The sequence below is a fragment of the Mesorhizobium amorphae genome, from assembly GCF_014843845.1.
Classification (GTDB): domain Bacteria; phylum Pseudomonadota; class Alphaproteobacteria; order Rhizobiales; family Rhizobiaceae; genus Mesorhizobium; species Mesorhizobium amorphae_A.
In genome coordinates, this window is sequence record NZ_JHQS01000017.1 from 172024 (window position 1) to 363782 (window position 191759).

Genomic DNA, 191759 nt, shown 5'->3' on the forward strand with positions numbered 1-191759 from the left:
GGGTCGTCGTGCTCAATCCGGACTGCCCGCTCGAGGTGCTCGACCGCGATCGCGACATGCTGGTCAATGTCGACGTCGATAGCGGCCCGGTGCCGACAATCCGTTTCATGGGCGGGCGCGAATTCGCAACCATCAGCGGCGGCTGGCAAGGCGCGATCGCGCCATCCGCGATACAGCAGGCGATCGACGCCGGCATGATGGCGCTGCCAAGCTTCGCGCCGGGCGGGCCGATGCCCGACCGTCTCGGTGAAATCGTCGGTGGCACGCCAAATGCCGAACAGCGCGCGGCCGTGGCGCTGCTCTATGTGGCGCTGATGGTCGATTTCTGTCTCGACCTGATCCATTCGCAAAACACCGTCATCGTCGATGGCGGGCTGAACACTGGCGGCCTGCTCGCCAGCGTGCTGGCACAACTGCGTCCCGGCCAGGCCTTCCTGCAAGGCGCGACGCTCGAAGGCAGCGCCACGGGTGCCGCAGCGCTCGCCTTCGAAAGCGTCGGCCGCGACTTTGCCATGGAAGCGCCGGAACCGGTGCGCGCCTCGCATTTCGCCGGGCTTGCCGGCTATCGGGACAATTGGCGCGGTCGCGTGACCTGAAGCCTGCGGCCAATTTCAAAACCGTGCGCTAAAATCGTCCTTGTTGATTCGCCCAGATCGGGCTCTTGAACAAGGAACGGCATGAGCAAGGCCCTCACCACATTCGCACTGGTCGCGGTGCTCACTGCTCTGCTCATGGCGCTAAGCCTTGCGGTGGCCAGACACGGCTATCCCTATGGCGCGATCGGCGTGAAGCGCCTCGACGGCATTGCCGATGCCGGTTCGTTCCTGCCTTTGGCCGCCGTCTATTTCTTCAGCGCGCTCTTGATGATGATCCTCCCCATCCGCGCCGCCAGCATCGTTTTGACCAACGCCGCCGATGCCCTGTTCTGGGCGACGATCGCGCTGTTTGCGACCATTGTCGGCTGCCTCGTCGCCCGATGGGCCTTCGGCCAGGGCGGCGTGCTGTGGGCTCTCGTCAACTGGCGGTTCCTGTTTGTCGCGGCCATCGTCGCCGCCCATCTCACGATGAACGAGCTTCGCCGCAACGTCCTGCTGAGAAGCCTGTTCTTCGTCGTCTTTGCCGCGGCGACGCTGGCCTGCCTGTTCTGGTCGTTCGCGGTCTGAGACCGGGCACACTGATTTCGTTCCGATCTCCAGGGCGACACGCGCGGGCTTTCCCCTGCGCGCGTCATGAGCTATCGAGGGTCCGATTTGAAACGCCCTCACGCTGTCGCTATTTGTCTGATAAATGGCTTGGGCGATGGATGACTGGGTGGTAGATAGCCCGGCAGACGGCGCCACCAGCGAACCACTACAAGGAAAGACCATGACCCTGTTCCGCAAAAACCTCATCGACGGCGAGTGGCTGGGCGAGGCCGGCTCCCGCAACATCAACCCCTCGAATACCGGCGATGTGGTCGGTGAATACGCTTCCGCCGGTCCGGAACAGGCCAAACAGGCGATTGCCGCGGCGAAAGCCGCATTTCCGGCCTGGTCGCGTTCGGCGCCACTGGCCCGCCATGCGGTGCTGAAGAAGGCGTCCGACGAGATCATGGCCCGCAAGGACGAGATCGGCCGCAACCTGGCGCGCGAGGAAGGCAAGACGCTGGCCGAGGGCATCGGCGAAACGATACGCGCCGCCCAGCTTTTCGATTTCTTCGCCGGGGAAACGCTGCGCCTGTCGGGCGAGCTGGTGCCCAGCGTGCGGCCGGGCGTCGGCGTCGAGATCACGCGCGAAGCGGTCGGCGTCGTCGGCATCATCACGCCGTGGAATTTCCCGATCGCCATTCCGGCCTGGAAGATTGCGCCGGCGCTCGCCTACGGCAACACCATCGTCTTCAAGCCGGCCGAACTGGTTCCCGAGAGCGCCTGGACCATCGTCGATATCCTGCATCGCGCCGGCCTGCCGAAGGGCGTGCTCAATCTGGTCATGGGCAAGGGCTCGGTGGTCGGCCAGGCCATGCTCGACAGCCCCGACGTCAACGCAATCACCTTCACCGGCTCCGTTGGCACGGGAAAACGCGTCGCTGCGGCCAGCGTCGAACACATGCGCAAGTTCCAGCTCGAAATGGGCGGCAAGAACCCGCTCGTCGTGCTCGATGATGCCGACCTGGCCGTCGCCGTCGATTGCGCCATCAACGGCGCCTATTTCTCCACCGGCCAGCGCTGCACGGCCTCTTCCCGCCTGGTCGTCACCGACGGCATTCACGACCGTTTCGTTGCGGCACTCAAGGAGCGCATGGAAAAGCTGGTCGTCGGCGACGCGCTGGATGCCAGGACGCAGATCGGCCCGGTCGTCGACGCGACCCAGCTGAAGCAGGACGAGGATTACATAGCCATCGGCCGCGAGGAAGGCGCCGAGCTTGCCTTCGGCGGCGAGCGGCTCGATGCCGCAACGCCCGGCTTCTATCTGACGCCGGCGCTGTTTACCGGCGCCACCAATGCCATGCGCATCTCGCGCGAGGAGATTTTTGGACCGGTCGCCAACGTTATCCGCGTCAAGGATTATGACGAGGCGCTTGCCGTGGCCAACGACACGCCGTTCGGCCTGACCTCGGGCATCTGCACGTCGAGCCTCAAGCATGCCACGCATTTCAAGCGCAATTCCGAGGCCGGCATGGTGATGGTCAACCTGCCGACGGCGGGCGTCGACTTCCACGTTCCCTTCGGCGGCCGCAAGGGGTCGAGCTACGGCCCGCGCGAACAGGGTCGCTACGCCATGGAGTTCTACACCACGGTGAAGACTGCCTATACTTTTGCTGGCTAATCAATGGGCGAGCCAATGACATCCGGCAATGCGGACCTGACCTGGCTCAACCCGCCGCCGCATCATGAATTCGGCGACAATGCCGTGCAGGTGCGCACCGGCAAGGAGACCGACTTCTGGCGCGAAACCTTCTACGGCTTCCGGCGCGACAACGGCCATTTCCTGTATCGCCCGGTTGCGGGCGATTTCAGCGCCGAGGTCACGGTCAAGGGCGACTATCAGGTGCTCTACGACCAGGCCGGACTGATGGTCCGGCTCAGCGAAACGCACTGGATCAAGGCCGGCATCGAATACACCGACGGTTTGGCCTATTTCTCCGTCGTCGTCACCAACGACACGTCCGATTGGTCGCTGGTCAGCATCCCGGCCAACTCTGATGGCGTCAGGATCCGCCTGACCCGCCACGCCGAAGCCATCCGTGTCCAGTATCTGGACGCTTCAGATGGCCACTGGAAGCCGGTGCGAATAGCTTATTTCCCGCCCTCGAAGTCGGTCGATATCGGCATGATGTGCTGCTCGCCGCAGCGCGAAGGCTTTGAGGTCACCTTCGCCGACTTTTCGGTCGGCCCGCCGATCTCGCGGCAGTTGCACGACTGATGCAAGAGCAAAAGTGCGTAGTGGTTTTCCGTCCGGAATTGCGCAAAACAAGGAGTCGGGCGGAGACGGCATCCCCTCGCTCACCACGGCACATGCAGGATCTCGAGTTTAGGAAGGCCGACCGGCCTGATGCCCAGATCGTTGGCAAGGGCGCCAAAGCCTTCGGTTTCGATCAGGTCCCGGTATGGAAGCTCGGGAAAACGAAGACCGCCGCGATGCAGCGCGGCATCGACCAGCAGCATGGTTCCGCCGACGCCGTCAAGGCCGATCTTCTCGAGATGCCGGACGTCGCTGAGAAGCAGCCGACCCGGTGCACCGGTGGCAGGCTGGTAAATGCCGTTGCGGATGGCGCGGTAGTAGCGATAGTCCTTCGAATGGCGGGTTGTGACGAAGCTGTTGTGGTCGAAACTGTCGCCGCCGGCGATCTTCACGCAATTGGGCACCGCGATGCGATGCCCGGCTCCGATAAGCCGGCTCACAATGCTGGGCGGGAATCGCCAGACGTCGATGTCGATCCACAGCGCCCAGTCATCGTCGGCGTCCAGCCCCTGATCGATCAAGTGATTGCGGACCTTGGCGATGTTGCCGCGCCGGCTGCGCTGCAGCCGCGGCATCGCTCTCTTGGCGCGGTCAAGGCTGGCGCTGCCGAGTTGTTTTTGCAGCAGCACGATGCCGCGATACGCCCCGGCCAGCGGCGCCACCGTGGCCTGCAGCCGTTCCCAGCTTCCGTCCAAGCTGTCGCCCTCGCAGAAGACGAGCTTGATCCTGTCCTTCGGGTAGTCGAGCTGCTGCAAGGCATCGAGGAAGGGCTGGATATGGTCGGCAGCGTCGCGAAGCGGCACCAGGACGGCTATGTTTGGGCCAGTCGGTGGCGGCGCCGAAAGGGCCGCCTGGCTGACGCCGCGCTTGGCTGTCGTCTCGTCCAGATGAGCGCCGCGCGTCAGCTGGTACCACGACCGGTGGGCGAGGGTGCGAATCCTCTTCGTCAATCCCGGCGCAGGTTCGGGTGTCCACCACGTGCCGGCCCAGTGATGGATCGACAGCGTTGGTCCTGCGCTGCCGTCTTCGCGCCCCGACGAGTCGAGGGGCGTGAACAGGGCCGACGGATGGATGGCGAACGCCGTCTGGTCGCCATGGCCAAGCTGCGCCGAGGTGAGCAGGCAAGGCCCAGTCGCATCGAGCGCATCCCTGGCATGGGTCAGTCCGGGCAGCATCGACAGGATCTCGAGCCAGAATGGATGCCGGGGCGGGCTGGCCATCGTTCCGTTGAACAAAAGGTAGGGCAGCCCGCGAAAGTCCGCCTGCACCAGCGTGTGCGTGTCCGGCTCCTTGCAAAGCACGATCCGGTCTTCGCCCATCACGGGATCGAAAGCCGCCACGCATTCGCAGTCGATATCGGCATAGACGCCGCCGAAATGATAGAGCAGCAGATAGCGCCCGGCATCGGCGCGCAGCACGCCGTGCGAGTAGCTGCAAAAGGTCGGCAGGAAATCCGGATAGTGCTCGGCGACGAACTCGAGCAGCATCCGGTCGTTCCAGAACATCATCGTCCAGTCGGGATGATGCCGCTTCCAACTCTCGACATAGGCCTGGAACCGGGCAGGGACCGCGTCGGTCTTCCATGTCTGGTGCAGGATCGGCGGGATCATCGACGGCTCATCGATCGCTGACTGGGCGCGGCCGGAGCAATTCCAGGAAAAGTGTGAAACGGTTTTCCGTCCGGAATTGCGTCAAAACAAAGGGATAGAGCGGTTCTGCGTTTCCGTGAAACGATGACCGTTCTAAGCGCGTCACGCATCTTCATCGGCCAGTCCGAGACCGCTATGGACGGCGTCGCGGATGGCCTGCGGCCCGAACCGCGACCAGACGGTTTCATGCGCGTAGGCGCGCTGCCTGGCCATGCGGACGGGATCCGCGCAAAGCGCGATCGCCATCTCCGCCAGCTCTTCATCCGAAGCCGCCAGCAGCACCTCTTCGTTTTCGACCAGATCCAGCCCTTCGGCCGCCAGCGGCGTCGCGATGACGGGCACGCCCCACGCCATCGCTTCGAGGATCTTGATGCGTGTGCCGCCGCCCATCGATAGCGGAATGATGCTGAGATGCGCTGCCGACAGCAGCGGCCTGACATCGTCGGGGTCCTCGACCAGCACCACACCGTCCAGCCTTGCCAGGGCTTGTACGGACGGCGCGGGCGAGCGGCCGGCAAGAGTGAGTCTTGCCGTCGGCAGCGCCTGCCGGATGCGGGGCAGGATGTTGCGGGCCAGCCGCTGGGCGGCATCAATGTTCGGTTCGTATCCGAGGTGGCCGACGAGCAGGATGAGCGGGAAACCGTCTGAAGCGGCAGTCGGCAGCGCGGTGGGCATGTCCTCGGCCCGTGGGATACCGTTCGCAATGATATCGACCGGCACTGTGCTCGAGACGAGCGACTTGAATTTCTCGCGGTCGAGGCGCGAACAGACCCAGATCCTGTCGACGATCGCGGCCGCCTTTCTTTCGAGGCGCCTGACGTCAGGTGCGCCGGAGCCTTGGGCTGACCGCAGCTGCCCAGCGAGGTCCGACTCGACATTGTGCATGTCGAGGATGAGCTGCCCGGCCAGCGGCCGCAAAGGCCTGAGCAGCCTGAACAGCGGAATGCCCTCGACCACGATCGTGTCTGGGCGAAATTCGCGAACCAGCGCCTCGAGCCGGGCCAGCGCCGGACGCGGGATCCGGGTCTCGGTCTTGGCCCTACACAATCCGAGCGCCCGCGTGCGTGGTTCTCCCTCGGCAGTCAGGGCTGCGACGCGAATGTTGGCTGGGAGCGGTTGCGGCGGACCGGCCAGCGGTCTGACCGAGACAAGGCAGACCGGACCGAGTTCGGCTGCCGCCATGGCGTTGCCGAAGTTCCTGAGATCGGCGCCCGATGTCGGCGGAAAGGCCGGATCGATGCAAACCACCAGGGTTCGACGCGCCTTTCCGGATACGGATGCCGATGCGGCTTGCGGAGCCGCCCGAGCCGGTCGTCCGAAGCGAGTGTGGGGATGATGCTGCAAGGGCTTCCAACTCCGGCACAACGCCTTGCAGGCGCTGGAGCAATTCCAGGAAAAGTGTGCACGGTTTTCCGTCCGGAATCGCGCAAAAACAAGTGACGGCGCGTCATAATCGCCGCTTCGGTAAACAGGCTGCGATATAGCCACGGGAAAATGCGGGCATGCAACCCACACCCGGCTTTGTTCGCCTCAATAGGTGGCGCGGCCGCCGGAAACGTCGAAAACACCACCGGTGGTGAAGGAGCATTCCTCGGAAGCGATCCATGTGATCAGCGCCGCCACCTCCTCGACTTCGCCGAATCGCGCCATCGGGATCTTCGACAGCATGAAGTCGATATGCTGTGGGCTCATCTGGTTGAAGATCGCCGTGCGCACCGCTGCCGGCGTGACGCAATTCACCGTCACCTTGGTCCTGGCCAACTCCTTGCCCAGCGACTTGGTCAGCCCGATCACTCCCGCCTTGGAGGTGCTGTAGGCCGAGGCATTGGGATTGCCCTCCTTGCCAGCGATCGAGGCGATGTTGACGATCCTGCCATAGCCGCGCTCGAGCATATGCGGCACCAGCGCCCTGTTGCAGTAGAAGACGCCGTTGAGATTGATGTCGATGACCCGGCGCCAGTCCTCCACCGAATAGTCCCAGGCCGTCATGTTCGGACCGGTGATGGCGGCACTTGTGACCAGGATGTCGACGGCGCCGAGGGCCTTGATCGTCTCTTGCGCGGTACGCCCGACCGCTTCGGCATCGGCGACGTCGAGGATCGTCCCGTCCAGGCCCGGGATCGCAGCCTTGGCCTGCTCGATCTGGGCCGGATCGCGGTCCCAGACCGAGACACGCCCGCCTTCGGCCACGATCCTTCGCGCCACCGCCAGGCCGATGCCTGAGGCGCCGCCGGTGATCACGGCCGATCGTCCGGCAAACCGTCCTGCGAAACGCATCGACATGCGGCACTCCTCCCGATCGGCGGCGAATGTGAAGTCAACGTCTGCCAAGTTCAAGTCGGGATTGGCGCCGCCGATGGGGATCTTGGTAGGCCAGGAGCTGCGCGACGCTAGCCGTTCTTGATCGATTGCCAATGGCTTAGCTGCTCTGCGATCAACTCCACCCGCCGCTGATTGTCGCGCCCGTCCAGGATCGCCAAGTCCTCGGCATCGGCGCGCAAATAGACGCCGGAGGTGCGCGCGTTGAGTTCCGGCTGCGTGTCCGCGCGCGTTATGAAATAGCCCGACGCGCGATCGGCGGTCTCCAGCCGGATCTCGCCTGTCCCGTGCAACTGCGGCGCGTTCGCATCCAGGGGCCGTTCTCCGTTCCAATAGTAGAAGATGCCGGAGGGCTCCTTCTTCTCCTTCAACGCTTCGCTCCAGTACCTGGCCGACAGGCTGCCATTCTCCTGCCATGAGCGACCCGTCAGCTCGAGCGCACCGTCGCGGTTTCGCGCGACGCGCAGCAGGCTCACGGCGGACGGCTCCTTCGCGGTGCGCTCCGACAGGGAAAACTGCCACCAAAGACCCTCTATGCGGGCGATGTTGCCCTCATTTTCGATTGCGCTCCGCAGCTTTTGATTGATCGCTCTCATCTCCGCCGCGGTAGCTGCCTCGCCGTACCGTACCGAGGTCAGACCGAGCAGATCGCTGGGAAGCTTGGCGCCGTTCGCATGGAGGATAAACGTGCGGCGCATCCCGAGGACACCGCCGAAAAGCCCGGCTTCGAAAACCACATTGTCTCGGGGAGAAGCCTGAGCCGATACCGAAGCGGACGATTCCGGCTGGCTCGCGCTCGTCCAGTCGTCCTGGGCGAACACAAACGCGGCGAAGTCGACCTCGCGGGTAAGCTCGATGAGACGCCCCAGCGTGGTCGTCCCGGGGCTGAAGGAGGTCGTCCAGGGCTCGACTTGCGCGATCTCTTCAAGACCGCGTGTCAGTGCGTCGAGCAGTTTCTTCTGCTTTCCCGACGAGCCCAGGAAGATTCGCGGTTTGGCCATCCATTTTCTCCAGCTGCGTATCCGCGGCTCCTGCCGACATAAGCCTGCGAGGACGATTTTTCGCTTATTGTATTCATCTCACGGGCGGCAGCAACGGCTGAACGAAAGGCGCGACCTCCCGGCTACGCCTTCTCCGTCCGGTGCTGGAAGAACTGCAAAAACAGCTCCCGCTCGGTGGTGATGTCGAGCTTCTCATAGATACGGCGGCGATGGTTCTTGACCGTGCCGACGGTGATGCCGAGACGCTCGGCGATGTTGGCGGTCGGGTGGCCTGCCAGGATGAGTTGGACGAGTTCCCGCTCGCGCAGCGACAGCTCCGGCCACAGGCTCGCCGGAATGCTTGGCTTCTGCTGCGGCGAGGCACCAGGACCGGTCGGCGCCGATGTACGGGAAAAGTCGGCCCCACGCGCCGTGATGTCGAGCGCATGCAGCGCCTCGAACACAGGCAGCCGTTCCTGCAATTGGGCGATTTCGCTGTCCCTGAACGAGGTGGTCGAGCGGTCGAGGAAGATGCCCAGGCACCAGTCGCCGCCGTCGGCAAGCAATATGCCGACCTCGTCGCAGATTGCCGACTGCGCCAGGAAGCCGGCTATGTATTGGCCGCGCTTGGCCCTGTCGTCGGCAAACCGCTTCAAAGGCATGATGCCGAGCCGTCGCTCCTGCCGCCACGAGGCATAGAAGGGGTCGAATACATAGTAGCTGGCGAGATAGCGCCGGACCATCTCGTCGGAAAACCGCCGGTGCTTGACGAATTCTGGCGTCTTCGTCGCCGAATAGCGGGTGACGGTGACGAGGTCATGGGTGATGTCGGCGCCGATCAGGTCGATCAGGCAGTCGACATGCCGGTCCGTGCCGATGGCAGCGATCGCCCTGGCCAGCGGCGCCCAGATGTTGCCCATGCGCATGCCCTCTTCTCGGCGATGTCCGCCCGGCCGTCATTGTGTCTTTTGGCATATGGCGCGAGGCCGTCCTTCGAATCTAGCCTTGCGTCATCCTAGACCAGACCCCGAGGCGACCGTGACCCAGCCAAATCTCACCGGCCCCATCGTTGGCAATCCTATCGTCATTGGCATCGATGCCGGCGGCACCATGACCGATACGATCCTTGTCGATCAGGACGGCCACTTCAAGATCGGCAAATCGGCGACGACGCCGAAGAACGAAGCCGAGGGTTTTCTCGCTTCGGCGGAAGACGCGGCGGATGCCTGGGGCATTTCGCTGGAAGCGTTGTTTTCCGGCGTCAAGGTCGTGCTCTATTCCGGCACCGGCATGCTCAATACGCTCTTGTCGCGCACCGGCCGCCGACTGGGGCTGATCACCACCAAGGGCCTGGAGGACATGATCCTGATGGGGCGCGGCCTGCAGGCCTGGGCCGACTATTCCTATGCCGACCGGCTGCATGCGGTGACCCATCATCATCCCGATCCGCTGGTGCCGCGCCGCCGCACGCACGGTGTCACCGAGCGCATCGACCAGTTCGGCGACATCGTGCTGCCGCTCTACGAGCATGAGGTTTCCATAGCCGCGAAAAAGCTGATTGCCGACAAGGTCGAGGCGATCTGCATCATGACCATCTTCTCGCACGTCAACCCGGTGCACGAGAAGCGCATCGCCGAAATCTGCCGCGCGGAGGTCGAGAAGGCCGGCGCCGACATCATCGTCTACACCAGCCACGAGGTGCGCCCGGTCATCCGCGAGCAGTCGCGGCTGAACTCGGTGCTGATCGAGGCCTACGCCACCTCGCGCGGCCGCAAGCAGCTCAAGGGCATCGAGGATGTCTCGAAAAAGTATGGCTTCAAGTATGGCGTGCAGACCCTGCTCTCCTTCGGTGGGCTGACCTCGATCAACCATCCGCGCCTGCACGAGACGATGATCTCCGGCCCGATCGGCGGCATCCTGGGTGCGGCCTATGTCGGCAAGCTGATCGGCAATGATTCGCTGATCTGCTCCGACATGGGCGGCACCTCCTTCGACATGGGCGTTATCACCCGTGGCCAGACGCGGATCGAGAACGAGCCGTTGATGGACCGCTTCAAGCTCAACGTGCCGACGCTGCATCTCGACACGATTGGCGCCGGCGCCGGCATGATCCTGAAGGTCGATCCGCTGACGAAGAAGGTTTCGCTCGGACCGGAAAGCGCCGGTTCCGATCCCGGCCCGATCTGCTTCGACCGTGGCGGCACCGAACCGACCATCGCCGATTGCGACGCCATTCTCGGACGGTTGAACCCGCATTATTTCCTCGGCGGCAAAGTCGTACTGCAGGTCGAGAAGGCTCGCCAGGCCTTCGAGGAGAAATGCGCCCGCGTGCTCGGCGTCGGCGTCGAGGAGGCGGCCGAAGGCATGATCGACATGCTCGAGGCCGACGCCAACAATGCGCTGCGGCGCGTCATCTCCGGCCAGGGCATCCATCCGTCGGAGTTCACGCTGCTCTCCTATGGCGGTTCTGGCCCGTTGCACCTTGCCGGCTGTTCGCGCGGTATCGGCTTCAAGGACATCATCACCTTCCAGTTTGCCGCCGCCTTCTCCGCTTTCGGCTGCACGACGGCCGATTTCATGCGCCGCCATTCTGTGTCGACGCAGCATGACATCCCGTCGCGCGCCGACGAAGCGACGCTTGCCGGCTATGGGTCGAAGGTCACGGCGGTCTGGAACGATCTGACCAAGGCGGCAGTCGACGAGATGATCGCCGACGGCCATGCCCGCGAAAAGATCAAAACCGTGCCGTTCCTGATGATGCGCTACACCGGCCAGCTCGAGGACGTCGAAGTCATGGCGCCGCTTGCCGAGGTCAACTCGGCCGACGACATGCGCAAGGTTCTCGACGAGTTCGAGGCTGTCTACGCCAAGGTCAACCATCGCGTCTCGCGCTATGGCGAGGCCGGCTTCACCATCACCGAACTGGGGCTCATCGCCACCGCCGACAAGGTCAAGCCGGTGCTGCTCAAGCGGCCGCTCGGCGCCTCCAATCCCGCCTCCGCCCACAAGGGTGTGCGCGAGGCCTATATCGCCGGGCGCTGGCACAGGGCCAATCTCTATGAGATGGACCTGCTGCAACCCGGCCATGAAGTGATCGGCCCGGCTATTATCGAACATCCTGCCACCACGCTCGTCGTTCATCCGCAAGACCGTGTCTTCGTCGATGAATGGACGCTGCTTCACTATTCCCATGCTTGAGAGGGCGACCGCCATGTTGGACAAACCTGCCTCGGCCCTGCGTCTTCGCGAGCGGCTGCTCGATTCCGAGCGATTGATGGAAGAGACCGGCTGCTATGACGGCATCACCGAGCTCTCGCTGCGCAACCAGGACCCGCTGAAATTCGAGACGCTGCACACCAAGCTGCGCGCCTATTGCGTCTCGGCACGCGAAATGGCCCGCCGCATCTCGGCCTCGCCCGGCGTGCGCGAGGTCGGAGAGATGGTGGTGGCGATCTATACCCCTGAGGGCGACGCGATCGCGCTGTCCAACGGCATCATGGTGCACGTCCACACGATGAGCCGCTTCATCAAATGGATGATCAAAAACGGCTACGAGGACAACCCGCGTATCCGCGAAGGCGACATCTTCGCCAACAACGACGCCTTCATCGGCACCGTGCAGGTGCCCGACGTGATGGACGTGGTGCCGATCTTCCATGAAGGCACGTTGGTCGGCTGGGCCGGTGCTGTCTGCCACGAGCTGGAGGCCGGTGGCATTACGCCCGGCGGCGACGTCTGTCTGGCGCAGGAGCGCTTCACCGAAGGTCTGTTCGTCTGCGCCGAGAAGATCGGCGAGAATGACGAGATCCGCCGTGACTATGTCATCCGCTGCGAGCGCAATCTGCGCATGCCGATCTACTGGGTGCTGGACGAGAAGGCCAAGGTCGCCTCGTGCATCGACATGCGCGAAAGCGTCAAGCAGCTGATTTCGGAAATTGGCCTCGACTATTGGATGAAGGTGTCGAAGGAATTCATCGAGGAGGGCCGTCGCGCCCAGCTCGCCCGCACGCGCCAGCTCACCGTGCCCGGCATCTATCGCGGCCACACCTTCTATGGCCACGTCACCGCCGGCAAGCCCGGCTTCCAGCCGCTCGGCGATCCCGACTGGCTCTACAACATCCCGATCGAGATGGAGATCGGCACCGACGGAAAAATCACCATGGACTTCGAGGGCACCCAGCCCTGGGGCTACCATTCGATGAACTGCACGCCGGCCGGCATGGATGGCGGCATGTTCGTGACGCTGACCCAGCACATGAATTTCGAAGGGCTGGTCAATGACGGCGCCTGGATGGCGACCGAGCTGAAGCTGCCGCATGGCACCTGGACCAACCCCGACAACGAGATGGTGGCGACGGCGACATCGTGGGCTCTGCTGCTGCCGGCCTACGGCGTGTTCCAGCGGCTATTGTCGCGCAGCTTCGTGGCGCGCGGCTATGTCGAGGAGGCCTTTGTCGGCCAGGTCAACAGCCCGATGATCGAAATGGGTGGCGAGAGCCAGTACGGCACGCCGTTCGGCATGGCACACTTCGAATGCGCTGCTGCCGGCTCCGGCGCGCTGGCCATCAAGGACGGACTCGACACCGCCTATGTCGGCTGGAACCCGGAATCAGACATGGGCAACATCGAGGTCTGGGAACAGTCGATGCCGATGGTCTATATCGGCCGCTCGATCGTACCCAATTCGGGCGGCGCCGGCAAATATCGCGGCGGCTGTTCCTTCGTCTCGACCTGGCTGATCAACAAGACCTCGCACCTCAGGTTGCACACGTCGGAGCATTCCTCGCGCGTGTTCGACAATGGCGGCATGTGCGGCGGCTATCCGGCGCCGACCTGCCAGAAGCATCGCGCCGTGCGCAACTCCAACATTCACGAACTGGCAGCCAAGGGTGAGCCGCTGGCGCATGCGCCGGGCACCGACCCGCATGTCTCGGATTACGAGAGGAACATCGGCGGCGACCATGTCGTGGTCGAAGGCCCCTACATCACCGCCCCGCACAAGCAAGGCGATATCTTCAGCCATTCCTACAATGGCGGCGGCGGTTATGGCGACGTGCTGGAGCGCGACCCGGTCAAGACGGCATGGGATGTCGAGAACGGCTTTCTCACCCGCGAAGCGGCGGACCAGGTTTTCGGCATCGTGCTGAAGGACGATGCCGAGGGCTATCCGGTCGCCGATATCGACGCGACCGCCAAACGCCGCGCCGCCATGCGTAAGGAGCGCATGGCCAAAGCGATCCCGGTATCGGACTGGATCGCCGCCGAGCGCGGCCGCGTCGAGAAGGCCGACTTCGCCCCGGAGGTGAGGAAAATGTATGCCAGCGCAATCAAACTGTCGCCGCGCTTCACCAAAGATTTCAGTGATTTCTGGAACGTCGACGCCAGATCGATCTTCACGCCGGGAGCAAAGCCATGACCTCATACAGCAAGGAAATCATCCGCGATCTGGCTAGCGGTCAGCTGCCCTGGCCGCAGACACGGCGCATCATGAGCGCCTACAAGGACGATGACCGCTTCTTCAAGATGGTCGCCGTCCATCAGGATCGTGTTCCCTGGAAGGACCCGATCCTGTTGCCGGTCAGCGATCATCTTTTCATCTGCCAGAGCGGCGATGAGCGGATAACGCGATGCGAGTGCGGCCATTCCTTCGGCGACTACCGCAAGAACTGGAAGCTCAAGGCTGCAATCCATGTCCGCAACACGGAAGAGTCGCTGCGCGAGATCTACCCCAACAGCGATCTGCCGGATCCCGAATGGATGGAGATCCGCGAATTCATCTGCCCTGAATGCGGCACGCTGCATGAGGTCGAGGCAGCAGCACCCGGCTATCCGATCGTGCATGATTTCGAGCCCGATCTGGAGGGCTTCTACCGCGATTGGCTTGGCAAACCGCTGCAGCCTTGACCAGGCGGGTTACCAGGCTTTGGATGGATCGAAGTTCGCCACCGGCTCCGGAATGATGGTCGATGGCCGCTGCCTTGCGGTGTGATTGCGGAGAACCTGTTCGATGACCAATCTCTCGGGCCGCGGCGCCATCGTCACCGGCGGTTTCTCCGGCATGGGCTTCGCCATCGCCACGGCGCTTGCCAGAGCCGGGGCCAACGTCGCCGTCGGCTCCTATGTGGCCGCGCCGGCCGCGGACAGGACCGACGCCGCCTACTATCCGGGCGCCGACGAGATCGAACGGGTGCGCGCGGCTCTGGCGGCGCATGGCACGAAAGTCCACGCCGCGCATCTCGATGTGCGCGACAGCGATCTCAGCAATCGCTTCGTGGCCGAGGCGGAGGCCGCGATCGGGTCGGCCGATATCCTCGTCAATGCCGCCGGCACCACAGCCGAGCAGCCGGTCTGCGGCCATTCCGACGAACTCTGGGACAAGATCGTCGACACCAACCTCACCGGCGCCTTCCGCGTCACCCGCGCCGTGCTGCCCGGCATGATCGGGCGCGGCTGGGGCCGTATCGTCAACATCGGCTCGACCGCGGCCTCCGTCGGCTGGAAGGACAATCCGGCCTATTGCGCCTCGAAGGCTGGCCTGCTCGGCCTGACTCGCTGCGTGGCGCTGGAAGGTGCCCCGCACGGCGTCACTTGCGTCATGATCAGCCCGACCTGGGTGGAGACCGAACTGATGCGCCGCAATGTCGCGCAAGTCGTCGAGCGTGAAGGCAAGGGCCGCACGCCGGAGGAAGCCATGGCCGAAATCGCGCGCGGCAACCCGCAGCAGCGCATGCTGCAGCCGGAAGAGATTGCGGGACTTGCAGTCTTCCTGTGCTCGGACGCGGCCAGGGGCATCACCATGGAAAACATCCAGGTTACCGGCGGCGCTTTGTGGTAGCTCCGGCTCCCGCCCCCGACACAGTCCGGCCTTTATGGGGCGAGGGCGCCGCATTAACGCCATTCACCTGTTGCAGGATGGTGCGCAGGTCCTTCCCGTTTTGCCCGCGACAACATTTGTCATTGAGTGAGGGGCGATTGAACGGTAGGCTATATTGCACTGCACAATATACGCCCCGGATCGGGGCTCGGACCAGCCTCTGGCAGGCCCAGCCGTGAAGGCTCAATGGATGAGAGATCCGTTAGCGATATGAAGATTCCAAAATCCTTGTTGATCGATCCGGAGAGGAATGTCGTCTACGGCACCTTCGCCGTCGCCGTTTCGATCTTTGCCTTCGCCTACTCGACCAATTTCGGCCAGGTTCTCATCCTCGCCTACTACGCGGTCTGGCTTCCGCTCATCCTTGTCGACTACCGGCGGTTTTTGCGGCATCTCTCCGACGCCTGGCTGCCGCTGCTGTTTGTCGCCTATGTCTGTTTCTCGGTCTTCTGGTCGCATGCGCCCGGCATAACCGCGCGAGCGTCGCTCCAATATTTCTCGCATGTGCTGTGCGCCTACATAGCAGCGCGCACGGTCAGTGTCCGCACATTGGTGGTGGGCTCCCTGATCGGGATTTTCTTCGTCCTGCTCTATTCGCTGCGCGTCGGCAATTATGCGCTCGACACCATCGACGGGACCACCAACTTCGTCGGTGCCTTCGGCTCCAAGAACCAGGTCGGCTTCTTCGCTTCGTTCGGCATCTATCTCTGCTTCGTCTTTGTCATCTTCTACCGGCGCGGCTGGCCAAGCCTGGTCTGGACGGCGCCGATCGGCCTGCTGTCGCTTTACATGCTGGCCATCGCACATTCCGCCACCTCGGTGGCGTCGCTGCCGGCGGGGCTGGCGGTCGTTATCCTGCTTGGCGTGAGCAAGGTGCTGTCACGCCGCTACAGGCGGGTGCTGTTCGCGGTCGGCGCCTGCACGCTGGTCGGGGCGATCATGGCGGCGCTCAATCTTGGCCTTATGGATTTCGTGCTCGGCATCTTCGGCAAGGATTCGACGCTCACCGGGCGAACCTATCTGTGGGAACAGGGCTGGGAGGCCGCCCAGCAATTCCCGGTCCTCGGCTATGGCTATGCCGCCTATTGGGTGCAGGGTTTCGCCGAGGCCGAACGGCTGTGGGCCGAGTTCTACATCACCACCCGCACCGGCTTCCACTTCCACAACACCTATATCGAGACCCTGGTCGAGCTAGGCTTTGTCGGGGTGACGCTGATTGCGCTGATCATCCTGCGCGCCTTCTACGGACACGTATCGTCCGTGATCTTCCGCGACTGGCGCGCCGATTCCGTCGTCCTCGCCGGCGCGGTCGGCCTCATGCTGCTCCGATCCTTCTTCGAGGTCGAAATCCTCGGGCCCTACTTCACCGCCTCGTTCGTCGTCTATTACGGCCTGTTCAAGCTGCGCGAAGTGCCGGTGGCGCGGCCGCAGCGGTCGCGTATCGCCATCCAGGAAGCGAGAGCCGCAAGCGGTGGAACGCACGCAATAGGTTAGAGCAATTCCAGGAAAAGTGCCTAGCGGTTTTCCGTCCGGAATTGTATGAAAACAAATACTTAGAGCGGGTCAGCGGGTCCATCAAAAGCCGAACCGCTCCAAGCGGCAGGCCGACGCTCAGGCGATGGCGCGAGAACGCTGCATCTGCCGCTGCAGGAAGCGCCGCACCGGCTCGTCATAGAGGCGGGTTGCGATGTCGGCGATGACGATCACGGCAAGCGCCATGACGATGCCGAACCAGGGATGGTTGGCGAACGGATCGATGGAAGCGGCCTTGCCCGCTCCCGCGATGATCATCAGCATCGGCGTGTGGATGATGTAGATCGGGTAGGAGATCCGTCCGAGCCAGCCATAGAGCCTGGCAAGGCCTGGACGGGTCGGCGCCACGGCGCCAACCGTGACCAAGAGCGGAAACAACAGCACGACGCAGATGAGATCGTAGGGCGCGCGGCCGGCGCCTGCCGGCGCGATGGCAAAGACCACCAGTGTCAGGATCATCGCCATCTCGACCCAGTAGCCTTTCTGCAGGAACCCGAGACTCCCCTGGATGCGCCCCATCGACCGGCAAAGCAGCACCCCCAGAAAGAACGAGAAGGTGACGCGCGGCAGGCCGCTGGCGATGGTCTGTCCGGTCATGCCGAAATCGAGCGTGCCGGCCAGCACCGCAGCAAGGGCCAGCAACGCCAGGCTGCCGGCGATCAGCACCACCAGCGCCCTTTTCGACAGCACGAAGAACAAGAGCACATAGGCGATGTTCACCAGCAGCTCGAAAAACAGCGACCAGGAGGCGGGATTGAGCGGAAAGATGGTGTGATAGGCATCGCCGACCAGCGGAATGAACAGCATGCCCGTCGTCAGCATGACGGCAATGTCGGAGACCGGCAGATACTCGGCCGGAATCAGCCTGTTCTTGATCACCAGATAGAAGAAGCCGAGCAGCGTGCCGGCAAGGTAGAGCGGGTAGAGGCGGATCAGCCGGATCAGCAGGAAGCTGCCGACGCTCATCCCGGTTTCGATCTTCCTGTCATAGGCGTGCGCAATGACGAAGCCGCTGAGCAGGAAGAACAGGTCGACCGCAAGGTAGCTCGAAGGCAGCACCTTGCCGTCGGAGATGAATGGCGAGAAGTGGTAGAGCATGACGCTGATCGCCGCTACGCCGCGCATTGCGTCGAGATTGAGGTACACGTGACGGGGTGCCGGCTGCATTATGGGCCTTCATCAGCGGATCGCTGCGCGACGTCTACAGCGGTTCTCCTGCGCCCGGCTGGGCGGCACTCGATGCTGCCTTCTCAACTCCTGCCGGCCGGCGTCGATGACGCCGGGCCGTTTACCCACTGGCTGACGATTGTCATGCCTACAGGCTGACCATTGTCATGCCTACTGGCTGGCCATCGGCGCCAGCTTGACCTTGATCACGTCCCCCGGCAGCACCGGTGTGTCCTCCTTGGCGGCGATCTCGCTCGTCTTGCCGTCGACAACGCGTACCAGCGAATAGAGGAGGGCCGGTTCTTCGCCGCTCGTGATTGCAGCCGTCGTTGCCGGATCCGTTGCCTGGGCCATCAGGCCTTTTTGCATGCCCACCCTGAGCGCAGCCTCGTTCAGATCGGCTTCGGTCTGCTGCCGGTCGGCGGCGAGCTTCGAGCTCAGGGTATTCTGGGCATCGATCGCATCCTGCGTCGCCTTGCTGATAGACTGCTTGGCGGTGAGGATGGCCGTTTCGTAGTCCAGGATCTTGCCCTGCAGGTCGGCGACGGATTGCTGCGAATCCAGCAGTCGCGAATTGGCGACCAGACCCTTTTGAGCCAGCGGGCCGATGTTGCTGAGCTGCTTCTGCGCCAGATCGACCTGCTTCTGCTGGTTCTCGATCTTCTGCTGCAGCGATTCGATTTCGGACTGCAAAACGCTCTTCAGCTCGTCGAGCGCCTGCAGCTTCAGCTTCAGCGCCTTCTGGTCGGAGGTGAGGATGGTCATCTCGTCGGCGACGATGGCCTGCAACCGCGGATCGCCCTCGACCTCCTTCGGCACGTCGAATGTGGTCTTGCCGACCAGATCGGCATCGATGCGGGCGCGTTTGACCACCAGCCGAACCCGCTGGTCGTCGTAAATGTCAAAATTGCCCTTGGCTGTGACCAGGTCCTTGCCGAGCTGGGCACCGAGATCGGAAGTGCGTCTTATGCCGCCGGCAACGCTGATCGCCTTGAGCACCGTCAGTTCGGGCACGTAAGGAAACTGACCAGGCGACTGCACTTCGCCCGAAATGTAGAACGGCCGGAACTGCACCATTTCCACGGATGCTTCCGGCTTGTCCGCAAGCGCCAGCTTACGCTGCAGGGCTTCGCTGATCGTCGCCGCGATCTCGGCGGTGGTCTTGCCGGCGGCGGGCAATTCGCCTGCGAAAGGCACAGAGAGCGTTCCGCCGGGGCCGACCGAATAGTCGCCGTTGACCGCCGACCAGTCCCGGAACGTGCCTTCGACTGTCTGCCATTCCGCGATGCGGATGTTGAGCTTGTCCTGCGGTCCAAGCTGGTAGTCGCCGGCCATGGCCGGGACCGAAAGCGAGAGCGCCAGGCAGGCTGCGATGAGCCGTACCGGCGCCGTGGATCTGCTGCGAAGAAGTCCGACGATGTCTGTTTTCAACTGAACGTTTCCGATCCGCTTTGCCCCCACCGCCCGATGAGTTCGCTGCTGGCCGAAGACAGCCGCCTCAATGCAAGACCGGCCGTGCGAGACTGACTCTAGTAGGAGCCGCGCGACATCCACACCGCAGGCACGGTCTTGACGATGATGCGAACGTCCTCGAACAACGACCAGTTCTCGACATAGTGGCGATCGAATGCCACGCGAGTGTCATAAGAGACGTCGTTGCGGCCGCTGACCTGCCACAGCCCGGTCAGGCCGGGGCGCGACTTCAGATAGTAAACGGCGGCGCTGCCGTAGATCTCCAGTTCGTCGCGCACGACGGGACGCGGTCCGACGAGGCTCATGTCGCCCTGCAGGATGTTGATGATCTGCGGCAATTCATCGAGGCTGAGCTTCCTCAGTACCGCTCCGACGCGCGTCACGCGCGGGTCGTTCTTCAGCTTGCGCGTCGCGATCCATTCGGCATTCGCCTCCGGATTGGCGGCAAGATAAGCGGCAAGCACGCGCTCGCCGTCCGGAACCATGGTGCGGAACTTGAGGCAGGGGAACACCCGGCCGCCGCGACCGATGCGCTTGTGGCCATAGAAGATCGTGCCGCCGTCCGACAGCTTGACCAGAAGGGCCACCATCACGAACAGCGGGCTGAGAAGAACCAGGCCGGCCAGTGAGCCGACAATATCGAAACTGCGTTTGAGCAGGCCGCCGATGGGTGGCGGAAAATCAATGCCGACCTGCGAAAACCCCGCATTGGCCGACTTGGCGACGTCCCTCATGCTTAAAGCTCCATACGTTGAACGAATGGTTTACGGCACGATATCAAAAAAATGCTGCAGCGCAACACACAATTTCCCATCACGGTGAAATAGTCACGTCATGAATTGACTAAATAATAAACGCGCTCTGCCCAAAAATTCGCCTTTGTGGCACGTTTGTGACAATTTATGAGCAAGTGCTGAAAATGTAGTGCTTTTTTGGGGCCGATTTTGGGCGAATCGTTCTTCGCCGCAGAGCGTGGGGCGTTAAATTGCTTAAGATTCCCCGGATGACCTAGGTTGTTCGCATAAAATACTAATTAACATTGTAGCTTTTACTGAAGTAGAATCCATTTCCTGCTAATCGCTATGGTGCCTGTGTGTGCGTCGCAGCATGGCAGAGTCGATCCCGTCGACCCGCTCAAAATTATTTGCGGTTGGCCTTGCCGACAGTTTCCCACCTTAATAGAGTCGCAAATTGTTCCTGTTAGAGTTTGGATAGGTTGGAAAGGCCGGAAGCAACCGGTCGAAAGTGGGCATAAGAATAAGCTCGCGTGGCGCATGGGGAGATACTCGGGTGGGTAAGTCGTCGCTTTTGCATGCTCGCGTCGGTTGACGGGACGACGGGCATGTCACTATCAAAATTCATCATAGGAATGGTTTTCGCCATCGCGATCGTGGTCGCCTGGTCGTATTTCGATGGCGCTTCGCTGGGCATGACGCTGCTGCGTGCCATCGCTTGCGCCGTAATCATTCAGCTTGGCTACTTTCTGCTGGTCTTCGTCATGGTCGCCAGGAGCGCCCCGACGCCAGTCGAAAAGGCACGCGAAGCCGAAAGAAACCTGGGCCTGGACCAGACGGCCAAGAACGAGAAATTCAGCGCCAGGCGAAGCATTCACTGATTCTTGCTTCGCTGCGCCGTGGCCAAATCGTCCTCAGCGCCAAATCGTCCTCAGCGAACGTCGGCGGTCTGTCTCTCGGCCTGTTCGCCTGACAGCATCCTGGACAACCGGCTGCCGGATTTCTGCTTCAACCGCTGATATTGGCCGACCTCGACGATGCGGCCATTCTCGATTGCCACGACCCAGTCGGCGAAGGCGATCATCGACGGTCGGTGCGCAATGGTCAGGATGGTCATCCGGCCGCGCAGCCCATCGATCGACTTGGCGATCAGCGACTGGTTCTGCCAGTCGAGCGCGCTGGTCGCCTCATCGAGGATGAGAAGCGACGGCTTGCGCAACAGCGCGCGCGCCAGCGCAATGCGTTGGCGTTCGCCGCCCGAGAGCCGGACGCCGCGATCGCCGACCACCGTACCCAACCGATGCTCGAGCCGTTCGACGAAGTCGGCGGCGTGCGCCGCCCGCAGCGCCGCCCACAGTTCGTCGTCGCCGGCCTTCGGCGCGGCAAGGCGCAAATTCGCAGCGATCGTATCGTGCAGCAGGAACACGTCCTGCGGCACATAAGCCACCTGGTCGCGCCAGCGTCGGCGGTTTTGCGCCCCGATCTCGACGCCGTCGGCGAGGATCTTGCCCTGCGTCGGTTCGAGCAGGCCAAGCAGCATGTCGGCAATCGTGCTCTTGCCCGATCCCGAAGGACCGATGAGGGCGGTGACCTTGCCGGCGGGAAGGCCGAAGGTGATGCCGCTCACCACCGGCTTGCCGCCCCCTTCGCCATCCCTGAGTGCCGGGGAAACGTCACCATAGGCGAACGAAACATCACGTATGTTGAGCCCTGTATCGAGCGCCAGTCTGGCGCCTTCAACGGGTTCACTGCTTGCCGGTTCGCGCTCCGCGTCGAATTCGCGCTCCGCGTCGAAGCGCGTCTGCAGGTCGCGCATCGAGGCATAGGCAGGCAGATTGATCAGAACCTGCTGCGCCTGGGTCTGCATGTCCATGAAGCGCGGCGCGATGCGCATGAAAACCAGCAGCAGCACGACGATCTCGGCCAGCGAAAGCTGGAAGCGAACCAGCGCGACATAAATGAACAGGCTGAGCCCGACAACGCTCGCCACCTGGAACAAAGCGGTGCCGATCGTTGAGTTGCGCACGTAGTTGATGTTGTCGGCCTTCATCTTTTCGAGGGTCGTCTGCAACTGCGCGAAATAGCTCGCCTCGACATTCAGGCTCTTGGCCACCTTGATGCCGCCCAGGAATTCCGAGACCGTGCGGTATTGATCCTGGCGATTGGTCGTCACCACCCGGCCGAACGCCGTGGCGCGGGTGCGAAAAGGCTGCAGCGCGACGAACATCAGCACGCCGATCACGATGGCGAAGCCTGTCATCACCGGCGAGATGAACAGCGATATGACGAGATAGCCCGCCAGCAGCACGCCGATCTGCGCCAGCATAAGCAGCGAAAATGCCGCGGCCTGCACGCGGTCTATGTCGCCGGTCAGCGCGTGGTCGAGATCGGAACTGCGCATGCGTGAGAAAATGCCCCAGCGCGCCTTGCCGATGCTCTCGAACAGATTCATGCGCAGACGGTTGATGAAATCGAACAGAAGCCTTGCCATGTAGACGGACTTGAAGCGGTTGAAGGCCGCCTGCAGCGCGACAAGCCCGACCAGCGCGCAAAGCACCGTCGTCAGCTGCAGCGTCCCGTCAGGCACCAGCCAGCGCACGAGGTCGCTGTCCGGCAGTCTGACCGCGAAATTCTGCTCGGAACGCCCCACCAGTTGCAGCAAGGGGATGAGAAGCAGGATCGAGATGCCTTCGGTCAGGCTTCCCAGGATCAGGAAGAGCAAGGCCGTCCAGGTCCTCCGCCCGCCGATCCTGGCGATGACGCCGGCAAATCCGGCGATTTCCCGAAACAGCGACAAGCGAAGGACGGATGATGCCGGCATGGATCTGCTCACCGCGCACGATCGTCGGACGCCAGGTCCTTCTCGATGAGGGCCACGGCCTCGCCGATCCGGCCAAGGCCTGTCGGCACTTCGAGGCGGCACACGCCGATACGGCCCGCCAAGCCGGCACAATGGCGAAGGTGCCGGGTGGCGAAATCGCCGACCAGGGCCAGCCGGCCGAAGCGTGTCACGTAGGAGAATTTGATGACGGCCGACAGCGCCGCTATCTCGGGCAGCGGCGATATCGCCGCCTTTTCACCGCGCTCGAGAATGTAGAGCCTCGTCACCGGAACCTTGTCCGGCGAAAATCCGCCATGCAGGCGATGCTGTGCCTTGTCGATCGCCGGATGCACCTGTGGGCGCACCTCCGCTTGCCGGATCGGGATGGCGGCCGCGGCGTCGGCCGCCAGCTTCAGCTGCGGAAAGCCCGGAACGATCATTGGCTCGTCCGGGCTGGACAGGTCGAGCGCCACGACATCGTCGGTGAGCAATCCGTGCCCGGCGCTGATCATCGCTCCGGCCGTCGTCGATTTGCCGGCGCCCTTGTCGCCAATGAAGATCGCGCTCCTGCCGCCGACCGCAATCGCGCTGGCATGCAGGATGAGCAGGCCGCGCTGGTGCAAAAGCAGCGCCATGACCGGCCCGAGCAGCGGAAAGGCGATTAGCTGGTCATCTATCCCGGGCGCCGGATCAACGATGATCCGGCAGGCGTCGCTGATCAGGAAGGCGCCGACCGCCTGCCATGCCAGATATTGTTGCCTTGGCTCGAAACGGAAAGCGGTTCCGGCCTCGAGCGAGGGTTTTGGATAGTCGATCGGACCGACGGCGATCACGATGTCGGCCGCGGCGGGCGCCGTCGGCTCGAGCTCGGGCAAGGCCAGTTCCGAGCTGATCGTCAGGCCATAGGCCTTGTAGAAGCGGCGCTCTCTGGCAGGATTGCCTTCGACACGCAACCGGGCATGCCCGGAGTCGGCCGCGAGCGACGTGTTCGATCTCGTCATGCTTGGCTCCCACGCAGTTGAACTTGCCGTAACCAGAGAGAAAGCGCGATCGAGCGCCAGACACATTGGACATCGGGCAGGGTCGCCTCATCCGGCTGCCGCAGGATCCGCGCATAGGCCGCGCTCACCTCGGGCAGGTTGACATAGGGCGCGATGCGGTCCGCATCCGATACCAGAACCTTGTCGACAAGATCGCGGTGGTTGCCGAGCATGCCGTGGACGAGGTTGGACTTGAAATCGATCTTGTCGCGCCGCCATTGGACCGACGGCGGCAGGATCCCTTCCATGGCCCGGCGCAGCACATGGCGGCCAAAGCCGTTGTGCAATTTCTCTTCGCCCGGCAGCGCCAGGCAGAACTCGACCAGCGGCTTGTCCCAAAACGGATAGCGCGGCTCCACCCCGAAATTGGCGGCGGCCTTGTCGAGAACCTCGAAGGCGTGCGGCACAATCCCGTTCGACAGGATCCAGCGATGGCTAAGCGCTTCACTGGCGCTCACCGTGGACGGCATGTGTCCGGCCCGGTGGAAGCGGTCGACGAGGTCGGTTCGCCTGGCAAGCTCCGGATTGACCAGATGGCGCCAGCTCGGGCCGCGCGGTGCGGCCGGCCTGCTGCGAACCCTGCCCAGGATGCGGCGTACCGTGTGCCTGAGTTTTGCGATGCGCCAGGCCGGCCCGTAGAGGGTCAGGAACTGGTAGTACAGGCCCAGCATGCTGTCGCCATAGGTGTTCGAGGCACTGCGGATTTCCCGCCACAGCTCCATCCATTTGCCGGCATTGGCAAGCTCGTGCAGATGGCCATGGCCTTGCGAGACGACTTCGTCGCCGCCATGGCCGTCCAGCAGCACCTTCATGCCTTTCGCGCCGGCCTCCCTGTAGATACCGCGCGTCAGCGACAGGCCGGGCGCCAGGAACGTCCCCTCCTGTTCTTCGAGGATGCGTTCGAACTCGGCGAACGGCGCATAATTGCCGACGGCAATCAGCGTGCCGTCAACCTTCTGCTGGCCGATCACCGCGTCGATGAAAGGCCTCTCGTCCATCGAGGAACCCCGTTCGAAGATCAGCGAAAAGGTCGGCAATCTGGGCTTTCGCGCCGTGGCGTTCTGCAGGCCCGCCACGCAGGCGATCGCGGAAGAATCGAGGCCTCCGCTGAGCATCGCGCCGACCGCCGGCGTCCCTCGCATGCGGTTGCGGACCGATTGCGAGAACAGGTGACGAAACTCCTCCGCCGCATCGGACCGCATCGGTCTCGGCGACGGCTCGATCTGCCAATAGCGGCGCAGCACCACTTGGCTGTCGCTCACCGTCAGGCTGTGGCGGGCCGGCAGGCGGAAGATGTCGGTATAGGGCGTCGACTGCGGATCGTCGGGCAGCCCGGCCAGAAACCCGGAAATCTGATGCTCGCTGAGACACGCGCCGGCGCCGCCGACACCGAGTATGGGACCGATCTCCGAGGCGAAGAGGAAACGCCGGTCATCCGCGTGATAATAGAAGGGCTTCACCCCGAAATGGTCACGCGCGCAAAACAGGACCTGGCGTTCGCTGTCCCAGATGGCGAAGGCGAAATCGCCTTGCAGATAGGTCGGGCAGGCCTCGCCCCAGCGCAGATAGGCACGCATCAGCAGCGAACCGTCGGCAAGCGAAGAATCCCTGATGCCGAGCCTGGCCAGCAATTCCTCGCGATTGTCCAGCCGGCAGTCCGCGGTGACGGCAAGCTTGCCGCCGGCCATGGTCAGCGGGCCGGGGCCGGCTTCATCCGTTGTGTTCAGCCAGGCATGGCCAAGGGTTGCGCCAAGGGTTGAGGTCGTGTCCATCCACCACGAACTGCCGTCACGGGCGCGATGCTGCATGCGCGCCAGCATTTGCTGGATGTCCGCCGCGGCGGTCGGCCTGCCTCGCTGCCTGGGCAGAATTCCGGCGATGCCGCTCATTGGCTACTGGCCGTGATCGACAAGATGGGCGAATCCGTTGATGGAACCGCCAAGGACAATATGGTTGCCGCTAATCAGCCAGGCATGCGCCTTCAATTGCGTGCCCGTATCCCGCTCGATGCCAATGCGGATTTTCGAGGCGTTGCCCTGGCGGGCGAGAATATATTGGCCGGAGATCGCCTGGGTGAGGCAGCTTGCATAGGGAACGAGACGGGCCGCGGCGGCAACGCCCCAGGCGACGCGCCTCAGGTCGCCGATGCCGGCCTCGTGAGGCGGGTCGAGTTGCGTCACCATGCGGCGAAGGCGGTTGTACGAAAACAGCGTCAATCCCAGCCGCACCGCCGCGACCACCAGCAGGCAGTGCGCAAGAAACAGCATCTCCGAGCCACTCAAGGAGAGAACCCTAGACAAGTTCCTCATGGTGGAGCCTCGCAAGCCCTGCCTCGGCCAGGCCTTTCAACAACCCGTCGACGTCGGCCTTGCAACGCTCGGGATCGACGTCGTAGCGCGTGAGCACCGCGCTGCGGATATCCGCGATCGTCCGCGGCTCCTGGATCAGATCCCAGATATAGGCGCCGACGCTGTTCAGGCTGTAATAGATGTTGGATTTCAAATTGAGCAGCGCCAGCCCGTTGCCGAATTCGCAGGCCACGGCATCATTGGTCGCACTCACGCAGTCGCGGTCCGATGGGTTCCAGTTCATTCTAAAACCTCTGTTTACAATACGCTACGCTTCGTCATGTTCGGGACCGGTTGGAAAGCCGGGAGACTAACGCCCCCGGCCTCCCTTATCGTTTACGCCCGGAGCCCCAACGTCGCACTCCGGGACGAAATCAAGCTCAGGAGAACGTGAGTTCGCCGATCGGCGTATGCGCGGGGAACGACGCGTCGAGCGCCGTCGAGCCGCCGCCGCCTTGCGTGATGGTCTCGATCGAACCGTGGACCGTCAGGCTTGGCGTTTCGTACTCATGCTTTTCAACATTCTGTTCCATTTTACTCTCCAATATGGACTGGAAACGGCCTGTCGAGTGCCGTCAGCACTTACAATGCTGCAATGCAATAGCTGCATGGCGTCATATGTGAGTCAAGCCTGATTTACCAACTGTTAATCAATTGTCGGTTGCGCTTGGCTCTGCCGGTGATCAAACCTTCGGCAATCGCATCCTAGTCACGCTTGATAGCGGAATTCAACGATGCGCCAATGACGTCGAATTAAGCATCTGATTTGATTATGATAAATTTTTTGACTCAAATGCCCGCTTTATAAGCACGAAGAAATTTGTCCGCAAATCGCCCGATTTGGCGTTCATAGCGGCCTTGGTTCGGCTCTCGATCGGAGTTCCGCTCGACCATGCTCGCATGTCGCAGTTAAACGTTGTGGTTGCATCAAAACGGGACGCCTGAGGAAAAACTGGACGGCGGAAGCGATTTTGGCGATGCTTTGCTTCGCAGTTGCAATATAAGGCGCCGACCGGAATTTTTGCGGAGACATTGTCAGGAATGGCCGTGCAGGAAGGTTCTTACGAAAGGCTGCGCGCCGCCGACTGCGCCGATGAAGTTGCCTACGTGCAGGCCTGCCTGAGGCTGTTCTTCGCTTCCGGACCGGCTGCTGCCGCGGGCGAGGCGCCAGGGCCGGCCATCTCGCTTGCCAGCGTCGCCGACATCGTCAGGCTGAACAAGGTTGCGACCTTCGTGCTCAAAGCCCTGTCGCGCGCGCCGGCAACACAAGCGCCGCCCGAACTGCTTGCCTGGCTCGACACCTATCGCAGGCGGACGGTTTCGATGAACTCGTCCTGCATGATGGACTCGATGGCCATTCACCAGGTGCTGCGCGACAGGCAGATCGACTTCGTCTTCCTGAAGGGGCCGTTCCAGCAGCAGCTGCTCTATGGCGACCATTTCATGAAGCCTTCGGGAGATGTCGACCTGCTGGTCTCGCCGGGCGGTTTTTTCAAAGCCCGCGAGGCGCTGCGCTCGATCGGCTATGAGGTCGCCGGCAAGTCCCGCTCGGTCTGGTGGCTGCGTTTCCTTGGCGAGCAGCACATGCTCCGCGGCGGCGGATTGAAACAGTCCACGGTCGATCTTCACTACCGCCTGCAGCAGCCGGGATCACCGAGCCCGCGCGATACGGATGGGTTCCTGCGCCGCAAACGCGAGGTCGAGATCGCCGGCACCAGGGTGCCGTTCACCTCGGCCTCCGACACGCTGCTCTTGTCCTGCATCAGCGTCGCCAAGGCCTTTTTCAATCGTGAGCCCTGCGCCGGCTATGTCTGCGACATCAGGGCCAGCGCCAGCCGGCTGAGCGAAGCCGAACAGCAGAGCGTGCTCGCCTACGCGGCCGGGCAGAGGCTGGCGGATACGCTGCTGCTCGGCCTCAGGGCCGCCGACGTGCTTCTTGGCGGCTCGGACACGCTCCTGTCGGAGCGCGCCACCCGCATTCTGTCGCGCATAGAAAATGCCGACCTGCTCCACATGGTAATCGCGCCCTGGCTGTCGTCCTTGCGCTGGCCGCAGCGGCGCACCGTGTTATGGGAATTGTGCGGCCGCGAGCCGGTCCGCTATCTGGCCGAGGCCGGCTGGGCGGCATCCGCCGATCTCAGCCGGCGTATTTTCGAAAGGCCGACAATTGGCGAGGCGGACAGCCGGTGAACATCGTTTCGGGCGTCAAGGGGCAGAAAATTCGGAGTCACTCGTGCAGTGCAATCGAAAGGTGAATTGATGTCCAACACGGAATCCCGGGTCTGCGTGATCATCGCAGCCCGCAACGCAGCCCGCACCATTCCGGCCGCCATCGCCTCGGCGCTGCGCGAGCCCGAAGTGGCCGAAGTCGTCGTCGTCGACGATGCCTCCACCGATGACACTGCGCAAGTGGCGCGCGCCGCCGACGATGGCAGCGGCAGGCTCTCGGTCATGCGCCTCGACATCAACAAAGGGCCCTCTTTCGCCCGCAACGCGGCGATTGCTGGCTCCACTTCGCCGTTTATCAGCATTCTCGACGCCGACGATTTCTTCCTCGAAGGCCGGTTTCGCAGGCTGTTCGCCAGCGCCGACTGGGACTTCGCCGCCGACAACATCATGCTGATCAGGGACGATGCGGCGACCGATGTCTCGAAGGTCGTCGCTCCGCCATTCTCGGCCGACCCGGAATTCCTCGATCTCGAAAGGTTCGTCGAAGGCAACATTTCCAGGCGCCGCGTGCAGCGCGGCGAGCTCGGCTTCCTCAAGCCGGTCATCAGCCGGGCCTTTCTCGAGCGCCACGGCCTGCGCTACGACGAAAGCCTACGCCTTGGCGAAGATTACGAGCTCTATGCGCGCGCCGTCGCCCGTGGCGCGCGCTTCAAGGTCATACGCTCCTGCGGCTACGGCGCGATCGTTCGTGCCGATTCGCTGAGCGGCAGCCACCGGACGCTGGATCTGAAGCGTCTGGCCGACGCCGACCTGGCGCTGCTCAAGATCGACAGCCTGCCGGAAACCTCCAAAGCGGTGCTGCGCAAGCACGAACGCCATGTGCGCGACAAATACCGGCTGCGCAACTTCCTCGACGTAAAGGCCGAGCGCGGCCTGGCATCGGCCGCCGCCTACGCCCTGGCCAGCCAGTCGAACCTCATTCCCATCGTTCGCGGCGTCGCCGCCGACAAGCTGGAGGCGCTGTTTCGCCATGCCGGCCTTACCTCGAAACGGCAGCAGGTGCCGCCGATGCGCTTCCTGATGGCGGCCAACGCCGCAACCGCCGAGAACTAGGTTTCGGGGCGCTGCGGCAGCGGCCGGAAACTCGAAAAAACGCCTTTGCCAAACTCCGAGGTTGCTTAGTCGCCCTGGGAATGGCAGTGTATGTTGCGGTGCAGCAATTGTGGAAGGCCAACCGGATGGCTTCGATATTCGGCTTCAGATCCAGGGATCCAGCCCGGGACCGGCAGACCGATCTCCAGCGTTTCGATCGTCTCGCGAGGTTGCTGGATCAGATCGCGACGGAGATCGAGGCGGAGAAGACCGGGCTTGAGAATCGCTATCGGTCAAAGGCGACGAACGCTGCCTTCCTGGTCGAGGCGATGGAGAACGGCTCGGTATCGACGAGCAAGGTGTCCGAAGTCAGCGAACTGACGACATCGATCCTGAATTGCGAGCGGCGCATCGCAGCGCTTGCCCGCCAGAACAGCCTGATGAAGGAACTGCGTCATTCACTCGACGCGATCGTCGAAGAGAATGGTGATACTCCTCAAGCCGCCGGTCTGGCGGCACGAGGCAGGTAACGAGGAAGATACAAGGGCGGAGGATCAGCAGCGGCTCGTCATGCGGCGGGCCAATTGGTGACTTTGGGTTGGGCGGACAGCACAAAGGTAAGTTTAGTATGAACGCAGATCCCAAGACTATCTCCATCGTCGTGGCCGATGCCACGCCGTCGATGCGGTCGAATCGGCCAGGCAGCTTGTGGCAGCTGTGCATGGCGGGAGCGCTTCTCCTGGCCGCTGCCGCAACGGTGCACCCGGCCCACGCGCAGGACTTGCCGAGCGCACCCTCGTTCGTCGATGATTTCACCAAGTTCGATCATTCGCGCTGGTACGTATCCGACGGCTGGTCGAACGGCCCCCACCAGAACTGCACCTGGTCGAAGAGCCTGGTCAACCTGTCCGACGGCGCACTGACGTTGGGCTTCGAGAAGCGCCAGACCAAGGATCGCGCTTTCGCCTGCGGCGAGATCCAGACCAAAAAGCGCTACGGCTACGGAACCTACGAGGCGCGCATGAAAACGGACACCGGGTCCGGTCTGAATGCCGCGTTCTTCTCCTACATCGGTCCCCAGGACAAGCAGCCATGGGACGAGATCGACTTCGAGGTTCTGACCAAGGACACCTCCAAGGTGCAGGTCAACACTTACATTTCCGGCAAGCCGAAGAACGAAAAGCTCGCCGATGTCGAAGGCGGCACCGACAAGGGTTTCAACGACTACGGCTTCGTCTGGGAGAAGCAGCGGCTGCGCTTCTACGTCAACGGCAAGCTCGTCCAGGAAGTGACGAATCCGGCGGAGTTGCCGACCCACTCGCAAAAGATATTCTTCAGCCTCTGGGGCAGCGAGAAGCTGACCAGCTGGATGGGACCCTTCTCGGATCCGGGCCGCAAGGTCACGATGCAGGTGGAGCGCGTCGCATTCACTGCGCTTGGCCAGCCCTGCCAGTTCCCGGAATCGCTGGCATGCAGCATAAGCAACAGCAACTAGGCATGATCCCGAACCGAATGCAGCAGAAAGTGGGAACCGGCTTCGGATCGTGCTCCAATAGGAAACAGGCCCTGGACGGCCTGCCATCTGAACCGGCCGCACCGAAGACGGCCCTGAACAGGAAGCACACCGAATGAACTTGACGGTCTTTGGAATAGGCTATGTTGGTCTCGTGCAGGCCGCCGTGCTCGCGGAAGTCGGGCATCAGGTGGTGTGCGTCGACATCGACGAGAAGAAGGTCGAACGGCTCAACCAGGGCCTTATCCCGATCTTCGAACCTGGGCTCGAAAGCCTCGTCAAGGAGAACCACGCCGCCGGCCGCATCAAATTCACCACCGATGCCAAGGCCGCCGTCAAGCATGGCGAGATCCAGATGATCGCCGTCGGCACGCCGCCCGGCGAGGACGGTTCGGCCGACCTCAAATACGTGCTGGCCGTCGCCGAGGCCATCGGCCGCGAGATGGAGGCGCCCAAGATCGTCGTCGGCAAGTCGACGGTGCCGGTCGGCACCTGCGAAAAGATCAAGGCCAGAATCGCCGAGACGCTGAAGAAAAGGGGCCGCGAGGACCTGACCTTCGACGTCGCCTCCAACCCGGAATTCCTCAAGGAGGGTTCCGCGGTGGCCGACTGCATGAAGCCGGACCGCATCATCGTCGGCACCTCGAGCGAGGGTACCGAGGCGGTGATGCGCGAGCTCTACGCTCCGTTCAACCGCAACCACGAGAAGATGATCGTGATGGACGTGCGCAGCGCCGAGTTCACCAAATACGCGGCCAATTGCATGCTGGCCACCAAGATCAGCTTCATGAACGAGATGGCCAATCTGGCCGAGCAGCTTGGCGCGGATATCGAGGAGGTGCGCAAGGGCATCGGCAGCGATCCGCGCATCGGCTACCACTTCATCTATCCGGGTCTCGGCTATGGCGGCTCGTGCTTCCCCAAGGATGTGCGCGCCCTGATCAAGACCGCCGAGGGCGTCAAGTTCGACGCCAAGCTGCTGCGTGCTGTCGAGGAGCGCAACAACGAGCAGAAGTCCGTCCTGTTCGACAAGGTGAACCGCTACTTCAAGGGCAACCTCAAGGGCAAGACCTTCGCCTTGTGGGGTCTGGCCTTCAAGCCGAATACCGACGACATGCGCGAGGCGCCGGCCCGCAACCTGATGGAAGCGCTGTGGAAGGCGGGCGCGAAGGTGCAGGCCTACGATCCCGAGGCGATGCAGGAATGCCAGGCCATCTATGGGCTGCGCGACGATCTGCTGCTCTGCGGCACCAAGGAGGCGGCTCTGCGCGGCGCCGAGGCGCTGATGATCGCCACCGAGTGGAAGAGCTTCCGCGCGCCGTCCTTCGACGCGCTGAAGGACGCGCTGACCACGCCGGTCATCTTCGACGGCCGCAACCTCTACGACCCGAAGGTCATCGCCCGCCACGGCATCGAATATCACTCGATCGGCAGGGTGGCTGCGTGAAGGCCGGCTCAGAAGGCGGCCTCGACGAACGACAACGAGGCCGCAGGTGAACGCGCTGCTTTCGGGAAAGGATAGGATCTGATGGTGCTGGATATCAGGCCCGAGCAAATCGCCAACGAGCATTTCGATATCATCGCCATCGGCTCCGGTTTTGGTTCGGCCTTCTTCCTGCACGCATTCGCCAAGCGCCGCAAAGCGCGTGTCCTGGTTTTGGAATGGGGCCGGCACAACACGCATGAGTGGCAGCTCGGCCAGAACGCCAACACCGACATCGACGACGAATCGACCTACAAGACCAACTCCGAAAAGCCGTGGAACTACACCATCGGACTGGGTGGCGGCACGAACTGCTGGTTCGCGCAGACGCCGCGCTTCCATCCGAACGACTTCCGGCTGAAGAGCACCTATGGCGTCGGCAATGATTGGCCGATCAGCTATGACGAGCTCGAGCAATTCTATTGCGACGCCGAGGAGGTCATGTCGATCTCGGGCGATCCCGACATGGCTCAGATGCTGCCGCGCTCGAAACCGTTTCCGCAGCCGCCGCATCGCATGTCGACGCCCGACCGCATGATGAAGGCTGCGCAGCCCGACCAGCACTTCGTCATGCCGACCGCGCGTGCGCGTCTGGCGACCGCACAGCGAAGCTCGTGCTGTGCCAATTTGCGCTGCTGGCTGTGCCCGGCCGATGCCAAGTTCACCGTCAACAACGGCCTGATGCACGTCTTCGAGCATCCGGATGTTTCAGTCTGCCTCAGCTCGGAAGTGCGGCGGCTCGACCATGTCGGCGGCTCCGTCCGCTCGGTGGTGTTCACCCATGGCGGCAAGGAATATTCAGCCAGTGGCGACCTTTTCGTGCTCGGCGCCAATGCGATCCAGAGCCCGGCGATCATGCTACGGTCCGGGCTCGGCGGCGAATTCGTCGGCCTCGGCCTGCACGAATCCTATGGCTGGAACTTCGAGGTCTATCTTGACGGGGTCGACAATTTCGACGGCAGCACCATTACCACCGGTCTGAATTTCGGGCTCTATGACGGTCCCCACCGCGCCGAGCACGCGGCGGCGCTGGTCTATTTCGAGAACCGCTGGCAGCATGGCATGCGGGCCGAGAAGGGTCGGCTGCGGCAGACGCTGCCGCTGGTCATCGTCACCGAAAACCTGCTCGATCCGGAAAACCGAGTCATCCTCGACAAGGATGAGAACGCCTTCGTCAGTTTCAAGGGAGCGTCGGACTATGCCGTCAACGGCATGGCCAAGGCGCTGGAAAGGCTGCCGGCGCTGCTTAAGCCGCTGCCGGTCGAAAAGCTGTTCGATCGCGGCATCCGACCGACCGAATCGCATGTGCAAGGCACGTTGCGGATGGGCACTGGCCCTGCGGATTCGGTCGTCGACCGAGACATGATCCACCACCAGCTGAGGAACCTCGTCGTTGTCGGCACGAGCACCTATCCCAGTTGCTCCTGCGTCAATCCAAGCCTGACGGCGGCGGCTCTGTCGCTGAGGGCGGCGAGCCGGATCGCATGAAGGGAGCTCTGCAATGATGAAGATCACGCGACGCTCTGCTCTGGCCCTGGTCGCCGGCGGGCTTGCTTCCACCGGCATTGCCTACGCCGCCGTGTCCTCGTTCTCGGACGAGGACCTGGTGCGCGTCACGCTGGAAAGATATCTCGGTCCGCTGAACATGCGCATCGAGCACCTGCAGCAGTTCGTGCTGGAATTCCGCAACCGGAATCCCTGGATATTTCCGAACGAAAAGCTGAGCGACGCGGTCACTCTGGTCGAGGAGATCAAACTGGGCGCCGTACGCCGGCTGCTGCCGCATGAAAAGCGGGAAGATTTGGTGCATTTCGACCGCTGGGTCATCGCCGAATTCCATGTGCTGACCGACTACGCATGGCGCAGCTCGCCGAACGACCCGATCCGGTTTACCGGCTGGCAGTCCTGTACCAATCCGTTCGCAAATCTGGAGCCGCCGAAAGTCGCTTGAGGCGAAGGCAAGACGCTGGCCCTGGCCAGCGTCCGAACGAAACACGAGAATGCGACAAGGAGCCTGATCCCATGAAAGTCCTTTTTGCAGGTGGCAACGGTTACACGCCGCAATTCAGCGGCGGCGTCCAGTCCAGCACCCATCATCTGGCCGAGCAATTGATCGAGCATGGCCATGAGGCGTCGGTGCTTGCCGCGCTCTTCGGCCAGGGCGTCTTCGGCTACAAGGCGCGCGCCAAGATGAAGCTCTTGCGGCAACGTGCCGTGATAGACTCTTATCCGGGCTATCCGGTGGTGCGCGCCTGGTTTCCCTGGGAGGCTGCCGGCTTTGCCGTCAAGAAGCTGAGGCCGGACGTCGCCGTGGTTCAGTGCCACAAGTCGGTTCCGATCGGCAAGGCGCTGGAGGCGGAAGGCGTTCCGCTGGTCGTCTATCTCAGGAATGTCGAATTCCATGAATTGGGTGGCGACCTGCGTGAATTGCGTTCGGCTCTCTACATCGCCAACTCCGAATTCACGGCGCGCACCTATAAGCAGAAATTCGACATCGATTCGACGGTCATTCCGCCGACCATCAATCCCGGCTTCTACAGCACGCCGACGACAGGCGAGTACGTCACGCTGATCAATCCTTACGAGGAAAAGGGCTTCGACCTGGCGGTGCGCATTGCCGCCGCCTGCCCCGAAATCCCGTTCTTGTTCGTCGAAAGCTGGAAGCTCGACGACGATCATCGGGCCCGCATCGAACAGACGATCGCGCCATACCCCAATGTCAAGCTGGAGAGCCGCACCAGCGACATGAAGACGGTCTATGGCCGCACCAAGATCCTGCTCGCTCCCAGCAAGTGGGAGGAGGCCTGGGGCCGGGTGGCGTCGGAAGCCCATTGCAGCGGCATTCCCGTCGTCGGCTCGCGGCGCGGCGGCCTGCCCGAAGCCATCGGCTCGGGCGGCGTGGTGCTGGACTATGACGGTCCGCTCGACGATTGGGTGGCGGCGATCAGGCTGCTGTGGAACGATGCCCAGGAGTATGCGCGGCTTTCCGCGGCGGCGCGTACATTCTCGGAGCGCCCGGCTTTGGACCCGCAGCGTCAGTTCGCCACGTTCTTCTCGTTGCTCGACAAGGCGGCGGCACAACGAACTACACGCCAAGCTGCGTGAGCTTCGCGAAGCAGCGCCCGTGGTGGCGCTGCATCCCTGTTCCCGGCGTTATTGGCGGGATCAGGCCGGTCGCTTGACCCGGCTCTTCAGCGTCTCGTAGCCGCGTTCGCCAAGCAGCGTGCGCGCCACTTTCTTGACCACAGTCTTGCGCCCTTCGGGCGAATTGACCTGACGCAGCCTGGCCGGCAGGTTGCGCGCCGCCTGGTTGAGCGCCGGTAGCGACAGCGCGTCGGGATAGGTCACCAAATGGGTTTCCACGCACAGCACCGGCTTGCCGGACAGCTTGGCGATCTTGAGTGCCTGCTGATGCTCACTTTCGATGAACAGGATCGCATCGGTCTTGGCGTAGAAATCGGCCTTGAAACTGCCATGCACGCCGAGCCGCTGCCGTTCCGCCTTGCTCGGCAGGTCGAGCATGATCAGTTTGTTGTATTTGACGTCGTGCTTGTCGAGCCAGGCCTCGGTGAGCTTGCGGTATTTCTCCAGTCGGCTGGTGACCAGCCAACCGATCTTGCGGGTCGGCGCAAAGAGCGGCCGCGCCTCGGCGAGGAATTTCTCATAGGCCGGGCCGTCGTCATTTTCCGGCTCGGTCGGATCGAGGCAAAGCACGCCGTCGATATCGACACAGCTTTGCTCGAGGAATTTGTGGTGCATGAAATTCCACTGGAACATCCTGGGGTGCGGCACCACTTCGAAGACGACATCGGTCTCCTGGTGCTGCGACAGGAGCCCGAACACCGCCGCAAAAATGAAGTCCGCCTTGATGCCGGCGGCCTCGATCCGGTTGCGCGCGTCACGCATGGCGTTGCCGCCGCTGACGCTGTCGTCGACCACCAGGATCTTGCGCATGTCGGAGGCCTGCCGGTCGAGCGCGGCGCGGCGCTTGGTGATGCCCGAGGAGTAGATTTTGCCGGCGATGAAGCTGTCGAGGTCGGTCATCGGGATGTTCGACGCAAGGCTGACCAGCGTGGCGGCGAGAATACCGCTTCTCGGCACGCCGACCACCAGGTCGATGTCGCGAGGCAGCCGGTGAAGGTTGCTGACGATGGCGTCGTTCATGTCGGAAATCGATCGGTAGTGCATGGTCTGGGTCGGATCCTCGAGTGTGCGCATGTTATTTTGCTCCGCTGGGCACAGCCGCCGGCGCCCGCATCGGCACCAGCTTCAAGGCCTCGCGCAAGGCTTCGCGGCCGGCGGCGAAGCAAAGCGAGACCAGGACGGTGGTGACATAGGACAGCACCACCGCGCCGGCCATGGCGACGATATGCTGTTGTGGCAGGAACGGCTTGGCGAACCAGACGGCGGCCAGAGCCAGGTGCGCGCCAAGCACGAAGGGGGTTGCCGCGCGCAGCACATGGTGTGCCTTCAGCGGCCCGGTCTTGCCGATATAGAGCCACAGGAAAGGCGTTCTCATGTATTCGCTGACCGCATAGGCGATCGCCACGCCGAGCGCGCCATAGGGCAGTCCGATGAGGAAGGCCAGCACCGACGTCACCGCCGTCACGATGCCCCAGCGCATGAAATCGCCCGAGCGGCCCTGGCTGACGAACAGCCAGCCCGCGGGATTGTTGAGCGGCTGCAGCAGCCCGGCAAAGCCGAGCGCCAGGAAGATCGGGGCGCTTTGCCGCCACTGCTCGCCGAGCACGAAGGGGATCAGCACGTCGGACATGGCGGTGGCGAAGGCGACGCCCGGCAGCGCAACCAGCAGGATCAGCGGCATGACGCGCAGATAGGCGCTGCGGTAGCGGTCGGGCTCGTCCTTCAGCCTGGAAAGGGCCGGCACCATGACTTTGGAGAGCGGGTTGGTGATCTGGCTGAGCGGGAACAGCAGCAGCTTGTAGGCGCGGTCATAGAGGCCGAGCTGGGCTTCGCCCCAATATTTGCCGATCAGCACATTGTCGAGGTTGCGGGCAAAGAAGTTGGCGAAGTTGAAGCCGGTGATTCCGGCCCCGAAATTGAGCAGTTGGCCAATGCCCTCGACCTTGCGCGGCATGCCCGGCCGCCATCTGGAACTGACCCAATAGCAAAGCGTCGGCAGCACCGCTCCGGTCAGCGTGCCGGCAAACAGCGCCCAGTAGGAACGATCGATGAAGGTCCAGGCGATCGAAACGGCAAGACCCGTGACGGCGCTGGCGACGTCGATGATCGCCAGGCGGGTGAACTGCATGCGGCGCGTCAAAAGCGCCAGGTGCTGGGCGCCGAGGCCATAGGCCATGATCTGCAGCCCCAGTGCCGCCACCAGGCCCGAAACGCGCGGTTCGCCGTAGAAGGCGGCGACCAAAGGTGCGGCGCCGGCCAGCACGCAGGCAAGGACGGCACTGACCGCGACATTGATCCAGAAGAGGGAATTGACCTCGTCGTGACGGATGCCGGTTTTCTGGATCGTCGCCTGGGTCAGGCCGAAATCCTGGAACAGCGCGATAAAGGCAAGCACCGGCGCACACATCGCCACGACGCCGAAATCCTGCGGCGACAAGAGCCGCGACAGCACGATGACGGAGATGATCTGCGTCGCGACGCGCACGGATTGCGCCATGGCCGTGACGATGGCACCGCGCCCGACCGATCTGCGGAGAGAGCCCTCTGGCGGATCGAATGCATTGGCTTCCAAATTCAGGATCCCTGATTTTCGCACCGGCCGTGACATCACGACCGGCAAACCGCCGCCTCGGACAAACTACGGCAATATTTTTGCAGTGCAACAAAAAACATGGATTCTTGCTACGCTGCACCAAAAATGTTGCGATGCAGCAAAAGCTGTACTAGCATCCCTGTGGGTGGGCCAACAGCGGTCGAGTTTCATGCTGCATGTCCTGTACTTGGTACATGACGTTTCCGATCCGGCGGTGCGACGACGGATCATAATGCTCAGAGCAGGCGGCGCCAGGGTTACACTGGCGGGCTTCCGCCGCACCACAGGCCCGGTCACGGAGATCGAGGGACTGCGTCCGATCGACCTCGGCGCGACGCGCGACGGCCGATTCGGCCAGCGCCTGGCGGCGATCGCCAAGGCGGCGGTCTCTATCGGCTCGAAGCTCGCCACAATGCCGCGGCCCGACCTCATCATAGCGCGTAACCTTGAAATGCTGGCGCTTGCGCGGCGCGCCAAAGCCGTTTTTCAAGGGGCGGTACCGATCGTCTACGAATGCCTCGACATCCATCGCCTGGTGCTTCGCGACGATTTGCTGGGCAAGGCGCTGCGCGGCGCGGAACGCTATCTGGCGCGCGACGTCAAGCTGCTGGTGACCAGTTCGCCGGCCTTCATCGCCAATTATTTCAAGCCGTTTGGACAAATCGCCGCACCGGTAGAGCTGGTCGAAAACAAGTATTTCGATACGGCACCGGTGGTGGCCGATGACCGGTTGATAGTGGAAAATCCTGCCGCGCCGCCGTGGCGAATCGGTTGGTTCGGTGCGCTCAGATGCCGCCGCTCGCTGCAGTTGCTGGCAGAATTCACCCGCCGCCTCGACGGACGCTTCGAGGTCATCCTTCGAGGTCGCCCGGCGCTTTCCGAATTTCCCGATTTCCACGCCTTCGTCGAGGCCGAGCCCTTTCTCTCCTTCCGCGGCCCCTATCGCAACCCGGAGGATATGGCGGCGATCTACAGCGAGGTGCATTTCTCCTGGGCGATCGATTTCTTCGAGGAAGGCCAGAATTCCGAATGGCTGCTTCCCAACCGCCTCTATGAGGGATGCCGCTTCGGCGCAGTGCCGATCTCGATGGGCAACACCGAAACCGGGCGCTTCCTCAACCAGCAGGACATCGGCGTTCTGTTGCCTGAGGCCGCGCCCGAGGTGCTCGAAACGGCGCTGGGCAGGATGGAAGAGGATCGCTTCCGCAAGCTGAAGGCGCGGGTGCTAGCTCGCAACCCGAGAACCTGGAGTTACGATCGCAGCGATTGCCTGGCCTTTGTCGACAAGCTGCGTGGTCTGGCTGCCGCGCCTGGCCCCTTCGTCACCGAGGCGCTGGCATAGGATGACCGGGAATGGAAACAAGGATGGACGAGGCCTGATGACGCCAACCGAAATGCCCGCATCGAGCCTGATCGCATCGAGCCTGCCCCCATCGAACTTGATCGTCATTCCGTGCCTCAACGAAGCAGCCCATATCGGGGCGCTGCTCGGGCAGCTTCGGCCGGCGGCCGAACGGCTCGGCGCCCGCATCGTCGTTGCCGATGGCGGCAGTACTGACGGTACGCTGGCGATCGTCCAGGCGGTCGCTGCAAAGGATCCGCGCGTCGTCCTGCTCCACAACCCGAAGCGCATCCAGAGCGCCGCGCTCAATCTTGCCGTGGCCAGTTTCGGCGATGGTGCTGAATATCTGATCCGGATCGATGCGCATGGCGGCTATCCCGATGACTATTGCGATCGGCTGGTCGAGGAGGCACTGGCCACGGGTGCGGATTCGGTCGTCGTCTCGATGTTGACCAGCGGCACCGGCGCCGTGCAGAAGGCGGTTGCCGCGGCGCAGAACTCGAAGCTCGGCACCGGCGGCTCCAAGCACCGGCATTTGTCGGCTGGAGAATGGGTCGACCACGGTCACCACGCGTTGATGCGCATATCGGCCTTCAGGGCGGTGGGCGGCTATGACGAGACGTTCAGCCACAATGAGGATGCCGAGTTCGACCACCGGCTTCGCCTGGCCGGCTACCGGATCTGGATGAGCGGCAGGACGCAGATGGTCTACTATCCGCGCTCCTCGCTGAAGAGCCTGTATTTCCAGTATCTCGGCTATGGCCGCGGTCGCGCCAAGAACGTTCTCAAGCACCGCGTGATGCCGAAGGTCCGGCAGATGATACCGCTGCTGGTGTTTCCCGTGGTTCTGCTGGCGCCCTTTTCTCTCGTGTACGTGCTGGCGGCGTTGCCGTTCCTTGTATGGTCGATGGTCTGCATTTTCTATGGCCTCGTGACCGCCATCAGGCGGCGCGATATGGCGCTTGCGCTTGTCGGGGTGTCGGCGATGGTCATGCATCTGGGCTGGTCGATGGGCTTCTGGCTGCAGCTTCTCGAGCCGCGACCGCAGACGCAGCACGGGGTGGCGTAATGGGCGCGGCCGCAACAAAACGCAGCGTCGACATCTGCGTCTGCACGTTCCGGCGGCCTGAGCTTGCCGACACGCTTCGCTCCATCGCCGCCATGGACCGGCCGGAGGGATTCGAATTCGGCGTCGTTGTCGCCGACAATGACGATGCGCCGAGCGCCCAGCCGCTGGTCAAGGCGCTGGCGCAGGAATTGAAGCTGCCGGTCCGCTACCGCCATGCTCCGGCGCGCAACATCTCGGTGGCGCGCAACGCCTGTCTCGACGCCAGCGTATCGGACTTTGTTGCCTTCATCGATGACGATGAAACGGCCTCGCCGCAATGGCTCGCCGAGCTGGTCGCTACCGCCGAGGCGAGCGGTGCAGCCGCCGTGCTCGGCCCGGTAAAGGCGCGTTACGGCTCGGATGCGCCGGCCTGGATGCGCAAAGGCGATTTCCACTCGACCCTGCCGGTCTGGGTGCATGGCGAAATCCGCACCGGCTACACCTGCAACGTCCTGCTGAGGACAAGCGACGCCAGCCTTCGCGACCGCCGCTTCAGCCTGGCGCGCGGCCAGACCGGCGGCGAGGACACCGAATTCTTCGATCACATGGTCAAGGCCGGCGGCCGCATCGCCTTTTCGCCGCGCGCCTTTGTCGACGAGGTGGTGCCGCGCGCCAGGGCCGCATTCGACTGGCTGCGCCGCCGCCGCTTCCGTTTCGGCCAGACCCATGGTCACCTGCTCGGCAACAACACAACCGGCGTCCGGCGAGCCAGGGAAATCGGCCTCGCCTCGGCAAAGGCGGCCTATTGCTTCACCATGGCGATCGCAACGGTGGTCTCCCCGGTTCGCCGGAACCGCAGCGTGCTGCGCGGCATCATGCATGTCGGGGTCGTCAGCGGCCTCGTAGGCGTTCGCGAAATACGCCAATACGGACTGCCCTCGCCGCAGGAAGGGGGCAAGCGTGCAGCCTGACGTCAGCTTCGTCATCGCCGCCTTCAACGCCGAGGCGACCCTCGACCGGGCGATCGCCAGCGCGATTGCCCAGCGCGACGTCAGCGTCGAGGTCGTCGTCGTCGACGACACCTCGCGCGACAGGACACTCGAGGTGGCGCGGTCCTACCCGCAGGACATCGTGCGCGTCGTCGCTTTGCCCGAAAACCGCGGCCCCGGCGGCGCCAGGAATGCCGGCCTCGAGCTTGCCCGCGGCCGCTGGGTCGCCGTCCTCGATTCCGACGATGCCGTCTATCCAGGCCGGCTCAGCACCATGATCGCGCGGGCGGAAAAGGCCGGCGCCGAGATCGCAATCGACAATCTCCAGGTTGTGCGCGAGGACGGCGTTGCCGAGGACACGATGTTCCCGGCCGCCTATCTGGAGAGCCTGGGCGAAATCTCGCTGGCCGATTACATAGCCGGCAACATAGTTTTCGAATCGCGGTTCAACCTCGGTTATCTCAAGCCGATCTTCCAGCGCCGTTTCCTGAACGCGAACGGCCTTCGCTACGATGAAGGTCTGATCATCGGCGAAGACTACATCCTGTTGGCCAGCGCTTTGGCCAAGGGCGGCAGATGCGTGGTCGAGCCGACGACCGGCTACGTCTACCATATTCGCAGCGGCTCCATTTCCCGCGTTCTCGAGCTTCATCACGTCGAAGCGATGCGCAAGGCCGATGCGATCTTTGCCGAGACGCATGCGATGGACCCGGAGGCCGCGGCCGCATTCGCTAGGCGCAGCCGCAGCCTGCGCCGGGCAGCATCGTTCCTGTCTCTGGTTCAACACATCAAGGCGCGGTCCCCGCTCAAGGCGATATGGACGGCGCTCAGCGATCCGGCGGCGGTCAGGCATATGAGCATGCCGATCGCTGTCCGGCTGCGACGGGTTGCGGCACAGTTTGCCGTGGGGGCGGGGAGGTGAAGATGCGGGCACATGAAGGAACTTTCGTGGCCGGCAGGTATTGAAAGTCGATCTCCTCAGAAGGAATTTGCAATGAAGAAAGTCAGGAAGGCAGTCATACCGGTGGCGGGGTTGGGAACGCGGTTCCTGCCGGCGACCAAGTCGATGCCCAAGGAAATGCTGCCGGTGGTCGACAGGCCTGTCGTGCAATATGCGGTAGACGAGGCCTTCGAGGCCGGCATCGAGCACATCGTCTTCGTCACCGGCCGCAACAAGGCGGTCATCGAAGACTATTTCGACCTGCATCCTGAGCTTATCGGAACCCTGGAGCAGACCGGCAAGAAGGCGCAGCTCCAGTCGCTTGAAAGCCTGCTTCCGGTGGCCGGCGCCACCAGCTTCATCCGCCAGCAGTCGCCGCAGGGTCTCGGCCATGCGGTGTGGTGCGCGCGCGAAGTCATCGGCGACGAGCCCTTCGCCCTGCTGCTCCCCGACATGGTGTCCTTCGGTGGGCGCGGATGCCTTGCCGAAACCGTCGATCTCTATGAGCGCACCGGCGGAAACGTCATCGCCGTCGAGCGTTGCGAACCCAGCGAAACCAGCAAATACGGCATCGTTGGCCGCGGCGCCGAGGTCGGCAGCGGCTTCGAGGTGACAGCCATGGTCGAGAAGCCGGCGCCTGCCAATGCGCCGTCGAACTTCTACATCAACGGCCGCTATATTTTGCAGCCGGAGATTTTCGCGCTGCTCGGCAACCAGCAACGCGGCGCCGGCAATGAAATCCAGCTGACCGACGCCATGGTCCGCCTGGCGCAGTCACAGGCCTTCTTTGCCCAGCCTTTCAACGGCCGCATGTTCGACTGCGGTTCGAAGGAGGGTTTCATCCAGGCCAATGTCGCGTTCGCCCTGGCGCGCGACGACATGAAGGGACCGATCTTCGAAATGCTTCAGGAGTTCGTCCGGTCGCATGAGCGCCGGGAAGAAGCCGCATAATGCCCATTTTTTGGGAGTATGCGCGTATCGATGATGGCGCGACATACGCCGCCGCGCTTGGCCGATCCGGCCAAGCGCCTTCTGGCATGAAAGTTGCGTGGTCTTTTCTGGTGACGACGCCAATCTTCGAAGGCCGATAGCGCCTGCAACCTGGAATTGGACCGACGATGAACTATGCCAACTTTCCTCTCGACAAGAGGGTGCCTTTGCCCGGTACAGACACGGAAAAGGGCGAAGACTTCATCGACATCGAACGCCTGCTCGGCATGGCGGCCCGGCAGGCCAAGGTGGTGGCTGTGTGCGCGATCATCGGTCTGTTCATGGGCGTGCTCTATCTGCAGACCACGCCCAAGCAGTATATGTCGGTTGCCAGCGTGCTGATCGACGAAGGCCTGAACAAGGTCGTCGACGACATCTCGGCGGCGTCGGCCACCATGCAGACCGATGCCTCCCTTCTCAGCCAGATCGAGATACTCACCTCCGCGCGGCTGGCCGCGGTGGTGGTCGACAAGCTGAAGCTCGACCAGAACGAAAAGTTCATGAGCCCTCCGACGTCTGCCCTGGCGAAGGGCATCGGCTTCGTGCGCGGGCTGGTTGGCTATTTCCGTGGCAGTTCGGGCCCGGACATCCCCGGCCTCGAAAATGTCGACGCCGCGACGCGCGAGGCCATGATGGTCACCGCCCGCCGCGACTACGCGATCCTCAAGCTGCAGAGCGAGATACTGGCGCAGCGCAACGGCCGCAGCTATGTGATCGACCTTGGCTATCAGTCGACGGACCCGGCGCTCGCGACCGCTATCACCAAGGCCTATTCCGAGGCCTATCTCGCCGACCAGCTCAATGCGAGCTTCGACGCCACCGAACGTGCGGCGGTCTGGCTGCAGGGCCGATTGACCGAGCTTCGCGAAAGCTCGCAGAAGGCCGCGCTGGCGGTCGAGATGTTCAGGGCCGAGCACGGGCTGTCCGCGGGCAGCGACGGCCAGCTGATCAGTGACAAGCAACTGTCCGACCTGAACAGCCAGCTCATCGTCGCGCAGGCCGACACGGCGCGCGCCAGCGCCCGCTACCAGCAGTACAAAAACATCGTGGACAGCGGCTCGGACAATGCGTTCCAGGACTCCGCCATATCGAGCGACCAGCCGGCCAGCTCGGTCATTGCAACGCTCAAAACCCGCTATCTGACCGTCTCCAAGCGGCTGCAGGATGTCGAGGCCAATTTCGGCAAGGATCACCCCCAGGCGGTAGCACTTGCCAAGGAGAAGGCCGATGTGTCGGCGCAGATCTTCGGACAGCTGAAGCAACTGACCGAAAGCTATCGCAACGATTATCAGGTAGCGCAGGCGCGCGAGACCGCGCTCAAGGAGAAGATCGCCACCGCCGCCGGCAAGAGCTCCATCGACAACCAGTCGCAGGTCAAGCTGCGCGATCTCGACCAGCAGGCGACGGCGCTCACCACGCTCTATCAGACATTCCTCAGCCGCTATGAGGAAGCCTCGCAGCAGCAATCCTTCCCGGTCGGCAAGGTCCGCATCATCTCCGATGCGACAATGCCGCTGTCGGCGGTGGGCCCGCGCACATCCAAGGTGCTGGCGCTAACGCTCGTGCTTGGCGTGCTGCTGGGGGCCGGATTTGGCGGCCTGAACGAGTTCAACGAACGGTTCTTCAGAACTGGCGAGGACATTCGCGATCGCGTCGGCCTCAAATTCCTCGGCTATCTGCCGACGATCGGCGGCGGCAAGCCCGGCAAGGACGCCAATCCGGACGATGCAGTGGCCGATGCCAAGATCGCCAGCCTGTCGGCCGCCGAGAAACGGGCGCGCATGCGGGTCAGCATCGACGCTCCCGCCTCGATGTTCGCCGAGACGCTGCGCAACGCCAAGATCGCCTTCGACGTCGTCATGGAAGGGCAAGGCAGCAAGGTCATCGGCGTGATCTCGCTGCTGCCCGGCGAGGGCAAGTCGACGGTCGCGGCCAATCTGGCGGGATTGCTTGCCGCCAATGGCGCCAAGACGCTGCTCATCGACGGCGATTTGCGCAACCCCGGCCTCAGCCGCAGCCTCGGCATGGAAGCCGAGCAGGGGCTGATGGAGGCTGTCGTCAACGGCCAGACCTGGCAGTCGGTCGGCAAGGTCGATCGGCAGACGAAGCTTGCGATCATCCCGGCCGTACTGCGCGGCCAGTTTTCGCACACCAGCGAGCTTCTCTCCTCGGCCGGCATGCGGCGCTTCATCGAGAACGCCAAGGAGACGTTCGAATACGTCGTCGTCGATCTGCCGCCGCTCGGCCCCGTGGTCGACGCCAAGGCCTTTGCCCCGCTGGCCGACGGTTTCGTGCTGGTCACCGAATGGGGCCGCACGCCGCGCGCGGTGGTGCGGTCGCTGCTGGAATCCGAGCCATACGTCGCCAACAAGATCGTCGGCGCGGTGCTGAACAAGGTCGATCTGAAGAAGCTGGCCAAATACGGATCGCTCGGCGGTTCCGAGAAGTTCTTCGACAAATATTCGACTTACTATCTGGACAAGTCGGAAACACGTACCAGGGCGGCCGCCTGAAGGCGCCGCAGCTTCGCCGCTTAGAGCAATTCGAGGAAAAGTGCGTAGCGGGTTTCCCGTCCGGAATTGCGTAAAAACAAATACTTAGAGCGATTAGGCGGTTCTATGAAAAGCTGAACCGCTCTAGGAAAATAGCAGCTTGCCGTACTTGCCGGCTATCCTGACGGCGGTCAGCCGTCCGCTCTGAAAGGCGCCGGTGTCGATGCCGAGCCGGTGCCCGTCGAGCCTGGGCACGTCGACGATCGTATGCCCGTGCACCACCCATCGGTCGAGCAGATGGACGCTGTCGAAGAAGTCGGAGCGGATGCTGAGCAGGTCGTCTTCGTCCTGCTCGGCGAGATCGATGCCGGGCCTGATGCCGGCGTGGACGAAAACGAATTTCCTCGAGCAGACCATGACCGGCAGCGCGCGCATGAAGCTGACATGGCTGGCGGGAATGACCTCGCGGATTCGCCGGTCGACCGCTTCACTCGAACTGTAGAGATTGCCGAGATGCTGCGCATCGATCCCGTAGGAAAACAAGGTTTCCAGTCCGCCTGTCGCCAGCCAGGGTTCGCGCGGAAGATAGCCGTCGAGATAGTTCAGCATCGCCACCTCGTGGTTTCCCGCAAGGCAGACGCGCAGGAAGCCCCGTGGCGGCGGCGTCGTGAGGTGGTCCAGCACGCGTTTGGACTGCGGCCCGCGATCGACATAGTCGCCAAGCATGATGATGATCTTGCGCCCGCGGAAGGGCAGCGCATCGAGAACGATCTTCTGCTCCAGCGAACGGAGTTCGCTGTAACACCCATGCACGTCGCCGATCGCATAGACGACCGTATCCTGCATATCCATCTGCAGCCGTTCGCGCGGCGCGGCGCGCGGCTTTCTCGATCGCTGGAACAGGCTCACGGATTGAGGCTCGGTGCTCGCACAGGTCTTTTGGCGTTAGGGAGCATGTCACACGGGCACGCATGAAGCCTCGATACCATGCTTGGCGCCGGAAATTCCATACCGGTTAGGAACAGTCCCCGTCTTGGTAAACAAGTGCTGGGAGCGGCGTTTATGCCGCCTTGAGCCGGTAGCGGAACACGGTGTGGTCGAGCAGCAGCCGTATGCGTGGTTCGGCCTCTATCGCCACCAGCCAACTCGCGGCGATCATGGTTGCGCCGACAGTAGCGATCGAAAGCAGGTACGGCACGCCGGCGCGGACCAGGGCGCCGAGCATGGCGGCACCGACGACGTCATGGATGAGATAGAGCGGGTAGGTCATCAGCCCGATCCGGCGCCAGCCTCGCCAGGACAGGTTAAGCTGCAGCGACCATGCCATCAGTCCTGTGGCGACAAGGAATATGAGGATCGGCGGCGCATAAGGCATCGCGGCTTCGACCTTGATGCTGTGCACGTCGACCGAGCTTGCGATCTGCAGCACACCGCCAGCCAGGAACAGCGCTGAGAAACCGAGGCGGGCCCTCGTCACCGCCTTGAACCGCATCAGCCACAACATCACGCCGAGTGCGAAAAAGCAGCCATGATGCACCAGCGCAAGCTGGAGCCAGCGCGTCTCGGCGAGATCGGACAAATCGAGGGGATAATAGAGGCACCAGAAGAACGTGCTGATCAGCCCGATCGCGATGGCCACGGTTTCCATCATGTCGAAGCGGCCGAGCCGCAACAAGGTCCAGACCACGGCATAGAAAGCGATTTCGATGCCGAGCGTCCAGTAGACGCTGTCGACCCAGGGATCGAACGGAACGAACAGGCCAGTGCGAACGAGCCGGATCACCGCATCCGTCGGCCAGCTAAGGCCGACCAGAAGCAACACCGCCGCGGTAATGGGCGCGCACACCCACACCGCCGGCGCCAGGCGCTTCACCCTTGCCTCGAAGAACCGCAACGGCGTCGAATTCTCGGCGCTGAAGGCGATGACGAAGCCGCTGATGACGAAGAACACCTGCACGCCGACCCAGCCGGAGCCTAGAAAGTCCATTTCAGGATGCGGCGGGATGCCGCCAGTGGCGCGTGCCGAAATACCGCCGGGGAACGCCCAAACCCAGTAGCCGTAGTGGTAGAACATCACCAGGACTGCGGCGAGGAACCGAAGGATGTCGACGCCGCCAAATGTAGTCTTTTGCTGAGCCATGCCGTGTCATCGGGTGGCCCCCCACAGCAACACTAGGGTGGATTGCTGCATTGCACAACAGAAGATTGGGCACTGCGGCAATCGCTACGGGGTTGGCGCTGCATGAGGGGCAGCACCGACTTCGACAATGGCCAGCACAATTGGCGAGCCATCATCCATTTCAAGGGGCTGCTCCGGGCGGTTGCTAAGCCCCTATCCCGCGCCCCTTCAGCGCCGCGGTGATCTCGTCGAGGATAACCGGATCGTCGATGGTCGCCGGCATCGTCCATTCTTCCTTGTCGGCGATCTTCTGCATCGTGCCGCGCAGGATCTTGCCGGAACGCGTCTTGGGCAGGCGCTTGATCGTCACCACCGTCTTGAAGGCGGCGACCGGGCCGATCCGTTCGCGCACCAGGGAGACGACCTCGCTCTCGATGGCGCCGGTATCGCGCGAGACGCCCGCATTCAAAACGACGAAACCGAGCGGAACCTGGCCCTTCATAGCGTCGGCGATGCCAATGACGGCGCATTCGGCAACGTCCGGATGCGCTGACAGCACCTCTTCCATGGCACCGGTCGACAGCCGGTGGCCGGCGACGTTGATGATGTCGTCGGTGCGGGCCATGACGAACAGATAGCCGTCCTCGTCCATCATGCCGGCGTCGGCCGTCTTGTAGAAGCCGGGGAATTCTTCGAGATAGGCCTGTCGGAACCGGGCGTCGGCATTCCACAGCGTCGGCAGGCAGCCGGCGGGCAGCGGCAGCTTGACCACGACATTGCCCAGAGTACCGCGTGGCACCTCATGCCCGGCATCGTCGAGCACGCGGATGTCGTAGCCCGGCATCGGCACGCCGGGCGAGCCGTATTTCACCGGCAGCAGCCCGAGCCCGGCCGGATTGATGGTCATCGGCGAGCCGGTCTCGGTCTGCCACCAATGGTCGATCACCGGTACGTTCAGCTTCTGCTCCGCCCATTTGATGGTTTCCGGGTCGGCGCGTTCGCCGGCGAGGAACAGCGTGCGGAATTTCGACAGATCGTATTTCGGCACGAATTCGCCCTTGGGGTCTTGCCCCTTGATGGCCCGGAAGGCGGTCGGCGCGGTGAACAGGGCGACCACGCCATGCTCGGCGATGACCCGCCAATAGGTGCCGGCATCGGGCGTGCCGATCGGTTTGCCCTCGAACAGGACGCTGGTCGAGCCATGCAGCAGCGGGCCGTAGACGATGTAGGAATGGCCGACCACCCAGCCGACATCGGATGCCGCCCAGAACACCTCGCCCGGCTTCACGCCGAACTCGTTTTCCATCGTCCATTTCAGCGCGACCATGTGGCCGCCATTGTCGCGCACGATGCCCTTCGGCTGGCCGGTCGTGCCTGACGTGTAGATGATGTAGAGCGGGTCGGTGGCCAGCACCGGCACGCAGTCGACATTGGCGCCCGCCGCGCGCTCGCGGGCAACGGCGTCGGCATAGTCGATGTCGTAATGGTCCTTCAGTTCGCAGCGCAGCTGCTCGCGCTGCAGGATCAGGCAGGCGTCCGGCTTGTGCCGGGAGAGCTCGATCGCGGTGTCGAGCAGCGGCTTGTAGGCGACGGTGCGTCCAGGCTCCAGGCCGCAGGAGGCCGAAATAATCAGCTTCGGCCGGGCGTCGTCGATGCGGGTGGCAAGCTCGTGCGAGGCAAAGCCACCGAAGACCACCGAATGCACGGCGCCGATGCGCGCGCAGGCAAGCATGGAGAAGGCCGCTTCCGGCACCATCGGCATGTAGATGATGACGCGGTCGCCCTTGCCGATGCCGCGGTTCTTCAGCACCGACGTCAGCGCGACCACTTCGCGCTTCAGTTCGGCATAGGTGAATTTCCTGACCGTGCCGGTGATGGCGCTGTCGTGGATCAGCGCGATCTGGTCGGCGCGGCCACCCGCGACGTGACGGTCGACGGCATTGAAGCAGGTGTTGCAGGTGGCGCCATTGAACCAGCGGCCATAGACGCCGGCTTTCGCATCGAAGACGCTGTCAGGGGGCGAATACCAGTCGATCGCCTTGGCCGCCTCGGCCCAGAATTGTTCCGGGTCGCGTTTCCAGCCTTCGTAGACTTCATGGTAGCGTGACGCCATCCAACTTCCTCCCGGGAAAATTTGCCGTCTTGCATTAGCCTATGCCGTTTTTCGAAACCATGTCTTCCGGGAATTTCGTCGATGTCCGATCTCGCCTTGGGGAAGGATATCCGGCACCATGGTCTCGGGGATCGCGATGCTGCGGGACGGCAAGCCGTTCAAGCTCCTGCGCGAGGACAAGGCGGTCCCCGGGCACGAGGGCAAGCCGGCCGTGCATGCCGTACTCGTGCAGCGGTTCCGCCAGGTTTTGAGGGGCGGGACCGCCGCTTCATCGCCGTGACCGGCCAGGCACGCTGAGTCAGCCTCGGCCTGGCAGCCGTTATCTACAAGCATTCATGCGCCCCGGAGGCGTTCGTACCGGTCGATGATTTCAGCGGTTAGAGCGGCAATGCCGCCAGCATCAGGCCGACGCCGCCGGCTATTAATATCGCCGCCGCCAGCGCCTTCCGATGACGTTCGAAGGTTGTCGGAGCCCGTTCCCAATTGTAACGCATACTAACTACTCCCTAATCCCCGGCGGCTTTTTAGCTTACCTTGGGGAACAAAGGCAACTCTCTGCCCGTATCGCTTCGCCGGCTTGACAAGGCCCGCCACTGATCGGCACTTAAGATCATCGATGAATTCGGGGGTTCCAATGAAGAAAACTTACGAAAAGCCTGTGTTGAGCAAGCGCGAGAAACTGTCGAACGTGGCGGCTACGGTTGTCAGCAGGTAGCCGACGCAAGAAGCCGCTTCAGCGATAGAAGCGGGCTGACGATAGACAGCACCGCGCTGCCGCGCTAATTGCTCTCCAGCTAACGTACATGGTCTGGGGAGGGCCCGTGGTCGAAATCGCTTCTGAAATGGTTCTGCGGCTAGCGGACGATGCCTCGGTGCAGCATGTCGGCGACGGCGCCGTCGTGCTTCTGGCGCGCAGCGGTCAGCTCTATACCTGCAACGGCACCACCGAAGCTTTTCTCGACAAGGTCGACGGCGCGCGCAGCCTCGACCAGATCGTCGATCTGCTTTCCGACGAGTTCGAGGTCGACAAGCATATGCTCGACCAGGACATGGCGGCCCTGGCCGCCGAACTGGTGACGGAAGGTATCCTCGCCGATCCGGGGGCGTGATGGCTGACGGCCCGTTCTTGCGCGCGCTGTTTCGCTCCCATCTATGGGCCAGCGCGCGGCTGATGCCGGTGCTCATCGGCCGGCGCGATTTCGAGACCGTGCTGAAATGGGCGCCGCTCAGCGCGCCGACCCCCTATCTCGGCCTGCCCTCCGCCTACATCGTCGCCAGCGTCAACCGGACGGTCAGGCATCCCTGGCTGATGCGCGACCGCAGGTGCCTGCGGGAAGGCCTGCTTGCCCATCGCTTCCTGCGCTTTGCCGGCTTCGACCCGGATCTGCGCTTCGGCGTCGACCCGAAGTCGATGCATGCGCCACGCATGTCGGCGCATTGCTGGGTCTGCCTCGACGGCCGGCCGGTGGTCAGCGACAGTCTGCCCGGCATGGTGGAGATTTATCGTCACCACACCGAGGGCAAGACCGCTTGAGCGGCCCGACCGCAGATGCCTGCTATGCCCTTGACGGACAGGTCATCGGCATCACGGCCGAACGCGCCGAGCTGTGGCGGGAGTTGGACCGCATGCTCGGCACCTTGCGCATCCCCGGTCCGATCGAGCCGGGTTTTCGCGTCAACGTCCTCGAGACACTTTCACTGCTCGAGACGCCGGCCGGGACACTCGCCTTCGACGGCGAGGTGCCCGAGGACGGCCACTGCCGCATGGTCGACGGCGGCGACATCGTCCATCTGATCTTCCCCGGCCGCCAGACGGTCTCGATCCATGCCGGCGAGCGTCGGGCCGAAATTCGCGTTCGCCCGGATGCCAAGATCGCCTGGACGCTGTGGATGCTGGTGCTCGATGCCGCGCTCGATGCCGGCGGCCAGCATATGCTGCACATGGCCGGCCTGACGCTGCCTGACAGCGATGCCCTGGTTCTCATCCATGCGCCCAGCGGCACAGGCAAGACGACGACGTCGCTCGCTCTGGCGTCGCAAGGCTTCGGCCTCTGCTCCGACGACGCCATGATCCTGAATGCGGCGTCGGACAGGCCCGTCGCCTGGGGTCTGCCGCGCCATGTGAAGATCCACCGCAGGACGGCCGAGCTGGTCCCGCTCGTCGCGCCCTGCCTCGGTCCCTCCTGGGACCGCAATGGCGAACAGGCCGTTTCGCTCGAGCACCTCGGCAAGATCATCCGCGTCGAGGGTCCCGGTGCCCGACCGGTCGCCGCACTCCTCCATCTCGCGCGCTCGGCCGATAGCCAGACCCGGCTCGTTGCCATGGCCAGGACCGATGCCATGGTGGCGCTGGCCGCCGACAATGTCAGGACCGGCATGACCGGCCTGCTGCCGCTGCAGAAGCGCCGGCTGGCGACGATCGCCAGGTTGGTCTCGACGGTTCCGACCTTTACCCTGGAGGTGGGCGCCCAGCCGGCCGACGCGGCATCTTTGATCCGTTCCGCGTTAGCCGACTGACGGCCGGACCGGGGTCAGGTGCGATATGGCCTTGGCTTCGCCAGTCTCTGGACCCAGCGGAAGGCATCGCGCCGCAGGCGCGAACGCATCCTGTCCCTGGAGTTGACGCCGAGCAGCGTATCCCGGGTGATCAGCCATCTGGCGAGCCGGATGCCGAGATCGGGCCTGATCCGGCTGGCGAGTTCGAGCGCGCGGGGCGCGTCGAACAGCCGGCCGGTCACATCGAGCACGGTCGCCAGTTCAAGCTCGATCCCGGTCATGCGCGCCGCCTCCAGCAGCCGTGCTTCCGCTTCGGGCGTTTGCAGTACCCGCACGCCTTGCAGCACGTCCACGCAAAGCTGCAGCCGGTGGAATTTGTGCCCGCCCGAAGCGTGGACGATGGCGATGGTGAGCAGGGCGGCCGGCGTGTCGGCCTCGTCGCCGTCGATCGCGCGCAATTCCTTGAATCCCAGCGACAGCCGCCGCCGCATGCCGGAATCATGCACCAGATTGCCATGCAGCTCGATCAGCAGGCTGGAATTCTCCTTCTCCAGCCATTTGAACTCCTGCAGATCATGCGACTGGACTTCGCCGCTGCAGAGCCGGAAACCGCATGCCGCGATCACCCGGTTGGCGTCGTTGAGACGGGCCGGCTCGACCAGAATGTCGATGTCGGTAAAGGGGCGGTCGGCGACATTGCGGTACAGCTTTCGCGCAAAGACCGGACCCTTGACGATCCGCGCCGGGATTTTGTCCGCGGCGAGCGCCGTCATGATGCGCTCGCCATGGTATTGCAGCAGCATCGACTGACCGGTGACTAAAGTCGACTTCTGGCGCAGATCGGCCAGCCTAGCCTGCAAGTCCAGGTCCTGCGGCAGATGGGCGTCGCCGCGCTCCTGCAGTTTGCGCAGCATGATCGGTAGCACGCCGTGGAATTCGGCATTGGCCAGCAGGGCCAAAAGGCTATTGGCCGCGACGTCTCGGCCCCAGCCCGCAGGTGCCTCGGGATCGGCGAAAGTCAGCAGCAGTTTTTCATCGGCGGGCGAAAGGGATGGGAGCATCAACCGGGCAGCTTGGCGAATTCGCAGTCAGTTGGCGCAATGGTCGCAGAAAAGCCCTGGCGAAGCCAGCGCCGCTAGATTCCCCAGCGCAGCGCCGCCGTATGCACGGGTGCATCCCACAATGCAGTCGTCTCGGCGTCGAGCATGGTCAGCGTGATCGAGCAGCCGGCCATGTCGAGCGACGTCACATAGGACCCGACCAGTGAACGAGTCACCGTCACCCCGTGCTTCTCGAAAATCGCCCGGGCGCTGTTGTACATCAAATAGAGCTCCATCAGCGGCGTGCCGCCGAAGCCGTTGACGAACAGCAGCGCTTGGCCTTTTGCGCTGCCGCCGAGATCGCCCAGGATCGCCGTGCAGATTTCCTCGGCAATGGCATCGGCGCTCTTCAAGGCATCGCGCCGCCTGCCGGGCTCGCCATGAATGCCGACGCCGAATTCCATCTCGCCGTCGCCGATATCGAAAGTCGGCTTACCGGCCGCCGGCACCGTGCAACTGGTCAGGGCCACGCCCATCGAACGCGTCGCAGCGTTGACGCGCTCGCCCAGCGCCTTCAGCGCTTCCAGCCCCATGCTTCGCTCTGCCGCCGCACCGACGATCTTCTCGACCACCAGCGTGCCGGCGACCCCGCGGCGGCCTGTGGTGTAGGACGAGTTCTCGACCGCGACATCGTCATTGGTCACCACCTGCATGACGCCATCAGACATTTCGGCCGCCATGTCGAAATTCATCACGTCGCCCTCGTAGTTCTTGACGATGAACAGGCATCCGGCGCCGGTGTCGACGGCCTGCGCCGCCGCCAGCATCTGGTCCGGCGTCGGCGAGGTGAACACCTGGCCCGGGCAGGCGGCGTCCAGCATACCGTGCCCGACCAACCCGCCATGCAGCGGCTCGTGGCCCGAGCCGCCGCCCGAGATCAGCGCCACCTTGCCCGGCTTCAGCGCCTTGCGGCGGACGAATTTGTGCTCCTCGCCCAGCACCAGGATGTCGGTATGGGCGGCGACGAAGCCATCGAGGCTTTCGGTCAGCATCGTATCCACCGAATTCAGGAATTTCTTCATGGTGTCCTCCCGACACACTTTTGCTTCAGCCGATCAGCCGCTGCCCTTGCCGGCGATGCTGGTGATCTTCTGGATGAAATCGTTGATTGCCCGGTCGAGCGCGGCGTTCTGCTTGTCGTCGCCGAAATCGGGAACGATCAGCGACACGTGCCGCGTCTTGCGCAGGCCGGACGCCACCGACATCTTGCCCGGATGCGCCTGGTGATAGGCGGTGAGAAACTGGTCTCGCTCGATCTGACTGAAGTGGCAGACGGAAAAGATAGAAGGCAAATGTTTCGACGGAATCGGGATCGAATAGGCCGGGCTGGAGATCTGGGTGACGAAGCTGCGATGCTTGCCGAGGGCGTCGGCAAGGCGCTGGCGCATGCCGGACGGGCGCTGGTCGATGACATGCGACAAGATCGTCTTGTAGGCGCGGATCGCTTCTTCCGACCCTGGTTCAGGTGTCTTGTCGACCATGCCGGCGCCTAGACCGGAACGTCCGCGATGGCCGCCTTGGCCATGGCGAGTTGGGCAGGCGCCACCGAGAGGTCGCGCAGGCCGGCTTCGAGCAGCCCCGGGATCGATGCCGGGTCGCCGCCGGCATCGCCGCACAGGCTAACCGGTATTTCTTGCTCCCGGCCGAAGGCGACGACCGAGGCGATCAATCGGAGCACGGCCGGATGCCGGACCGAATTCAGGTGCGCGACCGAAACATTGTCGCGGGCGGCAGCCATCACATATTGCGTCAGATCGTTCGAGCCGATCGAGAAGAAGGCGACGTCGGCGAACGCCTCCGGCGCGATCGCCACCGACGGCACCTCGACCATGATGCCGAGCGGCGGCATTTTCTGCGCGATGCCGCGCGCGGCAAGCCCGGCCTGCTCCTCAGTGAACAGGGCAGCGGCGCGCGCAAATTCGTCAGCGACGGCAATCATCGGGAACATCACCTTCAGATTGCCGTGGATGCCGGCGCGCAGCAATGCCCGTATCTGCACCCGCAAGATTTCGGGCCGCGCCAGCGACAGCCTGATGCCGCGCAGGCCGAGAAACGGATTGGCTTCCGCGACCGTGAAGCCCGGCACCGGCTTGTCGCCGCCGGCATCGACGGTGCGGATGGTCACCGGCTTCTCGCCTGCCCATTCCAGCACCTTGCGATAGGCGCGGTATTGCGTCTCCTCGTCCGGCAGCGTCCTGCCGAACAGGAATTCGGTGCGCATCAGCCCGACGCCGTCGCAAGTCGCGACATCGATACCGTCGACGTCGGACGGATCGGCGATGTTGACCTGCACCTGCACCCTCGTGCCGGCCTTCGTCACCGCCGGCTTCGCCAGATAGGTTTTCGCCTTGTCGCGGCGTGCCGCGAAGGACGACGACGACCGGCGGAACGCCTCGATCTCGGCAGGCGACGGCGAAAGCACGATGCCGCCATGCTCGGCGTCGAGCAGGGCTATACCGACGGGATTAGCCGGCGAAGCGCTTGGCCCTGCCGCCCCAAGCCCAACTACCATCGGCACGCCGCGCGAGCGCGCCAGCATGGCGACATGGCTGGCGGCACTCCCGGCCTTCAGAGCGATGCCGCCGCCTGTACTCCAGTCGGTTTCGAGAAACCGCGTCGGCGCGATGTCCTCGCCGTAGAAGATGGCGCCGGCAGGTGCCGCCCTTTCGTCGTCCTCGGTCAAGGCACGCAGCACCTGATCCCTGATATCGCGCAGGTCGGCGGCACGCGCCCGGAAATAGTCCTGGTCGGAGGTCTCGTAACCTGCGATTTCGGTATCCAGCGCCTGTCGCCATGCGGCATCGGCGGCTTGACCCGAGGCAATCGCCGCAAAGGCCGGGCCGCTCAGCGCGTCATCCTCCAGCATGGCGATCTGGAATTCGAGGATGCCGGCGGCCTCGCTGTTGGCGGTATCGATCAGGCCGCCAAGCCGCTGCGTCGCTACGCCGATTGCCGTCTCCAGCGCCGCTCTTTCGTCGGCCGCGGTCGCCTTGACGGTGTAATGCGCGGTGGCGCGATCGAGACTGAACAGCGGTCCCTCGGCGTAACCGGCCGAAGCCGAAATCCCCTGCAGTCTAAGCGGTTCGGACATGGTCCGCGCCCTCGTCGAAGTCGCGTCGCACCAGCTCGACCAGCGCCCCGACCGCCTCTCCGGCACCATCCCCTTTGGCCCTAATATGCAGCAGCGTGCCTTTCGGCGCCTTGGCCGCCATCACCTTGACGATGCTCTTGGCGTCGAACCATGGCCCGTTGGCGGCGAGCGCCACCTCGACATCGGCCGCAAACGTCTTGGCGAGCTTGGTGAACTTCACCGAAGGGCGCGCGTGCAGACCGACCGCGTGGGTGATCAGGACGGTGGCTTCGGCGGATGCGGACATGCTGTCAAAAATTCCCGTTCGTTCACGCCGGCGACAGTTCGTGCGCCGTCGCCACCACTTCCTTGAGCGAGGCGCCGCCGGACGCCTCGGTCGCGGCCATCACGGCGCCTTCGACGATCGGTGCGTTGCAGACGACGATCTTCTGCGCGCGCGGTTCGCCGATCATCTCCACCGCCATCTCCGAATTGGTCTCGGCGCCGCCGAGATCGACGAGGATCGCCACACCTGCCTCCGACCAGGCCTTTTCGATGGCGCCCATGATCGCCTCGACGCTGGTTCCCAGCCCGCCATGGCCGTTTCCGCCGCACCATGCAAGCGGCACTTCGTCGCCGACCATCTGGCGCACCATGTCCGCAGTGCCTTCGGCGACCAGCGGCGAATGCGATACGATGACGATGCCGACATTGCTCATGCGTGCCTCTCGATTGTTTCGGCCACCGCCCGTACCAGCAGTGCTGTCGAGCGCGCGCCTGCGTCCATATGGCCGATGGAGCGGTCGCCGAGGAACGACGCGCGCCCGCGCAAGGCCTTCATCGGCACCGTGGCCTGCGCAGCCCTGTCGGCGACGGCGACGATCTCGGCCGCCGTCTTTCCCTCGGCCAGCGCCTCATGCACGGGCTGCAGCACGTCGAGCATGGTTTTTTGTCCGATCTGCGACTTGCCGCGCGCGGCCACGGCTTCGATGGCCTTGCCGAAGGCGATCGTCAGTCCGGCACGGTCCGGCTCCGCGGAAATCTCCTTGCCCAGCGCCATGAACAGCGTGCCGAACAGCGGGCCGGAAGCCCCGCCGACGGTCATCACCAGCTTGGTGCCGATCGCCTTCAGCGCCTCCGGCAGCGGCTTTGCCGCGAAAGTGTCAGCCTCGGCACGCACCGCCTCGAAGCCGCGCTTCATGTTCAGCCCATGGTCGCCGTCGCCGATCGCCTGGTCGAGCGCGGTCAACTCGTCGGCATGTGCCGCGATCGTGTCCGCCACTGCTGCGATCAACCTTGAAAGATCCGACGCCGCCATCGCCACCATGCTCCCGGCTCCTGCTCTGTCGGCAATGTGGAAAGAACCCGTGCCCGACATGTGCAGCATCGCCTTCCTGTCAGGCCGCCGCAAGCAAGGCAGCCGCGGCCGCGAAGACTTCGGCCACGGCACAGGCGCCGGGGTCGACGACACCGTAGAGTTGGCTGCCGACATAGGCGGACCGCCCGGCCTTGGCCTTGCGCATGGCGGCAGTGGCTTCGGCACCCCGTTGCGCCGCCGCCGCCGCGTCCTCCAGGCCGCCGGCGTCGAGCGCCTTCAGGGCGGGCTCCAGGGCATCGATCATGGTGCGGTCGCCTGGGCTGGCGCCGCCGTAGAAGATCATCCGGTCAAGGCCGGCAAGCAGCGCCTTGCTCACGCTGGCGCCACCCTCCAGCGCCTGCGCCGCGGCGGTGAAGAAGATCGACAGCAGAACCCCGCTGGAGCCGCCCATCGACTTGCTCAGAATATCGCCGACCTCGCCAAGGGTCGCGGCAGGGTCGGCAAGCGGCAGGGTGCCAAGTCGGTCGAGCACGCTGCGCGCGCCGGTCGCCGCTGTCGAGCCGGTGTCACCATCTCCGGCCTTGGCGTCCAGTGCGTTCAACGGCGCTTCGAGCGAGATCAGCCGTTCGCAGATCGTGACGACAAGGCGCTCGGTATGCGCGTCCTTGCTGGCTTCCCTTGCGGTGCGCCGGACGGGCGCGCTTGCCAGCGGCACGATTGCCGGTGCACGGACGGCTCGAGCCGGCATCCAGGCGTGCGGCGCCACCGGCGCCCGCAGGGCCGCCTCGCGTCCCGCATCGAGCTGGATCAGCGACAGGGAAAAACCGTTCATGTTGAGCGCCGTCATCAGCGGCCCCGGTCCGATGGTAAGCGTGACGCGCGCCGCCAACGGCGAGGCAAGCACGGCGTTGGCGACAAGCGCCATCTCCAGCGGCGGCACGGAACCGAGGTTGTTGATCAGCAGCGCATAGTCGGCTGCCGGATCGAGCCGCGCGGCGATACGGTCCACCATGATCGCAACCAGTTTCTCGGCACTCTGGACGGCAATGCGTTCGACGCCCGGCTCGCCATGGATACCGAGACCGAGTTCGCCATCGCCGGCCCCCAGCCTTTCCTCGTGCGGCTGTCCGGGGATCGAGCAGGACGAGAGCGAGATGCCGAGTGAAACGATATCGGCGGCCGCCGCGCGCGCCGCAGCTGCGACCGCCGCCAGGTCATGGCCGGTCTCCGACAGGTGCCCGGCGATCTTGTGCACGAACAAGGTGCCGGCGACGCCGCGCGGCTGGGCGATGTCGGGCAGCGCGATATCGTCGGCGACGATCACCATCTCGACGCGAAAGCCTTCGGCGCGCGCCTTCTCGGCGGCCAAGCCGAAATTGAGGCGATCACCCGTATAGTTCTTGACGATGAGCAGGCAGCCGGCGGGGCCGGTAACAGTGCGAATGGCCGCCAGCACCGCTTCAACGCTCGGCGAGGCAAAAATCTCGCCGGAAACCGCGGCGGTCAGCATGCCCTTGCCGACGAAGCCGGCATGCGAGGGTTCATGGCCGGCGCCGCCGCCGGAGACGACGCTCACCTTCGTCCTGTCCCAGTCGGCGCGCAGGATAACCTTTATCTCGGGATAGCCGTCGAGACGCGCGAGATCGCCGACGCCAATTGTCCTGAGCAAACCGTCCAGCGCTTCGGTGACGATCGAGTCCCTGCGGTTGAAAAAGTGCTTCATCGAATTCGTCCCGTCCCGTGCCGCGTCAGTCAATCAGAAATCCGGCGTTGCAAGGTTCCGGATGAAGAACATTTCGAACCGCTCACATCAGCCTCTGCCCGTCCGCGCCGAAATAAAGCGGCGCGCGGTAGCGGATCGTGACTTTGTCGCCTTTCGCCAGCGGCGTGTCGGGGTCGGTCAGCGTCACCAGTTTCTTGGCCCCGACCGTGACATGCAGATGGTTCTGATCGCCGAGATGCTCGACCCAGTCGACGATGCCGTCGGCATGGCCATTCGCCGCCTTGGCGATCGAAAGATGCTCGGTGCGCGCGCCAATGGTCTGGGTTCCGGCAGGCGCACCGCCGTCGGGCAGCAACCCCGCCGGCAACAGATTGATCGCCGGCTGGCCGAGCCGTGCCGCGACATGGAGGTTTGCCGGCTCCGAATAGATCGTGCGCGGGGTACCGATCTGCACCAGCACGCCATCGGCGAGGATGCCGATGCGGTCGGCCATGGTCATCGCCTCGATCTGGTCGTGCGTGACATAGAGCATGGTGGCGCCGAGCTCGGCCTGGATGCGCTTCAGCTCGAGCCGGAGATCGCCGCGCAGCTTGGCGTCGAGCGACGACAGTGGCTCGTCCATCAGATAGATCGCCGGCTTGCGCACCAGCGCCCGGCCGATGGCGACACGCTGCATCTCGCCACCCGACAGTTTCGTCGAGCGGTTGGAGAGCTTGTGGTGGATGCGCACCATCCTCGCCACGTCCTCGACGCGGCGGCGGATCTGGTCTTCCGGCATTTTTCGCGCCGGCGAACGCAGCGGAAAGGCCAAATTGTCGTAGACCGACAGATGCGGATAGAGCGAATATTGCTGGAAGACGAAGGCGGTGTCGCGCTCGGCCGGCGACAGCGCGGTGGCATTGTGGCCGCCGATGTGGATCGTGCCGGCATCCGGCCGCTCCAGCCCGGCAATCAGGCGCAGCGTCGTCGTCTTGCCGGCGCCGGTCGGTCCGAGCAATACGACGAATTCACCGTCGGCGATGTGCAGGTCGAGACCGCTGACGGCGACCTGCTCGCCGAAGCTCTTGCTCACGTTTCTGATGTGCACGTCAGCCATGATGCGCTCTCCCCTGGGAGGCTGAGTCATGGATCGCGGTTCTGACCGCGCGTCCCGACCCCTTGTCGAACAGCGACAGCCGGGCGCTGTTCAGCGAAAGGCCGACATGGTCACCAGCGGCGAGCCGGATTTCGGCCGGCACCCGTGCCTTGATGATGCCGTCCGCCGTCTCCACCGCGACGATCTGCGTGGTGCCGAGATATTCGGTGCCGTAGATGGCGCCGCGCAGCTTTGAGGCATCGTCGAAGCGGATGTGTTCGGGACGAATGCCGAGCGCCATGTCGGCGGGGGCGATATCCTCGCGCACCTCCGGCACCGCCACCTTGGCGCCTTGGACGAGGATCTCCTTCGCACCTCTTGCCAGTCCGCCGGCAAATCCCAAAAAATTCATCGGCGGCGAGCCGATGAAATCGGCGACGAACATGGTTGCGGGACGATCGTAGATCTCGCGCGGCGTGCCAAACTGTTCGATGACGCCATGGTTCATGACAGCGATCTTGTCGGCCATCGACATCGCTTCCATCTGGTCGTGGGTGACATAGACGGTGGTGGCGTGGATGCGGTTGTGCAGCTCGCGCAGCTCATGCACCATCAGATCGCGGAATTCGGTGTCGAGCGTGCCGAGCGGCTCGTCCATTAGGAAGCATTTTGGCCGCCGTACGATGGCGCGGCCGAGCGCGACGCGCTGGCGGTCGCCACCGGCCAGGCCGGAGACGGATTTGTTGAGCAGATGGTCGATGCGCAGCAGCTTTGCCGTCTCTTCCACCCGTTGGCGGATTTCGGCTGAAGGCATTCCCTGCGCCAGCAGCGGAAAGCCGATGTTCTTCCTCACATTCATATGCGGATAGAGCGCGAACAGCTGGAACACGAAGGCGATGTCGCGCTCCCGCGCCCGGCGCATGGTGACGTCCTCGCCGCCGAGCAGGATGTTGCCGCCGGTCGGCAGTTCCAGCCCGGCGATCATGCGCAATGTTGTCGTCTTGCCGCAGCCCGACGGTCCGAGCATGACGAAGAACTCGCCATCCTCGACGACGAAGCTGGAATCCTGCACGGCGACGAAATCGCCGAAGGCCTTTCTCAGGTTCTGGACGCGGATTTCGGCCATCGTCTACTCCGGGAACTTCGAGACGACGATGAACATCGCCGTGCCGAAAAGCATGGTGATGAAGGAATAGGTGTAGAGCGACAGCGCGAAGGGCTGAAACAGCATCAGGAAACCGATGGCGATGATCACTGTCGCGATGTTTTCCATCAGGCCGCGCCTGGCCCACACTGGCCAGCGCGATTTGCGTTTCGTCGGTTGGGTCAAGCTCATTTGCGCACCGCGCCGAAGGTGATGCCGCGCAGCAATTGCTTGCGAAGCAGGATGGTGAAGACCAGGATCGGCACCAGGAAGATCGTCGTGCCGGCGGCCACCGCCGGCCAGTCCTGGCCGCCTTCGCCGATGATGGTCGGGATGAAGGGCGGTGCGGTCTGCGCCGTGCCGGAGGTCAGCAGAGCGGCGAACGCATATTCGTTCCAGGCGAAGATCAGGCAGAAGATCGCGGTCGCCGCGATACCGGTCGTCGCCTGCGGCAAAACCGTGCGCCAGAAAGCCTGCAGCCGCGTATAGCCGTCGATCATCGCCGCTTCTTCATATTCGCGCGGGATCTCGTCGATGAAGCCCTTCAGCAGCCAGACGGCGAGCGACACGTTCACCGCCGTGTAGAGCAGGATCATGCCGAGCGCGGTGTCGGAGAGGCCGAGCTCGCGGTACATCAGGTAGATCGGGATCGCGACCGCGATCGGTGGCATCATGCGCGTCGACAGGATGAAGAACAGAAGATCATCGGCCAACGGCACCTTGAAGCGCGAGAAGCCATAGGCCGACAGCGTCCCCAGGAACACCGCGCAGAAGGTCGAGCCGAAGGCGATGATCAGCGAATTGACGAAGCGCGGCAGGAAGTTGGACGGGCCGGCGATCACCATGTTGCGCTTGCGCACGGTCTCGTCGCAGAAGCCGGTCGCCGGTCCCAGCGAGTTGATATATTCCGGCGTCTGCCTCGTGCGCGTCGTGAACAGGTTGCAATAGCCCTCGATGCTCGGCTGGAACACGACCTTCGGCGGATAGGCGATCGAGTCCGGCGGCGTCTTGAAGCTGGTGGCGAAGATCCACAGCAGCGGCACGATCGAGATCAGCGCATAGGCGACGATGATCGTGCCGGCGATGAGCTTCGCGTTTGCCGAAGGTGCGACGACGGAATGGGCTGTGGTCAGGCTCATCTCTGCTTCACCTTGTTCAGCGCCTTGACGTAGATGTTGGCCAGCCCGAACACCGCGACGAACAGGATGATGGCGAAGGCCGAGGAATAGCCGGTGCGCCAGCTCTCAAAAGCCTGCCGCTTCAGCGTGATCGAGGCAACCTCGGTCGTCGAGCCCGGCCCGCCGCCGGTGAGCAGATTGACCATGTCGAACATCTTGAAATTCTCGATGCCGCGAAACAGGACCGCCAGCATGATGAAGGGCAGCGCCATCGGCAGCGTGATCGACCAGAACTGCCGCCAGTTGGAGGCGCGGTCGACCTCGGCGGCCTCATAGATGTATTCGGGGATCGAGCGCAGGCCGGCGAGGCAGATAAGCATCACGTAGGGGGTCCACATCCAGGTGTCGACGATGATGATCGACCACGGCGCCAGCGAGACGTTGGAAAGCATCTGGATGTCCGTCGGCGGAATGCCCGACACGAACGAGATGGCATAGGCGAACAGGCCGATCTGCGGCTCGTAGAGGAAGCGCCAGAAATTGCCGACCACCGCCGGCGACAGCATCATCGGCACCAGGATGATCGTCGTCCAGAAGGCGTGGCCGCGGAATTTGCGGTCGATCAGCCAGGCCAGCGTGAAGCCGATCAGCGTCTGCAAAAGGATGGTCCAGAACACGAAATGCGCTGTCGTCTGCATGGCGATCCAGATGTCCTGGTCGCCGAGGATGCGCCTGTAATTGGAGAGACCCAGATTCTTCACCACCTCGTTCGGCCGGTTGGCCCGGTAGTTGGTGAAGGACAGATAGATCGCCCAGAACAGCGGAAAGATGTTGATCGCGAGCAGCAAAAGGATCGTCGGCGAGATGAACAGCCAGGCGAGGCCCTTGTCGCTGATGCCTCGGACCCGGCGGGCCAACGGCTCAGGCGTGGCCCGGGCAACGCTGTCCGCAGTCCGATTGAGCATGGTGAGTCCTGCTTCGGTCACTTTACGTCTCGACAATGGAATTTATCTGAACTGCGTCCCGTGCCAAGGGCGGCACGGGACCGAGAGCATGATGCCGAAAAGTGTGAAGCGGTTTTCGGACGACATCATGCTCACTCTCTCTTTGGTCCGGAGCGGATGATTTCAGGTCTATTCGACCCGAAATCATCCGCTCTGGGGTCGAGCTCGGGAGGAGCCGTTCACATCTTGCCGTCGTCCTGGAAGACCTGCGTCCAGTCCTTGACCAGGCCGTCAAGCGCGTCCTTGGCAGAACCCTGACCGGCGACGACATAGTCGTGGAAGCGCTTCTGCGAGGCCTGCAGCAGCGGCGCGTAGCTCGGCTCGGCCCAGAAGTCCTTCACGATGGCCATCGAGTCGAGGAAGGTCTGCGCATAGGGCTGGCTGGCCGGGAAGTTCGGGTCTTTCACGACCGCGTTGAGGCAGGAAAAGCCGCCAAGCGACCACCACTTGGCCTGCACGTCCTTGTTGGCGAACCACTTGATGTATTTGAGCGCCGATTCCTGCTTGTCGGAATAGGAGACCACCGAAATGCCCTGGCCGCCGAGCTGGGCAAACTGGTCGCCGTCGGGGCCCTTGGGATTGGCGAAGTAGCCGATCTTGTCGCCACCGACATTCTCGTCCTTCTGCAGGCCCGGCCAGGTGAAGGCGAAGTTCATGTGCATCGCCACCTGCCCGGATTTGAAGGCGTCGACGCCTTCGCCCATGTAGCTGTTCGAGGCGCCGGGCGGCGTGCAGCAGTCATAAAGCGCCTTGTAGAACTCCAGCCCCTTCACCGATTTCTCGGAATTGACGAAGCCGTCCATCTCGTAGGGCTTTTCGGGGTTTTCGTATTTGAAGCCGAAGCTGTAGAGCACGTCCATGGCGCCCATGGTGATGCCTTCCGAGCCGCGCTCGGTATAGATCGACGCGCCATAGACCGTCTTGCCGTCGATCTCACGCTTCTGGAAGAACTCGGCGATCTGCTTCAGCTGGTCGAAGGTCGTCGGAGCGGCGAGATCCCAGCCATACTTCTCCTTGAATTCCTTCTGCAGTTCCGGCTTGGAGAACCAGTCCTTGCGGTAGGTCCAGCCGACGACGTCGCCCATGGCCGGCAGCGCCCAGTAGTTCGGCGAATTCTTCGGCCATTCCGAATAGCCGACCACGGTCGCCGGCACGAAGTCGTCCATGCTGATCTTCTCCTTGTCGAAGAAGTCGTTCAGCTTGACGTAGTGGCCGTTCTCGGCCGCGCCGCCGATCCACTGGCTGTCGCCGATGATCAGGTCGCACAGCTTGCCCTTCGAATTGAGCTCGTTGAGGAAGCGGTCGGCATAGTTGGTCCACGGCACGAATTCGAACTTCATGCCGATGCCGGTTTCCTTGGTAAAATCCTTGGACAGTTCCACAAGTGCGTTGGCCGGGTCCCAGGCTGCCCAGCAAAGCGTCAGGTCTTCCGCATGCGCGACGTTCGAGACGGCTGTCGACGTAAGCATCGCCGAGGCCAGACCCAACGTCAGTTTCAAGGTCGATTTCATGCCTTCCTCCCATTTGCGAAACGCGTCCGGATGACGGTTTCAAGAGCCCGCTAACCCCTCTCCTCAGGGGCCCAAACATGGCGGCGCGGCAGCGCGGCGGATGTTTAGTAATTTGTTTAGTAATGCCATCTTTACTAAACAAGGCAAGCGAATTCGTTGCTGCATCGCAGCATGGCTTGCGAAGGCTTTGAGCTGGCTAAGAAAATTCCGGGAGGATGGTGGCTGTCAGGGTGCCCGACGGGTCGGCAACCGGCTTACCTGACCTTCTTCGTGCTGACCGTCACCGGCCTGATCGGAGGCGCCGGCGGCAGCAAAGCGCGGATGTCGGCGAAGGGGAACACCGGTTCGAAGCGGAACGCTTCGGCGAGCGCACCCGGTGCGCCGTTGCACTGGCCGGCACGAAATTCGTTCTGCACACGCGCCGCATCGACGAAGCGCTCGGGATCCTGCGAGCGATGCGCCCGGATCGCCCGCGCCTTGATGTCGGCGTGGGCTGTTATCTCAACGTAATGCGTCGGCGAAAAGCCGGTGCCGCCAAGCGTGTCGGCATGCAGCACCGCCACAGTGAAGGACGCTGCGATGCGCACCCCGTCCGACAGCGCGCGGTGGTCGCCGTGATAGTCGTTCGGCGCATGGGTGATGACGAGATCGGGCTTCACCTCGCCGATCAGCGTCTTGAGCGCCGCGATCAGGGCGGCGTCGGCGACGAGCGCGCCGTCCGGAAAGTCGAGGAAGCGTGGGACAACACCGAGCAGCCCTGCCGCTTCCGTGGCCTCCTCGCGGCGCACGCGGGCAAGCGTTGCCGAGTCGCCGCGGCCGCCTTTGGCGCCATCCGTGGCTATGGCGAAAGCCAGTTCTGCGCCTTGCGTGGCATAGGCGGCCATCGTACCGAACAGGAAGATCTCGATGTCGTCCGGATGCGCGCCGAGCGCCAGTACCTTCACTCTACTCTCCCCGGAAATGGAACAACGTGCCGAACGGAATCCTGCTCGCCCTGATCGCCTATGCAAGCTATTCGTGCAACGACGCCGTTGTCAAAAGCCTTGGCGGGCAGTTCAGCGTCTTCGAGATCGGCTTTTTCTCGACGCTGTTTTCCGGCTGTTTCCTGCTCTTCACCCGGCCGAACGGCGAACGCTGGCGTGACTTCTGGCGCACAAAGCGGCCCTGGGCGGTGCAGGCGCGCGCCTGGGCCGGCATCGCGTCGGGCGTGCTCAGCGTCTATGCCTTCACCACCATCCCGCTGGCCGAAGCCTATGCACTGATCTTCCTGGCGCCGCTCTGCGTCACCATCCTCTCAACCGTGGTTCTCAAGGAGAAGGTCGGCCCCTGGCGCTGGCTGGCGGTGGTCGCCGGCTTTGCCGGCGTCATGCTGGTCGTGCAGCCGGGTTTTCGCGAGCTGCATCTCGGCCATCTCGCCGCTTTCGGCGTTGCCTTCCTGGCCGCCGCCAGCGTCATCCTGATGCGCTCGCTCGCCCAGCAGGAAAAGCGCACGACCATGCTCGGCGTGCTGATCGGCTACGGCCTGGTCTTCAACGGCATCGGCGCTGCCGCCACCTCGTTCACGCTGCCCGACGCCAGGCAGCTGGTATGGTTTGTCATATCGGGCGCCTTCACCTCCTGCGGACAGCTGCTGCAGCTGCTTGCGGTCAAATACGCACCCGCCAACCGGATCGCGCCGACGCATTATTCGCAGATCGTCTGGGCGGTGATCCTCGGTGCGCTGTTCTTCCGCGAGTATCCCGATGCCCTGTCGCTGGTCGGCCTCGCCGTCGTCGGCGGTTCCGGCCTGCTGACCATGGTGCGCGAGGAGGTGCGGCTGGGCATGGTGCGCTGGAACCCGTTTTCGCGGACCCGGCTTTGAGCCGGCCGGAAATGGTCCGGTTGCGCGCTGGTCGCTGTCGCTGATATGCGGGCAATGCGGACTGGCTGTATACCCCGAGGACAATGAGCAAAAACCCCCTGCCGGAGCTTCCGGTATCCGCCGTGCTGCCGGCGCTTGGCGAGACGCTCGAAAGGCGCAACAGCGCCGTGCTGGTGGCGCCGCCCGGTGCCGGCAAGACGACGCTGGTGCCGCTGGCGCTGCTCGACGCGCCATGGCTTCGCACGGGCAAGATCGTCCTGCTCGAGCCGCGCCGGCTCGCCGCCCGCGCCGCGGCCCGCCGCATGGCCGAGCTGATCGGCGAGGAGCCGGGCGGCACGGTCGGCTACGCCATGCGCATGGAGAACCGCACCTCGGCCCGGACGAAAATCCTCGTCGTCACCGAAGGCGTTTTGTCGCGCATGATCCTCGACGATCCGGAGTTGCCGGGTGTTTCGGCAGTGCTGTTCGACGAATTCCACGAGCGCTCGCTCGACGGCGATTTCGGCCTGGCGCTGGCGCTCGACGTGCAGGGCGCGTTGCGGCCGGACCTCAGGCTGCTGGTGATGTCGGCAACGCTCGACGGCGCGCGCGTCGCCAGGCTGCTGTCCGGCGCACCGGTGATCGAAAGCCAGGGCCGCGCCTTTCCCGTCGACATCCGTTACGACGAGCGGCCGGCCGGCGTGCCGATCGAGGACGCGATGGCCAAGGCGATCCGTTCGGCACTTGCCGAGGAGAGCGGCAGCGTGCTCGCCTTTCTGCCCGGCCAGCGCGAGATCGAGCGCACCGCCGAGCGGCTGCACGAGCGGATCGGCTCCGACACCGATATCGTGCCGCTCTACGGCATGCTCGACAACAGGGCGCAGGACGCGGCGATCAAACCTGCGCCTCCAGGTCGCCGCAAGGTGGTGCTGGCGACTTCGATCGCCGAAACCTCGATCACCATCGACGGCGTGCGCGTCGTCATCGATTCCGGTCTGTCGCGGCTGCCGCGCTACGAGCCGGCCAGCGGCCTGACGCGGCTGGAGACGGTGCGGGTCAGCCGCGCCTCGGCCGACCAGCGCGCCGGCCGCGCCGGACGCACGCAAGCCGGCGTCGCCGTCAGGCTTTGGCGGGCCGAGCAGACGGCGGCCCTTCCCGCCTTCACGCCGCCGGAGATCCTCGAGGCTGACCTTTCCGGCCTGCTGCTCGATTGCGCCGCCTTCGGCGTCGCCGATCCCGCGAGCCTTTCCTTCCTCGATCCGCCGCCGGCGCCAGCACTCAACGAGGCGAGGACGCTGCTCAGCGCACTGCTCGCAGTCGACGAGGCCGGGCGCCTGACGGAGGCGGGCGCCGCGATGCGCAAGCTAGCGCTGCCGGTGCGGCTAGCCCATATGGTGGCCGAAGCCGCCGGAACCGGCCACGCCTTCGAGGCGGCGACGCTCGCCGTGCTGCTCACCGAGCGCGGCCTTGGCGGCGACGGCGCCGACCTCGAGCGACGGCTGATGCGGTTTCGCACAGAGAAATCGCCGCGCGCCGTAGCGGCGCGCCAGCTTGCCGAGCGGCTGGCGAAACAGGCCGGCGGTGTGAAGAACAATGAGCCGGCATCTGCAGGTGCCCTGCTCATCCACGCCTGGCCGGACCGCGTCGCCAGGGCACGCGGCGAGCGCGGCCGTTTTGTGCTGGCCAACGGCTCGGGCGCCATGCTCGACGCCGCCGATGCGCTGGCGGGCGAGACCTGGCTGGTCGTCGCCGATTTGCAGGGCAAGGCGCAGAACGCCCGTATCAGCGCGGCGGCTCCGGTCGACGAGGCCGATATCCGTGCGGCACTCGCCGACAGGATCGAGACCCGCCGCGAGACGAGCTTCGACCGCGACAGGCGTGCCGTGCGCGTTCGCGAAACGGCTCGACTCGGCGCCATCACGCTCGCCGAACGCATGCTGCCGGCGCCATCGGGCGCCAACGCGGATCAGGCGATCCTCGATGCCTTGCGCGAACACGGCCTGTCGCTGCTGGAATGGGGCAAGGAGGCCGAGACGCTGCGCCAGCGGCTGGGCTGGCTGCATCGTGGCCTCGGCGAGCCTTGGCCCGATGTGTCCGACGCGGCATTGATCGAACGCCTCGACGACTGGCTGCTGCCGTTCCTCACCGGCGCGTCGTCCTTCGCGGCGATCAGTTCTGGCACGCTTTCATCAGGCCTGATGGCGCTGGTGCCGCATGATTTGCAGCGCCGGATCGAGACGCTGGCGCCGACCCATTTCGATGCCCCGTCGGGCAGCCATGTGCCGATCCGCTATGACGGCGAATGGCCGGTGCTGGCGATCCGCGTGCAGGAATTGTTCGGCCTCGACCGGCATCCGGCGATCGCGGGCGGCAGTGTGCCACTGACGCTCGAACTGTTGTCGCCGGCGCACCGGCCGATCCAGACGACGCGCGACCTGCCCGGCTTCTGGCGCGGCTCCTGGGCCGATGTGCGCACCGACATGCGCGGCCGCTATCCTCGGCATGTCTGGCCCGAGAACCCGCTGCTCGCCGCCGCCACCAGCCGAGCAAAACCGCGCGGGACGTGATGCTTCCGGATAGAAACATCTACCGCTTGTCCTTTCCCGGCTATAATCCTTGGCCATGATCAAAATTCTCAACGCGCCTGATTTCCAGCAGAGCCAGCGGTTGCGCCTCAACACGCTGATCAGGCTGCGCTGGCTGGCCATCGTCGGCCAGAGCCTGACGGTGCTTCTCGTCGCCTACGGGCTGAAATTCCCGCTGCCGGTCAGCATGTGCTTCGCGCTGATCGCCTGCTCGGCCTGGATGAATTTATGGCTGACCTTTCGCTATCCGGCGGCGCATCGGCTGACCCCGCTGTCGGCCTTTGTCATCCTGACCTTCGACAGCCTGCAGCTTGCCGGCCTGCTCTATTTGACCGGCGGCCTCACCAACCCGTTCTCAGTGCTGATGACCGTGCCCGTTGTCATCTCGGCGGCGTCGCTGCCGCTGCGCCTCACCGCGGTGCTCGGCGCGCTGGTCATGGCGGCGGCCACCTTGCTGGTCTTTTTCCACCAGCCGCTGCCCTGGCACGAAGGCGCGCGCCTGGAGATGCCGTTCGTCTATGTCGCCGGCATCTGGATGGCGGTGTTCTCGTCCATCGCCTTCACCGCCATCTACGCTTTTCGCGTCGCCGAGGAGGCGCGCCTGCTCGCCAACGCGCTCGCCGCCACCGAACTGGTGCTGCAGCGCGAACAGCATCTTTCCGCTCTGGATGGTCTCGCCGCCGCCGCCGCGCATGAATTGGGCACGCCGCTTGCCACCATCGCGCTTGTCGCCAAGGAGATGGAGAAGGTGCTCGGCGACGACCCGAAATACCGCGAGGACGTGACGCTGCTCCGTTCGCAAAGCGAGCGCTGCCGCGAAATCCTGAAACGGCTGACCAGCCTGTCCTCCGAGGGCGAGGCGCATCTGTCGCGCCTGCCGCTGACCTCGCTGGTCGAGGAAGTGACAGCGCCGCACCGCGATTTCGGCATCTCGATCAAGCTCCGGCCGGGCGAGCGCATCGGTGCCGAACCGGTCGGGCGCCGCAACCCGGGCGTCATCTACGGCCTCGGCAATCTGGTCGAGAACGCCGTCGACTTCGCCCGCAAGACCGTTACCGTACGCTGGAGCTGGGACGACGACCATGTCTCCTTCTCGATCATCGACGACGGGCCGGGCTTTCCGCCGGAGATCATCGACCGCATCGGCGAGCCCTATATGTCGACGCGCCAGGGCAACGAGGCCGGCGGCGGCCTGGGCCTTGGCCTGTTCATCGCCAAGACCTTGCTCGAACGCTCTGGCGCTACACTCGATTTCCGCAATTCGAGCGGGCTGGGCGAGGGTGCTGTGGTGCAGATATCGTGGCCGCGCAGCGTCTTCCTCAATCCCGAATCGTCGTCGAGCATGTTCGACACCGCCTGAAACCTGCATAGTGGCCTCATCAGGCCCGGCTGCAGGCTCTAAGAATTGGACAATAGTGCTGCGGAACTGTATCTGCGTAAAATTAAGGCAGCAGGAATTCTGGAAGCGATGAGCGGAGACGAAACGACTGGCGCAATGGTTGAAGGCGAGGACACCTCGCTGCTGATCGTCGATGACGACAAGCCGTTCCTGACGCGGCTTGCCCGCGCCATGGAAACCAGGGGCTTCGTGGTCGAGACGGCCGACAGCGTCGAGGAGGCAGTGACGAAAGCACGCGCCCATCCGCCGGCCTACGCGGTGGTCGACATGCGGCTCGGCGACGGCAATGGCCTCGATGTCGTTGCTGCCATCCGCGAGAAGCGCGACGATGCCCGCGCCGTCATCCTCACCGGCTATGGCAACATCGCCACCGCGGTGACGGCGGTAAAACTCGGCGCCATCGACTATCTGTCGAAGCCGGCCGACGCCGACGACATCTTTGCCGCGCTGACCCGCACATCGGGCGAACGCGCCGCACCGCCCGAGAATCCGATGTCGGCCGACCGCGTCCGCTGGGAGCACATCCAGCGCGTCTACGAAATGTGCGACCGCAACGTTTCGGAGACCGCGCGCCGGCTCAACATGCATCGCCGCACGCTGCAGCGGATCCTGGCCAAACGCGCGCCACGCTAACCACGGGCTGACTTGCGGGCTGCTTGCCTCGCAACCAAGGCTTGCGCATCATCTGCCAAGGCGATTCCGAAGTGACGGAGGCGATATGCGGGACGACACAGCGCGGCCGGTTTCCATCTTTCGCGAATTCCTCGACGGCGAGGCGGCCGGCGGCATCATCCTGATGGGCGCCGCGGCACTGGCCCTGATCGTCGCCAATTCGCCGCTGTCCGAAACCTATTTTGCCGCCCTCCACGCCTATCTCGGGCCGCTCAGCGTCTCGCACTGGATCAATGACGGGCTGATGGCGGTGTTCTTCCTGCTCGTCGGGCTGGAGATCAAACGCGAGATGCTGGATGGCCAGCTCTCGACCTGGCCGCGGCGCGTGCTGCCGGGCATTGCGGCGGCAGGCGGCATGGTGGTTCCGGCGCTGGTCTATGTCGCTATTAACCGCGACAACACCGCTGCCCTGTCTGGCTGGGCGATCCCGACCGCCACCGACATTGCCTTTGCCCTTGGTGTCTTGTCGCTGCTCGGCAACCGCGTCCCGGCCTCGCTAAAAATCTTCCTCACCGCCTTGGCCATCATCGACGATCTCGGCGCCGTCATCATCATCGCGCTGTTCTACACCAGCGGCCTGTCCCTCGCCTATCTGGGCGCCGCCTTCGCGGTCATCGCGGTGCTCGTCGTGCTCAACCGCATGCGGGTGCTGACACTCGTGCCCTACCTCGTGCTCGGCATCGTCTTGTGGGCGCTGGTGCTGAAGTCGGGGGTGCACGCTACGCTCGCCGGCGTGGCGCTGGCACTGACCATTCCTCTCGAACGCTCTCCCGGCATCAGCCACGACCTCGAGCATTCGCCGCTGCATCGGCTTGAACACGGCCTGCACAAAATCGTGCCCTTCATCGTCATCCCGATCTTCGGCTTCGCCAATGCCGGCGTCTCGCTCGCTGGCGTCAGCCTGGCCGCACTGGTCGAGCCGTTGACGCTGGGGGTGGCCGCGGGCCTCGTCGCCGGCAAGCTGGTCGGCGTCTTCGGCTCCTCGGCCTTAGCCATCCGGCTGGGCTTCGCCGACCTGCCGGCGAATGCTGGCTGGCTGCACCTGGTCGGCATCTCGCTTCTGTGCGGCATCGGCTTCACGATGAGCCTGTTCATCGGCCTGCTCGCCTTCGCCAGCGACGTGGCGCTGCAGGATGCGGTCAAGGTCGGTATCCTCGCCGGCTCCCTGATCGCCGCGCTGCTTGGCGCCGCCGTGCTGCTGGTGGCACCGGCGGCGGGAGATGCCGATGGGGCGGACGAAGGCTAGGCTGGCCGCAGACCGAAGGCAGCAAACAATGAGGGGCCGAGCGGCGGCACATAGATCGTCAACGAGGCGATCTTCCCGTCGGCGGGCTCGATGACATGCAGAGAATGGGGCAGCCACGCAAGGTTCTGATGGCTGCGCGCGTAGACCGCGACCGCGGGCTGGCCATTGGCCCCGGTGGCCACCGCGCGATAGCCGGCAAAATTGCCCCAGACGGTCCCGAAAAAAGCCCGGATCGCCTTTCGCCCTCGGTACCATTCCCGCCATGGCGGCATGTGGTAGGTGGCGTCTTCGCGCAGCAGGTCGACGAGGCCGTCGAGGTTGTCCGCTTGCCAGGCCTGCATGTAGCGTTCGAGCAGCAGCCCCTCTTGCGGGTTGGGCTGCGATCGCTGCAGGGGACGCCCCCGAGGATAGCTCTGGCCAAGCGTTGCGCGGGCCCGCTGCAGGGCGCTGTTGATAGAAGCGGTCGAACCGCCCAGCGAGTGCGCCGTCTCGGCCGCTGACCAGCCAAGCACGTCGCAAAGCAAAAGGGCGGCCCGCTGCCTGGGCGGCAGAAGCTGGATCGCCGCGACGAAAGCGAGTTGCACCGCTTCACGGGCCTCGTAGCGCGCGTCCGGACCCGGTTTGTCGTCGACCAGATCCGGAAGCTCCGCGTCCGGATAAGGCTCCAGCCAGTTGAGCTCGGCGGCGGGCCCGCCGGTCGCCCTCGAGTCAGAGGGCGGCCGTTCGGGCTCAAGGAGAATGCGATGCACCCTCGACCGCGCCTTGAGGGCGTTGAGGCAGCTGTTGGTGGCGATCGTGTAGAGCCAGCCGCGAACCGAGCCTCGTCCGTCGAATTGCGACCTCCCGCGCCAGGCCCGCAGAAAGCTGTCCTGGACGAGGTCGTCCGCCTCGTGCAGTGAACCCATCATCCGATAGCAATGCAGCTTGAGTTCGCGGCGATGGACCACTGTCAGGCGCTCGAAGGCCAGAGGATCGGCTGGCCTGGCCGGCCCAAGGGCTCAACAGGGCCAGAAGCGTCTGTCATACGGAGCCTGCGGTGCTGAAGTCGGCTGACATCCTGCGCGCCTCATGCCGCCGCCGCAAGTCCGCTGCCGCTCACCGTGAAGGAGCTGCCTTGCGGTTTGCCGGTAGCGAGCGCGACCACCGCGCGAGCGACATCGGCCGGTGTCTGCATGTCGGTCATGCTCGCCAGGAAGTCCTTCGGTCGGATGCCCATATAGGCCGAAATGCCGTCGATACCGCGGTCACCAACGCCGGTGCCCGGCATGATGCGCGCCGGCGCAAGTGCCATGAAGCGCAGGCCGAGGCCGAGCCGGTCCGCTTCCTTCTGGCTGTGACCGGCCAGGAACATCTGCATGCGTTTTGCGCCGGAATAGCCGCCTGAATTCGGCGGCCCACCGCTAAAGGCAGCACCACTGGAGATCAGCACCACCCGGCTCCCCGGCTTGAGCCGGCCCTGGAGCGCTGCCTTGCAGAACAGGAACGACGCCTTGACGTCCATGTCCCAGTTGGCCGAGAAGACCTCCCAGCTCTGCTCCTGGATGGGGGCGGACGGCGCGAGAGCGCCGGCGCAGATCACCAGGACGTCCGGCTCCAGCACCTTGAAAACCGAATCGGGCGCAGCCTCCTTCGTCGCGTCGGACGCAAGGGTTTTCACACCGGGCATCTCGTTGAAGAGCTCTGTCAGGGCTGCCGCGCCGCGGGCGACGGCGAGAACGGTCGCCCCTTCGCCAAGTGCTGCTTCTACGATCGAGCGGCCGACTCCCCGGCTGCCTCCGATGACGACAACATTCTGACCTTCTAACGATCCCATGGATCACCTCTCTTTCCGGCCGCCGGACCATCCGAGCGCGCCTGTTGATCAGGACAGCGCAGGCAGGCGGAAATCATCGGTGCGAGGTCAAAAAACCTTCTCAGGCGATGGGGCGGGCCGGCGCAAAGCTCCGATCTGACTCCGTCGCCAGCCGGCGACGCGCCAGGCCTGTCGCCTGCGCGACGCACTGCTATTCGCTCTCGCCCTCGAGCGCCGGCACCGAGACGCCCGCGAGCTCCGCCGCCAGCAGCCGCGAGGCGCCCGCTCGCGCGATCCTCAGCATCAGCGCCTTGCGTGTCGCAGCCGCCATGCGGTGCTCGGGCGCATCGCGCAGGATCTCGGCGCCATAGCCGTCGGAAAGGATGAAGCCGCATTCCTCGGGAAAGATCTCCTGGGGCACGCCGGGATGGGTGGCGAAGAAGAAGCGGTCGGAATGCAGCCGGTAGTCGGGCCATTTGCGGTCGACCCGGAAATCCTCGATCGAGGATTTGATCTCGATGATCCAGATGTCGCCCTGGCGCGTCATCGCGACGAGGTCGGCGCGGCGCCCGGTGGCCAAGGACAGTTCAGGCAGCACATGCGCGCCCATGTCCATCAACAGTCGCTGCACCCCACGCCGCACCAGCATGGCGCGCTCCGACTGTCGGCCGTCGATCAAAGGGTTGAGGGGAATCGGGGAAATGATCGGCATGACGGGCACCATGCCAGTTTTTGTTCACGGTTTGAACCCATGAATGGCACGAGGCCGGTGAAACGCCTTTAGTGAGCACTAACGTAGCTAGGAACGCGTGCCGGACTTTCCATGAACGAAAGGCCATCAGCCTAGCTCGAATGGCTTATGGCATTGCGTCGCCGTTCATACGACGGAACGAGACAGGCTTTATCGCCGGGGCAAGGCTTGCGGGCAGCGGCTGTACCCGGCCGTAGGGGAACAGGGGAACGCTGCATCTTGCCGGTGATGTCCTTCACCGTCTTTAACAGCGCCTCATGCAGTGTCTGGAGCGAGCAACGCTCGCCGTAGGCGGCGTGACCGGCTCCGTTCCCACGTTGAATGAGCCGCAGCCTATGCCTGTCACATCAGCTTAACAATTCTCTGGTAGCTAAGGCCCATAGCCTTACTTTTCCTCCGCCCCGCCAGCTTCATCCAAAGCAGACGGGGCTTATTTTTGTTGAAGACGTTGCTGCGCCGGTCCTGTTCCGTGCCATTGGATGGAAGCTGCATCCTTCGCCGTCTTCAACAGCGCCTCATGCAAAACCTGGAGCGAGGCGGTAGTGATCGCAGCCAGGCGATATCGGCGGGCCGACGATGCTCTTGTGCAGGCCGCGATCGTAAATTGACGGACCCAGCCAAGATTAGATGGCTGCCACGCAAAGGGGCAATTACACCCAAAAGAAGTCAGGCCAGGACTGTTTTCAGCCTTGAAGGCCCACGAGCGCGGATCATATAAGAATATATACTTTTCCCATTGCTTCAGGGGTAGGCATGGCGGTGAACAGGGCAGCATCAAAAAGCGAGAGGCTCTCGGCCTTCGACCTCGATGCTCTGCGCGAGGTGTTCAGGAAGTCGGTTCGTGAGCATGACGTCTCAGCAGCCGATTGGGCGGAACACGCCAAATTGTTCCTCAAGCGGACAACCAAGCGCGAAGCTGGCAAGGAAATTATCAACCGCGTCGTTTAGGCGGCTTGGTATCAGCCATTGATGCCGCACCATCGCTCTATGCCGTTGGCGCTCGACTACCTTCAGCCGCCCCAGCCATATCATCCAAAATCGGGCAGTCCGGCCGGTCGTCGCCGTGGCAGGCGTGGATCAGTTTTTGTAGTGTCGCCCGCATCGACTGCAACTCGCGCACCTTCTCCTCGATGGCGCTGACATGGGCGGCGGCGATCTCGCGCACATCGTGGCTGGCGCGGCTGCGGTCCTGGTAGAGCGCCATCAACTGGCGACAGTCGTCGATGGAAAAGCCGAGGTTGCGCGCGCGGCGCAGGAAGGCCAGCCGATGGATATCGTCGCCCGAATAGTCGCGGTAGCCATTGCCGGCGCGCGCCGGCGCGATCAGGCCGATCTCCTCATAGTAGCGGATGGTCTTGGCCGGCAGGCCGGAACGCTCCGCGGCATCTCCGACATTCATGGCGTCTTCCCTGGTTTCGGCAGCTCTCGGAACTGCCCCATTGAAATTGCTTCACAATCCTGTGACGGCTGTTGCCGAAATGCCGCAGTCGCGGGCTTACCGGCACGTAAGGTCCTGCATATAGGCATCGCGCGCTTGGCAAGCAACGCAAATGCCAGCATGAATGGTTAAGGAAAAAGCGGCCGACTCGTGCCGCGATCAACTGGGCAGGGCATCGGACCTATTCATGCGCATGAAGTCGTTTGCAATTGTCGCTGCCCTCGCGCTGTCGACCACCATTAGCGGTTGCAGCACCATAGGCTCGCGGCTGTTCACCAACAACTACGGCGCGGTCACCGATGCGGGCTATCAATTGCCGCGCATCCCGATCGAGAAGGTGCCGGCGAAGTATCACCGGCAAGAGGTGAATTACGACACCAAGGAAAAGCCGGGCACCATCATCGTCGACACCCAGAACAAGTTCCTCTACTTCGTCGAGGGCGACGGCCGCGCGATACGCTACGGCATCGGCGTCGGCCGTGAGGGCTTCGAGTGGCACGGCACCGCCCGTATCGCGATCAAGCGCGAATGGCCGACCTGGACGCCGCCCTCGCAGATGATCAAGCGCCAGCCCGAGCTGGCCAAGTTCGCCGGCGGCATGGACCCCGGCCTGAAGAACCCGCTCGGCGCGCGCGCCATGTATCTGTTCAACAAGGGCGGCGACATGGGCTACCGCCTGCATGGCAGCCCGGAATGGAACTCGATCGGCAAGGCGATGTCGTCGGGCTGCATCCGGCTGATGAACCAGGACATTATCGACCTCTACGACCGCACGTCGGTCGGCGCCAAGGTCATCGTACTGTGACACCTTTTATGACGCGGACCGTCTAGGCAACAAATGGACGTCCAAAAACAGAAAACCGGGCAATTCGGCCCGGTTTTTTGTTGTCCGCATTCTGAAGTTGCGAAGCCCCCTACTGCGTCAGCACCGTATCCGAAGGCCGCTGGTTGAAGTCGCACTTGCCGGTCACGGTGTAGAAGAAGTCGGCGTTGGAAACCGCGGCCGGCACGGGATTGCCGCCGTCCTCCCATGCCTGGTAGCCCGGCTGGCCGCAGGGCACGGCGGTGAAGATGTCGACGGTCTGGCCGGTTGCGACCTCGGGCATGACGGTCGGGCTTGTGCCGATATAGAGCCGGTTGGAGGTGGCCGGATCGTTCGACTTCAGGGTCTTCGGCGAGCCGGACGGCACGTCCATCTGCAGATAGAGGCTGCTCATCAGGCTGACGTCGACCACGGCGCCGGAGCCATTGGCGGGATACATCGTATCGACACAGCCATATTTGGTGCCGCTCGAGTCGGTCTGGATGGCCGTTCCGGCGGGCAGGCTCTTCTGCAGAGACTTCGTCGTGCCTACCACGCAGACCTGCTTCTGGACCGTCGTGCTGATGTCTGCGCCGCCCGAGTTGGTGATGGTGTTCACAAGCGTCGTGCCGTAGCCCTTCGGATCGCCGGTGTTGCCATAGGTATAGGTGATCGTCATCAACGGCTTGGCGGTGGTCGCACCGAACTTCGTGCCGTAGAGCGTCATGGTCTTGCCCCAGTAGCCCGACACCTTCGTCACCTTGAACGTGGTCTGCACCAGCGCCGGCCGCTTGCGCACCGCCGAGCCGACGGCCACCTGCACCGTGTCGATCCTGGCGATCTGCATGAAATTGGTCGGCATCGGATAGCTTGCCGAGGCTCTGGCGGTGGCTGTGCCGTCGGCGGCGACGTCGAAGCTGTCGAGCTTGGCGGTGCCTTGCCCGCCATTGGCGGCGAAGGACTGCTCCAGTGCCGTCTGGCGGGCGGCAAGCGCAGTACCGGTCGGCATCGTGGTGATCGACAGGATCGCCGCATCCAGCGCGTTCTGCATGTTGCCGCGGGTCTGCACGGCCGAGGTGTAGTCGACCGAAAAGCCGACGGCGAGCGCCAGCGGGACGAGGGCGATGATGAAGACGGGCACGAGCGAACCGCTGGTCGAGCGGAGGAACTGTTTTGCAAACCTGGGCATCTTGGGGCTTTCGAGGGCGATGTTGGCCGGTTGTGTGGCCGCGAACTATGCCTCAAACCCGTGGATTAAAGATTAAGGGCGGCTAATGTCCGCGGCGGCAGCAACACGCGCGCGTCCGCACATAGATGCTGGCGGGCCAGAGGGGGGGCGCGAAGGATCGCGGCCCTTGCGCCATGCGGCATGCCGCGCAGCCCTTCGCTGTCGCTTCGGGCGTTCGTTGTTCGGAAGCCAAGCAGTTGGCTTTCCGTCCGCTGCGCGGACCACGCCTCACCCCCCCGCTTGCCCCTGCAACCCGCCCCTGCTAAAGGCCGCCGCATGACCACCCCGCTCGACCACATCCGCAATTTCTCCATCGTCGCCCATATCGACCATGGCAAATCCACGCTTGCCGACCGGCTGATCCAGTCCACCGGCGGGCTGGAGCTGCGCGACATGAAGGAGCAGGTGCTGGACTCGATGGACATCGAGCGCGAGCGCGGCATCACCATCAAGGCGCAGACGGTGCGGCTGAAATACCGCGCCAACAATGGCGAGGACTATATCCTCAACCTCATCGACACGCCCGGCCATGTCGACTTCGCCTATGAAGTGTCGCGTTCGCTGGCCGCTTGCGAGGGCTCGCTGCTGGTCGTCGACGCCAGCCAGGGCGTCGAGGCGCAGACGCTGGCCAATGTCTACCAGGCCATCGACAACAACCACGAGATCGTCGTGGTGCTGAACAAGGTCGACCTGCCGGCCGCCGAGCCCGAGCGCATCCGCGAGCAGGTCGAGGAGGTGATCGGCATCGACGCCTCCAACGCCGTGCTGATCTCGGCCAAGACCGGCCTCGGCATTCCCGATGTGCTGGAGGCGATCGTCCACCAATTGCCGCCGCCGCGCGAGGGCGATGTCGCCGCCCCCTTGAAGGCGATGCTGGTCGACAGCTGGTACGACGCCTATCTCGGCGTCATCGTGCTGGTGCGCATCATCGATGGCGTGCTGAAGAAGGGCCAGACCATCCGCATGATGGGTACCGGCGCCAAATACCTGGTCGAGCGCACCGGCGTCTTCACCCCTGCCCGCATCAATGTCGACGAGCTCGGCCCCGGCGAGTTCGGCTTCTTCACCGGCTCGATCAAGGAAGTGGCCGACACCCGCGTCGGCGACACCATCACCGAGGACCGGCGCGCCACCGCGCAGGCGCTGCCCGGCTTCAAGCCGGCGCAGCCGGTGGTGTTCTGCGGCCTGTTCCCGGTCGACGCCGCCGATTTCGAGGATCTGCGCGCCGCCGTCGGCAAGCTGCGCCTCAACGACGCCTCCTTCTCCTACGAAATGGAAACCAGCGCCGCACTTGGCTTCGGCTATCGCTGCGGCTTCCTTGGCCTGCTGCATCTCGAAATCATCCAGGAGCGGCTGGAGCGCGAGTTCAACCTCGACCTCATCGCCACCGCACCCAGCGTCGTCTACCGCCTGGCTCTCAATGACGGCACGGTGAAGGAACTGCATAACCCGGCCGACATGCCCGACGTGGTCAAGATCTCGGCCATCGAGGAGCCGTGGATCCGCGCCACCATCCTGACGCCCGACGACTATCTCGGCGGCATCCTGAAGCTCTGCCAGGACAGGCGCGGCATCCAGGCCGACCTCTCCTATGTCGGCAAGCGCGCCATGCTGACCTACGATCTGCCGCTCAACGAAGTGGTCTTCGATTTTTATGATCGCCTGAAATCGATCTCCAAGGGCTACGCCTCCTTCGACTATCATCTGACCGACTACAAGGAAGGCGACCTGGTGAAGATGTCGATCCTGGTCAACGAGGAACCGGTCGACGCGCTGTCCATGCTGGTCCACCGCACCGCGGCGGAAAAGCGCGGCCGCCAGATGTGCGAGAAGCTGAAGGAGCTGATCCCGCACCACCTGTTCAAGATCCCGATCCAGGCCGCGATCGGCGGCAAGGTTATCGCCCGCGAGACCATCTCGGCGCTGCGCAAGGATGTCACCGCCAAGTGCTACGGCGGCGACGTCTCGCGCAAGCGCAAGCTGCTCGACAAGCAGAAAGAGGGCAAGAAGCGGATGCGCCAGTTCGGCAAGGTGGATATCCCGCAGGAGGCGTTTATCCAGGCGCTGAAGATGGGGGACTAAGCGGTCCGGCCCTCTGGGCCGGACGCATCGACCCGGTGGGTCGATGCGAGCGCAAGTCCGGCTGGGAGCTGCCGCAGGCAGCGGGTCCCACCCAGGGGGTTGCGGCAGTGCGATGAGCTCGTCCCCGCGGTCACGCCCACAGTGAAGACTAAGCCCACATCCCCATTGCACTTTCCACCCTCGATTGTATCTTTGCGTCACGTCTTGGGGGAAATCACCTTTTCATGCGCAAATACGGGACACCGCTCCTCTCGCTTTTTCTCGACTTCTTCTGGATCAATACAGCCGTAGGTCTGGCCATCTCTCTGCTGCCGGCACTCGTGCAAGCTGCGTTTGGCGGACCTTTGCCATGGGCGGCGCAGATCGTCATCTCTCTAGTCTTGCTCTCGATTGGCCGCCTGCTGAACCTCTCGCTCGGGGAATATCTGCTCTCCCATGCTGTCGCCGAACGGGAAGCTGGCGTTCGGCTTCGCCAATGGCCCAACCTGTTGCTTGGAACGGGCGGATTCCTGTCCGGCCTCCAGGAATTGGTGCGCGGGACCCAACCCGGTTCCGGGGTGCCGTTCCTGTTCATGGTCGAGGAAACACCGCTCAAGATGGTCGCGATAATGGCCAACGGAGCGCTCTATGGTCTGGGAGGCATCATGTTGCTGAGGTTCGCAACCGGTGCAAAATTGCTCAACGGCGCTTTGTTCGCGGTTGGTGCCGTGATTATGGCGGTCAACATATTATTCTACCATGACGCAATGGTCGCTGCGATCATCGCGCGTAACGAAAGTCAAGGCAGGTCGATCACCTTGGAAGCGGCAGAACGAGCCGTGGCGCTCTCGCCATACGGTTTCGCTTTGCTGGGTGCCATGGCCGCGATCCTGTACTTCTGCCGGGAGCGTGCGGCGGCTTCTGTTGCCAAGTCCCTCGACAGGCCGCTGGACAGCTCATCATAGCCCTACCGACTCTCACCACGCTCGGCCGCATTTTCTTCCCATGTCCGCCCCCGTTGAACTCCGCAACAGCGCCACCGGCAAGATCTTTCCGCCTTCGGCCATTCCTGATGGCTACGATCTTCGGCTTCTTCGCGCTCAAGAGGTTGGCGTCGGTCCGGCCTGTCCATCGCGCGCCGCTTGGAGAACGCCTCGCCCTGAAGTATCCTTGGGTGCTAGGGGGGATCTCAAATGCGTTCCAGCCCTCTGGACACCGTCTCCGCGAGCGGCCTCGCCATCGGCGGCGCTTTCGGCCTAGCCGGCACCTTCGTGGAAAGCGCTCCGCTCCGCGAAACGCTCTGGACGATCGACGGCGTGGCACTCGTCGTGGCAACCGCGCTGCTGACGATGAAATACCAGCGGCTGGGCAATGACAGCGTCGCGGCCGGGTTCCTGACCTTCGTCGCCGGCGAGAGCCTGCTGCTGTCGGGCAATGCGGCGGGCCTCGAGGCCAGCGTTCCCTCCTATGTCGGCGGCATCTCGCTCTGGGCGGCAGCCCTTGTCCTGATCAGCGCGCCAAACACCTTTGCTCTGTGGATGCGCCTCACCGGCCTCGTTGCCGCGATCCTGTTTGCCGTGTCGGTGGGCATGGTGCTCTGGGGCGCGCCTTTGCTGCCGACCTCGGCGCCGCTGCCTGCCGCCGGCTATCCGTTCCTGGTGCTGACCTTCATCGGCTGGATCTGGACGCTGATGAAGCCCGAACGGTGAGTGGCAAAAAATGTCCGCGCCGCTCGAACTCCGCAACAGCGTCACCGGAAAGATCTTTCCTGCCATCGGGCCGTTCATCATCGGCGCGATGTTCGGCTTCGGCGCGCTGCAGGGGCTGGCGTCGGGCGCCGATGGCGGACACGTGCTGGTCATCGCGCTGCTGGCGGTGGCTTGCCTGGCGCTCGGCGCATCAATCGCGCGCGGCGCCTTCGACACTTCGGTCAAGGTCGTGCTGGACAGTCAAGGTTTCCGCGATCGTCGCGCCGGCGATGTGCTGGTGCCGTGGCGCGACGTGCGCAGCGTGCGCCTCACCTCCGGCAAGGGCTCGGCGATGCTCAATTTCGAGCTGATCGAGGAGCCGCCTGACGCAATCAAATATGCGCCGGCCAATGCGCTGAGCCGGATCCTGCCCTTCGGCAAGACCATCGTGCACATGGAGGTCTCCTCGCTCGATGTCCGTGGCGAGGACATGATCGACGCGATCCGGCAGCTCGCGCCGCATGTGGTGGTGGCGCGCTGAAGGGGAAGATGGCGATTGCCCGCCGATCGTGCGAGCTTGCGTCTCCGATTCGGGACGCCGCCATGCTTCGCCTCACCCTTCTTGCCCTGCTCCTCGCCACCCCGGCGCATGCCGCCGAGATGGCGTTCTTCGTCAAGAACCTGCGTAGCCAAGCGGTGGCGGTCGAGCTGTTCAGCCGCGACCGCGAGACGGTCTGGCCGGGCGGCGACAGCGTGTTCCTGATCCAGCCGGGCTCGCAGAAGTCGGTGCCGATCTCCTGCAATTCCGGCGAAAACATCTGCTACGGCGCCTGGGTCAACGGCCAGGACAACATCTCCGCCGGCGTCGGCCCCGACAACGACCAGCCTTGCGACAATTGCTGCTTCATCTGTGTGGAGAAGACCACCGAGACGATTGACCTGGTGCCGTAGCGGAAGCTGCCAATCTCCCCCCTCGTGGGGGAGATCGGCCGCCATCGCTGCCTTCGCCAATCTCGAACGTCGCAGGGACCAAATCACCTCGGGATTACCCCAATCCTCGCTTCCTCGCTCCAGCCTCGCATGCCATGATTCTCCCCTCGGCCGTGGGGGCCGATTCTCATCCCAGGGGGTTTTATGTCTTTCGCCTTTCCGCGCCGCATCGTCGTCGCGCTCTCGCTCGCGGCCTTGTTCGCGCCCGTCGCCCATGCCGGCGACGTCACCTTCGAGATCAAGAACAGCCATCCCAATGCCATGCGCGTCGAGCTCTACAGCCAGGACCGCGACTATGTCTGGCCGGGCGACGGCAAGGATTTCTATCTCGACGACGGCGAGACCAAGCAGCTGCCGATCTCCTGCGAGGAGGGCGAAGCGATCTGCTACGGCGCCTGGGTCGACGGCGACGAGGAAACCTATTGGGGCGTCGGCCCCAACAACAAGGAAAAGTGCGAAGACTGCTGCTACACCTGCAGCGGCGGCGAGACCGAGGAAATCGACCTGGTGGAGTGATCTGCCGATCTCCCCCCCTCGTGGGTCCCTTGGCCCAGCGCTCGCTTCTTTATCGACCGGCCCGTATCGGCTAAGGGGCGGGGAAAGAGAATTCCCCGGACCTGCTCATGACCGCCAAGCCAAAACCCCTCCCTTTGTTCCTCGGCATCGATACCGGCGGCACCTACACCGATGCCGTGCTGTGGTCGGAAACCGGTAGCCCACGTGGCAAGGTGCTGGCCAAGGCCAAGGCGCTGACGACGCGCCATGATCTGGCCGTCGGCATTTCCGGCGCGGTCGATGCGGTGCTGGAAAAATCCCGCACCGATCCCACGGCGATAAAACTGGTGTCAATGTCGACGACATTGGCCACCAACGCGCTGGTCGAGGGCCAGGGCGGGCGCGTGGCTTTGGTCATGATCGGCTTTTCCGAGACCGACCTTGCCCGCGACGGGTTGAAGACGGCTTTAGGCACCGACCCAGTCGTGTTCTGCCCCGGTGGCCATGATGTTCACGGCAATGCCGCCAAGCTCGATCTGTCCGGCCTCGAGGCGGCCTTCCCCGAGCTCGGCGGCTCGGTGTCGGGCTTTGCCGTCTGCGCCTATTTTGCCACCCGCAACCCGGCGCATGAGATCGCCGCCCGCGAGTTGATCCGCGAGAAGACCGGCCTGCCGGTCACCGCCAGCCACGAACTGTCGGCAAAACTTGGCGGCCCGCGCCGGGCGCTGACCACGCTGCTCAACGCCAGGCTGATCTCGATGATCGATCGGCTGGTGGCGGCGACCGAAGGATTTCTCGAAGCGCGCAAGATCGCAGCCCCCCTGATGGTGGTGCGCGGCGACGGCGCGCTGGTGTCGGCGGCGTTCGCCCGCCAGCGGCCGATCGAGACCATTTTGTCGGGCCCGGCCGCCAGCCTGGTCGGCGCCCGCCACATGACCGGGCTCGACGATGCGGTCGTCTCCGATATTGGCGGTACCACCACCGACGTCGCCGTGCTCGACGGCGGCCGCCCCAGGCTCGATCCGGAAGGCGCCACGGTCGGCGGCTTCCGCACCATGGTCGAGGCGGTGGCGATGCGCACCTTCGGCCTCGGCGGCGATTCCGAAGTGGCGCTGGAGGACGGCGCACTCAACCCAAAGATCCTGCTCGGGCCGCGCCGCCTGGTGCCGCTGGCGCTGGCCGGCATGGTGCATGGCGAGGCGGTGACGGTCGAACTGGAACGCCAGCTGCGCGCGCCGAACCCCGGCCGCATGGATGGCCGCTTCGCGGTGCGCACCGGCGTGCCCGAGCGGCTGGCGGCGGGTCTGACCGGCGCCGAGGCCAAGCTCTATGAACTGATTGGGGCAGTGCCGCTGCCGCTCGACAGGCTGCTGACCTCGAACGCCCAGAACGCCACGCTGAACCGGTTGGTGTCGCGCGGGCTGGTGCATATTTCGGGCTTCACCCCGTCGGACGCCGCCCATGTGCTGGGCAAGCAGGCCAATTGGGACGCCGCCCCGGCGCGTCTCGGCGCCGAGCTGTTCGCCCGCAAGCGCGACGGCCGCGGCCAGGCGATCGCCGCCACGCCGGAGGCGATTTCCGAGCGCGTGCTGCTGACGCTGACCCGCTGGTCGGCCGAATACATCCTTGAAACCGCCTTCGCCGAGGATGGGCTGGATGGCGCCGCCACCGTGGCGCATGCGCTGGTGCAGCGCGCCGTCGATTCGCATCCCGGCATCGCCCGCCTCAGCGTCGCGCTCGACCGGCCGGTCATCGGCCTCGGCGCCTCGGCGCCGCTGCACTATGCCGGCCTGCCGCCGCTCATTGGCAATGGCTGCGTGGTGCCCGACGATACCGACGTCGCCAACGCGCTCGGCGCCGTCGTCGGCCAGGTCCGCGTCTCGGCCGAGGCCCGTGTCAGCCAGCCCGTGGAAGGCCTGTTCCGGCTTTCATCGGGTGAAAGCGTGCGCGATTTCACCGACGAGGCTTCCGCCGTGGCGGCGGCCGAGGTCGATGTGCGGGCCATCGCCGCCAAACGGGCGAAAGACGCCGGCACCGACAGCGCCGAAATCGAAGTCGCCACCGAATTCAGCGTCTCCACCGTCGAAAGCCAGCGCATGTTCATCGAAGCGCATGTGGTGGCGGTGGCCTCGGGACGGCCACGGATTGCGGTGTGATGGAGAGCTTGATCTCCCCCCAAGTGGGGGAGATGGCCGGCAGGCCAGAGGGGGGCGCTGTCCCGCCGGCGTCTCCGTTCTACCTTCGCTCCGGTATCCAGTCGTGGTGATGTTCCCACAGCAAAAGTGGCCAGATTGGCGATCCTTCGCGCCCCCCTCTGCCCTGCCGGGCATCTCCCCCACGAGGGGGGAGATCGGCAGCTCCGGCCGACTGCAAAATTCCACCTTCACCCTAAGCCGAATTGACCCTTCACCCTCGACATGCCAAAGGCCCGGCCTAGCCTTTCATCTGGAGACGCCCTGATGACCGATCGCACCGAGATCGCCGGATTGCGGATTGCCCGCGAGCTGCATGACTTCGTCGTCGACGAAGCGCTGCCCGGCACCGGCATTGCCGCCGATGCGTTCTGGAACGGTTTTTCGACCATCGTCCATGATCTGGCGCCGAAGAACCGGGCGCTGCTGGCAAAGCGCGACGCCATGCAGGAACAGCTCGATGGCTGGTACCGCGACAATGGCGCGCCGCTCGACATGGAGGCCTACAAAGGCTTCCTGAAGGAGATCGGCTATCTCGTCCCTGAGGGCCCGGCCTTCAGCGTCTCCACCGACAATGTCGATCCGGAGATCGCGGTGGTCGCCGGGCCGCAGCTGGTCGTGCCGGTGATGAATGCGCGCTATGCGCTCAACGCCGCCAATGCGCGCTGGGGTTCGCTCTATGATGCGCTCTACGGCACCGATGCCATCCCCGAAACGGGCGGCGCGGAAAAAGGCAAGGGCTTCAACCCCGTGCGCGGCGCCAAGGTGGTTGCCTGGGCCAAGGACTTCCTCGACCAGTCGGTGCCGCTCACCTCCGGCAAATGGGCCGGCGTCAACGGTCTGTCGGTTGCCAATGGCGCGCTGAAGCTCAGCGCCGGCGCCGGCGGCACCACGCTGGCCGATCCGAAACAGTTTGCCGGCTATCGCGGCGATGCCGCCAACCCTGCGGCCGTGCTGCTGGTCAAGAATGGCCTGCATATCGAGATATCGATCGACCGCGCCAACCAGATCGGCCGCACCGACCCGGCGGGGATCGCCGACATCATCCTGGAATCGGCGCTGACCACCATCCAGGATTGCGAGGATTCGGTCGCCGCAGTCGACGCCGAGGACAAGGTCGTCGTCTACCGCAACTGGCTCGGCCTGATGAAGGGCGACCTCGCCGAAGAGATCAGCAAGGGCGGCAAGACTTTTGTCCGCAAGCTCAATCCCGACCGCGGCTACACATCGCCGGCCGGTGGCCCGCTTGCGCTGCCCGGCCGCTCGCTGATGCTGGTGCGCAATGTCGGCCACCTGATGACCAATCCGGCGATATCGGACCGGGACGGCAACGAGGTGCCGGAAGGCATCATGGACGCGGCGATGACGGCGCTGATCGCTCTGCACGATGTCGGCCCGAACGGGCGGCGGATGAACTCCCGCGCCGGCTCGATGTATGTGGTGAAACCGAAGATGCACGGGCCGGAGGAGGTCGCCTTCGCCGTCGAGATCTTCGATCGCGTCGAAGCGCTGCTCGGCATGGCCAGGAACACCATCAAGATGGGCATCATGGACGAGGAGCGGCGCACCACCGTCAACCTCAAGGAGGCGATCCGCACGGCAAAAGAGCGCGTGGTGTTCATCAACACCGGCTTCCTCGACCGCACCGGCGACGAGATCCACACTTCGATGGAAGCTGGCCCGATGATCCGCAAGGGCGACATGAAGCAGGCCGCCTGGATTTCCGCCTATGAGGCCTGGAACGTCGATACCGGGCTGGAATGCGGCCTGGCCGGCCACGCCCAGATCGGCAAGGGCATGTGGGCAATGCCGGACCTGATGGCGGCGATGCTGGAGCAAAAAATCGTCCACCCGAAGGCCGGCGCCAACACCGCCTGGGTGCCGTCGCCGACGGCGGCGACGCTGCACGCCACCCACTACCACAAGGTCGATGTGCATGCCGTCCAGGCGGCGCTGAAGAGCCGACCCAAGGCGAAGCTCGACGACATATTGTCGGTGCCGGTGGCGGTGCGTCCGAACTGGACGCCAGACGAGATCCAGCGCGAGCTCGACAACAACGCGCAAGGCATTCTGGGCTATGTCGTGCGCTGGGTCGACCAGGGTGTCGGCTGCTCGAAAGTGCCTGACATCAACGATGTCGGCCTGATGGAGGATCGCGCCACGCTGCGCATTTCCTCGCAGCACATCGCCAACTGGCTGCGCCACGATGTCTGCTCGAAGATCCAGGTCATGGATGCCTTGCAGCGCATGGCGGCCATCGTCGACCGCCAGAATGTCGGCGATCCGCTCTATCAGCCGATGGCGCCCGACTTCGACAGCTCCATCGCCTTCCAGGCCGCCTGCGACCTGGTCTTCAAGGGCAGCGTCCAGCCCAACGGCTACACCGAGCCGGTGCTTCACGCGCGGCGGCTGGAGCTGAAGGCGAAGGGCTGAGAGCAAAACAAAGGCGGCGGGCCGATCGATCCGCCGCCCGCTGTTCAGGCAGCAGCTGTTCGATCAGTTCAGGCCGCCGCGCAGTTTCGCTGAGCCGCCTTACGCCGCTTGCGCCATCCGCTCCGACATCATGCGGTAGGAAATGGCCTCGGCCAGATGGATGCGGCCGACCGTCTCGCTGGCATCGAGGTCGGCCAGTGTCCGCGCCACTTTCAGCACGCGGTGGTAGGCGCGCGCGGAAAAGCCGAGTTTTTCACTGGCGTCCTTGAGCAGCGTCAAGCCGGCAGCATCCGGCACGGCGATCTCCTCGATGATCGAGGGCGAGCAATGCGCGTTTGTTGTGGCGCTGGTGACGCCTAGCCGCTCGAAGCGCTCGCGCTGGATGGTGCGGGCGCGCGCCACGCGCAGTGCCACGGCCGCACTCTTCTCCGCCTTGTCGGGCCGGATCAGATCGCCGGCCGAAACCGCCGGGACTTCAATGCGGAGATCGATGCGGTCAAGCAACGGGCCGGAAATGCGCGCCTGGTAGTCGGTGCGGCAGCGCTCGCCGCGCAGGCAGCGATAGCCGGGCTCGCCGGCCATGCCGCAGCGGCACGGGTTCATCGCCGCGACCAGCTGGATGCGCGCCGGATAGGTGACGCGATGGTTGGCGCGCGCGATCATGCAGTCGCCGGTCTCCAGCGGCTGGCGCAGCGCGTCGAGAGTCTGTGGCGTGAATTCGGGAAACTCGTCGAGAAACAGCACGCCGTGATGGGCAAGCGAAACCTCACCGGGCCGCGCCCTCAGGCCGCCGCCCACCATCGCCGCCATCGAGGCCGAATGGTGCGGCGCGCGGAACGGCCGCCGGTCGGTCAGCTTGCCTTCGCCGAGCTCGCCGGCCACCGAGGCGATCATCGAGACTTCGAGCAATTCCTTGGGCGCCAGCGGCGGCAGGATCGACGGCAGCCTTTGCGCCAGCATCGATTTGCCCGAACCTGGCGGTCCGACCATCAAGAGATTATGTCCGCCGGCCGCCGCCACCTCCAGCGCCCGCTTGGCGCTCTCCTGGCCCTTGATGTCGGCGAGGTCGGGCAGGTCGCGCGCCGAGGCGTGGATGCCGGCTTCCGGCCGCGACAGCACTTGCGTGCCGCGAAAATGATTGGCGATCGCAATCAGGCTGCGCGGTGCCAATATGTCGAAATCCTTGCCGGCCCAGGCCGCTTCCGGCCCGCAGGCGTGGGGGCAGATCAGGCCCTTGTTCTCGGCATTGGCGCCGATCGCCGCCGGCAGCGCGCCGGCCACAGCGGCAATGGTGCCGTCGAGCGACAATTCGCCGAGCACCACATAGCCGGCCAGCATGTCGCCCGGAATGGCGCCAAGTGCGGCCATCAGGCCGAGTGCGATGGGGAGGTCGTAATGGCTGCCTTCCTTGGGCAGGTCGGCAGGCGCCAGATTGACCGTCACCTTTTTCGACGGCATTGACAGGCCGGAGGCATGGAGTGCCGCCTGCACCCGTTCGCGGCTTTCAGCCACCGCCTTGTCGGCCAGGCCAACAATATGCATGTTGACCTTGCCCGGCGCGATCATCACCTGGACATCGACCGGCACGGCCTCGATGCCCTGGAAAGCAACCGTGCGAACCCGCGCCACCATCTTTTTCAACGCCCCCGGACCTGGCTCGCTCGAAGCCGGTGCAATCAGGCCGTGAGCGCGACCAGGCAAGACAAGCACAGATTTCTGGGTTAATCAAGAACATTACGGGAACATACAGTCGCCGTCGTCTTCCGACGAAATGTCACCGCAGCGCGCAGAACTCCATCGGACTGCCTCCGCCCGAGACGGAATTAACCAACATGGAAAGGCGGTTGGGTTTGTCACCGATCCGACTCGCATACGATGTTATGGTTGGAAGTCGGGGGACATCCGCAGCGCGCCAGGCGCAAAAGCGAGGACGACAGGATGCCGACCTTAAGCAATGGCAGTGAGCTCACCGTATGGGAAGAACCCGAAAATCCCAATCCGAGCCCTGACGCGGTGCTTTTCAGCATCACGGAAACCGACGGCGACGTGATCGGACCGATAGGGGCGAAGGCGGATTTCCCATTTGGTGGGATCGACCTGGCTTCAGTCGATGTCTTCGACGGTTTCTTCACCATCACCAGCTTCACCCACGAGGGCAGGACCGAGACCTGGACGACGGTGGAAACGCAGGTCTTCGACAACGAAGGCAATCTCATCCGCACCCTGTCCGACCAGGCGGCCTACCTGTCGGCCCGGATCGTCTCGATCAACGCCGACGGCCCCAACACCATCACGGTGACATGGAACGGTGCGAACGAATATTTCGGCGGCGAAAACACACAGTACGGCCAGCATCAGATTATCCTGGAAGGCGGCGCGATTCAGCCCGACACCTTCGTCAATCATGCCCCCACGGTGGCCAATCTGAATGTGTCGGTTTCGCAGGGGCAATTTCTCGACGACATCAAGTTCAGCGCGGCGGATGCTGACTACGATCTCCTGAACTTTGTCGTCCTGGACGGGCCCGACCACGGCACCCTTGAGCCGAGCACGAGTTTCGACGGCAATCACTATCCGTTCCACCAAGGCCACGTCGGCACGAGCCTGCATTATCATGCGGGCTTTCTGAGCGACAATCTGTTCGATTACACGCCCGAGGCCGGCTTCGTCGGCACCGACAGCTTTACGGTTTACGCCACCGATGGCCAGGGCAACAGCAATGTGGCGACGATTACGATCACGGTCACACCCCCGGCCGAATCCATCACACTGACCGACGCCACAAACATCGGGAGTTATGCAAGCTACGATCATGCCGTGCTCGTCGCTGCACAGGGCGGTGGCGACCGCGTCAGCGGCACATCGTTCAACGATACGCTCGACGGCGGCGCAGGCCACGACCAGCTGTTCGGCGGCGAAGGCACCGACACGATCATCGGCGGTGCGGGCAGCGATTGGCTGAAGGGGGGTGCCGGCAATGACGAGATGAGCGGCGGTGCCGGTACGGACGGCATCCGCGGCGACACGGGCGACGATGCCCTCGACGGCGGTGCCGGCACCGACGACCTGCGGGGCGGCGCTGGCGACGACATCCTCAATGGCGGTGCCGGCCGCGACCGGCTGGCCGGCGACGCGGGCAGGGATGTCTTCGTGTTCGACGCGCTTGGGCCGGCGAACCACGACACTATCGACGACTTCAATGCGCTCGACGATATGTTCCGGTTGGACAGTTCCGTATTCGTCGGCCTGTCCGCCGGCCCGCTTTTCGCCGCGGTCTTCGCGCTCGGCAACAAAGCCATCGATGACAGCGACCACATCCTTTACGACGACGCCACAGGCGCTCTGCTGTTCGATGTGGACGGGGTGGGCGGAGCGGCGGCCGTCCAGTTCGCCACCGTGCGCCCAGGCATCTCGCTCACCGCGGACGACTTCTTCGTGGTCTAGAGCAAGGGATTTCCGTCAGGAATTGCGTAAAAACACGGAGTTAGAGGATCGCTGGGGCGCAGTTACGTCGAACTATCGCCTCTTGTCCTCGACGCAATCCCAGAACAGGCCAGCAATATCCGCGCCACCGAAACGCTGCACCTCGCGCACGCCGGTCGGTGAGGTCACGTTGATCTCGGTCATGTAGTCGCCGATGACGTCGATGCCGACGAGGATGAAGCCGCGCTCCTTCAGCGACGGGCCGATGCGGGCGCAGATCTCGCGCTCGCGCTCGGTTAGCTCGGTCTTCTCAGCGCGGCCGCCGACATGCATGTTGGAACGCGAATCGTGCTCGGCCGGCACCCGGTTGATGGCGCCCACCGGTTCGCCGTCGATCAGGATGATGCGCTTGTCGCCCTTACGCACGTCCTTCAAATAGCGCTGCACGATATAGGGCTCGCGGAACATCTGGCCGAACATTTCGAGCAGCGAGGCGAGGTTGCGGTCGGCCTCGTGCAAATGGAAGATGCCGGCGCCGCCATTGCCGTAGAGCGGCTTGACGATGATGTCGCCGAACTCCTTGCGGAAGGCGGCAACCTCCATGGGATCCTTGGTGATCAGCGTTTCCGGCATCAGGCCCGGAAATTCGGTGACGAAGATCTTTTCCGGGCTGTTGCGCACCCAGGCTGGGTCGTTGACGACCAGCGTCTTCGGGTGGATGCGCTCGAGGATGTGCGTGGTGGTGATGTAGTTCATGTCGAAGGGCGGATCCTGGCGCAGCAGGATGACGTCCATCTCCGACAGGTCGGTGCGCACCTTCTCGCCCAGCGAATAGTGGTTGCCCTTCTCGTCGCGGAGCTGCATTTCCTCGGTGCGCGCAAACACCTTGCCGTCGCGCATCGACAGCCGGTCGGGCGTGTAGTGGAACAGCTGGTGGCCGCGCCGCTGCGCCTCCAGCGACAGCGCAAACGACGTGTCGCCGGCGATCGACACCGTCGAAACATGGTCCATCTGGACGGCGATTTTCAAGGGCATCTTGGGTCTCCGGCGCGATCCTTGTCGCCGATATAAGGAACTCGGCGGCTTCTGCCAATCAGCCAGAGCCTATCGGTCGAAGACCAGGCGGGAATAGCCGAGGAAGGAAAGCGCCATGGCGACCAGCGAGGCGATAGCGAGCGCGGCAAGCGGCGGCATCGCTGGCAGGGCAAACAGGATCACGCAATAGACGACATAGTTGATGATGCTGGTGGCGATGCCGACGCCGCCATAGCGCGCGCCCTCCGTTGCGATGCCGCGGCTCGACGGCGAGAAGGTCAAATGGCGGTTGAACTGCCAGGTGACGGTCAGCGCAAAGCCGATCGAAAGCACGCGGGCGACAAGCGGGCCAAGCGGCGTAACGGCCAGCAGCAGCCACAATGCCGCCGCGTCGGCGACGAAACCGACGCCGCCGGCAAGAATGAAGCGGAAGAGACGGCTCACGCTGCTACGCCGCCCGGGGAGTCTTGCCCCGTGAGGGTTTCAGGGCAGTCTGCTCAGCGGCCCGTTCACGCCGTTCGACGCGGCCGGACGGCATCGACAGATAGAAGATGCGCTTTTGTTCGGCGCGGCCGCGCGATACCGAATCGAGGATCAGCCCGGTGACAACCGAAAGCATCGACAGAAGCAGCAGTCCGACGGACAGCACCCAGGTCGGCATGCGTGGCACGAGGCCGGTTTGCGCGAATTCGATCAGCACCGGCGTCATCAGAAACAGGCTCGACCCGAGGAAGAACATGGCAAAGGCGCCGAAGAAGCGCAGTGGCTGCGTCTCCTTCATCAGCATGGCGAACATCCACAGGATCCTGGCGCCGTCGCGATAAGTCGACAGTTTCGACGACGAGCCCTCCGGCCGGCGGCCATAATCGAGCGCGATCTCGCTGACCGGCAGCTTGAGCTGCGAGGCATGAACCGACATTTCGGTCTCGATCTCGAAGCCGCCGGAAACAGCAGGGAAGCTCTTGACGAAACGCCGGGTGAAGACGCGGTAGCCGGAGAAGATGTCGGTGAAATCCGAACCGAACAACCGCTTGTACAGGCTGTTGAAGATGCGGTTGCCGAAGGCATGGCCGGAGCGGCCGGCATCGTCGGTGACGCCGCGCCTGGTGCCCACCACCATGTCGCAGCGCTCGGTCAAAAGCGTGTTGATCAGCTGCGGCGCGTCCTCCGGCGCGTAGGTTCCGTCGCCGTCGGCCATCAGATAGATGTCGGCCTCGATGTCGGCGAACATGCGCCGCACGACATTGCCCTTGCCCTGGCGCGGCTCGCGGATGACGGTGGCGCCGGCCGCGCGGGCTCGCAGCGCCGTCAGATCGCGCGAATTGTTGTCGTAGACATAGATCGCGGCCGAAGGCAGCGCCTCGCGAAACCGCCGCACCACCTCGGCGATCGTCGGCTCCTCATTGTAGCAAGGCAGGAGCACGGCAATATCGGGCTCGTGGCGGACTTCATGCGGCATTTTCGTCTCCGGATGCCATCTGAGGCCCTGGCCGCGCGCAAAACGCCGGCCTCGCTCAGGCGGCTTTACTATTTATTGAAGCCGTTAAGGCTAGGTTTAAGCCGCATTCCTTCCGACAAAGGTCATAACGATGAGCTCAGGCAAGGCCGGCGCTTCCTCCTGGAAGTCCGATTTGATGCTGGCGCTGCTTGCCATGCTGGTGGCGCTGGCCGTCAATGCCGGCACCGGCTTTCGCGAACTGACCGATGCCGGCGGCGACAATGACAATCTGCTGCGTCTGGTCGAGGTCCGCGACCTGCTGGGCGGCCAGGGCTGGTTCGACCTGCACCAGTACCGGATGGGACTGGAAGGCGGCTTCGTCATGCATTGGTCGCGGCTGGTCGACACGCCGATCGCCGCCATAATCCTTGTCGTGCAGGCTTTGACCGGCAGCACCGCTCTTGCCGAGGATGTCGCGCAGATTGCCTGGCCGTCGCTGCTGTTCTTTCTGACCGTGTTCTTCACCACTCGCGCGGCACGCAATGTCGCCGGCGAGAGTGCTGTTTTGCCGTCCGTCGTCGTCGGCGCGGCGGCGTATCATTTCATCGGCATCTATTCGACGGGGGCGCTCGATCATCACAACGTCCAGCTGATGTTGACCATGGCAAGCCTCTGCCTGCTGCTGGAGGCGCCGGTGCGGCGGACCGCAGCGCTTTTCTCCGGACTTTGCGCCGCGCTGACGCTCGCCGTCGGCATGGAAACTGTCCCCTATGTCGCCACCATCGGCGTCTCGGTCGCTTTGCTGTTTGCCGTCGACAGGTCGGGTGAGAGCCGGATCGCCCGGGATTTCGGCCTCGGTTTTGCCGTTGTCTCGGCCTTGGTCTTCATTGCCACCATCCCCTTCTCGGCATGGGGCCAGGCGCAATGCGATGCCTTCTCGACCGTGCAGTTTGTCGTGGCGGCACTTGCCGGAACCGGCCTGGCAGTCATCGCCTCGATCGATGCCGCCGGTCGTAGCTGGCAGCGGCGTCTCGTGTCGCTTGCCCTGCTTGCTGCAGTCATAGCCGCGGTCGTGGTGTCGCTGTTCCCGCAATGCCTGGCAGCTCCCTATGCCAATCTCGATCCGCGCCTCAAGGAATTGTGGCTCGATCACATCGACGAGGCCCAGTCGCTGTTCACGCTTCTCGCCCACGCGCCGGCCCGCGTCGCGGCCCGCTACGCCACGCCGCTGGTGGCCATCGTGCTGATGGCGATCAGCTTTAGCCGCGGCAACTGGCGGCGGCAGGAAAGCCTCGTGGCCGCGCTGCTCGTCGTTGCTTTCGTCGTCAGCGCCTGGCAGGTGCGTGGCTCGACATTCTCGATCGGCTTCGCCGTCATCCCGCTCTCGGCCTGGATCGCCAAATGGCGCCAGCGTGCCGAGGTCAGCCCTTCACGCGGCGTTGTGCTGCGCATGGCCGCAGCCTGGCTGGTGTCGGTGAACGCCGTCTGGACCGGTGCCGCGGCGGCAACCTCGGTGGCGCTCGAATCCAAGAACACTGTGGCGGCCGACAGCGAGACCGACAAGCTGTGCTACCGCATGGCGACCTTTGCGCCGCTCGGCCACATGCCTGATACCACTGTGTTGGCGATCTCCAATCTCGGCGCGCCGATCCTGGCCTATTCGGGACATCGCGTGTTCGCCGGGCCCTATCATCGCAACATCGCCGGCAACCTCTTGGCGCTCGATGCCTTCCTGGGGCCTGCCGACGAAGCGCGCAAGATCGTGGCGGATCATCGCGTCGGCCTGGTCGCGCTTTGCCGCGGCAGCGCGGAAAGCGAGCTCCTGACCGAGAAGGCGCCGCAAGGCTTTCTCGCCGGGCTGATGCACGGCAGCGTGCCGGACTGGCTCGAGCTTGTGGCGGAAACCAAGGGAACCCCGATCGAACTCTATCGTGTCCGGCAAGGCGCCTGACGGCATCCGTCCCTGAAAAGTCGGACAATTCATACGATCGGCGGCCTTTTTTCAGCCGGCGAAAAAATCGATTTCGCGATACGTTTCCTAAACGGTTTGCTGCCAGTCTGCGCATAAATTCAGAGGTGCAAACAGGAACACCGATGCAAACGACGTTTGGCACCGGGCAGGCAGCCAAGGAAAACACGGATCTGGCCTTCACGGATGCGTTGACCGGGCTTGGCAATCATCGCCGCTTCTTCGACAAGGTCGACCGCCTGATCAGCGATCGGTCCGAGGACCCGGCGCCCTTCACCGTCGGCATCCTCGACCTCGACGGCTTCAAGCCGATCAACGATTTGTTCGGCCACAAGGCTGGCGACGACATCCTGATCCAGGTGGCGATGCGGCTGCGCGCGTCGATGGACAGCTATTCCACGGTCTGCCGCATCGGCGCCGACGAGTTCGCCTACCTCTATCCGATGGTGTTCAGCGAAGAGGCAGCGGCGGAAAAGTCGCGCATGCTGATCGAGATCCTTTCGGCGCCGTATGATGTCGGCGAACGCACGGCCAGGCTTTCGGCCTCGGTCGGCTGCTCGCTGTTCTACTCCGGCGACGAGACCACCGAGATCCTCGTCAACAAGGCCGAAACCGCGCTCTACCATGCCAAGCGCTCGGGCCGCGGCCGGGTCGTCGTCTACACCCGCGAGATGGAGGAAGCCGCCAAGCGCGTCACCCGTATCGAGCAGGCGCTGCGCCGTGCCGTTTCGGCCGGCGAGGTGGAGCCGCATTTCCAGCCCATCGTCGATCTCACCACTCGCCGCACCATCGGCTTCGAGACACTGGCGCGCTGGACCGATCGCGACCTCGGCATGGTGCCGCCGAGCGTCTTTATCCCGATCGCCGAGGAACGCGGCATCATCGGCCCGCTGTCGCAGCTGGTGCTGCGCAAGGCCACCGAGGCCGCCCGCAGCTGGCCGAGCGATCTGTTCCTGTCCTTCAACCTGTCGCCGTCGCAGCTTGTCGACCAGAACACCGGCCTGCACATATTGGCAATCCTCGACCGCACCGGGTTCGATCCGCGCCGGCTGGAGATCGAGATTACCGAAACCGGCCTGATGAACGATCCGGCCTCGGCCGAGAAGATCGTCGAGGATCTGCGCCGCGTCGGCATCCGCGTTTCGCTCGACGATTTCGGCACCGGCCAGTCCTCGCTCGGACGCCTGCGCGAGTTCCATTTCGACAAGCTCAAGATCGACCGCGCCTTCGTCTCCTCCATCCTCGACGACCGGCCGTCGGAACACATCATCCGCGCCATTCTCGCCATGTGCGAGGGGCTCGGCATGGACGTGGTCGCCGAGGGCATCGAGGAAGAGGCGCAGGCCGACCGCCTCGTCCAGTTCGGCTGCGCCGGCGGGCAGGGCTATCTGTTCGGCAGGCCGGTCGATGCCGACGCCACACTCGGCTATCTGCGCGATTCCTATCGCGGTGCCTTGCGCGCCAAGGCGATCTGAGGGCGTTTGCCGCCAACGCTTCGCCTATCCGGCGGCCCCGGTGAGGGCACTCCCGCCATTTTGTCAGACATAAGCGCAGGAATCTGTTTTTTCGCCCTTGCTCGCCGGAGATCGCTGGCTAGGATGCGCGCCGTCCATAACGGAGAGAAAAAACATGATGCCATCGGCGCGTTTCGCCGACCTTGAAGACGCCTCGGTGCTGATCACCGGCGGCGGCTCCGGCATCGGTGCCGCGCTGACCGAAGGCTTCTCGCGGCAGGGCGCGAAGGTCGCCTTCATCGATATCGCCGATGGCCCGAGCACAGCACTTGCCGATCGCATCGAAAACGAGCTTGGCCGACGGCCGCTTTACCTCAAGACCGACCTGCGCGATGTCGAGGCGCTGCGGGTCTCGGTCGCCAAGGCGGCCGCGGCGCATGGCGATGTCACCGTGCTGATCAACAACGCCGCGCTCGACGACCGCCATGCCGTTGAGGACGTCACCGTTGAGTTCTGGGACAACAACCACGCGGTCAATTTGCGTCCGCATTTCTTCACCGCGCAGGCGGTGGCGCCGGGCATGAAGCGAGCCGGCGGCGGCTCGATCATCAATTTCACCTCAACGTCCTATCTGATCAACCACCCGGACATGCCGGCCTATACGGCCGCCAAGGCCGGTATCCTTGGCCTCACCAAGGGGCTCGCCGGCAAGCTCGGTGCCGACCGCATCCGCGTCAACGCGCTTGCGCCCGGCTGGGTGATCACCGAACGGCAGAAGGAACTCTGGGTCACCGAGCAGGGGCTCGCCGCCCATGTCGCCAAGCAGTGCATCAAGGAGGCCATGCAGCCCGACGACATCGTCGGCACGGTGCTGTTCCTGGCGTCCGACGCCTCGCGCATGCTGACCGCGCAGATGCTGATCGTCGATGGAGGCTTCCTGTGAGCGCGCTACCGGCGGTCGCGGCCGTCGACTGGGGCACGACCCGCATGCGGGTCTGGCTGATCGATGAAGCCGGCAAGGTTCTTGCCGAGCGTCGTGGCGACGACGGGCTGATCACCGCGCAGCAGAAAGGTTTTTCCCCCATCCTCGAAGGCCATCTGGCGGCTCTCGGCGCACCCGCGGCGCTGCCAGTCATCATTTGCGGCATGGCCGGCTCCCGCCAGGGCTGGCTCGAGGCGCCCTATGTCACCGTGCCGGCGCCGATCGGCGCCATCCTTGCAGGCGCCGCCCGTATTCCCGGCCAGCAGCGGGATATCCGTATCGTGCCCGGCCTCGCCCAGCGTCTCGCCGATGCGCCCGACGTCATGCGCGGCGAGGAAACCCAGCTTGCCGGTTCCGGTTTGCCGGCAAAGGGTCGCCATCTCGTCTGCATGCCGGGCACGCATTCGAAATGGGTCCTGGTCGAGGACAGCGCGGTTGCCGGCTTCGGCACCTGGCCGACCGGCGAGCTGTTCTCGGTGCTGGCGGGGCACTCGATCCTGCGCCATTCGCTGGGCGAGCAGCCGAAGCCCGTCGCGCCGGACAATCCGTTCTTCCAGGAGTGGTGCCGAAGGGCGCTTGCCGAAGGCGGCGACGTCATCTCAAAACTGTTTTCGATCCGCGCCGCCGGGCTGCTGCAGGATCTGAAGCCCGACGATGCCGCTGCCTGCCTGTCCGGCCTGCTGATCGGCGGCGAGATCGCCTCGGCGAAACGCCGCTATGGCGCCGGTGCAGCACCCATCGTGCTGGTCGCCTCCGGCGCGCTTGCCACGCTCTATGGAGCAGCACTCGGCCTTGCCGGACTCGACGTAAGAGCCGTCGACGCCGACGAGGCGGTGCGGGCCGGCCTGATCGAGGCCGCGCGCGAAAACGGCATGATCGCCAGAAGTGGAGTTGCAACGTGACCCGGACCGCACCGTTCCCGAAGCTCAAGCGCGGCCTGGTCGCCATCCTGCGCGGGCTGAAGCCCGAAGAGGCGGTGGCCATCGGCACGGCGGTCTTCGAGGCCGGCATCGAGGCGATCGAGGTACCGCTCAATTCGCCGGACCCGTTTTCGTCGATCGCCGGCATCGCCGGGGCGCTTCCGGCGACCGCGCTGGTCGGCGCCGGCACGGTGCTGACACCGGCCGATGTCGACGGCCTGCACAAGGCCGGCGGCAGGCTGCTGGTCAGCCCCAACATCGACGCGGACGTGATGCGCCGCGCCATGGACCACGGCATGGTGACGATGCCTGGCGTCTTCACGCCGACCGAAGCGTTCCAGGCCATCCGGCTCGGCGCCTCGGCTCTCAAATTCTTTCCGGCCAGCGTGCTCGGTGCAGGCGGCATCTCGGCCGTGCGTGCGGTGCTGCCGGGAGACACGCTGATCGGTGCCGTCGGCGGCGTCTCGGAAAAAGATTTCGCCGGCTATAAAGCGGTTGGCGTCACCGTCTTCGGCCTCGGCTCCAGCCTGTTCAAACCAGGCATGCGTGTCGACGAGGTGGCGGCCCGCGCCCGAGCCGCGGCGGTGGCCTGGGACATGGCTTTCGGGGGCGCATGATGGACACTGTTTCGGTCTTTTGCGACCACATCTGCCAGCTCGGCGAGGGACCGAGCTATGATCGCGCCACCGATGCTCTGTTCTGGTTCGACATCGTCAATGGCCTGCTGTTGGAGAAGGGCGTTGCCTCCGGCGCGCTGAAGACCCATGAGCTTGGCCTGATGGCCAGCGCCATCGCCATCATCGACGACCAGCGGCAGCTGATCGCCACCGAAACCGGCCTGCATGTCCGCGATGTCGCGACCGGCAGGTTGACGCTGCACACGCCGATCGAGGCCGACAATCCGCTCACGCGCTCCAACGATTCGCGCGTCCATCCCTGCGGTGCCTTCTGGGTCGGCACGATGGGCAAGGGCGAAGAAAAAGGCGCAGGCTCGATCTACTGGTTCTTCAAGGGCGAGCTGCGCCGGCTGTATTCCGACATCACCGTGTCGAACTCGATCTGCTTTTCCGAGGACGGAACGGTCGCCTATTACACCGACACCAGCACCGGGCTGCTGATGCGCGTCGCCTGTGACCCGGCGACCGGTCTGCCCGCCGGCGAGCCGAAGGTCTTCGTCGATCATCGCGCGGCCAAGGGCTATGTCGACGGCTCCGTCGTCGACCGCGACGGCGTGCTGTGGAACGCCGTCTGGGGCGGCAAGGCGGTCAAGGCCTATGCGCCCGACAGCACGCTGCTGCGCGAGGTTTCGATGCCGGTGACGCAGCCCTCTTGCCCCGCCTTTGTCGGCGCGAAGGCCGACAGGCTGGCGGTGACCTCGGCGTGGAAGGGCAAGGACGACAAGCAGCGCAAGCTCGACCCACAGGCCGGCATGACCTTTCTCATCGATATTCCCGTCAACGGCCGCTTCGAGCCGCGCGTGCTGATCGTCTGACTCTCCTGATCGGAAGACGCTGTCACGCAACCGTCCGGAGCAGTCGGTTTCGCGAAAGCCGTTGGCAGACGCCATGCGATGGTGGGCGCATTGCCGGGAATTGATCTATGTCGAGCCGCCAACCGAAACTGATCCTCGTCCACGAGCCGGAAAAGGCCTGCTACGACCGGCTCGTCGCCGATTGCCATGCGCCGGAACGCGCCGCCGAGATTTCGTCCTATCTGGCGCAGTCGACCGATCTCGCTCGCGAATTCGATGCGCTTGCCGCAGCCTGCGACAAACGCGGCCTCGCCTTCGCGCCGGTGGCGCTCGACGATGCGGCAGGCGTGCTCGCCGGAGCCGATCCGGGCACCACGCTGGTATGGACGCTGACCGACGGCATTGCCTATTTCCGCGGTGGCGCGGCCCCCGCGCAGGCGCGGCTGAACGGCCTGAAAACGATCGGCGCCGACGACGCGCTGTTCGCGCTTTGCCAGGACAAGTTCCGCTCAGGCGCCGTGCTCGCCGCGCTCGGCCTGCCGGTGCCGCAGGCCGGCCTGGCGCGCGACGGAAGCTGGCTGGTCGAGCCGCCGGCCTCGGCGACCGGCTGGTTCGTCAAGCCGAACCGTCTCGGCGCCAAGATCGGCATCTGGCCGGAGTCCCGCTGCGATAATCTCGGTCACGCGCTTGAACTCAGCCGGCGTGTTTTCGCCGCCTATCGCGACGATGTCGTCGTCCAGCCCTATGTCTCCGGCCGCAATGCGCGCGCCAGTTTCCTTGGGCTGAAGCCGGGAACCGGCGTCGAGGCGCTCGGCATCGCCTTTGTCGATTCAGGTGGCGATTTCCAGACCATGGAAGACAGTCTGGCGCTCTATGGCGAGACCGGCGAAGCGGCGAAGGCGGCAGGACGCTACGTCGAACCGGCGCTTGTCCCGGTTGGAGCCAGCCAGCCGGGAGCCAACGCAAAAATCCGCCGCATCGCCGAGAGGCTGATCGTCGGGCTTGGCCTGCGCGATGTGTTTTCCATCGATTTCAGGATCGAGGCTGACGACCGCGTCCATCTCATCGAGTTCGAGGTCTGTCCCGGCCTGCCCTGCTTCGATTTTCGCGACTATTGCCGCCAGCAATGGGGCTTGAGCCTGGCTGACGCCATGGCCGAGACGGCAGTGAGCCGATTGCCTGGCCAGACCGTTTAGACGGCACGGACCTACAAACCCGCTGGGCTTGGTAGCGTGCGGCCGGCTGCGCGCCTTGACGCTTTCTGCCTTGTCTCTAGTGTCGGTCGACGAGGCCCAACGAAGAGCGCGCGATGAATACAAAGCCCGTCAGTTCCGAGACGCTCCACCATCATGTCAGGCGCATGGCTGGACGCCATCCGCATGAGGAGCATCGCGTCGCAACCCCGCTCGAACTTCTGTTCGACCTTACTTTCGTAACAGCTTTCGGCCTTGCCTCATCCCAGCTCGCGCATGCGCTGGCTGAGGGCCACTATGCGGCGGCCCTGCTGGGTTTCGGCTTCGCAAGCTTCGCCATCTGCTGGGCCTGGGTCAATTTCTCATGGTTCTCCTCGGCCTACGACACCGACGACTGGATTTTCCGTCTTGTCACCATGGTGCAAATGATCGGTGTGCTGGTGCTGGCAATCGGCCTGCCGCGCATGTTTGCCTCGATCGAGCATGGCGAACATCTCGACAATTCGGTCATGGTGCTTGGCTACGTCATCATGCGCGTCGCCATGGTGTTCCAGTGGTTACGCGCGGCCAGGCAGGACCCTGATCGGCGCCGGGCCTGCCTGACCTACGCCACAGCGATCTCGGTGGCCCAGGTCGGTTGGGTGGTGCAGATCCTCGCCGATTTCTCGGTCGGCGTCAGCCTTATACTCGCCTGCGTCCTCGCATTGGTCGAATTGGCGGGGCCGGTGATCGCCGAACGCAGGGATGGCGGCACGCCCTGGCATGCCCATCACATCGCCGAGCGCCACAGCCTGTTCGCCATCATCGCGCTGGGCGAGGGTGTCGTCGGTACGCTCGCGTCGTTGTCGGCCGTGGTCGAGGAGCAGGGCTGGACCATGGATGCGGCTCTGGTTTGCATCGCCGGCACCGGGCTGACCTTCGGCATGTGGTGGATCTATTACATACTGCCTTCGGCGCGGATCCTTCATGCCCACCGCGATCGCGCATTCGTGTGGGGTTATGGGCAGATGCTGGTCGTGACTGCCATCGTTGCGACCGGCGCCGGGCTCCACGTCGCGGCCTATTTTATCGAGCACAAGGCTCACATTGGCCCGCTTGCGACGCTGCTTACCGCCGCTATTCCCGTGGGTATCTTCCTGGGGCTGATCTATGCGCTCTACTACTACCTTGTTCCGCGCTTCGATCCGTTTCACATCTGGCTGCTGCTCGCGACCGCGGCGGTCGTCGCGCTCGCCGTTTTCGCCGCGCTTGCCGGCGTCGACATGGCGATCTGCCTCATCATTCTAATGCTCGCACCGGCCGTAACTGTCGTCGGCTACGAAGCGCTCGGACACCGCCACCAGACGGAAGCGCTCGCAAGCGACGAGCACTGAGGCAATTCGGACCTTGACGTCGATTGCCGGATGGGTCGCGCGCCGGCCAGATATCGGTTGCTGTCAAACGGCTCCGGCCGGTTGTCGGTTAAAAAAGTTCGGGATCATGGTCTGGCGCACGATTCCAGCACGATCGTGTCACCAGCCGCCTTGCCAAGTTCGCGGCAGCCCTGATCCGTGCACAGCGTCCAGCCTTCGCCAGTCGCGCCAGACGCGGCGAGCACGAGGCGCGGTTGCGTCCCGATCCCGGGCGTGTAGGTCCACCAGCCGTCCCGCAATACCGAACCCTCGGGCGGCTCCATGCCGGCGCCGGACCCTTTGACGCGTGCTTCGACGACCTGCAGCCCGGATGGCAGCACGGTCCAGTCTTCCTGCCAGCGCGTCCTTTCCACCGAGTGCGTCCAGGACAGGGTGAAGGCGGCGACAGCGAGCTTGACCGTCTTGCCGGCCGCGAGGATGCAGAGGCTCATGCGGCGGTGAGCGCCTGGCGCGCGCGCCAGACATGCCAGCCGATCCACAGCAGAGAGAGCGCCCAGCCGGCCTCGTCTGTGAGCGGAAGTGTGGCGACCAGCAGCACGCCGGCGGCAAAGGCGACCAGGCGTTCCCACCAGACCATGCGCCGGACGAGGAAGCCGACGGCGGCCGCACCCCAGAGCACAATGCCCATGCAGGCCTTGACGACGACATAGGCGACTTCGACCGGATAGCCGAACTGCGCGGCGAGCGGGCCGGCATCCTGCAGCATCAGCGCCGGAGTGTAGACCGCCATGAACGGCACGACGAAGCCGGCGATGGCTAGCTTGGTCGCCTGGACGCCGATCTTGAGGCCGCTTTCCTTGGCCATGGGTGCGGCGGCAAAGGCGGCCAGCGCCACCGGCGGGGTAAGGTCGGCCATGATGCCGAAGTAGAAGACGAACATGTGACTGACCAGCAGCGGCACGCCGAGCTCCAACAGTGCCGGTCCGGCCAGCGACGAGGTGATGATGTAATTGGGGATGGTCGGGATGCCCATGCCGAGCACCAGGCAGGTGAGCATGGTCAGCACCAGCGACAGGAACAGATTGTTCTCGCCGATCGAGATGATCCAGCCGATGAAGGTCGAGGCAATGCCGGTCAGCGTCAGCGTGCCGATGACGATGCCGACGATGGCGCAGGCGATGCCGACCGGCAGTGCGTTCTTGGCGCCTTCGGCAAGCGAGTCGACGCATATGGCAAGCGTCTCACGACCGCCCTTGAAGGTGACGCAGGCGACGATGAGCGCGGCGATGACGAGGCTGAGGATATTGACGCCGAACTTCATGAAGGACGCTGCGGCAAGCCCCAGCGCCAGCCAGAAAACGATGCGGAAGGCCAGTGGACCGATCAAGGCAGCCAAAGGCGTGCCGAGGATGAGCACGATGGTCAGCGCCAAGCCCATTGTGCCGGCGAAGATTGGCGTGTAGCCGGCAAACAGAAGATAGACCAGCGCAGCGAGCGGCAGCACCAGCGGCCAATGCTGTCTAACCGCGTCCCAGGGATTGGGCAACTCCGCCTTGGCCATGCCGTGCAGGTTCGCCTTGCCGGCCTCCAGATGCACCTGCCAGAAGCAGGCGCCGAAATAGAGCAGGGCGGGGATGATCGCCGCCTTGACCACCGCGGCATAGGGGATATTCAGCGTCTCGGCCATGATGAAGGCGACGGCGCCCATCACCGGCGGCATGATCTGGCCGCCCATGGAGGAGGTCGCCTCGACGGCGCCGGCGAAGGCCGAGCGGAAGCCGAAGCGCTTCATCAGCGGGATGGTGAACTGGCCGCTGGCCACCACATTGGCGACGCCGGAGCCGGAGATGGTGCCCATCAGCGCCGAGGACAGCACGCAGACCTGCGCCGGGCCGCCGCGCCAGGAGCCGACCAGGCCAAGCGCGAAATCGTTGAACAGCGCGATCATGCCGGCGCGTTCAAGAAAGGCGGCAAAGACGACGAAGATGAAGATATAGGCGGCGGAAACATAGACCGGCGTGCCGTATATGCCTTCGGTGCCGAAGGCGAAGGTGTCGACCAGCTGGGCGAAATCATAGCCGCGGTGGATGAAGGGCGGCGGCAAATGATTGCCGACGAAGCAATAGGCGAGGAAGACGAAGGCGATGACGGCTAGCGGCAGTCCCATCAGCCGCCTGGCGGCCTCGAAAACCAGCACCACCAGCAGCGAACCGACGATCAAGTCGGGCGTGGTGAGGAAGCCGGAACGGCGGATCAAGTCGGCATAGAAAACCCAGTTGTAGAGGCCGGTGCCGAAGCCGAGCAGGCCGAGAACCCAGAACACAGCTTTCGCCGGCAGGCTGCTGGCGCGCAGATTGGCGATCAGGGCGAAGCCGAGCAACAGCAGGAAGCCGACATGCATGGCACGCACCACCTGGCTGGGCAGGTTGCCATAGGCGGCGACATAGATCTGGAAGACGGAAAAGGCGACGGCGATGAGGAAGGCCGCCTTGCCGGCGAGGCCTTCGCCGAAGCCCGCCGGGAGGCCTTCGATGGGTTCTTCGACGGCAGGGGAAAGAACGGTCGGGGTTTCGGTCATTGGCGGGTTCCTGGTGGCATCCCTCCCCCCTTGAGGGGAGGGTGCGGAACGAAGCGAGGCGGGTGGGTCGGTCCGGGCAGCGCGCGGCATGAACCGACCCCACCCGTCATCCGCCTTCGGCGGCTGTCCACCCTCCCCTCGAGGGGGAGGGAAGGCGCTTACTTCACCAACCCCTTTTCCTTGTAGTAGCGCTCCGCACCCGGATGCAGGGGCACCGGCATGCCGTCGAGCGCCTTGGCCGGGTCGATCGCCTTGGCGGCGGCGTGGGCGGCGGCAAGCTGGTCGAGATGCTCGAACATCAGCTTGGTCATCTGATAGGCGGTCTCGTCCGAGACGTCGGCGCGGGTGACGAGGAAATTGCCGACGGCGGCGGTAGCGACATCCTCGGTCTGACCTTCATAGGTGCCCTTGGGGATAACCACCGAAAGATAGGGCGAGCCGATCTTGGCGACGGCATCCGCCGGCACGGCAACGACGTTGATCGGGACAGAGGTGGCGAGGTCGCGGATCGAGGCGACGCCGAGGCCGGCCGATTGCAGCGTGGCGTCGAGCTGGCGGTTCTTGATCAGCTCGACCGATTCGGCAAAGGGCAAATATTCGACGCGGCCAAGGTCTTCATATTTCAGGCCGGCGGCGGCGAAGATGGCGCGGGCGTTGAGCTCGGTGCCGGAGGCCGGCGCGCCGACCGACAGGCTCTTGCCCTTCAAATCGGCGAGCGTCTTGATGCCCGACTCCTGGCTGGCGACGATCTGGATGTAGTTGGGGTAGATGGCGGCTATGCCGCGCAGCTTGTCGAGCTTGCCCGGGAAACCGGCTTCGGTGTTGCCCTCGGCGGCGAGCTTGACGGAGTCGCCGAGCGCGAAGGCGATCTCGCCCTTGCCCTGCTGCAGCAGATTGAGGTTCTCGACCGAGGCCTTCGTCGCCTGCACCTGGGTGCGGGCGCCCTCGATACCCTTGCCGTAGATCTCCGACAGCGCGACGCCGAGCGGATAATAGACGCCCGAGGTGCCGCCGGTCAGCACGTTGATGAATTCCTGCGCCCCGGCCGGCACCGCGCCAAGGCCAAGCGACAGCGCCATTGCGCCGACAGCAACAAGTTTCGTCCTAAAACTGAACATCCGATCCTCCCTGATATAGTCGTCGTCGTACCGCCTCCCGGCACAAACCGGGGCGAGTTTAGACGGCAGGCGACAAATGCCAACCTGCAATTGCATGCCTTCTATTTGACCATGATCTTTTCCAAAAACCGGCTTCCACTTTTTGGGATCATGGTCTGGGACGAACGGTTGAGTGATGCCACGGTGGGCGCCGGCTTGCGCAGGATGCGACCAAGGCCGAAAGATTTTTGCGGAACCTGTCGAAATCGGCCGAGACCGCACGACATAGGGTCGGCCCGCAACGGAGCGGGCCGTTCGAAAAAAGCGGGAGAAGACCATGCGATACATGCTTTTGATCTACAATGACGAAGCCGCGGCGGCGAATGCGCCGCGCGAGAGGACCGAGCAGATCCTCGCGGCCTATGGCGCCTATACCGAAGCGTTGAAGGCATCAGGCGCATGGCTGGCCCGGCGACCGGCTGCGCCCGACCCAGGCGGGCGCCTCGGTGCGGATGGCGGACGGCAAGACCAACGTGCTCGATGGCCCCTATGCCGACACCAAGGAGCAACTTGCCGGCTTCTACATGATCGAAGCGACGGACTTCGACACGGCCAAGGAATGGGCTGGACGGTGTCCGGCAGCCAGCACCGGCACGGTCGAGGTGCGCCCGATCTGGGAAATGACCGAGTACCTGTCTGAGAAATGATCGACGCCATGACGAAGCCGAAAGGATTTTAGCAGCGCCTGTCGAAATCGGCCGAGGCCACGCGACATAGGGTCGGCCAGCAACGAAGCGGCCTTCGAGAAAACGGGAGAAGACCATGCGATACATGCTTTTGATCTACGTCAACGAAGCCGCGATGGCGGCCGCACCGACCGAGAAGACCTACGAGATCAGCGCGGCCTACGGCGCCTATACCGACGCGTTGAAGAAGTCCGGCGCCTGGCTCGCCGGCGACCGGCTGAAGCCGACCCAGGCCGCCACTTCGGTGCGGATGGCCAACGGCAAGACCAACGTGCTCGACGGTCCCTATGCCGACACCAAGGAGCAGCTCGCCGGCTTCTACATGATCGAGGCCGAGGACGCCGATGCCGCGATCGCCTGGGCGGCGCGCTGCCCCGCCGCCAGCGCCGGCACGGTCGAGCTGCGGCCGATCTGGGAACAGACCATGTGATGGAAAATGGCCTGGAGATCGCGCGGGCGGCGGCGGAAGCGGCCGCCCGGCAGAGCTACGGCAAGCTGGTCGCGTGGCTCGCCGCTCGCACGCGCGATGTCGCCGGCGCCGAGGACGCGCTGGCCGATGCCTTCGCGGCGGCGCTGGAGCGTTGGCCAAAGGCCGGCGTGCCAGACCGGCCGGAAGCCTGGCTGCTTGCGGTGGCACGGCGGCGCCGGGGCGACGCGATCCGGCGGCGGCTGACCGGCGAGGCGGGCCCCGGCCCCCGCGACCATCTCAGGCTGGTCGCCGAGGAAATGGAGGCGAACATGAATGACGACGAGCTGCCCGACGAGCGTCTGCGGCTGATGTTTGCCTGCGCCCATCCGGCGATCGAACCCGGCGTACGCGCGCCGCTGATCCTGCAGACCATCCTCGGTTTCGATGCGGCGACGATCGCCTCGGCATTTCTGGTCTCGCCGGCAACGATGAGCCAGCGCCTGGTGCGCGCCAAGAGCCGCATCCGCGAGACCGGCATTCCCTTTCGCGTGCCTGAACGGGCCGAGCTTGGCGAGCGGCTCGACGCGGTATTGGAAGCGATCTATGCGGCCTTCGCGGAAGGCTGGTCCGATCCGGCCGGCACCGAGACGCAGCGGCGCAACCTCGCCACCGAAGGCATCTGGCTCGGCCGGCTGGTGGCCTCGCTGATGCCGGAGGAACCCGAAGCGCTGGGCCTGCTTTCGCTGATGCTGTTCGCCGAGGCCCGCCGCGCGGCGCGGCGCAGCCCCGAAGGCGATTTCGTGCCACTTGCCGAACAGGACATCGCGCTGTGGGACGACTTGCTGATCGACGAGGCGGAAGCGCTGCTCGGGCGCGCCGCGGCCAAGGCGGTGATCGGCCGCTACCAGCTCGAGGCCGCCGTGCAATCGGCGCATACGGCGCGGCGGCGGAGCGGCCGCACCGACTGGGCGGCGATCCGCCAGCTCTACGACGCCCTGCTGGCGATTGCCGGCTCGCCAGTGGTGGCGATCAACCGCGCCGTGGCGATTGCCGAGTCCGAGGGCGCCGCAGCGGGATTGGCAGCACTATACGTGCTGGGTGACGACAAGCGGCTTGCCGACTACCAGCCCTATTGGGCGGCGCGTGCGGGCCTGCTGGCCAGGCTCGGCAACACCAGCCAAGCCGTCGAGGCCTACGACCAGGCGATGGGCCTGGAACGCGACCCGGCCGTGCGTCGCTTCCTGCAGCAACGGCGCGCGGAACTCGGCAACGACGCGACGAAGCACCGAGTCTTCAGTGCGGCTCAGGCCGGCCACATGTCATGCGCAGCGTTCAGCTTCCGCATCAACTCATGATCGCGCAATCTGGCCCACAGCCGCTCGATATCAGGCCAGGCGGCGCGAGCTTTCTCGACCTCGGGGTGCCAGGCCACCAGCATGATGAGATAGATATCGGCCACCGAAAGCCGCTCGCCAACCAGCCAGTCGCGGCCAGCAAGAGCCTTGTCGAGGATAGCAAAGCCGCGATCCATCTCGGCGACCGCTGCCTGCTTCACTGCTTTCACCCCCTCCGCGTCGACCGTGTAGCGATGGGCGTAGTAGAGCCGCAGCGCCGCCGGATAGACCGCCGCCGACATGAAAGCCATCCAGCGCAGGAAGTCGGCGCGGGCGGGCGAACCGGCGGCCGGCGCCAAGCCCGCCTCCGGGTGGCGCTCGGCGAGCAGGATGCAGATCGCCGCCGATTCGGTCATCGAGCTGCCGTCCGGCAAGGTCAGCACCGGAACCTGGTTCAGAGGGCTGATGTCGAGGAAGGCCGGATCGGGCGGGTCCTTCTTCGGCACGTCGATCTGGTCGAACGGAGCGCCGGCCAAGGCAAGTGCTGCCTCCGCAACGAAACCGCCGCTGCCGGGGCGTGTATAGAGTTTGTACATGAGGTCCCTCCGCCAGCCCGAATCTGGCCGACGGCGATTTTGAACCGGAAGCAGCGCGCCGCTCAAGCGGTTGGCGGACGCCACGGCCAGTTTTTCAGCGGTCCAGGCCGAAGAGACGATACAGGCCCTGTTTATGAAGGCGCGAAGGATCGCTACTTATCAGGCCCCCAGCCCGTCGAACAAAATGGTCGACAGATAGCGCTCGGCGAAGGAGGGGATGACCACGACAAGGTTCTTGCCCTTGTTCTCCGGACGCGAGCCGACGACGATCGCCGCCTGAAGCGCCGCGCCGGATGAAATCCCGACCGGCACGCCTTCGAGGCGGGCGACGAGGCGCGCATTGGCGACCGAATCCTCGTTCGAGACCTTGACGATCTCGTCATAGATCGAGGTATCGAGGATCTTTGGCGCGAAGCCGGCGCCGATGCCCTGGATCTTGTGCGGGCCGGGCTGGCCGCCGGACAGTACCGGCGAGGCTTCCGGCTCGACCGCCACGACATGCACCGAGGGCTTGCGCTGCTTCAGCACCTGGCCGACGCCGGTGATGGTGCCGCCGGTGCCGATGCCGGCGACGAAGATATCGACCTCGCCCTGGGTGTCGTTCCAGATTTCCTCGGCCGTGGTGCGGCGGTGGATCTCCGGATTGGCCGGGTTCTCGAACTGCTGCGGAATGATGGCGTCGGGCAGAGTCGCGGCCAGCTCGTCGGCCTTGGCGATGGCGCCCTTCATGCCCTTGGGGCCTTCGGTCAGCACCAACTCGGCGCCGAGCAGCGCCAGCATTTTCCTGCGCTCTACAGACATGGTCTCCGGCATGGTCAGGATCAGCTTGTAGCCCTTGGCGGCGGCGGCGAAGGCGAGCGCGATGCCGGTGTTGCCGGAGGTCGGCTCGATCAGCGTCGTCCTGCCGGGGGCGATCCGGCCCGATGCCTCCAGAGCCTCGATCATGGCGACGCCGATGCGGTCCTTGACCGAAGCGATCGGGTTGAAGAATTCGAGCTTGGCCAGGAGATTGGCGACAACGCCCTTCTCCTTGGCGAATTTGTCGAGCCGCACCAGCGGCGTGTCGCCAATCGTCTCGGTGATCGAATTGTAGACGCGGCCGCGGCCGGGCACGCGCGTGGAAGAGACGGGCTTGTTCATTGGTTTCGCTCCCAGAAGTCAGGCAATTGACATGGTCGGACTAACATAGGCGGACAGAATAGGGCTTTCGGTCGCGCAAGATAGGCTGCAGCTTGAAAATATCCGAGTGGGGCGCTTGCTGAAAACTGCCTTGTCCCGGAAACGCATTTTCCGGATAGGCCGATTTGCGGAATGGATTGGCCGAGAGAAGGCTGATTGTGCACCAAGGTGTATTGAGATTCAGGTCAGGCCGAGCCGAAAATGCTGGCTTGCGAGAACCGGAGCGGAGCGTACTTTTGGGTACGTGAGCACCGGAAGCGCAGCAAGTCAGCGTTTGCAGGCCGGCATCACCTGAATCAATGCTTACTGGCGGGCGGCAATCGCTGCGGCGGCCCCGACCATGAAGCCGGCGGCGGTGCGGTTCAACGCCTTCAGCGCCCTTGGCGACTTGAGGAACCAGCGCGCCTTGGCGGCGAGCGCCAGATAGGGCACCAGCACCACCAGGAGCACGACGACGGTGAGCGCGACGAGAATACCGTAGTCGACCAGCGTGATGGTCTTCAGGTCGACGATGGTCGGCGTGATGGCGAGATAGAAGATCATTGTCTTCGGGTTGCCGATCGTGACGGTGAGACCGGCAAGGAAGCTCGCCAGCAATCCGCCCTTGCCCTTTTTCGCCTCGACAGTCTCCAGGGTGATGCCGCTGGTCCAGAAACGCCAGCCAAGGAAGGCGAGATAGGCAACGCCCAGCCATTTGATCGCCAGGAAGACCATGCCGAAGGTCTGGGCGACGAAGGCAAGGCCGAGCACGACGGCGGTGAGATAAATGAGGTCGCCGAGCATCAGGCCGAACGACATTGCCAGCGACGAGCGGAAACCAGAACCGAGCGCACGCGCCACAAGCGCGGTGACGCCAGGCCCGGGAATGGCGGCGGCGATGCCAAGGGCGGCGCTGTAGGCGATGAATCCGGTGAGGGTCATAAGTCCAGCCTTGAATGAAGGCGCCTTTTCGCACGAAAGCGCCCAGGCTGTGAACCGGATTCGATTGCACCAGAAGGCGAACGCCTCAGGTCGGGCCGTCGTTGTAAGTGACGCGCCAGATGGTGCCGTTGCCGTCTTCGGTGACGATCAGCGAACCGTCTCTAGCCACCGCAACGCCAACCGGGCGTCCCCAGACCGCGTCGTCGGCGATGACGAAGCCGGTCATGAAATCCTCATACTCGCCGGTCGGCTTGCCGTCCTTGAATTTCAGCCGCACCACCTTGTAACCCGTCCTGATGTCGCGGTTCCAGGAGCCGTGCAGGGCGACGAAGGCATCGCCCTGATATTCGGCCGGGAAGCTGTTGCCGGCATAGAAGGCGATGTTGAGCGGCGCCGAATGCGCCTGCATCAGCACGTCAGGCACGGTCACCTTGCCGGCGAGGTCGGGACGCTCGCCCTGGTGACGCGGATCCTCGTTGTTGCCGATATAATACCAGGGCCAGCCGTAGAAGCCGCCGTCCTTGACCGTCGTCGCATATTCGAACGGGACATTGTCGCCGAGTTCATCGCGCTCGTTGACGACGCACCAGAGGGCGCCGGTGGCCGGCTGCACGGTCATGCCGGAACAGTTACGCAGCCCGGCGGCGAAGCTGCGTCGGTTCTTGCCGTCGGGATCGAAGGCGAGAACATCGGCGCGGCCTTGCTCATAGCCCCAGACCGCGCCCAGCGGCTGCGATTTCACCCATGGCTCGAGCCCGCCCTCCGGTTCCTTGCCGATACCCTCGGCAACATTGGAGCCGGAGCCGACCGACAGATAGAGCGTCTTGCCGTCGGGCGAGAAGACGATGTCGCGGGTCCAGTGGTGGCTGGAGGGGATGTCGGCGACAATGGACTCCGGCTCGCCGGTGGCCTTCAGGTCGCCGTCGCGATAGGCAAAGCGCACGACGCTGTTGCTGTTGGCGACATAGACCCATTGCGGCTTGTCGCCCGGCGGGTAGAAGGCGATGCCGTAGGGCCGGTTGAGGCCTTTGGCGAAGGTGGTTTCCTCGGCAGGCTTGGCGCTGCCCTCGGTGAGACGGTAGACACGTATCTGGTTTGCCCTGCTGTCGGCGACGAAGAGGTCGCCGTTCGGGGCGACGCGTACGACACGCGGACTGTCGATGCCGGAGGCAATCAGCTCTACCGAAAAGCCCGGCGGCAGAATTGGCCTGGCGTCTTCGGGACGGTCGGCCAGGCCGGCGCCGTTGGAGACGGATTCGGTGAGGTAAGGGACCTGCATATCATCGGGCCTGATCAGTCGACGCACGCCCGGCCTGTCGGCCTTCCAGTCGCCGAAGGCGGCTTTCCCCGTCAGCACCGGCTGGTCCGCCTGCTGCGCGAAGCTGGTGGTGGCGACAAACAGAGCCGCAACAACGACCGCCGGACCGAACAATCGGATCATTGTAGTCTCCGGATCCCCTTGACCGGCGAAACGGGCAGACCCGCCTGCTTGTTCCGGGCAGGGCCTCGGCACACAGGGATTTGAAGGATCGCCGGTTCAGGTCCCGGCAGCGTAGAAATCGTCGTCGAGACGCTTTTCCAGTTCAACGAGATCGGCCGGCAGCGGCAGGCCCATGGCGCGCAACTCCCTCAGCTTTTCGCGCAGCTGCTCCTGTACTTCGTGCTGATCCTCGGGTTGGTTGACCATTTCCTCGAGCAACAGGCTGATCTGGGCTTTGAGCGATTCCAACGCCATTCTTTTTCTCCTCGGCTGCCTGTTTCTTCCAAGGTGTGTTGAGATTCGGGTCAGCACCGCAGTCGAAGACGGGCGCGAAGCGACCAACATGGTGGTTTCGACCCGCGTTTGCAGGCCGGCCTCACCTGAATACCAATTCACCTAGCGCAGCATGCGCGATATCAGCTGCGCCGTATAGTCGACCATCGGCACTATGCGGGCGTAGTTCAGGCGCGTCGGGCCGATGACGCCGAGTGCACCGACGACGCGGGCGTCCTTGTCGCGGTAGGGCGCGACGACCAGCGACGAGCCGGACAGCGAAAACAGCTTGTTTTCCGAGCCGATGAAGATGCGCACGCCCGGTCCTTCCTCGGCAAGGTCGAGCAACTGGACCAGCCCGTCCTGCGTCTCCAAGTCCTCAAACAGATGGCGCAGCAACTCGATGTCGGCCTGGGCGGTGACGTTTTCCAAGAGATTGGCGCGGCCGCGCACGATGAGGCGCGCCGGCAGGCCGCTGTCGGCGCCGGCCCACACCGCCAGACCCTTCTCGACCAGGTCCTGCGACAGGGTGTCGAGGGCCGCCCTGGTCTCTTCCTTGATGCGGGCGATCTCGATGCGCGCCTCGGCCAGCGTGCGGCCACGGATATGGGCGTTGAGGAAGTTCGAGGCCTCGTGCAATTGCGAGACGGTGATGCCGGCGGGCAGATCGACGACGCGGTTCTCGACATCGCCGTTCTGCGACACCAGCACGGCCAGCGCCTTGGTCGGCTCGAGCTGGATGAATTCGATGTGCTTGAGCGCCACCTCGTTCTTGGCGGCGAGCACCAGACCGGCGCCGCGCGACATGCCCGACAGCATCTGGCTGGCCTCGGTCAGCATATGCTCCAGCGTCGCGCCCGAGCCGGAGGCGCGCACCTGCGCCTCGATGATGCGGCGCTCCTCATCGGAAAGGTCGCCAAGCTCCATGAAGGCGTCGACGAAGAAGCGCAGGCCGGTCTGGGTCGGCAAGCGGCCGGCCGAGATATGCGGCGCATAGATCAGGCCGAGATGTTCGAGGTCGCTCATCACGTTGCGGATGGTGGCCGGCGACAGCGACGACGGCAGGATGCGTGACAGGCTGCGCGAACCAACCGGCTCGCCATCCCTGAGATAGGAATCGACGATGCGCCGAAAAATGTCGCGCGAACGCATATCCAGTGACTGGAGCACCGGCGACTGCGACGCGGGATCGACTGCCTTGGTCATTCGGGCCAAAAACCTCCGGTTCAAATATAGACTTAGGCCGTGCCCGCGCAACCCGGTCCATTTTCCTTTGCGCCATGGGCCGCATGCGTCTACAAGCCGCCCACGATTCCGGAAACCAGAAGAAAGAGGCCTGAATGCGCCCCTCCAAACGCCAAGCCGACGAAATGCGCGCCATCTCCTTCGAGCGCGGCGTCTCCAAACATGCCGAAGGCTCGTGCCTGGTGAAGTTCGGCGACACGCACGTCCTGTGCACGGCGAGCCTGGAGGAAAAGGTGCCGGCCTGGATGCGCAATTCCGGCAAGGGCTGGGTGACGGCGGAATACGGCATGCTGCCGCGTTCCACCGGCGAGCGTATGCGCCGCGAGGCTTCCGCCGGCAAGCAAGGCGGCCGCACGCTGGAAATCCAGCGGCTGATCGGCCGTTCCTTGCGCGCCGTGGTCGATTTGCAGGCGCTGGGCGAGCAGCAGATCACCGTCGATTGCGACGTGATCCAGGCCGATGGCGGCACCCGCACCGCCTCGATCACCGGCGGCTGGGTGGCGCTTTACGACTGCCTGCGCTGGATGGAAGCGCGGCAGATGGCCAGCGTCGCCAAGGTGCTGAAGGACCATGTCGCGGCGATTTCCTGCGGCATCCATGACGGCCAGCCGGTCATCGACCTCGACTATATCGAGGATTCTTCCGCCGGCACCGACGCCAATTTCGTCATGACCGGCAAGGGCGGCATCGTCGAGATCCAGGGCACGGCCGAGGGGGAGCCCTTTTCCGAGGACCAGTTCGCGGCATTGATGGGCCTGGCCAAGAAAGGCATCCAACGCCTGGTCAGCCTGCAGCAGATGGCGGTCGTATAGGCTTTCCATGAGACCTTCCGCCATCCTCGAATCGGCCCTCTACGTCACCGATCTGGCTGTCGCGGAAGCATTTTACGCCGACGTGCTTGGGCTCGAGGTGCTCGGCAAGGTCGAGGGCAGGCACGTCTTCTTCCGCTGCGGCGATGGCGTGCTGCTCCTCTTCAACGCCGAGGCGACGAAAGTGCCGCCGGCGCCCGATGCGAGACTAAAAGTGCCGCCGCACGGCACGGTCGGCGATGGCCATCTCTGCTTTACGGCAAGCGCCGACGAGATTGCCCAATGGCGCGAGCATCTGGCAGCGAAAAAAATCGCCATCGAAAGCGAGTTCGAATGGCCGCAGGGTGGGCGTTCGATCTATATACGCGACCCCTCCGGCAATTCGATCGAATTCGCCGAGCCAAGGATCTGGGGCCTCTGATGCATCAGCCAACTTTTCACTCCCTTGAGGGACAAAAGATCGTCGTCGCCAGCCACAATGAAGGCAAGCTGCGCGAATTCTCCGACCTGATGGCGTCGTTCGGCTTCGAGGCGAAGTCGGCCAAGGAGTATGGCCTGTCGGAACCGGACGAGACCGGCACCACCTTCGAGGAGAACGCCTACATCAAGGCCTTTGCCGCCGCCAAGGCGACCGGACTGCCGGCGCTGTCGGACGATTCGGGCCTCTGCGTCGATGCGCTCGACGGCGCGCCTGGTGTCTACACCGCCAACTGGGCCGAAACCCCGGACGGTTCGCGCGATTTCGGCATGGCCATGCAGCGCACGGAAGTGGCGCTGCAGGAAGTCGGCGCGGTCGATCCAGCACAGCGCAGAGGCCGCTTCGTCGCCGTCATCTGCCTGGCCTTTCCCGACGGCGATGCCGAATATTTTCGCGGCGAGGCCGAAGGCACGCTGGTGTGGCCGCCGCGCGGCACGCTCGGCTTCGGCTACGACCCGGTGTTTTTGCCGAACGGTTTCGAAAAGACCTTTGGCGAGATGACGGCGCAAGAGAAACATGGCTGGAAGCCCGGCCAGCCGACGGCGCTGTCGCACCGTGCCCGCGCCTTCCAGAAGTTTGCGCGCGCCAGGCTTGGTTCGCAATGATGGGCACGGCATGATTGGGCACGGCACGACCATGCAGCTCGACCGCAGCCCCGGCTTCGGTGTCTACATCCATTGGCCGTTTTGCGCGGCGAAGTGCCCCTATTGCGACTTCAACAGCCATGTCCGCCACCAGCCGGTCGACCAGGAGCGTTTTGCCCGCGCCTTCGAGACCGAGCTGGCGACGATGCGCGCCCGCACCGGGCCGCGCGAGGTGACCAGCATTTTTCTCGGCGGCGGCACACCGTCGCTGATGAAGCCGGAAACCGTGGCGACGGTGCTCGACGCGGTGGCGATGAACTGGACAGTGCCTGAAGGCATCGAGGTGACGCTGGAAGCCAATCCATCATCGGTCGAGGCGGAGCGCTTTCGCGGCTATCGCGCGGCCGGCGTCAACCGGGTGTCGCTCGGCGTGCAGGCGCTGAACGACAAGGATTTGCGTTTCCTTGGCCGGTTGCACAATGTCGACGAGGCGCTGCACGCCATCGGGCTCGCGCGGGAAATATTTCCCCGCCTCTCGTTCGACCTGATCTATGCGCGGCCGGGCCAAACGCCGGACGCGTGGCAGGCGGAGCTTGAACAGGCAATCGGCCATGCCGCCGACCATCTGTCGCTCTACCAGCTCACCATCGAGGAAGGCACGCCCTTCCATGCGCTGCATGCGGCGAAGAAATTCGCCATTCCGGACAACGACCACGCCGCCGACCTGTACGCGCTGACGCAGGAGGTGACATTGGCGCATGGCTTGCCGGCCTACGAGATTTCCAACCACGCCAGGCCGGGCGCCGAAAGCCGGCACAACCTGACCTACTGGCGCTATGGCGAATATGTCGGCGTCGGCCCCGGCGCGCATGGCCGCTTCGTCGAGCACGGCCACCGCGTGGTGACGATCGCCGAGCGGATGCCGGAGACCTGGGCCAATCTGGTCGAAGCCAAGGGCCATGGCGTTACCGGCGGTGAGATCCTGACGCGCTCGGAAGAGGCCGACGAGTTCCTGCTGATGGGGCTGCGGCTGGCCGAGGGCATCGACCTTTCCCGCTACGAGGCATTCTCCGGCCGTGGCCTGTCGAGCGCGCGGTTGTCGGTGCTGCAGGGCGAAGGACTGGTGGCGCCGATCGGCAATGCCCGCCTGCGCGCCACGCCGGCCGGCATGATCGTGCTCGACGCCGTGGTGGCGGACCTGGCGCGGTAAACCGTTGAAGAACGTCCTCTTCGTCTGCAGCCAGAACCGCTTGCGCAGCCCGACGGCGGAGCAGGTCTTTTCAACGCGCCGGGATATCGAGGTCGCATCGGCTGGAACAAACCATGATGCCGACACGCCGCTGACGCACGAACTGGTGGCGTGGGCCGACATCATCTTCGTCATGGAAAAGGCGCACCGCACCAAGCTGCAGAAGAAGTTCAAGGCGAGCCTGAAGAAGGCCCGGGTCATCTGCCTCGATATACCTGACAACTATGAATTCATGGATCTGGAGCTGACTGTCCTTCTGAAGGCACGCGTTTCGCGCTATCTCGGTTGAGACCCCCACTCGCGAGGCCACCCAAATGAACCTGACCGTATCTTCCTGGCAATTCTGGGCGCTGCTGTCGGCGGCGTTCGCGGCGCTGACGGCGATCTTCGCCAAGGTCGGCATCGAGAACATCAATTCCGACTTCGCGACCTTCATCCGGACGGTCATTATTCTGGTCGTGCTCGCGGCCATTCTCGCCGCCAGCGGCCAGTTCCAGCCGCTGGGCTCGATCTCCGGAAAGACCTGGCTTTTCCTCGGCCTATCCGGCCTGGCCACCGGCGCGTCGTGGCTGTGCTACTTCCGCGCCCTGAAACTCGGCAATGCGGCGCAGGTGGCGCCGATCGACAAGCTAAGCGTCGTGCTTGTGGCGGTGTTTGGCGCGGTCTTTCTCGGCGAGCGCCTCTCCGGAGCGAACTGGCTTGGCGTCGCTCTTATCGCGGCGGGCGCGGTGCTGGTCGCCTATCGGGTGTGATGGAACGCCTTCTCTGGCGCTTTTCGTTTCAAGACGGGTGATGAAGATATCGAAGCGATTGGGCATCGTCCGGTCAGTGCTCCGCCGTGCTGTCGGTTTCGGTCTCGATCTTGGTTCTCGGCTCGGCCAGCAGGCGGCGCAAAAGCCGCTGCCTGGCTTCCGCGCTATTGGCCGCGCTATCGGCGTCGTTTTGAGCTTTGACCGGCTGCCTTTTGTCCCGCCGCGCGGCAAAGCGCTTGCGCCCGGCATAGTAGGGCTCGAAAGCGTCCTGTATCTTCAGGCTGTCCATCCTGTCCTCCTCCCGAGTCTCAGGGACAAAATTCGCGGCGCTTGGTTTCGTTCCGCACTGTGGCAAAGGCATGGCGGCCGCATTACATCTGGGTCACGTTTTGCAACCGGGCGTGCGCCGTGCCAAACAGGACCAGATGCACGCAAGAGGGCACCGGTGACCGGCGACAAACGCAGCTATGTGATCGGGCAGACCGAGATACCGGCGCGGCCGCTCGAGCCGGCGCTTTATCTCGTGGCGACGCCGATCGGCAATCTTGCCGACATCACGCTGCGCGCGCTGGAGACACTGGCCGCCGCCGACATCGTCGCCTGCGAGGACACGCGGGTGTCGCGCGTGCTGCTCGACCGCTACGGCATCCGCCGCCGCACCACCGCCTATCACGAGCACAATGCCGGCGAAGCCGGACCGAAGCTGATCGCGGCGCTCGAAGCCGGGCAGAGCGTGGCGCTGATCTCGGACGCCGGCACGCCGCTGATCTCCGACCCTGGCTACCGGCTGGTCGGCGAGGCGCTGGACCACGGCCTTCGCGTCGTGCCGATCCCCGGGCCGTCGGCGGCACTCGCCGCGCTGACGGCATCCGGCCTGCCTTCCGACGCCTTCCTGTTCGCAGGCTTCTTGCCGGTGAAGACCGGGCAGCGGCTGACGCGGCTGGAGGCGCTTAAAGCCGTTCCGGCGACGCTGATCTTCTTCGAATCGCCGCGTCGGCTGGCCGAGACGCTCGGCGCGATGGTTGAGGCTCTGGGCAGCGCCCGCAAGGCGGCGATCGGCCGCGAGCTGACCAAGACTTTCGAGGAGATGCGGACCGGCACGCTGCAGGTTCTCGCCGACCACTACGCGGCGGCCGACACGCCGAAGGGCGAAATCGTCATCTGCGTCGGCCCCGCCGAGGCCAGGGCCGACCAGCCTGAAGACATCGACCGGCTGCTTTTGTCCCTCGCCGCCGAAATGCCGGCCTCGAAGGCGGCGGCGGAAGCGGCGAAGATGACCGGTGGCCAGAAGCAGGCACTTTACCGGCGGCTGCTCGAGCTCAGGGATGCCGGTGGAGGCGAGGGTGGCGACTAAGCGTCAGGCTCTTCACCGCCGACAGGCCTATCGACGCGGCCATCGCAGCGAATGGCTGGCGGCGCTGGCACTGATGGTCAAAGGCTACCGGATCCTCGCGCGGCGCCATCGCACGAAACTCGGCGAGATCGACCTGATCGCCCGGCGCGGCAATTTGGTGCTGTTCGTCGAGGTCAAGGCGCGCCGCTCGCTGATGGAGGCGATGGAGGCGATCGCCCACAGTTCGGAGCGCCGCATCGAAGGTGCCGCCGATCTCTGGCTGTCGCGGCAGCCCGACTATGGAAAACTGTCGGTGCGTTTCGACATGGTGGCGGTGCTGCCCTGGCGCTGGCCGGTGCATGTCGAGAACGCGTTTTATGGGCGGAATTGGGGGTAAGCCCGGCCCTTCGCATGGCTCCCTGCCCTTTGGGCGTTCAGTCTCCTTCAAAAGGTCCACTGGACCTTTCGATCCGCCCGAAGGCGGACCGGGCCTTCACCGTTCGTCGCTCGGCCAAGCAATTGGCTTCCCGTCCGCTTCGCGGACCGCTCCTCACCCCCAGATCATCAGCGCCACCAGCCCGACGCCGCCGATCACCAGCCGCCACCAGCCGAACAGCGAATAGCCGTTGCGCGAGACGTAACCGAGCAGGAAGCGGACGACGAGCAGCGCGGTGATGAAGGCGGCAATGAAGCCGAAGGCGATGATCGGCAGGTCGGCGCTGCTCAGCACATTGCGGTTCTTGAACAGGTCGAAGGCGAAGGCACCGACCATGGTCGGGATGGCGAGGAAGAAGGAGAATTCCGCCGCCGCCCGCTTGTCGACGCCGAGAAGCAGTGCGCCGACGATGGTCGAGCCCGAGCGCGAGGTGCCGGGAATCAGCGACAGGCACTGGAACAGGCCGATCTGCAGATAGAGCCGGGTCGGAAAGCGCTCGACGTCACGGTAGACGGGCTTGAGGTTCATGCGGTCGACCGTCAGCAGCACGACGCCGCCGATGATCAGCATGATGCAGATCAGCCGTGGCGATTCGAACAGGATGGTCTTGATGAAATCATGCGCCAGCGCGCCGAGGATCGCCGCGGGCAGGAAGGCGATGAGGATGCCGATGACGAAATGCCGCGTCAGCCGGTCATGCGGCAGGTCGAGCAGCATTTGCCACAGACGGCGGAAATAGACGCTGAGGATCGCCAGGATGGCGCCGAGCTGGATCAGGATCTCGAAGGCCTTGCCGGTCGAGTGGAAGCCGAGAAAATGGCCGGCGAGCAGGATATGGCCGGTCGAGGAGACCGGTATGAACTCGGTCAGGCCCTCCAGCAGACCGAGCAGCAGGGCTTCGACGATGGTCTGGCTTTCCATGGCAACCTCGGGATTTGCGTGCGGGCTTGGGAGAAGGGCTTGCTTGTCATGGCGCGGAAGTCCCCCTATAGGTCGCAGCACCCTGACGGCCCGCTTTGCGGGCGGCCAAGACTTACCGGCGCGGCCGGCGATTCGCCAGTGCGCCTTATTATCGCGGGACCATGCTGACGCTCTTCCACCATCCGATGTTCGCCACCTGCCGGTTCGTCCGCCTCGCCTTTGGCGAATATGGCGAGGAGCTGGCGCTGATCGAGGAAAAGCCGTGGACGCGGCGCAAGGAGTTTCTGGCGCTGAACCCAGCCGGAACCTTGCCGATCCTGCTTGCCGAAGGCGACGTGCCGATCGTCGGCGCGATGGTGATCGCCGAATATCTCGACGAGACGCGCGGCGTGCTGAAGCGCGACAAGAGGCTGTTCGCCGAAGACCCGATGGAGCGGGCCGAAATCCGCCGGCTGACCGACTGGTATCTCAGCAAGGCCGAAGGCGAGGTGACAAGACACCTGGTGCGCGAGCGCGTGCTGAAGCCGATCATGCCGGAGACGGCGGGCGGCGGTTCGCCCGATTCGGGCGCGATCCGGGCGGCGCGCGCCAACATCCGTCAGCACATGAAATACACCAACTGGCTGGCCGGCACACGGCACTGGCTGGCCGGCAACAAGGTGACCTACGCCGACCTCGCGGCGGCGGCGGCGCTGTCGGTGCTCGACTATCTCGGCGAGATCGACTGGCGCGAACACGCCGCGGCGCGCGAATGGTACACGCGGTTGAAATCGCGGCCGTCGTTCCGGCCGCTTCTGTCCGACCGGGTGCGCGGCCTGTCGCCGGTGTCGCATTATGCGGACCTCGACTTCTGACGCCGCAAAACTGCGCGCGCTGATCGACCGCGAGGCGCAGCGCGCCGGTTTCGATGCCGTCGCGGTCACCACGCCCGACGCGATCCCCCTGGCGCCGGCCCGGCTCGCCGAATTCGTCGCCGACGGTTTTCATGGCTCGATGGGCTGGATCGCTGAGACTCTAGAACGCCGGGGCGAACCGGCGGCGCTGTGGCCCGAGGTGCGCTCGATCATCGTGCTGGCGATGAATTACGGCCCGGACAATGACCCGCGTGCGCTGCAGGCAAGGCGCGACCGCGGCGCGATCTCCGCCTATGCGCAAAACCGCGACTATCACGAGGTGATGAAGGGCCGGCTGAAGGAGATTGCCGGCAAGATCGTCGCCCGCGCCGGCGGCGACGTGAAAGTGTTCGTCGATACCGCGCCGGTAATGGAAAAGCCGCTGGCGGAGGCCGCCGGGCTCGGCTGGCAAGGCAAGCACACAAATCTGGTCAGCCGCGAGCACGGCTCCTGGCTGTTTCTCGGCACCATCTTCACCACCGCCGAGCTTGTGCCCGACACGGCGGAGGACGACCATTGCGGCTCCTGCCGCGCCTGCCTCGACGCCTGCCCGACCGACGCCTTCCCGGCACCCTACCGGCTCGATGCGCGGCGCTGCATTTCCTACCTCACCATCGAGAACAAGGGGCCGATCCCGCATGAATTCCGCGAAAAGATCGGCAACCGCATCTATGGTTGCGACGACTGCCTGGCCGCCTGCCCGTGGAACAAGTTCGCCCGCGCCGCCTCCGAGGCGAAGCTTGTCGCCCGTGCGGATCTGCGCGAGCCGCCGCTTGCAGATCTCTTGCTGCTCGACGACGCTGCTTTTCGCTCGTTCTTCACCGGCTCGCCGATAAAGCGCATCGGCCGAGACCGCTTTGTCCGCAACGTGCTGATCGCCGCTGGCAATTCCGGCGATGACTCGCTGGCTGGCGCCGTGCGTGACCTGCTCGGCGATGCCTCGCCGCTGGTGCGGGGCGCTGCCATCTGGGCGCTGTCACGGCTTGTGCCCGAGACCGAGTTCGCCGAACGTGCCGCAGCCGCGGCGCAAACCGAACGCGACGAGGCTGTGCGCCGCGAATGGCTTCTGGCGCAGTCAAATCCAATCGAGATGCATGCATGACCGGAAAGCATATCCTCATCTTCGGTGCCGGTTATTCCGGCAAGGCTTTTGCGCGGGCCAACAGCGATACGGCGCTGATTTTCGGCACAACCCGCTCGCCGGAGAAGTTTGAAGCACTCCGCCAAGCCGGCGTCACGCCGTTGCGCTTCGACGGCGCGCTGACCCCAGAGATCGGTGAGGCGCTGGCGAAAACCACCCATCTCGTGGTCTCCGTAGCCCCGGAGGAAGCCGGCGACCCGGTGCTGAAAGCCGCGCGCGATGCGATCCTGACGGATATGCCGGCGCTCGAATGGATCGCCTATCTTTCGACCGTCGGCGTCTATGGCGACCATGGCGGCGGCTGGGTGGACGAGACCGCCGAATGCCGGCCCGTGTCCAAACGTTCGGTGATGCGGGTGGCCGCCGAGCAGGATTGGCTGGAACTGGGCCGGGAGATCGGCCGGCCGGTGGCGATCTTACGGCTCTCCGGCATTTACGGCCCCGGCCGCAACGCGCTGGTCAACCTGGCCGACGGCACGGCGCGGCGGCTGGTCAAGCCGGGCCAGGTGTTCAACCGCATCCATTGCGACGACATTGCCGGCGCGCTCTGGCATCTCATCGACCATAATCTGGGCGGCATCTTCAACGTCACCGACGATCTGCCGGCGCCGCCGCAGGACGTCGTTGCCTACGCCGCCTCGCTGATGGGCGTCACCCCGCCGCCGGAAATTCCGTTCGAGACCGCCCAACTTTCGCCCATGGCGCGCTCCTTCTATGGCGAGAACAAGCGCGTCGCCAACGCGGCGATCAAGGCGGCGGGCTACAGCTTCCGCTTTCCCGATTACCGGGTGGCGTTCGACCATATGTGGGCCGACGGCAACTGGCGCGAGGGCGAGGCGCGCAGCCCGATGAAGCGGTCATGATCGAAGCGCAGCACTGGTCGTGGTATGATTCGCCATGGTTCGCGGCCTGTTGCGGAGGGGATCCGGTTTCATGACGACGTCGATGCGATCATTGCCCGGCAGAAGGCCGTTCCTGACGGCGATGATGTCCATCCTTGCCCTCACCGGGCTTGTCGCGGGCGCGCTGACGGCCGAGCCGCGGGCAAAAGACCTGTTCGGCGCCAAGAAGCTGCCGGCCGTGGCGGCGGCGCAATCCTTCGGCTTCTATTCCAAGGGCTGCTTTGCCGGCGGCGTCGCCATCCCCATGGACGGGCCGACCTGGGAAGTGATGCGGCCGTCGCGCAACCGGCGCTGGGGCCATCCGGCGATGATCGCGCTGGTCGAGAAGCTCTCGCGTGACGCTCACGCCGACGGCTGGCCGGGGCTTCTGATCGGCGATATCTCGCAGCCGCGCGGCGGACCGATGCTGACCGGCCATGCCTCGCACCAGATCGGCCTCGACGCCGACATCTGGCTGACGCCGATGCCCAGTCGCCCGCTTTCGACCCGCCAGCGCGAAGAAATGAGCGCCACCCTGATGGTCGATGAGAAGACCCACCTGGTGAAGGACGGGCTGTGGAAGCCGATGCATACGCGGCTCCTCAAGCGCGCGGCCAGCTACCCGGAGGTCGAGCGCATCCTGGTCAATCCCGGCATCAAGAAGAAGCTCTGCGACACCGTCACCGGTGACCGCTCCTGGCTGCGCAAGATCCGGCCGTTCTGGGGCCATGACTATCATTTCCATATGCGCATCGGCTGCCAGCCGGGTTCGCCCAACTGCAAGGGGCAGGAAGCGACCCCGGCTGACGACGGCTGCGGCAAGCCGCTGGCCTGGTGGTTTACCGAGGAGCCATGGCGGCCGAACAAGAACCCGGATGCGCCGAAGGCGCGCGACCTGATGACGATGGCAAACCTGCCCAGGCAATGCCAGACAGTGCTCGACGCGCCGGCTCCGGCCTCGGCGGAAGCCGCCACCTATCATGGCGGCGGCGTGCCGATCGCGGTCGCCGCCGAGCCGGCGGAGGCGCTGCCGACGGCACCGGCGGTGCCAAGCGACGCAGCGGCGCTGCCCGCCTCGGCAAGCGCGTTCGCGCCGACACCCGAGATCGGCATCCCGCTGCCGCGACCGCGGCCGGGAAACTGACGCGGAAGCGGCTTTCCCTTTCCGAAGTCATGCGCTAGTCACGAGAAACAGCGGCAGACTGCCGGAATGGGGACGACCAAGAGCCATGCAAGGTGACGACGAGACAGCGCTGCGGTTTCCGGTCCTGATCGGCGACATCGGCGGCACCAATGCGCGCTTTTCGATCGTGCTCGACGCGAATTCGGAAGCGACCGAGCCGCAGATCGTCCAGACGGCCAATTTCAACACGATCGACGACGCGATCCAGGCGGCGGTGCTCGACCGCTCCTCGATCCGGCCCAATTCGGCGGTGCTGGCGGTGGCCGGTCCGGTCGACGGCGACGAGATCGAGCTGACCAACTGCCCGTGGGTGGTCAAGCCAAGGAAAATGTTCGCCAATCTTGGCCTCAGCGACATCGTCGTGCTCAACGATTTCGAGGCGCAGGCGCTGGCCGTGGTCGCGCTCGGCGAAGAGCATATGGAAAAGATCGGCGGCGGCACGCCGGAAGCCAATGCAGGCCGCGTGGTGCTCGGTCCCGGCACCGGGCTTGGCGTCGCCGGGCTGATCCATGCCCTGAACCACTGGATTCCGGTGCCGGGCGAAGGCGGCCACATGGACATTGGGCCGCGCTCAGCCCGCGATTTCCAGGTTTTCCCCCATATCGAGAGGCTGGAAGGCCGCATTTCAGGCGAGCAGATCCTGTGCGGGCGCGGCCTGGTCAACCTCTATCGCGCCGTGGCCAAGGCCGACGGCAAGCCGGCGCCCTTCACCATGCCGGCAGAAATCACCGCGGCGGCGCTGGCGAAGATCGATCCGGTGGCCGAAGAAGCGCTGTCGATGTTCGTCACTTGCCTCGGCCGCACCGCCGGTGACCTGGCGCTGGTGTTCATGAGCCGCGGCGGCGTGTTCCTCACCGGCGGCATCGCGCAAAAGATCGTGCCGGCGCTGAAAGCCGGCAATTTCCGCGCCGCATTCGAGGACAAGGCGCCACACAGCGAGCTGATGCGCGCCATGCCGGTTTATGTCATCACCCACCCGCTGGCGGCGCTTCTCGGCCTTGCCGCCTATGCCCGAACCCCCTCGCTGTTCGGCGTCCAGACGGCGGGACGGCGCTGGCGCGCATAAGGATCGCGCCACCCCGCGACGAAGTTTCGCCATAGGCAAGCCGCAGACAGGGCGCTAAGAGGGGTGCCGAATTCCAGCCCTTGCGGCATGACCAGACGACGGACCCACGGAACGCCAGCGACTTGAACCAATCATCCCAACACCATGCGAGGGCTCGGCCGGGCGAGGTCGTGGCGGTCATTCGCCGCATTCTCGAAGAGAACGGCCGCGACTATCGGTGGTCGTACGTTTTCACCATACTGTGCCTGCTGACCGTGTCGGCGACGACGGCCCTCTCCGCCTGGATCATGAGTCCGGTCGTCAATCAGATCTTCTATGAACGGCGCGGCGACCTGATCCCGTGGATCTGCGCCGCACTGCTCGGGGCTTTCATCCTGCGCGGGCTTGCCGGCTACGGCCAGGCGGTGACGATGGCCAGGATCGGCAACAATCTGGTGGCGCGCTACCAGCAGCGCATCTTCAACCATCTGATGAAGCTCGGCGTCAGCTTCTTCAACGACACCCGTTCCGGCCGGCTGGCGGCGCAGGTCAACGAGAACGTCAACGGCATTCGTGACCTGCTGTCGATGACGATCACGTCGACTGCGCGCGACGCCGTCTCCCTGGTCGCACTGGTCGGCGTCATGATCTACCAGGATCCGGTGCTTTCGCTCAGCTCCCTGCTGATCGGACCGCCGCTGATCTACACCGTGACCTATCTGATGCGACGGGTTCGGCGCATCACCCGTGAATCGGTGCAGATCAATTCGCGGCTGATTGGCGCCATGCAGGAAGCCACGCAAGGCATAGCCATCGTCAAGGCCTTCACCATGGAGGACGAGCTATCGCGTCGCATCGGCAAGCTCGCCGACGATGCGGAACAGCGGTCAAACAAGATCGCGCGCGTCTCGGAGCGGCTCACGCCGATCTCCGAACTGCTGGCAGGTTTGGCCTTTGCCAGCGTCATCGCCTATTCCGGCTACCGGGCTACCGTTCTCGGCCAGCCGCCGGGCGCGGTCTTTTCCTTCATCACGGCGCTGACGCTCGCCTATGATCCGGCGCGCCGGCTGGCGCGCATGCAGGTCGGCATGGAACGCGCTTTGGTCAATGCGCGCATGATCTATGAGCTTCTCGACCTCCAGCCGCAGCAGGGCGATACGTCGGGCGCGGCCGAAGCCAGGATCACCACCGGCGAGGTGCACTTCAACAGTGTCACGTTCGGCTATGTGCCGGAAACGCCGGTGCTGCAGGAACTGAGCTTCGTCGCCCAGGCCGGCAAGATGACGGCCATCGTCGGCGCTTCGGGCGCCGGCAAGTCGACGCTGGTGGCGCTCTTGCAGCGCTTCTACGATGTCGACCAAGGCAGCATCACGATCGACGGCCAGGACATTTCAAAGGTGACCAAGAAGTCGCTGCGCGGCTCGATCGCCTATGTCTCGCAGGCGCCCTATCTGTTCGAGGGCACCATCCGCGACAACATCCGCTATGGGCGGCCCTCCGCCACCGATGCCGAGATCGAGCAGGCGGCAAAGCAGGCTGCGGCCGACGAGTTCATCCGCCAGCAGCCGCAGGGTTATGACACGCCCGTCGGCGAAAACGGCGTGACGCTGTCGGGCGGCCAGCGCCAGCGCGTGTCGATAGCCCGCGCCATCGTGCGCAATGCGCCGATCCTGCTGCTCGACGAGGCGACCTCGGCGCTCGACAACGAGGCCGAAGCGCGCGTCCAGGAGGCGCTGACCCATGTCATGGAAGGGCGCACCACCATCGTCATCGCGCATCGGCTGTCGACAGTGGTCAATGCTGACCACATCATCGTGCTGGAAGAGGGCAGGCTGGTCGAGGAAGGCACGCATGCCGCGCTGATGGCCGATCCGCACAGCGTCTATGCCCGTTTCCACCGGGTGCAGGGCAAGAAGGGTCTGGGGCTTGTCGACGACGCCAAGCCAATCCAAACTCCGCTGCCGCGCTCGCGTGGAAAGAAGGTGGTGGGGAGGAACGCATGAGCGAATCCGGCGATATGGGCCTGGTGGTGGTGGGCGCGGCCGGCCGCATGGGCCAGACGCTGATCCGTGCCATCCATACGATGCCGGGCGCGCGCGTCGCCGGCGCGGTCGAGCGGCCGGGATCGCCCTATCTCGGCAAGGATGCCGGCGAGCTTGCCGGCATCGGCATCATCAACGTGCCGATCGTCGACGATCCGCTGCCGGCCTTCGCCAAGGCCGACGGCGTTCTCGACTTCACCGCACCGGCCGCAACCGTCGAATTCGCCGGCTACGCGGCGCAGGCGCGCATTGCCCATGTCATCGGCACCACCGGCTGCTCGGCCGACGACAATGCCGCGATCGCGGCGGCGGCGCGCCATGCGACGATCGTCAAATCCGGCAATATGAGCCTTGGCGTCAATTTGCTGGCGGTGCTGGTGGAACAGGCCGCGAAGGCGCTCGACGCCGAGGATTTCGACATCGAGATCCTGGAAATGCACCACCGCCACAAGGTCGACGCGCCGTCGGGAACAGCACTGCTGCTCGGCGAAGCCGCCGCCGCAGGGCGCGGTATTGAGCTTGCCGGCAACGATGTGCGCGTCCGCGACGGCCATACCGGCGTGCGCAAGACCGGCTCGATCGGTTTCGCCACGCTGCGCGGCGGCTCGGTGGTCGGCGACCACAGCGTGGTGCTGGCCGGCACCGGCGAGCGCATCACGCTTGCCCACCATGCCGAGGACCGGGCGATCTTTGCCCGCGGCGCGGTCAAGGCGGCTCTTTGGGCACGTGGCAAGAAGCCCGGACTGTATTCGATGCGGGACGTGCTCGGCCTGAGCTGAGGCGGCCTGATCCCCAACCTTGAAGGAGCAAACATGTCGGGAACTCTCGTGCTCGTGCGCCATGGCCAGAGCGAATGGAACCTGAAGAACCTGTTCACCGGCTGGCGCGACGTCGACCTGACCGAGCAGGGCCACAAGGAGGCCAAGGAGGCAGGTGCGAAGCTCAAGGCGCGCGGCCTGAAATTCGACATCGCCTTCACCTCGGCACTGATCCGGGCCCAAAAAACCTGCCAGCACATTCTCGACGCAGTTGGCCAGAGCGAGCTGAAGACGATCCGCGACCAGGCGCTGAACGAGCGCGACTATGGCGATCTCGCCGGCCTCAACAAGGACGACGCGCGCAAGAAGTGGGGCGAGGAGCAGGTGCATATCTGGCGCCGCTCCTACGACGTCTCGCCGCCTGGAGGCGAAAGCCTGAAGGACACCGGCGCCCGTGTCTGGCCCTACTATCTGCACGATCTGCAGCCGCATGTGCTGCGCGGCGAAACCGTGCTGGTCGCGGCGCACGGCAATTCGCTGCGCGCGCTGATCATGGCGCTGGATGGCAAGAGCGGAGAGGAGATCGTCAAGCTCGAGCTCGGCACCGGCGTGCCGGTGATCTACAGGCTCAACGCCGATTCCACCGTGGCGTCGAAGGAAGTGCTGGAAGGCTGAGGCGATCGCTCGGTCGCCCATTGTCAAAAGTCGGCGCCGCCCCTCATCTGCCTGCCGGCATCTTCTCCCCGTAAACGGGGAGAAGGGGCTGGCTGTGATGGCGGCACCCTATTTGCAACGCTGGCGATTGGCGAAATCGGTGATGAGAGCGTCCCTCTCCCCGTCCCTATACGGGGAGAGGATGCCGGCAGGCAGGTGAGGGGCAGCACCGACGCCCGAAACTCAGCCGGCAAGCGGACAGCCCTCAAAAAAGCGCGTTGACACCCGTCGCTTGCCCGCTTACATGAGCCCGCACCAGCCCAGATGGCGGAATTGGTAGACGCGCACGGTTCAGGTCCGTGTTCCGCAAGGAGTGGAGGTTCGAGTCCTCTTCTGGGCACCAAATTCCCGGTTCGAGCCATTCGATATGGTTCAGAGACCTTAAGAAAAAGCCCGGTTCGTCCGGGCTTTTTTGTTGACGCCAACCTGCCCTCCTGGTCAGGCATTGAACAAACCGCTTCAAACCTGACAACCGCGTTGGTACGGTCCATGCCATGGCTCAATCCGCCCAGCCGATCACCATCGCCCGTCGTGACCAGATGTTCCCCATCCTGGCCGAGGCGGACATCGAGCGGATGCGCCGGTTCGGCGAGGCCAGTGCCTACGCCCCCGGCGAGCATATCGTCACCGCCGGCGAAGTGGCGCCCGGCCTGATCGTCATCCTGTCGGGGACGGTCGATATCACCCAGGATGCCGGGCTCGGCCGCCGGCGCGAGACGATCGTCACCCACGGTGCGGGCAATTTCATCGGCGAATTGGCGCAGCTTTCGAGCCGTCCGTCGCTGGTCAATGCCGAGGCCACACAGCCGGTCGAGGCCTTCGTCATCCCCTCGCAGCGGCTGCGCGACCTGATGGTGCAGGAGGCCAATCTCGGCGAGCGGATCATGCGGGCGCTGATCCTGCGCCGCGTCGGCCTATTGGAAAGCGGCACGAGCGACCGGTCATCATCGGACCCGCCGGCAATGGCGACGTGCTGCGGCTGCAGGGTTTTCTGGCCCGCAGCGGCCAGCCGCACCGGGCGCTTGATTCCGACGCCGATCCTTGCGCCAAAACCCTGATCGAGCGTTTTCATGTCGACCCGCACCACCTGCCGATCGTGCTCTGTCCGAACGGCAAGCTGCTGCACAATCCCGGCGAAAACGAACTCGCGCGCTGCATTGGCCTGCTGCGGCCGATCGACACCACCAAAGTCTACGACGTGGCCATTGTCGGCGCAGGGCCGGCGGGGCTGGCGGCCGCGGTCTATGCCGCCTCCGAAGGCCTGTCGACGATCGTGCTCGACTGCCGCGCCTTCGGCGGACAGGCGGGCGCCTCCTCGCGCATCGAGAACTATCTTGGTTTCCCGACCGGCATTACCGGAATGGCGCTGATGGCGCGCGCCTACAACCAGGCGCAGAAGTTCGGCGTCGAAATGGTCATCCCCGACGAAGCCAGGCTGCTCAGCGCTGCCGCCGGCGGCTACGCGCTCGATGTCGGCGACGGCGAGACCGTGCGGGCGCGGACGGTTGTGATCGCCAGCGGCGCGCGCTACCGGCGCCTCGATGTCGCGAACCTGGCGCAATTCGAGGGCACATCCGTGCATTATTGGGCTTCGCCGATCGAGGCGCGGCTGTGCAGCGGCCAGGAGGTGGCGCTGGTCGGGGCCGGCAATTCGGCGGGACAGGCGGCTGTCTACCTGGCCAGCCAGGTGCGCAAGGTGGCGCTCTTGGCGCGCCGTGGCAGTCTCGATGCCACCATGTCGCGCTATCTGGTCGAGCGCATCAAGGCGCAGCCGAACATCGAAATACTGGCCGAGACCGAGGTCGTGGCGCTGGAAGGCCACGAGGGCAATCTCGATGCGGTGCGCTGGCTGAACCATGCGACCGGCGAAGAGACGACGCGGTCCATCCGCCACCTCTTCCTGTTCATCGGCGCCGAGCCGAACACGGACTGGCTGGCGCAATGCAACGTGGCGCTGGACGCGAAGGGGTTCGTGCGCACCGGACCGGACGTGGCATCGGGCCTGATGGAGACGAGCCGCAGCGGGGTGTTCGCCATCGGCGACGTGCGCTCGGGCTCGGTCAAGCGCGTGGCTGCCGCCGTCGGCGAAGGCGCCCAGGTGGTGGCGGCATTGCACGCCTATCTCGCGCGCGACAACACCGTGACGCCTCAAGTGGCCAGGAGACAGTGATGGCGGACGAATGCAGACATGCGAGCGACATCCAGGACGTGACGCCGAGCGCGCTCGGCTGCGAAGAATGCCTGAAAAGCGGATCGTGGTGGGTGCATCTGCGGCTCTGCCGCACCTGTGGCCATGTCGGTTGCTGCGACGACTCGCCCAACCGCCACGCCACCAAGCATTTTCACGCCACCAGCCATCCGGTCATCGAAGGCTACGATCCGCAGGAGGGCTGGGGCTGGTGCTATGTCGACGAGGTTTTTCTCGACCTCGGCGACCGCGTCACACCGCAGAACGGTCCGATCCCGCGCTTTTATTGAGCTGCAGCGGTTTGTGCATACGGGCATTCGGAGCCCGCCGACTGTGCGGTTTTTATCGCACGGAGCCTGTGACGGTCCGGTCGATGGCATCGGGAACGGATTTGCGTTCGTTTCCGGCAAGTGCCGCTATGATCAGCAGGCTGGCGACGACCGGCACGAACAGGATGGCGACGCGGGCCTGCACATAGAAGATGGCGCGCCATTCGTTGCGTTTGTCGGGGCTGTCGCTCATCGTGCTCACTCTGTCATGCCCCCCGGGCGGGACATAGAGGCGAACCGTTAAGCAACCCCTTCCGATTTTGTTAACCTGCGGATTTCGAACCCCAGAGATCGCAAGTCTGGCGCTCAGCTCGCCGGCAACCCGAACAGCCTGCCGCCGGCAGGCACGACGTCGTCAATCCCCGCTAGCCGCAAACAATGCCAGGCCATGGCGTGGTTGCTGGAGGTGACGGGGATGCCGATGCGCTGCTCTAGGCCGGCCACCGCCTCTGCGACGCGCAGGCTGGTGCAGGAGATGAAGATCGCCTCGACGCCCGGTGCCGCGGCCATTTTTTCCGCCGCGGCCTCGATCGAGGCGAGCGAGATACGGGCGGCTTCGCGGTCGTCCTGCCGGTCGAAGGTGGCGACGGCCGCTATGTCGAGGCCACGGCCGGTGAAATAGGCGACGAGACCTTCGTTGATCTTCGGCGAATAGGGCGTCAGCAGGCCGATGCCCTTGACGCCGAGCGCCTTGAACGCGGCAAGTGCCCCGGTGACCGGCGTGGTGCAGGCGACGCCGGGCCGCGCCTTGCGGATCTCGGCGAACACCGCCTCCTCGCCGAGCGTCATCGTTGCCGAGGTGCAGCCGAAGCCGACGACGTCGAGCGGGAGGCTGGGCAGGATGAGGTCGACGCATGGCGCGATCCTCGGTCCGATGGCGCGCAGCGTGTCCGGCGTGATGTTGTGGTCGTTGAAGACGCGGGCCTCGTAGAAGGCGACGCCGGGAATGCGCACCAGGGCGCGGAATTCATGCTCCAGCGTCTGGTCGGTGGCCAGGATGGCAAGGCCGATCGCGGCGCGCGAGGCCAAGCCGCCGTCGAGTTCCGACGGCAGCACGCCGAGATCGATCGGTCCGGAAGAGGGAGAGCGGGCGGCGGCAAGGTTGGCGGACATGGCGTACCTCTTCATCTTCTCTTCTGGATCATGCTCTCAGTTCAAAAGTCCGTCCATGGCAATGGCAGGCCGGCGGCCGGCGATCAGATCGGCGGTGATGCGGGCCGAGCCGTGCGACATCGTCCAGCCGATATGACCGTGCCCGGTGTTGAAATAGAGGTTGCGCAGGCGCCGTTGGCCGAACTCGGGCAGATTGTTCGGCGTCATGGGCCGCAGCCCCGCCCACATCTCGGCGCGGTCGTAATCGGCGCCTTCGGGGTAAAGCTCCTTGGTAACCCCTTTCATGAAGGCGAAGTCGGCGGGCTTGTGGCTGGTGTCGTAGCCGGCGAATTCCGCTGTCGCGGTGACGCGGATGCGGTCGCCGAAGCGCGAGATGGCGACCAGATTGTGCTCGTCGACGGAAGCAATCGTTGGCGGCAGCAAGCGGTTGCCGACGGGAATGGTCAGCGAATAGCCCTTGATCGGATAGATCGGCAGGCGGATGCCGATCGTCCTGGCAAGCACCGGACTGTAGGAGCCGAGCGCCAGCACATAGGCATCGCCCTTGAAGCTGCCCTTGTCGGTCAGCACCTGCGCGACGCCATCGCCCGATGTCTCGATGCCGGTGATGGTCGTGCCCGTGTGAATAGCGCCGCCGCGCTCGACGACCTTCGCCGCCAGCGCCCTGGTGAATTTCGCAGGATCGCCGGTCTCGTCGGTCGGGCAATAGATGCCGCCGGCGATCTTCTCCCTCGCTGATGCCAACGACGGATCGAGTGCGACGACGCCGTCGCGGTCGAGCACTTTTATCACCTGTCCGTCGGACTCCAGCAGCTTCATATGCTCGACGCCCTTGTCGAGCGCCTGCTGGCTGCGATGGAAATAGAGGATGCCGCGATCGTTGCGGTCGTAGTCGATGGCCTCGTCGGCGATGACTTCGTGCAGCACGGTCTGCGAATAGGCGGCAAGCCGATGCTTGAGCAGCGTGTTGCGCCGCGCCTTCTCGGCCGTGCATTCCAGGAGGAATAGCCACGACCAGCTGTAGAGCCTGGGATCGGCCGAGAGTTTGAAGCGCAGCGCCTGATCCTTGAGCACCAGCGATTTCAGCAGGATCATCGGCGCCCTGGGCGACGACCAGACGAAGGAATGGCCCGGCGCGATCATGCCGGCATTGCCCCAGCTGGTCTCAGTGGCGACCTGTGCCTGGCGCTCGAGGAGCACCACCTCGTGGCCGTCCTTCTGCAGCTGATAGGCGGTGGTGACGCCGACAACGCCGCCACCCAGCACGATCACGCGCATCACGCCTCCGGAGATCGCAAAGTCGGCTCACTTTAGAGTGGAATCCGAAATTGCAAAGTCCGGACGTGTGGGCCAGGGCGAGGGCTGCCGGGAGGCCGGATGCTCACCCCCGCAGCGCCTGCTCCAGATCCGCAATCAGATCATCGCCATCTTCGATGCCGGCCGAGAGCCGCACCAGCGAATCGGAAATGCCGATGGCGCCGCGTTTTTCGGCGGGGATCGAGCCGTGCGTCATCAGCGCCGGGTGCTCGATCAGGCTTTCGACGCCGCCGAGGCTTTCGGCGAGGGTGAACAGCTGGGTGCGTTCGAGGAAGCGCTTTGTCGCCGCCAGGTCGCGATCGAGCTCGACCGAGATCATGCCGCCGAAGGCATGCATCTGGCGCCTGGCGATGTCATGCTGCGGATGGCTGGGCAGCCCGGGATAGATGACGCGGCGCACATCTTTCCGACCTTCCAGCCACTGTGCGATCTTCAGGCCGTTCGAGGAATGGCGTTCCATCCTGAGCGCCAGCGTCTTGATGCCGCGCAGCGCCAGGAAACTGTCGAAAGGGCCGGAGATAGCGCCGATGGCGTTCTGCAGGAATTTCAGCTGGGCGGCGAGATCCTTGTTGTCGCCAACGATCGCCACGCCACCGACCATGTCGGAATGGCCGTTGAGATACTTCGTCGTCGAGTGGACGACGATGTCGATGCCGAGCTCCAGCGGCCGCTGCAGATAGGGGCTGCAGAAGGTGTTGTCGGCGACGGTAAGCAGGCCCTTACGCTTCGCCAGTGCCGCCACACCTTCGAGATCGACGACGCGCAGCAGCGGGTTGGTCGGCGTCTCGACCCAGAGCAGTTTTGTCTCCGGGCGGATCGCGGCCTCGACCGCGGCAAGATCGGTGAAGTCGGCGAAGCTGACCTGCAGGCCAGCCGAGCGCTTGCGCACCCGCTCCAGCAGACGGAAAGTGCCGCCATAGATGTCGTCGGTGGCGACGATATGGGCGCCGGCATCGAGCAGCTCCAGCACGGTCGAGATCGAGGCCAGGCCCGAAGCGAAAGCGAAGGCGGCGGTGCCGCTTTCGAGATCGGCCACCGCGCGCTCGAAGGCGAAGCGGGTCGGGTTCTGGCTGCGGGCGTACTCAAAGCCCTTGTGCACGCCGGGCGACTGCTGGCCGTAGGTGGAGGTGGCATAGATCGGCACCATCACCGCGCCGGTCAGCGGATCATGGCTCTGGCCGCCATGGATGGTGCGCGTCGAAAAGGCCAGTCGGTTCTTGCCCGATGGCGGTGTGCTGGTGGTCATCGTGCGCGCCTCAAATGGTTGATCAGGTCGATACGGGTTATCAGGCCGACGAACTCGTCGCCATCGAAGATGATGGCGACTTCGTTGCGGTCGAAGACCGGCAGCAGCGTATCGAGCGTCTGGCTGGCCTGCAGCGTGTGCAAATTCGAGGTCATGGCGGTGCGGACCGGGGCGTTGAAGCGGTCCCAGCGGCCGTCATAGGGGCCGTCGACCTTGGCCAGGATATCGCTTTCGTCGACGATGCCGACCAGCTTGCCGGCGTCCAGCACCGGCAGCTGCGAGACATCGGAGCGGCGCATGCGGCCATAGGCGTTGAGCAGGCTTTCGTCCGGGCCGATAGAGACCGTGTCGCCAGTGCGATGCGAGCGCATGACGAGGTCGCGCAGATCGCCATGCTGTTCGTGCTCGGCGAGGCCCTGCTCGGCCAGCCAGAAATCGTCGAAGACTTTTGACAGATATTTGTTGCCGCTGTCGCAGACGAAGGTGACGACGCGCTTGGGCGTCGTCTGCTCGCGACAATAGCGAAGCGCCGCCGACAGCAGCGTGCCGGATGACGAGCCGGCCAGAATGCCTTCCCGGGAAAGAAGATCGCGCACCGCCAGCATGCTCTGCTTGTCGGGGATGGAATAGGCCTTCTTGACCAGCGACAGGTCGGCATTGGGCGGAACGAAATCCTCGCCGATGCCTTCCACGGTCCAGCTGCCGGCCTCTTCCATCTTGCCGGTCTTGATCAGCGGCGCCAGCACCGAGCCGACCGGATCGGCCAGCACCATCTCGGTCTTCGGCGACACTTTCGCGAAATAGCGACCGAGCCCGGTCAGCGTGCCACCGGAGCCGACGCCGACGACCACCGCGTCGATGTCGCCTTCGAGCTGGGCGAAGATTTCGGGGCCAGTGGTGGTCTCATGCGCCAGCGGGTTGGCCGGATTGGCGAACTGGTTGGCATAGAAGGCGCCGGGCACTTCCGATGCGATCTTCTCGGCCATGTCCTGGTAATATTCCGGATGGCCCTTGCCGACATCGGAGCGCGTCATGCGCACCTCGGCGCCGAGCGCGCGCAGATGCTGGATCTTTTCGCGCGACATCTTGTCGGGCACGACGAGGATGATGCGATAGCCCTTGGGAATGCCGACCTGGGCAAGGCCGAGTCCGGTATTGCCGGCGGTCGCCTCGACGATGGCGCCGCCGCGCTTGAGCTTGCCCTGCTTTTCGGCGGCGGCGATCATCGACAGCGCGATGCGGTCCTTGATCGAGCCGCCGGGGTTCTGGCTTTCGAGCTTGATGAACAGACGGCACTTGCCGGTGTCGAATTTGGTCAGTTCGACGACAGGCGTCTGCCCGATCAGATCGAGCACCGAGGCATAGGGCGGGCGCAGCCGGGACATTGCGCTGTCCGAGGGGGCACTGCCGGGTGCAGCGGTTCTATGCGCGCTCATGTCGGATGCTCCATGGGTCAACCTAGCGTCTTTTCCAGCCGATCGCCGTTGGAAAGAAGATAGATCGTGCCAATCCGACGGCCAGACGAGGAATGAAATTCCACGACCCTTCGGCCCGCGTCGTGCCAGGGTGCAGCCTACCCCAGCAGCTGCTTGCTGAGCCTTGCGCACTGGACGCGGATATCCGGGATGGCGTCGATCTCGAAGAAGGTGCCTCTGGTCAAAGGCCCGACGGCGAGGATCTTGGCCGATACACTCCCGTCACTGCCGATGATCTCGCAATTGGCCGATACGTCGAGGCCAAGCCGCAGCGGGTCCGGCCGTGCCAGACCGCGCTCGACCAGCGAGCGCACGACGCTGTTCGAGGTGGTCGAGATGTCCCTGGCGATGCCGGTGCAATCATAGAGGCGGGCGACTTCCAGCGTTTCGAGCGCCTGCGTGTGGCGGGACTGGACCTGTACCGTGAATTGATCGCCGGCCTCGATGCCGACGACGCGGCCGGCGACGGGACGGATGCGGCCCGACTGCACCGCCTCGGTGACGCGGGCATGCACCTGCGGCGCCAGGCGATGCCGGTGGATGTCCCACCAGGCCTTGGTGTGCTCGACGAAGCGGCGCTTGGCGGAGGACGGCCAGTTCTGCCAGATCTTCTGGTTGAACGGCCGCAGACCATCGACCACGTCGCGCCAGTCTATGCCTGCCCTTTGGTTTTCGCGGATCAGGTCGCGGAACCAGCCGACGAAATAGGAAAGCTGGGTGCCGAGCGGGATGTCGGCGACGTCGAGCTTGATCGGATTGCCCTTGCGGTGCGGCGACGGCAGCAGGCCGCGCCGGGACACGGCGATGATCTCGCCCTTGTGACCGCGTTGCTCGAGCGAGAGAAAGGCATCGACCATGCTGAGGCCGGTTCCCAACACAAGGACTCGGGCGTCCGCATCGAGCGCAGTGTCGGCTTCCGTCCCCATCCTGATGGCGTGACCCTGGCCGGCGCCGGGCTGCTCGTCATGGCCGGTGGCGAGCACGGCGAGATGGGCAACCACACTGGTGCCATTGGCCAAAGCCACCTCGACGCCGGAGGCAGTGGGCGAGATCGACAGGCTCTCCTCGCGGATCAGGCGCAGGCGGCCGGTCTCGCGTTCACGGGCTTCGAGCTCGTCGAGCAACTCCTTCAGGTAGCGGGCATAGAGGCTGCGCGGCGCATAGAACGGCCCTTGGTCCGGATTGGCCAGGCCGCGCTCCAGCAGCCAGCGCGCGAAATTGCCTGGATCGTCGGCATAGGCGCTCATGCCGGCGGCGTTGACATTGAGCACATGCGCCGACAGCAGCGTCGAATAGGCCATGCCCTGGCCGAAATGCGGACGCTTCTCGATCAGCGCGACGCGCAGATCCGGATTGGGCGATTTCAGCAGATGCGCGGCGAGCACGACGCCGCTGGCGCCGCCGCCGACGATAATGATCGAATTGGGGATGATCGAGTTGGCGCGCCCGGTCGTCATGCGCGCACCGCCTGCCTTGGCGTGTTCAGGCCTGGATCTTCGCCGCAACCGGAAGGTCGTTGATGTTCCTCGCGACCGCAAGGTCGTCGAGGCCAATATCGCGCATCTCGGCGAGGCTGCGCTGATCCAGCACCTCGGCGATCGCCTGCCGGACCTCGAGCATCAGATGTCGGACTTGGCATGTCGCCTCGTTGCAGTCTTCGCAGCGCTGGTACTGGGTGCGGCTGGCGCAAGGGATCGGCGCCAGCGGCCCGTCGAGCACGCGCACGACATGGCCGACCTTGATCTCTTCGGCCGGTCGCGCGAGGCGATAACCGCCCTCCTTGCCCTTGCGGCTATGGACGAAACCGGCATTGCGCAATTCGCCGAGGATGGCGTCGAGGAATTTCTTCGGGATGTTGTTGCCGGCGGCGATATCGCCGACGAAGGCGAGCTGTCCAACCGGCAAGTGCGCGAGATGGACGAGCGCCTTGAGGCCGTACTTGCCCTTTTTGGTGAGCATGAGCCGAACGTTTCTCTGTCATGCGATGGCCTGAGGCCATCAATTGCGAAACGCCTGGCGTGCCTCCCCGCCGCGTCCAAGCTGTCATGACACATAAATTCTAGTGACATGATATACAAGCCGATCGCTGTTGATTTTGCTTGGTTTTCAAGCCGTCTGGTGATTTTAGGCCAGGCTTGTGACGCCGAGGACACAGAAACGCGGCTCGGACTCGATGCCACGAGCGATCGCCGGGATGCGGTGGGTATGGTCGCTCATCGTGATCAACTCCCTAATGTCGATAAGAATACTATAGTTCCTCCCGAAGACAGGGAATGGGGTTTCAATTCGGCGTGAGTTTGAAGCATGGATTTTTCGAATGAGGCTTTCTCCTGAAATCTCGGTTCTTGGCAGGCGGTTGTCACATTCGCTTCGTCATCCCAGGGCGGAGCAGGAGCGAAGCGACGTCGCGGAGACCCTGGGATGACGAACTCGGACGCTTCGGCCAGCCTTGACGGTCCAGTGCAATCTGCCGCGGTCGCGCCCGTAGCAGCCGCACTTTGCGCTTCGCCAGCCTATCACCAGTGGCTTTTTTCCACTCAACCCGTACTGGTTGGAAGGATTTAACTCTACAAGAACGATAGAATTAGCGGACTATGAAAAGGCAATCCGGTTTTTCACTTTTTCATGGAGCCCATCATGTCGATCATTTCACGACGCATCATCCTGCTCTCGTCGGCGGCACTTGCCGGCGCCGCCTTCCTCGGCCCGGCACAGGCCGACGACCTCAAGATCACCATCGGCTACCAGACCGTGGTCGAACCCTCGAAAGTGCCGCAGGCCGACGGCGCCTATGAGAAGGCGACCAAGGCCGCGATCGACTGGCGCAAATTCGATTCCGGCGCCGACGTGATCGCAGCGGTCGCCTCCGGCTCGGTCGATATCGGCTATGTCGGATCGAGCCCGCTGGCGGCCGCGGCCAGCCGCGAGCTTCCAATCCAGACCATCTTCGTCGTCGGCCTGATCGGCCAATCCGAAGCGCTGGTCGCCCGCAACGGCGCCGGCATCGAGAAGGTCGCCGACCTTGCCGGCAAGAAGGTGGCGGTGCCATTCGTCTCGACCACGCATTACAGCCTGCTGGCCGCGCTGAAGCATGAAGGCGTCGATCCTAAGTCGGTCGAGATCCTCAATCTCAGGCCGCCGGAGATTGCCGCCGCCTTCGCGCGCGGCGACATCGACGCGGCCTATGTCTGGGATCCGGCGCTCGGCCAGATCAAGACCACCGGCAAAGTGGTGCTGGATTCCTCGCAGGTCGCCGCCTGGGGCGCGCCGACCTTCGATGCCTGGATCGTGCGCACCGACTTTGCCGAAAAGCACCCGGAAGCGGTGCGCGACTTCGTCAAGGTGACGGGCGCCGCCTATGCCGAGTTCCTGGCCAAGCCCGACGCCTGGTCGGTGTCGTCGCCGCAGGCGGCCAAGATCGCCAAGATCACCGGCGCCAAGCTGGAAGAGGTGCCGCAACTTTTGAAAGGTTACGTTTTCCCGACGCTTGAGGAGCAGGCCTCCGCCAAATTCCTCGGCGGCGGCACGGTCAAGGCGATCGAGGCGGCATCGGCCTTCCTCAAGGAGCAGGGCAAGATCGACGCCGTGCTGCCCGACTACTCGAAATACGTATCGTCGAAATATGTCAGCGAGGCGCTGGCCTCGAACTGACGCGCGACGCGTGCTGCCTGCCCGGACCGCTGACGAGGAGCGGTTTCGGGCAGGTGGATTTGTGGAACCTACTGCGAGGAACCATGCCTCAACTCGTGCTTGATAAGGTCTCGGTGCACTACGAAGGCCAGGCAGCGCCAGCCGTCGAGCGAGTCTCGATCAACGTCGCCAAGGGCGATTTCGTCGTGCTGGTCGGCCGCTCCGGCTGCGGCAAGACCTCGCTGCTCAACGTCGCCGCCGGGCTGGTCGAGCCGGTGCGCGGCAGCGCCAGCATCGCGGGCCGACCGATCACGGCACCTGGCCCGGACCGCGCCGTGGTGTTCCAGAACGATGCGCTGTTCCCGTGGCTGACCGCGCGCGAGAACGTCGCTTTTGCTCTCAGGCTGCGCGGCGTGCCGTCAGGCGAGCGGGCACGGCGCGCCGATGAGTTGCTCAGACTGGTCAAGCTCGATGGCGCCGGCGACAAGCGCATCTGGGAGCTTTCCGGCGGCATGCGCCAGCGCGTCGGCCTGGCCCGCGCACTGGCCGCCGAACCCGAATTCCTGCTGCTCGACGAGCCGCTCGGTGCGCTGGACGCGCTGACGCGCGAACGCATGCAGACGACGCTGCTCGATCTGTGGGCGGCGGCCCAAGTCGGCGTGCTGATGGTCACGCACGGCATCGAGGAGGCGCTGGTGCTGGCCACCCGCATCGTCGTGCTGGCGCCGGGGCCGGGCCGCGTGGTGCGGACATTCGAGACCGGCTTCAGCCGGCGCTACGCCGCCGGCGAGGCCATTCGCGCTATCAAGGCCGACCCGGCCTTCGCGGCGGCGCGCGGCGAACTGACCGACGCGATCTTCGAAGGAGAGGCGGCGTGAGTGTTACCTCTTACAGCGAACGGCCGACCACAAGGACCGACGAAAGCAGCGCGCTGTCGGTGCCGTGGTCGCGCCCACGCCCGAAACGGCGCGGGATTTCGGCACGCGCAGTCAGCGCCATCACCATCCTGGCGGTGCTAGCGGCATGGGCGCTGTCGGCCCGCCTGCAGCTGGTGTCGCCGGTCTTTCTTCCATCGCCTTTCGCCGTATGGACCAAGTTCGTCGTCGTCGCCCGTGACGGCTTCGTCGACGCGACGCTCGCCCAACACGTCGTCGCCAGCCTGGGCCGCGTGTTCGCAGCGCTGATCGCCGCGGTTATCGTCGGCGTTCCCGTTGGGCTCGCCATTGGCATCAGCACCATCGGGCGCGGCATCTTCGATCCGCTGCTGGAATTCTTGCGGCCGATCCCGCCGCTCGCCTATCTGCCGCTGGTCGTCATCTGGTTCGGCATCGGCGAACCGTCGAAGATCTTGGTGATCACCATTGCCATGCTGGCGCCGGTTGCGCTGTCGACCGCATCCGGGGTTCGCGGCGTCTCGCAGGAGCGCATCAATGCGGCGCGCTCGCTCGGCGCCAGCCGCTTCCAGCTTGTCCGGCATGTGATCCTGCCCAGCGCGCTGCCCTCGATCCTGACCGGGCTGCGTATCGCGCTCGGCGCCGGCTGGTCGACGCTGGTCGCCGCGGAGCTGGTGGCAGCGACGCGCGGCCTCGGCTTCATGATCCAGTCGGCCGCCCAGTTCCTGGTCACCGACGTCGTGGTGATGGGGATCCTGGTGATCGCTGCAATCGCCTTCGTGCTGGAATTCATCATCCGCCGGATCGAGCGCGGGCTCGTTCCCTGGGCGGGACGGGAATAACCGAAGCAGGAGAGAATGACGATGACCCATTCCACCGCCATGCTGTTCGCCCATTTCGGCAACTGGCTGCTCGCCTGGACGAGGGAGCCTGAACGCCAACCCAGATCGCCGGCACCCGTGCAGCTCGATGCCGAGCGCGACCGCCTGCCGCCACGCGACGAAGGCTTTTACTGGGCCTGGCAATATTGGTCCCAGTGATCAACCTCAGTCGACCTGCCTTCCCCCCAAACAGAAACGAGGAGATTCCCATGAGCAACCCGGCCACTGCCGACCAGATCATTCCCGCGACCGACGTTATTCCCCTGACCGCCCGCGTGGGCGCGGAAATCCGCGGCATTCGCCTCGGTGGAAACCTGTCGGATGCAACAATAGCATCGATCAATCAGCTTCTTTTGCTGCACAAGGTCATCTTCTTCCGCGGCCAGCAGCATCTCGATGATTCCGAGCATGAACTGTTCGCGCGGCGCCTGGGGGATCTGGTGCCTCATCCGACGCAAGGGCCGATTGCGGGCACCGCTTCGATCCTCAATCTGGATTCGAGCCGCGGCGGCGGTCGCGCGGACCAATGGCACACGGACGTGACCTTCGTGGACGCCTATCCGAAATTCTCCGTGCTTCGCGGCGTCGTCATTCCTCCGGCCGGAGGCGATACGATCTGGTCGAACACCCATGCCGCCTATGAAAGCCTGCCGGCGCCGCTCAAGCTGCTGGCGGACAATCTCTGGGCCATTCACAGCAACGCCTACGACTACGCAGCCGTACGTCCTCGCGCTTCCGCCGAGGAAAGGAAGCATTTCGAGGAGGTCTTCACCTCGACCGTCTACGAGATCGAGCACCCCGTCGTGCGCGTGCATCCCGAAACCGGGGAACGCTCGCTGCTGCTCGGCAATTTCGTCCAGCGCTTTGTCGGCCTGTCGAAGAGCGACTCCGCAAAACTCTACGAGTTGTTCCAGGCCTATGTGACCACCCCCGAAAATACCGTGCGGTGGCGGTGGCAGGCCGGCGACGTCGCGATCTGGGACAATCGCGCCACCCAGCACTATGCGGTGAACGACTATGGCAGCCAGCACCGGGTCGTGCGGCGTGCCACCGTCGACGGCGATGTGCCGGTCAGTGTCGACGGACGCCGTAGCGTCACTCACGTCAAGACGGCCAAGCCGGCGGCAAAGGCCGCCTGACTCTATCGGGCGCCGTCCGTCCAGCCGGACGCACGGCGCCGCCCTTGCCGACGGTCATGGTCGCCAGCGGCGGCAAAGGTCGCGTTTGAAGTCGTGCCAGTGGCGAAGCCGCAGCCGGCCCAGTCAGATGCGCGAGCGGTTTGCCCAGCCCAGACCGAGCAAGCCGACCAGCATGGTGATGAGACCGATACAGAGCCATTGCGACTGGCCGGTCATGAAGCTTCCCGGCACGAGACCGATGCCTTGCAGCGACCACAGCAGGCCGATGGCGAGCACGATCAGCGCCAGCAAATTCCTCATCAACCGCATCGGCGGAATTCCCTTTCCAAGTCGATCGTCAACAGCGTCACTGCGGCAATGAAAAAGCCAAAGGAAGCGATTCGATCGCGTCCATCTCTACTTGCTTGTTAACGCTCGATCTTGCCAGAACTGGCCGGGAACCGGCGTGATGTTCATCACAGATACGCTGCCCGACGTGGGAAGACTCATGACAAACTGTTTCCCACCGACTCCAAACGTGTACTTCCGCCACGGAACCGCCAGATGATTACCGCATTTCGTGCCTTATTCGTTCCTTAACGGCTGGGGTCTGTCTAAACGGAGCCATTCCCCCAACATGATGAAATCCAAGCAAACCGCGCTTGTCGCGGTAACGATAGCGGCTGGCCTGATGGTCGGCGCCTCCGCCTCCTCCGCGGCCGCCCAGTGCGGCCGTGCCTCCTGGTACGCGCTGCACTCCCGCACGGCCTCCGGCGAGCGCATGAACCCGTCGGCGATGACCGCCGCGCACCGCAGCTTGCCCTTCGGCACCAAGCTGAAGGTGACCAACAAGAACAATGGCCGCAGCGTCGTCGTGCGCATCAACGATCGCGGTCCGTTCATCAAGGGCCGTGTGCTCGACCTGTCGAAGGGCGCCGCCAGCCAGCTCGGCTTCATCGGCTCGGGTCACACCGCCGTCTGCATGGCCCGCGTCTAATATGTCCGATATGTCCGGCTAGAGGGGCCGGACACATTTCCTACATATTGCGGCACCGCACATTGAGCCGGCTCTACCGCTCAAGGCTGATTTCCAAGGCTTTTGACAAAAAAACCATTTGTCAGACCAATTGACGTATTGCATCGCAACAACATGTTGTTAACCTCGCCGCGAGAGATTCAAGGCTCGGCGCTGCTCGTCGTCCCTTCGGTCGCAGGCAGCAGCGGGGTTCTTGATGTTCTACCAGCTCTACGAAATGAACCATGCGGCACTGCAGCCCGCCCGCTTCTATGCCGATGCGGTGCGGATGTTCTACACCAATCCGCTCAACCCGGTCTCGCACACGTCCTTTGGCCGCTCGGTCGCGGCGACCGCCGAATTGTTCGAGCGCACCACGCGCCGTTACGGCAAGCCAAAGTTCGAGCTGGCCAAGACCGTGGTCGACTGGAAAAGCGTCGAGGTCACTGAAAAGACCGTGTGGTCGAAGCCGTTCTGCAATCTGGTCCGTTTCGAGCGCTCCGTGCCCACTGGGCGCAAGCCCGATCCGAAGCTTCTGATCGTGGCGCCGATGTCGGGCCATTACGCGACGCTGCTGCGCGGCACCGTCGAAGCGATGCTGCCGCATGCCGACGTGCACATCACCGACTGGGTCGACGCCCGCATGGTGCCGCTGGCCGACGGCAGCTTCGACCTCGACGACTATATCGACTACATCATCGACATGTTCCATGCGCTCGGCCCGGACACCCATGTCATGGCGGTCTGCCAGCCTTCGGTGCCGGTGCTGGCGGCGGTGGCGCTGATGGAAAAGCGCGGCGACCCCTTCGTGCCCTCGACCATGACGCTGATGGGCGGTCCGATCGACACCCGCCGCAATCCGACCGCGGTCAATCTGCTGGCCGAGGAGAAGGGCATCGGCTGGTTCCGCGACAACGTCATCATGCGGGCGCCCTGGCCGGTGCCGGGCTTCGGCCGCGAGGTCTATCCGGGCTTCCTGCAGCTGTCGGGCTTCATGAGCATGAACCTCGACCGCCACATCATCGCCCACAAGGACTTCTTCATGCATCTGGTCAAGCATGACGGCGACAATGCCGAGAAGCACCGCGATTTCTACGACGAGTACCTGGCGGTGATGGACCTGACGGCGGAATTCTACCTGCAGACCGTCGACACCGTGTTCGTGCGCCACGCTCTGCCCAAGGGCGAGATGATGCATCGCGGCGAGCTGGTCGACACCTCGGCGATCCGCAATGTCGCGCTGTTCACCGTCGAGGGCGAGAATGACGACATCTCCGGCCTTGGCCAGACCCAGGCCGCGCACGATCTGTGCGTCAACATCCCGGCCGACAGGCACGCCCATTATATGCAGCCGGCGGTCGGCCATTACGGCGTCTTCAACGGTTCGCGCTTCCGCTCCGAGATCGTGCCGCGCATCGCCGACTTCATCACCAGCTATGGCCGCCAGAACCGGGTTGCCGCAAAGCCGAGGCTGGTGCGCTCGGCCAAGGGCTGACGCAACCAGAAGGTGAGACGCGCAACCGAACGGCGGAACGGCAGCGCTCGGCGTGCCCGGATGGTCCTGTTGCACAATGGCCGCTGTCAGGATGGTGAAAGTAACCATGCCATCAATCGGACCACAGTCATAATTGACACGGACTGTAAATCGCCCTTAACGTTTCGTTAACAACAGGGGCGAACGGGGACAATGATTTCCTCACCGATGGCACGGACGCTGCGCTTGTGCGCAGTCGCAGGGCTGGCGATTTCGGGATGCTGGGCGGGACCGGCGTCGGCCGCGGGAGCGATGGCGACCGGCGGGATGACGTCTCAACCGATCGGACATTACGATTTCTGCAAGTCCAATCCCGGCGAATGCTCGATCCGGCCGCGCAGCCTCGCGCCAGCCAGGATGACCGATGCGCTCTGGCGCAAGCTGACCAGCGTCACCGCCAAGGTGAATGCCGCCGTCAAGCCTCTGAGCGACTACGACATCTATGGCAAGGATGAAGTCTGGGCCTATCCGGATAACGGCCTCGGCGACTGCGAGGATTATGTCCTGGAGAAGCGCCGCGACCTCTATCGCATGGGTATATCGCTCGCCGATCTCCTGATGACCGTCGTGCGCAAGCCGGACGGCGAGGGCCATGCGGTGCTGACGGTGCGCACCGACAAGGGCGATTACGTCCTCGACAATCTGACCGACAAGGTCCGCTCGTGGGATGAGACCGGCTACCGCTTCCTCAAGCGCCAGGCGATCGACAACACCGGCCGCTGGGTCTCGATCCGCGATGGCCAGCAGGTTTTGGTCGGCGCGGTTCAGTAAGGGCAGGCGCGACGCGTTCGAAGCACGCCGCGTCAAGCGCCTTATGCAACGCACCCATAGCTATCGTAGGTCGGCGCCGCCCTCAATGGGACTACGGCTGGCACGCACCGCATCCGATAAATTCCGCAGTCTCCGTGAACCATTTCCTCCCGGCCGGCGACACACAGCCGTAAACCAACCGTGGAGATTTCAATGACTGCCTTTCTGCGTACGACCTTTCTCGCCGCCGTCGCGATGTCGGCGCTGGCCGGGCCTGGTCTGGCCGATCAGACCGTCAGTTGCGCCAGCACGTCGACCAACGATCTGTGGAGCGGCCGCTGTTGCGGTGCCGGCGACTCGAACTGCCTGGGCGGCGGAAACAATGGCCACGACCATGACCGTGGCGATAATGGCCGAGGGAACAATGGCGGCCAGGCCGGCAAGAAATGATCTCACCACAGCTGCCCGCTGGCTGTCCGCCGGCGGGCATCTGTTCAGGTGAAGCGAAAGTCGGCGCCAGCGCGGGTGAACGCGCGTCTCCTTGGCGTAAATTGCGTACTACACCCGCCGACCAAGCGCTGCGCGGATCGAGGTGGTGATGCGGCGAAGTTCGGCTTCGTCCAGCTTCTCGATGTTTTCGGCCAGAAGGTTGGCAAGCTCGGTGGCGGCTGGCGAAAGACCCGACGTGTCGATCCTGACGCGCGGATGCGAGGCTTCGGCGAGGCGCGCAAGCTCCTCGGCATCGTCCCAGATGACGTTGAAATAGCCGATGATCTTCTGGATCAGCGTCCAGGTCGGCGCGCCGCGGCGGCCATGCTCCAGCGCCGACAGATAGGCGGCGCTGACACCGATGGCCTCGGCCATCGCCTTCTGGCTGAGGCCGCGCTCGTTGCGCAGCGCGCGCAGCTTTTCGCCAAACGGCGTCATGGCACCATCTTCATGGCCGCGCCCTCACGCGCGCACCCGCCGCAAGCGCACATAGAGCGCGCCCGAACCGCCATGGTTGCGAGCGGCGTGGTCGTGGCTGGAAACCAGCGGCCGGAAGGCGGGCGTCGACAGCCAGGCCGGCACGGAGCGTCGCAGCACGCCGTCGCCGCCCGACGAGGAGCCCTTGCCGGTGATAACCAGCACATAGCGGATGCCGCCGGCATGCGCCCGGTGCAGGAACGCAAACAACAGCGAATAGGCCTCGTCCTGGGTCATGCCGTGCAAATCGACGCGGCCTTCGATCGGCAGCCGGCCCTTCTTCAGCTTGTCCAGCGTCGGTTCGTCGAGCGCATGCGAAACATGCTGCGTCTTCGGTTTCGCGGCGACGACCGGACTGCCGACAGCAGGTACGGGCGTTGGCTTTGGGTCGACAACGATGTCGGGAATGACAATGGCGGCCTTACCCTTCAGCGGCTTGGCCGTGCGCGCCACCAGGTTCCACAGGACGCGATCGTCCTCGCTCAGCCTGTCGATGCGGCGGGTCATGGCACCGCACCCGAAACGAGCCGACGCGGGAGCAGCGCATAAAACTCGGCGGCATTGCGCACGACACCGGCGATCTCGCCGGCGGCGTCACCAGAGCCGGCGAACAGGTCGCCGCGGGCCGGACCGGTGATGGCCGAGCCGGTGTCCTGCGCGATCATCAGCCGCCGGAACGGTTTTGCGTCGAAGGCGGTCAGCGACGGCGCGTCGACATAGAAGGGCGTGCCGAATGTGTGCAGCAGCCGGTCGACGGCGATCGAGCGGCCCGCCGTCAGCGGCACCTTGGCGGCGGCGATCGGGCCGAGCCCGGCATCGTCGACCGCCGCCTCGCGGAAGAAAATATAGGAGCGGTTCTGCCAGAGGATCTCGTCGACGCGATCCGGATGCGCTTTGAACCAGGCGCGGATCGACTGCATCGTCACTTTTTCCAGCGGGATTTGGCCACTTTCGCTCAGCACCTTGCCGGGCCCGGTGAAGCGCTGGCCGGATTTGGCGGCATAGGTGACGCGGCAGAGCCTTCCGTCGGTCATCTTCAGCCGCGCCGCACCCTGGACATGGACGAAGAAGGCGTCGACCTTGTCGGCGACCCACGCGATTTCCAGGCGCTTGCCATCGAGCGCGCCGCGCTCGATGGCGGCGCGGTCGAAAAATTCGACCGGCCCGTTCGGCGTATCGCGGGCGAAAGCGAGATAGGGGTCCATGCCCGCCGGCCGGTTGGCGTCATCGATATCGACGAGATCGGCGGGGCGCGACAGAAGCGGCACCGAAAACCGCTCTGTCCGTACCGGCGAGGCCTCGACCTCCGGCTCGTAGAAACCGGTGACGAGGCCGGCGCCGCCATGTTCAGCGCCGATGCGCGCAGGGACGAAGTGACGTTCGAAGAAGCTTCGGGATTCGGATCGATTCGGCTGCGAAACAGCGCGCGCTTCCTCATAGGCCGCGGCGAACGCGGTGAAATCGACACCGAGCGCGCCGGTGCGATAGGGCTTTGTCAGGACATGGAAGGCCGAACGGCGAAAGGCGGCAAAGGCAGCCGGATGGTCGTCATCGGCCCAGCCGGGCAGCCGGTCAAAGGATGTTTCGTCGAAGGCCGGAGATAGCGACACGACAATGCCCGCCGCTGGTTAAAGCGCGTCGCGATTGAAGAGAGTCATGCGACGCGCTTCCAGTCTTTGTTTTCATGCATGTCGTTGTCCCAAAACCGTTTCGCACTTTTGGGCGACATGCATCCGGTTCAGTCTTCTTCCTCGGTGGCGACGAGCTTCCAGTTAGGATCGCGCGAGCGCGTGTCGCGGGCAAAGGTCCAGACATCCTTGACCTCGGCGACGGTTTCGGGATCGCCGTCGATGACGGTGCCGGCCTTGTCGCGTGTCGCAGAGATCAGCTCGCTGACGATGCGCAGCGTGATATGCGCCTCGCCGCCCTTCATCTCGGCGGCGACGATATCGGCCTTGTCGATGCCGACGAAGGAGGACTGGATCTTTTCCGACTTCGCCTCGCGGTCGCCGATCGCGGCGACGAAGCCGTCATAGACCTCGCGCGACAACAGGTTCTTCAGCGTTTTGCGGTCGCCGTCGGCATAGGCCATGACGATCATCTCATAGGCCATCTTGGCGCCGTCGACGAAGGTCTTCGGATCGAAGGACGGATCGTTGTCCTTGATCGTCCGCAGGCCCTTGTTGAGATCGCTGTCGGGTTTGGCGAAGGCGTCGATCGCCACATAAGTGTCGGCCGCCGGTTCTCCGGGCATGCGCTTGCGCGGCAGCGAAACCACGTTTTCGGATTTCTGCGCCGCGTCGTCGCGGGTGCGGCTTGCGGAATAAGGGTCGAAGGGCGGGCGTTCGCTACCCGTGCGGCGGCCGAGCACGTTGCGCAGCTGGAAAAAGATCACAACCGCCGCAATCAGAAAGAAAATCGTGCCGAAGTCGAAGAATCCCATATCTTCCGCCAATTCGATCCCTGTCCAAGCCGGACCGCCGGCCAACAGAAGGCCACAGTCGCATAGCGTTCAACATTCAAAGCATATAGAACGCAAGGCGCAATCATTCAAATCAAAGGCAGGCATACCTATCTAACAGCTCCGGTGCCAGCGGCGATTGCGTGCTGGCCGGCAAAACATGGACATGATCGGCCAAGATTTGCGTATTTCGTTGCTTCCCCTGTTCCTGCTCGCGCTTCCCCTGCTGGAAATCGCCGGTTTCGTCATTGTCGGCAGCCAGATCGGCGCGCTGGCGACGGTCGGCCTGGTGCTGGCCTCGACCATTGCCGGCAGCCTGCTGCTGCGCCACCAGGGTTTCGGCGTCATGAGACGCGTGCGCGCCGAAATGGATGCCGGGCGCGATCCGAGCCGCCAGCTCGCGCATGGCGCCATGATCGTGCTGGCGGCGATCCTTTTGATCATTCCCGGTTTCATCACCGACGTCTTCGCCATTCTGTTGCTGCTGCCGCCGGTGCGCGACCTGGCCTGGCGGATGCTGAAAGGCCGCATCGTGCTGGCGACCAGCTTCAGCAGCAGCGGTTTCCGGACGAAACCGCGCGACAAGGTCATCGATCTCGACGACGGCGATTATTCGCGCGCCGACGATTACAGCCGCGGCCCGGACCACAATTCACCCTGGCGCCGCCTCAAGGACGATTAGAGCTGGCACGATCCAGATCCGGGGACGAGCCGAAGGCGGCAAACCTTGTCTTGTCATGCCGACCATGGTAGCGAACCCCCGGTTTCAATCCGGTAGCACTGCTGCCCAGGCAAAAGGACAAGGCTCATGGCCAGCAATGAAGACGCGCCGGTCGGCGCCGCCAACGGCAACAGCAATGCAGCGCAGCCGGCACTCAACGTGCTGGCCCAATATGTGAAGGACCTGTCCTTCGAAAGTCCCGGCGCGCCGAATTCGCTGCGCGGCCGCGACAAGGCGCCCGGCATCGCCATCAATGTCAACGTCAACGCCAATCCGCTCTCGGACAAGCAGTTCGACGTCAACCTGACATTGAACGCCAAGGCGTCCTTCGACCAGGAAGTGCTGTTCAACGTCGAGCTGGTCTATGGCGGCGTGTTCGCCATCAGCGGCTTCCCGCAGGAGCATATGCTGCCGATCCTGTTCATCGAGTGCCCGCGGCTGCTGTTCCCCTTCGCCCGGCAGATCATCGCCGAAGCGACCCGCAATGGCGGCTTCCCGCCGCTGATGCTCGACCCGATCGACTTCGCGCAGATGTTCCAGCAGAAGCTGGCCGAGGACCAGGCAGCGTCCAAGGTGAAGGCTAGCTGAGCGCAGCGTTTCGCAGCGTTTGAAAAAGCCCGGCCTTGTGCCGGGCTTTTTGTTGGAGAGGATGGCGGGACAGCACCCCCCTCTGCCTTGCCAGGCATCTCCCCCTCAAGGGGGGAGATTGGACGTCACCGCAGCCTTCGCCAATCTTCGACGTTGCAGGAATGGCTGGAGCGACGAAGCTGCTAATCTCCCCCTTGAGGGGGAGATGGCCGGCAGGCCAGAGGGGGGTGTGACGGAACGCTACTTACGCAGTCCGTTCACCCCCCGCCGCCCACCCGCAGCCACAACGCCTTTTCGCCGAGCGTAGCGACAAGGCCGGCATGGGCCGTCCGATCCGCCTCGGTCAGGCGCGGCGGCAGGGCGATTGGTCTGGCGGCAATGGTGATGTCGATGTCTGCCACATCGCCGGAGCCGTTGACCTGCACCGCCACCGTGTCGAGGATGAGGGCCGCCTGCTTGCCGCCGATGAGCTCGATATAGACTTCGGCCAGCAGTTCCGAATCGAGAAGGGCGCCGTGCTTGGTGCGGTGGCCGTTGTCGATGCCGTAACGCCGGCAGAGCGCATCCAGCGAATTAGGCCCCATCGGATGCTTGCGGCGCGCCAGCGCCAGCGTGTCGACGACACGGCCGGGATCGATAACGGGATGGTCTAGCCGGCCGAATTCGAGATTGAGGAAACCGATATCGAAATTGGCGTTGTGGGCGACGAGCTTGGCGCCGTCGGTGAAGGCCAGCCACTCGTCGGCGATTTCGGAAAAAGTCGGCTTGCCGACCAGATCGGCCGCGCTGATGCCGTGGACGGCCTGCGCTTCGTGATGGATCGCCCTGCCTTGCGGGTTGATGAACCTGTGGAAGGTGCGGCCGGTCGGGAAGCGGTTGACCAGCTCGACGCCGCCAAGCTCGATGACGCGGTCCTCGCGCGTGTCGAGGCCGGTGGTTTCCGTATCGAAGATGATCTCGCGCATCGAATCAGTCCGCTCTAAAGGAGCAGAATCCTACACCGGAACAAAATGGCAATGGGGCAATGCTGACGGCCTACGCATGATCCGCGAAAATCGGAACCGATTTTCGGAAAAGGATCATGCGCAAAATCAAAGTGCTACAGCGTCCTTTGCGCGTCCAAATGGACGCGCGGCGCTGTAGTGTCAGGAGCCTGCCCTGCCGGACTGATCCCCGGAGAGTTCGGCGATGATCGCGTTGACCGCGGCCCGCGCGGCCTCAAAGCCCTCACCGGTGTCGATGACGAAATCGGCCTGCTTGCGCTTTTCGGCATCGGGAACCTGCTTGGCCAGGATCGCCGCCAGCTTTTCTTCGCTCATGCCGGGCCGCGCCAGCACGCGGGCGCGCTGGATTTCTGGCGGCGCGGTGACGACCACGACCTTGTCGACGCGGTTTCGCCCGCCGGTTTCGAACAAGAGCGGAATGTCGAGCACCGCAATCGGTGCGCCGGTGGCGCGGTGCCTGGCCAGAAAGGCGTCGGCGTCGGCGCGAACCAACGGATGGACGATCGCTTCCAGCGTCTTCAGCGCGGCGGCGTCGCCAAGCACGCGTCCGGCGAGCTTGGTACGGTCGACCACCCCGGACACGGTGGTCCCGGGAAAGGCCGCCTCGACCAGCGGGGCGGCCTTGCCGGCATAGAGACGATGCACCGTCTCGTCGGAATCATGCACCGGCACGCCGGCGTCGGCGAACATTTTTGCGGTCGTCGACTTACCCATGCCGATCGATCCGGTGAGGCCGAGCACGATCATTGTTTGGCGCCAATGTCAGTGACGATCATTTGCCGGAGTTCTGCCGTTACCTCCGGCCTGATGCCGAACCAGCGCTCGAAGCCCGGCACGGCCTGATGCAAGAGCATCCCAAGCCCGTCGACCGTCGTGAGATTTCTTGCGCGCGCCGCGGCGAGCAGCGGCGTCTCCAGCGGCACGTAAACAATGTCGGTGACGATGGCATGGTCCGGCAATACAGCCGGATCGGCGGCGAGTGCCTCGTTGCCATGCATGCCGAGCGCCGTGGTGTTGATGAGCAGGCCGGCATCCATGAGCAATTCGCCGGTCGCTTCCACGCCATGGGCGGAGACGCCGGCGCCGAAGCGGCGAGCCAACTCCTGCGCTCTCGCAAGCGTCCGGTTGACGATGCGGATGTCGCTGACACCGCGCTCGACCAGCGCATGGATGACGGCACGCGAAGCACCGCCGGCGCCGAGCACCACGGCCGGACCATTTTCTGGCCAGCCCGGCGCGCGCTGGTCGAGATTGGCGGCAAAGCCATGGGCGTCGGTGTTGCCGCCCCACAAGGCGCCATCCTCGAACCACAGCGTGTTGACGGCACCGATCGCTTCGGCCGCCTCGTCACGTCGGTCGACCAGCGCGAAGGCGGCCTCCTTGTGCGGAATGGTGACGTTGCCGCCGCTGTACCCGTTGTCGCGCAGCGTGCTCAGAAAGGCGCCGAAATCCTCCGGCTCGACGTCGATCGCCTGGTAGCTGCCGTCGATGCCGTATTCTTCCAGCCAGTGGCCATGGATCTTCGGCGACCGCGAATGCGCGATCGGATGTCCGGTGACGAAAGCTTTTTTCGACGTCTCAGCCATCGATGGCTCCGAGCTCGCGCAATTTCGCCAGAACGGGCAGCAGCGGCAGGCCGACAATGGTAAAGTAGTCGCCCTCGATCTTTTCGAACAGCTGGATGCCTTCGCCCTCGATCTGGTAGGCGCCGACGCTGGAAAGCGCCTTGGCGCCGACACGCGCCAGATGGCGGCCGATGAAGGCCGGGTCGAGCTTGCGCATGGTGAGACTCGCGACACCGACGTGACGCCACAGAACCTCACCGTTGCGGCAGAGCACGGCGGCACTGTTGAGCTGATGCGTCTTGCCCGACAAAGCTAGGAGATGTCTCCGCGCGCTTTCCATGTCGGCCGGCTTGTGGAAGACCTCGTCGCCGAGCGACAGCGTCTGATCGCAGCCGAGCACCAGCGCGCCGGGCTTGCGTTCGCTGACTTCGGTTGCCTTGGCTTCGGCGAGGATCGAAGCGACATCTTCCGGCGAGACGCCTTTCAGCGGGGCCTCGAGTGCCCGCTCGTCGACATCGGCCGGCACCGCCTCGATATCGAGGCCGGCATTGACGAGCATCGCCTTGCGGTACGGACTGCCCGAAGCGAGGATGATTTTCTCGGCCATGATTTTCGCGCCACCCGCGTCCCGGTTTAACGGGGCAATGGGTTATCTGTTCTTGCCCCGCAGGGCAACGATCGCCGCAGCCGTCTCCTCGATCGAGCGGCGGCTGACGTCGATCATTGGCCAGCCATGCCTGGTGCAGATCTGCCGGGCATAGGCGAGTTCCTCGGTGATGGCGGCGCGGTCGACATAGTCGGTCGCCTCATAAGAACTGGTGTTGCCGAGGACGCGGTTCTGGCGGACATGCGAGATGCGCTCGGCGGTGGCGATCAGGCCAACGATCAAGGGCGTCTTGGCGTTGACCAGGCTCTCCGGCACCGGCACGCCGAGCACGATCGGGATGTTGGCGGTCTTGATGCCCCTGTTGGCGAGATAGATGCTGGTCGGCGTCTTCGAGGTGCGTGAGATGCCGATCAGCACGATGTCGGCGTCGTCCATATTGGCCGGCAGCTGGCCGTCATCATGCTCCATGGTGAAGTTGAGTGCGTCGATGCGGCGGAAATATTCGGCGTCGAGCACATGCTGTGCGCCGACCCGCCGGCCGGCCGGCGTGCCGAGATAGGACTGGAAAACGGCAAGCACCGGCTCCAGCACCGAGACGCAAGGCAGGCCCATGGTCGCGCAGCGTTCGTCGATGCCGCGCGCCAGCTTCTGGTCGACGACGGTGTAGAGGATGATGCCCGGCTCCTCCTCGATGTCCTCGAACACCTTGGCCACCTGCTTTTCGGTGCGGATCAGCGGATAGATATGCTCGATGGCGCGCGCATCCTTGTATTGCGCGGAAGCCGCGCGGCCGGCGGCCAGCAGCGTCTCACCGGTGGCATCCGAGATCAGGTGAAGGTGAAAGAAGCTCTGGGGTTTGTTCACAGGGTTTGGTTCCAGGCTGTGGGCGGATGTGGATAAACGGGGGTCGAGAAAACGGCCCGCGGAGAGGGACTGTATCAGATGGCAGTTTGTCCACAATTCGATGTGCTGTAGGCTTCGTCGGGCGGCTGGGGACAAGTCTGGGGACTGGCTTTTTCACCCTTCCTCCATCCACAGAGCCACTTTCCTTGCGCCGGCGTCAAGCCATTGACTCCAGTCATGGATTCCAGGTCTTCCACAAAGTCCTGCAATCCCGATGGAGAAGCACGCGACAATATGCTGACTGGCCTTTTGGGCGGTCAGGCTGGACAGGTGCCAACCACCACAACCAACAGACTCTTAGAATCAGAAGATTCTTAGAAATAAGATATTTGATTTAGAAAGAGGCCCGGGAGAGGCGAACGCTGCATGCGGCACAAGCGGATCATGCTGGACGTACTGAAGGGCAGAGCGGTGTCTCCGCCACCGCTCTGGATGATGCGTCAGGCCGGGCGTTATCTGCCGGAGTATCGCGAGACCAGAAAGCGGGCCGGATCCTTCCTCGATCTTTGCTACAATCCGGATCTCGCCGTCGAGGTCACGCTGCAGCCAATCGAACGCTTCGGCTTCGATGCCTCGATCCTGTTCTCCGACATCCTAGTGGTGCCCAATGCGCTCGGGCGTGACGTGCGTTTCGAGGAGGGCCGCGGGCCTCTGCTGACGCCGATCACGGCGGCGGAGATTTTGGCTCTGGAGAGCGAAACGTTTCACGTGAATCTCGAACCGGTCTACGAGACGGTGCGGCGTTTGCGGGCGAAACTGCCTGGTGAGACGACACTGATCGGCTTCTGCGGCGCGCCGTGGACGGTGGCGACCTACATGATTGCCGGTCATGGCACGCCCGACCAGGCGCCGGCGCGGCTGTTTGCCTATCGCGAGCCGGAAGCTTTCTCCCGACTGCTGAAAGTGCTGGCCGATTATTCGGCCGCCTATCTCATTCGCCAGATCGAAGCCGGCGCCGATGTCGTGCAGATTTTTGACTCCTGGTCCGGCGTGCTCGACGACGTCTCTTTCGAGGCTTTCTGCGTCGAGCCGGTTGCGGAGATCGTCAGACAGGTGAAGGCGGTCCATCCCGCGGTGCCGGTCATCGGCTTTCCGAAGGGTGCTGGAGAGCGTTATCGCGACTATCGGCAGAAGACTGGGATAACCGGGCTCGGCCTCGACTGGACCGTGCCGCTGGGCATGGCGAAGGAGCTGCAAGCTGGTGGTGCTGTGCAGGGCAATCTCGATCCGTTGCGGCTGGTCGCGGGCGGCAAGGCTCTTGCCGACGGCGTTGATGCTATCCTGAAGGCATTGGGCGACGGTCCGCTGATCTTCAATCTCGGCCATGGCATCACGCCGGAGACGCCGGTGGCGCATGTCGAGGCGATGGTGAAACTGGTGAGGACCCGCTGATGGCCGACATGAGCAACAGCGCCGGTCAGGCAATGAAGCGCATGGCGATTGGTATCGCCGCCTTGGTCGTGTTGACCGCGCTGCTCTTTCTCGCGGCGCCAGACGGCTTCTATTCGTGGGCCAAGGCGATCCACGTTATCGCCGTCATCTCCTGGATGGCCGGCATGCTCTATCTGCCGCGCCTCTTCGTCTATCACGTCGATGCCGAGAAGGGTTCTGTCCAGTCTGAGACCTTCAAGGTAATGGAGCGCCGGCTGCTGCGGGCGATCATCAATCCGGCAATGATCGTCAGCTGGGTGTTCGGCCTCTGGCTCGCCTGGAAAGGGTTTGGTTTTCAGGGCGGCTGGCTGCACGCCAAGATCGCCGCGGTGCTTTTGTTGTCGGGCCTGCACGGCTATCTCGCCGGCGCGGTGCGCAAATTCGCCGAGGACAAGAACGAAAAACCGGCGAGGCACTGGCGGATCGTCAACGAGATCCCCACATTGTTGATGATCGTCATCGTCGTCCTGGTCGTCGTGAAGCCTTTCTGACATCACGCCGACCCGCAAAAGGCGGCTTGCTCTTTCAACCGACCGACGATACAAGACGGGTCTTCCTTCCCGTCATGCGCCGCCCCATTTTCGCTTTCGGCCGCGCCCGGCATTTGTCGCATCCCGCCGATTTTTTCTCCCCAAAGCCTACCCAGAGTCCATCTAATGCAAGAAATGAAACTCACCGAGTTCAAGAACAAGAAACCACCAGAGCTGATCGCTTATGCCGAATCGCTCGAGGTCGAGAACGCCAGCGTCATGCGCAAGCAGGAGCTGATGTTCGCGATCCTGAAGAAGCTGGCCGCCCAGGATATCGAGATCATCGGCGATGGCGTGGTCGAGGTGCTGCAGGACGGTTTCGGCTTCCTGCGCTCCGCCAATGCCAACTATTTGCCCGGTCCCGACGACATCTATATTTCGCCGTCGCAGATCCGGCGCTTTTCGCTGAAGACCGGCGATACGGTCGAAGGGCCGATCCGCAGCCCGAAAGAGGGCGAGCGCTATTTCGCGCTGCTCAAGGTCAACACGATCAATTTCGACGATCCCGAAAAGATCCGTCACAAGATCCACTTCGACAATCTGACACCGCTCTATCCGACCAAGCGGCTGAAGATGGAGATCGACAATCCGACCAGCAAGGACATCTCGCCACGCGTGATCGACCTGGTCGCGCCGATCGGCAAGGGACAGCGCGCGTTGATCAACGCGCAGCCGCGTACCGGCAAGACGGTTCTGATGCAGAACATCGCCCATTCGATCACCGCCAACCATCCTGAATGCTATCTGATCGTGCTTCTGATCGACGAGCGGCCGGAAGAAGTGACCGACATGCAGCGCTCGGTGAAGGGCGAGGTGATCTCATCGACCTTCGACGAACCGGCGGTGCGCCACGTCCAGGTCGCCGAGATGGTCATCGAGAAGGCCAAGCGCCTGGTCGAGCACGGACGCGACGTCGTCATCCTGCTCGATTCCATCACCCGCCTTGGCCGCGCCTACAACACTGTGGTGCCGTCATCCGGCAAGGTGCTGACCGGCGGTGTCGACGCCAATGCGCTGCAGCGGCCGAAGCGCTTCTTTGGCGCGGCCCGCAACATCGAGGAAGGCGGCTCGCTAACCATCATCGCGACCGCACTGATCGATACCGGCAGCCGCATGGACGAGGTCATCTTCGAAGAGTTCAAGGGCACCGGCAACTGCGAAATCCAGCTCGACCGGAAGGTGGCCGACAAGCGCATCTATCCGGCCATGGACATCTTGAAGTCGGGCACCCGCAAGGAAGACCTGCTGATCCCGCGCGCCGACCTGCAGAAGATCTTCGTGCTGCGCCGCATCCTGGCGCCGATGGGAACCACCGACGCGATCGAGTTCCTCATCGACAAGCTCAAGCAGACCAAGACCAACGCGGATTTCTTCGATTCGATGAATACGTGATTGGTAGGGCGAGGAAGCACCCTGCCCTCGCCAAGGTCTGCGTTGGCCACTGCCCGTTGGTGACAGTGGCACGAAGGCTTGCAGCAAAATCGCAGAAGACTGCGCTGCCCCTCATTGCCCTGCCGGGCATTTCTCCCCGTAAACGGGGAGAAAGAGGCTGACGGCGACCTCTGCACCTTTCCGCAACGCCTGTAGATGGTGAAACCGCCGATGAGAGCGTCCCTCGTCCCGTTTACGGGGAGAGGATGCCGGCAGGCAGGTGAGGGGCAGCGCCGGCGCTTCGGCCAAACCTACCGACGGCGCAACAACCGTTCCAGTTCATCCGGATCCGTGACCACCGGCAAACAAACCTGCCCGGTGCACAGCCAGGCGCCGGGCTTGTCGGTTGGTGGGAGCACCCCACCCGGCAATGTCGGTCGATTCGCTTCCGTGCCGACCTGAACAACAATATCAACCCGCCTCGGATCGGGGTTTCGATTCGCAACCGGAACGAGGCTTGGACTCTCTATTGGATCGATGACGACCAGCTTCAGCGGCTCCAGCGCCAGCGCGCAGGCGTTGACGATGCCGGCCTGGCCATAGGCCTGTTGCGCCGCCCGGCCCATCGTGTGTTCTGCTGTTACCCAGGCCTTTTCCTGTAATGCGAGGTCACCCGTAACCGACGACAGTCGCACCAGGGCTTCGATGATCTGGCTCGAGGCCGACGGGATCGCATCGTCGACATCGCCGCGGATGCGGATCGGCACGTCGCCGCTATCCGAAGCGGTCAAGTAATAGCCGGTCCCCTCGCCGTCTTGATGCCAATCGTCGAGCTGGGTGACGAAATGCCTGGCCCGCTCGACATAGTTCGGATCGCCCGTGGCCTCGAACAGGGCAATCGCCGCATTGGCCATCGCGGCATAGTCGCTGGACAACGCCGGGAACAGCTTTTTCCCGCCGAGCATGGAATGCGGCAAACGGCCTTCGTGGCTCGCTCCGGCTATATGGGAGAAAGCCTGCGCCGCCGCTTCGATCCAGTCGCTGCGGGTCAGGGCGCGGCCTGCCTCGGCCAATGCCGCGATCATCAGGCCGTTCCAGTCGGTCAGCGCCTTGCCGTCGCGACCAGGCCTGACGCGTTGTTCCCTGGCGGCGAGCAATATTTGCTTGAGTGAGGCCAGCTGGTCGTGGTCGGCGATGCTCAGGCTTTGCTGGGCCTCTGTCTGATGGATGATTGGCTTGCCTTCCCAGCCATGCGGGGCGGAAAGCGTGAAGTAGTTGAAAAACAAAGCAGAATCGTCACCGAGCACGGAATCGATGTCGTCCTTGCTCCAGGTGTAGAAAAGCCCCTCCTCGCCATCGCTGTCGGCATCGAGGCTGGCGGCGAAGGCGCCGCCATCGACGCGCATTTCGCGCAGCAGCCATTCGACCGTGTCTTCGATTCGTAGCCGGAACAAATCGCTTCCGGTTGCGGCATAGGCCCAGTTGCACAGGCGGATGAGCTGGGCGTTGTCATAGAGCATCTTTTCGAAATGCGGCACCAGCCATTCGGCATCGGTCGAATAACGGCTCAACCCGCCGCCGACATGGTCGTAGATGCCGCCGGCCAGCATCTTTTCGAGGCTGAGCAGCACGGCATCGCGGTGCGACGCGGTGCCGTCGCGAAGCCAGGACATCCAGAGCGTATGCATGAACGGTGCGTTGGGGAATTTCGGCGCACCGCGCAAGCCCCCGAGATCCCTGTCGATCATGCCGTCGATGCGCCCGGCGAGGTCACTGAGCGTGTCGCGGTCGAGCACGGCCTTGCCGTGGGCGCCTGCCAGCCGCGCCTCGACATGGCTGGTCAGGCCGTCGGCGCTTTGAGCGAGGCTCTCTCGCTTTTCCCGCCAGGCCTTGTCGACTGCCTCCATCACCTGGATGAAGCCCGGGCGGCCGTAACGCGCATCGCGCGGAAAATAGGTGCCGCCCCAGAACGGCTTGCCGTCGGGTGTCAGGAACATGGTCAGCGGCCAGCCGCCCTGCTCGCCCATCGCATGCAACGCCGCCATATAGATCTGGTCGATGTCCGGCCGCTCCTCGCGATCGACCTTGATATTGACGAACAGCCGGTTCATGACGGCGGCCACAGTGTCGTTCTCGAAGCTTTCATGCGCCATGACATGGCACCAGTGGCAGGCGGCGTAGCCGATCGACAGCAGGATCGGCCGCTCGAGGGCCTTTGCTTCGGCGAGTGCTGCAGGCGACCAGGCCCGCCAATGCACCGGATTGCCGCTATGCTGCTGCAGATAGGGGCTGGCCACTTCGGCCAGCAGGTTTTTGGCAGGCAAGGTCAACGGGCAAGCTCGGTTGCTGGGAAGCCGGGGCGGTTCATTGAAAGCTAGGGCGGTTCAGCAGAGCGGGCAAATGATTTCAGCTCAGTCCATTGTTGCGCTTTCCAGCGGACGCCTGCCCTCCGGCATCGCCGTGATCCGTATTTCCGGTCCGCAGACTCGATTCGTGGTCGAAACGATTGCTGGCGGTAAGGTTAAGGACCGCGTCGCGGTCCTGCGCAAGTTCCGGGCGAACGACGGATCGGTGATCGACAATGGCCTGGTTCTGCTTTTCCCGGGTCCTGGAAGCTTCACCGGCGAAGATGTCGCCGAATTCCATGTTCATGGCGGTCGCGCCGTGGCCATGAAAATGCTGGAGACGATCGCCGGCTTCGACGGCGTCCGGCATGCCGAGCCCGGCGAGTTCACACGCCGCGCCTTTCTCAACGGCAAACTCGATCTGGTTGAGACGGAGGCGCTGGCCGATCTCGTCAATGCCGAGACCGAAGCTCAGCGGCGCTTTGCCGTGCAGAATGCCGAAGGCGCGCAGAGCGCGCTCTACTCGAGCTGGCGCCGGCGGCTGATCCATGCGCGCGCCATGATCGAGGCCGAGATCGATTTTGCTGACGAGGACGACGTGCCCGGCTCTGTTTCGGATGCGGTCTGGTCGGATGTCCGCGCGATGGTCGGCGAGATCGGTCAGCACATCGACGGCTTTCACGCCGCAGAGATCATCCGCGATGGGTTCGAGGTCGTCATCCTCGGCGCGCCCAATGCTGGCAAGTCCAGCCTGTTCAACGCGCTGGCCCGGCGCGAGGCGGCGATCGTGACGGATGAACCCGGCACGACGCGTGATCTGCTCGAAGTGGTTCTGGACCTGAAGGGAATGCGGGTCAGGATCACGGATACGGCGGGATTGCGCGAAGCGCCCGGCAAGGTAGAGGCGATCGGCATCGAGAAGGCCCGGGCGAAGGCGCGCGGTGCGGATTTGCTGCTGTTGCTCGAGGATATGGTCGATCCAGTCGACGCGGGGGCGGTGCCATCCGACGCGCCGATGCTAAGGATCGGAACGAAGGCCGATCTGGTTGGGGGCCAGCGTCTGGCGAGCCGGTCGAAGGACTACGATGCGGCCATCTCGACCAGGGACGGCACCGGGTTGGCGGATCTGCTGGACGAGATCGGCCGCCGCACGGCTGCGGAGATCGGCAACGCCGGCGATATCCTGCCGTCGCGATTGAGGCACGTGGAGTTGCTAAACGAGACAAGGGGGTTCTTGACCTCGGCCCTGTCGGGGCACGGCCAGGAATTACGGGCTGAGGAGCTGCGCCTGGCTGCGGATCGGCTCGGCCGAATCGTCGGCGCGGTCGATGTTGAGGACTTGCTCGACGTGATCTTTTCGCAGTTCTGTATTGGGAAATGACTCACGTGAAACATTGCGATACGGCGGCGGGTGATTCACGTGAAACACGGGGGGCATTGGCACTGCAGGATTGTTTCACGTGAAACGACTCGCCTTGCAACCTTGACAGCGGAGGCTCTCGGGGACATGTCTCCGGCAACTTCAGAATCTGGAATCGTAAAATGAACGATCACTATGATGTGGTTGTGGTGGGCGGCGGCCATGCCGGTTGCGAGGCGGCCAGTGCGGCTGCGCGCGCCGGCGCCAGGACGGCGCTGGTGACGCTGCATTTCGACACGATCGGCGTCATGTCCTGCAACCCGGCCATCGGCGGCCTCGGCAAGGGGCATCTGGTGCGCGAGATCGATGCCATGGACGGGCTGATGGGCCGCATCGCTGATGCAGCCGGCATTCAGTTCCGCCTGCTCAACCGCCGCAAGGGGCCCGCCGTGCGCGGCCCGCGCACCCAGGCGGATCGCAAGCTCTATCGGCTCGCCATGCAGGCGGCGATCCGCGAGCAAGCCAATCTCGAAGTGATCGAAGGCGAGGTTCTGGATTTCGAGATTGCCAATGAAACCATATCGGCTGTCTTGCTGGCCGATGGAAGCAGGCTGGGCTGCGGCGCGGTGGTGCTGACCACCGGCACCTTCCTGCGCGGGCTGATCCATATCGGCGAAAGGAAAATCGTTGCCGGGCGCATGAACGAGCAGGCAAGCATCGGTTTGTCGGCGACGATGGGCCGGGCGGGCTTCCAACTCGGACGGTTGAAGACCGGAACGCCGCCGCGCCTGGACGGGCGGACCATCGACTGGGCGTCGCTCGAAAGCCAGGCCGCGGATGAAGACCCGGTGCCGTTCTCGCTGATGACGGACGCTATCCAGAATCCGCAGATCCATTGCGGCATCACACGCACGACACCTGCGACACATGAGTTGATTCGCCTCAATCTTGGCCGCTCTGCGATGTATTCAGGCTCGATTGAAGGTGTAGGACCGCGCTATTGTCCCTCAATCGAGGACAAGATCGTCAAGTTCGGCGATCGCGAAGGACACCAGATCTTCCTCGAGCCGGAAGGCCTTGACGACGACACCGTCTATCCGAATGGCATCTCGACCTCGCTGCCGGAAGACGTGCAGCTCGATATTCTGAAGACCATTCCCGGGCTGGAGCGGGCAACAATGCTGCAGCCCGGCTATGCCATTGAATACGACCATGTCGATCCGTGCGAATTGCAGCCGACGTTGGAAACCAAGCGCATCGACGGCCTGTTCCTTGCCGGGCAGATCAATGGCACCACCGGCTATGAGGAAGCTGGCGCACAGGGGCTGCTCGCCGGCCTCAACGCGGCGCGCAAGGCTTCCGCCAGCGACCCGGTCGTGCTTAGCCGCACCGAGGCCTATATCGGCGTGATGGTCGACGATCTGACCAGCCGCGGCATCGCCGAGCCCTATCGCATGTTCACTTCGCGGGCCGAGTTCCGGCTGTCGCTCAGGGCCGACAATGCCGATGAGCGGCTGACGCCGCTCGCTGAGAGGCTGGGGATCGCGTCGCCAGAGCGGATGCATCGCTTTAACGACATGATGCTGGACCTTAAGAAGGCCCGCGAGATGGCGCTAGGCGTTAGCTTCACGCCCAACGAAGCGGCGCGCCACGGACTTGAGATCAACAGGGATGGCGTCCGCCGCACCGCCTATGAATTGCTCGCCTATCCCAGCGTCGACGTCGCCTGGTTGGCTCGCATCGAGCCCAGCTTTGGTGAAATCGACGCCAAAACCGCCGAGCGTCTTGAAACGGAAGCGAAATATTCGGTCTATCTCGACCGCCAGCAAGCGGATGTCGCCCAGATACGACACGAGGAGAGCCGGCTGATCCCGGCCTCGGTCGATTTCGCCAATGTGCCCGGCCTTTCGAATGAGCTGAAGCAAAAGATGCTGACACGCCAGCCCCGCTCGATTGCCGACGCTCAGCGCATGGAAGGCATGACGCCGGCGGCGCTGGCGATCATCGTTGCGCATGTCCGCAATGCCGAGGCCGCCGCGCAAAGAGATGTCGCGTGAGCGCTGCCTCATGGACAAGCCTGCAAGAGGCCGCGGGTCCGGTTTCACGTGAAACATTCGATCGCCTGGTGGCGTTCGAACAGCTCTTCCTGAAATGGAACCGAAGCATCAACCTCGCCGCGCCCTCGACGCTGGACGATGTCTGGCGCCGCCACATCCTCGACAGCGCGCAGCTAGGCCGAATCGCACCCCAGGCGAAGCGCTGGGTCGACCTCGGTTCGGGCGGCGGTTTTCCTGGCCTGGTGCTGGCGTTTCTGCTTGTCGAGCGCGAAGGGGCTTCGATCGACCTGATTGAAAGCAATCGCAAGAAAGCGTCGTTCCTGCAGGCGGTCATCGGCCAGTTCGGTTTGCCGGCGCGGGTCATCGCGCGGCGCATCGATGACAGCTATCCGCTTGTTTCCGCTCCGGAAATCGTGACGGCACGGGCGCTGGCATCGCTGCCTGACCTGCTCGATCTGTCGGCACCCTGGCTGACCAAGGCGGCTCGCGCGCTGTTCCACAAAGGCCGGGATTACCGGGCCGAGGTGGAAGAAAGCACTCACCGATGGGCATTCGATCTGGTAGAACATCCGAGCATGACCGACCCGCATGGGGTCATCCTCGAACTGTCTGATCTGCGCCCGGCGACCCGCAATGAATTACTGGCATAGACCCATGAAAACTGGACCGCGTATCATCACCGTCGCCAACCAGAAGGGCGGGGTCGGCAAGACCACTACCGCCATCAATCTGGCCACGGCGCTGGCGGCTATCGGCGAACAGGTGCTGATCGTCGACCTCGACCCGCAAGGCAATGCCAGCACCGGCCTCGGCATCGATCGCAAGGATCGCACCGTATCCTCCTATGATGTGCTGACCGGCGAGCTCGATCTGGAAGCGGCTGCGATACCGACGGCGGTACCCGGCCTGTCGATCGTGCCGTCGACGCTCGACCTGCTCGGCATCGAGATGGAGATCGCGTCGGCGCCGGACAGGGTCTTGCGCCTGCGCAACGCGCTGCGCGCCGCGGCCGGGCGCTCGGCGCCTTTCGGCTATGTGCTGATCGACTGCCCGCCGTCGCTCAACCTTTTGACGCTGAATTCGATGGCCGCGGCCGATTCGGTACTGGTGCCGCTGCAATGCGAATTCTTCGCGCTCGAAGGATTGAGTCAGCTGCTCGAGACGGTCGAGCAGGTGCGCCGCTCGATCAATCCGGAGCTTACCATCCAGGGCATTGTGCTGACCATGTATGACGGCCGCAACAACCTTGCCAACCAGGTGGTGCAGGACGTGCGCGAGCATATGGGCGACAAGGTTTACGAGACCATCATTCCGCGCAATGTCCGCGTTTCCGAGGCGCCGTCCTACGGCAAGCCGGCGATCCTCTACGACCTCAAATGCTCGGGCAGCCAGGCCTATCTGCAGCTAGCTTCCGAAGTGATCCGCCGCGAGCGCAAATTGCGCGCCGCCTGACACCGATCAAATTTTGACGCCGATTCGATACCGTAACGATCTGGACAGCTTATGACTGAAGACCTTTCGAGAAAAAGACTGGGCCGCGGACTGGCGGCGCTGATCGGCGAAATCGATCGTCCGGCGATGCCGGAAAAGCAGAGCCCGGCGGCCGACGGCAAGGTGCCGATCGAATTCGTCACCCCTAACCCGAAGAATCCGCGCCGCCATTTCGGTGAAGCCGAACTCACCGATCTCGCCCAGTCGATCCGCGAGCACGGCGTGGTGCAGCCGGTGGTGGCGCGACCGTCGCCGACTCAGGCCGGCCGCTATGAGATCATCGCCGGCGAGCGGCGCTGGCGGGCGGCGCAGCGCGCCGGCCTGACCGAGATCCCGATCATCGTGCGTGACGTCAACGACCGCACGGCCCTGGAACTGGCGATTATCGAAAACGTCCAGCGTGCCGACTTGAACCCGGTCGAGGAGGCGCAAGGCTATCAGCAATTGATCGACGAGCACGGCTATACCCAGGCCGATCTCGGCCAGGTGATCGGCAAGAGCCGCAGCCATGTCGCCAACACGCTGCGCTTGTTGAAGCTGCCCGACGTGATCCGCGACATGCTGGTCGATGGCGAACTGTCGGCGGGCCACGCCCGCACGCTGGTGACGGCCGAGGATCCGGCCGGACTCGCCAAGCGCATCGTTGACGGAGGGCTGTCGGTGCGCCAGGCCGAGGCACTGGCGCAGATGCCGGCCGGGCCCACGCCGCCCAAGGCCAAGCCGGCACCGAGCGCGCCGGAAAAGGATCCCGACACGCTGGCGCTGGAAAAGCTGATGACCGATACGATCGGCATGATCGTGTCGATCGAGCACAAGGAGCGCGGCGGCGTGCTCCGGGTGAATTATCGGACGCTGGATCAGCTGGATGAGCTGTGCCGGCGGCTGAAGCAGGAACGGTAGGCGGTTAGCCGGCAAACTGCATTGGGAATCTGCCGTTCATTTGGCCCGGCAAGGCCTCAGCCTAAGGTCCCTCCAATGATCTTTTCCGGACGTTGGCGCCGCCCCTCACCTGCCTGCCGGCATCCTCTCCCCGTAAAGTGACGGGGAGAGGGACGCTCTCATTTGCGATTTCGCCAATCACCTGCGCTGCAGGAAAAGGGTGCCGACGCCGAAGCTGCCAATCTCCCCCCTCGTGGGGGAGATGCCCGGTAGGGCAGAGGGGGCGCGAAGGAACTCCGGCTTTCACCTACGACGCTTACCCGACCCCACGGGGAATGTGTGAACCCATCGCTGTGATCGACTGATAGGCTGGCGGGACAGCGCCCCCCTCTGTCCTTCCGGACATCTCCCCCACGAGGGGGGAGATTTGGCTGATCTTCTACCGCTGCGCCAGCCGATTGCTCTCCACCGCAATGCCAAGCAGCGCTTGCCGCGCCAGCGCCACCGACAGATCGGGCCGCTTACGGGTCTGCAGCACGGCGGCCTGCAGTCGGTTCAACGCCCGTCCCAGCGCATCGACGTTCCAACGCTCCAGCGCCTTTTCCACCAGCTTGCGCCTGGAGAAAAAAACCGGCGGGCGGGCGGCGGCGACCACGGCGGCGGCGTTGCGGCCGCCTGCCTCCATCTGACCGCGCATGGACTGCATTGCCTGCAATTGCCGCATCGCCGACGACAACACCAGAAAGGGCTGGCCGCCGGCCTGGCAGTGGCGGGTGAAGGCGGTGTCGAAGTCGCCGACCTTGCCTTCCAGCAAAGCATCGACGGCATCGTCGAAGGAGGCGCCGGAGACGTCGCCGGACATCGCACGGACGTCGTCGAGGCCGATCTCCTTCTGGCCAAGGGCATAGAGCACCAGCTTGTCGATCTCGCCGCGCGAGGCCAGCCGGTCGCCGCCGAGATTGCGGCGCAGCGCCTGTCTGGCCTCCATCGTCATCGACATGCCGGCCTTGCGCAATTCGTCGTCGATGACGGTATCGATGTCCCTGGCCTCGTCGGCGTAGCAGGGCAGGGCCATGGCATTGTCCGCCGCCTCGACCACGGCGCGCAGGCCGACGCCTTTTTTCAGATCGCCCGCCTCGATGAGAATGATGGCATCCGGCGCGGGCTCCGATGTCAGCGCCTTGACGTCGTCGGCCAGTGCCTTCTGGCCGCTGGCGTTGCGCACCCAGAGCAGGCGCCGGTCGGAGAACATCGGCACGGTGCGGGCCTCGTCGAGCAGTCGGCCTTCGTCGCGGTCGACCTCGGAGCCATCCAGCCGGACCACCGAGAACGGATCGTCGAGCGGCAGGCCGGTCTTGACGGCAAAGGCCTTCGCACGCTCAGCGACCAGGCCGCGGTCGGGACCGTAGAGCAGGACGATCGAGATACGGGCGTCGGGGCGCGCCAGCCAGGAATCGACCTCGTATGCTTTCTTCTGTGCCATGGGGTTTGGTTAGCATGGCAAGGGGACGGGGTGAACCATGCACTGGGCATGCCCGCCTTAGGGTTGGATCGCTCCACCTCGGGCGTCGGCGCTGCCCCTCGCCTGCCTGCCGGCATCCTCTCCCACGTGAACAGGGCGAGGGACGCTCCCGTCGCCGGTTTCGCCAATCACCAGCGCTGCAGAATATGCGGCCAGCCCCTTCTCCCCGTCACTATACGGGGAGAAGGTGCCGGCAGGCGGATGAGGGGCGGCGCCGGCATCGGCAGGAAATACCTCCTCTTGCGTAAGACTGGGCACGGCCATTCGCCAAGTTGCGCGGCGCGGCGTAACATCGACAAGAAATTTCGCCGACATATCTGCATTTTGTCGCTCGCGCGCCGCATCGGCCGCTTGGGCGACGGTCGAGACGACGACCGGAATCAAGGCCCGACGAATTGGCACTGGTCTGGCGGCGAAGATGTGCAAATATCGCGCCGGCAACATTGGAGGACGAAGGTCATGGCCGATGCTGGAATGTTGCGCTTCCATGTTCCCGAACCGGAGGTGCGGCCGGGCGGGACGCCTGACTTCTCCAACGTGCCCATCCCCAAGGCGGGTTCGGCGCCGCGCCCCGAGATCGATGTCGATCCGCGCACGATCCGCGACATGGCGTTTTCGATCATCCGCGTGCTGAACCGCGACGGTGAAGCGGTTGGGCCGTGGGCAGGCCTGCTTTCCGACGAGGAATTGCTCGAGGGCCTGCGCCACATGATGACATTGCGCAGCTTCGATGCGCGCATGCAGATGGCGCAGCGCCAGGGCAAGACCTCGTTCTACATGCAGCATCTCGGCGAAGAGGCGGTGAGCTGCGCCTTCCGCAAGGCGCTCGCCGCCGGCGACATGAACTTCCCGACTTACCGGCAAGCCGGGCTGCTCATCGCCGATGGCTACCCGATGGTCACGATGATGAACCAGATCTATTCCAACGAAGCCGATCCGCTGAAGGGCCGCCAGCTGCCGATCATGTATTCGTCGAAGGAGCACGGCTTTTTCTCGATCTCCGGCAATCTGGCGACGCAGTACATCCAGGCGGTCGGCTGGGCGATGGCCTCGGCAATCTCCAATGATTCCAAGATCGCCGCCGCCTGGATCGGCGACGGCTCCACCGCCGAGTCCGACTTTCATTCGGCGCTGGTGTTCGCCTCGACCTACAAGGCGCCGGTCATTCTCAACGTCGTCAACAACCAGTGGGCGATCTCGACCTTTCAGGGCATCGCGCGCGGCGGCTCCGGCACTTTTGCCGCTCGCGGTCTCGGCTTCGGCATCCCGGCGCTGCGTGTCGACGGCAATGACTATCTCGCGGTGCACGCTGTGGCCAAGTGGGCGGCCGAGCGGGCGCGCGCCAATCTCGGGCCAACGCTCATCGAATATGTCACCTACCGGGCCGGCGCGCATTCGAGTTCCGATGATCCCTCGGCCTACCGGCCGAAGGCCGAATCCGACGCCTGGCCGCTCGGCGACCCGGTCATCCGGCTGAAAAACCATCTGATCCACAAGGGTGTCTGGTCGAACGAGCGCCATGCCCAGGCCGAAGCCGAAATCCTCGAAACGGTGATCGCGGCGCAGAAGGAAGCCGAGAGCCACGGCACGCTGCATGCCGGCGGCAAGCCATCGACGCGAGACATGTTCGAAGGGCTCTATGCCGAGATGCCGCCGCATCTCAGGCGCCAGCGCCAGCAGGCGGGGGTCTGACCATGCCAAGACGGACGATGATCGAGGCCATTCGCGATGCCATGGACGTGTCGATGGCGCGCGACGAACGCGTCATCGTGTTCGGCGAGGATGTCGGCTTCTTCGGCGGCGTCTTCCGCTGCACGCAGGGCCTGCAGGCCAAATACGGCAAAAGCCGCTGCTTCGATGCGCCGATCAACGAGTCCGGCATTGTCGGCTCGGCCATCGGCATGGCGGCCTATGGCTTGAAGCCATGCGTCGAGATCCAGTTTGCCGACTACATGTACCCGGCCTACGACCAGCTGACGCAGGAAGCGGCGCGGCTGCGCTACCGCTCGAACGGTGATTTCACCTGTCCGATCGTGGTGCGCATGCCGACCGGCGGCGGCATTTTTGGCGGCCAGACCCACAGCCAGAGCCCGGAAGCGCTGTTCACGCATGTGTCCGGGCTGAAGACGGTGGTGCCGTCCAATCCGCATGACGCCAAGGGGCTGTTGATCGCGGCGATCGAAGATCCCGATCCGGTGATCTTCCTCGAGCCGAAGCGGCTCTACAACGGTCCGTTCGACGGCCATCACGACCGCCCGGTGACGCCGTGGTCGAAGCATGAGCTAGGCGAGGTCGCCGATGGCCATTACACGGTGCCGCTCGGCAAGGCGGTCATCCGCCGGCCGGGCTCTGCCGTTACCGTGCTGGCTTACGGCACCATGGTCTATGTCGCGCAGGCCGCCGCCGAGGAAACCGGCATCGACGCCGAGATCATCGATCTCAGGACACTCTTGCCGCTCGATCTCGACACCATCGTCGCCTCGGTGAAGAAGACCGGGCGCTGCGTGGTCGTGCACGAAGCGACGCTGACCTCCGGCTTTGGCGCCGAGCTTTCGGCACTGGTGCAGGAGAATTGCTTCTATCATCTGGAGGCGCCGGTGGCGCGCGTCGCCGGTTGGGACACGCCTTATCCGCATGCGCAGGAGTGGGATTATTTTCCCGGCCCTGCCCGGGTCGGCCGCGCCTTGATTGAAACCATGGGAGCTTGAGATGGGCGAACATATCATCAAGCTGCCCGATGTCGGCGAAGGTGTCGCCGAGGCCGAACTGGTCGAGTGGCATGTGAAGGTCGGCGACCTCGTGCGCGAGGACACGGTACTCGCCGCTGTCATGACCGACAAGGCGACGGTGGAAATACCCTCACCCGTCGATGGCGAGATCCTGTGGCTCGGCGCGGAGATCGGCGACACGGTGGCGATCGGCTCGCCGATCGTGCGGCTGAAAGTGGCCGGCGAGGGCAATGTGAAGCCGGAGAGCAGCCCGGCAGCAGAAACCATCAACGCCGAACCTCCGGCAAAGCTCGCAACACCGAAGCCCGAGGCTGCGCCGCCGAGCCCGAAGGCACCGCCGAAGGCTGACGAGGCGAAGGCAAAACCGGCGCCATCTCCGGCCAGTCCGAAAGCAACGGGACAGGTCTCGATCTCCGGCGCGCCGCGTCCAGAGGGCGAGAAACCGCTGGCGTCGCCCGCCATCCGGCTCAGGGCAAGAGAGGCCGGCATCGATCTGCGCCAGGTCGCCGGCAGTGGTCCGGCCAGCCGCATAAGCCATGAGGACATCGATGCCTTCCTGGCGCGCGGACCGCAGGTCGCGAAGACATCGGGTCTTGCCCGCAACGACAGCATCGAAGACGTCAAGGTCATCGGGCTTCGGCGCAAGATCGCCGAGAAGATGACGATCGCCAAGTCGCGCATCCCGCATATCACCTATGTCGAGGAGATCGACGTCACAGCGCTCGAGGACTTGCGTGCCGCGCTCAACAAGGAGAAGCGTGCTGCCAAGGGGGCAGAAAGACCGAAACTCACTCTGCTGCCGTTCCTGATGCGGGCGATGGTCAAGGCGATCGCCGACCAGCCCAATCTCAACGCGCTGTTCGACGACGAGGCCGGCATCATCCACCAGCATGGCGGCGTCCATATCGGCATTGCCGCGCAGACGCCGTCGGGGCTGGTGGTGCCAGTGGTCAAGCATGCCGAAGCGCGCGACATCTGGGACTGTGGCGCCGAGGTCAACCGACTGGCCGAGGCGGCGAAGTCGGGCACGGCGACGCGCGACGAGCTGTCCGGCTCGACCATCACCATCACCTCGCTCGGCGCCATGGGCGGCGTGGCGACGACGCCGGTCATCAACCATCCGGAAGTGGCGATCATCGGCGTCAACAAGATGATGGTGCGGCCGGTGTGGGACGGCACGCAGTTCATGCCGCGCAAGATGATGAACCTGTCCTCCAGCTTCGACCACCGCGTCATCGACGGCTGGGACGCCGCCGTGTTCGTCCAGCGCATCAAGACGCTGCTGGAGACGCCGGCGCTGATTTTCGTGGATTGAGGGGATCTACTGAGATGCCGGCGGGACAGCACCCCCCTCTGCCTTACCAGGCATCTCCCCCTCAAGGGGGGAGATTGGCAGCGTCAGCGCCTTGCCCATCCTCGCGACCTTCGAGATTGGCGAAAGCGCGGCAAAATCTATTCTCCCCCCTTGAGGGGGAGATGTCCGGCAGGACAGAGGGGGGCGCGGAGGATCGCTACTTAGCGCATTGTCCATCGCGACGGCCAACCAAGGTGCCAAGATGAAAGAAATCTCCTGCAAGCTGCTCGTCATCGGCGCCGGTCCGGGCGGCTATGTGTGCGCCATCCGCGCCGGTCAGCTCGGTGTCGATACGGTGATCGTCGAAGCCGGCAAGCCTGGCGGCACCTGCCTCAATGTCGGCTGCATCCCGTCCAAGGCGCTGATCCACGCTGCGGAAGAGTTCGAGAAGGTCGCGCATATGGCCGGCGGCAAGAGTCCGCTCGGCATTTCGGTTGCCGCGCCGACGCTCGATCTGACAAGGACGGTTGCCTGGAAAGACGGCATCGTTAGCCGGCTGAACAGCGGCGTCGCCGGCCTGCTCAAGAAGGCCAAGGTCAAGACCGTGCAGGGCTGGGCGACGTTCCGGGACGGCAAGACCGTCGAGGTCGAAACCGAGACGGGGACGCAGGTTATCCGCGCCGAGGTGGTTGTGATCGCCACCGGCTCGGCGCCGGTCGAATTGCCGTTCCTGCCGTTCGGCGGACCGGTGATCTCGTCCACGGAAGCGCTGGCGCTGGGCGAGGTGCCGAAGAAGCTGGCCGTGGTCGGCGGCGGCTACATCGGGCTGGAGCTCGGCATCGCCTTCGCCAAGATGGGTGCCGCGGTGACCGTGGTCGAAGCCTTGCCGCGCGTGCTGGCGCAGTATGATGCGGAGCTGACGCGGCCGGTGGTGAAGCGGCTGGCCGAGCTCGGCATCGAGGTGATGGCGGGCGCCAAGGCCAAGGGGCTGTCGACCAAGGGCGATGCGCTGCTGGTCGAGACATCAGACGGCAAGAATGCCAAACTTGCCGTTGACAAAATCCTGGTCACGGTCGGCCGCAAGCCGGTGACCGAAGGCTGGGACCTCGAGCAGATCGATCTCGATATGGCAGGCAAATTCATCCGCATCGACGACCAGTGCCGCAGCTCGATGCGCGGCATCTTCGCCATCGGCGACGTCACCGGCGAGCCGATGCTGGCGCACCGGGCGATGGCGCAGGGCGAAATGGTCGCCGAGATCGTCGCCGGCCACAAGCGCAGCTGGGACAAGCGGGCGATCCCGGCGGTCTGTTTCACCGATCCGGAGCTGCTGACGGCCGGCCTGTCGCCGGAAGAGGCGAAGGCCGTCAGTAGCGAAATCAAGATCGGCCTGTTTCCCTTCGCCGCCAATGGCCGCGCCATGACCAAGCTCGGCGAGGATGGATTCGTCCGCGTCGTGGCGCGTGCGGACAACCATCTGGTGCTCGGCATCCAGGCGGTCGGGCAGGGCGTGTCGGAACTGTCGGCGGTCTTCGGCCTGGCGCTCGAAATGGGCGCAAGGCTGGAAGACATTGCCGGCACCATCCACGCCCATCCGACGCAGGGCGAAGGATTCCAGGAAGCGGCGCTGAAGGCGCTCGGCCACGCTCTGCATATCTAGCTGCGTCGGCTATGTTGGGCTGATTGATTGCGTAACGGGACAGACTGGTGTCTTTCCGTGGCTATGGAACTGAAGAAATACATTGCGATTCGCTACAACGCCCCCACCGGTTTCAAACCGAGCCAGTGGAACGGAGAGGGTCGCGCCAATCTCGATCCCGTATGGCTTGTCGAGCGGCTGGCGTTGTTTGATGGATATTGCGCGCCGTCTCTCGAAGCCCAATCGATGAAGGACTTTACCGTCCTGATCGCCTTCGATGCCGAGACCCACGAGAACTACGTCAGGACCGTCTGCAATTGCGTGGCCGGCATCGACGTCAGGCCGGTTCTCGTCGAAGCACATGAGACATACAGTCTTCGCTTCAACGCGTTCGTCCAAGGCGACACGGATGCCGAGTTCGTGTCGCTGACGCGGCTCGACAGCGATGACGCGCTGGCGCCGAGCTTCATGGAGCGGATCGACCATTACGCGCGCCGGGAGATCGAAAAAGGCGCGGTCAGCGAACAGCCGCTGTATATCGCCTTTCCGGACGGTCAGAATTTCGACACGGCGACCGGCCGCTACACGCACCACGAATATGTCACGTCGGCGTTCGGCACCCTGGTCGAGAAGCGATCAGCCGAAATGAAAGGTGTCTATAGCGACCATCACGCCAAGATGGCGACGCGCTTCAACACCGTCGTGGCGGCATCGAAGGGCGCGCAATGGTGCATCGTCATTCACGACAACAATGCCGCCAATGTGCTCAGGGGCAAGCCGGCCGCGGAGCCGTCCTTCACCGTCGGCCGACCTGGGGTCGAGATCGAAAGGCGGGAGCCCGTGCGAAAGGAGAGGACGCCGCAACTGCCTCACACTTCGGCCAAGGCCTCGCGAACAGTGGGCAATTTTGTCCGGTTTCTGCTCGGGCGGCCGATGATCCTGCGCAAATAGGGAGGTGGACGTGCCGCGGGCGTCGACCACCTCCGGGAAGCGGCGTTGAAGGCGCCGGGCAGGCGCTGCATATTTAGAGCGGTGGCTCCCCCTTGTTGGACGCAAGGGAAGGAACGGAGGGAACCTATTCCTCCAGGCTCCTTTCCTCTCCCTCCGGAGGGGGGAGGAAGGGCGCGATTCCCCTAGGCTCCCATCCTTTCCCAGGGTGAAAAGCTCAGCTCGCCAGCCGGCTAACCATTTCGTGCTGCGCATAGGCGCGACCAAAACGGTTGGCGAGGAAAGCGTCGAGGGCGATGTCCTCCTGCTTGACGAAGCCTGTCGCCGGCAGGCTGCCATCGGCCAGCATGTCTAGTACGGCGCAGATGCCGGACGCCGTGGTGATCTGGATGGCGCTGCGCACCATTTGGCCGACGCGCTGGCTGTAGATCTTGTTGGCGTAGGTCTCCTGCAGCAGGCGGCCGTTCTTGAGCCCGCTGACGGTGACGAAGACGATGACCACGTCCTGCAGCGTCGAAGGCAACGCGCTCTCAAAAATGTCCTTCAACACGTCGCGGCGGTGGCGCAGGCCAAGATCGTTGAGCAGCGCCTTCATGATCGCGGCGTGGCCGGGATAGCGGATGGTGCGATAGTTCAGCGTGCGCACCTTGCCCTTCAGGGTCTCGGCCAAGGTGCCGAGCCCGCCCGAGGTGTTGAATGCCTCATAGGTGACGCCATCGAGCGAGAATTCCTCGCGCTCCTCCAGCGGCGGCACCTCGATCAGCTGGCCTTCGACGATCGCCTCGCAAGGCTCGCAATATTCATTGATGACGCCGTCGGTGCTCCAGGTCAGATTGTAGTTCAGCGCATTCGACGGATATTGCGGCAGCGCGCCGACGCGCATGCGCACGCTCTCCAGCGTGTCGAAACGGCTGGCGAGATCGTTGGCGACGATCGAGATGAAGCCCGGCGCCAGGCCGCATTGCGGGATGAAGGCGCTCTTGCCGGAGCGAGCCAGTTCCTTGACCCTCCGGGTGCTGACGACATCCTCGGTGAGGTCGAGATAGTGGACGCCGGCGCTGGCCGCCGCCTCGGCGATGCGGGTGGTCAGGTGGAAGGGGGCAGCGCTCAGCACCGCGAATGTGCCGGCCAGGGCCGCTTCGAGGGCGCCGGGCGTGGCGATGTCGAGCTCCAGCGTCGCAACCGTGGCCGGCAGTTCGGCCGCGGTTAGCTGCGCCGCCGCGCGGTCGACGAGAGTGACGTGGTAGTCGCCGGTCGCGGCGAGCATTTCGGCAATGGTCGAGCCGATCTTTCCGGCGCCGACGACAACAATTTTCTTCATGACCGGTTCCCTCGCCCGAATGTCAGTTCGAGGGGTAGAATCGCAGCTTGCCTGTCGAAAGGAAGCGTGGAATTGTTCGGAACGAAACTGCTTTTTGAACAATATGCCGGCGAGGTTCGTCGAAATGATCAGCGATGCCGAACTGGCCCTGCTTTCCCTGCTGCGTGCCAACGCGCGCGCCTCGACCGCCGAGCTGGCGCGCCAGCTCGGCGTATCGCGCACCACCGTGCAGAGCCGGATCGAGCGGCTGGAGCAGCGCGGCATCATCGCCGGCTATGGCGTGCGGCTGGCGCCGGACTACGAACAGGGGCTGGTGCGGGCGCATGTGCTGCTCACCGTCACCCCCAAGCTCGCCGACAAGGTCGTGCGCAGCCTGCAGGCTTTGCCGCCGGTCAGGACGCTGCATTCGGTGAGCGGCAATTTCGACATGATCGTCATCGTCGACGCCCCGTCGATCCGGGATCTGGATGCGCTGCTCGACCAGATCGGCGCGATGGATGGGGTGGAGCGGACATCGTCGTCGATCATCCTGTCGACGCGCATCGACCGCTGAGCGAGATCGCTATGGCTTGCCGGCCGAATAGACGATCGCCTGCAGCGGCATCCGTCCGGGATTGCTGCCGAATGCGCGGCGAAGCTCCTCGACGACAGTTTGCACCACCAGCTCAGGTTCGCCGCCCCGCGCCCGAACCTGATCGGCCAGCGGGTTGCCGTAGACAATGCCGTGGGCGAACTGGTCCATGTCCGGAATCTCCCTTTCCAGCCTGATCACGGAAACGTCGATATCGGCAAAGCCGGCCTCGATGACGGCTTCCTTGATCGGATCGATCTGATGGCAGGAGAACGGTACCTTGTAGAACTGCGGCGGATCGATGGGGAAAAGGCGCTGCACAACCCCGTCCGCGATATGGGCGAACGGATTGTAGCGATGCGAATCCCAGACGTTGAAAAGATAGCGACCGCCGGCCGCCAGGACACGATGGACCTCGCGGTAGGATTTGTCCTTGTCGGGATAAAACATCACGCCGAACTGACAGACGACGGCATCGAAGCTGGCGTCCGCGAAAGGCAGTTGCGTGGCATCGGCGGGCTGGAATTCGACCTGCTCGCCAGGCTTGAATTTTTGCCGCGCAAACTCGAGCATCGGCGGGTTGAGGTCGGTCGCAGTCAGGCGCGTGCCGGCCGGCAAGGCATCGCGCAGCCGGCGGGGGACGATGCCGGTTCCCGCCGCCGTCTCCAGCACCCGCGGCGGCACGAAAACGGCCGCCCGCCGGGCGATGTCGGCGGCATAGTCGGCGAAGATGATTGGCCCCAGGATCCGATCATAGTGCTCGGGGATGGAGCCGGTGAAACGCGCGGAATCGCTGCTCATGATATCCTCCCTTTAGGCGGCAGGATATCACGAAGCCCTCACCCGAGCAGTTCACGTTGTCTGTCCAGGCAAGCGGAACCGCTCCGGTATTCTTCTACGCAATCCGGACGGAAAACCGCTACACACGTTCCTGGAATTGCTTCAGCCCCCGCTTCGCGCCCGGCGCCGCTCGGCGCCGCTGTCCAGCCACTCGAGATCGTCCGGCGAAAGCGCAACATCGAGCGCCTGCAAACTATCCTCCAGCTCGTCAAGCGTGCGCGGGCCGATCAGCGGCACGGACGGGAAGGGCTGCGCCAGCACATAGGCGAGCGCGACATGGATCGGGCTCTTGCCCAATCGGTTCGCCAGCTCGATGGCGCGGTCGCGGCGGCCGAAATTCCGGTCCGAGTACCAGACGCGCACCAGTTCCTCATTGTCGCGCTTGTCACGCCCAGCACGGTCGGTGAAGAAGCCGCGACCCTGGCTCGACCAGGCGAAATTCGGCATCTGGCGGGCGGTCAGCCAGGCCTTCCACTGGTCTGTCGAGGAGGTGACGCAGCCGGCCCAGATCGGCTCCAGCATCTCGGCCAGCGAGAAATTGTTGGAGAGCGCGCCGGGCTTCTGCTTGCCGGTCTTTTCGGCATAGGCAATCGCCTCGTCCATGCGTTCCATCGTCCAGTTCGAGCCGCCGAACGGGCCGCGAATGCGGCCGGCCTTGACCTCCGCGTCCATGGCGTCGACGAACTCGCCGACCGGCACGTCGGGATTGTCGCGGTGCATGAAATAGATGTCGACATGATCGGTCTGCAGCCGGTCGAGCGTCTGGGCAAGCTGCTTGCCGATGACATCGGGATAGCAGAGCGGGGAATGCGCGCCCTTGCCGATGACGACCGACTGCTCGCGCACGCCGCGGTTCCTCAGCCACTGGCCGAGCAGCGCCTCGGTGTAGCCGCCGCCATAGACATAGCCGGTGTCGAACAGATTGCCGCCGGCCTCGAAGAAGCCATCGAGCAGGATCGAGCCCGAAGAAAACGTACGGAAATCCTCGAAGCCGAGCGCCAGGCACGAGGCCGGTCGCGGCAGACCGGGGATCTGGCGCTTCTGGATGCTGGTGCCATCGGTGCGTAGCGGCCGGCCCGAAATCGTGTTGATGCGTTTTGCCGGCTTTTCGATCTCGTATTCGAGGCCCACAGCCGCCCGCCATTTGTCGAGCACGCGCAGAGTGCCGAGGCTGTCGGCCCAGCCCATGCCCGGCCAGGCGAATTCCTGGTTGCCGGCAAGGATCGCGTCGCCGGCGCCATCGACCTCGAAGGAGTAGACATGGCGGGTTTCGTTGACGCTGATGGTTTCGCGGGTCCCGTCGGGCCGGATCAGGTCGATCCTGCCCGGCCCGACGTCGCGGTTGCCACCGGCGAACCAGAAATCCGGCACCTCGATATGGCCCTTGGTGCCGAAGATGCGCAGCACATTGTCCTGCGTCAGCGAGATGCTGCAGGAGATCTCGGCGACGATACCGTCGGGGAAATGCAGCAGTGCCGAGGCCCATTCATCGACGCCGGACTGGCCGAGATGCGCGGCACCCGTCACCTTGTCGGGTTCGGCGAAGGGTTTTCCGGATGCCGCGCCGGCAATCAGCCTTGCCATGGAGGCGGGATAGCCGCCGACATCCAGTATACCGCCGCCGGCGAGGTCGTTGGCGTAGAGCCGGTGCTCCGGCATGAAGCCCGGCATGGCGAAGCCGAAGCTCGACTTGATCATCCTGACATCGCCGATGGCACCCGACTTGATCAATTCCACCAGCTGCAGCGTCTGCGGATGCAACCGGTACATGAAGGCTTCGCCGAGGAACGTGCCGGCCTTGCGCGCCGCATGGATCATCGCGTCGGCCTCGAAGGCGGTCAGCGCCAGCGGCTTTTCGCACAGCACATGTTTGCCGGCTTCGGCGGCCTTGATCGCCCATTCGGCATGACCGGGGTGCGGTATCGAAATGTAGACGGCGTCGACCTCCGCGTCATTGAGCAGCGCATCATAGCCGTCGAGGATGCGGGCGCCGGGGAAGGTCTCGGCAAGGCCTGCTTTGCCGGGGTTACGGGCGCCGAGCGCGACAACCGTACCGGTGCGCGATTGCGCCACGCCGCCGGCAAAGGATTTTGCGATGCTGCCGGGCCCAAGAATGCCCCAACGAATTTTTCTGGCTTCGGAACTCATTTCAAATCTCCTTGGGGTCGCCTCGACGCGTCGGGTCAGGCAAAGAAAGGTTCTGGCGCCTAGCGAATGCGTGCGCCCTTGGTGTCGAAGAGCAGCGCCTTGCCGGCCTTGATCGACACCACCAAATGGTCGCCGCTAGCCCGCTGGCGCGATGCCTCGCGCTCGATGATCAGTTCCGTGTCCCCGGCATCGGCGTAGACGTAGCTCACCGATCCCAGGTGCTCGGCGACATCGGCCTTGACGGCGATGTCGCAATCGCCTTGCCCGGCATCGAAGAAATGCTCCGGCCTGACGCCAAGCACGACATCGGCGCCGACGGCGGGCGGTGTGGTCTGGAGCGATTTTTTGAGCCGCGCGCTGGCATGGTTGACGAGCTCGACGGTCGCCGAACCATTGCCCGCCTCGACCACCTTGGCGGCCAGGAAATTCATCTTCGGCGAGCCGATGAAGCCGGCGACGAAGCGGTTGGCCGGGTCGTCATAGAGATCAAGTGGCGCGCCGATCTGCTCGACATTGCCGGCCTTGAGCACGACGATCCGGTCGGCCAGCGTCATCGCCTCGGTCTGGTCGTGCGTCACATAGATCATGGTGACGCCGAGCTCCTTGTGCAGGCGCGATATCTCGACCCGCATCTGCACGCGCAGCTCGGCGTCGAGATTGCTGAGCGGTTCGTCGAACAGGAACACCTGCGGCTCGCGCACGATGGCGCGGCCGATGGCGACGCGCTGGCGCTGGCCGCCCGACAATTGCTTCGGCCGCCGCTGCATCAGTTCGTCGATGCACAGGATCTCGGCGGCCCTCTTCACCCGCCGCTCGGTGTCGGCCTTCGGGTTGCCGTTCATTCTCAGCCCGAAGCTCAGATTCTGCTCGACCGTCATGTGCGGATAGAGCGCGTAGGACTGGAACACCATGGCGATGCCGCGCTCGGCAGCCTCGACGTCGTTCATCACCTTGCCGCCGATGGCGATCTCGCCGCCGCTGATGTCCTCCAGCCCGGCGACCATCCGAAGCAGAGTGGACTTGCCGCAGCCGGAAGGGCCGACGAAGACGACGAACTCGCCGTCGGCGATGTCGATGTTGGCGCCATGAATGATCTCATAGACGCCGAAGCGTTTGACGACATTGCTGAGCGTGACGGCGGCCATCTCGTCCTATCCTATTTGATGGCGCCGGCGGCGATGCCGGCGATGAAATGACGCTGCAGCAGCACGAAGACGACGAGCATCGGCACGGTCAGCATGACGGCGCCGGCCATGATGCCGCCCCATGACACTTTGGTGAGGCCGATCAGCGTGCCGAGCGCCACCGGCGCGGTCATCGCGCCGGGCTGGCTGTTGATCAAAAGCGGCCAGAGATAGTTATTCCACGAGGCAAGGAAGAGGATGATGGCGAGCGCCGCCAGCATCGGCCGCGCCAAAGGCAACGCGACGAACAGGAAGATGCGCCATTCCTTGACGCCCTCGACTCTGGCCGCGTCGAACAGATCGGACGGCATCATCGAGAAGGCTTGGCGCATGAACAGCACGCCGAGCGAATTGAACAGCGGCGGCACGATCAGCGCCACCCAGGTGTTGGCGAGCTGGAAGTCGCGCGCCACCATGATGAATTGCGGGATCAGCACCACGGCATAAGGCAGCGTGATGGTGCCGAGGATGATGGCGACGACCACGCCCTTGCCGACGAAATTGTAGCGGGCGAGTGCCCAGCCGGCCATCGAGGTGAGCAGCACCGACAGGAAGGTGTAGGTCACCGCCACCGAGACGGAGATGCCGATGGCGCCGACGAAATTGGTGTCGCGCTGCAAATTGTTGAAATTGTCGATGAAATTGTCGTGCGGCAGAAGCTCGATGCCGGGGCTGAAGATGCCGTTGTCGGGCATGGTCGAAAACACCACCATCATCCACAGCGGAAACAGCCAGATCAGCGCCAGCGGCGTCAGGAAGAGATGCAGCGCGATGCTGCGGCCGAGCCTTGCCTGCGAACGCGAGCTCATTTCGGCTCCTTCGTCAGCCAGAGCTGCACCAGCGTGATGGCGATCGCCAGCCCCGCCATGGTGTAGGCGACGGCCGAGGCATAGCCGAAATTGAGCGAACGAAAACCCTGGCGGTAGAGCAACAGGCCGAGCGTCTCGGTGCCGCCGCCCGGGCCGCCGCGCTCGGTGATCAGGAAGGGTTCGGTGAACAGCTGCATGGTGCCGATGATCGACAGCACGGCGCAGAAGACGATGATCGGCTTCAAGAGCGGCAGGGTGATGTAGAAGAACTGCTTGACCTTGCTGACGCGGTCCAGCGTCGCCGCCTCATAGACGTCATCCGGGATCGATTGCAGGCCGGCGAGCAGGATGATGGCGTTGTAGCCGGCCCAGCGCCAGGTCACCGCGATCATGATCAGCGCCATAGCCGGCGTGACGTTGGAAAACCAGTCGATGCTGGGCAGGCCGACGCTGTTCAGCAGCTTGTTGATGATGCCGAAATTGAGGTTGAACATCAGCCGGAACACCGCCGAGTAGGCGACTTCGCCGACCACGACCGGGGCGAAGAAGGCAAAGCGGTAAAGGCCGCGCGCCTTGAGCAGTGGCGAATTCAGCAGCACCGCCATCACGATTGCCAGCGAGATCATCACCGGCACCTGGATGACGAGGATGAGCAGCGTGTTCTTCAGCGCATTGAAGAAGGCCGGGTCGCCGATGAGCCGGCCCCAGTTGAAGGTCGGCGCCCAGCGCCACGGCACGGTGCGCGTCGCCTGGAAGGAGATCAGGAACGAGCTGATGATCGGCCAGACCCAGAAGACCGAGAAGATCAGCAGATAGGGCGCCAGGAAACGATAGGCGGTGGCGTTCTGATGGCGCATCGTTTCCTCCTTTTTGCTTCTGTGTCACGCCCGATAGGTTACTGGTATTCAATCGTCGATGTTTGCGCCGCCCCTCACCTGCCTGCCGGCATCCTCTCCCCGTATAGTGACGGGGAGAGGGGCGCTGTCATCGATGGTTTCGCCAATCACCACCGTCGCAGGAAGGCGGCGTCGTTGCGGCCATCTCCCTTCTCCCCGTCACTATACGGGGAGAAGGTCCCGGCAGGGGGATGAGGGGCAGCGCCGACATTCCTTCAAGACGCATCACTCAGCTCGCCGTCTCGTCACTTGATCGGCAGGCCGGTCGCCGAGGCGATCTGGTTCGCGGCATCGTCGAGCGCCGCCTTGGCGTCGGGATAGCCGCCGGCCAGATATTTGGTCTGCACGGCGCGCATGATGATCTCGGCGTCGCTCTGGAACGGCGTGCCGCGGCTCGGCACGACCTTGGGCAGAGTGGCGAGGATGTCCTTCCACACCGCCTGGCCACCCCAGTAAGGCAGGCCTTGCGCGACGTAGGGGTCGTCGAGCGCCGAGATCAGCGACGGCACCAGGCCGAAATCCTTGAGCATGGTGATCTGGCCCTCATTGGTCGCCAGCGTGTATTTCAGGTAGGCGTAGGCGGCTTCCTTGTTCTTGCTGGCTGACGTGATGGCCAGCGAGGAGCCGCCGAGATTGGCGGCGCGCGGGCCGTCGGCGGTCAGGCTCGGCATCAGATAGACGCCCCATTTGCCGTTTTCACCGGCCGATTCGGTGCGGATGGTGCCCTCATACCAGCCGCCATAGACCTGGGTGGCGACGGTGCCGGCGGTGTTGTTGGTGATCTTGGTGCCCCAGTCGGCCGACGCCATGATGCCGGCGTCCTTCATTTCCTTGATCTTGGTCAGGGTATCGACGCATTTGGGCTGGTTGACCGTGATCGACTGCCCGTCGGCGGCGAAATAGGCGCAGCCCTGTTCGTTGGCGATCATGCGGAAGAATTCGGTGTCGCCGTTGAAATCGGCGTTGGTCATGGTCACGCCCGGATTGGCGGCCTGGATCTTCTTGCCGGCGGCGATGAAATCGTCCCAGGTCTTGATCGAGGCGGGATCGACGCCGGCCTTCTCGTAGAAGTCGCGGCGGTAGAAGGCGGCGACCGGGCCGGAATCCCACGGCATCGCATAGGCCTTGTCGCCCACTTCGAGCTCGGTGCGCTTGAAATCGGGGAATTTCTTTTGGTCCTCGGCGGTGTAGCCCAGCGTATGCAGGTCGACGAAGCAGTCGGGGAACTGGCTCCAGTAGTTCTCGGCCTCGCCATTCTCGACCGAGACGATATCCGGCAGGCCGACGCCGCCAGCGGCGCAGCCGGCGATCGACTTGTCATAGGTCGGCTGGTTGCCGAGGTCCTCGACGGTCACCTTGATATCGGGGAATTGCTTGTTGAAGCCGGCGACGGTGGCTTTCAGCGACGAAGCCGCGATGTTCCAGCTCCAGATCGTGATTTCGCCGGATTGCGCCATGGCCGGGCCGGAGCCCAGGGCAAGCGCGAGCGCGGCGCAGGTCAGTATGGTGCGCATTGAAATCCTCCCATTTCATTTGCTCTCTTTTGGTGAGCGTGGCTACATTAGGCAGCGCGGAAGGCTTGTCCCCGACAAAGGGAATAAGAAATTGGCGGAAAGTAAGATGCCGGAAAGGCCATTTTATCAGCCTGGCGCCAGCAGCGTGGAGGGCCTGCCGCTGCTGCTGCAGATGTTCCACACAGAACCCCTGGTGATGCTCAAACCGCACTGGCATGCCCAGGTCGAGGTGAATTTCATCGTCCGCGGCAGCGTGCACTACCGCATGAACGACCATGAGATTTCGCTGTCGGCCGGCGAGATGTGCCTGTTCTGGGGCGGCCTGCCGCACCAGATGGACGATCTCAGCGACGATGCCATCTATGCCGGCGCGCATCTGCCGTTGGTGCATTTCTTCCGGCTGCATCTGCCGACCGATGTCCGGCATCGATTGATGACCGGTGCTACCTTGGTGAGCGATGCCACCGACCGGTCGGATGACGACAATTTCGAGCGCTGGAACCGCTATGTCCGCTCGGGCGATCCGGCAAAGGCCGAGCATGCGGTGAACGAGCTGCTGCTCAGGCTGGAGCGGATGCGCTTCGAGCCTTACCGGCTGGTGCCGGAAAACCCGGTCGGGCAGGCCGCCGGCAGCCCCTTCGACCAGCAATCCTCGCGCAATGTCGGGCGCATGTGCGACTTCATCGCCGAAAACTTCCTCTACGAGATCGACTGCGTGAACATCGCCGGGGCGGCGGACATCCATCCGAAATACGCCATGAGCATCTTCAAGAAGTCGACCGGCATGACGCTCAACGAATATGTCAACCTGCTGCGGCTGAGCTACGCCCAGGCGCTGCTGATGCATGAAGACGCCAATGTGCTGCGCGTTGCCATGGACTCGGGCTTCGGTTCGCTGAGCGCCTTCAACAAGTCGTTCCGCAAGCTGGCCGGCATGTCGCCATCGGATTTTCGGCGCGAGCGTGCGAGCGCCGGCTATTCCGTCCTCTAGATGTTCGAATCTCGCGCCGTCGCGCCGGCCGATCTCGTCGCCAATGGCAAGACGCTGTCGAGCGCGCCCGATCGGCTCGGCCATCTCGTGCCGACCGATCCGGCTGTCGGCGTCGCGGCAATCCGCGCCCGCTACCAGGAAAACGGCTATGTCTGGCTGAAGGGTTTTCTGCGCTGGGCCGATGTCATCGATTTCCGCGGCTGGGTGTTCTCCCACCTGGCGGATACCGGGCTGATCGAGCCCGGCTCGGATCCTGCCTTGGGCATCGCGGCCGACGGCATGCTCGACAAGGGCCTCGCCGACCGTCGGCTGATGTCACTGGTGCGCTCGGCCACCTATGAAGGTTTTTGCGCCCAGCCGCGCCTTTCCGGCTTCATGGACCAGTTCCTCGGCGGTCTGTCCTATCTGCACAAGCGCAAGCTCATGCGGTTCACGCAGCCCGGAACGCCGGCCGCAACCCCGGCGCATTACGATCTGGTCTATCTGCGCGGCGGCACGAGCCGCTTGGTGACCGCCTGGATACCGATCGGCGATACGCCGCTCGAGATGGGCGGCCTTGCCTATCTGGAAGGCTCTCATGCGATCGGGACGGCGATGGAGGCCCGCTTCGAAAAGGACAATGCCGCTCTGGCGCCGCAGGAGCGGATCAGCGCCTTCAATCGCAACATGACCGAGGGCGGCTGGGTGTCCAAGGATCTTCCCGACATGGCCGAGCGCTTCGACACGCGATGGCTGGTCGCCGACTACGAGGCCGGCGACATGGTGCTGCACTCGCCGTTCATGATCCACGCTTCGACGACCAATCGAAGCGTGGACAGGCGCATCCGCCTTTCGACCGATATCCGCTACCAGAATGTCGACGACGAGATCGATGCCCGCTGGAACAATCACTGGAGCCTCGACGACATGCTTTGAGATCGGCACGCGGGGAAAGCGACCATCGGCCGGGATGGCGATCCTCGAGCGTGACAGATCCGAGATAGCCGACCAGCAGCAGGACGCAGCCGACGAGCGGCGGCAAGGCCAGCAGCTTTACCGCCGCGGTGATCGCGGCAATCAGGACCAGCGCCAGCAGCGCCAGACTGCCGTCGTCGACGAACATGCCGACGCGTTCCTTGAGCAAAAGACGGACGAGAGTTTCACCGGGCGTCGAGGCAGCCAGGCCGATTGGGCCAGTCGCCCCCTGGGCGGCCGGATGGTTCAACCCGCGCGGGCGCTGTCAATGCTGACGGGATCGATCTTCGTGAGGCGTTCTCTCGCCTCGACCACACGCCTTTGCTCGGACCTTATCCGGCTGCACAAGGCGATGTTGATTCCGACGCCGCAATCCTCGTCCAGCAACTCATTCGCGCGCTTCAGAGAGTTCTCGGCTCGTTTCACGCGCTGTCGCGCCTTAGCCAATTCCAAGTTCAAGAGATCAACCATTTTCCGCACTCGTCGCAGTCCCTTCGATTGTTAACCGGCGTCGATCCCATTTGTTCCGATTTCACCTGAGCATCCACCAAACGGTGGCGGCACATAGCAAAAACACGAGCGCGGCACACGCGATCAATATGCCTCTTCGCGTTTGCCACCTCGGCGGCTCAGCCGGCACAAGCCTGAACTGCCGGGCATGCTCCGTAGCGATTTTCAGCAAGGATGCAGCCGTCTCGCGCGGCGTCCAGCCTTGCGCTTCTGAGGCAGTCACCAGCGCTGCGAATGCCGCTTCCATAGCGACTTCACAGTTGGCCTCCCGATCTGGGCTACCCTTTGGCAATAAGGGGGGTTCGACGGCTTTGGACATGCACACAAAGCGGCTTGCGCATGAAAGGTTCCTGAGACCATGTTCAAAACGGGCGGCGCCGGTGCAGCGCACCCCGAGGGGCCCGTTGCACCGGCCATTACCAGCACCGGTCGAATAGGCTTCCTATTTTCTCCGTGGTTACCAGATCGCGAAATCAAAGTTCCGAACCGCCAACGGAGTGATAAGCTTCTAGACAAGCAGGAAACCAGCCAGAACGACCGTAACGAGAAGCGAGGCGGGCACTGCAAGAAGCCACCGAGCCTCCATAATGCTGTTCTGCCGATCGTCCATGCCTTCCTCCTCTATCGCTGAGTTAAAGGCTCCAGCGCACCTCCCACCGGCGCTGGAGCCTCCGCCGTACTCGCTCAACCGCCGTTAGCGGGAGCGGCCGGTGCAGGGGTTGCCGGGGCCGGTGCAGGTGTTTCCGGTGCGGGGGCCGGGGCTGCCGGCTCAGGTGCCGAAGATGTAGCTGGCGCCTCGACCTTCGGTGCCTCCACCTTGACGTTGATGTCCTTAGAGCCGCCACCACCGATATTGATAACGCCGGTGAAGAACAGCAGGACAACAATCGCGATAATCGCAAGAACGACTGCGACTGCCGTGCCTCCGCCCCCCGAGTTTACAACAGTTGGTCCGTCAGCCATGACGTCCTCTCCTTTAGGTTCACTGGATGCAAACGGCGCCTGAAGGACATTCGTTCCGCCTGTGGGCTACGGTCCTATGAGGGTCCGACTGAAGTCTCAGCTTCAGCGGCAAAGGCCTGAGGGTGGCAACCGATGCCTAGCCAAGACATTGGAATGGACTGCCGAGTACCCTTAATCGGCGGTTAACCCCGGTGCCCGCTGTTGTCCCCCGGCGGGCACCGATTTAACGAGGCCAATGTGTGAACCAAATCTCGTCGCGCAATCAAAACGTTGATGATGCCGTATGCCAACCTGCAAACGACAATCATACCCCTGGCGCCAGTGAGTGCTCCATCCTTGATCTCATCCCAAGTGAGGCTGATTTCGCTGACATCTCCAGGCGAGCGGAGCGCTTGGGCATCGCTGTGGTTATCGGAATGGCCATCTGCTGGTTGCTTGTTGCCCCGGTCGTCTATTTGGTCCTGATCCATGGCGTTCTTCGAGGCTGAGGATCGTCAGGACGTGACCAAATGACCCAGTGGCCTGTGCCACCGATACTTCCCGGAAATCCTGCGGCGAGGCGTGTCGCAAGCCTTCCTCCTCGCCGCCCAGATGCCTGCGGCCGTTGACGGGTTACCGCGCCAGTCGCAGGTGTTCTGTCTCAACCGGATTTGACTCGGGGTTCATCCGATTTATCGCCTCGGACCATGGCCATTTTGGCAAATTAGCAAAGATGCGCGAAGGGCCTATGGATATGCCAGCCGGCGAAAACTACCCCCTATCGCCGGTTAGGCCCGGCGGCCGACCCCACACCCAGCCACGACCGCTGGGCCGCTCCGGTGCCAGGCTCCGCGATGTCAGGACCACCGTCCGCAGAAACCGGACCATGGTCCCGCTTGCGGAGCGGGCTGCCGACAGCACATCCCTCTAGGAACCGGCTGGCCTCGCAATTCCGGTCGGTCAAGGCCCAGCGCGCTTGGCGCCGCCGGCCGTTGGGCCTGTCTTGTCGTTCGTCCGCACGGCCAACGTCGTAATCAACCATAGTGCCAGAAAGCGACCGGCGAAGGTGGCAGAGGCGGCACAGGTGTTCAGTTTTCCTCTTCAATGCGGGGAAGGAGGCGACCATTCTCTATGGCGGCAATCCTGAAGCACCTCCTGGCCTCCTGCGGCGTTGCGTTGCCGGTCAGGGCGGCGGTGCAAACGCGTGCCGCTCGGTTCCAATGCGGGCCACGCTCGGTCCATGTCAGGAGTTCCTTGGACGCAGCCTGGACGTTGCTGATCAGAAGTC

Annotated in this window: 182 protein-coding genes, 1 tRNA gene and 2 pseudogenes (1 of these 185 running past the window's edge); 103 read left to right on the forward strand and 82 right to left on the reverse strand. The window is 64.2% G+C overall.

Annotated elements, in window-relative coordinates; translation table 11 throughout:
* The 4 genes from DH08_RS11125 to DH08_RS11140 form a co-directional block, all read left to right on the forward strand.
* Nucleotides 1-596: the 3' portion of an FGGY-family carbohydrate kinase gene (locus DH08_RS11125; protein WP_192179351.1), read on the forward strand. Its footprint begins 745 nt before the window's first position; the window shows 596 of its 1341 coding nt (coding positions 746-1341); its start codon lies beyond the left edge, outside the window; the stop codon is at nt 594-596.
* 81 nt (nt 597-677) lie between these two features.
* Complete coding sequence (locus tag DH08_RS11130) at nt 678-1163, forward strand: hypothetical protein (RefSeq protein WP_192179352.1); 486 nt, start codon at nt 678-680, stop codon at nt 1161-1163.
* 202 nt (nt 1164-1365) lie between these two features.
* Nucleotides 1366-2805 carry an aldehyde dehydrogenase family protein gene (locus DH08_RS11135; RefSeq protein WP_192179353.1) on the forward strand — a complete coding sequence of 480 codons (1440 nt, stop codon included), beginning with the start codon at nt 1366-1368 and terminating at the stop codon, nt 2803-2805.
* 15 nt (nt 2806-2820) lie between these two features.
* Nucleotides 2821-3402 (forward strand): DUF1349 domain-containing protein, encoded by a 582-nt coding sequence (locus tag DH08_RS11140; RefSeq protein ID WP_192179354.1) that lies wholly within the window; start codon nt 2821-2823, stop codon nt 3400-3402.
* Between the two features lie 80 nt (nt 3403-3482).
* On the opposite strand, the gene DH08_RS11145 is transcribed toward DH08_RS11140, so the two are convergent.
* The 5 genes from DH08_RS11145 to DH08_RS11165 form a co-directional block, all read right to left on the reverse strand.
* A complete protein-coding gene (locus DH08_RS11145; RefSeq protein ID WP_192179355.1) occupies nt 3483-5051 on the reverse strand; it encodes a glycosyltransferase in 1569 nt (522 codons plus the stop codon).
* A 141-nt stretch (nt 5052-5192) separates the two neighbouring features.
* The gene (locus DH08_RS11150) at nt 5193-6338 is read right to left on the reverse strand and encodes a glycosyltransferase (RefSeq protein ID WP_192179356.1); all 1146 of its coding nucleotides are present in this window, start codon (nt 6336-6338) and stop codon (nt 5193-5195) included.
* A 282-nt stretch (nt 6339-6620) separates the two neighbouring features.
* On the reverse strand, nt 6621-7373 hold the full coding sequence (locus tag DH08_RS11155; protein ID WP_192179357.1) for an SDR family NAD(P)-dependent oxidoreductase: 753 nt from the start codon (nt 7371-7373) through the stop codon (nt 6621-6623).
* A gap of 107 nt (nt 7374-7480) precedes the next feature.
* Entirely contained in the window at nt 7481-8410 is a 930-nt protein-coding gene (locus DH08_RS11160) for a TIR domain-containing protein (RefSeq protein WP_192179358.1), read from the reverse strand.
* A gap of 122 nt (nt 8411-8532) precedes the next feature.
* A complete protein-coding gene (locus DH08_RS11165; protein WP_192179359.1) occupies nt 8533-9315 on the reverse strand; it encodes a helix-turn-helix transcriptional regulator in 783 nt (260 codons plus the stop codon).
* Nucleotides 9316-9427: 112 nt separating this feature from the next.
* Between DH08_RS11165 and DH08_RS11170 the strand changes: the two genes are divergently transcribed.
* The 5 genes from DH08_RS11170 (at nt 9428) to DH08_RS11190 (ending at nt 16757) form a co-directional block, all read left to right on the forward strand.
* Nucleotides 9428-11587: a hydantoinase/oxoprolinase family protein gene (locus DH08_RS11170; RefSeq protein WP_192179360.1), complete on the forward strand. Its 2160-nt coding sequence runs from the start codon at nt 9428-9430 to the stop codon at nt 11585-11587.
* A gap of 13 nt (nt 11588-11600) precedes the next feature.
* Nucleotides 11601-13805, forward strand: a complete 2205-nt coding sequence (locus tag DH08_RS11175; protein ID WP_192179361.1) for a hydantoinase B/oxoprolinase family protein — start codon at nt 11601-11603, stop codon at nt 13803-13805.
* The gene (locus tag DH08_RS11180) at nt 13802-14293 is read left to right on the forward strand and encodes an acetone carboxylase subunit gamma (protein ID WP_192179362.1); all 492 of its coding nucleotides are present in this window, start codon (nt 13802-13804) and stop codon (nt 14291-14293) included. Before DH08_RS11175 ends, DH08_RS11180 begins: the two co-directional genes overlap by 4 nt.
* 103 nt (nt 14294-14396) lie before the next feature.
* Nucleotides 14397-15224: an SDR family NAD(P)-dependent oxidoreductase gene (locus DH08_RS11185; RefSeq protein WP_192179363.1), complete on the forward strand. Its 828-nt coding sequence runs from the start codon at nt 14397-14399 to the stop codon at nt 15222-15224.
* Nucleotides 15225-15473: 249 nt separating this feature from the next.
* Nucleotides 15474-16757 carry an O-antigen ligase family protein gene (locus DH08_RS11190; RefSeq protein WP_192179364.1) on the forward strand — a complete coding sequence of 428 codons (1284 nt, stop codon included), beginning with the start codon at nt 15474-15476 and terminating at the stop codon, nt 16755-16757.
* A gap of 117 nt (nt 16758-16874) precedes the next feature.
* Here DH08_RS11190 and DH08_RS11195 read toward each other — a convergent pair whose 3' ends face one another.
* The 3 genes from DH08_RS11195 to DH08_RS11205 form a co-directional block, all read right to left on the reverse strand.
* Nucleotides 16875-17963 (reverse strand): acyltransferase family protein, encoded by a 1089-nt coding sequence (locus tag DH08_RS11195; protein ID WP_192179365.1) that lies wholly within the window; start codon nt 17961-17963, stop codon nt 16875-16877.
* A 171-nt stretch (nt 17964-18134) separates the two neighbouring features.
* Nucleotides 18135-19298 (reverse strand): polysaccharide biosynthesis/export family protein, encoded by a 1164-nt coding sequence (locus DH08_RS11200; RefSeq protein WP_246800784.1) that lies wholly within the window; start codon nt 19296-19298, stop codon nt 18135-18137.
* A 194-nt stretch (nt 19299-19492) separates the two neighbouring features.
* Entirely contained in the window at nt 19493-20170 is a 678-nt protein-coding gene (locus DH08_RS11205) for a sugar transferase (protein WP_192179366.1), read from the reverse strand.
* 608 nt (nt 20171-20778) lie between these two features.
* Here DH08_RS11205 and DH08_RS11210 point away from each other — a divergent pair.
* Nucleotides 20779-21051, forward strand: a complete 273-nt coding sequence (locus tag DH08_RS11210; protein WP_192179367.1) for an exopolysaccharide production repressor protein — start codon at nt 20779-20781, stop codon at nt 21049-21051.
* A 50-nt stretch (nt 21052-21101) separates the two neighbouring features.
* On the opposite strand, the gene DH08_RS11215 is transcribed toward DH08_RS11210, so the two are convergent.
* The 6 genes from DH08_RS11215 to DH08_RS11240 form a co-directional block, all read right to left on the reverse strand.
* Nucleotides 21102-22991: an ABC transporter ATP-binding protein gene (locus tag DH08_RS11215; RefSeq protein WP_192179368.1), complete on the reverse strand. Its 1890-nt coding sequence runs from the start codon at nt 22989-22991 to the stop codon at nt 21102-21104.
* 8 nt (nt 22992-22999) lie between these two features.
* Nucleotides 23000-23992 (reverse strand): phosphoenolpyruvate carboxykinase (ATP), encoded by a 993-nt coding sequence (locus DH08_RS11220; protein WP_192179369.1) that lies wholly within the window; start codon nt 23990-23992, stop codon nt 23000-23002.
* Entirely contained in the window at nt 23989-25920 is a 1932-nt protein-coding gene (locus DH08_RS11225) for a lasso peptide isopeptide bond-forming cyclase (RefSeq protein WP_192179370.1), read from the reverse strand. The genes DH08_RS11220 and DH08_RS11225 overlap by 4 nt, the downstream gene beginning before the upstream one ends.
* Before the next feature lie 3 nt (nt 25921-25923).
* Nucleotides 25924-26298 carry a lasso peptide biosynthesis B2 protein gene (locus tag DH08_RS11230; protein ID WP_246800776.1) on the reverse strand — a complete coding sequence of 125 codons (375 nt, stop codon included), beginning with the start codon at nt 26296-26298 and terminating at the stop codon, nt 25924-25926.
* A gap of 25 nt (nt 26299-26323) precedes the next feature.
* A complete protein-coding gene (locus DH08_RS11235) occupies nt 26324-26623 on the reverse strand; it encodes a PqqD family protein (protein WP_192179372.1) in 300 nt (99 codons plus the stop codon).
* Between the two features lie 136 nt (nt 26624-26759).
* Nucleotides 26760-26912 (reverse strand): lasso peptide, encoded by a 153-nt coding sequence (locus DH08_RS11240; protein WP_006205257.1) that lies wholly within the window; start codon nt 26910-26912, stop codon nt 26760-26762.
* A 508-nt stretch (nt 26913-27420) separates the two neighbouring features.
* Between DH08_RS11240 and DH08_RS11245 the strand changes: the two genes are divergently transcribed.
* The 8 genes from DH08_RS11245 to DH08_RS11280 all read left to right on the forward strand — a co-directional run bounded on the left by DH08_RS11245 (nt 27421) and on the right by DH08_RS11280 (nt 35741).
* Nucleotides 27421-28569, forward strand: a complete 1149-nt coding sequence (locus DH08_RS11245; protein WP_192179373.1) for a nucleotidyltransferase family protein — start codon at nt 27421-27423, stop codon at nt 28567-28569.
* 69 nt (nt 28570-28638) lie between these two features.
* Nucleotides 28639-29661: a glycosyltransferase family 2 protein gene (locus tag DH08_RS11250; RefSeq protein ID WP_192179374.1), complete on the forward strand. Its 1023-nt coding sequence runs from the start codon at nt 28639-28641 to the stop codon at nt 29659-29661.
* A 125-nt stretch (nt 29662-29786) separates the two neighbouring features.
* Nucleotides 29787-30170, forward strand: coding sequence for a hypothetical protein (locus DH08_RS11255; RefSeq protein ID WP_192179375.1), 384 nt, complete (start codon nt 29787-29789; stop codon nt 30168-30170).
* Between the two features lie 152 nt (nt 30171-30322).
* Nucleotides 30323-31135: an endo-1,3-1,4-beta-glycanase ExoK gene (gene exoK / locus DH08_RS11260; RefSeq protein WP_428338297.1), complete on the forward strand. Its 813-nt coding sequence runs from the start codon at nt 30323-30325 to the stop codon at nt 31133-31135.
* A 133-nt stretch (nt 31136-31268) separates the two neighbouring features.
* Entirely contained in the window at nt 31269-32600 is a 1332-nt protein-coding gene (locus DH08_RS11265; protein WP_006205252.1) for a UDP-glucose dehydrogenase family protein, read from the forward strand.
* 81 nt (nt 32601-32681) lie between these two features.
* On the forward strand, nt 32682-34124 hold the full coding sequence (locus tag DH08_RS11270; RefSeq protein WP_192179377.1) for a GMC oxidoreductase: 1443 nt from the start codon (nt 32682-32684) through the stop codon (nt 34122-34124).
* 13 nt (nt 34125-34137) lie between these two features.
* Entirely contained in the window at nt 34138-34587 is a 450-nt protein-coding gene (locus DH08_RS11275) for a hypothetical protein (RefSeq protein WP_192179378.1), read from the forward strand.
* Nucleotides 34588-34658: 71 nt separating this feature from the next.
* The gene (locus DH08_RS11280; RefSeq protein ID WP_192179379.1) at nt 34659-35741 is read left to right on the forward strand and encodes a glycosyltransferase; all 1083 of its coding nucleotides are present in this window, start codon (nt 34659-34661) and stop codon (nt 35739-35741) included.
* A gap of 60 nt (nt 35742-35801) precedes the next feature.
* Here the strand turns inward: DH08_RS11280 and DH08_RS11285 are convergent, their stop codons facing one another.
* Both DH08_RS11285 and DH08_RS11290 read right to left on the reverse strand, forming a co-directional pair.
* Entirely contained in the window at nt 35802-36824 is a 1023-nt protein-coding gene (locus tag DH08_RS11285; RefSeq protein WP_192179515.1) for a phosphoribosyltransferase family protein, read from the reverse strand.
* A 31-nt stretch (nt 36825-36855) separates the two neighbouring features.
* Nucleotides 36856-38352, reverse strand: coding sequence for an oligosaccharide flippase family protein (locus DH08_RS11290; protein ID WP_192179380.1), 1497 nt, complete (start codon nt 38350-38352; stop codon nt 36856-36858).
* A gap of 190 nt (nt 38353-38542) precedes the next feature.
* Here DH08_RS11290 and DH08_RS11295 point away from each other — a divergent pair, with 190 nt between their 5' ends.
* The 6 genes from DH08_RS11295 to DH08_RS11320 all read left to right on the forward strand — a co-directional run bounded on the left by DH08_RS11295 (nt 38543) and on the right by DH08_RS11320 (nt 46195).
* Entirely contained in the window at nt 38543-39715 is a 1173-nt protein-coding gene (locus DH08_RS11295; RefSeq protein ID WP_192179517.1) for a glycosyltransferase family protein, read from the forward strand.
* Nucleotides 39716-39752: 37 nt separating this feature from the next.
* Nucleotides 39753-40784, forward strand: a complete 1032-nt coding sequence (locus DH08_RS11300) for a glycosyltransferase family 2 protein (protein WP_246800779.1) — start codon at nt 39753-39755, stop codon at nt 40782-40784.
* Complete coding sequence (locus DH08_RS11305) at nt 40784-41734, forward strand: glycosyltransferase family 2 protein (RefSeq protein WP_192179381.1); 951 nt, start codon at nt 40784-40786, stop codon at nt 41732-41734. The genes DH08_RS11300 and DH08_RS11305 overlap by 1 nt, the downstream gene beginning before the upstream one ends.
* Entirely contained in the window at nt 41724-42674 is a 951-nt protein-coding gene (locus DH08_RS11310) for a glycosyltransferase (RefSeq protein ID WP_192179382.1), read from the forward strand. The genes DH08_RS11305 and DH08_RS11310 overlap by 11 nt, the downstream gene beginning before the upstream one ends.
* 72 nt (nt 42675-42746) lie before the next feature.
* Nucleotides 42747-43643 carry a UTP--glucose-1-phosphate uridylyltransferase GalU gene (gene galU, locus DH08_RS11315; RefSeq protein WP_120011984.1) on the forward strand — a complete coding sequence of 299 codons (897 nt, stop codon included), beginning with the start codon at nt 42747-42749 and terminating at the stop codon, nt 43641-43643.
* Between the two features lie 167 nt (nt 43644-43810).
* Complete coding sequence (locus tag DH08_RS11320) at nt 43811-46195, forward strand: polysaccharide biosynthesis tyrosine autokinase (RefSeq protein WP_192179383.1); 2385 nt, start codon at nt 43811-43813, stop codon at nt 46193-46195.
* Between the two features lie 123 nt (nt 46196-46318).
* On the opposite strand, the gene DH08_RS11325 is transcribed toward DH08_RS11320, so the two are convergent.
* The 3 genes from DH08_RS11325 to DH08_RS11335 all read right to left on the reverse strand — a co-directional run bounded on the left by DH08_RS11325 (nt 46319) and on the right by DH08_RS11335 (nt 50406).
* A complete protein-coding gene (locus tag DH08_RS11325) occupies nt 46319-47083 on the reverse strand; it encodes a metallophosphoesterase family protein (RefSeq protein WP_192179384.1) in 765 nt (254 codons plus the stop codon).
* 151 nt (nt 47084-47234) lie between these two features.
* Complete coding sequence (locus tag DH08_RS11330) at nt 47235-48314, reverse strand: acyltransferase family protein (RefSeq protein ID WP_192179385.1); 1080 nt, start codon at nt 48312-48314, stop codon at nt 47235-47237.
* 184 nt (nt 48315-48498) lie between these two features.
* The gene (locus DH08_RS11335) at nt 48499-50406 is read right to left on the reverse strand and encodes a propionyl-CoA synthetase (protein ID WP_192179386.1); all 1908 of its coding nucleotides are present in this window, start codon (nt 50404-50406) and stop codon (nt 48499-48501) included.
* Between the two features lie 118 nt (nt 50407-50524).
* Between DH08_RS11335 and DH08_RS11340 the strand changes: the two genes are divergently transcribed.
* The 4 genes from DH08_RS11340 (at nt 50525) to DH08_RS11355 (ending at nt 52923) form a co-directional block, all read left to right on the forward strand.
* A complete protein-coding gene (locus DH08_RS11340) occupies nt 50525-50686 on the forward strand; it encodes a hypothetical protein (RefSeq protein ID WP_192179523.1) in 162 nt (53 codons plus the stop codon).
* 541 nt (nt 50687-51227) lie between these two features.
* Entirely contained in the window at nt 51228-51515 is a 288-nt protein-coding gene (locus DH08_RS11345; protein WP_006206920.1) for a PqqD family protein, read from the forward strand.
* On the forward strand, nt 51515-51940 hold the full coding sequence (locus DH08_RS11350) for a lasso peptide biosynthesis B2 protein (RefSeq protein WP_192179387.1): 426 nt from the start codon (nt 51515-51517) through the stop codon (nt 51938-51940). The genes DH08_RS11345 and DH08_RS11350 overlap by 1 nt, the downstream gene beginning before the upstream one ends.
* Nucleotides 51937-52923: a phosphoenolpyruvate carboxykinase (ATP) gene (locus tag DH08_RS11355; protein ID WP_192179388.1), complete on the forward strand. Its 987-nt coding sequence runs from the start codon at nt 51937-51939 to the stop codon at nt 52921-52923. Before DH08_RS11350 ends, DH08_RS11355 begins: the two co-directional genes overlap by 4 nt.
* 14 nt (nt 52924-52937) lie before the next feature.
* Here DH08_RS11355 and DH08_RS11360 read toward each other — a convergent pair whose 3' ends face one another.
* From DH08_RS11360 to DH08_RS11430, 15 genes are all read right to left on the reverse strand, one after another.
* Complete coding sequence (locus DH08_RS11360) at nt 52938-53963, reverse strand: nucleotidyltransferase family protein (protein ID WP_192179389.1); 1026 nt, start codon at nt 53961-53963, stop codon at nt 52938-52940.
* 74 nt (nt 53964-54037) lie between these two features.
* On the reverse strand, nt 54038-55024 hold the full coding sequence (gene dhaK, locus DH08_RS11365) for a dihydroxyacetone kinase subunit DhaK (protein ID WP_192179390.1): 987 nt from the start codon (nt 55022-55024) through the stop codon (nt 54038-54040).
* Nucleotides 55025-55057: 33 nt separating this feature from the next.
* A complete protein-coding gene (locus DH08_RS11370) occupies nt 55058-55483 on the reverse strand; it encodes a hypothetical protein (protein WP_192179391.1) in 426 nt (141 codons plus the stop codon).
* 8 nt (nt 55484-55491) lie between these two features.
* Complete coding sequence (gene ptsP, locus DH08_RS11375; protein WP_192179392.1) at nt 55492-57093, reverse strand: phosphoenolpyruvate--protein phosphotransferase; 1602 nt, start codon at nt 57091-57093, stop codon at nt 55492-55494.
* The gene (locus tag DH08_RS11380) at nt 57077-57379 is read right to left on the reverse strand and encodes an HPr family phosphocarrier protein (protein WP_192179393.1); all 303 of its coding nucleotides are present in this window, start codon (nt 57377-57379) and stop codon (nt 57077-57079) included. The genes ptsP and DH08_RS11380 overlap by 17 nt, the downstream gene beginning before the upstream one ends.
* Nucleotides 57380-57401: 22 nt before the next feature.
* Entirely contained in the window at nt 57402-57791 is a 390-nt protein-coding gene (gene dhaM / locus DH08_RS11385) for a dihydroxyacetone kinase phosphoryl donor subunit DhaM (RefSeq protein WP_120011998.1), read from the reverse strand.
* Nucleotides 57788-58390, reverse strand: a complete 603-nt coding sequence (dhaL, locus tag DH08_RS11390; protein ID WP_192179518.1) for a dihydroxyacetone kinase subunit DhaL — start codon at nt 58388-58390, stop codon at nt 57788-57790. The genes dhaM and dhaL overlap by 4 nt, the downstream gene beginning before the upstream one ends.
* Before the next feature lie 79 nt (nt 58391-58469).
* Entirely contained in the window at nt 58470-60113 is a 1644-nt protein-coding gene (locus DH08_RS11395) for a dihydroxyacetone kinase subunit DhaK (protein ID WP_192179394.1), read from the reverse strand.
* Nucleotides 60114-60195: 82 nt separating this feature from the next.
* The gene (locus DH08_RS11400; protein WP_192179395.1) at nt 60196-61209 is read right to left on the reverse strand and encodes an ABC transporter ATP-binding protein; all 1014 of its coding nucleotides are present in this window, start codon (nt 61207-61209) and stop codon (nt 60196-60198) included.
* A complete protein-coding gene (locus DH08_RS11405) occupies nt 61202-62314 on the reverse strand; it encodes an ABC transporter ATP-binding protein (protein ID WP_192179396.1) in 1113 nt (370 codons plus the stop codon). Before DH08_RS11405 ends, DH08_RS11400 begins: the two co-directional genes overlap by 8 nt.
* Nucleotides 62315-62317: 3 nt before the next feature.
* Nucleotides 62318-62524: a hypothetical protein gene (locus DH08_RS11410; RefSeq protein WP_192179397.1), complete on the reverse strand. Its 207-nt coding sequence runs from the start codon at nt 62522-62524 to the stop codon at nt 62318-62320.
* Entirely contained in the window at nt 62521-63471 is a 951-nt protein-coding gene (locus DH08_RS11415) for a carbohydrate ABC transporter permease (protein ID WP_120012003.1), read from the reverse strand. The genes DH08_RS11410 and DH08_RS11415 overlap by 4 nt, the downstream gene beginning before the upstream one ends.
* Nucleotides 63468-64415 carry a carbohydrate ABC transporter permease gene (locus DH08_RS11420; RefSeq protein WP_192179519.1) on the reverse strand — a complete coding sequence of 316 codons (948 nt, stop codon included), beginning with the start codon at nt 64413-64415 and terminating at the stop codon, nt 63468-63470. The genes DH08_RS11415 and DH08_RS11420 overlap by 4 nt, the downstream gene beginning before the upstream one ends.
* A 218-nt stretch (nt 64416-64633) precedes the next feature.
* The gene (locus DH08_RS11425) at nt 64634-65965 is read right to left on the reverse strand and encodes an ABC transporter substrate-binding protein (RefSeq protein ID WP_192179398.1); all 1332 of its coding nucleotides are present in this window, start codon (nt 65963-65965) and stop codon (nt 64634-64636) included.
* 254 nt (nt 65966-66219) lie between these two features.
* A complete protein-coding gene (locus DH08_RS11430; RefSeq protein WP_192179399.1) occupies nt 66220-66909 on the reverse strand; it encodes a PIG-L family deacetylase in 690 nt (229 codons plus the stop codon).
* A gap of 26 nt (nt 66910-66935) precedes the next feature.
* Here DH08_RS11430 and DH08_RS11435 point away from each other — a divergent pair, with 26 nt between their 5' ends.
* The 5 genes from DH08_RS11435 to nhaA all read left to right on the forward strand — a co-directional run bounded on the left by DH08_RS11435 (nt 66936) and on the right by nhaA (nt 73707).
* Complete coding sequence (locus DH08_RS11435) at nt 66936-67826, forward strand: EamA family transporter (protein ID WP_192179400.1); 891 nt, start codon at nt 66936-66938, stop codon at nt 67824-67826.
* 83 nt (nt 67827-67909) lie between these two features.
* Nucleotides 67910-70372 (forward strand): ATP-dependent helicase HrpB, encoded by a 2463-nt coding sequence (hrpB, locus tag DH08_RS11440; RefSeq protein ID WP_192179401.1) that lies wholly within the window; start codon nt 67910-67912, stop codon nt 70370-70372.
* A gap of 55 nt (nt 70373-70427) precedes the next feature.
* Entirely contained in the window at nt 70428-71750 is a 1323-nt protein-coding gene (locus DH08_RS11445; RefSeq protein ID WP_192179520.1) for an ActS/PrrB/RegB family redox-sensitive histidine kinase, read from the forward strand.
* 108 nt (nt 71751-71858) lie between these two features.
* On the forward strand, nt 71859-72422 hold the full coding sequence (locus DH08_RS11450) for an ActR/PrrA/RegA family redox response regulator transcription factor (protein WP_040584356.1): 564 nt from the start codon (nt 71859-71861) through the stop codon (nt 72420-72422).
* An 85-nt stretch (nt 72423-72507) separates the two neighbouring features.
* Complete coding sequence (gene nhaA / locus DH08_RS11455) at nt 72508-73707, forward strand: Na+/H+ antiporter NhaA (RefSeq protein ID WP_192179402.1); 1200 nt, start codon at nt 72508-72510, stop codon at nt 73705-73707.
* Here nhaA and DH08_RS11460 read toward each other — a convergent pair.
* From DH08_RS11460 to DH08_RS11470, 3 genes are all read right to left on the reverse strand, one after another.
* On the reverse strand, nt 73704-74654 hold the full coding sequence (locus tag DH08_RS11460) for an RNA polymerase subunit sigma-70 (RefSeq protein ID WP_345892376.1): 951 nt from the start codon (nt 74652-74654) through the stop codon (nt 73704-73706). The genes nhaA and DH08_RS11460 overlap by 4 nt on opposite strands.
* Nucleotides 74655-74773: 119 nt before the next feature.
* Nucleotides 74774-75520 carry an SDR family NAD(P)-dependent oxidoreductase gene (locus DH08_RS11465; RefSeq protein ID WP_192179403.1) on the reverse strand — a complete coding sequence of 249 codons (747 nt, stop codon included), beginning with the start codon at nt 75518-75520 and terminating at the stop codon, nt 74774-74776.
* A gap of 190 nt (nt 75521-75710) precedes the next feature.
* Entirely contained in the window at nt 75711-76211 is a 501-nt protein-coding gene (locus DH08_RS11470; RefSeq protein WP_192179404.1) for an MmcB family DNA repair protein, read from the reverse strand.
* A gap of 792 nt (nt 76212-77003) precedes the next feature.
* On the opposite strand from DH08_RS11470, the gene DH08_RS11475 reads away from it, so the two are divergent.
* Nucleotides 77004-77198: a hypothetical protein gene (locus DH08_RS11475; RefSeq protein ID WP_192179405.1), complete on the forward strand. Its 195-nt coding sequence runs from the start codon at nt 77004-77006 to the stop codon at nt 77196-77198.
* Nucleotides 77199-77235: 37 nt separating this feature from the next.
* Here DH08_RS11475 and cueR read toward each other — a convergent pair whose 3' ends face one another.
* Nucleotides 77236-77649, reverse strand: coding sequence for a Cu(I)-responsive transcriptional regulator (cueR, locus tag DH08_RS11480; protein WP_192179406.1), 414 nt, complete (start codon nt 77647-77649; stop codon nt 77236-77238).
* A gap of 226 nt (nt 77650-77875) precedes the next feature.
* Between cueR and DH08_RS11485 the strand changes: the two genes are divergently transcribed.
* The gene (locus DH08_RS11485) at nt 77876-78493 is read left to right on the forward strand and encodes a L,D-transpeptidase (protein WP_192179407.1); all 618 of its coding nucleotides are present in this window, start codon (nt 77876-77878) and stop codon (nt 78491-78493) included.
* 109 nt (nt 78494-78602) lie between these two features.
* Here DH08_RS11485 and DH08_RS11490 read toward each other — a convergent pair whose 3' ends face one another.
* Nucleotides 78603-79679, reverse strand: a complete 1077-nt coding sequence (locus tag DH08_RS11490) for a TadE/TadG family type IV pilus assembly protein (protein WP_192179408.1) — start codon at nt 79677-79679, stop codon at nt 78603-78605.
* 315 nt (nt 79680-79994) lie between these two features.
* Between DH08_RS11490 and lepA the strand changes: the two genes are divergently transcribed.
* From lepA to DH08_RS11530, 8 genes are all read left to right on the forward strand, one after another.
* Nucleotides 79995-81800 (forward strand): translation elongation factor 4, encoded by a 1806-nt coding sequence (gene lepA / locus DH08_RS11495; protein WP_192179409.1) that lies wholly within the window; start codon nt 79995-79997, stop codon nt 81798-81800.
* 224 nt (nt 81801-82024) lie between these two features.
* Nucleotides 82025-82744 (forward strand): hypothetical protein, encoded by a 720-nt coding sequence (locus tag DH08_RS11500; protein WP_192179410.1) that lies wholly within the window; start codon nt 82025-82027, stop codon nt 82742-82744.
* A gap of 228 nt (nt 82745-82972) precedes the next feature.
* Nucleotides 82973-83488 (forward strand): hypothetical protein, encoded by a 516-nt coding sequence (locus DH08_RS11505; protein ID WP_192179411.1) that lies wholly within the window; start codon nt 82973-82975, stop codon nt 83486-83488.
* A 10-nt stretch (nt 83489-83498) separates the two neighbouring features.
* Nucleotides 83499-84008 carry a hypothetical protein gene (locus DH08_RS11510; RefSeq protein ID WP_192179412.1) on the forward strand — a complete coding sequence of 170 codons (510 nt, stop codon included), beginning with the start codon at nt 83499-83501 and terminating at the stop codon, nt 84006-84008.
* A gap of 62 nt (nt 84009-84070) precedes the next feature.
* Nucleotides 84071-84418 (forward strand): hypothetical protein, encoded by a 348-nt coding sequence (locus DH08_RS11515; protein ID WP_192179413.1) that lies wholly within the window; start codon nt 84071-84073, stop codon nt 84416-84418.
* A gap of 183 nt (nt 84419-84601) precedes the next feature.
* Nucleotides 84602-84973 (forward strand): hypothetical protein, encoded by a 372-nt coding sequence (locus DH08_RS11520; protein WP_192179414.1) that lies wholly within the window; start codon nt 84602-84604, stop codon nt 84971-84973.
* A gap of 107 nt (nt 84974-85080) precedes the next feature.
* The gene (locus DH08_RS11525; protein ID WP_192179415.1) at nt 85081-87108 is read left to right on the forward strand and encodes a hydantoinase/oxoprolinase family protein; all 2028 of its coding nucleotides are present in this window, start codon (nt 85081-85083) and stop codon (nt 87106-87108) included.
* A 303-nt stretch (nt 87109-87411) separates the two neighbouring features.
* Entirely contained in the window at nt 87412-89577 is a 2166-nt protein-coding gene (locus DH08_RS11530) for a malate synthase G (RefSeq protein WP_192179416.1), read from the forward strand.
* A gap of 99 nt (nt 89578-89676) precedes the next feature.
* Here the strand turns inward: DH08_RS11530 and DH08_RS11535 are convergent, their stop codons facing one another.
* Nucleotides 89677-91209 (reverse strand): YifB family Mg chelatase-like AAA ATPase, encoded by a 1533-nt coding sequence (locus DH08_RS11535; protein ID WP_192179417.1) that lies wholly within the window; start codon nt 91207-91209, stop codon nt 89677-89679.
* 306 nt (nt 91210-91515) lie between these two features.
* Here DH08_RS11535 and DH08_RS11540 point away from each other — a divergent pair, with 306 nt between their 5' ends.
* Entirely contained in the window at nt 91516-93021 is a 1506-nt protein-coding gene (locus DH08_RS11540; protein ID WP_192179418.1) for an Ig-like domain-containing protein, read from the forward strand.
* Nucleotides 93022-93093: 72 nt separating this feature from the next.
* On the opposite strand, the gene gshB is transcribed toward DH08_RS11540, so the two are convergent.
* The 3 genes from gshB to DH08_RS11555 form a co-directional block, all read right to left on the reverse strand.
* On the reverse strand, nt 93094-94035 hold the full coding sequence (gene gshB / locus DH08_RS11545) for a glutathione synthase (protein WP_192179419.1): 942 nt from the start codon (nt 94033-94035) through the stop codon (nt 93094-93096).
* Between the two features lie 69 nt (nt 94036-94104).
* Entirely contained in the window at nt 94105-94479 is a 375-nt protein-coding gene (locus tag DH08_RS11550; RefSeq protein ID WP_192179420.1) for a GtrA family protein, read from the reverse strand.
* Nucleotides 94480-94483: 4 nt separating this feature from the next.
* The gene (locus tag DH08_RS11555; protein ID WP_192179421.1) at nt 94484-95494 is read right to left on the reverse strand and encodes a glycosyltransferase; all 1011 of its coding nucleotides are present in this window, start codon (nt 95492-95494) and stop codon (nt 94484-94486) included.
* Nucleotides 95495-95624: 130 nt separating this feature from the next.
* On the opposite strand from DH08_RS11555, the gene DH08_RS11560 reads away from it, so the two are divergent.
* The 8 genes from DH08_RS11560 (at nt 95625) to DH08_RS11595 (ending at nt 104835) form a co-directional block, all read left to right on the forward strand.
* Nucleotides 95625-97424, forward strand: coding sequence for a GtrA family protein (locus DH08_RS11560; RefSeq protein ID WP_192179422.1), 1800 nt, complete (start codon nt 95625-95627; stop codon nt 97422-97424).
* Between the two features lie 143 nt (nt 97425-97567).
* On the forward strand, nt 97568-98917 hold the full coding sequence (locus DH08_RS11565; protein WP_192179423.1) for a putative bifunctional diguanylate cyclase/phosphodiesterase: 1350 nt from the start codon (nt 97568-97570) through the stop codon (nt 98915-98917).
* Nucleotides 98918-99071: 154 nt separating this feature from the next.
* Nucleotides 99072-99839, forward strand: a complete 768-nt coding sequence (locus DH08_RS11570) for an SDR family NAD(P)-dependent oxidoreductase (protein ID WP_192179424.1) — start codon at nt 99072-99074, stop codon at nt 99837-99839.
* Nucleotides 99836-100780, forward strand: coding sequence for a 2-dehydro-3-deoxygalactonokinase (locus tag DH08_RS11575; RefSeq protein WP_192179425.1), 945 nt, complete (start codon nt 99836-99838; stop codon nt 100778-100780). Before DH08_RS11570 ends, DH08_RS11575 begins: the two co-directional genes overlap by 4 nt.
* Complete coding sequence (locus DH08_RS11580) at nt 100777-101415, forward strand: 2-dehydro-3-deoxy-6-phosphogalactonate aldolase (RefSeq protein ID WP_192179426.1); 639 nt, start codon at nt 100777-100779, stop codon at nt 101413-101415. The genes DH08_RS11575 and DH08_RS11580 overlap by 4 nt, the downstream gene beginning before the upstream one ends.
* Nucleotides 101415-102290, forward strand: a complete 876-nt coding sequence (locus tag DH08_RS11585; protein WP_428338295.1) for an SMP-30/gluconolactonase/LRE family protein — start codon at nt 101415-101417, stop codon at nt 102288-102290. The genes DH08_RS11580 and DH08_RS11585 overlap by 1 nt, the downstream gene beginning before the upstream one ends.
* A 107-nt stretch (nt 102291-102397) precedes the next feature.
* Entirely contained in the window at nt 102398-103465 is a 1068-nt protein-coding gene (locus tag DH08_RS11590) for a D-alanine--D-alanine ligase family protein (protein WP_192179428.1), read from the forward strand.
* Nucleotides 103466-103578: 113 nt separating this feature from the next.
* Complete coding sequence (locus DH08_RS11595) at nt 103579-104835, forward strand: low temperature requirement protein A (protein ID WP_192179429.1); 1257 nt, start codon at nt 103579-103581, stop codon at nt 104833-104835.
* Nucleotides 104836-104939: 104 nt separating this feature from the next.
* Here the strand turns inward: DH08_RS11595 and DH08_RS11600 are convergent, their stop codons facing one another.
* The 3 genes from DH08_RS11600 to DH08_RS11610 form a co-directional block, all read right to left on the reverse strand.
* Nucleotides 104940-105305, reverse strand: coding sequence for a DUF1850 domain-containing protein (locus tag DH08_RS11600; protein ID WP_192179430.1), 366 nt, complete (start codon nt 105303-105305; stop codon nt 104940-104942).
* Nucleotides 105302-107392, reverse strand: coding sequence for a TRAP transporter permease (locus DH08_RS11605; protein ID WP_192179431.1), 2091 nt, complete (start codon nt 107390-107392; stop codon nt 105302-105304). The genes DH08_RS11600 and DH08_RS11605 overlap by 4 nt, the downstream gene beginning before the upstream one ends.
* Nucleotides 107393-107550: 158 nt before the next feature.
* Nucleotides 107551-108510 (reverse strand): TAXI family TRAP transporter solute-binding subunit, encoded by a 960-nt coding sequence (locus DH08_RS11610; RefSeq protein WP_192179432.1) that lies wholly within the window; start codon nt 108508-108510, stop codon nt 107551-107553.
* A 316-nt stretch (nt 108511-108826) separates the two neighbouring features.
* On the opposite strand from DH08_RS11610, the pseudogene DH08_RS11615 reads away from it, so the two are divergent.
* The 3 genes and pseudogenes from DH08_RS11615 (at nt 108827) to DH08_RS11625 (ending at nt 110999) form a co-directional block, all read left to right on the forward strand.
* A pseudogene (locus DH08_RS11615) lies at nt 108827-109196 on the forward strand (YciI family protein).
* A gap of 115 nt (nt 109197-109311) precedes the next feature.
* The gene (locus tag DH08_RS11620) at nt 109312-109665 is read left to right on the forward strand and encodes a YciI family protein (RefSeq protein ID WP_192179433.1); all 354 of its coding nucleotides are present in this window, start codon (nt 109312-109314) and stop codon (nt 109663-109665) included.
* A complete protein-coding gene (locus tag DH08_RS11625; protein ID WP_246800780.1) occupies nt 109665-110999 on the forward strand; it encodes an RNA polymerase sigma factor in 1335 nt (444 codons plus the stop codon). The genes DH08_RS11620 and DH08_RS11625 overlap by 1 nt, the downstream gene beginning before the upstream one ends.
* On the opposite strand, the gene DH08_RS11630 is transcribed toward DH08_RS11625, so the two are convergent.
* The 6 genes from DH08_RS11630 to hrcA form a co-directional block, all read right to left on the reverse strand.
* A complete protein-coding gene (locus DH08_RS11630) occupies nt 110948-111574 on the reverse strand; it encodes a glutathione S-transferase family protein (protein WP_192179434.1) in 627 nt (208 codons plus the stop codon). The genes DH08_RS11625 and DH08_RS11630 overlap by 52 nt on opposite strands.
* 159 nt (nt 111575-111733) lie before the next feature.
* Nucleotides 111734-112714 (reverse strand): cysteine synthase A, encoded by a 981-nt coding sequence (gene cysK, locus DH08_RS11635; protein WP_006205370.1) that lies wholly within the window; start codon nt 112712-112714, stop codon nt 111734-111736.
* Between the two features lie 342 nt (nt 112715-113056).
* Nucleotides 113057-113674: a LysE family translocator gene (locus DH08_RS11640; RefSeq protein ID WP_192179435.1), complete on the reverse strand. Its 618-nt coding sequence runs from the start codon at nt 113672-113674 to the stop codon at nt 113057-113059.
* A gap of 85 nt (nt 113675-113759) precedes the next feature.
* The gene (locus tag DH08_RS11645) at nt 113760-115115 is read right to left on the reverse strand and encodes a PQQ-dependent sugar dehydrogenase (RefSeq protein ID WP_192179436.1); all 1356 of its coding nucleotides are present in this window, start codon (nt 115113-115115) and stop codon (nt 113760-113762) included.
* A gap of 96 nt (nt 115116-115211) precedes the next feature.
* Nucleotides 115212-115409: a hypothetical protein gene (locus DH08_RS11650; RefSeq protein WP_192179437.1), complete on the reverse strand. Its 198-nt coding sequence runs from the start codon at nt 115407-115409 to the stop codon at nt 115212-115214.
* Between the two features lie 141 nt (nt 115410-115550).
* Nucleotides 115551-116633 (reverse strand): heat-inducible transcriptional repressor HrcA, encoded by a 1083-nt coding sequence (gene hrcA, locus DH08_RS11655; RefSeq protein ID WP_006205366.1) that lies wholly within the window; start codon nt 116631-116633, stop codon nt 115551-115553.
* 134 nt (nt 116634-116767) lie between these two features.
* Between hrcA and rph the strand changes: the two genes are divergently transcribed.
* Genes rph through DH08_RS11685 form a run of 6 tightly spaced genes read left to right on the forward strand, consistent with a single transcriptional unit; the run spans nt 116768 to nt 120544 of the window.
* Entirely contained in the window at nt 116768-117484 is a 717-nt protein-coding gene (gene rph, locus DH08_RS11660; RefSeq protein ID WP_192179438.1) for a ribonuclease PH, read from the forward strand.
* A gap of 7 nt (nt 117485-117491) precedes the next feature.
* On the forward strand, nt 117492-117902 hold the full coding sequence (locus tag DH08_RS11665) for a VOC family protein (protein ID WP_192179439.1): 411 nt from the start codon (nt 117492-117494) through the stop codon (nt 117900-117902).
* Complete coding sequence (gene rdgB, locus DH08_RS11670; RefSeq protein WP_192179440.1) at nt 117902-118564, forward strand: RdgB/HAM1 family non-canonical purine NTP pyrophosphatase; 663 nt, start codon at nt 117902-117904, stop codon at nt 118562-118564. The genes DH08_RS11665 and rdgB overlap by 1 nt, the downstream gene beginning before the upstream one ends.
* A gap of 10 nt (nt 118565-118574) precedes the next feature.
* Nucleotides 118575-119753, forward strand: coding sequence for a radical SAM family heme chaperone HemW (hemW, locus tag DH08_RS11675; RefSeq protein WP_192179441.1), 1179 nt, complete (start codon nt 118575-118577; stop codon nt 119751-119753).
* A gap of 4 nt (nt 119754-119757) precedes the next feature.
* Complete coding sequence (locus DH08_RS11680; protein ID WP_192179442.1) at nt 119758-120081, forward strand: low molecular weight protein tyrosine phosphatase family protein; 324 nt, start codon at nt 119758-119760, stop codon at nt 120079-120081.
* Nucleotides 120082-120106: 25 nt separating this feature from the next.
* On the forward strand, nt 120107-120544 hold the full coding sequence (locus DH08_RS11685; RefSeq protein WP_192179443.1) for an EamA family transporter: 438 nt from the start codon (nt 120107-120109) through the stop codon (nt 120542-120544).
* 73 nt (nt 120545-120617) lie between these two features.
* Here the strand turns inward: DH08_RS11685 and DH08_RS11690 are convergent, their stop codons facing one another.
* On the reverse strand, nt 120618-120833 hold the full coding sequence (locus DH08_RS11690; RefSeq protein ID WP_192179444.1) for a hypothetical protein: 216 nt from the start codon (nt 120831-120833) through the stop codon (nt 120618-120620).
* A 156-nt stretch (nt 120834-120989) separates the two neighbouring features.
* Between DH08_RS11690 and rsmI the strand changes: the two genes are divergently transcribed.
* Nucleotides 120990-121898, forward strand: a complete 909-nt coding sequence (rsmI, locus tag DH08_RS11695) for a 16S rRNA (cytidine(1402)-2'-O)-methyltransferase (RefSeq protein WP_192179445.1) — start codon at nt 120990-120992, stop codon at nt 121896-121898.
* Nucleotides 121870-122274, forward strand: a complete 405-nt coding sequence (locus tag DH08_RS11700) for a YraN family protein (RefSeq protein WP_192179446.1) — start codon at nt 121870-121872, stop codon at nt 122272-122274. The genes rsmI and DH08_RS11700 overlap by 29 nt, the downstream gene beginning before the upstream one ends.
* Nucleotides 122275-122427: 153 nt before the next feature.
* Here the strand turns inward: DH08_RS11700 and DH08_RS11705 are convergent, their stop codons facing one another.
* Nucleotides 122428-123234, reverse strand: a complete 807-nt coding sequence (locus tag DH08_RS11705) for an undecaprenyl-diphosphate phosphatase (RefSeq protein ID WP_192179447.1) — start codon at nt 123232-123234, stop codon at nt 122428-122430.
* A gap of 161 nt (nt 123235-123395) precedes the next feature.
* Between DH08_RS11705 and DH08_RS11710 the strand changes: the two genes are divergently transcribed.
* From DH08_RS11710 to DH08_RS11760, 11 genes and pseudogenes are all read left to right on the forward strand, one after another.
* The gene (locus tag DH08_RS11710; protein ID WP_192179448.1) at nt 123396-124088 is read left to right on the forward strand and encodes a glutathione S-transferase family protein; all 693 of its coding nucleotides are present in this window, start codon (nt 123396-123398) and stop codon (nt 124086-124088) included.
* On the forward strand, nt 124069-125229 hold the full coding sequence (gene queG, locus DH08_RS11715) for a tRNA epoxyqueuosine(34) reductase QueG (protein ID WP_192179449.1): 1161 nt from the start codon (nt 124069-124071) through the stop codon (nt 125227-125229). Before DH08_RS11710 ends, queG begins: the two co-directional genes overlap by 20 nt.
* Nucleotides 125226-126131 (forward strand): SDR family oxidoreductase, encoded by a 906-nt coding sequence (locus tag DH08_RS11720; protein WP_192179450.1) that lies wholly within the window; start codon nt 125226-125228, stop codon nt 126129-126131. Before queG ends, DH08_RS11720 begins: the two co-directional genes overlap by 4 nt.
* Nucleotides 126132-126201: 70 nt before the next feature.
* The gene (mepA, locus tag DH08_RS11725) at nt 126202-127293 is read left to right on the forward strand and encodes a penicillin-insensitive murein endopeptidase (protein ID WP_192179451.1); all 1092 of its coding nucleotides are present in this window, start codon (nt 126202-126204) and stop codon (nt 127291-127293) included.
* A gap of 85 nt (nt 127294-127378) precedes the next feature.
* Entirely contained in the window at nt 127379-128398 is a 1020-nt protein-coding gene (locus tag DH08_RS11730) for a glucokinase (RefSeq protein WP_192179452.1), read from the forward strand.
* A gap of 170 nt (nt 128399-128568) precedes the next feature.
* On the forward strand, nt 128569-130380 hold the full coding sequence (locus DH08_RS11735; protein ID WP_428338296.1) for an ABC transporter ATP-binding protein: 1812 nt from the start codon (nt 128569-128571) through the stop codon (nt 130378-130380).
* Nucleotides 130377-131198: a 4-hydroxy-tetrahydrodipicolinate reductase gene (gene dapB, locus DH08_RS11740; protein WP_192179454.1), complete on the forward strand. Its 822-nt coding sequence runs from the start codon at nt 130377-130379 to the stop codon at nt 131196-131198. The genes DH08_RS11735 and dapB overlap by 4 nt, the downstream gene beginning before the upstream one ends.
* 33 nt (nt 131199-131231) lie before the next feature.
* Nucleotides 131232-131852, forward strand: a complete 621-nt coding sequence (locus DH08_RS11745) for a 2,3-bisphosphoglycerate-dependent phosphoglycerate mutase (protein ID WP_192179455.1) — start codon at nt 131232-131234, stop codon at nt 131850-131852.
* 297 nt (nt 131853-132149) lie between these two features.
* A tRNA-Leu gene (locus tag DH08_RS11750) sits at nt 132150-132234 on the forward strand.
* Between the two features lie 151 nt (nt 132235-132385).
* Nucleotides 132386-134061: pseudogene (locus tag DH08_RS11755) on the forward strand (FAD-dependent oxidoreductase).
* The gene (locus DH08_RS11760) at nt 134061-134369 is read left to right on the forward strand and encodes a UBP-type zinc finger domain-containing protein (protein ID WP_192179456.1); all 309 of its coding nucleotides are present in this window, start codon (nt 134061-134063) and stop codon (nt 134367-134369) included. The pseudogene DH08_RS11755 and the gene DH08_RS11760 overlap by 1 nt, the downstream one beginning before the upstream one ends.
* Before the next feature lie 52 nt (nt 134370-134421).
* On the opposite strand, the gene DH08_RS11765 is transcribed toward DH08_RS11760, so the two are convergent.
* The 7 genes from DH08_RS11765 to DH08_RS11795 all read right to left on the reverse strand — a co-directional run bounded on the left by DH08_RS11765 (nt 134422) and on the right by DH08_RS11795 (nt 141518).
* Nucleotides 134422-134601 (reverse strand): hypothetical protein, encoded by a 180-nt coding sequence (locus DH08_RS11765; protein ID WP_192179457.1) that lies wholly within the window; start codon nt 134599-134601, stop codon nt 134422-134424.
* Nucleotides 134602-134714: 113 nt separating this feature from the next.
* On the reverse strand, nt 134715-135521 hold the full coding sequence (locus tag DH08_RS11770) for a maleate cis-trans isomerase family protein (RefSeq protein ID WP_192179458.1): 807 nt from the start codon (nt 135519-135521) through the stop codon (nt 134715-134717).
* 36 nt (nt 135522-135557) lie between these two features.
* Nucleotides 135558-136799, reverse strand: coding sequence for a D-amino acid dehydrogenase (locus DH08_RS11775; RefSeq protein ID WP_192179459.1), 1242 nt, complete (start codon nt 136797-136799; stop codon nt 135558-135560).
* Between the two features lie 103 nt (nt 136800-136902).
* Complete coding sequence (locus DH08_RS11780) at nt 136903-138084, reverse strand: cystathionine gamma-synthase (protein WP_192179460.1); 1182 nt, start codon at nt 138082-138084, stop codon at nt 136903-136905.
* Nucleotides 138081-139520 (reverse strand): pyridoxal-phosphate dependent enzyme, encoded by a 1440-nt coding sequence (locus tag DH08_RS11785; RefSeq protein ID WP_192179461.1) that lies wholly within the window; start codon nt 139518-139520, stop codon nt 138081-138083. Before DH08_RS11785 ends, DH08_RS11780 begins: the two co-directional genes overlap by 4 nt.
* A 137-nt stretch (nt 139521-139657) precedes the next feature.
* Nucleotides 139658-141016, reverse strand: coding sequence for an FAD/NAD(P)-binding protein (locus DH08_RS11790; protein WP_192179462.1), 1359 nt, complete (start codon nt 141014-141016; stop codon nt 139658-139660).
* A gap of 25 nt (nt 141017-141041) precedes the next feature.
* Nucleotides 141042-141518 (reverse strand): RrF2 family transcriptional regulator, encoded by a 477-nt coding sequence (locus DH08_RS11795; RefSeq protein ID WP_192179463.1) that lies wholly within the window; start codon nt 141516-141518, stop codon nt 141042-141044.
* 678 nt (nt 141519-142196) lie between these two features.
* Here DH08_RS11795 and tauA point away from each other — a divergent pair.
* The 5 genes from tauA to DH08_RS11820 all read left to right on the forward strand — a co-directional run bounded on the left by tauA (nt 142197) and on the right by DH08_RS11820 (nt 146102).
* Entirely contained in the window at nt 142197-143210 is a 1014-nt protein-coding gene (gene tauA / locus DH08_RS11800; protein ID WP_192179464.1) for a taurine ABC transporter substrate-binding protein, read from the forward strand.
* An 83-nt stretch (nt 143211-143293) separates the two neighbouring features.
* Nucleotides 143294-144067 (forward strand): taurine ABC transporter ATP-binding protein, encoded by a 774-nt coding sequence (locus tag DH08_RS11805; RefSeq protein WP_192179465.1) that lies wholly within the window; start codon nt 143294-143296, stop codon nt 144065-144067.
* Nucleotides 144064-144924 carry an ABC transporter permease subunit gene (locus DH08_RS11810; protein WP_192179466.1) on the forward strand — a complete coding sequence of 287 codons (861 nt, stop codon included), beginning with the start codon at nt 144064-144066 and terminating at the stop codon, nt 144922-144924. Before DH08_RS11805 ends, DH08_RS11810 begins: the two co-directional genes overlap by 4 nt.
* A gap of 21 nt (nt 144925-144945) precedes the next feature.
* Nucleotides 144946-145122 (forward strand): hypothetical protein, encoded by a 177-nt coding sequence (locus DH08_RS11815; RefSeq protein ID WP_192179467.1) that lies wholly within the window; start codon nt 144946-144948, stop codon nt 145120-145122.
* A gap of 50 nt (nt 145123-145172) precedes the next feature.
* On the forward strand, nt 145173-146102 hold the full coding sequence (locus DH08_RS11820; protein ID WP_192179468.1) for a TauD/TfdA dioxygenase family protein: 930 nt from the start codon (nt 145173-145175) through the stop codon (nt 146100-146102).
* 123 nt (nt 146103-146225) lie between these two features.
* On the opposite strand, the gene DH08_RS11825 is transcribed toward DH08_RS11820, so the two are convergent.
* Complete coding sequence (locus tag DH08_RS11825; protein WP_192179469.1) at nt 146226-146411, reverse strand: hypothetical protein; 186 nt, start codon at nt 146409-146411, stop codon at nt 146226-146228.
* 307 nt (nt 146412-146718) lie between these two features.
* Here DH08_RS11825 and DH08_RS11830 point away from each other — a divergent pair, with 307 nt between their 5' ends.
* The 4 genes from DH08_RS11830 to DH08_RS11845 all read left to right on the forward strand — a co-directional run bounded on the left by DH08_RS11830 (nt 146719) and on the right by DH08_RS11845 (nt 149830).
* A complete protein-coding gene (locus DH08_RS11830) occupies nt 146719-147078 on the forward strand; it encodes a septal ring lytic transglycosylase RlpA family protein (RefSeq protein ID WP_192179470.1) in 360 nt (119 codons plus the stop codon).
* 235 nt (nt 147079-147313) lie between these two features.
* Nucleotides 147314-148591 carry a polyhydroxyalkanoate depolymerase gene (locus tag DH08_RS11835; protein WP_192179471.1) on the forward strand — a complete coding sequence of 426 codons (1278 nt, stop codon included), beginning with the start codon at nt 147314-147316 and terminating at the stop codon, nt 148589-148591.
* Nucleotides 148592-148783: 192 nt separating this feature from the next.
* Entirely contained in the window at nt 148784-149401 is a 618-nt protein-coding gene (locus DH08_RS11840; RefSeq protein WP_192179472.1) for a transglutaminase-like cysteine peptidase, read from the forward strand.
* Between the two features lie 192 nt (nt 149402-149593).
* A complete protein-coding gene (locus DH08_RS11845) occupies nt 149594-149830 on the forward strand; it encodes a hypothetical protein (protein ID WP_192179473.1) in 237 nt (78 codons plus the stop codon).
* Nucleotides 149831-149938: 108 nt separating this feature from the next.
* Here the strand turns inward: DH08_RS11845 and DH08_RS11850 are convergent, their stop codons facing one another.
* From DH08_RS11850 to DH08_RS11865, 4 genes are all read right to left on the reverse strand, one after another.
* Nucleotides 149939-150307 (reverse strand): helix-turn-helix domain-containing protein, encoded by a 369-nt coding sequence (locus DH08_RS11850; RefSeq protein WP_192179474.1) that lies wholly within the window; start codon nt 150305-150307, stop codon nt 149939-149941.
* A 24-nt stretch (nt 150308-150331) separates the two neighbouring features.
* Complete coding sequence (locus DH08_RS11855) at nt 150332-150853, reverse strand: Smr/MutS family protein (RefSeq protein ID WP_006205326.1); 522 nt, start codon at nt 150851-150853, stop codon at nt 150332-150334.
* Complete coding sequence (mltA, locus tag DH08_RS11860; RefSeq protein WP_192179475.1) at nt 150850-151956, reverse strand: MltA domain-containing protein; 1107 nt, start codon at nt 151954-151956, stop codon at nt 150850-150852. The genes DH08_RS11855 and mltA overlap by 4 nt, the downstream gene beginning before the upstream one ends.
* Before the next feature lie 128 nt (nt 151957-152084).
* Nucleotides 152085-152789: a Tim44/TimA family putative adaptor protein gene (locus DH08_RS11865; RefSeq protein ID WP_192179476.1), complete on the reverse strand. Its 705-nt coding sequence runs from the start codon at nt 152787-152789 to the stop codon at nt 152085-152087.
* A gap of 199 nt (nt 152790-152988) precedes the next feature.
* Here DH08_RS11865 and DH08_RS11870 point away from each other — a divergent pair, with 199 nt between their 5' ends.
* Both DH08_RS11870 and secB read left to right on the forward strand, forming a co-directional pair.
* Nucleotides 152989-153489 carry an FxsA family protein gene (locus tag DH08_RS11870; RefSeq protein ID WP_282595031.1) on the forward strand — a complete coding sequence of 167 codons (501 nt, stop codon included), beginning with the start codon at nt 152989-152991 and terminating at the stop codon, nt 153487-153489.
* A gap of 126 nt (nt 153490-153615) precedes the next feature.
* Nucleotides 153616-154116: a protein-export chaperone SecB gene (secB, locus tag DH08_RS11875; RefSeq protein ID WP_192179478.1), complete on the forward strand. Its 501-nt coding sequence runs from the start codon at nt 153616-153618 to the stop codon at nt 154114-154116.
* 257 nt (nt 154117-154373) lie between these two features.
* Here the strand turns inward: secB and dnaQ are convergent, their stop codons facing one another.
* From dnaQ to DH08_RS11900, 5 genes are all read right to left on the reverse strand, one after another.
* Nucleotides 154374-155081 (reverse strand): DNA polymerase III subunit epsilon, encoded by a 708-nt coding sequence (gene dnaQ, locus DH08_RS11880; RefSeq protein WP_192179479.1) that lies wholly within the window; start codon nt 155079-155081, stop codon nt 154374-154376.
* 180 nt (nt 155082-155261) lie between these two features.
* Complete coding sequence (coaE, locus tag DH08_RS11885) at nt 155262-155867, reverse strand: dephospho-CoA kinase (RefSeq protein ID WP_192179480.1); 606 nt, start codon at nt 155865-155867, stop codon at nt 155262-155264.
* A complete protein-coding gene (locus DH08_RS11890) occupies nt 155864-156706 on the reverse strand; it encodes a shikimate dehydrogenase (protein ID WP_192179481.1) in 843 nt (280 codons plus the stop codon). Before DH08_RS11890 ends, coaE begins: the two co-directional genes overlap by 4 nt.
* On the reverse strand, nt 156699-157292 hold the full coding sequence (locus DH08_RS11895; RefSeq protein WP_192179482.1) for a Maf-like protein: 594 nt from the start codon (nt 157290-157292) through the stop codon (nt 156699-156701). Before DH08_RS11895 ends, DH08_RS11890 begins: the two co-directional genes overlap by 8 nt.
* Before the next feature lie 42 nt (nt 157293-157334).
* Nucleotides 157335-158156 carry a pyruvate, phosphate dikinase/phosphoenolpyruvate synthase regulator gene (locus DH08_RS11900; protein ID WP_192179483.1) on the reverse strand — a complete coding sequence of 274 codons (822 nt, stop codon included), beginning with the start codon at nt 158154-158156 and terminating at the stop codon, nt 157335-157337.
* A gap of 405 nt (nt 158157-158561) precedes the next feature.
* Here DH08_RS11900 and hemE point away from each other — a divergent pair, with 405 nt between their 5' ends.
* The 3 genes from hemE (at nt 158562) to rho (ending at nt 161548) form a co-directional block, all read left to right on the forward strand.
* Entirely contained in the window at nt 158562-159587 is a 1026-nt protein-coding gene (gene hemE / locus DH08_RS11905) for a uroporphyrinogen decarboxylase (RefSeq protein WP_192179484.1), read from the forward strand.
* Complete coding sequence (hemJ, locus tag DH08_RS11910) at nt 159587-160117, forward strand: protoporphyrinogen oxidase HemJ (RefSeq protein WP_192179485.1); 531 nt, start codon at nt 159587-159589, stop codon at nt 160115-160117. Before hemE ends, hemJ begins: the two co-directional genes overlap by 1 nt.
* Nucleotides 160118-160282: 165 nt before the next feature.
* Nucleotides 160283-161548 carry a transcription termination factor Rho gene (gene rho / locus DH08_RS11915; protein ID WP_081482260.1) on the forward strand — a complete coding sequence of 422 codons (1266 nt, stop codon included), beginning with the start codon at nt 160283-160285 and terminating at the stop codon, nt 161546-161548.
* Between the two features lie 290 nt (nt 161549-161838).
* On the opposite strand, the gene DH08_RS11920 is transcribed toward rho, so the two are convergent.
* Nucleotides 161839-163857: a thioredoxin domain-containing protein gene (locus tag DH08_RS11920; RefSeq protein ID WP_192179486.1), complete on the reverse strand. Its 2019-nt coding sequence runs from the start codon at nt 163855-163857 to the stop codon at nt 161839-161841.
* 70 nt (nt 163858-163927) lie between these two features.
* Between DH08_RS11920 and mnmE the strand changes: the two genes are divergently transcribed.
* The 5 genes from mnmE to DH08_RS11945 all read left to right on the forward strand — a co-directional run bounded on the left by mnmE (nt 163928) and on the right by DH08_RS11945 (nt 169680).
* The gene (mnmE, locus tag DH08_RS11925; protein WP_192179521.1) at nt 163928-165253 is read left to right on the forward strand and encodes a tRNA uridine-5-carboxymethylaminomethyl(34) synthesis GTPase MnmE; all 1326 of its coding nucleotides are present in this window, start codon (nt 163928-163930) and stop codon (nt 165251-165253) included.
* Nucleotides 165254-165414: 161 nt separating this feature from the next.
* Nucleotides 165415-167289 (forward strand): tRNA uridine-5-carboxymethylaminomethyl(34) synthesis enzyme MnmG, encoded by a 1875-nt coding sequence (mnmG, locus tag DH08_RS11930; protein ID WP_192179487.1) that lies wholly within the window; start codon nt 165415-165417, stop codon nt 167287-167289.
* Nucleotides 167286-167939, forward strand: a complete 654-nt coding sequence (rsmG, locus tag DH08_RS11935; RefSeq protein WP_192179488.1) for a 16S rRNA (guanine(527)-N(7))-methyltransferase RsmG — start codon at nt 167286-167288, stop codon at nt 167937-167939. Before mnmG ends, rsmG begins: the two co-directional genes overlap by 4 nt.
* A gap of 4 nt (nt 167940-167943) precedes the next feature.
* Nucleotides 167944-168741, forward strand: coding sequence for a ParA family protein (locus tag DH08_RS11940; RefSeq protein WP_192179489.1), 798 nt, complete (start codon nt 167944-167946; stop codon nt 168739-168741).
* Between the two features lie 51 nt (nt 168742-168792).
* Complete coding sequence (locus DH08_RS11945; RefSeq protein ID WP_192179490.1) at nt 168793-169680, forward strand: ParB/RepB/Spo0J family partition protein; 888 nt, start codon at nt 168793-168795, stop codon at nt 169678-169680.
* 418 nt (nt 169681-170098) lie between these two features.
* On the opposite strand, the gene holA is transcribed toward DH08_RS11945, so the two are convergent.
* Complete coding sequence (gene holA, locus DH08_RS11950; RefSeq protein WP_192179491.1) at nt 170099-171142, reverse strand: DNA polymerase III subunit delta; 1044 nt, start codon at nt 171140-171142, stop codon at nt 170099-170101.
* A gap of 498 nt (nt 171143-171640) precedes the next feature.
* Between holA and DH08_RS11955 the strand changes: the two genes are divergently transcribed.
* The 5 genes from DH08_RS11955 (at nt 171641) to DH08_RS11975 (ending at nt 177794) form a co-directional block, all read left to right on the forward strand.
* Nucleotides 171641-172873 carry a 3-methyl-2-oxobutanoate dehydrogenase (2-methylpropanoyl-transferring) subunit alpha gene (locus tag DH08_RS11955; protein ID WP_192179492.1) on the forward strand — a complete coding sequence of 411 codons (1233 nt, stop codon included), beginning with the start codon at nt 171641-171643 and terminating at the stop codon, nt 172871-172873.
* A gap of 2 nt (nt 172874-172875) precedes the next feature.
* Nucleotides 172876-173889: an alpha-ketoacid dehydrogenase subunit beta gene (locus DH08_RS11960; protein WP_006205302.1), complete on the forward strand. Its 1014-nt coding sequence runs from the start codon at nt 172876-172878 to the stop codon at nt 173887-173889.
* A gap of 1 nt (nt 173890) precedes the next feature.
* Nucleotides 173891-175225 (forward strand): dihydrolipoamide acetyltransferase family protein, encoded by a 1335-nt coding sequence (locus DH08_RS11965; protein WP_192179493.1) that lies wholly within the window; start codon nt 173891-173893, stop codon nt 175223-175225.
* Nucleotides 175226-175466: 241 nt separating this feature from the next.
* Entirely contained in the window at nt 175467-176864 is a 1398-nt protein-coding gene (lpdA, locus tag DH08_RS11970; protein WP_192179494.1) for a dihydrolipoyl dehydrogenase, read from the forward strand.
* 63 nt (nt 176865-176927) lie between these two features.
* Nucleotides 176928-177794, forward strand: coding sequence for a glycosyltransferase (locus tag DH08_RS11975; protein WP_246800791.1), 867 nt, complete (start codon nt 176928-176930; stop codon nt 177792-177794).
* 214 nt (nt 177795-178008) lie between these two features.
* Here DH08_RS11975 and DH08_RS11980 read toward each other — a convergent pair whose 3' ends face one another.
* Nucleotides 178009-179112, reverse strand: a complete 1104-nt coding sequence (locus DH08_RS11980; RefSeq protein ID WP_192179496.1) for a saccharopine dehydrogenase family protein — start codon at nt 179110-179112, stop codon at nt 178009-178011.
* Between the two features lie 124 nt (nt 179113-179236).
* On the opposite strand from DH08_RS11980, the gene DH08_RS11985 reads away from it, so the two are divergent.
* Nucleotides 179237-179665 (forward strand): Lrp/AsnC family transcriptional regulator, encoded by a 429-nt coding sequence (locus DH08_RS11985; protein WP_192179497.1) that lies wholly within the window; start codon nt 179237-179239, stop codon nt 179663-179665.
* 9 nt (nt 179666-179674) lie between these two features.
* On the opposite strand, the gene DH08_RS11990 is transcribed toward DH08_RS11985, so the two are convergent.
* The 6 genes from DH08_RS11990 to DH08_RS12015 all read right to left on the reverse strand — a co-directional run bounded on the left by DH08_RS11990 (nt 179675) and on the right by DH08_RS12015 (nt 187074).
* Nucleotides 179675-180484: a class I SAM-dependent methyltransferase gene (locus tag DH08_RS11990; RefSeq protein WP_192179498.1), complete on the reverse strand. Its 810-nt coding sequence runs from the start codon at nt 180482-180484 to the stop codon at nt 179675-179677.
* Between the two features lie 141 nt (nt 180485-180625).
* Nucleotides 180626-182671, reverse strand: coding sequence for an aldo/keto reductase (locus tag DH08_RS11995; protein ID WP_192179499.1), 2046 nt, complete (start codon nt 182669-182671; stop codon nt 180626-180628).
* Between the two features lie 59 nt (nt 182672-182730).
* On the reverse strand, nt 182731-183816 hold the full coding sequence (locus tag DH08_RS12000) for an ABC transporter ATP-binding protein (protein WP_192179500.1): 1086 nt from the start codon (nt 183814-183816) through the stop codon (nt 182731-182733).
* Nucleotides 183817-183827: 11 nt separating this feature from the next.
* Nucleotides 183828-184664: a carbohydrate ABC transporter permease gene (locus tag DH08_RS12005; RefSeq protein ID WP_192179501.1), complete on the reverse strand. Its 837-nt coding sequence runs from the start codon at nt 184662-184664 to the stop codon at nt 183828-183830.
* On the reverse strand, nt 184661-185521 hold the full coding sequence (locus tag DH08_RS12010) for a carbohydrate ABC transporter permease (protein WP_006203515.1): 861 nt from the start codon (nt 185519-185521) through the stop codon (nt 184661-184663). Before DH08_RS12010 ends, DH08_RS12005 begins: the two co-directional genes overlap by 4 nt.
* A 284-nt stretch (nt 185522-185805) precedes the next feature.
* Nucleotides 185806-187074 (reverse strand): ABC transporter substrate-binding protein, encoded by a 1269-nt coding sequence (locus DH08_RS12015; RefSeq protein WP_192179502.1) that lies wholly within the window; start codon nt 187072-187074, stop codon nt 185806-185808.
* Nucleotides 187075-187180: 106 nt separating this feature from the next.
* On the opposite strand from DH08_RS12015, the gene DH08_RS12020 reads away from it, so the two are divergent.
* The 4 genes from DH08_RS12020 (at nt 187181) to DH08_RS12035 (ending at nt 190160) form a co-directional block, all read left to right on the forward strand.
* Nucleotides 187181-188065, forward strand: coding sequence for a helix-turn-helix domain-containing protein (locus DH08_RS12020; RefSeq protein WP_192179503.1), 885 nt, complete (start codon nt 187181-187183; stop codon nt 188063-188065).
* The gene (locus DH08_RS12025; protein ID WP_192179504.1) at nt 188066-188980 is read left to right on the forward strand and encodes a phytanoyl-CoA dioxygenase family protein; all 915 of its coding nucleotides are present in this window, start codon (nt 188066-188068) and stop codon (nt 188978-188980) included. It begins immediately after the preceding gene.
* Nucleotides 188981-189014: 34 nt separating this feature from the next.
* A complete protein-coding gene (locus tag DH08_RS12030; RefSeq protein ID WP_192179505.1) occupies nt 189015-189524 on the forward strand; it encodes a hypothetical protein in 510 nt (169 codons plus the stop codon).
* 363 nt (nt 189525-189887) lie between these two features.
* Nucleotides 189888-190160, forward strand: a complete 273-nt coding sequence (locus tag DH08_RS12035; RefSeq protein ID WP_192179506.1) for a hypothetical protein — start codon at nt 189888-189890, stop codon at nt 190158-190160.
* A 53-nt stretch (nt 190161-190213) separates the two neighbouring features.
* On the opposite strand, the gene DH08_RS12040 is transcribed toward DH08_RS12035, so the two are convergent.
* Both DH08_RS12040 and DH08_RS12045 read right to left on the reverse strand, forming a co-directional pair.
* Nucleotides 190214-190492, reverse strand: coding sequence for a hypothetical protein (locus DH08_RS12040; RefSeq protein WP_192179507.1), 279 nt, complete (start codon nt 190490-190492; stop codon nt 190214-190216).
* A gap of 1067 nt (nt 190493-191559) precedes the next feature.
* The coding region (locus tag DH08_RS12045) for a DUF982 domain-containing protein (protein WP_345892377.1) at nt 191560-191759 on the reverse strand (200 nt) is incomplete at its 5' end.

Coding starts and splice junctions, on each gene's coding strand:
- DH08_RS11130 (WP_192179352.1), top strand. CDS start 678: ATGAGCAAGGCCCTCACCACATTCGCACTGGTCGCGGTGCTCACTGCT.
- DH08_RS11135 (WP_192179353.1), top strand. CDS start 1,366: ATGACCCTGTTCCGCAAAAACCTCATCGACGGCGAGTGGCTGGGCGAG.
- DH08_RS11140 (WP_192179354.1), top strand. CDS start 2,821: ATGACATCCGGCAATGCGGACCTGACCTGGCTCAACCCGCCGCCGCAT.
- DH08_RS11145 (WP_192179355.1), bottom strand. CDS start 5,051: ATGATCCCGCCGATCCTGCACCAGACATGGAAGACCGACGCGGTCCCT.
- DH08_RS11155 (WP_192179357.1), bottom strand. CDS start 7,373: ATGTCGATGCGTTTCGCAGGACGGTTTGCCGGACGATCGGCCGTGATC.
- DH08_RS11160 (WP_192179358.1), bottom strand. CDS start 8,410: ATGGCCAAACCGCGAATCTTCCTGGGCTCGTCGGGAAAGCAGAAGAAA.
- DH08_RS11165 (WP_192179359.1), bottom strand. CDS start 9,315: ATGCGCATGGGCAACATCTGGGCGCCGCTGGCCAGGGCGATCGCTGCC.
- DH08_RS11175 (WP_192179361.1), top strand. CDS start 11,601: ATGTTGGACAAACCTGCCTCGGCCCTGCGTCTTCGCGAGCGGCTGCTC.
- DH08_RS11180 (WP_192179362.1), top strand. CDS start 13,802: ATGACCTCATACAGCAAGGAAATCATCCGCGATCTGGCTAGCGGTCAG.
- DH08_RS11185 (WP_192179363.1), top strand. CDS start 14,397: ATGACCAATCTCTCGGGCCGCGGCGCCATCGTCACCGGCGGTTTCTCC.
- DH08_RS11190 (WP_192179364.1), top strand. CDS start 15,474: ATGAAGATTCCAAAATCCTTGTTGATCGATCCGGAGAGGAATGTCGTC.
- DH08_RS11195 (WP_192179365.1), bottom strand. CDS start 17,963: ATGCAGCCGGCACCCCGTCACGTGTACCTCAATCTCGACGCAATGCGC.
- DH08_RS11200 (WP_246800784.1), bottom strand. CDS start 19,298: ATGGCCGGCGACTACCAGCTTGGACCGCAGGACAAGCTCAACATCCGC.
- DH08_RS11205 (WP_192179366.1), bottom strand. CDS start 20,170: ATGAGGGACGTCGCCAAGTCGGCCAATGCGGGGTTTTCGCAGGTCGGC.
- DH08_RS11210 (WP_192179367.1), top strand. CDS start 20,779: ATGTCACTATCAAAATTCATCATAGGAATGGTTTTCGCCATCGCGATC.
- DH08_RS11215 (WP_192179368.1), bottom strand. CDS start 22,991: ATGCCGGCATCATCCGTCCTTCGCTTGTCGCTGTTTCGGGAAATCGCC.
- DH08_RS11220 (WP_192179369.1), bottom strand. CDS start 23,992: ATGACGAGATCGAACACGTCGCTCGCGGCCGACTCCGGGCATGCCCGG.
- DH08_RS11225 (WP_192179370.1), bottom strand. CDS start 25,920: ATGAGCGGCATCGCCGGAATTCTGCCCAGGCAGCGAGGCAGGCCGACC.
- DH08_RS11230 (WP_246800776.1), bottom strand. CDS start 26,298: ATGCTGTTTCTTGCGCACTGCCTGCTGGTGGTCGCGGCGGTGCGGCTG.
- DH08_RS11235 (WP_192179372.1), bottom strand. CDS start 26,623: ATGAACTGGAACCCATCGGACCGCGACTGCGTGAGTGCGACCAATGAT.
- DH08_RS11240 (WP_006205257.1), bottom strand. CDS start 26,912: ATGGAACAGAATGTTGAAAAGCATGAGTACGAAACGCCAAGCCTGACG.
- DH08_RS11245 (WP_192179373.1), top strand. CDS start 27,421: ATGGCCGTGCAGGAAGGTTCTTACGAAAGGCTGCGCGCCGCCGACTGC.
- DH08_RS11250 (WP_192179374.1), top strand. CDS start 28,639: ATGTCCAACACGGAATCCCGGGTCTGCGTGATCATCGCAGCCCGCAAC.
- DH08_RS11255 (WP_192179375.1), top strand. CDS start 29,787: ATGGCTTCGATATTCGGCTTCAGATCCAGGGATCCAGCCCGGGACCGG.
- exoK (WP_428338297.1), top strand. CDS start 30,323: ATGCGGTCGAATCGGCCAGGCAGCTTGTGGCAGCTGTGCATGGCGGGA.
- DH08_RS11265 (WP_006205252.1), top strand. CDS start 31,269: ATGAACTTGACGGTCTTTGGAATAGGCTATGTTGGTCTCGTGCAGGCC.
- DH08_RS11270 (WP_192179377.1), top strand. CDS start 32,682: ATGGTGCTGGATATCAGGCCCGAGCAAATCGCCAACGAGCATTTCGAT.
- DH08_RS11275 (WP_192179378.1), top strand. CDS start 34,138: ATGATGAAGATCACGCGACGCTCTGCTCTGGCCCTGGTCGCCGGCGGG.
- DH08_RS11280 (WP_192179379.1), top strand. CDS start 34,659: ATGAAAGTCCTTTTTGCAGGTGGCAACGGTTACACGCCGCAATTCAGC.
- DH08_RS11285 (WP_192179515.1), bottom strand. CDS start 36,824: ATGCACTACCGATCGATTTCCGACATGAACGACGCCATCGTCAGCAAC.
- DH08_RS11295 (WP_192179517.1), top strand. CDS start 38,543: ATGCTGCATGTCCTGTACTTGGTACATGACGTTTCCGATCCGGCGGTG.
- DH08_RS11300 (WP_246800779.1), top strand. CDS start 39,753: ATGACGCCAACCGAAATGCCCGCATCGAGCCTGATCGCATCGAGCCTG.
- DH08_RS11305 (WP_192179381.1), top strand. CDS start 40,784: ATGGGCGCGGCCGCAACAAAACGCAGCGTCGACATCTGCGTCTGCACG.
- galU (WP_120011984.1), top strand. CDS start 42,747: ATGAAGAAAGTCAGGAAGGCAGTCATACCGGTGGCGGGGTTGGGAACG.
- DH08_RS11320 (WP_192179383.1), top strand. CDS start 43,811: ATGAACTATGCCAACTTTCCTCTCGACAAGAGGGTGCCTTTGCCCGGT.
- DH08_RS11330 (WP_192179385.1), bottom strand. CDS start 48,314: ATGGCTCAGCAAAAGACTACATTTGGCGGCGTCGACATCCTTCGGTTC.
- DH08_RS11335 (WP_192179386.1), bottom strand. CDS start 50,406: ATGGCGTCACGCTACCATGAAGTCTACGAAGGCTGGAAACGCGACCCG.
- DH08_RS11340 (WP_192179523.1), top strand. CDS start 50,525: ATGGTCTCGGGGATCGCGATGCTGCGGGACGGCAAGCCGTTCAAGCTC.
- DH08_RS11350 (WP_192179387.1), top strand. CDS start 51,515: ATGGCTGACGGCCCGTTCTTGCGCGCGCTGTTTCGCTCCCATCTATGG.
- DH08_RS11360 (WP_192179389.1), bottom strand. CDS start 53,963: ATGCTCCCATCCCTTTCGCCCGCCGATGAAAAACTGCTGCTGACTTTC.
- dhaK (WP_192179390.1), bottom strand. CDS start 55,024: ATGAAGAAATTCCTGAATTCGGTGGATACGATGCTGACCGAAAGCCTC.
- DH08_RS11370 (WP_192179391.1), bottom strand. CDS start 55,483: ATGGTCGACAAGACACCTGAACCAGGGTCGGAAGAAGCGATCCGCGCC.
- ptsP (WP_192179392.1), bottom strand. CDS start 57,093: ATGTCCGAACCGCTTAGACTGCAGGGGATTTCGGCTTCGGCCGGTTAC.
- DH08_RS11380 (WP_192179393.1), bottom strand. CDS start 57,379: ATGTCCGCATCCGCCGAAGCCACCGTCCTGATCACCCACGCGGTCGGT.
- dhaM (WP_120011998.1), bottom strand. CDS start 57,791: ATGAGCAATGTCGGCATCGTCATCGTATCGCATTCGCCGCTGGTCGCC.
- dhaL (WP_192179518.1), bottom strand. CDS start 58,390: ATGGCGGCGTCGGATCTTTCAAGGTTGATCGCAGCAGTGGCGGACACG.
- DH08_RS11395 (WP_192179394.1), bottom strand. CDS start 60,113: ATGAAGCACTTTTTCAACCGCAGGGACTCGATCGTCACCGAAGCGCTG.
- DH08_RS11400 (WP_192179395.1), bottom strand. CDS start 61,209: ATGGCTGACGTGCACATCAGAAACGTGAGCAAGAGCTTCGGCGAGCAG.
- DH08_RS11405 (WP_192179396.1), bottom strand. CDS start 62,314: ATGGCCGAAATCCGCGTCCAGAACCTGAGAAAGGCCTTCGGCGATTTC.
- DH08_RS11410 (WP_192179397.1), bottom strand. CDS start 62,524: ATGAGCTTGACCCAACCGACGAAACGCAAATCGCGCTGGCCAGTGTGG.
- DH08_RS11415 (WP_120012003.1), bottom strand. CDS start 63,471: ATGAGCCTGACCACAGCCCATTCCGTCGTCGCACCTTCGGCAAACGCG.
- DH08_RS11420 (WP_192179519.1), bottom strand. CDS start 64,415: ATGCTCAATCGGACTGCGGACAGCGTTGCCCGGGCCACGCCTGAGCCG.
- DH08_RS11425 (WP_192179398.1), bottom strand. CDS start 65,965: ATGAAATCGACCTTGAAACTGACGTTGGGTCTGGCCTCGGCGATGCTT.
- hrpB (WP_192179401.1), top strand. CDS start 67,910: ATGAGCAAAAACCCCCTGCCGGAGCTTCCGGTATCCGCCGTGCTGCCG.
- DH08_RS11445 (WP_192179520.1), top strand. CDS start 70,428: ATGATCAAAATTCTCAACGCGCCTGATTTCCAGCAGAGCCAGCGGTTG.
- DH08_RS11450 (WP_040584356.1), top strand. CDS start 71,859: ATGAGCGGAGACGAAACGACTGGCGCAATGGTTGAAGGCGAGGACACC.
- nhaA (WP_192179402.1), top strand. CDS start 72,508: ATGCGGGACGACACAGCGCGGCCGGTTTCCATCTTTCGCGAATTCCTC.
- DH08_RS11465 (WP_192179403.1), bottom strand. CDS start 75,520: ATGGGATCGTTAGAAGGTCAGAATGTTGTCGTCATCGGAGGCAGCCGG.
- DH08_RS11470 (WP_192179404.1), bottom strand. CDS start 76,211: ATGCCGATCATTTCCCCGATTCCCCTCAACCCTTTGATCGACGGCCGA.
- DH08_RS11475 (WP_192179405.1), top strand. CDS start 77,004: ATGGCGGTGAACAGGGCAGCATCAAAAAGCGAGAGGCTCTCGGCCTTC.
- cueR (WP_192179406.1), bottom strand. CDS start 77,649: ATGAATGTCGGAGATGCCGCGGAGCGTTCCGGCCTGCCGGCCAAGACC.
- DH08_RS11485 (WP_192179407.1), top strand. CDS start 77,876: ATGCGCATGAAGTCGTTTGCAATTGTCGCTGCCCTCGCGCTGTCGACC.
- DH08_RS11490 (WP_192179408.1), bottom strand. CDS start 79,679: ATGCCCAGGTTTGCAAAACAGTTCCTCCGCTCGACCAGCGGTTCGCTC.
- lepA (WP_192179409.1), top strand. CDS start 79,995: ATGACCACCCCGCTCGACCACATCCGCAATTTCTCCATCGTCGCCCAT.
- DH08_RS11500 (WP_192179410.1), top strand. CDS start 82,025: ATGCGCAAATACGGGACACCGCTCCTCTCGCTTTTTCTCGACTTCTTC.
- DH08_RS11505 (WP_192179411.1), top strand. CDS start 82,973: ATGCGTTCCAGCCCTCTGGACACCGTCTCCGCGAGCGGCCTCGCCATC.
- DH08_RS11510 (WP_192179412.1), top strand. CDS start 83,499: ATGTCCGCGCCGCTCGAACTCCGCAACAGCGTCACCGGAAAGATCTTT.
- DH08_RS11515 (WP_192179413.1), top strand. CDS start 84,071: ATGCTTCGCCTCACCCTTCTTGCCCTGCTCCTCGCCACCCCGGCGCAT.
- DH08_RS11520 (WP_192179414.1), top strand. CDS start 84,602: ATGTCTTTCGCCTTTCCGCGCCGCATCGTCGTCGCGCTCTCGCTCGCG.
- DH08_RS11525 (WP_192179415.1), top strand. CDS start 85,081: ATGACCGCCAAGCCAAAACCCCTCCCTTTGTTCCTCGGCATCGATACC.
- DH08_RS11530 (WP_192179416.1), top strand. CDS start 87,412: ATGACCGATCGCACCGAGATCGCCGGATTGCGGATTGCCCGCGAGCTG.
- DH08_RS11535 (WP_192179417.1), bottom strand. CDS start 91,209: ATGGTGGCGCGGGTTCGCACGGTTGCTTTCCAGGGCATCGAGGCCGTG.
- DH08_RS11540 (WP_192179418.1), top strand. CDS start 91,516: ATGCCGACCTTAAGCAATGGCAGTGAGCTCACCGTATGGGAAGAACCC.
- gshB (WP_192179419.1), bottom strand. CDS start 94,035: ATGCCCTTGAAAATCGCCGTCCAGATGGACCATGTTTCGACGGTGTCG.
- DH08_RS11555 (WP_192179421.1), bottom strand. CDS start 95,494: ATGCCGCATGAAGTCCGCCACGAGCCCGATATTGCCGTGCTCCTGCCT.
- DH08_RS11560 (WP_192179422.1), top strand. CDS start 95,625: ATGAGCTCAGGCAAGGCCGGCGCTTCCTCCTGGAAGTCCGATTTGATG.
- DH08_RS11565 (WP_192179423.1), top strand. CDS start 97,568: ATGCAAACGACGTTTGGCACCGGGCAGGCAGCCAAGGAAAACACGGAT.
- DH08_RS11570 (WP_192179424.1), top strand. CDS start 99,072: ATGATGCCATCGGCGCGTTTCGCCGACCTTGAAGACGCCTCGGTGCTG.
- DH08_RS11585 (WP_428338295.1), top strand. CDS start 101,415: ATGGACACTGTTTCGGTCTTTTGCGACCACATCTGCCAGCTCGGCGAG.
- DH08_RS11590 (WP_192179428.1), top strand. CDS start 102,398: ATGTCGAGCCGCCAACCGAAACTGATCCTCGTCCACGAGCCGGAAAAG.
- DH08_RS11595 (WP_192179429.1), top strand. CDS start 103,579: ATGAATACAAAGCCCGTCAGTTCCGAGACGCTCCACCATCATGTCAGG.
- DH08_RS11600 (WP_192179430.1), bottom strand. CDS start 105,305: ATGAGCCTCTGCATCCTCGCGGCCGGCAAGACGGTCAAGCTCGCTGTC.
- DH08_RS11605 (WP_192179431.1), bottom strand. CDS start 107,392: ATGACCGAAACCCCGACCGTTCTTTCCCCTGCCGTCGAAGAACCCATC.
- DH08_RS11610 (WP_192179432.1), bottom strand. CDS start 108,510: ATGTTCAGTTTTAGGACGAAACTTGTTGCTGTCGGCGCAATGGCGCTG.
- DH08_RS11620 (WP_192179433.1), top strand. CDS start 109,312: ATGCGATACATGCTTTTGATCTACGTCAACGAAGCCGCGATGGCGGCC.
- DH08_RS11625 (WP_246800780.1), top strand. CDS start 109,665: ATGGAAAATGGCCTGGAGATCGCGCGGGCGGCGGCGGAAGCGGCCGCC.
- DH08_RS11630 (WP_192179434.1), bottom strand. CDS start 111,574: ATGTACAAACTCTATACACGCCCCGGCAGCGGCGGTTTCGTTGCGGAG.
- cysK (WP_006205370.1), bottom strand. CDS start 112,714: ATGAACAAGCCCGTCTCTTCCACGCGCGTGCCCGGCCGCGGCCGCGTC.
- DH08_RS11640 (WP_192179435.1), bottom strand. CDS start 113,674: ATGACCCTCACCGGATTCATCGCCTACAGCGCCGCCCTTGGCATCGCC.
- DH08_RS11645 (WP_192179436.1), bottom strand. CDS start 115,115: ATGATCCGATTGTTCGGTCCGGCGGTCGTTGTTGCGGCTCTGTTTGTC.
- DH08_RS11650 (WP_192179437.1), bottom strand. CDS start 115,409: ATGGCGTTGGAATCGCTCAAAGCCCAGATCAGCCTGTTGCTCGAGGAA.
- hrcA (WP_006205366.1), bottom strand. CDS start 116,633: ATGACCAAGGCAGTCGATCCCGCGTCGCAGTCGCCGGTGCTCCAGTCA.
- rph (WP_192179438.1), top strand. CDS start 116,768: ATGCGCCCCTCCAAACGCCAAGCCGACGAAATGCGCGCCATCTCCTTC.
- DH08_RS11665 (WP_192179439.1), top strand. CDS start 117,492: ATGAGACCTTCCGCCATCCTCGAATCGGCCCTCTACGTCACCGATCTG.
- rdgB (WP_192179440.1), top strand. CDS start 117,902: ATGCATCAGCCAACTTTTCACTCCCTTGAGGGACAAAAGATCGTCGTC.
- hemW (WP_192179441.1), top strand. CDS start 118,575: ATGATTGGGCACGGCACGACCATGCAGCTCGACCGCAGCCCCGGCTTC.
- DH08_RS11685 (WP_192179443.1), top strand. CDS start 120,107: ATGAACCTGACCGTATCTTCCTGGCAATTCTGGGCGCTGCTGTCGGCG.
- DH08_RS11690 (WP_192179444.1), bottom strand. CDS start 120,833: ATGGACAGCCTGAAGATACAGGACGCTTTCGAGCCCTACTATGCCGGG.
- DH08_RS11700 (WP_192179446.1), top strand. CDS start 121,870: ATGCCGGTGGAGGCGAGGGTGGCGACTAAGCGTCAGGCTCTTCACCGC.
- DH08_RS11705 (WP_192179447.1), bottom strand. CDS start 123,234: ATGGAAAGCCAGACCATCGTCGAAGCCCTGCTGCTCGGTCTGCTGGAG.
- DH08_RS11710 (WP_192179448.1), top strand. CDS start 123,396: ATGCTGACGCTCTTCCACCATCCGATGTTCGCCACCTGCCGGTTCGTC.
- queG (WP_192179449.1), top strand. CDS start 124,069: ATGCGGACCTCGACTTCTGACGCCGCAAAACTGCGCGCGCTGATCGAC.
- DH08_RS11720 (WP_192179450.1), top strand. CDS start 125,226: ATGACCGGAAAGCATATCCTCATCTTCGGTGCCGGTTATTCCGGCAAG.
- mepA (WP_192179451.1), top strand. CDS start 126,202: ATGACGACGTCGATGCGATCATTGCCCGGCAGAAGGCCGTTCCTGACG.
- DH08_RS11730 (WP_192179452.1), top strand. CDS start 127,379: ATGCAAGGTGACGACGAGACAGCGCTGCGGTTTCCGGTCCTGATCGGC.
- dapB (WP_192179454.1), top strand. CDS start 130,377: ATGAGCGAATCCGGCGATATGGGCCTGGTGGTGGTGGGCGCGGCCGGC.
- DH08_RS11745 (WP_192179455.1), top strand. CDS start 131,232: ATGTCGGGAACTCTCGTGCTCGTGCGCCATGGCCAGAGCGAATGGAAC.
- DH08_RS11760 (WP_192179456.1), top strand. CDS start 134,061: ATGGCGGACGAATGCAGACATGCGAGCGACATCCAGGACGTGACGCCG.
- DH08_RS11765 (WP_192179457.1), bottom strand. CDS start 134,601: ATGAGCGACAGCCCCGACAAACGCAACGAATGGCGCGCCATCTTCTAT.
- DH08_RS11770 (WP_192179458.1), bottom strand. CDS start 135,521: ATGTCCGCCAACCTTGCCGCCGCCCGCTCTCCCTCTTCCGGACCGATC.
- DH08_RS11775 (WP_192179459.1), bottom strand. CDS start 136,799: ATGCGCGTGATCGTGCTGGGTGGCGGCGTTGTCGGCGTCACCACCGCC.
- DH08_RS11780 (WP_192179460.1), bottom strand. CDS start 138,084: ATGACCACCAGCACACCGCCATCGGGCAAGAACCGACTGGCCTTTTCG.
- DH08_RS11785 (WP_192179461.1), bottom strand. CDS start 139,520: ATGAGCGCGCATAGAACCGCTGCACCCGGCAGTGCCCCCTCGGACAGC.
- DH08_RS11790 (WP_192179462.1), bottom strand. CDS start 141,016: ATGACGACCGGGCGCGCCAACTCGATCATCCCCAATTCGATCATTATC.
- DH08_RS11795 (WP_192179463.1), bottom strand. CDS start 141,518: ATGCTCACCAAAAAGGGCAAGTACGGCCTCAAGGCGCTCGTCCATCTC.
- tauA (WP_192179464.1), top strand. CDS start 142,197: ATGTCGATCATTTCACGACGCATCATCCTGCTCTCGTCGGCGGCACTT.
- DH08_RS11805 (WP_192179465.1), top strand. CDS start 143,294: ATGCCTCAACTCGTGCTTGATAAGGTCTCGGTGCACTACGAAGGCCAG.
- DH08_RS11815 (WP_192179467.1), top strand. CDS start 144,946: ATGACCCATTCCACCGCCATGCTGTTCGCCCATTTCGGCAACTGGCTG.
- DH08_RS11820 (WP_192179468.1), top strand. CDS start 145,173: ATGAGCAACCCGGCCACTGCCGACCAGATCATTCCCGCGACCGACGTT.
- DH08_RS11825 (WP_192179469.1), bottom strand. CDS start 146,411: ATGCGGTTGATGAGGAATTTGCTGGCGCTGATCGTGCTCGCCATCGGC.
- DH08_RS11830 (WP_192179470.1), top strand. CDS start 146,719: ATGATGAAATCCAAGCAAACCGCGCTTGTCGCGGTAACGATAGCGGCT.
- DH08_RS11835 (WP_192179471.1), top strand. CDS start 147,314: ATGTTCTACCAGCTCTACGAAATGAACCATGCGGCACTGCAGCCCGCC.
- DH08_RS11840 (WP_192179472.1), top strand. CDS start 148,784: ATGATTTCCTCACCGATGGCACGGACGCTGCGCTTGTGCGCAGTCGCA.
- DH08_RS11845 (WP_192179473.1), top strand. CDS start 149,594: ATGACTGCCTTTCTGCGTACGACCTTTCTCGCCGCCGTCGCGATGTCG.
- DH08_RS11850 (WP_192179474.1), bottom strand. CDS start 150,307: ATGACGCCGTTTGGCGAAAAGCTGCGCGCGCTGCGCAACGAGCGCGGC.
- DH08_RS11855 (WP_006205326.1), bottom strand. CDS start 150,853: ATGACCCGCCGCATCGACAGGCTGAGCGAGGACGATCGCGTCCTGTGG.
- DH08_RS11865 (WP_192179476.1), bottom strand. CDS start 152,789: ATGGGATTCTTCGACTTCGGCACGATTTTCTTTCTGATTGCGGCGGTT.
- secB (WP_192179478.1), top strand. CDS start 153,616: ATGGCCAGCAATGAAGACGCGCCGGTCGGCGCCGCCAACGGCAACAGC.
- dnaQ (WP_192179479.1), bottom strand. CDS start 155,081: ATGCGCGAGATCATCTTCGATACGGAAACCACCGGCCTCGACACGCGC.
- coaE (WP_192179480.1), bottom strand. CDS start 155,867: ATGATCGTGCTCGGCCTCACCGGATCGATCGGCATGGGTAAGTCGACG.
- DH08_RS11890 (WP_192179481.1), bottom strand. CDS start 156,706: ATGGCTGAGACGTCGAAAAAAGCTTTCGTCACCGGACATCCGATCGCG.
- DH08_RS11895 (WP_192179482.1), bottom strand. CDS start 157,292: ATGGCCGAGAAAATCATCCTCGCTTCGGGCAGTCCGTACCGCAAGGCG.
- hemE (WP_192179484.1), top strand. CDS start 158,562: ATGCGGCACAAGCGGATCATGCTGGACGTACTGAAGGGCAGAGCGGTG.
- hemJ (WP_192179485.1), top strand. CDS start 159,587: ATGGCCGACATGAGCAACAGCGCCGGTCAGGCAATGAAGCGCATGGCG.
- rho (WP_081482260.1), top strand. CDS start 160,283: ATGCAAGAAATGAAACTCACCGAGTTCAAGAACAAGAAACCACCAGAG.
- mnmE (WP_192179521.1), top strand. CDS start 163,928: ATGATTTCAGCTCAGTCCATTGTTGCGCTTTCCAGCGGACGCCTGCCC.
- mnmG (WP_192179487.1), top strand. CDS start 165,415: ATGAACGATCACTATGATGTGGTTGTGGTGGGCGGCGGCCATGCCGGT.
- DH08_RS11940 (WP_192179489.1), top strand. CDS start 167,944: ATGAAAACTGGACCGCGTATCATCACCGTCGCCAACCAGAAGGGCGGG.
- DH08_RS11945 (WP_192179490.1), top strand. CDS start 168,793: ATGACTGAAGACCTTTCGAGAAAAAGACTGGGCCGCGGACTGGCGGCG.
- holA (WP_192179491.1), bottom strand. CDS start 171,142: ATGGCACAGAAGAAAGCATACGAGGTCGATTCCTGGCTGGCGCGCCCC.
- DH08_RS11955 (WP_192179492.1), top strand. CDS start 171,641: ATGGCCGATGCTGGAATGTTGCGCTTCCATGTTCCCGAACCGGAGGTG.
- DH08_RS11960 (WP_006205302.1), top strand. CDS start 172,876: ATGCCAAGACGGACGATGATCGAGGCCATTCGCGATGCCATGGACGTG.
- DH08_RS11965 (WP_192179493.1), top strand. CDS start 173,891: ATGGGCGAACATATCATCAAGCTGCCCGATGTCGGCGAAGGTGTCGCC.
- lpdA (WP_192179494.1), top strand. CDS start 175,467: ATGAAAGAAATCTCCTGCAAGCTGCTCGTCATCGGCGCCGGTCCGGGC.
- DH08_RS11975 (WP_246800791.1), top strand. CDS start 176,928: ATGGAACTGAAGAAATACATTGCGATTCGCTACAACGCCCCCACCGGT.
- DH08_RS11980 (WP_192179496.1), bottom strand. CDS start 179,112: ATGAAGAAAATTGTTGTCGTCGGCGCCGGAAAGATCGGCTCGACCATT.
- DH08_RS11985 (WP_192179497.1), top strand. CDS start 179,237: ATGATCAGCGATGCCGAACTGGCCCTGCTTTCCCTGCTGCGTGCCAAC.
- DH08_RS11990 (WP_192179498.1), bottom strand. CDS start 180,484: ATGAGCAGCGATTCCGCGCGTTTCACCGGCTCCATCCCCGAGCACTAT.
- DH08_RS11995 (WP_192179499.1), bottom strand. CDS start 182,671: ATGAGTTCCGAAGCCAGAAAAATTCGTTGGGGCATTCTTGGGCCCGGC.
- DH08_RS12000 (WP_192179500.1), bottom strand. CDS start 183,816: ATGGCCGCCGTCACGCTCAGCAATGTCGTCAAACGCTTCGGCGTCTAT.
- DH08_RS12005 (WP_192179501.1), bottom strand. CDS start 184,664: ATGAGCTCGCGTTCGCAGGCAAGGCTCGGCCGCAGCATCGCGCTGCAT.
- DH08_RS12010 (WP_006203515.1), bottom strand. CDS start 185,521: ATGCGCCATCAGAACGCCACCGCCTATCGTTTCCTGGCGCCCTATCTG.
- DH08_RS12015 (WP_192179502.1), bottom strand. CDS start 187,074: ATGCGCACCATACTGACCTGCGCCGCGCTCGCGCTTGCCCTGGGCTCC.
- DH08_RS12020 (WP_192179503.1), top strand. CDS start 187,181: ATGCCGGAAAGGCCATTTTATCAGCCTGGCGCCAGCAGCGTGGAGGGC.
- DH08_RS12025 (WP_192179504.1), top strand. CDS start 188,066: ATGTTCGAATCTCGCGCCGTCGCGCCGGCCGATCTCGTCGCCAATGGC.
- DH08_RS12030 (WP_192179505.1), top strand. CDS start 189,015: ATGGCGATCCTCGAGCGTGACAGATCCGAGATAGCCGACCAGCAGCAG.
- DH08_RS12035 (WP_192179506.1), top strand. CDS start 189,888: ATGTTCAAAACGGGCGGCGCCGGTGCAGCGCACCCCGAGGGGCCCGTT.
- DH08_RS12040 (WP_192179507.1), bottom strand. CDS start 190,492: ATGGCTGACGGACCAACTGTTGTAAACTCGGGGGGCGGAGGCACGGCA.